The 226,361-nt window shown below is 66.0% G+C and carries 206 protein-coding genes and 3 tRNA genes (2 of these 209 only partly in view); 110 read left to right on the top strand and 99 right to left on the bottom strand.

Features of this window, described 5'->3' with window-relative positions; all coding sequences use genetic code 11:
• Together serC and IAG39_RS03695 are read left to right on the top strand one after the other, a co-directional pair.
• A protein-coding gene (gene serC / locus IAG39_RS03700; RefSeq protein ID WP_118931544.1) for a 3-phosphoserine/phosphohydroxythreonine transaminase crosses the window boundary here: on the top strand, positions 1-973 show its 3' portion. The gene continues 110 nt to the left of window position 1, outside the view; 973 of the gene's 1,083 nt are visible here — the last part of the coding sequence; the start codon falls outside the window, past its left edge; its stop codon occupies positions 971-973.
• A gap of 42 nt (positions 974-1,015) precedes the next feature.
• Positions 1,016-1,921: a LysR family transcriptional regulator gene (locus IAG39_RS03695; RefSeq protein WP_118931543.1), complete on the top strand. Its 906-nt coding sequence runs from the start codon at positions 1,016-1,018 to the stop codon at positions 1,919-1,921.
• A gap of 13 nt (positions 1,922-1,934) precedes the next feature.
• Here IAG39_RS03695 and IAG39_RS03690 read toward each other — a convergent pair whose 3' ends face one another.
• On the bottom strand, positions 1,935-2,897 hold the full coding sequence (locus IAG39_RS03690; protein WP_059373848.1) for a Bug family tripartite tricarboxylate transporter substrate binding protein: 963 nt from the start codon (positions 2,895-2,897) through the stop codon (positions 1,935-1,937).
• Positions 2,894-3,775: a dihydrodipicolinate synthase family protein gene (locus IAG39_RS03685; protein ID WP_059373849.1), complete on the bottom strand. Its 882-nt coding sequence runs from the start codon at positions 3,773-3,775 to the stop codon at positions 2,894-2,896. The genes IAG39_RS03690 and IAG39_RS03685 overlap by 4 nt, the downstream gene beginning before the upstream one ends.
• 173 nt (positions 3,776-3,948) lie before the next feature.
• On the opposite strand from IAG39_RS03685, the gene IAG39_RS03680 reads away from it, so the two are divergent.
• The 4 genes from IAG39_RS03680 (at position 3,949) to IAG39_RS03665 (ending at position 7,083) form a co-directional block, all read left to right on the top strand.
• Positions 3,949-4,395, top strand: coding sequence for a cupin domain-containing protein (locus IAG39_RS03680; RefSeq protein ID WP_118931542.1), 447 nt, complete (start codon positions 3,949-3,951; stop codon positions 4,393-4,395).
• 105 nt (positions 4,396-4,500) lie between these two features.
• Positions 4,501-5,472, top strand: coding sequence for a tripartite tricarboxylate transporter substrate binding protein (locus IAG39_RS03675; protein ID WP_118931541.1), 972 nt, complete (start codon positions 4,501-4,503; stop codon positions 5,470-5,472).
• A 45-nt stretch (positions 5,473-5,517) separates the two neighbouring features.
• Entirely contained in the window at positions 5,518-6,261 is a 744-nt protein-coding gene (locus IAG39_RS03670) for a GntR family transcriptional regulator (protein WP_118931540.1), read from the top strand.
• Between the two features lie 144 nt (positions 6,262-6,405).
• The gene (locus tag IAG39_RS03665) at positions 6,406-7,083 is read left to right on the top strand and encodes a GntR family transcriptional regulator (protein WP_059373853.1); all 678 of its coding nucleotides are present in this window, start codon (positions 6,406-6,408) and stop codon (positions 7,081-7,083) included.
• Here the strand turns inward: IAG39_RS03665 and IAG39_RS03660 are convergent.
• The 6 genes from IAG39_RS03660 to IAG39_RS03635 all read right to left on the bottom strand — a co-directional run bounded on the left by IAG39_RS03660 (position 7,055) and on the right by IAG39_RS03635 (position 11,984).
• Positions 7,055-8,401, bottom strand: coding sequence for an MFS transporter (locus tag IAG39_RS03660; protein WP_118931539.1), 1,347 nt, complete (start codon positions 8,399-8,401; stop codon positions 7,055-7,057). The two genes, IAG39_RS03665 and IAG39_RS03660, sit on opposite strands and share 29 nt — an antisense overlap.
• A 34-nt stretch (positions 8,402-8,435) precedes the next feature.
• Positions 8,436-8,921 (bottom strand): cupin domain-containing protein, encoded by a 486-nt coding sequence (locus tag IAG39_RS03655; protein WP_059373854.1) that lies wholly within the window; start codon positions 8,919-8,921, stop codon positions 8,436-8,438.
• Positions 8,922-9,182: 261 nt separating this feature from the next.
• Positions 9,183-9,878, bottom strand: a complete 696-nt coding sequence (locus tag IAG39_RS03650; protein ID WP_059373855.1) for a glutamine amidotransferase — start codon at positions 9,876-9,878, stop codon at positions 9,183-9,185.
• 11 nt (positions 9,879-9,889) lie between these two features.
• On the bottom strand, positions 9,890-10,162 hold the full coding sequence (locus tag IAG39_RS03645; protein ID WP_054452121.1) for a hypothetical protein: 273 nt from the start codon (positions 10,160-10,162) through the stop codon (positions 9,890-9,892).
• Positions 10,163-10,167: 5 nt separating this feature from the next.
• Positions 10,168-11,010, bottom strand: coding sequence for a YggS family pyridoxal phosphate-dependent enzyme (locus IAG39_RS03640; protein ID WP_118931538.1), 843 nt, complete (start codon positions 11,008-11,010; stop codon positions 10,168-10,170).
• A 107-nt stretch (positions 11,011-11,117) separates the two neighbouring features.
• Positions 11,118-11,984 carry an AraC family transcriptional regulator gene (locus IAG39_RS03635; RefSeq protein ID WP_059373857.1) on the bottom strand — a complete coding sequence of 289 codons (867 nt, stop codon included), beginning with the start codon at positions 11,982-11,984 and terminating at the stop codon, positions 11,118-11,120.
• Between the two features lie 122 nt (positions 11,985-12,106).
• Between IAG39_RS03635 and IAG39_RS03630 the strand changes: the two genes are divergently transcribed.
• Entirely contained in the window at positions 12,107-12,652 is a 546-nt protein-coding gene (locus IAG39_RS03630; protein ID WP_118931537.1) for a carboxymuconolactone decarboxylase family protein, read from the top strand.
• Between the two features lie 61 nt (positions 12,653-12,713).
• The gene (locus IAG39_RS03625; protein WP_118931536.1) at positions 12,714-13,286 is read left to right on the top strand and encodes a redoxin domain-containing protein; all 573 of its coding nucleotides are present in this window, start codon (positions 12,714-12,716) and stop codon (positions 13,284-13,286) included.
• Positions 13,287-13,310: 24 nt separating this feature from the next.
• On the opposite strand, the gene hisC is transcribed toward IAG39_RS03625, so the two are convergent.
• On the bottom strand, positions 13,311-14,393 hold the full coding sequence (hisC, locus tag IAG39_RS03620) for a histidinol-phosphate transaminase (RefSeq protein WP_118931535.1): 1,083 nt from the start codon (positions 14,391-14,393) through the stop codon (positions 13,311-13,313).
• A gap of 121 nt (positions 14,394-14,514) precedes the next feature.
• Here hisC and asd point away from each other — a divergent pair, with 121 nt between their 5' ends.
• Complete coding sequence (asd, locus tag IAG39_RS03615; RefSeq protein ID WP_118931534.1) at positions 14,515-15,360, top strand: archaetidylserine decarboxylase; 846 nt, start codon at positions 14,515-14,517, stop codon at positions 15,358-15,360.
• Between the two features lie 12 nt (positions 15,361-15,372).
• Here asd and ptsJ read toward each other — a convergent pair whose 3' ends face one another.
• A complete protein-coding gene (gene ptsJ, locus IAG39_RS03610) occupies positions 15,373-16,668 on the bottom strand; it encodes a transcriptional regulator PtsJ (RefSeq protein ID WP_118931533.1) in 1,296 nt (431 codons plus the stop codon).
• 162 nt (positions 16,669-16,830) lie between these two features.
• Positions 16,831-19,095, bottom strand: a complete 2,265-nt coding sequence (locus IAG39_RS03605; RefSeq protein WP_118931532.1) for an Orn/Lys/Arg decarboxylase N-terminal domain-containing protein — start codon at positions 19,093-19,095, stop codon at positions 16,831-16,833.
• A gap of 82 nt (positions 19,096-19,177) precedes the next feature.
• Here IAG39_RS03605 and IAG39_RS03600 point away from each other — a divergent pair.
• Positions 19,178-19,252: transfer RNA gene (locus IAG39_RS03600), tRNA-Cys, on the top strand.
• Positions 19,253-19,278: 26 nt separating this feature from the next.
• Here the strand turns inward: IAG39_RS03600 and IAG39_RS03595 are convergent.
• Positions 19,279-20,169: a LysR family transcriptional regulator gene (locus IAG39_RS03595; protein WP_118931531.1), complete on the bottom strand. Its 891-nt coding sequence runs from the start codon at positions 20,167-20,169 to the stop codon at positions 19,279-19,281.
• Between the two features lie 104 nt (positions 20,170-20,273).
• On the opposite strand from IAG39_RS03595, the gene IAG39_RS03590 reads away from it, so the two are divergent.
• Genes IAG39_RS03590 through IAG39_RS03565 form a run of 6 tightly spaced genes read left to right on the top strand, consistent with a single transcriptional unit; the run spans position 20,274 to position 25,224 of the window.
• Complete coding sequence (locus tag IAG39_RS03590) at positions 20,274-21,434, top strand: M24 family metallopeptidase (protein ID WP_124260337.1); 1,161 nt, start codon at positions 20,274-20,276, stop codon at positions 21,432-21,434.
• 56 nt (positions 21,435-21,490) lie between these two features.
• Complete coding sequence (locus IAG39_RS03585; protein ID WP_059373866.1) at positions 21,491-22,246, top strand: ABC transporter permease; 756 nt, start codon at positions 21,491-21,493, stop codon at positions 22,244-22,246.
• A 23-nt stretch (positions 22,247-22,269) separates the two neighbouring features.
• Entirely contained in the window at positions 22,270-23,247 is a 978-nt protein-coding gene (locus tag IAG39_RS03580) for an ABC transporter substrate-binding protein (protein ID WP_059373867.1), read from the top strand.
• A 2-nt stretch (positions 23,248-23,249) separates the two neighbouring features.
• Entirely contained in the window at positions 23,250-24,053 is an 804-nt protein-coding gene (locus IAG39_RS03575; protein WP_118931528.1) for an ABC transporter ATP-binding protein, read from the top strand.
• Positions 24,050-24,790, top strand: coding sequence for an arylmalonate decarboxylase (locus tag IAG39_RS03570; RefSeq protein ID WP_118931527.1), 741 nt, complete (start codon positions 24,050-24,052; stop codon positions 24,788-24,790). The genes IAG39_RS03575 and IAG39_RS03570 overlap by 4 nt, the downstream gene beginning before the upstream one ends.
• Before the next feature lie 14 nt (positions 24,791-24,804).
• Positions 24,805-25,224 carry an Lrp/AsnC family transcriptional regulator gene (locus IAG39_RS03565; RefSeq protein WP_118931526.1) on the top strand — a complete coding sequence of 140 codons (420 nt, stop codon included), beginning with the start codon at positions 24,805-24,807 and terminating at the stop codon, positions 25,222-25,224.
• Between the two features lie 10 nt (positions 25,225-25,234).
• On the opposite strand, the gene IAG39_RS03560 is transcribed toward IAG39_RS03565, so the two are convergent.
• Positions 25,235-26,314, bottom strand: coding sequence for a sensor histidine kinase (locus tag IAG39_RS03560; RefSeq protein WP_059373871.1), 1,080 nt, complete (start codon positions 26,312-26,314; stop codon positions 25,235-25,237).
• Between the two features lie 113 nt (positions 26,315-26,427).
• Here IAG39_RS03560 and IAG39_RS03555 point away from each other — a divergent pair, with 113 nt between their 5' ends.
• Positions 26,428-27,114: a LytR/AlgR family response regulator transcription factor gene (locus IAG39_RS03555; protein WP_118931525.1), complete on the top strand. Its 687-nt coding sequence runs from the start codon at positions 26,428-26,430 to the stop codon at positions 27,112-27,114.
• 147 nt (positions 27,115-27,261) lie between these two features.
• Here IAG39_RS03555 and IAG39_RS03550 read toward each other — a convergent pair whose 3' ends face one another.
• A complete protein-coding gene (locus tag IAG39_RS03550; RefSeq protein WP_118931524.1) occupies positions 27,262-28,866 on the bottom strand; it encodes a gamma-glutamyltransferase family protein in 1,605 nt (534 codons plus the stop codon).
• 66 nt (positions 28,867-28,932) lie between these two features.
• A complete protein-coding gene (locus tag IAG39_RS03545) occupies positions 28,933-29,952 on the bottom strand; it encodes a Bug family tripartite tricarboxylate transporter substrate binding protein (RefSeq protein ID WP_118931523.1) in 1,020 nt (339 codons plus the stop codon).
• A gap of 141 nt (positions 29,953-30,093) precedes the next feature.
• On the opposite strand from IAG39_RS03545, the gene IAG39_RS03540 reads away from it, so the two are divergent.
• From IAG39_RS03540 to IAG39_RS03455, 18 genes are all read left to right on the top strand, one after another.
• A complete protein-coding gene (locus IAG39_RS03540; RefSeq protein WP_059373874.1) occupies positions 30,094-31,008 on the top strand; it encodes a LysR family transcriptional regulator in 915 nt (304 codons plus the stop codon).
• Between the two features lie 108 nt (positions 31,009-31,116).
• Positions 31,117-32,691 carry a sensor domain-containing diguanylate cyclase gene (locus IAG39_RS03535; protein WP_118931522.1) on the top strand — a complete coding sequence of 525 codons (1,575 nt, stop codon included), beginning with the start codon at positions 31,117-31,119 and terminating at the stop codon, positions 32,689-32,691.
• A gap of 264 nt (positions 32,692-32,955) precedes the next feature.
• Positions 32,956-33,750, top strand: coding sequence for an enoyl-CoA hydratase/isomerase family protein (locus IAG39_RS03530; protein WP_059373876.1), 795 nt, complete (start codon positions 32,956-32,958; stop codon positions 33,748-33,750).
• 10 nt (positions 33,751-33,760) lie between these two features.
• Positions 33,761-34,921, top strand: a complete 1,161-nt coding sequence (locus IAG39_RS03525; RefSeq protein WP_059373877.1) for an acyl-CoA dehydrogenase family protein — start codon at positions 33,761-33,763, stop codon at positions 34,919-34,921.
• Position 34,922: 1 nt separating this feature from the next.
• On the top strand, positions 34,923-35,690 hold the full coding sequence (locus IAG39_RS03520; protein WP_059373878.1) for an SDR family NAD(P)-dependent oxidoreductase: 768 nt from the start codon (positions 34,923-34,925) through the stop codon (positions 35,688-35,690).
• Between the two features lie 87 nt (positions 35,691-35,777).
• Positions 35,778-37,046, top strand: a complete 1,269-nt coding sequence (locus IAG39_RS03515) for an ABC transporter substrate-binding protein (RefSeq protein WP_187774078.1) — start codon at positions 35,778-35,780, stop codon at positions 37,044-37,046.
• Positions 37,047-37,060: 14 nt separating this feature from the next.
• A complete protein-coding gene (locus IAG39_RS03510) occupies positions 37,061-37,936 on the top strand; it encodes a branched-chain amino acid ABC transporter permease (protein ID WP_118931520.1) in 876 nt (291 codons plus the stop codon).
• Positions 37,936-38,964, top strand: coding sequence for a branched-chain amino acid ABC transporter permease (locus tag IAG39_RS03505; protein WP_118931519.1), 1,029 nt, complete (start codon positions 37,936-37,938; stop codon positions 38,962-38,964). Before IAG39_RS03510 ends, IAG39_RS03505 begins: the two co-directional genes overlap by 1 nt.
• Complete coding sequence (locus IAG39_RS03500) at positions 38,961-39,734, top strand: ABC transporter ATP-binding protein (protein ID WP_205736583.1); 774 nt, start codon at positions 38,961-38,963, stop codon at positions 39,732-39,734. The genes IAG39_RS03505 and IAG39_RS03500 overlap by 4 nt, the downstream gene beginning before the upstream one ends.
• Positions 39,727-40,428 carry an ABC transporter ATP-binding protein gene (locus tag IAG39_RS03495; RefSeq protein WP_059373883.1) on the top strand — a complete coding sequence of 234 codons (702 nt, stop codon included), beginning with the start codon at positions 39,727-39,729 and terminating at the stop codon, positions 40,426-40,428. Before IAG39_RS03500 ends, IAG39_RS03495 begins: the two co-directional genes overlap by 8 nt.
• A 25-nt stretch (positions 40,429-40,453) precedes the next feature.
• Positions 40,454-41,137: a TetR/AcrR family transcriptional regulator gene (locus tag IAG39_RS03490; protein ID WP_118931518.1), complete on the top strand. Its 684-nt coding sequence runs from the start codon at positions 40,454-40,456 to the stop codon at positions 41,135-41,137.
• A gap of 64 nt (positions 41,138-41,201) precedes the next feature.
• The gene (locus IAG39_RS03485) at positions 41,202-42,863 is read left to right on the top strand and encodes an AMP-binding protein (RefSeq protein ID WP_118931517.1); all 1,662 of its coding nucleotides are present in this window, start codon (positions 41,202-41,204) and stop codon (positions 42,861-42,863) included.
• 33 nt (positions 42,864-42,896) lie between these two features.
• Positions 42,897-44,522, top strand: coding sequence for a class I adenylate-forming enzyme family protein (locus IAG39_RS03480; protein ID WP_118931516.1), 1,626 nt, complete (start codon positions 42,897-42,899; stop codon positions 44,520-44,522).
• A gap of 61 nt (positions 44,523-44,583) precedes the next feature.
• On the top strand, positions 44,584-45,024 hold the full coding sequence (locus IAG39_RS03475) for an acyl-CoA thioesterase (RefSeq protein ID WP_223283277.1): 441 nt from the start codon (positions 44,584-44,586) through the stop codon (positions 45,022-45,024).
• Positions 45,025-45,211: 187 nt separating this feature from the next.
• Positions 45,212-46,195 carry a Bug family tripartite tricarboxylate transporter substrate binding protein gene (locus tag IAG39_RS03470; protein ID WP_118931514.1) on the top strand — a complete coding sequence of 328 codons (984 nt, stop codon included), beginning with the start codon at positions 45,212-45,214 and terminating at the stop codon, positions 46,193-46,195.
• Between the two features lie 38 nt (positions 46,196-46,233).
• Positions 46,234-47,145, top strand: a complete 912-nt coding sequence (locus tag IAG39_RS03465; protein ID WP_118931513.1) for a fumarylacetoacetate hydrolase family protein — start codon at positions 46,234-46,236, stop codon at positions 47,143-47,145.
• A 44-nt stretch (positions 47,146-47,189) separates the two neighbouring features.
• Positions 47,190-48,392 (top strand): aromatic amino acid transaminase, encoded by a 1,203-nt coding sequence (locus tag IAG39_RS03460; protein ID WP_118931512.1) that lies wholly within the window; start codon positions 47,190-47,192, stop codon positions 48,390-48,392.
• A 52-nt stretch (positions 48,393-48,444) separates the two neighbouring features.
• Positions 48,445-49,776, top strand: coding sequence for a M20 family metallopeptidase (locus tag IAG39_RS03455; protein ID WP_223283276.1), 1,332 nt, complete (start codon positions 48,445-48,447; stop codon positions 49,774-49,776).
• 57 nt (positions 49,777-49,833) lie between these two features.
• On the opposite strand, the gene IAG39_RS03450 is transcribed toward IAG39_RS03455, so the two are convergent.
• The 7 genes from IAG39_RS03450 to IAG39_RS03420 form a co-directional block, all read right to left on the bottom strand.
• Positions 49,834-50,619, bottom strand: a complete 786-nt coding sequence (locus IAG39_RS03450) for a crotonase/enoyl-CoA hydratase family protein (protein ID WP_059373900.1) — start codon at positions 50,617-50,619, stop codon at positions 49,834-49,836.
• A gap of 24 nt (positions 50,620-50,643) precedes the next feature.
• The gene (locus IAG39_RS03445; RefSeq protein ID WP_118931511.1) at positions 50,644-51,651 is read right to left on the bottom strand and encodes an acyl-CoA dehydrogenase; all 1,008 of its coding nucleotides are present in this window, start codon (positions 51,649-51,651) and stop codon (positions 50,644-50,646) included.
• 11 nt (positions 51,652-51,662) lie between these two features.
• Positions 51,663-52,826: an acyl-CoA dehydrogenase family protein gene (locus tag IAG39_RS03440; RefSeq protein ID WP_118931510.1), complete on the bottom strand. Its 1,164-nt coding sequence runs from the start codon at positions 52,824-52,826 to the stop codon at positions 51,663-51,665.
• Complete coding sequence (locus tag IAG39_RS03435) at positions 52,823-54,070, bottom strand: CaiB/BaiF CoA transferase family protein (RefSeq protein WP_118931509.1); 1,248 nt, start codon at positions 54,068-54,070, stop codon at positions 52,823-52,825. The genes IAG39_RS03440 and IAG39_RS03435 overlap by 4 nt, the downstream gene beginning before the upstream one ends.
• The gene (locus IAG39_RS03430) at positions 54,067-55,047 is read right to left on the bottom strand and encodes a Bug family tripartite tricarboxylate transporter substrate binding protein (protein ID WP_118931508.1); all 981 of its coding nucleotides are present in this window, start codon (positions 55,045-55,047) and stop codon (positions 54,067-54,069) included. Before IAG39_RS03430 ends, IAG39_RS03435 begins: the two co-directional genes overlap by 4 nt.
• A gap of 176 nt (positions 55,048-55,223) precedes the next feature.
• Positions 55,224-56,207 carry a Bug family tripartite tricarboxylate transporter substrate binding protein gene (locus tag IAG39_RS03425; RefSeq protein WP_118931507.1) on the bottom strand — a complete coding sequence of 328 codons (984 nt, stop codon included), beginning with the start codon at positions 56,205-56,207 and terminating at the stop codon, positions 55,224-55,226.
• Positions 56,208-56,234: 27 nt separating this feature from the next.
• Positions 56,235-57,020 carry an alpha/beta fold hydrolase gene (locus IAG39_RS03420; RefSeq protein ID WP_118931506.1) on the bottom strand — a complete coding sequence of 262 codons (786 nt, stop codon included), beginning with the start codon at positions 57,018-57,020 and terminating at the stop codon, positions 56,235-56,237.
• A 92-nt stretch (positions 57,021-57,112) separates the two neighbouring features.
• On the opposite strand from IAG39_RS03420, the gene IAG39_RS03415 reads away from it, so the two are divergent.
• From IAG39_RS03415 to IAG39_RS03405, 3 genes are all read left to right on the top strand, one after another.
• The gene (locus tag IAG39_RS03415; protein ID WP_118931505.1) at positions 57,113-58,165 is read left to right on the top strand and encodes a GlxA family transcriptional regulator; all 1,053 of its coding nucleotides are present in this window, start codon (positions 57,113-57,115) and stop codon (positions 58,163-58,165) included.
• A 74-nt stretch (positions 58,166-58,239) separates the two neighbouring features.
• Positions 58,240-58,758, top strand: a complete 519-nt coding sequence (locus IAG39_RS03410) for a hypothetical protein (protein WP_124260336.1) — start codon at positions 58,240-58,242, stop codon at positions 58,756-58,758.
• A 97-nt stretch (positions 58,759-58,855) separates the two neighbouring features.
• Positions 58,856-59,818, top strand: coding sequence for a bifunctional GNAT family N-acetyltransferase/nucleoside diphosphate kinase regulator (locus IAG39_RS03405; RefSeq protein ID WP_059373909.1), 963 nt, complete (start codon positions 58,856-58,858; stop codon positions 59,816-59,818).
• A gap of 42 nt (positions 59,819-59,860) precedes the next feature.
• Here the strand turns inward: IAG39_RS03405 and IAG39_RS03400 are convergent, their stop codons facing one another.
• Positions 59,861-60,244 carry a YybH family protein gene (locus tag IAG39_RS03400; RefSeq protein ID WP_118931503.1) on the bottom strand — a complete coding sequence of 128 codons (384 nt, stop codon included), beginning with the start codon at positions 60,242-60,244 and terminating at the stop codon, positions 59,861-59,863.
• 76 nt (positions 60,245-60,320) lie between these two features.
• Positions 60,321-60,394, bottom strand: a tRNA-Gly gene (locus IAG39_RS03395).
• 184 nt (positions 60,395-60,578) lie between these two features.
• Here IAG39_RS03395 and trmB point away from each other — a divergent pair.
• The 5 genes from trmB (at position 60,579) to lysM (ending at position 63,647) form a co-directional block, all read left to right on the top strand.
• The gene (trmB, locus tag IAG39_RS03390) at positions 60,579-61,403 is read left to right on the top strand and encodes a tRNA (guanosine(46)-N7)-methyltransferase TrmB (protein ID WP_165867763.1); all 825 of its coding nucleotides are present in this window, start codon (positions 60,579-60,581) and stop codon (positions 61,401-61,403) included.
• A complete protein-coding gene (pip, locus tag IAG39_RS03385; protein ID WP_118931501.1) occupies positions 61,403-62,341 on the top strand; it encodes a prolyl aminopeptidase in 939 nt (312 codons plus the stop codon). The genes trmB and pip overlap by 1 nt, the downstream gene beginning before the upstream one ends.
• 14 nt (positions 62,342-62,355) lie before the next feature.
• Complete coding sequence (gene thiS / locus IAG39_RS03380; RefSeq protein ID WP_088142993.1) at positions 62,356-62,556, top strand: sulfur carrier protein ThiS; 201 nt, start codon at positions 62,356-62,358, stop codon at positions 62,554-62,556.
• A 283-nt stretch (positions 62,557-62,839) separates the two neighbouring features.
• Positions 62,840-63,157 (top strand): hypothetical protein, encoded by a 318-nt coding sequence (locus tag IAG39_RS03375; protein ID WP_118931500.1) that lies wholly within the window; start codon positions 62,840-62,842, stop codon positions 63,155-63,157.
• Positions 63,158-63,200: 43 nt separating this feature from the next.
• A complete protein-coding gene (gene lysM, locus IAG39_RS03370; protein WP_054459342.1) occupies positions 63,201-63,647 on the top strand; it encodes a peptidoglycan-binding protein LysM in 447 nt (148 codons plus the stop codon).
• A gap of 298 nt (positions 63,648-63,945) precedes the next feature.
• Here lysM and ffh read toward each other — a convergent pair whose 3' ends face one another.
• Entirely contained in the window at positions 63,946-65,352 is a 1,407-nt protein-coding gene (gene ffh, locus IAG39_RS03365; protein WP_054459340.1) for a signal recognition particle protein, read from the bottom strand.
• Positions 65,353-65,458: 106 nt separating this feature from the next.
• Between ffh and IAG39_RS03360 the strand changes: the two genes are divergently transcribed.
• The 4 genes from IAG39_RS03360 to IAG39_RS03345 all read left to right on the top strand — a co-directional run bounded on the left by IAG39_RS03360 (position 65,459) and on the right by IAG39_RS03345 (position 67,855).
• Positions 65,459-66,301 (top strand): inner membrane protein YpjD, encoded by an 843-nt coding sequence (locus IAG39_RS03360; RefSeq protein WP_059373914.1) that lies wholly within the window; start codon positions 65,459-65,461, stop codon positions 66,299-66,301.
• Between the two features lies 1 nt (position 66,302).
• A complete protein-coding gene (locus tag IAG39_RS03355) occupies positions 66,303-66,566 on the top strand; it encodes a PP0621 family protein (RefSeq protein ID WP_059373915.1) in 264 nt (87 codons plus the stop codon).
• A 72-nt stretch (positions 66,567-66,638) separates the two neighbouring features.
• Complete coding sequence (gene ampD / locus IAG39_RS03350; RefSeq protein WP_118931499.1) at positions 66,639-67,217, top strand: 1,6-anhydro-N-acetylmuramyl-L-alanine amidase AmpD; 579 nt, start codon at positions 66,639-66,641, stop codon at positions 67,215-67,217.
• 17 nt (positions 67,218-67,234) lie between these two features.
• Complete coding sequence (locus tag IAG39_RS03345; RefSeq protein WP_059373917.1) at positions 67,235-67,855, top strand: glutathione S-transferase family protein; 621 nt, start codon at positions 67,235-67,237, stop codon at positions 67,853-67,855.
• A 17-nt stretch (positions 67,856-67,872) separates the two neighbouring features.
• On the opposite strand, the gene IAG39_RS03340 is transcribed toward IAG39_RS03345, so the two are convergent.
• On the bottom strand, positions 67,873-68,691 hold the full coding sequence (locus IAG39_RS03340; RefSeq protein WP_118931586.1) for an IclR family transcriptional regulator: 819 nt from the start codon (positions 68,689-68,691) through the stop codon (positions 67,873-67,875).
• A 329-nt stretch (positions 68,692-69,020) separates the two neighbouring features.
• Here IAG39_RS03340 and IAG39_RS03335 point away from each other — a divergent pair, with 329 nt between their 5' ends.
• The 4 genes from IAG39_RS03335 to IAG39_RS03320 are packed head-to-tail and all read left to right on the top strand — an operon-like array spanning position 69,021 to position 73,183.
• Positions 69,021-70,022, top strand: a complete 1,002-nt coding sequence (locus IAG39_RS03335) for a 2-dehydro-3-deoxygalactonokinase (RefSeq protein ID WP_059373918.1) — start codon at positions 69,021-69,023, stop codon at positions 70,020-70,022.
• A 9-nt stretch (positions 70,023-70,031) separates the two neighbouring features.
• A complete protein-coding gene (locus tag IAG39_RS03330) occupies positions 70,032-70,685 on the top strand; it encodes a 2-dehydro-3-deoxy-6-phosphogalactonate aldolase (RefSeq protein ID WP_118931498.1) in 654 nt (217 codons plus the stop codon).
• Positions 70,682-71,830 (top strand): galactonate dehydratase, encoded by a 1,149-nt coding sequence (gene dgoD / locus IAG39_RS03325; RefSeq protein ID WP_059373920.1) that lies wholly within the window; start codon positions 70,682-70,684, stop codon positions 71,828-71,830. The genes IAG39_RS03330 and dgoD overlap by 4 nt, the downstream gene beginning before the upstream one ends.
• 42 nt (positions 71,831-71,872) lie before the next feature.
• Positions 71,873-73,183, top strand: coding sequence for an MFS transporter (locus IAG39_RS03320; RefSeq protein WP_118931497.1), 1,311 nt, complete (start codon positions 71,873-71,875; stop codon positions 73,181-73,183).
• 179 nt (positions 73,184-73,362) lie between these two features.
• Here IAG39_RS03320 and IAG39_RS03315 read toward each other — a convergent pair whose 3' ends face one another.
• The 4 genes from IAG39_RS03315 to IAG39_RS03300 all read right to left on the bottom strand — a co-directional run bounded on the left by IAG39_RS03315 (position 73,363) and on the right by IAG39_RS03300 (position 77,682).
• On the bottom strand, positions 73,363-74,349 hold the full coding sequence (locus IAG39_RS03315) for a hypothetical protein (protein WP_124260335.1): 987 nt from the start codon (positions 74,347-74,349) through the stop codon (positions 73,363-73,365).
• A gap of 389 nt (positions 74,350-74,738) precedes the next feature.
• Positions 74,739-75,938, bottom strand: a complete 1,200-nt coding sequence (locus IAG39_RS03310; protein WP_118931495.1) for an MFS transporter — start codon at positions 75,936-75,938, stop codon at positions 74,739-74,741.
• Between the two features lie 183 nt (positions 75,939-76,121).
• Positions 76,122-76,895: an IclR family transcriptional regulator gene (locus IAG39_RS03305; RefSeq protein ID WP_059373923.1), complete on the bottom strand. Its 774-nt coding sequence runs from the start codon at positions 76,893-76,895 to the stop codon at positions 76,122-76,124.
• On the bottom strand, positions 76,885-77,682 hold the full coding sequence (locus IAG39_RS03300) for an IclR family transcriptional regulator (protein ID WP_118931585.1): 798 nt from the start codon (positions 77,680-77,682) through the stop codon (positions 76,885-76,887). The genes IAG39_RS03305 and IAG39_RS03300 overlap by 11 nt, the downstream gene beginning before the upstream one ends.
• A gap of 175 nt (positions 77,683-77,857) precedes the next feature.
• Between IAG39_RS03300 and IAG39_RS03295 the strand changes: the two genes are divergently transcribed.
• From IAG39_RS03295 to IAG39_RS03270, 6 genes are all read left to right on the top strand, one after another.
• The gene (locus tag IAG39_RS03295) at positions 77,858-79,024 is read left to right on the top strand and encodes an acyl-CoA dehydrogenase family protein (protein WP_118931494.1); all 1,167 of its coding nucleotides are present in this window, start codon (positions 77,858-77,860) and stop codon (positions 79,022-79,024) included.
• 62 nt (positions 79,025-79,086) lie between these two features.
• A complete protein-coding gene (locus IAG39_RS03290; RefSeq protein WP_118931493.1) occupies positions 79,087-80,070 on the top strand; it encodes a Bug family tripartite tricarboxylate transporter substrate binding protein in 984 nt (327 codons plus the stop codon).
• A gap of 18 nt (positions 80,071-80,088) precedes the next feature.
• A complete protein-coding gene (locus tag IAG39_RS03285; RefSeq protein WP_118931492.1) occupies positions 80,089-81,060 on the top strand; it encodes a tripartite tricarboxylate transporter substrate binding protein in 972 nt (323 codons plus the stop codon).
• Between the two features lie 3 nt (positions 81,061-81,063).
• A complete protein-coding gene (locus tag IAG39_RS03280) occupies positions 81,064-82,227 on the top strand; it encodes an acyl-CoA dehydrogenase family protein (RefSeq protein WP_118931491.1) in 1,164 nt (387 codons plus the stop codon).
• 18 nt (positions 82,228-82,245) lie between these two features.
• On the top strand, positions 82,246-83,241 hold the full coding sequence (locus IAG39_RS03275; protein ID WP_118931490.1) for an acryloyl-CoA reductase: 996 nt from the start codon (positions 82,246-82,248) through the stop codon (positions 83,239-83,241).
• Positions 83,242-83,258: 17 nt separating this feature from the next.
• Positions 83,259-85,397 (top strand): acetate--CoA ligase family protein, encoded by a 2,139-nt coding sequence (locus tag IAG39_RS03270; protein WP_118931489.1) that lies wholly within the window; start codon positions 83,259-83,261, stop codon positions 85,395-85,397.
• 100 nt (positions 85,398-85,497) lie between these two features.
• On the opposite strand, the gene IAG39_RS03265 is transcribed toward IAG39_RS03270, so the two are convergent.
• The 3 genes from IAG39_RS03265 to IAG39_RS03255 all read right to left on the bottom strand — a co-directional run bounded on the left by IAG39_RS03265 (position 85,498) and on the right by IAG39_RS03255 (position 89,355).
• Positions 85,498-85,767, bottom strand: a complete 270-nt coding sequence (locus IAG39_RS03265; protein ID WP_059373930.1) for a helix-turn-helix domain-containing protein — start codon at positions 85,765-85,767, stop codon at positions 85,498-85,500.
• A gap of 112 nt (positions 85,768-85,879) precedes the next feature.
• Positions 85,880-87,778: a molecular chaperone HtpG gene (htpG, locus tag IAG39_RS03260; RefSeq protein WP_118931488.1), complete on the bottom strand. Its 1,899-nt coding sequence runs from the start codon at positions 87,776-87,778 to the stop codon at positions 85,880-85,882.
• Between the two features lie 173 nt (positions 87,779-87,951).
• Complete coding sequence (locus IAG39_RS03255) at positions 87,952-89,355, bottom strand: DKNYY domain-containing protein (protein ID WP_118931487.1); 1,404 nt, start codon at positions 89,353-89,355, stop codon at positions 87,952-87,954.
• 181 nt (positions 89,356-89,536) lie between these two features.
• Between IAG39_RS03255 and IAG39_RS03250 the strand changes: the two genes are divergently transcribed.
• The 6 genes from IAG39_RS03250 to IAG39_RS03225 all read left to right on the top strand — a co-directional run bounded on the left by IAG39_RS03250 (position 89,537) and on the right by IAG39_RS03225 (position 96,202).
• A complete protein-coding gene (locus tag IAG39_RS03250) occupies positions 89,537-90,925 on the top strand; it encodes a uracil-xanthine permease family protein (protein ID WP_059373933.1) in 1,389 nt (462 codons plus the stop codon).
• 169 nt (positions 90,926-91,094) lie between these two features.
• A tRNA-Leu gene (locus IAG39_RS03245) sits at positions 91,095-91,179 on the top strand.
• A 216-nt stretch (positions 91,180-91,395) separates the two neighbouring features.
• On the top strand, positions 91,396-91,716 hold the full coding sequence (locus IAG39_RS03240; RefSeq protein WP_118931486.1) for a nucleotide pyrophosphohydrolase: 321 nt from the start codon (positions 91,396-91,398) through the stop codon (positions 91,714-91,716).
• Positions 91,713-93,902, top strand: a complete 2,190-nt coding sequence (locus tag IAG39_RS03235; protein ID WP_118931485.1) for a DNA/RNA helicase domain-containing protein — start codon at positions 91,713-91,715, stop codon at positions 93,900-93,902. Before IAG39_RS03240 ends, IAG39_RS03235 begins: the two co-directional genes overlap by 4 nt.
• Positions 93,903-94,443: 541 nt before the next feature.
• The gene (locus tag IAG39_RS03230) at positions 94,444-94,677 is read left to right on the top strand and encodes an antitoxin VbhA family protein (protein ID WP_118931484.1); all 234 of its coding nucleotides are present in this window, start codon (positions 94,444-94,446) and stop codon (positions 94,675-94,677) included.
• Between the two features lie 82 nt (positions 94,678-94,759).
• Positions 94,760-96,202 (top strand): hypothetical protein, encoded by a 1,443-nt coding sequence (locus tag IAG39_RS03225; RefSeq protein WP_124260334.1) that lies wholly within the window; start codon positions 94,760-94,762, stop codon positions 96,200-96,202.
• Positions 96,203-96,280: 78 nt separating this feature from the next.
• Here the strand turns inward: IAG39_RS03225 and IAG39_RS03220 are convergent, their stop codons facing one another.
• Complete coding sequence (locus IAG39_RS03220) at positions 96,281-97,270, bottom strand: tripartite tricarboxylate transporter substrate binding protein (RefSeq protein WP_118931483.1); 990 nt, start codon at positions 97,268-97,270, stop codon at positions 96,281-96,283.
• A gap of 134 nt (positions 97,271-97,404) precedes the next feature.
• Positions 97,405-98,220, bottom strand: a complete 816-nt coding sequence (locus tag IAG39_RS03215; RefSeq protein WP_118931482.1) for a LysR family transcriptional regulator — start codon at positions 98,218-98,220, stop codon at positions 97,405-97,407.
• A gap of 111 nt (positions 98,221-98,331) precedes the next feature.
• Here IAG39_RS03215 and IAG39_RS03210 point away from each other — a divergent pair, with 111 nt between their 5' ends.
• The gene (locus tag IAG39_RS03210) at positions 98,332-99,066 is read left to right on the top strand and encodes an SDR family oxidoreductase (RefSeq protein WP_118931481.1); all 735 of its coding nucleotides are present in this window, start codon (positions 98,332-98,334) and stop codon (positions 99,064-99,066) included.
• A gap of 28 nt (positions 99,067-99,094) precedes the next feature.
• Here IAG39_RS03210 and gstA read toward each other — a convergent pair whose 3' ends face one another.
• Entirely contained in the window at positions 99,095-99,700 is a 606-nt protein-coding gene (gstA, locus tag IAG39_RS03205) for a glutathione transferase GstA (protein WP_118931480.1), read from the bottom strand.
• A gap of 97 nt (positions 99,701-99,797) precedes the next feature.
• On the opposite strand from gstA, the gene IAG39_RS03200 reads away from it, so the two are divergent.
• Together IAG39_RS03200 and IAG39_RS03195 are read left to right on the top strand one after the other, a co-directional pair.
• Positions 99,798-100,706 carry a LysR family transcriptional regulator gene (locus tag IAG39_RS03200; protein ID WP_118931479.1) on the top strand — a complete coding sequence of 303 codons (909 nt, stop codon included), beginning with the start codon at positions 99,798-99,800 and terminating at the stop codon, positions 100,704-100,706.
• A 109-nt stretch (positions 100,707-100,815) separates the two neighbouring features.
• Positions 100,816-101,664, top strand: a complete 849-nt coding sequence (locus tag IAG39_RS03195; RefSeq protein WP_118931478.1) for a DMT family transporter — start codon at positions 100,816-100,818, stop codon at positions 101,662-101,664.
• A gap of 9 nt (positions 101,665-101,673) precedes the next feature.
• Here IAG39_RS03195 and IAG39_RS03190 read toward each other — a convergent pair whose 3' ends face one another.
• Positions 101,674-102,798, bottom strand: coding sequence for an FUSC family protein (locus IAG39_RS03190; RefSeq protein WP_118931477.1), 1,125 nt, complete (start codon positions 102,796-102,798; stop codon positions 101,674-101,676).
• A gap of 140 nt (positions 102,799-102,938) precedes the next feature.
• On the opposite strand from IAG39_RS03190, the gene IAG39_RS03185 reads away from it, so the two are divergent.
• The gene (locus IAG39_RS03185; protein WP_059373945.1) at positions 102,939-103,955 is read left to right on the top strand and encodes an amino acid ABC transporter substrate-binding protein; all 1,017 of its coding nucleotides are present in this window, start codon (positions 102,939-102,941) and stop codon (positions 103,953-103,955) included.
• A gap of 32 nt (positions 103,956-103,987) precedes the next feature.
• Here IAG39_RS03185 and IAG39_RS03180 read toward each other — a convergent pair whose 3' ends face one another.
• Positions 103,988-104,908 (bottom strand): LysR family transcriptional regulator, encoded by a 921-nt coding sequence (locus IAG39_RS03180; RefSeq protein WP_059373946.1) that lies wholly within the window; start codon positions 104,906-104,908, stop codon positions 103,988-103,990.
• Between the two features lie 192 nt (positions 104,909-105,100).
• Between IAG39_RS03180 and IAG39_RS03175 the strand changes: the two genes are divergently transcribed.
• Together IAG39_RS03175 and IAG39_RS03170 are read left to right on the top strand one after the other, a co-directional pair.
• Positions 105,101-106,075 (top strand): Bug family tripartite tricarboxylate transporter substrate binding protein, encoded by a 975-nt coding sequence (locus IAG39_RS03175; RefSeq protein WP_059373947.1) that lies wholly within the window; start codon positions 105,101-105,103, stop codon positions 106,073-106,075.
• An 11-nt stretch (positions 106,076-106,086) separates the two neighbouring features.
• Complete coding sequence (locus IAG39_RS03170; protein ID WP_118931476.1) at positions 106,087-107,532, top strand: M81 family metallopeptidase; 1,446 nt, start codon at positions 106,087-106,089, stop codon at positions 107,530-107,532.
• A gap of 74 nt (positions 107,533-107,606) precedes the next feature.
• Here the strand turns inward: IAG39_RS03170 and IAG39_RS03165 are convergent, their stop codons facing one another.
• Positions 107,607-108,566, bottom strand: a complete 960-nt coding sequence (locus IAG39_RS03165) for an MrcB family domain-containing protein (protein WP_118931475.1) — start codon at positions 108,564-108,566, stop codon at positions 107,607-107,609.
• A gap of 229 nt (positions 108,567-108,795) precedes the next feature.
• On the opposite strand from IAG39_RS03165, the gene IAG39_RS03160 reads away from it, so the two are divergent.
• Positions 108,796-109,077, top strand: coding sequence for a peptidylprolyl isomerase (locus IAG39_RS03160; protein WP_059373949.1), 282 nt, complete (start codon positions 108,796-108,798; stop codon positions 109,075-109,077).
• Positions 109,078-109,163: 86 nt separating this feature from the next.
• On the opposite strand, the gene IAG39_RS03155 is transcribed toward IAG39_RS03160, so the two are convergent.
• The 4 genes from IAG39_RS03155 to IAG39_RS03140 all read right to left on the bottom strand — a co-directional run bounded on the left by IAG39_RS03155 (position 109,164) and on the right by IAG39_RS03140 (position 113,433).
• Entirely contained in the window at positions 109,164-109,904 is a 741-nt protein-coding gene (locus IAG39_RS03155; protein ID WP_118931474.1) for an ATP-binding cassette domain-containing protein, read from the bottom strand.
• Between the two features lie 12 nt (positions 109,905-109,916).
• Positions 109,917-110,879 (bottom strand): sugar ABC transporter substrate-binding protein, encoded by a 963-nt coding sequence (locus IAG39_RS03150; protein WP_118931473.1) that lies wholly within the window; start codon positions 110,877-110,879, stop codon positions 109,917-109,919.
• Between the two features lie 19 nt (positions 110,880-110,898).
• Positions 110,899-111,840 (bottom strand): ABC transporter permease, encoded by a 942-nt coding sequence (locus IAG39_RS03145; protein WP_118931472.1) that lies wholly within the window; start codon positions 111,838-111,840, stop codon positions 110,899-110,901.
• Positions 111,841-111,924: 84 nt separating this feature from the next.
• Entirely contained in the window at positions 111,925-113,433 is a 1,509-nt protein-coding gene (locus IAG39_RS03140) for a xylulokinase (protein WP_118931471.1), read from the bottom strand.
• A 338-nt stretch (positions 113,434-113,771) separates the two neighbouring features.
• Between IAG39_RS03140 and IAG39_RS03135 the strand changes: the two genes are divergently transcribed.
• The 3 genes from IAG39_RS03135 to IAG39_RS03125 are packed head-to-tail and all read left to right on the top strand — an operon-like array spanning position 113,772 to position 116,777.
• Positions 113,772-114,707, top strand: a complete 936-nt coding sequence (locus tag IAG39_RS03135) for a 3-keto-5-aminohexanoate cleavage protein (protein WP_118931470.1) — start codon at positions 113,772-113,774, stop codon at positions 114,705-114,707.
• Between the two features lie 29 nt (positions 114,708-114,736).
• Entirely contained in the window at positions 114,737-115,936 is a 1,200-nt protein-coding gene (locus IAG39_RS03130) for an ABC transporter substrate-binding protein (RefSeq protein WP_118931469.1), read from the top strand.
• A 22-nt stretch (positions 115,937-115,958) separates the two neighbouring features.
• Complete coding sequence (locus tag IAG39_RS03125; RefSeq protein ID WP_118931468.1) at positions 115,959-116,777, top strand: SDR family oxidoreductase; 819 nt, start codon at positions 115,959-115,961, stop codon at positions 116,775-116,777.
• 9 nt (positions 116,778-116,786) lie between these two features.
• On the opposite strand, the gene IAG39_RS03120 is transcribed toward IAG39_RS03125, so the two are convergent.
• Together IAG39_RS03120 and IAG39_RS03115 are read right to left on the bottom strand one after the other, a co-directional pair.
• A complete protein-coding gene (locus IAG39_RS03120) occupies positions 116,787-117,716 on the bottom strand; it encodes a LysR family transcriptional regulator (protein ID WP_118931467.1) in 930 nt (309 codons plus the stop codon).
• A 97-nt stretch (positions 117,717-117,813) separates the two neighbouring features.
• Positions 117,814-119,343, bottom strand: a complete 1,530-nt coding sequence (locus IAG39_RS03115; protein ID WP_118931466.1) for a DUF1254 domain-containing protein — start codon at positions 119,341-119,343, stop codon at positions 117,814-117,816.
• Positions 119,344-119,487: 144 nt separating this feature from the next.
• Between IAG39_RS03115 and IAG39_RS03110 the strand changes: the two genes are divergently transcribed.
• Positions 119,488-120,075 carry a hypothetical protein gene (locus IAG39_RS03110; RefSeq protein WP_118931465.1) on the top strand — a complete coding sequence of 196 codons (588 nt, stop codon included), beginning with the start codon at positions 119,488-119,490 and terminating at the stop codon, positions 120,073-120,075.
• 22 nt (positions 120,076-120,097) lie between these two features.
• On the opposite strand, the gene IAG39_RS03105 is transcribed toward IAG39_RS03110, so the two are convergent.
• From IAG39_RS03105 to IAG39_RS03095, 3 genes are all read right to left on the bottom strand, one after another.
• Entirely contained in the window at positions 120,098-121,759 is a 1,662-nt protein-coding gene (locus IAG39_RS03105) for a hypothetical protein (protein ID WP_118931464.1), read from the bottom strand.
• A 101-nt stretch (positions 121,760-121,860) separates the two neighbouring features.
• The gene (locus tag IAG39_RS03100; protein ID WP_059373960.1) at positions 121,861-122,409 is read right to left on the bottom strand and encodes an ureidoglycolate lyase; all 549 of its coding nucleotides are present in this window, start codon (positions 122,407-122,409) and stop codon (positions 121,861-121,863) included.
• Positions 122,406-122,645: an Arm DNA-binding domain-containing protein gene (locus IAG39_RS03095; protein ID WP_059373961.1), complete on the bottom strand. Its 240-nt coding sequence runs from the start codon at positions 122,643-122,645 to the stop codon at positions 122,406-122,408. Before IAG39_RS03095 ends, IAG39_RS03100 begins: the two co-directional genes overlap by 4 nt.
• A gap of 83 nt (positions 122,646-122,728) precedes the next feature.
• Between IAG39_RS03095 and IAG39_RS03090 the strand changes: the two genes are divergently transcribed.
• A complete protein-coding gene (locus IAG39_RS03090; RefSeq protein WP_059373962.1) occupies positions 122,729-123,109 on the top strand; it encodes a cupin domain-containing protein in 381 nt (126 codons plus the stop codon).
• 22 nt (positions 123,110-123,131) lie between these two features.
• On the opposite strand, the gene IAG39_RS03085 is transcribed toward IAG39_RS03090, so the two are convergent.
• A complete protein-coding gene (locus tag IAG39_RS03085; RefSeq protein ID WP_059373963.1) occupies positions 123,132-124,373 on the bottom strand; it encodes an MFS transporter in 1,242 nt (413 codons plus the stop codon).
• A gap of 325 nt (positions 124,374-124,698) precedes the next feature.
• Between IAG39_RS03085 and IAG39_RS03080 the strand changes: the two genes are divergently transcribed.
• Both IAG39_RS03080 and IAG39_RS03075 read left to right on the top strand, forming a co-directional pair.
• Positions 124,699-127,785, top strand: a complete 3,087-nt coding sequence (locus tag IAG39_RS03080; RefSeq protein WP_118931463.1) for a WG repeat-containing protein — start codon at positions 124,699-124,701, stop codon at positions 127,783-127,785.
• On the top strand, positions 127,782-130,652 hold the full coding sequence (locus IAG39_RS03075) for a WG repeat-containing protein (protein ID WP_118931462.1): 2,871 nt from the start codon (positions 127,782-127,784) through the stop codon (positions 130,650-130,652). Before IAG39_RS03080 ends, IAG39_RS03075 begins: the two co-directional genes overlap by 4 nt.
• Before the next feature lie 10 nt (positions 130,653-130,662).
• Here IAG39_RS03075 and IAG39_RS03070 read toward each other — a convergent pair whose 3' ends face one another.
• The gene (locus IAG39_RS03070; protein ID WP_118931461.1) at positions 130,663-131,523 is read right to left on the bottom strand and encodes an oxaloacetate decarboxylase; all 861 of its coding nucleotides are present in this window, start codon (positions 131,521-131,523) and stop codon (positions 130,663-130,665) included.
• 103 nt (positions 131,524-131,626) lie between these two features.
• Here IAG39_RS03070 and IAG39_RS03065 point away from each other — a divergent pair, with 103 nt between their 5' ends.
• On the top strand, positions 131,627-132,505 hold the full coding sequence (locus tag IAG39_RS03065; RefSeq protein ID WP_059373966.1) for a LysR family transcriptional regulator: 879 nt from the start codon (positions 131,627-131,629) through the stop codon (positions 132,503-132,505).
• 34 nt (positions 132,506-132,539) lie between these two features.
• Here IAG39_RS03065 and IAG39_RS03060 read toward each other — a convergent pair whose 3' ends face one another.
• The 4 genes from IAG39_RS03060 to IAG39_RS03045 form a co-directional block, all read right to left on the bottom strand.
• Entirely contained in the window at positions 132,540-133,355 is an 816-nt protein-coding gene (locus IAG39_RS03060) for a siderophore-interacting protein (protein ID WP_118931460.1), read from the bottom strand.
• Positions 133,356-133,377: 22 nt separating this feature from the next.
• Complete coding sequence (locus IAG39_RS31505; RefSeq protein WP_223283274.1) at positions 133,378-134,139, bottom strand: PadR family transcriptional regulator; 762 nt, start codon at positions 134,137-134,139, stop codon at positions 133,378-133,380.
• Positions 134,140-134,216: 77 nt separating this feature from the next.
• Positions 134,217-135,110: a DMT family transporter gene (locus IAG39_RS03050; protein ID WP_118931459.1), complete on the bottom strand. Its 894-nt coding sequence runs from the start codon at positions 135,108-135,110 to the stop codon at positions 134,217-134,219.
• 91 nt (positions 135,111-135,201) lie between these two features.
• On the bottom strand, positions 135,202-136,092 hold the full coding sequence (locus IAG39_RS03045) for a helix-turn-helix transcriptional regulator (protein ID WP_118931458.1): 891 nt from the start codon (positions 136,090-136,092) through the stop codon (positions 135,202-135,204).
• A gap of 97 nt (positions 136,093-136,189) precedes the next feature.
• Between IAG39_RS03045 and IAG39_RS03040 the strand changes: the two genes are divergently transcribed.
• Positions 136,190-137,668, top strand: a complete 1,479-nt coding sequence (locus IAG39_RS03040) for an MFS transporter (protein WP_118931583.1) — start codon at positions 136,190-136,192, stop codon at positions 137,666-137,668.
• Here the strand turns inward: IAG39_RS03040 and IAG39_RS31500 are convergent.
• From IAG39_RS31500 to IAG39_RS03005, 7 genes are all read right to left on the bottom strand, one after another.
• Positions 137,649-138,110 (bottom strand): fimbrial protein, encoded by a 462-nt coding sequence (locus IAG39_RS31500; RefSeq protein ID WP_223283281.1) that lies wholly within the window; start codon positions 138,108-138,110, stop codon positions 137,649-137,651. The two genes, IAG39_RS03040 and IAG39_RS31500, sit on opposite strands and share 20 nt — an antisense overlap.
• A gap of 574 nt (positions 138,111-138,684) precedes the next feature.
• Positions 138,685-141,264 carry a fimbria/pilus outer membrane usher protein gene (locus IAG39_RS03030; protein ID WP_118931456.1) on the bottom strand — a complete coding sequence of 860 codons (2,580 nt, stop codon included), beginning with the start codon at positions 141,262-141,264 and terminating at the stop codon, positions 138,685-138,687.
• Between the two features lie 129 nt (positions 141,265-141,393).
• Entirely contained in the window at positions 141,394-142,161 is a 768-nt protein-coding gene (locus IAG39_RS03025) for a molecular chaperone (protein ID WP_118931455.1), read from the bottom strand.
• A 133-nt stretch (positions 142,162-142,294) separates the two neighbouring features.
• Complete coding sequence (locus IAG39_RS03020) at positions 142,295-142,828, bottom strand: fimbrial protein (RefSeq protein WP_118931454.1); 534 nt, start codon at positions 142,826-142,828, stop codon at positions 142,295-142,297.
• A gap of 438 nt (positions 142,829-143,266) precedes the next feature.
• A complete protein-coding gene (locus tag IAG39_RS03015; protein WP_059373975.1) occupies positions 143,267-144,037 on the bottom strand; it encodes a phytanoyl-CoA dioxygenase family protein in 771 nt (256 codons plus the stop codon).
• 5 nt (positions 144,038-144,042) lie between these two features.
• On the bottom strand, positions 144,043-145,143 hold the full coding sequence (locus IAG39_RS03010) for an AI-2E family transporter (protein WP_118931453.1): 1,101 nt from the start codon (positions 145,141-145,143) through the stop codon (positions 144,043-144,045).
• 150 nt (positions 145,144-145,293) lie between these two features.
• On the bottom strand, positions 145,294-146,361 hold the full coding sequence (locus IAG39_RS03005) for a LysR family transcriptional regulator (protein WP_059373977.1): 1,068 nt from the start codon (positions 146,359-146,361) through the stop codon (positions 145,294-145,296).
• A gap of 383 nt (positions 146,362-146,744) precedes the next feature.
• Between IAG39_RS03005 and IAG39_RS03000 the strand changes: the two genes are divergently transcribed.
• From IAG39_RS03000 to IAG39_RS02990, 3 genes are all read left to right on the top strand, one after another.
• Positions 146,745-147,941 (top strand): efflux RND transporter periplasmic adaptor subunit, encoded by a 1,197-nt coding sequence (locus IAG39_RS03000; RefSeq protein ID WP_118931452.1) that lies wholly within the window; start codon positions 146,745-146,747, stop codon positions 147,939-147,941.
• A gap of 25 nt (positions 147,942-147,966) precedes the next feature.
• Positions 147,967-151,182, top strand: a complete 3,216-nt coding sequence (locus tag IAG39_RS02995; protein ID WP_059373979.1) for an efflux RND transporter permease subunit — start codon at positions 147,967-147,969, stop codon at positions 151,180-151,182.
• Between the two features lie 73 nt (positions 151,183-151,255).
• A complete protein-coding gene (locus IAG39_RS02990) occupies positions 151,256-152,734 on the top strand; it encodes an efflux transporter outer membrane subunit (RefSeq protein ID WP_059373980.1) in 1,479 nt (492 codons plus the stop codon).
• 449 nt (positions 152,735-153,183) lie between these two features.
• Here the strand turns inward: IAG39_RS02990 and IAG39_RS02985 are convergent, their stop codons facing one another.
• From IAG39_RS02985 to IAG39_RS02940, 10 genes are all read right to left on the bottom strand, one after another.
• On the bottom strand, positions 153,184-155,760 hold the full coding sequence (locus IAG39_RS02985) for an EAL domain-containing protein (protein WP_223283273.1): 2,577 nt from the start codon (positions 155,758-155,760) through the stop codon (positions 153,184-153,186).
• A 35-nt stretch (positions 155,761-155,795) separates the two neighbouring features.
• On the bottom strand, positions 155,796-156,596 hold the full coding sequence (gene siaD, locus IAG39_RS02980; protein WP_059373982.1) for a biofilm regulation diguanylate cyclase SiaD: 801 nt from the start codon (positions 156,594-156,596) through the stop codon (positions 155,796-155,798).
• Positions 156,593-156,970, bottom strand: coding sequence for a biofilm regulation phosphoprotein SiaC (gene siaC, locus IAG39_RS02975; protein ID WP_059373983.1), 378 nt, complete (start codon positions 156,968-156,970; stop codon positions 156,593-156,595). Before siaC ends, siaD begins: the two co-directional genes overlap by 4 nt.
• A 36-nt stretch (positions 156,971-157,006) precedes the next feature.
• Positions 157,007-157,546: a biofilm regulation protein kinase SiaB gene (gene siaB / locus IAG39_RS02970; protein ID WP_059373984.1), complete on the bottom strand. Its 540-nt coding sequence runs from the start codon at positions 157,544-157,546 to the stop codon at positions 157,007-157,009.
• Between the two features lie 23 nt (positions 157,547-157,569).
• A complete protein-coding gene (gene siaA, locus IAG39_RS02965; protein ID WP_205736582.1) occupies positions 157,570-159,552 on the bottom strand; it encodes a biofilm regulation protein phosphatase SiaA in 1,983 nt (660 codons plus the stop codon).
• Positions 159,553-159,860: 308 nt separating this feature from the next.
• A complete protein-coding gene (locus tag IAG39_RS02960; RefSeq protein WP_059373986.1) occupies positions 159,861-160,565 on the bottom strand; it encodes an ABC transporter ATP-binding protein in 705 nt (234 codons plus the stop codon).
• Positions 160,565-161,332, bottom strand: coding sequence for an ABC transporter ATP-binding protein (locus IAG39_RS02955; RefSeq protein WP_054459230.1), 768 nt, complete (start codon positions 161,330-161,332; stop codon positions 160,565-160,567). The genes IAG39_RS02960 and IAG39_RS02955 overlap by 1 nt, the downstream gene beginning before the upstream one ends.
• The gene (locus tag IAG39_RS02950; RefSeq protein WP_118931450.1) at positions 161,329-162,294 is read right to left on the bottom strand and encodes a branched-chain amino acid ABC transporter permease; all 966 of its coding nucleotides are present in this window, start codon (positions 162,292-162,294) and stop codon (positions 161,329-161,331) included. Before IAG39_RS02950 ends, IAG39_RS02955 begins: the two co-directional genes overlap by 4 nt.
• A gap of 2 nt (positions 162,295-162,296) precedes the next feature.
• Positions 162,297-163,217, bottom strand: a complete 921-nt coding sequence (locus IAG39_RS02945) for a branched-chain amino acid ABC transporter permease (protein WP_013391329.1) — start codon at positions 163,215-163,217, stop codon at positions 162,297-162,299.
• 207 nt (positions 163,218-163,424) lie between these two features.
• Positions 163,425-164,588: an ABC transporter substrate-binding protein gene (locus IAG39_RS02940; protein WP_118931449.1), complete on the bottom strand. Its 1,164-nt coding sequence runs from the start codon at positions 164,586-164,588 to the stop codon at positions 163,425-163,427.
• 359 nt (positions 164,589-164,947) lie between these two features.
• Between IAG39_RS02940 and IAG39_RS02935 the strand changes: the two genes are divergently transcribed.
• From IAG39_RS02935 to IAG39_RS02915, 5 genes are all read left to right on the top strand, one after another.
• Positions 164,948-165,442 (top strand): MarR family winged helix-turn-helix transcriptional regulator, encoded by a 495-nt coding sequence (locus tag IAG39_RS02935; RefSeq protein ID WP_059373990.1) that lies wholly within the window; start codon positions 164,948-164,950, stop codon positions 165,440-165,442.
• A gap of 50 nt (positions 165,443-165,492) precedes the next feature.
• On the top strand, positions 165,493-166,515 hold the full coding sequence (locus IAG39_RS02930; RefSeq protein ID WP_118931447.1) for a hypothetical protein: 1,023 nt from the start codon (positions 165,493-165,495) through the stop codon (positions 166,513-166,515).
• A 99-nt stretch (positions 166,516-166,614) separates the two neighbouring features.
• Positions 166,615-167,841, top strand: coding sequence for a bifunctional glutamate N-acetyltransferase/amino-acid acetyltransferase ArgJ (gene argJ / locus IAG39_RS02925; protein WP_054459243.1), 1,227 nt, complete (start codon positions 166,615-166,617; stop codon positions 167,839-167,841).
• A gap of 24 nt (positions 167,842-167,865) precedes the next feature.
• A complete protein-coding gene (locus tag IAG39_RS02920) occupies positions 167,866-168,732 on the top strand; it encodes an ATP-binding protein (RefSeq protein ID WP_059373992.1) in 867 nt (288 codons plus the stop codon).
• Positions 168,725-169,687 (top strand): Nudix family hydrolase, encoded by a 963-nt coding sequence (locus IAG39_RS02915; protein ID WP_059373993.1) that lies wholly within the window; start codon positions 168,725-168,727, stop codon positions 169,685-169,687. The genes IAG39_RS02920 and IAG39_RS02915 overlap by 8 nt, the downstream gene beginning before the upstream one ends.
• A gap of 96 nt (positions 169,688-169,783) precedes the next feature.
• On the opposite strand, the gene IAG39_RS02910 is transcribed toward IAG39_RS02915, so the two are convergent.
• The gene (locus tag IAG39_RS02910; protein ID WP_118931446.1) at positions 169,784-170,977 is read right to left on the bottom strand and encodes a low temperature requirement protein A; all 1,194 of its coding nucleotides are present in this window, start codon (positions 170,975-170,977) and stop codon (positions 169,784-169,786) included.
• Positions 170,978-171,472: 495 nt separating this feature from the next.
• Here IAG39_RS02910 and vapC point away from each other — a divergent pair, with 495 nt between their 5' ends.
• Positions 171,473-171,883, top strand: a complete 411-nt coding sequence (vapC, locus tag IAG39_RS02905) for a type II toxin-antitoxin system tRNA(fMet)-specific endonuclease VapC (protein WP_118931445.1) — start codon at positions 171,473-171,475, stop codon at positions 171,881-171,883.
• 106 nt (positions 171,884-171,989) lie between these two features.
• Entirely contained in the window at positions 171,990-172,463 is a 474-nt protein-coding gene (locus IAG39_RS02900; protein ID WP_118931444.1) for a helix-turn-helix domain-containing protein, read from the top strand.
• A 7-nt stretch (positions 172,464-172,470) separates the two neighbouring features.
• Here the strand turns inward: IAG39_RS02900 and IAG39_RS02895 are convergent, their stop codons facing one another.
• The 5 genes from IAG39_RS02895 to IAG39_RS02875 all read right to left on the bottom strand — a co-directional run bounded on the left by IAG39_RS02895 (position 172,471) and on the right by IAG39_RS02875 (position 176,792).
• The gene (locus tag IAG39_RS02895) at positions 172,471-173,211 is read right to left on the bottom strand and encodes an ABC transporter ATP-binding protein (RefSeq protein ID WP_054459254.1); all 741 of its coding nucleotides are present in this window, start codon (positions 173,209-173,211) and stop codon (positions 172,471-172,473) included.
• Between the two features lies 1 nt (position 173,212).
• Positions 173,213-173,920 carry an ABC transporter ATP-binding protein gene (locus IAG39_RS02890; RefSeq protein ID WP_054459256.1) on the bottom strand — a complete coding sequence of 236 codons (708 nt, stop codon included), beginning with the start codon at positions 173,918-173,920 and terminating at the stop codon, positions 173,213-173,215.
• Between the two features lie 14 nt (positions 173,921-173,934).
• A complete protein-coding gene (locus tag IAG39_RS02885; protein ID WP_059373997.1) occupies positions 173,935-174,816 on the bottom strand; it encodes a branched-chain amino acid ABC transporter permease in 882 nt (293 codons plus the stop codon).
• Positions 174,817-174,825: 9 nt separating this feature from the next.
• The gene (locus tag IAG39_RS02880; protein WP_059373998.1) at positions 174,826-175,818 is read right to left on the bottom strand and encodes a branched-chain amino acid ABC transporter permease; all 993 of its coding nucleotides are present in this window, start codon (positions 175,816-175,818) and stop codon (positions 174,826-174,828) included.
• Positions 175,819-175,907: 89 nt separating this feature from the next.
• Positions 175,908-176,792 (bottom strand): LysR family transcriptional regulator, encoded by an 885-nt coding sequence (locus tag IAG39_RS02875; protein WP_118931443.1) that lies wholly within the window; start codon positions 176,790-176,792, stop codon positions 175,908-175,910.
• A 161-nt stretch (positions 176,793-176,953) separates the two neighbouring features.
• Here IAG39_RS02875 and IAG39_RS02870 point away from each other — a divergent pair, with 161 nt between their 5' ends.
• Both IAG39_RS02870 and IAG39_RS02865 read left to right on the top strand, forming a co-directional pair.
• On the top strand, positions 176,954-178,186 hold the full coding sequence (locus IAG39_RS02870; protein WP_088138198.1) for an amino acid ABC transporter substrate-binding protein: 1,233 nt from the start codon (positions 176,954-176,956) through the stop codon (positions 178,184-178,186).
• Positions 178,187-178,250: 64 nt separating this feature from the next.
• On the top strand, positions 178,251-179,669 hold the full coding sequence (locus tag IAG39_RS02865; RefSeq protein WP_118931442.1) for an amidase: 1,419 nt from the start codon (positions 178,251-178,253) through the stop codon (positions 179,667-179,669).
• 63 nt (positions 179,670-179,732) lie between these two features.
• Here the strand turns inward: IAG39_RS02865 and IAG39_RS02860 are convergent, their stop codons facing one another.
• Positions 179,733-180,641: a LysR family transcriptional regulator gene (locus IAG39_RS02860; protein ID WP_118931441.1), complete on the bottom strand. Its 909-nt coding sequence runs from the start codon at positions 180,639-180,641 to the stop codon at positions 179,733-179,735.
• A gap of 147 nt (positions 180,642-180,788) precedes the next feature.
• Between IAG39_RS02860 and IAG39_RS02855 the strand changes: the two genes are divergently transcribed.
• The gene (locus IAG39_RS02855; RefSeq protein WP_059374003.1) at positions 180,789-181,562 is read left to right on the top strand and encodes an SDR family oxidoreductase; all 774 of its coding nucleotides are present in this window, start codon (positions 180,789-180,791) and stop codon (positions 181,560-181,562) included.
• Positions 181,563-181,572: 10 nt separating this feature from the next.
• Positions 181,573-181,842 (top strand): hypothetical protein, encoded by a 270-nt coding sequence (locus tag IAG39_RS02850; protein ID WP_088138194.1) that lies wholly within the window; start codon positions 181,573-181,575, stop codon positions 181,840-181,842.
• Positions 181,843-181,895: 53 nt separating this feature from the next.
• On the opposite strand, the gene IAG39_RS02845 is transcribed toward IAG39_RS02850, so the two are convergent.
• The 7 genes from IAG39_RS02845 to IAG39_RS02815 form a co-directional block, all read right to left on the bottom strand.
• Positions 181,896-183,419, bottom strand: a complete 1,524-nt coding sequence (locus tag IAG39_RS02845) for an efflux transporter outer membrane subunit (RefSeq protein ID WP_059374005.1) — start codon at positions 183,417-183,419, stop codon at positions 181,896-181,898.
• Positions 183,416-186,529, bottom strand: coding sequence for a multidrug efflux RND transporter permease subunit (locus tag IAG39_RS02840; protein WP_118931440.1), 3,114 nt, complete (start codon positions 186,527-186,529; stop codon positions 183,416-183,418). The genes IAG39_RS02845 and IAG39_RS02840 overlap by 4 nt, the downstream gene beginning before the upstream one ends.
• Positions 186,526-189,624: an MdtB/MuxB family multidrug efflux RND transporter permease subunit gene (locus tag IAG39_RS02835; protein ID WP_059374007.1), complete on the bottom strand. Its 3,099-nt coding sequence runs from the start codon at positions 189,622-189,624 to the stop codon at positions 186,526-186,528. The genes IAG39_RS02840 and IAG39_RS02835 overlap by 4 nt, the downstream gene beginning before the upstream one ends.
• A gap of 13 nt (positions 189,625-189,637) precedes the next feature.
• A complete protein-coding gene (locus IAG39_RS02830) occupies positions 189,638-190,912 on the bottom strand; it encodes an MdtA/MuxA family multidrug efflux RND transporter periplasmic adaptor subunit (RefSeq protein ID WP_187774077.1) in 1,275 nt (424 codons plus the stop codon).
• A 322-nt stretch (positions 190,913-191,234) separates the two neighbouring features.
• Positions 191,235-191,987: a cell division protein ZapD gene (gene zapD / locus IAG39_RS02825; protein WP_059374009.1), complete on the bottom strand. Its 753-nt coding sequence runs from the start codon at positions 191,985-191,987 to the stop codon at positions 191,235-191,237.
• Between the two features lie 61 nt (positions 191,988-192,048).
• Complete coding sequence (gene coaE, locus IAG39_RS02820) at positions 192,049-192,678, bottom strand: dephospho-CoA kinase (protein WP_118935150.1); 630 nt, start codon at positions 192,676-192,678, stop codon at positions 192,049-192,051.
• A 31-nt stretch (positions 192,679-192,709) separates the two neighbouring features.
• Positions 192,710-193,558 carry a prepilin peptidase gene (locus IAG39_RS02815; RefSeq protein WP_059374035.1) on the bottom strand — a complete coding sequence of 283 codons (849 nt, stop codon included), beginning with the start codon at positions 193,556-193,558 and terminating at the stop codon, positions 192,710-192,712.
• Positions 193,559-193,761: 203 nt separating this feature from the next.
• Here IAG39_RS02815 and IAG39_RS02810 point away from each other — a divergent pair, with 203 nt between their 5' ends.
• Entirely contained in the window at positions 193,762-194,541 is a 780-nt protein-coding gene (locus IAG39_RS02810; protein ID WP_059374011.1) for a copper resistance protein NlpE N-terminal domain-containing protein, read from the top strand.
• An 87-nt stretch (positions 194,542-194,628) separates the two neighbouring features.
• Here the strand turns inward: IAG39_RS02810 and IAG39_RS31715 are convergent, their stop codons facing one another.
• The 4 genes from IAG39_RS31715 to IAG39_RS02790 form a co-directional block, all read right to left on the bottom strand.
• Positions 194,629-195,045 (bottom strand): response regulator transcription factor, encoded by a 417-nt coding sequence (locus IAG39_RS31715; RefSeq protein ID WP_118935154.1) that lies wholly within the window; start codon positions 195,043-195,045, stop codon positions 194,629-194,631.
• 116 nt (positions 195,046-195,161) lie between these two features.
• Positions 195,162-196,016 carry a pantoate--beta-alanine ligase gene (panC, locus tag IAG39_RS02800; protein ID WP_118935156.1) on the bottom strand — a complete coding sequence of 285 codons (855 nt, stop codon included), beginning with the start codon at positions 196,014-196,016 and terminating at the stop codon, positions 195,162-195,164.
• A gap of 36 nt (positions 196,017-196,052) precedes the next feature.
• Positions 196,053-196,943: a segregation and condensation protein A gene (locus IAG39_RS02795; protein WP_059374014.1), complete on the bottom strand. Its 891-nt coding sequence runs from the start codon at positions 196,941-196,943 to the stop codon at positions 196,053-196,055.
• Positions 196,944-196,959: 16 nt separating this feature from the next.
• Positions 196,960-197,148 (bottom strand): DUF3460 family protein, encoded by a 189-nt coding sequence (locus tag IAG39_RS02790; RefSeq protein WP_042796240.1) that lies wholly within the window; start codon positions 197,146-197,148, stop codon positions 196,960-196,962.
• Between the two features lie 98 nt (positions 197,149-197,246).
• Here IAG39_RS02790 and IAG39_RS02785 point away from each other — a divergent pair, with 98 nt between their 5' ends.
• The 12 genes from IAG39_RS02785 (at position 197,247) to IAG39_RS02730 (ending at position 213,510) form a co-directional block, all read left to right on the top strand.
• Positions 197,247-198,701 (top strand): DHA2 family efflux MFS transporter permease subunit, encoded by a 1,455-nt coding sequence (locus IAG39_RS02785; protein WP_118935159.1) that lies wholly within the window; start codon positions 197,247-197,249, stop codon positions 198,699-198,701.
• Entirely contained in the window at positions 198,688-200,214 is a 1,527-nt protein-coding gene (glpK, locus tag IAG39_RS02780; RefSeq protein ID WP_059374016.1) for a glycerol kinase GlpK, read from the top strand. Before IAG39_RS02785 ends, glpK begins: the two co-directional genes overlap by 14 nt.
• A gap of 1,195 nt (positions 200,215-201,409) precedes the next feature.
• Positions 201,410-202,081: a response regulator transcription factor gene (locus IAG39_RS02775; RefSeq protein ID WP_059374017.1), complete on the top strand. Its 672-nt coding sequence runs from the start codon at positions 201,410-201,412 to the stop codon at positions 202,079-202,081.
• The gene (locus IAG39_RS02770) at positions 202,068-204,554 is read left to right on the top strand and encodes an extracellular solute-binding protein (protein WP_059374018.1); all 2,487 of its coding nucleotides are present in this window, start codon (positions 202,068-202,070) and stop codon (positions 204,552-204,554) included. Before IAG39_RS02775 ends, IAG39_RS02770 begins: the two co-directional genes overlap by 14 nt.
• 153 nt (positions 204,555-204,707) lie before the next feature.
• Entirely contained in the window at positions 204,708-205,805 is a 1,098-nt protein-coding gene (locus IAG39_RS02765) for an ABC transporter substrate-binding protein (protein ID WP_059374019.1), read from the top strand.
• 144 nt (positions 205,806-205,949) lie between these two features.
• Complete coding sequence (locus tag IAG39_RS02760) at positions 205,950-207,722, top strand: ABC transporter permease (protein WP_118935096.1); 1,773 nt, start codon at positions 205,950-205,952, stop codon at positions 207,720-207,722.
• Positions 207,715-208,803, top strand: coding sequence for an ABC transporter ATP-binding protein (locus IAG39_RS02755; RefSeq protein WP_118935095.1), 1,089 nt, complete (start codon positions 207,715-207,717; stop codon positions 208,801-208,803). Before IAG39_RS02760 ends, IAG39_RS02755 begins: the two co-directional genes overlap by 8 nt.
• 130 nt (positions 208,804-208,933) lie before the next feature.
• Positions 208,934-209,833: a TonB family protein gene (locus IAG39_RS02750; protein ID WP_118935099.1), complete on the top strand. Its 900-nt coding sequence runs from the start codon at positions 208,934-208,936 to the stop codon at positions 209,831-209,833.
• Entirely contained in the window at positions 209,830-210,693 is an 864-nt protein-coding gene (gene aroE / locus IAG39_RS02745) for a shikimate dehydrogenase (protein ID WP_059374022.1), read from the top strand. The genes IAG39_RS02750 and aroE overlap by 4 nt, the downstream gene beginning before the upstream one ends.
• A 5-nt stretch (positions 210,694-210,698) precedes the next feature.
• Positions 210,699-211,421: a monofunctional biosynthetic peptidoglycan transglycosylase gene (gene mtgA, locus IAG39_RS02740; protein WP_054458994.1), complete on the top strand. Its 723-nt coding sequence runs from the start codon at positions 210,699-210,701 to the stop codon at positions 211,419-211,421.
• Between the two features lie 80 nt (positions 211,422-211,501).
• Complete coding sequence (lptG, locus tag IAG39_RS02735; RefSeq protein ID WP_118935093.1) at positions 211,502-212,680, top strand: LPS export ABC transporter permease LptG; 1,179 nt, start codon at positions 211,502-211,504, stop codon at positions 212,678-212,680.
• Positions 212,677-213,510, top strand: a complete 834-nt coding sequence (locus IAG39_RS02730; RefSeq protein WP_059374024.1) for a symmetrical bis(5'-nucleosyl)-tetraphosphatase — start codon at positions 212,677-212,679, stop codon at positions 213,508-213,510. Before lptG ends, IAG39_RS02730 begins: the two co-directional genes overlap by 4 nt.
• A 918-nt stretch (positions 213,511-214,428) precedes the next feature.
• On the opposite strand, the gene IAG39_RS02725 is transcribed toward IAG39_RS02730, so the two are convergent.
• The 6 genes from IAG39_RS02725 to IAG39_RS02700 all read right to left on the bottom strand — a co-directional run bounded on the left by IAG39_RS02725 (position 214,429) and on the right by IAG39_RS02700 (position 218,705).
• Positions 214,429-215,169, bottom strand: a complete 741-nt coding sequence (locus IAG39_RS02725) for a lysophospholipid acyltransferase family protein (protein WP_118935090.1) — start codon at positions 215,167-215,169, stop codon at positions 214,429-214,431.
• Positions 215,166-216,455: a dihydroorotase gene (locus IAG39_RS02720; protein WP_118935088.1), complete on the bottom strand. Its 1,290-nt coding sequence runs from the start codon at positions 216,453-216,455 to the stop codon at positions 215,166-215,168. The genes IAG39_RS02725 and IAG39_RS02720 overlap by 4 nt, the downstream gene beginning before the upstream one ends.
• Positions 216,452-217,384 (bottom strand): aspartate carbamoyltransferase, encoded by a 933-nt coding sequence (locus IAG39_RS02715; RefSeq protein ID WP_187774076.1) that lies wholly within the window; start codon positions 217,382-217,384, stop codon positions 216,452-216,454. The genes IAG39_RS02720 and IAG39_RS02715 overlap by 4 nt, the downstream gene beginning before the upstream one ends.
• A gap of 21 nt (positions 217,385-217,405) precedes the next feature.
• A complete protein-coding gene (gene ruvX, locus IAG39_RS02710; protein ID WP_059377673.1) occupies positions 217,406-217,807 on the bottom strand; it encodes a Holliday junction resolvase RuvX in 402 nt (133 codons plus the stop codon).
• Positions 217,800-218,387 carry a YqgE/AlgH family protein gene (locus IAG39_RS02705; RefSeq protein WP_059377582.1) on the bottom strand — a complete coding sequence of 196 codons (588 nt, stop codon included), beginning with the start codon at positions 218,385-218,387 and terminating at the stop codon, positions 217,800-217,802. The genes ruvX and IAG39_RS02705 overlap by 8 nt, the downstream gene beginning before the upstream one ends.
• A gap of 153 nt (positions 218,388-218,540) precedes the next feature.
• A complete protein-coding gene (locus IAG39_RS02700) occupies positions 218,541-218,705 on the bottom strand; it encodes a rubredoxin (RefSeq protein WP_003814980.1) in 165 nt (54 codons plus the stop codon).
• Between the two features lie 155 nt (positions 218,706-218,860).
• On the opposite strand from IAG39_RS02700, the gene IAG39_RS02695 reads away from it, so the two are divergent.
• Genes IAG39_RS02695 through hemL form a run of 3 tightly spaced genes read left to right on the top strand, consistent with a single transcriptional unit; the run spans position 218,861 to position 221,615 of the window.
• Positions 218,861-219,670, top strand: coding sequence for a bifunctional hydroxymethylpyrimidine kinase/phosphomethylpyrimidine kinase (locus tag IAG39_RS02695; protein WP_118933643.1), 810 nt, complete (start codon positions 218,861-218,863; stop codon positions 219,668-219,670).
• Positions 219,667-220,332 (top strand): thiamine phosphate synthase, encoded by a 666-nt coding sequence (gene thiE / locus IAG39_RS02690; protein WP_118933642.1) that lies wholly within the window; start codon positions 219,667-219,669, stop codon positions 220,330-220,332. The genes IAG39_RS02695 and thiE overlap by 4 nt, the downstream gene beginning before the upstream one ends.
• A 5-nt stretch (positions 220,333-220,337) precedes the next feature.
• On the top strand, positions 220,338-221,615 hold the full coding sequence (gene hemL, locus IAG39_RS02685; protein ID WP_118933641.1) for a glutamate-1-semialdehyde 2,1-aminomutase: 1,278 nt from the start codon (positions 220,338-220,340) through the stop codon (positions 221,613-221,615).
• A 34-nt stretch (positions 221,616-221,649) separates the two neighbouring features.
• Here hemL and IAG39_RS02680 read toward each other — a convergent pair whose 3' ends face one another.
• The gene (locus tag IAG39_RS02680) at positions 221,650-222,402 is read right to left on the bottom strand and encodes a lytic transglycosylase domain-containing protein (protein ID WP_118933640.1); all 753 of its coding nucleotides are present in this window, start codon (positions 222,400-222,402) and stop codon (positions 221,650-221,652) included.
• A 265-nt stretch (positions 222,403-222,667) separates the two neighbouring features.
• On the opposite strand from IAG39_RS02680, the gene IAG39_RS02675 reads away from it, so the two are divergent.
• Entirely contained in the window at positions 222,668-224,413 is a 1,746-nt protein-coding gene (locus tag IAG39_RS02675) for a DUF342 domain-containing protein (protein WP_118933639.1), read from the top strand.
• Positions 224,414-224,431: 18 nt separating this feature from the next.
• Here IAG39_RS02675 and IAG39_RS02670 read toward each other — a convergent pair whose 3' ends face one another.
• The 3 genes in view from IAG39_RS02670 to IAG39_RS02660 are tightly spaced (at most 13 nt apart) and all read right to left on the bottom strand, a layout consistent with a single transcriptional unit that may run on beyond the window.
• Entirely contained in the window at positions 224,432-225,238 is an 807-nt protein-coding gene (locus tag IAG39_RS02670; RefSeq protein WP_118933638.1) for an SDR family oxidoreductase, read from the bottom strand.
• Positions 225,239-225,251: 13 nt separating this feature from the next.
• The gene (locus tag IAG39_RS02665) at positions 225,252-225,863 is read right to left on the bottom strand and encodes a cysteine hydrolase family protein (RefSeq protein ID WP_059377573.1); all 612 of its coding nucleotides are present in this window, start codon (positions 225,861-225,863) and stop codon (positions 225,252-225,254) included.
• Positions 225,860-226,361: the 3' portion of an aromatic-ring-hydroxylating dioxygenase subunit beta gene (locus IAG39_RS02660; RefSeq protein WP_118933637.1), read on the bottom strand. The gene runs 32 nt beyond the window's last position; 502 of the gene's 534 nt are visible here — the last part of the coding sequence; its start codon lies beyond the right edge, outside the window — the gene reads right to left on this strand; it ends in the stop codon at positions 225,860-225,862. The genes IAG39_RS02665 and IAG39_RS02660 overlap by 4 nt, the downstream gene beginning before the upstream one ends.

Here is a 226,361-nt window from a genome sequence, read left to right as displayed (position 1 = left end):
GGAAATCAGCCACCGCTCGCGCGTGTTCATCGATATCGCGCGCCAGGCGGAATTGGACCTGCGGGCCATCCTGCAAATCCCCGACCGCTACAAGGTGCTGTTCCTGCAAGGCGGAGCTTCGCTGCAGTTCTCGCAGGTGCCGATGAACCTGCTGCGCGGCAAGGCGTCGGCGGACTATCTGCACACTGGACTCTGGTCCGGCAAGGCCATCGAGGCGGCGCGGCGCTACTGCAAGGTCCGCGTCGCGGCCAGCAGCGAGCCATCGGACTTCGACCGCATCCCCGCGCCCGGCGAATGGCGGCTTGACGCCGACGCGGCCTATCTGCACTACACGGAGAACGAGACGGTGCATGGCGTGCAGTTCCAGGCCGCGCCGGACGCATCCGTCCCGCTGGTGTGCGATGCCTGCTCCAGCCTGCTGTCCAAGCCGATTGACGTGTCCCGGCATGGTCTCATCTACGCCGCCGCGCAGAAAAACATGGGGCCGGCGGGCGTCACGGTCGTGGTGGTGGACGAAGCCTTGCTGGACGGCGCGCTGCCCATTACGCCCGATGTGCTGAACTATGCGCACGCCGCGCGGGCGGACTCGATGCTCAACACGCCCGCCACCTTCTCCTGGTATCTGACCGGGCTGACGCTGCGTTGGATCCGCCGGACCGGCGGCATGGAACGCATCCATCAGGCCAACCAGGCCAAGGCCGGGCTGCTGTACCGCGCCATCGACGCCAGCGGCGGCTTCTACCTCAACAAGGTCCGGCCGGAATTCCGGTCCATCAACAACGTGCCGTTCTTCCTGGCCGATTCCACCCTGGAGCCCCTGTTTCTGCGCCAGGCCGAGAGCGCCGGGCTGATGGGGTTGAAGGGACACTCCCACACCGGCGGCGTCCGAGCCAGTCTCTACAACGCGGTCGACCTGCCGGCGGCGGCCGCGCTGGCCGATTTCATGACGGACTTCCAGCGCACGCGAGGCTGAAGCCGGCGCGGCAGCCCTAAAAAAAGACACGGGAAGACCGGCATGGATTTCAGGCAGCTCAGGCAGTTCGTGGTTCTGGCCACGGAATTGAACTATCGCAAGGCGGCCGCCCGGCTGCACATGACCCAGCCTCCGCTCAGCGTCGCCATCAAGCGGCTCGAAACCGAGATCGGCGCGGACCTCTTCGAGCGGGACCGCCTGGGCGTGCGCCTCACCGTCGCTGGCGGCGCCTTTCTGCGCGAAGCGAAGCGCCTGCTGGAAGGCGCCGACGCCGCACTGCAGGCCGCACGCGATGCGGCCGAAGGACGCATGGGTACGCTGCGGGTATGCGCGGTGCCCAGCGCCGCGTTGAACCTGCTGCCGCGCATCCTGCCCGAATTCGCACAGCGCTTTCCGCACATACGCCTGCGACTGACCAGCGGCAGCACCGTCGGCATCCTGGCGGGACTGCAGCGCGGCGAGCTGGACGCGGCATTCCTGGTGCCGCCCGCGTCCGGGGTGCCGGGCATCGCAATCACGGCCTTGAGGCGGGAGAGGCTGACGCTGGCCGTGCCTGCCGGCCATCGGATGGCGGGCATGAATAGCGCCAGGCTCTCGGACCTGGCGGACGAAACGCTGGTGACCCTGGCGCACTCCGACAGCCCGGGATTCGCGGGAGAGATCGTCGCGGCCTGCCAGCGTGCGGGATTCCATCCCCGAGTCCTGCAGGAATCGTCCCACGCCCTCATCAGCCTGCCGCTCATCGCCGCGGGCCTGGGCGTCGCCATCGTCCCGGCGGCGCTGCGCCGGATCGCCATCGACAACGTGGCTTATGTGGACCTCATGGACGTGGCCGGCGCGCCCTTGACCTACGCCATGGCGCTGGCGGCGCCCGCCGAGTCCATGAATCCGGCGGTCCGCTGGTTCATCGACATGGCCCACGAGGTGCTGGGCGCGCAATCAGCCTGAGGCCCCCCGGGGCTTACTGCGCCGGTCGCGAAAGAATGCCCGCCCACTTTTTCTGTTCAGCCACGACCCGCTGCTCGAACGCCGCCTGCGATCCATCCACGGGTTCGCTGCCGCGCGCGTAGATCTTGTCCTGCACAGACGGGCTTTTTGCCACCGCGGCGATGGCCGTGTTCAGGCGCGCAACCACATCGGCCGGCGTGCCTTTGGGAACGGCAATGCCCGACAGCGATCCGCCTTCCACGTCCTTGCCCAGCACCTCCTTGACCGTAGGAATGTCAGGCAGGTTGGCCAGGCGTCGCGACGAAGTCACCGCGTAGGGCCGAATCTGCTTGGCCTCGACGAATCCCACCGCGGTGACGGCGGAAACGGCCGTCAGATCCGTGTTGCGGCTCATCACCGCCGTCATGGACTCCGATCCGCTCTTGTAAGGCACATGCAGCATCCTCACTCCGGTCGCCTGTTGCAGCAGCTCCAGGACTTGATAGTTGTCGGAACCTTCACCCGCCGTCGAAAACGCGATCTTGTCGGCCTGCGCCGATGCGGCCTTGATGATTTCCGGCAGCGACGCATACGGGCTGTCCGCGCCCACGGCCAGCACCGTGGGCGTATTGGCCAGCATGGCGACGTAGGTGAAGTCCTGGTTCGGATCGTAGGGCAGCTTCTTGTAGATCAACGGATTGACCGCGACCATGCCGTTGGTGATCACCAGCAGCGTGTAGCCGTCGGCGGGCGACTTCGCCACCGCGCCCGCGGCGATGGAACCGCCCGCGCCGCCGCGGTTCTCCACCACCACCGGCTGGCCCAGTTCGCGCGTCAGCCCCTCGGCGAAGACCCGCGCCGTGGTGTCGGTCACGCCGCCCGCGCCGAACGGCACGATCAGGCGTATGGGCTGGTCGGGATATGGCCCCGCCCATGCCGCAGCCGGAAGCATTACACCCAACACAGCCGCCATGCAGCGGCGCAATCCCTTGTTCATCGCGTTATCTCCATTTTTTTGAGGATTTCAAGAAGCCGTCGTTCCAGGTCCGGGGCCAGCGGCGCCAGCGGCGCGCGCAGATGGCCGCTGTCCAGGCCGCGCAAGCGCAGGCCTGCGGCCACCGTCCGCGGCAGACCGTGGTCCATGAGAAAGTTCAAGAGATCGATCTGGCGGCCGAACCACTCGTCCGCGCCACGCGCGTCGCCGGCCATGGCGCAGCGATACAGGTTCAGGGCGAATGACGCGCTGACGTTGGCCGACGCCGTGCACCAGCCCGCCGCCCCCTCCGCGAACCCGGTCCGCGCCATGCAATTCAGGCCGATGTACACCGCTGTCCGGTCCGGGCAGGCCGCGCGCAGCCGCGCGATCTTGGTCGGATCCGGACTGCTTTCCTTGATCATGGTGACGTTGGGCAGCTCGGCCAGCCGGGCCAGGAACTCCACGGGCAGGTCCATGCCCGTGGTGAACGGATTGTTGTAGACCATCACCGGTGTGGAGACCGATACGCAGACCTCGCGGTAGTAGGCGTGGATTTCGTCCTGGGTCAGCTTCCAGTAGGTGCTGGGCAATAGCTGCAAGGCTGCGGCGCCCGCGCGTTCGGCGTAGCGCGCGTGGCGCACCGTGCTGGCGGTACTCAGGCTGGACACGCCCGCGAGCACGGGCAGCCGCCCGCGCGCCGCCTGGATAACGGTGTCGATGACGGCCTCGCGCTCGCCGTCGTCCAGGTAAGGCAGGCAGCCGACGCTGCCCAGCGGCGCCAGCGCATGCACGCCCTCGCCGATCAGGCGCTCTACGTGCGCTTCCAAGAGCGCGTGGTCCACCCGCCCGCGTTCATCGCAAGGCGTCAGCAGGTAGCCGATGATTCCCTTCAAGTGCATCGCTCGTTCTCCATGTCCGCTTGCAGTCTAGGGAGGCCGCCCCGGCCGGTCCAATACCTATTTCCAGGGCGCCTGATAGCTCCCGCCCGCGCTGCCGCGCGGGCGAATCTTGTATCCAGTAATTCCCGCGCAAGGCCGATAGACTTTCCCGGCCACTCACCAAGGAGCAAGCCATGAGCAGCAATGACGTTCTCGACCACGCGCAGGCCCACCACATGCCGGAGTACCGCAGGCCGGAGGACATGGAATGGGAAATGGGCCGGTTCAAGAACAAGACGAAGTTCCTCTTCCGCACGCGGGCAGAACGCCCCACCGAACCCAACGCGGGATTTCTGCGCTATGAACCGGGCGCGGGCTTCCGTCTGCACAAGCATGACTTCGCCCAGGTCTGGTACGTGATCGAAGGGGAATTCAACATGGGCGGAAAGATGTACGGCCCCGGCACCGTGGTGTTCCATCCGGACCCGCACATCGAGGAGGCCCTCAGCACCGAGACGGGCGGCACCTTGTTCTTCGTCCAGTATCAGGGTCCCACGACCGGCGGCCGGCCGGTGTACGAAGGCCGCATGAACATCAAGGGCGAGCCGCCCGCGATCACCGCGCAGGATCTGGAGCACTGATACGCGGTTCCCCGGGCGGCAGCCAGGACTGGCAGCCGCCCACGGCAGGACTGTCAAGACCGGCCCGCCCACCAAGAAATAGAACATTCCAAGGAGACAACCCTCATGCACGCACGATTTCTGCGCGCCAGCCTCGCGTCGTTGACGTTTTCGCTTGCCGCTCAGGCTCAGGCCCAGGCAGTAGTCGACTGGCCCGAGCGCCCCATCACGCTGGTCGTGCCGTTCGGCGCCGGCGGCATCACCGACCTCACCGCCCGCACCGTGGCCAAACAGCTGCAGGCCGAGCTCGGCAAGCCGGTAGTCGTGGAGAACAAGCCCGGCGCCGGCGGCAACATCGCCGCCGACATCGTGGCCCGGGCCAAGCCCGACGGCTACACGTTGATGGTGATCACCAACGGCATGGTCGCGGTCAATCCGCTCATCCACAAGCAGCTGAACTACGACGCGCTCAAGGATTTCGCCTACGTCTCCATGATCGCCAATACACCGCTGGCCCTGGTCGTGCCCCAAAGCTCGCCGATCCAGGACCTGCCGGCGCTGGTGGCGCGGGCCCGCAGCCGGCCGGATGCCGTCTCCTTCGCCAGCGCCGGACAAGGCACCTCGATACACCAGGTATTCGCCCTGATGCAGCAGCAGACCGGCGCCACGCTCATGCACGTGCCCTACAAGAGCGGCGCGGAAGCCGCCACCGCCCTGCTTTCGGGGGTGGTGGACGTGACGGCGGTCGAGACCGTGGTGGTCGGGCCGTTCATCCAGTCCGGAAGGATGCGCGCGCTGGGCGTGACCTCGGCACAACGGGTGTCGAACCTGGCTGACGTGCCCGCGGCCCGCGAAGCCCTGGGCGGCGATTTCGATGTAGGCTCGATATCCGGACTGGTAGCCCCCGCCGCCACGCCGCAGAGCATCCTCGACAAGCTGGAACAGGCGATGCAGGCGGTGGCGCAAAGCGAGGGCATGGCGCAGCTCCATGCGCAAGGCAGCCAGCCCATGCCTGCGGGATCGCAGGTCTTTCTGGAGCGCATGCGCCAGGAACAGCAGAAGTGGCGGCTGGTATTCTCCGCGGAGCCCGGGAAGTAGCCCGCGGAGAATAGCCGCAGCCGTCAAGAACAGGGGAGTCGGGCCATGGATCGCATATATCCCGCCGCGGAAGAACTGGTGCAGCATCTGGTGGAGTCGATCTCCGCGAAGATCTTCAATGGCGCCTACGCGCCTGGGCAGAAGCTGCGGCAGGAGACCCTGGCAGAAGAATACGACGTCAGCCGCACGCCGGTGCGCGAAGCGTTCCGGCAGCTGGAGACCAAGGGCCTGATCGTGCAGCAGCCGCGCTACGGCGCCACGGTGGTGGCGCCGACCCTCAAGGACATAGGCGCGAATTACTGGCTGCGTGGCGAACTGGAGGGCATGGCGGCCGAGCTGGCGGCGCGCTGGATATCCGACGCCGATCTGCAAAGACTGCAGGCCGCGCACGCCGAATGCGCCGAGGCGGTCGCCGCGCTGTATGCCGAGGTCAACGCCGGCGGCGCGGCCGCGCCGCGCCAGGCCGCCGCGCCCATGCGGCATTGGGTGGTCAAGAACCATGAGTTCCATGCCCTGATCTTCCGCGCCGCCGGCAATCCGTCGCTGGAGCGCATCATCAAGGACCTGCACACGGACTACACCAAGAACATCCTCAACATGACCGTGCTGGGCATGTACGAGACCCGCATGAAGAAGAACGTCGAACATCATGCCACCATCGTCGAGGCGCTGACGGCGCGCGACACCGCAGCGTCGCGCGCAGCCATGCGCACGCATATCCATGAGTCCGGCGAGTTCGTGGTGGACTGGCTGCAAAAGCGTCCCGCAGGCCGCAAGCCGCCACGGTAGCTGCGCCCTCGATTCGGCCGAAAGCCACGTGCTACCATGCCGGCGGAAGGGCGCAACGCAGACGCCAGGGACACGGATCAGCCTGGCCACCCGCAAGCCGTGGAGCGCCTGCCGACCCGCACAGGAAGCGACACGGATTCGAGCATGAGCGAGACCAGGAACACGTCTAGATCCTCGATCGAGATTTCGGAAGAAATTCTGCGGCGGATCAGGAACGGGCAATACCTGCCCGGCGATGCCTTGAGCCAATACGAGCTGGCGACCGAGTTCGAAACCAGCCGCACCCCGATCCGCGAAGCCTTGCGGTTTCTCGAAGCGCGGCGCGCCATCACGCTGACCAGTACCGGCCGCGCCGTGGTCACCGTGCCATCCATCCGCGCCATCCGCGAAGCCTTCCAGATCCGCGCCGAACTCGAAGGGCTGGCCGCGCAACTGGCGGTGGACTGGATCGACGACCATGACCTGGAACTGCTGGCGCAGCACCAAAAGCACTACGCCGATGCCCTGCGTTCGCGCGTGCGCAGCGAAAGCGGTTCCGACTGGCTGAAGTTCAACGCCAAATTCCACAGCCTGATCACCCAGGCCAGCCACAACGAACGTCTGCACGAGCTGGTCGCCGAGTTGCAGGGCAGCATCGTTTCCAACGTGCTGGGGTTCGCCTCGAAGATGCCGCCCCGCCTGATGGAAGAGAACATCAAGCAGCACGAGGACATCATCGCGGCGCTGACCCTGCGCAATGGCCCCGCCGCTCGCGAAGCGATGGCCACGCACATATCCCGGACGACCGAACTCGTCATCGAATGGATGGAGTCGCGGCGCTAGCCAGCTTTGCGCCGCTCGCGCCTTGCGGCTTCCCATAGGGACGCATCAACACGCCGCACGCCGCCGCGACCAATCCCAGTCCCGCCAGATACAGCACGATGAACCGCGGCGATCCTCCGCCCAGGGACAGCAGGTACGTCGCCACCAACGGCGCGGTGCCACCGCCTATCGCCCCACCTATCTGCACGGCCAGCGAGATGCCGGTATAGCGGACGTCCGGCGGGAACATGCTGGAAAAGAGGCTGGATTCCTGCGCATACATCGCGGCGTATACCAAGCCGAACGCCACCAGCATCGCGATGTTCGTGTGATAGGCCGTCTTCTCATCCAGCAGCGAGAAGAACGTCGCGCTGAACAGCGAGATTCCCAGCGCGCCGGCGATGAATATCGCCCGCTTGCTGATCATGTCGCCCAGCAGCCCGAACAGCGGGATGGTGAACAAGGCCCCGACCGCTCCCCAAATGACACCCGTCAAGATGGTTTCACGCGGCAGCCCCAGCGTACCCACGGCATAGGTCAATGAGAACGTCGCCAGCGTATAGAACCAGGTCTTTTCGGAGATGCAGGCCACCAGCGCGGTCAACACGGGAACCTTGTGCTCTCGGAGCACCGTCTTCAAGGGCAGCGCGTCCTGTTTCGGCTGGGCCTGCGCCTGCTTGAATTCCGGCGATTCGCTGACTTTGGCCCGGATGTACCAACCGACCAGCAGCAGGAACACGCTTGCAAGGAATGGCAGCCGCCAGCCCCAGCTCAACATGTCCGCCTCCGGCAACCTGGAGACCGCGCCCATCGCCAGCGACGAGAGGATCAGGCCGGGCGCGACCCCGACCTGCGGCAGGCTGCCGAACAGGCCCTTCTTGCCTTCGGGCGCGTGCTCCACCGCCATCAGCACGGCTCCGCCCCACTCGCCGCCCACCGCCAGGCCTTGCAGGAAACGGAAGAAGACCAGGGCCACCGCGCCCCAGTAGCCGATCGTCTCATAGCTGGGCGTAAGTCCGATCAGGATGGTGGGCACGCCCATCAGCATCAGGCTGATCATCAGCATCGACTTGCGGCCGACGCGGTCGCCGAAATGCCCGAAGACGATGCCGCCCAGCGGGCGCGCAATGAAACCGACGGCATAGGTTCCAAAGGCCGCCAGCGTCCCGCTGATGGGATCGATCGCGGGAAAGTAGATCTTGTTGAAAATCAGCGCAGCCGCAATGCCGTAAAGAAAGAAGTCATACCACTCGATGGTGGTCCCGATCATGCTGGACAGTCCCGCGGTCACGTAATGCTTCTTCGAGCGCGAGGACGGCTGTTGTGAGATGGCGTTCATCCCGGTCTCCCTTGTTTTCTTTTTTTGCGCCCGACTACACGGCGGTGGTCTCTTCCGCCAGGCTCTTGCGCTCGCTGACGTTGAAGCGGCCTTCGTAGATCGCGCCCTGGCGGGTGTGCGGGCCGACGTACTGCACGTACAGGATCGTGCCGGCCTCGATGGTTTCCAGCTTGCTTTCGAAATGGGGATCCGGATGGAAGATCATCGAACCCTTGCCGTGGAGCTTGCCTTCGATGAGGAACTTGCCGTCCAGGATGTACCAGATCTGCGCGAAGTAATGGTTGTGCAGCGGGTGTCCCGATCCCTTTTCGTAGCGCACGATGCCGGCGTTCGGAATGGTCGGATCCTCCGCCGTCGGATGGAACATCATCTTCGCGAACTGGCCTTCGTAGCGCAGGTTGGTCCACTCGAGGTCGTCCTCGTGGCGGGCGCGCATGCCCTGATGGTCCTCGGTCAGCGGACCGCCGCGGCCGCCCTCGTTGATGATCTGCTTGCCTGTGATGGTGTCGATGCTGCTCATGTGCTGTCCGTCCTGAAGAAAGAAAAGTGACAAACACAAATGGGATCCCATTTGCATAAAACGGGATCCTATTGATCTCATGCCAAAGCGGCTACTGGGTTTAACCCTTAGATTCAGCGGGAGAGATGGCGAGCGGAAGAAACGCCGAGAGCCGCAGGCCGCGGCGGGTTGGAACGGGGCGCGGCGCGGCCCTTGCGCCTATGCAAGGCTACGGTTGCGAAACGCCCTGGCCGCCGGCAGGCGCCAGGGCATGGGACGGACTCAGAGCAGGTCCAGCCACTGCTCCATCGCCTGGCGCGCGACGTGTTCAAGCTGCGGACCATAACGCCGCGCGTCCTCGCGGATGACCGCGGGATCGATCTGGCGCAGGCTGAGTTCGCAGGCATGGCCGATCAGCCAACGCTCGATCTGCGCGGAATCCGCCTCCAGGTGGAACTGCAGGCCCAGTATCCTGGGTCCCAGCGCGAACGCCTGGTTCGGAAAACCCGGCGTTTCGGCCAGGCGCGCCGCGCCTTCGGGGATGGCGAACTGGTCCCCATGCCAATGCAGCACAGGCACGGACTCGACCGCGCTCAGCACGGAATCCTGCCCTTGCGGCGTAAGCGTCAACGGCGCATAGCCGATCTCGGCGCGGCCGGTGGACACCACGTCCGCGCCCAGCGCCGCCGCCATGAGTTGCGCGCCCAGACAGATGCCCAGGGTCGGTTTGTCCTGGCGCAGACGCTGCGCGATGGCGCGCAGCTCCTGCTCCAGGAAGGGATAGCGGCCGGTTTCATAGACGCCGATGGGGCCGCCCAGGATCACGACGAGGTCAGCGTTGGCCAGGGTGGCGGCGTCAATGGCGTCGACGCCGGCCTCCAGGTATCGCACGCTATAGCCGCGATCAGCCAGGACCGGCGCCAATATGCCCAGGTCTTCAAAGGGAACGTGGCGGATCGCCAAAGCGCTGAGGCTCATTCCAGGGACTCCTATTGCGGGCTCGGATGGCGGTCCAGCCCGCCCAGCAAGCCTTCGGGGGTTGAGACGAACAGGTTTTCCGACGCCAGCAGCCGTATGCCTTGCGGCGTGCTTTCCAGCAGGCGCCGTTCGCCTTCGGCAACCTGCAAGCTGAGCTGATAGCCGTCCTTGGCCGGCAGGCGCGCCGCGATGTCGCGGCTGTCGTCCAGCGCGGACGCCGCAGTGGACTCGAAATGGCCGATCAGGCGGCCGTCACGCTTGATGATGAGTCGGTACACCGGCATGCGCGCTACTCCTGGGAGCCGGACGCGCGCGATTCCGCGCCGTTGTCGGTCGGCCAGTAGTAGGAATCGGGCGTGTTGCGCGCGCCGAAGATGGCTTGACCGACGCGGACCACCGTGGCCCCTTCCTCGATGGCGATCTCGTAATCGCCCGACATGCCCATGGACAAATCATCCAGGCCGATGCCCGCCGGCGCGTCCTGGCGCAATTGGTCGCGCAGCGTGCGCAACAGCACGAAGCACTCGCGCACGCGCGCGGCTTCGGCCGAGAACAGCGCCAGGGTCATCAGGCCGCGCACCCGCAGTCCCGAGAATGCAGGCAGTTCGCGCAGGAAGGCCGCGGTCTCGTCCGGCTGCAACCCATACTTGCTGGCTTCGCCCGAGGTGTTGACCTGCACGAACACGTCCAGCTGGCGGCCTTCCGCTTGCAGCCGGCGGTCCAGCGCTTCGGCGACCCGCAGGCTGTCGAGCGCCTGGAACTCGGCCGCATAGCGGGCCACGAGCTTGGCCTTGTTGGTTTGCAGGTGGCCGATGACAGACCATCGCAGATCGGTCAGGTCGGCCATGGCTTCCCATTTCCTCGACACTTCCTGCAGCTTGTTCTCCCCCAGATAGCGGCAGCCGGCCTCGTAGGCCAGCCGAATGCGCGCTTCCTCCACCGTCTTGCTCACGGGCAGCAGCCGCACCGCGGCCGGATCGCGGCCGGCGCGGCGCGCAGCATCGGCGATGCGTCCGTTGACCGTGGCCAGATTGCGGCGAAAGTCCTCGACCGACTGCGCCTGCGGCCAGCGGCCATGCTGGTCATGCTGTGTCTGGGTGTCCTTGTCTTGCCCAGGGTCTTGCTCGCTCATGCCTGAACCTCGCGGAGGAACAACGGCAGGCGTTTTCCATTACGCTTATGCCGTCTGAAGTTTTGTCATAGGTCAATATTATCACGCCGGCGCGAAGCCGGCTGATGCTACGCGTTGGCGGCCAGCCACTCGCGCGGTGAAACCCCCATCCGCTGCCGGAACGCCTTGGACAGGGACGAGGCGCTGGCAAACCCCAGTTCCGCCGCCACCAGCTTGACCGCGCGGCCAGACCGCATCATGGACGCCGCAAGGCTCAGGCGCCAGTCGGTCAGGTAGGCCGCAGGCGTGGCGCCGGTAGCGTCCTTGAAGGCTGCCGCAAAGGCGCTGCGCGACATGCCCGCCATCGCCGCCATCCTGGCCAGGGACCAGTCTTCATACGGCGAGCGGTGCAACGCCACCAGCGCCCTGGCCAGACGGGGATCCGACAGGCCCATCACCAGGCCGCTGGTCACGCCCACCTCCTCCGGATGGTCGAGTATCCACCGGAGCAGCTGGATCAGGACCACCTCGAACAGGCGGTCGGCCAACAGGCGCGAGCCGCAGCGCACGTGATCCGCCTCGGCGAACAGCAGGTCCAGCGCGGGCCGCAAGCCTTCGACCGCGTCCAGCGGGATCCGCACCACGGACGGCAAGGACTGGACGATGGGATTGCGTTCGCCGCCGTCGAAATCCAACGCCGCGCAGGTGAAATCGGAACCGTCCCGCGGCGGGTTCACGAACTCGTGATGCACGGCGCGCGGGTAGAACAGCAGGGTCGGCTCGGCCAGGCGCAGGCGTGGCGTGGCGGTCTCGCCCGGCCGATGCCGTACCTCCATCTCGCCCCGGCGCAGCACGTGCAGAAAGCCGCGTCCCGGCACGGCTTCGAAGGCCTGGGTGCCGCATAGCGCACCGGTGTGGAACAGCGTGGCACGCACCCGGAAACGGTCCAGCAGCGCCGACAGCCGGTCAACCTGGAGAGGAAGAGGATCGCTCATATCTTGGACGAAATGACAATTTTTCAGGATTAAAAAACACCTTGCGTCCAGGCATTCTACGTACGATTTCTCCAGCCCGTCCGAAACCGGCGGCCTTTTTTTCATTTCCAGGAGTTACCGACATGTCCCGAGTCCCTCTTATCGATGCCAGCAGCGCCAGCGCGGACCGCAAGGCGCTGCTCACGCAGATCCACGGCGCCTTTGGCGCAACGCCGAACATGTTCAGGGCCGTGGCCAATTCGCCGGCGGCGCTGCAGAGCATGTGGGGCGCCTTCGGCGCGCTGGGCGGCGGCGTCATTCCCGCCAAGCTGGGCGAACAGATCGCGGTGGCGGTAGCCGACCGCAACGCTTGCGAATACTGCCTTGCGGCCCATACGGCCCTGGGCCGCAAGGCCGGCGCCAGCGCCGAAGAAATGGCGGCCGCGCAAGGCGGCGACGCCGCTGATCCCAAGACCGCCGCGGCGCTGCGCTTTGCGCTCAAGCTGGTGGAAGCGCGCGGGCAAGTAAGCGACGGTGACGTGCAGGCCGTGCGCGCGGCAGGCTACAGCGACCAGGAGATCGTCGAGATTCTGGCGCACGTTGCGCTCAACCTGTTCACCAACTACGTCAACGTGGCGTTTGCCGTGCCGGTGGATTTCCCGGCCGTGAAACTGCGCCGCGCCGCGTAGCAAGGCAACCGCGGCCGGCGGCGCGTGATTGCTCCGCCGGCCGCCTCACAGGAGTCTTCTGATGCCACGATCCGACACCCACACCGACGTACTGCCCCCGCCCTTGCAAGCGGACGAATGGCTGAATGCGGATGGTCCCATCGACCTCGCCGCCCTGCGCGGCAAGGTCGTGCTGCTGCATGCGTTCCAGATGCTATGCCCCGGGTGCCTGTCGCATGGGCTGCCCCAAGCCGAACGCGTGCACCGGCTGTTCCGCGGCCAGGATGTCGCGGTCATCGGCCTGCATACCGTGTTCGAACACCACGACGTCATGGGTCCGGCCGCGTTGCGGGCCTTCAATCACGAGTACCGCTGGAGCTTTCCCATCGGCATCGACCGGCCAGCGGCGGCGAGCTCCATCCCAATGACCATGCAAGCCTACGGCTTGCGCGGCACGCCCAGCCTGGTCCTGTTGGACCGCCAGGGACGCGTGCGCTTGCAGCACTTTGGCAGCATCGAAGACCTGGCCCTGGGCGCGGCCATCGGCAGGCTGCTGGCGGAGCACGATGCTCCTGCGGAACATGCGGCCGCATCAGATGATCCCGCCCGCGGCGAGTGCAACGCGGAAAGCTGCCCCGCGCCGCGTCCGCAATAGGCGCCGCGGGCCCAGCCCGTGCGGCTATGGCTGGACCTGGGTGCGCAGCGCGCGCACCAGACAGGCCGCCTGCTCCTCGGTACCCACGGAAATGCGCAGGTATTGCTCCACGCGCGGCCGCGGAAAATGGCGCACCAGTATTTTCGCGTCCCGCAGGCCGGCCGCGAGCGACCGCGCGTCGAAACGCGGATGGCGGACGAACAGAAAGTTCGCCTGTGACGGCAAGACGTCGAAGCCCATCAGCCGCAAATGCGCGCAGAGCAAGGTACGGGTGCCGATGATGGCCTGCCGCGTCTCCTCGAAATAGGCACGGTCCTGAAACGCCGCTGCGGCGCCCGCCTGGGCCAGCCGCCCGAGCGGATAGGAATTGAAGCTGTTCTTCACCCGCTCCAGCGCGGCGATCAACGGCGCCTGTCCCATGGCGAACCCCACGCGCAGGCCGGCCAGCGCCCTGGACTTCGACAGCGTCTGAACCACCAGCAGATTAGGATATTGCTCCACCAACGCAATGGCGGATTGCCCGCCGAAGTCCACATAGGCCTCGTCCACCAGCACCAGCCGGCGAGGCTGGATCTCCAGCAGCCGCTGCACGCGATCCAGCGGCAGGCACTCTCCCGTGGGCGCGTTCGGGTTGGCGATCACAATGCCGGCTATGCCGGCATCCGCGGCGCCCAGCGCCGCGAATCCGTCCAGGTCCAGCCTCAAGCGCTCGTCCACCGCGATCTGCGCGCAGCGTATGCCGAACAGGCGGCAATACACCTCATAAAAGCCGTAGGTCACGTCCGCCATCAGCAAGGGCTGAACACCGTGCTGGAAGAACGCGCAGAACGCCAGCGCCAGCACTTCGTCGGAACCGTTGCCGGCGAAGACTTGCTCCAGCGGCACTCCGTGGTACTGCGCGATGGCCGCGCGCAAATGCGCGGCCTGCGGGTCCGGATAGCGCTCCAGGCCATCGGCAGCCGCCGCGGCGATGGCCGCTATCGCGGCCGGTGACGGCGGATAGGGATTCTCGTTGGTGTTGAGCTTGATCCATCCGTTGCCTGGAGCCTGCTCTCCAGGCACATAGGGCGACAAGGTTTCAACGCGCGGGCTGTGTAGGGAAACCATGTTGTTGCGGCAGCGGCCTCTCGGTAAGCGATCGACGGGATTCTTACTGTGAATTTTGTCCTATGCCATACTACACTATGATTCAGGACAATAGCCGCCATCACGCACAGCCGCGAGTTTCATGTCGACCTCTCTTTCCCTGTTTGTCCAACGCATCGCGCCCAAGCGCTGGCTGACGCGTTGCGCCGGCCGGCTGGCCTCATGCCGCCAGCCATGGGTAGCCCAGCCGCTGATACGCGGCTACGCCAAGTGGTACGGCATCGATCTGAACGAAGCGCTGCACGCCGACCCGAAGGCCTATGCCAGCTTCAATGCCTTCTTCACGCGCGCGCTGCGCCCGGGCGCGCGCAAGCTGGCCGATGCGGACTGGACCAGCCCCGCGGACGGCACCGTCAGCCAGTTCGGCCGCATCAGCCTGGGACAGCTGATCCAGGCCAAGCAGCGCCGATACAGCGCGGCCGCGCTGCTGGCCGATGCGGACCTGGCGCGCGCGTTGGGAGGCGGCTGGTTCACCACGATCTACCTGAGTCCGCGCGACTATCACCGGGTGCACATGCCCTGCGAGGGACGCCTGCTGGGCATGCGCCATGTGCCAGGGACGCTGTACTCCGTCCGGCCGGACATCGTGCAGGGCATGGATGGCCTGCTGGCGCGCAATGAGCGGCTGGTTTGCTGGTTCGAGCATCCCCTCCATGGCGTCTACGCCATGGTGCTGGTGGGGGCCGCCATCGTCGGCAGCATCGCCACGGCCTGGCATGGCCAAGTGGCGCCGCATGGCCGGCGCATCCAGCAATGGGACTACGGCAGCCTGGCTCCCTTGCGCTTGCCGCAAGGCGCCGAGATGGGACATTTCCAGTTGGGGTCGACCGTGGTGGTGCTGATGCCGGGCAGCGCCTGGCGCTTCCATCCCGGCTGGAAGACAGGGCGCGCCGTCAGATTGGGACAAGCCATGGCCGACCGGCGTTGACCCCGGCCGTGGCTAGAGCATGCTTTCCCGGATATCCCGCGCCAGCTTGCGGCACTGGCCGGGTTCGATCGCCGAGATGGTGATGCGCAGGCCCCTGACCGGCTCCTGGACCCCGAAGGCATCGCCGTGGCGCACCAGCCAGCCGCGATGGGCCAGAGCCAGCGCAACCGCCTGGTCGTCGGTATCCAGCGGCACCCACAGGTTCAAGCCGTCGCCGTCCGCGGCGCACGGCACGCCTTGCTCCAGCAAGGCGCTTTCCAGGGCCTTGCGCCGCTGCGCGTAATCCTTGCGGGCCTGGGCCATCTGCTTGGCCACCTCGGGCCGGCCCAGCGTGGCCTCGACCATGTCCTGCAGCAGATGGCTGACCCAGCTGGTGCCGGAAGCCAGCCGCAGGCGCAACTGGCGCGACGTCGCCGCATCGCTGGCCACCATGGCCAAGCGCACATCGGGACCCAGCGTCTTGGAGAACGAGCGCACCAGCGCCCACCGCTGCGTTCCCGCAGGCAACACCGAGTGGTATTCCTTGCCCGACAGCAAAGCGTAGTGGTCGTCCACGATGACCATGGCATGGGGATACTTGGCCAGCACCCGCGCCAGCGCCTTCGCCCGCTTTTCGCTCAGGCTGCAGCCCGTGGGGTTGTGGGCGCGCGGCGTCAGGATCACGGCCTGCGCGCCCTTGGCCAGCGCCGCTTCCAGCGCTGCCGCCTGCATGCCTTCGGCGTCGACCTGCACGCCCAGCGCCTGCAGGCCGGCGATGCGCAGCATGTTGATGCTGCTCAGGAAGCAGGGATTCTCCACCGCCACCTTATCCCCAGCCACCAGGTGCGAGCTGAGCAGCCGTTCGATGGCGTCCACCGCGCCGTGGGTCAGGTTGATCTCGAAAGGCGACGGGCAGTCTCGCGCGAACCAGGCGCGGGCATAGCTTTCCAGCCCCGCGTTGACTGTGGGTTCGCCATAGAGACGCGGCTGATAGGGCCGGATGGCGAGGGCGGCGCTCAGATCCGGCAGCCAGGCCGGATTGGGATTGCCGCTGGCCAGGTCGGCCAACGGCGAGTCCGACAGCGCGCCTTCCTGTTCGCCCGGGCCGGACTGGTCGCGGATGATGGTGCCCAGGCGGCCTTGGGTCAGCGCGATGCCCGCCGTCACCAACCGCTTGTAGGCCGCGGCAACCGTATTACGGTTGATATCCAGTTCGACCGCCAGATCGCGCACCGGCGGCAATGCCTGGCCCGGCGGCAGCTGGCCCGATTGAGCCAGCCCGCGCACGCAATCGAAGATCTCAGCGGCGGTCTTTCCTTGTATTTTCATAGCGTCCTAAGACAATTCCGTTCCTGGCACGGACAGCGGCCGGGCCGCGTCAAGTCAATGGGGCCGACTCCCGGCCGGGCCGACTCCTGGCCGGGCCAACTCCTGGCCGGGCCAACTCCCCGCGTAAGTTTGACATGGATTCCCGGTCCGCATAAAGCGTGCCTACCGCACGCAATCCACGTAATAGCGCAGGTTTCCGTCCGCGTCGCGCAGCTCCACGAAGCCATGGATGTCCGTGCCGAACCCGGGACACTCCCGGTTCAGCTCGCGCGAGAACTTCAGGTAATCGACGATGGTCCGGTTGAATGCCTCGCCCGGGACCAGCAAAGGTATGCCCGGGGGATAGGGTGTGATCAGGCTGGTGGTGATGCGGCCTTCCAGATGGTCGATCTCCACCCTCTCGGTGCGCCGCTGGGCGATGCAGGCATAGGCATCGCAGGGCTTCATCGCGGGAGTGACGTCGGTCAGGTACATGTCCGTGGTCAGCCGGGCGATGTCATGCCTGGCATAGGTCGCATGAACATGCTGGCACAGATCGCGCAAGCCAATGTTCTCGTAGCGGGGATACTTGCGGCAGAACTCCGGCAGGATCCGCCACATGGGCTGGTTGCGCCCGTAGTCGTCCTTGAATTGCTGCAACGCCGTCAGGAGCGAACTCCAGCGGCCCTTGGTGATCCCTATCGTGAACATGATGAAGAAGCTGTACAGCCCGGTCTTCTCCACGATCACGCCATGCTCGGCCAGGAACTTGGTGACGATGGAGGCCGGAATGCCGCTGTCCGCGAAGTTGCCATCCAGGTCCAGCCCGGGCGTCACGATGGTGGACTTGATCGGATCCAGCATGTTGAAACCATCCGCCAGCGCGCCGAATCCGTGCCAGGACGAATCGCCATCGCCGCCGCGGATGATCCAGTCCTCGGGCGAGCCTATGCCCTCCGGCGCCAGCGTCTCCGGCCCCCAGACCTTGAACCACCAGTCGCCGTCGGCGAAATGCGTGCCGACCTCCTGCATCGCACGCCGGAAGTCCAAGGCCTCGGCGATGCTCTCCTCCACCAGCACCGTTCCGCCGGGCGGCTCCATCATGGCCGCCGCCACGTCGCAGCTGGCAATGATGGCGTACTGGGGACTGGTGCTGGTATGCATCAGATAGGCTTCGTTGAAAAGATGCCGGTCCAGCTGCCGCGTCAGGGAGTCCTGCGCCAGCACGTGGCTGGCCTGGCTGATCCCGGCCAGCAGCTTGTGCGTGGATTGCGTGGAGAAAACCAGTGATTCCCTGGGCCGCGCGCGCTGCTTGCCCATGCAGTGGTAGGCGCCATAGAACGGATGGAACACCGCATGCGGCATCCAGGCTTCGTCAAAGTGCAAGGCGTCCACGTAGCCATCCAGCGCCGCCTTGATCTCCTCGGTCTGGTAGATGATGCCGTCGTAGGTCGACTGCGTCAGCGCCATCACCCGCGGGCGGACCTCATCGGCGTCCAGGTGCTTGAGCAGCGGATGGGCGCGGATCTTCTCGCGGATCGCCTGGACGTCGAACTCGCTGCGCGGAATCGGACCGATGATGCCGAAATGGTTGCGCGTGGGACGCAGGAAGACGGGAATCGCCCCCGTCATGACGATGCTGTGCAGGATGGACTTGTGGCAGTTGCGGTCCACCAGCACCACGTCGCCCGGCGCCACCATGTGGTGCCACACGATCTTGTTGCTGGTGCTGGTCCCGTTCGTCACGAAATAGCAGTGGTCCGCATTGAAGATGCGCGCGGCATTGCGCTCGCTCGCGCCGATGGCGCCATTGTGGTCCAGCAGCTGCCCCAGTTCCTCCACCGCATTGCAGACGTCCGCGCGCAACATGTTCTCGCCGAAGAACTGATGGAACATCTGGCCCACCGGACTTTTCAGGAACGCCACGCCGCCCGAATGGCCCGGGCAGTGCCAGGAATAGGAACCGTCCTCGGCGTAGTCCAGCAACGCCTTCAGGAACGGCGGCTTGACGCCTTCCAGATAGGCCCGGGCCTCGCGGATCAAATGTCGCGCCACGAATTCCGGCGTGTCCTCGTACATATGGATCACGCCCTGCAGTTCGCGCAGGATGTCGTTCGGAATGTGCCGCGCGGTCTTGGTTTCGCCGTACACGTAGATCGGCACGTCGGCATTGCGCCGCCGCACTTCGCTGATGAACTCCCGCAACGCCAGCAGCGCAGGCGCAACCCCCTCTCCATGGGCGAGTTCCTCGTCGTCGATGGACAGGATGAAGGCGCTGGCGCGGCTCTGCTGCTGCGCGAACAGGCTGAGATCGCCGTAACTGGTCGTTCCCAGCACATCGAAGCCCTCGGCCTTGATGGCCTCGGCCAATACCCGGATGCTCAGGCCGGACGTGTTTTCCGAGCGGAAGTCCTCGTCGATGATGACGATGGGAAACTGGAACTGCATTGCTGTCCTCTGTCTATGGGTTGCCGCTTGCGCTTTAGTATGTACTCGAACATAATTATATCTGTCCTAGGACAAAACAAACGGCGCGGTGGCAGAGTGGCTATGCAGCAGGATTGCAAATCCGCAGAGGTTGGTTCGATTCCAGCCCGCGCCTCCAGTTTTCCTGGCCGCGGGCGCGGCGCGCTAGACCGCGTGATCGCGCAGATGCTCGCGCAACGCGTCAGCGAATGAAAGCGCGATAACCGAAGACGGCCAATGTTCGGGCCATACCAGGCTGAGGTCGAACGAGGCGCCCGGCTCCAGCGGCCGCAGTTGATCCAGTCCGCCCGGAATGCGCGCGGCGGTCAACCGGTCTACCAGCGCGATGCCCACGCCGCGCATCACCAGCTCCATCGCCACCGAGGTCCAGAACACCTGCACGCGCCGCCGCGCGTAGACCTTCTGCTGCTCCAGCAGCGCTTCCAGCCAGAAGCGGGTGTGGTCCAGGTTGTCGTAGATGATGAGATCGCGGCCTGCCAGTTGTTCCACGCGGATGGTGTCGAACTTTTCCAGAGGGTCGCCGGGAGGAATGGCGCAATATAGCTGCAGGCTCACCAGCGGCTCGGCCACGACGCCCGGATGCTGCCCCCCGTAGAAGCACACGCCCATATCCACCTGGCGCGCCGCCACCCATTCGACGATGCGCGCCGAACTGCGCGTCTGCAAAGCCACGGAGATATTCGGCCGGTCCGCCATGAAACTGGCGAGCACGTCCGGCATGACGGTCAAGGACAGCAAGGGCAAGGACGCGACGGTCAGGTGGCCCTGCTTTTCGCTGCCCAGGTCCTTGATGAAGCTATCCAGCTGCGAAAGGCCAGAAAAAAGCCGGTCGACCTGGCCGTAAAGCGCCCGGCCTTCGGGCGTGGGCAGCAGACGCCCGCCCTTGCGCACGAACAGGGCCACGCCCACGCGGCGCTCCAGCTGGGCGATGTACTTGCTGGCCGCGGGCTGTGAAATCAGCAGCACCTGCGCCGCCCGCGACACCGAGCCTTCGCGCATCACCGCCCTGAAGATCTCTATCTCTCGCACGTTCATGCGCAGACTATAACTATTTAGCTATAGACATGGCAATTATTGGTATTAGGCAGTTATGTAGATTGTTCCTAGGATGAACGCTCGACTTTCATCCAGGACCCATCGTGTCGGAAAACTACGCACCCATGGAATTGCCGTTCGGCCCGGAAACCTATGCCGCGAACCTCTCGCTGCTGGCACGGGACATCCAGGCCCAGGGCCTGTCGGCGGCCATCCTGTTCGACCCTGAGAACATCTACTGGCTGACCGGCTACCGCTCCATCGGCTACTTCACCTTCCAGTGCCTGGTGGTCTCGGCCGACGGCGGCATTGCCATGGTCTCGCGCCAGGTCAACCACGCCGTGGCGACCGGCAACCGCAACATCGCGCGCTTTGTCGCCATCGATGACATCAGCGATCCGGTCGAGGTGCTGGCAAGCTATCTGAAGGACATCCTGCCCAGCGGCCGCGTCGGCCTGGAAACCGCCTCGGGCTACCTCAGCGTGGCCGCCTACAAACAGCTGCAAGCCCGTCTGGGGGCACGCCTGGCCGACTGGCAAGGTCCGATGGAAGAAGCGCGCAAGATCAAGACCCCGGCGCAGCTGGGCTTCATGCGCCAGGCCGCGGACGCGGCGGTCGCCGGCATCGACGCGGCGGTGCGCGCGATCGCAGTCGGCGCCACCGAAAACGACCTCGCCGCCGCCATGCTGCACGGCGCCACCATGGCCGGCAGCGAATACACCCGCGTGCCGCTGGTGGCCGTGGGCCGCGCCAGCGGCGTCTGCTTCACCACCTGGCAGCGCCGCGAGATCAAGCGGGGCGACCTGGTGTTCCTGGAGGCCGCCGCCAACATCAACCGCTATCACGCCATGATCTCGCGCAATTGCGTGGTGGGCCGCGCCACCGAGCGGCAGCGCTTCCTGGCCGGCACCGTCATCGCCGCGCTGGACGCCGCCATCGACGCCATCCGACCCGGCGTCACCTCAGCCCAGGTGGACCAGGCCTGCCGCGCGGTCTTCGAACGGGCCGGGCTGGGGCAGTACTTCGATCACCGCACCGCCTACGGCATCGGCATCGGCTTTCCTCCCAACTGGGCCGAAGGCCGCTTCCTGGCGCTGCGTCCGGGCGACCCCACGGTGCTTGAGCCCGGCATGACCTTTCACCTGGTGCCGTCGCTATTCATGCCCGAAGGCGGCTTCATGGCCAGCGAAAGCGTGGCCGTCTCCGAGGACGGCTGCGAGGTGCTCACCCGCTATCCGCGAGAGCTGATCGAAATCGACGCCTGACAACAAGACCGGCGCGCCAACAACATACAAGGGGAATTGCCGTGTTGAAGAACTGGATGTATCCAACCACCGCGGTCATGGGAGTGCTGCTTCTGTGGCATTTCGCGATACCGCTGTTCGGCCTGCCGGCCTACCTGCTGCCGCCGCCGCTGAGCGTGCTCGAACGGCTGTGGACGGACTGGGCATTCCTGGGCCATCACTCCTGGGTCACGTCCGTCGAAACCCTGGGCGGCTTTCTGCTGAGCATCGCCGTCGGCATACCGCTGGGCATCCTGCTGGTGTGGTCGCGCCCGCTGGAGCGCGCCATCATGCCGCTGCTGGTGGTGTCGCAGGCGTTTCCGAAGGTGGCGGTCGCGCCGCTGATCATCATCTGGTTCGGCCTGGGTCTGTTTCCCAAGATCCTGATCGCATTCTCGGTGGCCTTCTTCCCCATCGTGGTCAGCACGGTGGCGGGCATGCGTTCAGTGGACGCGGACCTCAACGACCTGGCCCGCTCGATGCGGGCGGGCGCCCTGCGGACCTTTCTACGGATCCGGCTGCCCTATGCGCTGCCGCAGATCTTCTCCGGCCTGAAGGTCGCCATAGCCTTCGCCACGGTCGGCGCGGTGGTGGGGGAATGGGTGGGCGCCGAAAGCGGCCTGGGCTACGTGCTGCTGTCCGCCAATGCCAACCTCGACACCACGTTGCTGTTCGCCGTGCTGGTCGCGCTCATGCTCATCGGCCTGGTCTTCTACTACCTGGTCGAGTTTTCCGAACGCTTCCTCATTCCCTGGCACATCAGCGTGCGCAGCGACGCCCTGCCCTCTGTCTGACCCCGCCCTCCGGAGACACCACCATGAAATTCACCACCCGACTTGGCTGGACCCTGGCTTGCCTGCTGGCCGCAGGCGCGGCCAGCGCCCAGGAAAAACTGAGCCTGCGCCTGGACTACAGCATCTACGGCACGCACGCACCACTCTACTACGGCATAGAAAAAGGCCTCTACAAGGCCGAAGGCATAGACCTGAGCATCGGCGAAGGCAGCGGCTCCAGCAACACCGCGAAGCTGGTGGCGCAGGGCATCGATCCCATCGGCTTCATGGACTACGGCACCATGCTCAAGGGCGTCGCCGCGGGCATGCCGCTGAAGGCCATCTTCGCCGTGCACCAGCGCTCGCCCATGGTCATCATCAGCCACGCGGACGCCCCGGTGCGCGCGCCCAAGGACCTGGAAGGCAAGGTGCTGGGCATGAGCGCATCCGAGTCGACGGCGCAGATGTTCCCGGTGCTGGCCGCCCTGAACGGCGTGGACCAGAAGAAGATCAATGTCATCGCCCCCGCCGTGGGCACCAAGACCGCCTTGTTCCTGCAACGCCGCGCGGACGCCATCACCGGCGTGACCTACTTCCATATCCCTCCGCTGGAAGCGCAGGGCGCAAAGGTGCATTACTTCTTCTATGCCGACTTTGGCGTCAACGCGCTGGAAGGCGGGCTGGCAGCCAATACCAAATGGCTGGAGGCCAATCCCGACACCGCGCGGCGCTTCCTGCGCGCCACGCGCAAGGCCTACGAGGCCGCCCAGGCCGATCCGGCCGCCTCGGTCGACGCCCTGGTACGCCAACGGCCGGAACAGGCGCGCAACCGCGATCAGCTGGTGCGCCAGCTGCAGCTCTCACTGCAGGCCGCAGGCACGCCCAACACCAAGGGACTGCCGTTCGGCGTCTCCGCGGAAAAGGACTGGCAGGCCATGGTCGATCAGTTCGTGCAATCGAACCAGATCGCCAGCCCGGTGCCGACCAGCACGCTCTACACCAACGACTACAACAGGGAATAGACATGGCACAGCACGCAGCCCTGGCGCTCGCTCCCGCAGCGGGCGCGCCCGATACCACGATCGACATCCGCGGCATGGTCCAGCGCTTCGGTTCCTATGTCGCGGTCGACGGCATCGACCTTGCCATACCCGAAGGCCAGTTCCTCTCCGTGCTCGGCCCGTCCGGCTGCGGCAAGAGCACCTTGATGCGAGCGGTCGCCGGCCTGACGCCGCCCACTGCCGGCGAGATCCGCGTGCTGGGCGAGCGCGTGACCGAGCCGGGCGCCAACGTGGGGATCGTGTTCCAGCGTGCGGCGCTCCTGCCGTGGCGCGACGTCGTCGGGAACATCTCGCTGCAGCTGGAGATGCGCAAACTTCCGGCCGCGCGCCATGAGACCCGGCTGCGCGAACTGATCAAGCTGAGCGGACTGGAGGGCTTTGAAAAATGCCTGCCGCACCAGTTGTCCGGCGGCATGCAGCAACGCGTGGCGCTGTGCCGCGCGCTCATCCACGACCCCGACATCCTGCTGATGGACGAGCCCTTCGGCGCCCTGGACGCGATGACGCGCGAAGCCATGAACCTGGAGCTGCAGCGGGTATGGCTGGAAAGCAAGAAGACCGTCATGTTCATTACCCACAGCATCTCCGAAGCCGTGTTCCTGTCCGACCGCGTGGTGGTGATGAGCAAGCGGCCGGGCCGCGTGGCGCTGACCGTCGACATCGATCTGCCGCGCCCGCGCAACTACGCCATGGTCGGACACCCCAACTTCGTCAAGGCGGCCACCGTCATACGCGAATGCTTCGACGCCGCGGGGATGACGGAATGAATCCCGTGCGCTACGACGCCGGCCCCTACCCCCGCGCGCGTCTCGCCTTTCTGTGCGTGGCCAACGCCGGCCTGACCGAGGGCGAGATGCACGCCATGACGCCCGAGGGCGTGGGCCTGAGCTTTGCCCGCGTGCCCATGGCAACGGCCTGCACCGTGCAAAGCCTGGCCGGCATGGAAGACGGACTGCTTCAGGCCCTGGGCGGCCTGGCGCCGGGACGCCGCGATATCGACGTGGTCTGCTACAACTGCACCGCGGGCAGCTTCGTGATCGGCAACGACAAAGTGCGCGCGCTGCTCGCGCAGGCCCGCCCCGGCGCGGCCGTGGCCACGTTGCTGGACGGCGTCACGCAGGCGCTGGCCGCGGTCGGCGCGCGCCGCCTGGCGGTTGCCACCGCCTATGACGATGCCGTCAACCAATTGGAGCGCGCTTACTTCGAAAGCATCGGCCACGAAGTCGTCTCGCTACAGGGGCTGGCCCTGCCCGATGACGAGACCATGAACCGGGTTTCGCCTGACTATCTGTACGAATTCGCCTGCGCCGTGGATCGCCCCGATGCCGACGCCGTCTTCATCAGCTGCGGCGCGCTGCGCTCCACCGCCGTCATCGAGCGTCTGGAGGACAGGCTGGGCAAGCCCGTGATCGGCAGCAATCAGGCCAGCATGTGGCATTGCCTGCGGCTGGCGGGGATCCACGACCGGATGGACGGCTACGGCCGGCTGTTCCGGGAGCATTGAAAGCGGGACCTGTCATGGATGAAATCGATACCCGACTGATCGGCATCCTGCGGCGCGACGCGCGCACGCCGCTTTCCGTTTTGGCCAGCAAGGCCGGCGTGTCGCGCGGCACGGTCTCCAACCGTCTGCGCAAGCTGGAGGCGGACGGGCTCATCGCCGGCTACACGCTCAAGCTGCGTCCCGACTCCGATCAAGGCGGCCTGCGCGCCTGGATGGGCATTACCGTCGACGGCAACCAGACGCGCGCCGTGCTGGCCAGCCTGCTGGGCGAGCCGAGCGTAGAGCAGCTGCACGACACCAACGGCCGCTGGGACCTGCTGGCCGAAATACGCGCAGATTCCACCGCCGATCTGTCCAAGGTGCTGGAGCGCGTGCGCCTGATCAAGGGCATCGCGGCCACCGAAACCAGCATCCTGCTCGCGACGTACCGCTGAAGCCTGCGCGCTAGGCCGGCACCGGCTCGCCCCGCAGCCTGATCTGCGCGACAGTTCTTTCCCCGCGCTGCTCCAGCACGAACTGATGCCTGTCCGGATACCTCAGCGTCAGCCGCCGGCACAGGTTTCCCAGCCCGCCTCCGCCGCTGGCCAGATCGAAGGGCGCGTGCAGCCGGCCGGGGTTGTCCACTTCAATGAGCAGTTCATCGCCCTGCAGACGCGTGCGTATGCAGATCGGAAAATGCGCGTGTTCCGAACGCATGCCGTGCTTGATCGCATTTTCCACCAGTCCCTGCAGCGTCATGCGCGGAACACTGATCCGTAGCGTGGCCGGATCGATCTGGCTGCGCAGTTCAAGCCGCTGGTCAAAGCGCAGCGCCTGTATGCGCACATAGGCTTCGGCGGCCTCGATCTCCTCCTCCAGTATGGACAGGCCGCGCCCGCGCCGGTCCAGCGAATAGCGCAGGTACTCGGCCAGGCTGCGGGTCATTTCCTCCGCGATGGCGGGACGTTCGGCGATCTCGGCCACGATGGTATTGAGCGAGTTGAACAGGAAGTGCGGCTCGATCTGCAGCTGCAGATGTTCGAGCTCCAGCCTCAAGGAGCGCGTCTCGGCCTTCATCTTGGACAGGCGCTCACTGCGCGCGTTCAGCTCGGCCGACACGCCGAAATAGATCAGCGTCCAGATGGAGAGCATGCCCATGTAGTAGAGAAAGCCCAGCCGGTACTGGTTGCCCGGCAACACTCGGATCGCGCCGGGCAGAAACAGGCTATGGATGCCGTAGGCGATCGAGGCCAGCAAGGCCGAGGCGGTCAGGCAGAACAACACCGCGCAAACCAGCACCAGCAAGGGAGGATCGCCTTTTCCCGCACGGCGGCCATGCAGCACGGCCGCCCCGCTGGTCAGGACGAAGGCCAGCGGCTCCAGCGCCACGGTAAGCCAAAAGGCCGCGGTGGCATTGCCGAACACCGCCAGCCGGATGAAGAAACCCACGATCGCAAGAAAGAGCCAACCCAGCGTCTGCGCCCGCCAGAAGCCAAGCGAGGACTCCCCTGGGCTCAAGCCCTGGCCGATCGATGCGAACTTCATGGATGCGCTCCCCGGACGGGCAAAGGGTTCTCTGGAAACTGCATAGGCCTTATATTTACCCGCGTGCCAGACCGAACGACTATACCCGCCACACCATGGCGCCAGGGAGGAAAATGCTGCGTGTGCTTGTCATCGACGATGAAGCCCCGGCGCGGCGCTACCTGCGCCGGCTGCTGGAAGCCTCGGCCGACGTCCATGTCGCGGGCGAAGCCGAAAGCCTGGAACAGGCGCGAGCGCTGATCCGCGAGCATCGTCCTGATGCCCTGTTCCTGGACATCGAACTGACTGCCGCCACCGGCTTCGATCTGCTGGACCAGCTGGACGCTCCGCCCGCCGTCGTCTTCGTCACCGCGCACAGCGACTACGCCGCCCGCGCCTTCGACGTCCAGGCCGTCGACTACCTGCTCAAGCCCGTGCGGCCGGGCCGGCTCGAACAGGCGTTGGCGCGGCTGCGCCCGCGCGCTGGCGGCCACCTGACGCTGCGGACGCGCAACGGCACCAAGCTCATCAAGATCCATGAACTGACCATGGCGCAGGCGCAAGGCGACTACGTGATGCTTTGCAGCGCCGCGCACGCCAACGAGCTGATGCACATCACCTTCAAGCGCCTGGCGGCCCAACTGCCCAGTCCGCCCTTCTGCGCCTTGTCTCGCTCGGTGATCATGAATCTGGAACATGTCTCCCATCTGTCGCAACTGCCCGGCGCGCAGACCGAGGTCGCGTTCAACAACGGCGTTGCCCCCGTCGTGCTGGGACGGGTCGCGTCGCAGCGCCTGCGGCGCGCGGTGGCGCAGCGCTGACGCGACGGACCAGCCCCGGGATAAGACCGCTGTAGCATCGGTTCGGGCCGGAAATGTGCCGATTGTCATCAACCGGCCCCGAGACATCACGCAGTTTTCGACGAAACGGGGATTTTCCTCGACCAAACATCGTCCAGGAAGACGGCGTCAATAGCCCATGGGGTAGCCGTCCTTGCGATGATCCGACGCGGCCAGATAGCCTCCCTGTTCCAGCCGGTAGGCCATCTGCGCGCTGCCGAACTCCAGATCGAAGCGCGGCGCCACGTCGACCCTGTGGCCGCATGCGCGCAGATGCTCGATAGCTTCAGGCGGGCAGTTCCATTCCACCGCCACGCCCACGTTGTCATCCTTGATGCGCCAACGCGGCGCATCGCTGGCTGCCTGCGGATTCAGGCCGAAGTCGGCCAGCCGGCTGGTCACTTGAAGATGGCCCTGCGCCTGCATGGAGCCGCCCATGACGCCAAAGCTCATCAAAGGCTGTCCGCCTTGCATCAGGAAGCCGGGAATGATGGTGTGGAACGGCCGCTTGCCTGGCGCCACCACATTGGGATGCCCCGCCTTCGTCGAAAAGCCCCAGCCCCGGTTCTGCATGGCAATACCCGTTCCCGGCACCACCACGCCGGAACCGAATCCCTTGAAGTTGGATTGAATGAACGACACCATGGTGCCGTGCCGGTCTGCCGCCGTCAGATACACCGTTCCACCGCTATGCGGATTGCCGGCCCGGGGTTCGCCCGCCCGGTCCGGATCGATGAGTTTCGCCCGTTCCGCCAGATAGGCGGGATCCAGCAGCTGCGCACTCGACACCTGCATGTGGGCCGGATCGCCCACGTGTTCGTACAGGTCCGCGAACGCCAGGCGCATGGCTTCGATCTGCAGGTGCAACGCACGGCCGCTGTCGCGCCCGCAGCCCGCCAGGTCGAAACGTTCCAACATGCCCAAGGCCATCAATGCGCCGATGCCCTGGCCGTTGGGACCGATTTCGTAGAGTTCCAGGTCGCGGTAGCGCATGCCTATCGGCTCCACCCAGTCGGCCGTATGGCCGGCCATGTCGGCCTCGGTGATATAGCCGCCCGTGTTGCGCGCGTGGGCGGCAATCGCCGCGGCCAGCTCGCCGCGGTAGAAGCTCTCGCCCTTGCTGCGGGCGATGCTCTCCAGCGTGGCGGCCTGGCCGGGGCTGCGGAAGCGCTCTCCGGGTAAGGGCGCGCGGCCCCCGGGCGCAAAGGACTCGGCAAAGCCCGGCTGTCCGCTCAGGCGCGGCACCTGCTTCTGCCACTGGCGATGCACCGTGGGCGAAACCAGGTAGCCGTCCCGCGCGTAGCGTATGGCGGGCTCGAACAAATCCTCGAACGGCAGCGAACCGAATTTCTCCCAGATCGCGCGCCAACCCGACACGACACCGGGTACCGTCACGCTGCCCCAGCCTATCGGGTCCATGCCATCCAGATGCGCGAACCTGGCCGTCTCCCAGGCGGCCGGCGCGCGCCCCGACGCATTCAGCCCATGCAGGCGCCCGCCATGCCAGACGATGGCGAACATGTCGCCGCCGATCCCGTTCATGCACGGCTCCACGACGGTCAGCGCGATGGCCGTGGCCAGCGCCGCGTCGATCGCGTTGCCGCCCCTTGCGTACATCTGCAGGCCGGCAGCGCTGGCCAGCGGCTGCGACGTGCTGACCACGTTGTCCGCGAGCAAGGGCATGCGTTGCGATGCGTAGGGCAGCTGCCAGAAGGGATCGTTCGGAATGGGCATGAGAGTCGGGTCGGAAGTTTGGGACCGGCCGCCCGCGGGCGGCCAGGAAGAAAGCCGGGGCGGCCGCTACTTGCCTGCGGTAATGTTCAAGGCCTTGACCTTGTCGCGCCAGAACGCCTGCTGGTCCAGGATGAACTTGGGCAGAGTCTGGGCCGGAATCTCGCTGATCTGGAAGCCCTGCGCCTCGATGGCCTTGCGGAATCCTGCATCGCCCTGCGCCTTGGACAGCGCGCGGGCCACAATGTCCAGGCGGTCCTTGGGCGTTCCCTTGGGCGCCATCAACGCGAACAGGTTCTCTGCCTCCAGGCCCTGTACGCCCAGTTCCTTGAGCGTGGGCACGTCCGGCATGACCGGCAGACGTTTGGCGGAGGCCACGCCCAGCACATCGATGCGGCCGCCCTGCTTATGCGGCAGCGAGCTGGTCACGCTATCGAACATGAAGACCGACGCGCCCGAGATCACTTCGGGCAAGGCCTGGCTGCTGCCCTTGTACGGGATCTGCAACGCGTCCACGCCCGCCTGCTCCTTGAAGATCTCGCCCTCCAGGTTGGACAGGGTGCCCGCGCCCATCGACGCGTAGTTGTACTTGCCCGGCGCCGCCTTCAGATAGGCCACCAGGCTGGCATAGTCCTTGATGCCCAGCGTCGCCGGCGTGACCAGGATGTGCGGGGCGCTGGCTATCGCGCCCACCGCATCGAAGTCGCCGTCCAGCGACACCTGCTGCTTGCCGTTGAGCGCTTCGTAAATGGAGTTGGACATCACCGACGAGATGTACAGCGTGTAGCCGTCGGCTTCGGAACGCGCAGCGGCCTGCATGCCGATCAAGCCGCCCGCGCCGGGGCGGTTCAACACCACCACCGATTGGCCCAGCGAGTCGCCCAGCTTCTGGCTGAGTTCGCGAGCGAGCACGTCGGTCGCGCCGCCCGGTGGAAACGACAGGATCAGCTGGAGCGAGCGCTGCGGAAAATCGGCCGCCCCCGCCCCGGTAGCCGCCGATAACGCCAGCGCGGCAAAGGCGCGCTTCAGGATGCCGAGTCCCTGCGGGCGCGCGGCGGCGCGGCCCGATTTGCATACAACACTAGCCATGCGATTCCCCTTGGTTGAAGAGCCGTCGGCCGGGTCTGTTGCCCATGTGTCCTGGCGGCCCTGACCGGCCCATTCTAGGAATTGCCTTTGCGGCAATCAATATCAATAATTAGCACGCCAATTGCCATTTTGAGAATCAATATGCTCAGCACCGCGCACCGCTATTTCCTGGAAGTCGTACGCGCAGGCAGCATCAAGGACGCGGCGGCCACCCTCCACGTGGCGCCTTCGGCAATCAGCCGGCAAGTCGCCAAACTGGAGGATGACTGCGGCGCGGCGCTGTTCGAACGCCGGCCTCACGGCATGGAGCTGACCCGCGCCGGCGAAATGCTGGCCGACTATGCGCGCCGCGTCGCCATGGATGCCGAGCACGTGCTGCGCGATATCCGCAGCCTGCGTCACGCGGAGCTGACCACCATCCGCATAGGCTCCAACGAAGCCGTGGCGCGCAACGTGCTGCCGCCCATCCTGGGCGCGTACCGCGCCCTGCATCCCGATGTGGCGTTCCAGGTACACATCGCTTCGCCCGGCGTCGTGACGCAACGCCTGCGCGACAACAGCATCGACGTGGGCCTGGCCTTCAGCCTGAACGCGGGCAACGGCATCGCCGTGCGCTACGAAATCGTCTCGCCCGTTCGCGCCATCATGGTCCCGGGCCATCCTCTTGCCAAACGCGCCAGCGTGTCCTTGGACGACCTGCGCCGCTACCCGATCGCGCTGACCGACTCCGGCACCACCGTGCGCCTGTTGTTCGACAGCTCGGCGGCAGGCAACGACGGGCCGCCTTTCGACATCGCCTATTCGAGCAACTCGTCATCGGTCATCCGCGCCATCGTCGAGGCCGGCCATGCTGTCACGCTGGCCGGCGAGATCACACTCGCCGAGCCGCTGCGCAGCGGCGCGCTGGTGGCCGTGTCCTTGCAGCAAGCCGTCTTCGCCGAACGCACGCTGCAGGTGCAGACCGCCAGCCACGCCCGCTTGCCCGAGGCGACGGCCGCCTTCATCGAGCACCTGATCGAAGCGCTATCCGCGGGCGCCCGTTCACGCGATTCTTGACTTGCCGCAGGCTTGCCGCAAAACTGAAGTTCTACACGCGCCCAGGCTTGGCCAAGCGCGGAAGGCCCCGATTCAATGGTCAGAGTGAATGGTTGAAGGAGCTCCGCATTGACCACTGCCGCGATGCCCAGACTGAAGCTGCGCCGCCTTGTCACCGTGCTGGCGCTCGCGAGCGGACTCATCGCCTTCGTCAACACGCTGTACGCGGCCTACCTGGTGCAGCGCGAGCAGTTGATCGCCAACACCCTCGAGGCCAACCGGGCCTACGCGATCAAGCTGGCGGAAGTCACCGACATCTACATCGAATCCATACAGCGGCAATTGCTCCTGTCCGCCGAGCGGGCGCCTGGCCTGTTGGGTTCGAAACCCGCCATGGAAGACGAGCTCGCGCGCCTGGTGCAGCAGACCGACGGCGTCATGACGGCCGCCATCGCAGACAGTAGCGGCACCATCCTCGCCACCGCTCCCGCCGACGCGGGCTTCGAAGGCAGGACGCTGGTACGCCAGCAACTGACGACAGGCGCCCAACATCTGAAGGGCCACATATCGACGCCCTACGTGGGCATGGAGGGCCGGCTGATACTGGCGTTCTCCGAACCTTTCCGTGATGCCAAGGGCAACCATGCCGGCACCATCCTCGCGGCCATCCACCTTCGGCAGGGCAACGAGTTCGACAAACTCGTGGGCGAGCACTTCTACCGCGACGGCTCCTACCTGTATGTCGTCGATGGCGACGGCACCATCATCTACCACAAGGACAAGGATCGCATCGGCACCAGCGAAAGAAGCAATGCCGTGGTCGAAGCCGTGCTGCGGGGCGAGACCGGTGCGATGCCCGTGGTCAACACCCGCGGCGCGCACCTGTTGGCCGGCTACGCCGCGCTCAAGAACGCCGGCTGGGGTGTCGTGGCGCAACGCCCGCTGGACGAAACGCTGCGCCCGCTGCAAAGCCTGACCAGCAGGATCGTGCTCTACGCCTTGCCGGTGGGGCTGATCATGTTCCTGGCCATCTACCTGCTCGGCCGCTGGATCTCGCGGCCGCTGGAGGAGCTGGCCCAGGTCATCGAACGGGATCAGCCCGGCGCGTCGGCTGGCGACCTGCACCGGATCAAGGGCTGGTACTACGAGGCGGCCCGCCTCCGGAACGCCGTGACGATGAGCCAAAGCTCCCAGACCCGGCGGCTCGATAAGCTGAACACGGACACCATCACCGATCCGATGACGGGCCTCTTCAACCGCAGGGGCCTGGCGCTGCAGATCGCCACGCTGCGCCAGACCCGGCAGCCTTTCGCCGCGCTCGCGCTAGACCTGGACCACTTCAAGCGCGTGAACGACACCTACGGGCACGCGGCCGGCGATCAGGTGCTGATCGCGCTGGCCGCCATCCTCAAGACCTGTGTGCGGGCAGAAGACGCGCCGTGTCGCGTCGGCGGCGAAGAGTTCCTGATCCTGATGCCCAACGCCTCGCGCGACACGGCGGAAAGGGTGGCCGGACGCATCCGGGCGGCGACGGCGGACCACGCCATGCCGCAGGCGGTGGGACATGTCACGGTGTCCATCGGCATCGCGCTGTGGCCGTCGGATGATGCCGACATCGACAAGGTCATGGCAAAGGCCGATGAGGCCTTGTACCGGGCGAAGAATTCGGGACGGAATCGCGTGGCGGTCTGGTCGGCCGCGTAAATCACGGAACAAGCGAATCAGGCGCTAAAAGCGCCGTGCCGGGCATACCGCAGCGGCAAGGAGACGTCTGGCCCGCGCCGGCGCGCCCCTAGGGAAAACACTCATCAAAAAAACAAAAATGAATAATGACTCATCGTTCATTTTTTGCCAGAATGAGTCAACCGCCTAACGGCTAGCCGCAACGCAGCGCGTGCGCCGGCTATTCCAGGCGCCCCCCCAAGCAAGAGACACCTGGCGTCTCCTGCTACTCCAAACGAGGTCTAGATGAACTTTGCTGAGTACAAGAGCTTGACGTTCGAACGCCGCAAGCGCGTCCTGGAAATCACGATGAACCGGCCCGAGAAGCTCAATGCGGTTGACGAGGCCATGCACGAAGAACTGGCCCGGGTCTTCGTCGATGTTTCCGCCGACCCGGAATGTGACGTCGTGATCCTGACGGGAGCGGGCCGGGCCTTTTCTTCTGGCGGCGATATGGCCTGGCTGCAGAAAATGATCGACCAGCCCGGCGCATTCGAAAAGACGGCCCGCGAAGGCAAGCAGATCGTGTTCTCGTTGCTGGATTGCGAAAAGCCCGTCATCGCGAAAGTGAATGGGCACGCGGCAGGACTTGGAGCCACGCTCGCGCTGTTCTGCGACGTGATCTTCGCCTCGGACGCCGCGAAGATCGGCGATCCGCACGTCAGTGTCGGCTACGTGGCCGGCGACGGCGGCGCCGTGATCTGGCCGCAGCTGATCGGCTATGCGCGCGCCAAGGAATACCTGATGACGGGCGACCTGATGACAGCGACCGAAGCGGCGCGTATCGGCCTGATCAATCACGTGGTGCCCGCGGCGGACCTGGAGCAACGCGTCGAACAGTTCGCCGACAGGCTGGCGGCGGGAGCGACCAAGGCCATCCGATGGACCAAGATGTCCGCAAACATCGGACTGAAGCAACTGGCGCACACGATCTTGGACGCCTCCTTGGCCTACGAGGCGCTCTCCAGTGCCACCCAGGACCATCAAGAAGCTGTAAACGCCTTCCGCGAGAAGCGCATCCCGGTCTTCTCTGGAAAGTAGAGAACCACTGATGAACTTCACGGAACCCGACCACATCCGGCAGTTGCGCGATACGCTCGAGCGGTTCGTCGAGAAGGAAATGCCGCGCGGCGCCGCCGCCGACTGGGACAAGCGCAACCACTTCCCGCGCGAGGTCTTCGACAAACTCGCGCGCCTCGGCGTCATGGGACTCACCGTACCCGAAGCGTATGGCGGCGCGGGCCGCGACATCCTCGCCACCATGGTTGTCATCGAAGAACTGTCCAGGCGCAGCCTGGCGGTATCGGTGCCCTACATCATGAGCGCCTGCTATGCGGGCATGAATCTGGTCGAATGCGCCACCGAGGCGCAGAAGACCGAACTTCTGCCCAAGGTCGTGGACGGTACCCTCGTCTTTGCCTACGGCTGGACGGAACCGGATGCCGGCGCCGACCTGGCCAGCGTCAAGACCCGCGCCGAACGTGTGGGGGACTCCGTGCGGATCAACGGCGCCAAGCGCTTCTGCTCAGGCGCGGCGATATCGGACTACATCTACGCGCTGGTGCGCTCCGGCAACGAGGGCGAGCGCTACAAGAATCTGTCCATGATCATGATCCCGCCCGACACCAAAGGCGTGACGATCACGCCCATCGAAGGGTTGGGCATGAAAGGAGCCGCGACCACGGACGTGATCTTCGAGGACGTGGAGGTGCCATTCGAGAATGTGATGGGCGGCGAGGCCGGCTGGAATAACGGCTGGCAGATGATCGTGGGTTCGGGACTGGACGTGGAAAAACTCGAAGTCGCCGCCATCGGCATCGGCGTCGCCCGGGCCGCGCTCGACGATGCATGGGCCTACGCGGGCGAACGCCAGCAATTCGGCAAGACCATCAACCACTACCAGTCCATTCAGCACAAGCTGGCCGACATGAAGACGCAACTGCACGCCGCGCGCCTCGTGCTCTACCACGCAGCCTGGATGGCCAACGAACACCAGCGCTGCGGGGTCGAAACATCCATGGCGAAGCTCTTTGCCACGGAAACCGCCCGCTCGGTCGCGCTGGAATGCCAGACCATCTTCGGCGCCTATGGCTACGTCAAGGATTTCGACGCGGAGCGCTACGTCCGGGACGCCCTGCTGCTGCCCATCATCGGCGGCTCCTCCGCGGTCCAGCGCAACAACATCTACAAGTGGTCCGGAGCCAATGCCTGACATGCCCTCAATTGACCTGACCGGGAAGAATGTGTTGGTAACCGGCGGCTCCAGCGGCATCGGAGCGGCGGTGGTCGATCTGTTCCTGGAACTCGGCGCGCAAGTGAGTTCGGCCGACCTCCAGCCGCTCGACGCCGTGGAACGGGACACCGTTACCCGGCTCCAGGCGGACGTCTGCGTGGAACAAGACTGCCTGCGCGCCACGGCGGAAGCCATGACCGCCATGGGAGCCATCGACGTGCTCGTGAATTGCGCCGGCATACCCGACACCTACACCCCGACCCTGGAGCAAAGCACGCAATCCTGGCAGCGGATCGTGGATGTAGACCTGACCGGCACCTACCTCATGTGCAAGGCCGTAGGCGCACACATGGCGCAACGCCGCTCTGGATCGATGATCAACATCTCGTCCATCGTCGGCCTGGGCGGCTTTCCCCGCCGCAACGCCTATGGCGCGTCCAAGGCTGGCGTAATCATGCTTACCAGATCGCTGGCCAGCGAGTGGGGCAGCCTGGGCATCCGCGTGAACTGCATCGCTCCCGGCTATATCCGCACGCCCTTGGTCGAGACCCTGATACGCGAAAACAAGGTGAACACCGGACAGATAGAACGGCGGACACCGCTGGCCCGCCTCGGCCATCCCAGGGAGATCGCGCATGCCGCGGCGTACCTGTCCTCGGAATGGTCATCCTTCATCACGGGGGCAACCCTGCCGGTGGATGGCGGCTGGTCCGCGTTTGGAGGCGCGGGCGACATCGGCATCGCATGACATAGGCCTGATTGATCTGAAGTTCCCTGGGGCGAGCCCCGCACAACAAAGCAGAACAATACAGAACAAAGCAAAGGAGACATGAACATGGATCGCAGAAACGTCCTCAAGATGCTGGGCGCCCTGGGCGGCGCAAGCGCAGCCGGCGCCGGCAGCCTGTGGAGCCGCACCGCATTCGCGCAAGCTAATTCGTCTATCAAGCTGGGCTTCATTTCATCGCTCTCCGGCGCCCAGGCGCCACTCGGGCAGCCCATGCTTCTGGGCGCGCAGATCGCCATTGACCAGGTCAACCAGGCGGGCGGCGTTCTCGGCAGGAAACTGGAGCTGGTCATCCGGGACGACAAGGCCAAACCGGCCGAGGCGACCGTCGCCGCGCGCGAGTTGGCGGGTTCCGGCGTGAACATGCTGTGCGGCGTGGTATCCAGTGCGGTCGCCCTAGCGATCGCCGCGGTCCTGGAACAGGAGAAAACACTGCTGATAACCTGCGCCGCGCACTCCGAAAAGCTCACCAAGGAGAGCTTTGTCCGAAACTATTTCCGTGTCACGGACAATCCCTACATGCGTCAGCGCGCCCTCGCCAAAATGGCCGCGCAACGCTATCCGGACGTCAATCGCTGGGGCGGCGTCATTCCCGATCATGAGTACGGCCGCACCACCTGGGGCTGTTTCGAAGACGGCCTGCGCGAGTTCTATCCAGCGCTTGCCCAGAAGCAACCCGCGATCGCCCCGCCGATCAAGACGCAGTACGGCGCCGCGGACTATCGCAACGCCATTACCGCCACCATGTCCGTCCCAGCCGAAGGCTTCATGATCTCCGTGTATGGCGGCGATGCCGTGACGCTGTACAAACAGGCCGAACCGTTCGGATTCTTCAAGAAGGCCAAGCTGATCGTGGATTCGGCCAACGAGCTGATCGTAGCCAAGGCCATGAAGCAAGATCTGCCGGACATGTGGGTGGGAACGCACTGGTACGCGGGTGCGTTCGAGGACATCCCGGTCAGCCGCGAACTCCAGGCGGAAGCCGTGCGCCGCGCCAAGGATCCCCTCACGCTGGGCTTTATTTCCGAGGGGCATGCCGCGGTGATGGCCTACGCTCGCGCGCTACAAGCGGCTGGCTCGGCCGATACCGGCGCGGTTCTGAACGCGCTTGAATCGGTCACGTTCGAAACCGCCACCGGTCCGCGCCGCTTCCGCAAGGAAGACCATCAGGCCATCAAGCCCGTTGTCATGTATCGCCTGCGCGGATCGGCCAAGGCAACGGACGGCTTCGAAATCGTCGACGTCATTCGCATCCCCGGCGAGGAGGTGATGGATCCGGCCACTCCCGGAAAGGCCTTGAGCTTGCGGACAGTCTGAAAGGACCGGGAATCATGGACCAATACGGTTTGATGACGCTCAACGGCCTGTCGTGGGGCATGACGGTCTTCCTGACCGCCGCCGGCCTGACGCTGGTTTTTGGCATACTGCACGTCCTGAACTTCGCACATGGCGGCTTCGTCATGCTGGGGGCCTATCTGGCCTACAGCCTGCTGGCCAGGCTTGGAGAGCCGTCCTTCTGGGCTTTCATGCTCGCCACCATCGTGTGCGCCGTGGCGCTGGGCGTGCTGGGCGCCGCCGTGGACAAGCTGGTTTTCCAGCGGCTCAGAGGCGTTGGCGAATCCTATTCGTTGATCGCCACCTACGCGCTGCTGCTGCTCTGCCAGGGAGTTGTCAAGGTAGTCTGGGGCATCGACTTTCTGAGCGTGCCGCCTCCGCCGGTATTGCGCGGCGCCACCGAGATCGCCGGCATGCTGGCTCCCAACTTCGTCCTCTTCGTGATCGGCTGCGGCGTGCTCGCCTTCCTACTTCTCGACTATCTGGTGCATCGCACCGAACTGGGAAAAACAGTCCAGTCGGTCGCGGTCGATCCCTGGATGGCCTCGTTGCTCGGCGTGAACGTGCGCCTGGTGCTGACAGGCACCGTGGTTGTGGGAATCGCGCTGGCTGGAGTCGCCGGCGCGCTGCTGTCCGTCAACCAAAGCCTGTCTCCCAACATGGGCAGCGCCCTGATCATTCAGGCCTTCGGCGTGATCATCGTCGGCGGCATGGGGAACATTCGCGGCGCCTTCCTGGCCGCCGTCCTCCTGGGCCTCATCACCGCGATAGGCGACCGCGTCTTCGCGGAAGTACCGGGGCTTTTCTTCTATGTCGCCCTCATTTCCATCTTGATGTGGCGTCCGCAAGGACTTTTGAAGGGGCTACGGTAATGAAGCAGCTTGCCAGCACAACAAGCCGGCGCTCGTTCGACCTCGCGGTTGCGGGGGTGGTGATCGGGCTGTTCGCCAGCGTCCCGTGGTGGGCGGACAAGGGATTGGTGTTTCTCGCGTCGGTGGTGTTGATCAACGCAACCTTCGCCTTGAGCTTCAACCTCGTTTTCGGCCTGACCGGCCTGGTCAGTTTCGGCCATGCGGCGTACTTCGCGGCAGGCGCCTACACCACCGGCCTGCTGCTGCAGAGCTACTCCCAGGTTCCCTTCCCCCTTGCCTGGCTGGCAGCGGGCATTGCGGGAGGGCTGGTCGCCGCGGCCGTCGCCGTCGTCGCCCTGCGCCGCGCGAGCGGCATCTACTTCGCCATCCTGACTCTCGCATTGGCGGAACTGGTGCACATCCTGATCTCGAAATCCGACCTCCTGGGCCGCGAGGATGGCATGACAGGCATCAAGCGGCCGGTGATGGACTTTGGCCTGTTCAGACTCGACCTCGCGCAAGGCAACAATCTCTACTACGTCACACTGGTCTGTGTCTCTTTCCTCGCGCTGATTCTGTACATTCTTTGGCACAACCGCTACGGCAGGCTGCTGGCGGCCATCCGCCAGGATGCCGAGCGAGTGCGCTTTCTTGGCATCAATGTCCACGCCATGCGATTCTCGGCCTTTGTGGCCAGCGGCGCCTTCGCCGGCCTGGCCGGCGGCCTGTACGCGCCGGCGGCCCAGCTGCTCACGCCGGAAATTGCGCACTGGGGATATTCCGCCCTGCCCATTCTGTTTTGCCTGGTGGGCGGAGTCGCCTACTTCTGGGGGCCCGTCGCCGGGGCGGTGATCTTCATCGGGCTCGAACACATGACCCGCAACATCGTCGGTCTTTCCGAAATCCTGATAGGCGCGGTGCTGTTGCTCGTGGTGCTGGCGTTCCCGGGCGGCGTCATCGGCGGCGCGCAGCGGCTGCTCGCGGCTGGCCGGCGCGGGACATCCGCCAACGGCAGCTCCGAATCGAAGATTCAAGGACAGACATCGTGACTACGCACATACTCGACGCGCGCGGGCTCTACAAGGCTTACGGCAGCATTTCTGTCCTGAAGGATGTGACACTGCGCATGCAACAGGGCGAAACGCACGTCGTCATCGGGCCCAATGGCGCGGGCAAGACCACCTTGTTCAAGACCTTGAGCGGCGAACTTCTGCCAGATGCGGGCGAAATCTCGATTGAGGGCATGAGGGTCGAAGGCATCGACGGATACCAACGCGTGCGCCTGGGCGTGGGGCGGACCTTCCAGGTCGCCCGCGTCTTCGGCGAAGACACCGTGCTGGACAACATGGTGGTCGCCATCGAGGCGAGCCGCCGCCATCAGGGTGCCGGTGGCGGCTTCAGCTTGCGGATAGCGCCCGCCGCCGATGTCTATGACGAAGCCCTGGACGCCCTGGAGAAAATGGGCCTGGCCTCACAGCGCAATCACGTCTCGGGGGTGCTGGCCTACGGCGATCGGAAGCGCCTGGAACTCGCGATGAGCCTTGCGCTGCGGCCCAAGCTACTGATGCTCGACGAGCCGATGGCCGGCATGTCTCCGCCAGACAGGGCGGCTGCGGTGAAAACCATTAAATCGGTGGTGCGGGAACGCGGAATCTCGGTCCTGCTAACCGAGCACGACATGGACGTCGTCTTTTCGCTGGCCGACCGCATCACCGTGCTGAACTACGGCGAGATCATTGCCAGCGGAACGCCCGAGGACGTGCGTTCCTCCCCCGAAGTCAGGGAAATCTACCTGGGCCATGAGGTGCAAAGTGCTTGAAGTGAAAAACCTGCGCGCACGCTACGGGGACAGCCTCGTTCTCGACGGCGTCGGCATCGAGGTCGCAGCCGGCCAGGGAGTCGCCCTGCTGGGCCGCAACGGCGCGGGCAAGACGACTTTGCTCAAGAGCATCGTGGGCGGCGGCCCTACCGTCGACGGCACGCTGCGATTCATGGGCGGCGACCTCAGGCAGATCGGCACGCATGCGCGCGCGCGTTCCGGGCTGGCGCTGGTACCGGAAGACCGCAGGATATTCAGCCACCTGACGGTGGAAGAAAATCTGCTGCTGGCGCGACATGCCAGCGGTCCGCGAGGCACTCTCCCGCTACAGGAGGCCTACGGACTCTTTCCAGCGCTTGCCGAGCTGCGCACGCGCATGGGAAACCAACTCAGCGGCGGACAGCAGCAAATCCTGGCGGTCGCGCGAGCCTTGATGTCGCGACCGAAGTGCATGCTGCTGGACGAGCCCACGGAAGGCGTCGCCCCTTTGCTGGTCCAGCAAATGGCCGAGCAGGTTAATCGGGCCCGCCAGCAGCAAGGCGCCGCGCTGCTGCTGGCGGAACAGAACCTGTGGTTCTCGCGACGGTGTACCGACTACGTATTCGTGATAGATACTGGCAGAATCGTATTCGAGGGCGATTGGAATCACTTCGACGCCCACCCTGAAATTGCCGACCGCTATCTGGCGGTCTGAACTTTTCACACACTGATGATGCTCCATGACTGTACGCAACCCGAGTAAATCGGCATCGGCGCCTTCCGCGCCGCTTTCCGCCGGCCCCAAGAGCCGTCCCCGAAAAAAGCAAACCCGCGACGAACGGGCCGAAGAAACCAGGGCGGCTATCTTCAGCGCTGCGGCGCAGGTTGTTGGAAAACACGGCTACGGCGATGCTTCCATCAACCGCATTACCGAAGCCGCGGGAATCGCGCAAGGCACGTTCTATCTTTACTTCGAATCGCGCCAGGCGCTGTTCGACGAGCTCCTGCCCCATGTCGGCCAGGACATGTTGATCTTCATCCGCAACCAGGTGAAGGGCGCGGCGAACGTGCTGGACATGGAAGAAAGAGGATTCCGCGCGTTTTTTAAGTTTCTGCAGGAGCGTCCAGGATTCTTCCGTATCCTCAATGAGGCCGAAATCGCCGCGCCGGTCGCGTACCTGGCGCACTTCAAGCTGATCACGCAGCACTACGTCGAAGCCCTCTCCAGAGGAGTCCAGGCCGGAGAGATCGTCAACTATCGGGAACAGGAACTGGAAACCCTGGCCTACATGTTCATGGCGGCACGCAGCTATCTCTACCTGCGCTATGTCAAGGACGCGGAAGCGGCGGGCGACGCGGGCGCGACCCTGCCGGAGTCGGTGGTCGAAACCTATATGAAGCTGGTGCGTGGCGGCTTGACCTGAACACCCACGGCACGGCCCCGTCCACGCAGACGGGCGCCGGCGAAAAACGATGCGGGAGACAGAAATGCACACAGACGGGAGTGGCTGGCAGACACGACTCGGCCCGGACATGGCGGCTCGGTATGCGGGCGACGGACGATGGCAGAACATCCCCCTGGCCGAGAGCGCGGGCCAGTGCGCACGTGACTACCCGGACCGGACCGCCGTGGCGGACGATTCCGGCGGACTGACGTTTCAGCAGCTATGGAATCAAGCGCTGCGCCTCGCGGCGACGCTGCGCGACCATGGCCTGCAGCCTGGCAGCGTCGTCAGCTTCCAACTGCCGAACTGGCGCGAAACCCTGGTCATCAATCTGGCCTGCGCCATCGGCAGGTTCGTCTGCAATCCTATCGTCCCTATCTACCGCGACGCGGAACTCAGTTTCATCCTTGCCAATTCAAAGGCCAGGGTCCTGTTCATTCCCGATCGCTTCCGCAGCATCGACTACCTTGAAATGATCCAGCGGCTGCGCCCGAATCTGCCTCACCTGGAACACGTAGTCCTGGTTCGAGCCGAAGCGGACGGGGTCGCCTCGTATGCTTCCTGGGTAGACCGCCCCGCTCCCCTGGAACCATTCACCCGCGCCGATCCCGACGCCGTCAAACTCTTGCTGTACACCTCTGGCACCACCGGGAACCCCAAGGGCGTTCTGCATAGCCACAATACCCTCCGCGCCGAAGTCCAGGCCGTCACCGACTTCTGGGGGTTGTCCAGGGACGATGTGCTGCTCATGCCGTCTCCCGTTACCCATATCACGGGCTATCTGTATGCGCTGGAGCTGCCCTTTCTGCAAGGAACAAAAACGGTGCTGATGGAGCGCTGGGAGGCGAGCGCCGCGCTGGACGCAATCCAGCGGCACCAGGCGTCGTTCAGCATAGGCGCGACGCCCTTCCTGGTCGAGCTGGTGGCCGAAGTCGACCGGCGCGGCATCCAACTGCCCTCCCTGCGGCTCTATGGCAGCGGCGGCGCCCCCGTGCCGCCCGAGGTAGTCAAACGGGCCTATGCCGTATTGCCGAACTGCAAGACGTTCCGCATTTACGGAAGCAGCGAGGCGCCCACCATTTCGCTCGGCATCGCCCAGGGCGACCCTGCGGAGTGGGGCGCCAAGACCGACGGCCTGATTTTCAACCATGAAGTCCGCATCGTGGATCCGGCTAGCGGCGTGCCGCTCGCGACTGGCCTGGCCGGCGAAATCACGGCCCGAGGACCGGAAGTGATGCTGGGCTACACCGATCCGAGCGATACCGAAGCAGCCTTCGACGCGGACGGCTATTTCCACACTGGCGATCTCGGCTACATCGACGAGAACGGCTACATCACCGTCACCGGCCGCATGAAGGATCTGATCATCCGCGGAGGCGAGAATATCAGTCCCAAGGAGATCGAAGATCTCCTGCATCAGCATCCAGCCATCCAGGAGGCCGCGGTGGTCGCGTTTCCCCATGCCAGGATGGGAGAAACACCCTGCGCCTACGTGGTCCTGCGGCCCGGACGCGAATTGGATTTTCCCGGCCTGCTGGCCTATCTGGAAAGCGCCAGGCTGGCTCGCCAGAAATTCCCGGAACGCATGTTCGTGGTGGACGACCTGCCGCGTACCGCCACCGGCAAGGTACTCAAGCACGTCCTCAAAGCCCGGGCCGCCACGGAAGACTGCCAGGATGCGCCCCGTCTGCTCGCGCAGGCATGATCCCATCGCTAAATCGCAGCAGAGGCAAAAATCATGGAATCCGAAGCGCCGCATGATGATTCGCTCCCGCCCTCGTGGGATGCAGTCTCCGGCAAAACCCTGAGACAACTGCTTGAACTGCGGGCCAGACAGCAGCCCCATCGGGTCGCGTTATCAGCGCAATCGATTCAGGGTTTTCGCGATCGTCTGACCTACGCGCAGCTAGCTCTTTTTTCACGCCGGATGGGGGGGTGGCTGCGCGCCATCGGCATCGAGTCCGGCGACCGGGTCGCCATTTACCTGGCGAACGACGCCGGACGGGAAGCCATCCTGACTGCGCTCGGCTGCTTCGCCATAGGCGCGGTTGCCGTGCCCATGAACACGCGCGCCGCCGACGACGATCTCGTCCACGCGCTGGACTTGGTGACCCCTGCTCTGGTGGTCTGCGGCACGGCGTCGGCCGCCCGTTTGCAACGCCTGACACGCACCAGGCAAGTGCATATCGACGCCCCCGCGAATGCCGCGAACGCATGGCAAGACCCTTTGCACGGCACGGACGCCGGTCTATCCGCGGCCGTCGGCCCGGATCCGGACTCGCCCGCATGCTTGCTCTTTACTTCGGGCACGACCTCCCGCTCCAAGGCCGTCATCCACAGCCATCGGAGCATGATCGCCGCCGGATTCGCCGTCGGTCAGGCGGTCGGGCTGGGCGCCGGCGACCTCTACCAGGGCGCCTTTCCATTCTTCACCAGTTCCTGCCTGAATCTTGGATGCATGTCCTCCTGGGTGCACGGCGCCGGCTTCGTCCTGGAGCATCTGCCCGGCAACGCTGACCGGTTGCGCCTGGCGGAATCCGAGCAATCCACCGTCTACCATGGCGTGCCCGCCGTGATCCAGTACATGCTGGACGAATGCGAACGCGGAACGTACGCCCTGGGGCGCCTGCGGCGGATCGCTTATGGCGGCGCGCCCATGCCCGTGGCCGCCATCGAACGCATAGCCCAGGCCTGGCCCTGGGTAGACCAGATGCAGATCTGGGGCATGACCGAAAGCGGACCTGCGGGCGCGAGCCTGCCGCCTCACTGGCTGCCCGCCAAGGCGGGAATGATCGGCGCCGCCATGCCCAACTGCGAATTGCGCGCGGTGGACGAGAACGGTCAAGCAGTCCCGCCGGGCGAGCCAGGCGAACTATGCTTTCGCGGCCCCAGCATGGCCCAAGGCTACTTCGAAAACCCGCAGGAAAGCGCAAACACCTTTCGCAACGGCTGGCTACACACCGGCGACATCGTGGTCCAGGACGAGGACGGGCTGTTCCGCTTCGTCGACCGCAGCAAGGACGTGATCAATCGCGGCGGCCTGAAAGTCTCGTCCGCCGCCATCGAAAACGCGCTGCAGCGCCTGCCGCAAATACAGGAAGTCGCGGTGATCCCCTTCCCTCATCCCAAGCTGGGCGAAGAAGCGGCGGCCTGCATCGTCTTCCGGCCCGGCGCGGCGCTGGATAGCGAGCGCCTTGAGGCGCACTGCGTCCAATGGCTGGCCGACTACGCAGTACCCAGGCACTGGTTCATCCTGGAATCACTGCCACGCAACCCCATGGGCAAGGTGCTTAAACGAGACCTGCCCGCCCTGATCGCGCGACGCGCGCCCGCCACTGACGGCAGTCCCTGCGAGCCCCAATAGCGGCGCGCGGAATTCATCCTTCAACACACACTCTTTTAGTCTTCCTCACGTGCCACGCCTCTTGTTCGAACCCAGAAGCCACTACCCCTTCGCCACCGAGATCCAGATCTATGCCGGCCACATCAACTACGGGGGACACCTCGACCATGCCCAGTTGATCACTCTGGTCTCGGAGGCCAGGGTCAGGTTCATCAACTCGTTGGGCTATCAGGAACAAGACATCGAGGGGCATCATTTCGTCGTGGCGGACCTGGCCCTTCAATACAAGTCAGAAAGTCACCACGGAGAAGTCCTGCGCATCGAAATCGCCCCCGACAACTTCAACCAGTACGGCTTCGATCTGGAATTTCACCTGACGGAAAAGCAGAGCGGGCGCGCGGTCGCCACGGGGAAGGCCGGGCTCGTGTGCATCGACAATGCGACGCGCAAGGTTGCGCCAATCGCCAGTCTTGATGTGGACTGGGGCGCTGGCACCCGCCGCGACCAGCCCGTCTATCCCTAGCCCTGGTCCGTTGGCCGCCGTGGTGGCCATCGCCGAGCGGGACGGCAGACAGGTCGCCGCGGCGCCGTTCCTATTTTTATAATTCCTATTGGCTTTCACCCGATGACTAATCTTCATTAGACGGTTTTCACCACGCGCCTACAATCCTCGCCAGGGTCAACTCAAATAAAAAGACCGTGGAGACAAGATGAAGACAGCCGTTCCCGGCGGGGCCGCCCTGATAACCCGACTCAAGTACCTGGCGTTGGCCAGCCTGTTCATGGCCGCCAGCGGCCACGCGCAGCAGCCTGCAAAGCTGGTCGTCGGCCTGCCGGCCGGCGGCTCGTTCGACACCATAGCCAGGATCGTGGCCGAGAAGCTTCCCAGCCATCTGGAGCGGCCGGTGGTGGTGGAGAACCGCCCCGGCGCGCAGACGCGCATCGCCATTCAGGCGGTCAAGGGCGCGGCGCCGGATGGCAACAGCCTGCTGGTGGCGCCAGGCGTGGCCATCTTCCTCTACCCGCACCTGTTCCGTCAGCTCGGCTACGACCCTTTCACCGACCTCAAGCCGGTGACGCAGCTGGTGAGCTGGGACATCGTGCTTGCCGTGGCGGCCGACAGCCCCATCACCTCGTTCGAGGGATTCCGGACCTGGGCCAAACAGAATCCGGACCAGACGTTCTACGGTACATCCGGCACCGGCAGCCTGCAGCATTTCCTGGGCGTTTCGCTGGCCAGGCGCCTGGATACGCCGCTGGAGCACATCGCGTTCAAGGGCGGCAAGGATGCCGTCACCGCGCTGCTGGGCGGACACATCAATGCCATCGTGATGGACGCCGGCGAAGTCGTCCCCCTGGCGCAGGCTGGCAAGCTGCGCGTTCTGGCGACCTTCAGCGCGCAACGCGAACCGGCGCTGCCGCAAACGCCGACCATGCGCGAACTCGGGCTGGGCGAACTCGAGACCTCGGGCTGGGCCGGACTGTATGCGCCGGCCGGCACCCCTGAGCCGGCCGTCCGCAAGCTGAACACGGCGGTGAACGAGATCCTGGCCCTGCCTGACGTGGCCAAGCGAGTCGCCGAGCTTGGCATGCGGCCGGCCGGCGGCACACCGCAGGCCGTCGATGCGCTCGCGCGGGAGCAGTTCGACCAGTGGCGCGACACGGTGGCCCAGTCCGGCTTCGTCATCGACTGAGCGACGCCTCTCTTTCCCATCTCACCGGATCAATACCCATGTTTGCATTGACCACTCTCGACGTCGCCTCCCGTCCTGTCGCCTGCCTGGAGATCGATGGCAGCCACTATCCCCTTGCCGCTTGCGCGAGGATCCTGGACCTGCCGGCGCTGGACGCGTCCGTCCGGGAACTCTTCGAGGACTGGCCGCGCTCGTTGGCATTGCTGGAGCAGGCGGCCGCCCGCCGCGCGGCGCTCGCCGGTCACGAAGTCGCCGGTCCGGTCCGCCATCTGGCGCCGCTGCAGTATCCAGGCAAGGTGCTGTGCGCGGGGGCCAACTACCATGATCATCTGGCGGAAATGAACGTGCCGAATGCCGCGGACAAATCCGCGCAGCGCCTGTTCTTCTTCTTCAAGCCGCCGCGCCAGGCCGTGGTCGGCGAGGGCGCAACGGTACACATGCCCATCGGTTGCGAACGCCTGGACTGGGAAATCGAACTGGCGCTGGTGATAGGCAAGACCGCCAGGAACCTGCGCCTGGAAGACGCGCTCGACCATGTGGCGGCGTATACGGTGGCCGTGGACATGTCGGCGCGCGATCTCAACAAGGCGCCCGACACCTTCTACAAGCTGGACTGGGTAGCCGGCAAGGCGCATGACACCAGTTGCCCCCTCGGCCCCAGGCTGGTGCCTGCGGCGTTCATCCGCGACCCCATGGATCTGAGATTGACGCTCAGCGTCAACGGCCAGTGCAAGCAAGACGCGCGCACCAGCGGCATGGTCTTCGACATCCGCGAGCAGCTGGTGACCCTGAGCCGCATCATGACGCTGGAGCCCGGCGATCTAGTACTGACAGGTACGCCCGCCGGCGTGGGCGCGCCGCAAGGCACGTTCCTCAATGTCGGCGACGAAATCAGCGCAACGATCGAAGGCATCGGTACGCTGGCGGTGCAGATCCAAGCGCCACGCTGACATCCTGGCCCGCCGCGGCCGCATCTTCCTCATGAGGCAGCTCCATGCAGTCCCTTTTCTCCCCCCTGCCCGCTGCGGCCGGCGATACGATCTTCGCGCTGGTTGAAGCCTTCCAGAACGATCCGGCTCCGCACAAGGTGAGCCTCAGCATCGGCACCTACTTTTCCGAGGACGGCACCATCCCCGTGATGCGCGCCGTGCGCCAGGCGCGCGACATGCTCGTGCAGGCGGACAAGCCGCATCCGTACCTGCCCATTCCCGGATCGGCGCCGTACCGCAACGCCGCCAGAGAACTGGTCCTGGGCGCCGATGGCCCTGAACCTGAGCGCGTGGTGACGGCCCAAAGCGTCGGCGGCACCGGCGCCTTGAAGCTGGGCGCGGACTTGCTGCGCCAAATCCGCCCCGACGCGACGGTCTGGGTCAGCGATCCGACCTGGGAGAACCATGCCCAGATCTTTCGCCAGGCAGGCTTCACGGTGCATGAGTACCCTTACTACGACGCCGAAACTGCCACCGTGCGCTTCGCGCAGATGCATGACGCGTTGCAGGCACTGCCGGCCGGGTCCATCGTCGTACTGCACGCCAGCTGCCACAACCCAACGGGCGTGGACCTGTCCGCGGATCAGTGGGAGGCACTGACCGAACTGTTTGCGCGCCAAGGCCTGATTCCCTTTTTCGACCTGGCGTACCAGGGGTTTGGACTAGGCCTGGACGCAGACGCCGAACCAATCCGTGCAATGGCGCGTGCTGGCGTGGAATGTCTGGTCGCCAGCTCCTTCTCGAAGAACTTTTCCCTGTACGGCGAACGCTGCGGCGCCCTGAATATCGTGTGTCGCGACAAAGCCGCCGCGGACCGCGCGCTGGGCCAGCTCAAGTTGCTGATACGCGGCAACTACTCCACGCCTCCTACGTTTGGCGCAGCCTTGGTCGCCGCCGTTCTGAGCGATCGCGCGATGCGGCAGGTCTGGACCGAAGAACTGGAGCAGATGCGGACACGGCTCGTCAGCCTGCGCACCCGCCTGTCCGGCGCGCTGAAGCAACTGACCGGCGCGCCCGAAACCTGGGACTACATCGAGCGGCAGCAAGGACTGTTCAGCTACATGCGGTTGAGCCCGCAGCAGGTCGAATCGCTGCGGCGCGAACATGCCGTGTATCTGCTGAAATCCGGCAGACTCTGCGTGGCCGGCCTGACCGACGGCAACATCGACTACGTCGCAGGCGCCATCGCGGCCTGCGCCCGGCGCTGAAAATTTCTCCCTGGCCCGCAGATCCGAGGCGACCCACTGATTGGAGCAAGGCATGCCCCTCCTCAACCGGCTTATGGCCGCGAGTTCCGGATTGATGCTGGCGCTGACCCTGGCTCCCTCCACGCCCATGGCCGCCTCCGGCGTCGGCCTGCTGCAGGAAGCCCTGCAACGGGCGGACCAGACCGAACCTGAAGTGATCGCATGGAGACGCCACATACACCAGCATCCGGAGCTGTCGTACCAGGAGACGGAAACGGCGAAATATATCGCCGACGCCCTGCGCGCGATGCCGGGCATCACCGTCGAGACCGGCGTGGCGCGTACCGGCATCAAGGCCGTGCTCAAGGGCGGCAAGCCGGGGCCTGTAGTGGCATTGCGCGCCGACATGGACGCCCTGCCCGTCGAGGAACGCAATGACCTGCCGTTCCGCTCGCAGGCCAAGGCCGTCTGGCGCGGAGAGCAGGTATCGGTTTCCCACGCCTGCGGCCACGACACTCATGTCGCCATGCTGCTGGGCGCGGCCAAGGCCTTGTCGGCGATGCGGGAGGAACTGCCCGGCACGATCGTCTTCCTGTTCCAGCCCGCGGAAGAATGGGGACCCGACAAGGAACCCAGCGGCGCCAGGGCCATGATCGCGCAGGGCGTGCTGGAGAATCCCAAAGTGGACGTGGTCTTCGGCCAGCACATCGGCGCCGGCGCGCCCTCCGGCACCATCGCCTATCGCGCCGGCCCCACCATGGCCAGCGGCGACCGCTTCGAGATCTCGCTGCACGGCAAAGGCGGACACGGCGGCCGCCCATGGACCGCCAATCCCGCGCTCGTACCCGCGGCCGAACTGACATTGGCGTTGCAGGGCATCACCAGCAGCAAGGTGGATCAGTCTGACGGCGTGACCGTGCTGTCCATCGGCATGTTGCAAAGTGGCCGGCGCGCAAACATCCTGCCCGAAAGCGCCGAACTGGCAGGCACGGTACGCTCGCTATCGTCGCACAACCAACGCATCGTCCACGAGGCCATCCGCGCACGCGCCGAGCATATTGCGCAGGCCTACGGCCTGAGCTCCAAGGTGAACATCTACACCGGCTACGAGGTCGTCGACAACGATAAATCCCTGACCGGCAACCTGATACCAGCATGGCAGGCAGCGGCCGGCGCCGGCAAGACGGTTGAAATGCCGGCGCCGTCCACCGGCAGCGAGGACTTCGGCGCCTATGGCGTCAGTGGCAAGGTGCCCTCGGTCTTCTGGTTCATCAATGCCTCGCCGTTCGGCGACAAGAGCGGCGCGCCCAACCATTCGCCGGAGTTCGCCATCGACGAGAGCGCGCTGCGCGTGGGCGTGCGCGCGCTGGTGGCTTCCGCGCTGACGTATATGGACAAGCAGTAGGCAGCGAGGATCGAATCCGACGCTGCCGACGCGCCAACGCATCGGCAGCGCCGCCCTTCAGAACTTCGGCGCGCGCTTCTCGATGAATGCGGTGACCGCCTCGCGGTGTTCGGCGGTCTTGTGGGCCAGGGCCTGGTAACTGGCCGACAGCTCCAGCAAGGACGCCAGGCTGCTGTGCTGGCCTTCGCGCAGCAGGCGCTTGGTCATGCGCATGACGCCGCCGGGATTGGCGGCGATCTTCGCGGCCAGCGTCCTGGCGGTGGGCAGCAGATCCGCGGCTGGAACCACCCGGCTGACCAGGCCCCAGGCCAGCGCATCCTGCGCGCTGATGGCCTCGCCCGTGTAAGCCATTTCGCTGGCGCGGGCCATGCCCACCGCGCGCGGCAGCAGCCACGCGCCGCCGTCGCCGGGCACGATGCCCACGCGCACGAAGCTCTCGGCAAACGTGGCCGTGTCGGCCGCGATGCGGATGTCGCACATGCAAGCGATGTCCAGGCCGGCGCCGATGGCCGGGCCATTGACCGCGCAGATGACGGGCACGTCCAGGCCATGCAGCGCAAGCGGAATACGCTGGATGCCCTGCCGGTACTCCTCGCAGATGCGCTCGGGGGTCAGTGCATCATCGAAAAAGCGGCGCATGTCCTTGACGTTGCCGCCCGAGCTGAAGATCGGCCCGGCGGCGGTCAGGATCAGCACCTTCACGCCGGCGTCCTGGCGGATGTCCGCGCACAACTGCACGATCTCTTCGATGGCGGTGTTGCCGGTCAGCGCATTGCGTGTCTCCGGCTGATTCATGGTGGCGACGACAATGCCGCCGTCGCGCTCTATTTGCAGAAAAGCCATGCAAGTGTCTCCTGAAAGCCAGGCTTACGCCGGGACGTCGGTAATCGTGCGCACCAGGTCCAGGGTTGGCCCTGCGTGCGCGAACAGCGCCGCGCCCGCCACGTCCTGCCAGTAGGCCTCGCTGCCCGCGGTCTGACGCCAGGCATGCAAGCGGCGCGTGTAGAGCTGCAAGTCGTATTCTTCCGTGAAGCCGATCGCGCCATGTACGGCGTGCGCAAGCTCGGACACCACCAGCGCCGCCTCGCTGCAGCGCGCCTTGGCGACCGCCACCCGCAGCCGGTCCGGCGCCACGCCGCCGGCATGGCAGCCGACCTGCGCCGCCATGCGGGCAGCGCAGACGTGTTCGCTCATGACGGCCAGCTGATGCTGGATGGCCTGGAACTTGCCGATGGGCCGGCCGAACTGCTGGCGCTCATTGGCATATTGCAGGGTGCGCTCCAGCACGCTGCCCAGCGCGCCCGCCATCTGCGGCGCGACCACGCTGGCCTGCACGGTGCGCACGTCGATGGCCGCATCCATCGGCGCCTGCGGCGCCGTCGCGACCTGCGCCGGCGTCCAGCGCATGGCGGCGTCCAATGCCAGCGCTTGCGGCTGCTTGCGAGCCTGCGCGGCGTCCAGCAGGCGCCAGGCATCACCCGTCTGCACCAGCACGCTGTCAGCCACCGCGCCGCCGCGCACCAGCGCGCAATGCCAGGCGCCATCCGCCTGTTGCACGCCGCGTGCCAAAGCAATGCTGCCAGCCGGCCGCAGCGCCGCCGGCAGCAGCGCGCGCCCGATCATGGTTTCGCCCAGCAACAAGGGCAGCGCGTGGGCGCCGCATTGCTCCAACACGCCGAATACTTGGTCCAGGCTCAGCCCGGAGCCGCCCTCTTCCTCGCCGACCAGCGCGTCGGCCAGGCCAGCATCCTCCAGCTGTTGCCAGAGCCTGCCAGCGGCGTCGCCGCCTGCTTCGATATCGCGCACCGCCTGCGGCGTGCAATGGTCCGCCAGCACCTGGCGCGCGGCATCGGCGTACAGATCGTTGTCGCTCATGTCATGCTCCTTCAACGCAGGCCCAGGCCGCGCGCGATCATGCCGCGCAGAATCTCGCGGGTGCCGCCCCGCAGGGAAAACGAAGGCGAAGCCTCCGTCACGTATTTCAAAGTCATCAGCAATTCCACCGGAATGTCCTCGGCCTCGCGCGAATACAGGTCTTCCGCGATCCAGGCAGGGATCATCTGTTCCAGCGTGGTGCCCAGCTCCTTGACCAGCGCCGCCTCCACGATGGGGCTGGCGCCGCGCGTCAGCTTCTCCTGCACCGATACCGACATGGCCCGCAGCGGCGTCAGTTGGCCCAGCACCTTGCCGGCCAGCCGCTGGGCCGAGGGCGTGCGATTGGCCGGCTGGCGCGCATAGTCCAGCCATTGATCGAACAGCACGATGCTGGAGTACAGCCGTTCCGGACCGCTGCGTTCGAACGCCAGCTCGGCGGTGACCTGTTCCCAGCCCTGCCCCTCGTCGCCCACCAGCGCATCAGCGTCCAGCTGCACATTGTCGAAGAACACTTCGCAGAAGTGGCTGTCGCCCGACAGGTCCTCGATCGGCCGCACCGTCACGCCGGGCAGGGACAGGTCGACGATCACTTGCGACAGGCCCTTGTGGCGATCCTCCGGTCCGCCCGAGGTGCGCACCAGCGCAATCATGTATTGGCAGTGATGGGCATTGGTGGTCCAGATCTTCTGGCCGTTGAGCAACCAGCCGCGGTCGTTTGGCACCGCGCGCGTGCGCACGCTGGCCAGGTCCGAGCCCGAGTTGGGTTCGCTCATGCCTATGCAGAAGAACGACTCGCCGCGGCAGATGCGGGGAACGTGGAAGCGCTTCTGCGCTTCCGTGCCGTACTTGAGGATGAGCGGCGCGCTCTGCCGGTCGGCAATCCAGTGCGACCCGACCGGCGCGCCGGCATTAAGGAATTCTTCCACCAACACATAGCGCGCGAATGCGCTGCGTCCGCCGCCGCCATACTCGCGCGGCAGGGTCAGGCCGATCCAGCCGCGTTCGCCCACGCGGCGGCTGAACGCGGTGTCGTAGCCGCCCCAGGAGCGCGCCCGGACATGCGCCGGCATGTCGCGCACCGCTTCCTGCAGGAAGGCGCGGACGGCGGGGCGCAGGGCCTCGTCTTCGGGAGGAATGCGCGTCAGCGGCAACGCCAGTGAATTCAGACTGCTCATCCCAGGACTCCATTGATTCGATGCGTGTGCAGGGTATCCGCGCTCAGGCCCAGCAGGCGGGCCAGGACGGCGTCGGTATGTTGGCCCAGCTGCGGCGGCGCGTGGCGGTAGCTGACCGGCGTATCCGACAGGCGGATGGGGCTGGCGACCAGCGGCACTTCGCCCGCCTGCGGGTGCTGCATGCTCATGCGCAGGCCGCGCGCCTGGACCTGCGGATCCTCGAACACGTCCGCGACGGTGTTGATGGGTCCGCAAGGCACGCCGTGCTGCTCCAGCAGCGCCACCCAGTCGCGCGTGCTGCGGGTGACGGTGATGGCGCGCAAGCCATCGATCAGTTCGTCGCGATGTGCGATCCGCGCCGCATTGCGCGCAAAGCGCTCGTCCTCGGCCCATTGCGGCCGCTCTATGGCGGCGCACAGCCGGGCGAATTGCCCATCGTTGCCGACAGCCAGGATCATGTGTCCGTCCGCCGTCGGAAAGTCCTGATACGGCAACGTATTCGGATGCGCATTGCCCATGCGGCGCGGCGCCTGCTGCCCATACAGATAGTTCATCGCCTGATTGCCCAGGCAGGCGACGCCCACGTCCAGCAAGGCCAGATCGATATGCTGGCCGCGCCCGGTGTGCGCGCGCGCCTGCAACGCGGCCAGGATGGCGGTGCTGGCATACAGTCCCGTCAGGATGTCGGTCAGCGCCACGCCCACTTTCATGGGACCGCCTCCGGGCGTGCCATCGGGGTGGCCCGTGATGCTCATCAGGCCGCCCATGCCCTGGATCAGGAAGTCGTAGCCGGCCCGGTGCGCATACGGGCCATCCTGGCCAAAGCCGGTGACCGAGCAGTACACCAGCCTGGGATTCAGCTCGCTCAGCGAGGCATAGTCCAGGCCGTATTGCGCAAGCCCGCCGGTCTTGAAGTTCTCGATCAACACGTCGCATTGCTGCGCCAGCTGCCGCACCAGTTCCTGCCCCTCGGGCTTGGTGAAATCGATGCTGACCGACTGCTTGTTGCGGTTGGCGCACATGTAGTAGGCGGACTCGCCCGTGGGCTGCCCCGCCGGATCGGTCACGTAAGGCGGCCCCCAGGCGCGGGTATCGTCGCCCGTACCCGGCCGCTCCACCTTGATCACTTCCGCGCCCAGGTCGCCCAGCGTCTGGGCGGCCCAGGGGCCGGCCAGCACGCGCGACAGATCGAGCACCTTCACATTCTGCAGGGCTTGCGACGTCATGCTCGCCTCTTCCTTCATTGTTGGGGAACGTTCGCCTTCTTGACGATGCGCTGCCACAGCGCGATTTCCTTCTGCTGGAATTCGCGCATCTGCGCGGGTCCGCCCGTCATCGGCGTGGCGCCCAGGCGTTCATAGAAGGCACGGGTTTCGGGCATTTTGGATATGCGCGTGAACAGCTCGGCCAGGCGCCCGGTCTGTTCAGCCGGGGTCTTGGCGCTGACCATCGCGCCAACCCAGGTATAGGCTTCGAATCCTGGCAGGCCGGCCTCGGTCGCGGTCGGCACGTCGGGTGAAGTCCCGACACGCTGGTCCGACGCCACCGCCACCACCTTCACGCGGCCGTCCTTGGCCAGTTCCTGCACCGCTGTCACCTCGGCGAACGTGTAGTCCACCGTGCCCCCGGCCACAGCCATGATGGCGTCGCCGGCGCCCTTGAACGGCACATGTACCGTCTTCAGGCCGGCGCTGTCGTTCAGTAATTCGCCCATCAGCTGATAGCCAGCCGAACCGGCGCCGAAGTTCACCTTGCCGGGATTGGCCTGGGCGTAGGCGATCAGATCCTTCAGGGTACCGTACGGCGCCTGCGGACTGACGGCCAGCATGGCGGGCGAACGCATCATCATGGTCAGCGGCGCGAAATCCTTGACCGGGTCGTACGGCAGCGCCTTGAACAACGCCGCATTGACCGCCAGCGTCGAATTGCTGCCGATGAACACCGTGTAGCCATCCGCCGGCGCCGACAGCACGTTCTTCACCGCGATGAAGCCATTGGCGCCCGGCTTGTTCTCCACCACCACCGGTTGCCCGGTCAGTTCCTGCAGCTGGCGGGCGAAATAGCGGGCCGACGTATCGGTGCCGCTGCCCGGGCCGAACGGCACGACGAACTTGATCGGCCGGGACGGGAAGGTCTCGGCGTGCGCGACGGGCTGATGGCCGGCGGCGCCGAGCAAGGCCACGGCCAACATGGCCGTCAGCATTTGTCTGCGGTGCTGCATGGAAGTCTCCTTTGCGTGGATGGCCGGCCGCTCTAGGCGGCGGTCCTGGCCGTATGGTCCAGCGGATGACTTTAGGCGTGCTTCGCAGGGCTGTCTAATATTAAGAATTTGAGAATTGATATCGAATGAATATCAGGGTCCACCGATATCTACCCGCCATCAAATAAGCCCGCTGATCAATGCGCCGCCACGCCCAACTCCTTGATCAGCCCCGGCACAACCGAATACTCCTCCCGATACTCCTTCAGGAACTCCTCTGGCGTATTGCCCACGGCGTCGAAGCCGATGTTCTCCAGATACTTGCCGAACTCTGGATCCCTCACCACCTGCTGGGCCGCCGCCGCAAGCTTCTGCACAACGTCCGCAGACATGCCGGCAGGGCCGCTCAGGCCGACCCACGCCTTGTTCTTGAATATGAAGGCGTCGTATCCCGCTTCGGCGAAGGTCTGGACCTCAGGCAGCAGCGCCGAACGCCTGTCGCCGATGACGGCGATGGCCTTGACCTTGCCGTCCGCGATCATGGGCGCCGCAATGCTGGTGGACGTGAAGGTAAACGCCAGTTGTCCGCCCAGCAGATCGGTCATCGCCGGCGGCGAGCCCTTGTAGGGGACTTCGATGAACTTCACCGTAGACTGCCTGGCCAGGCTCTCCATGATCAGTTGCGGGTATGAGCCCGGGCCATATGACCCATAGGCCAGAGGGACCTGCGCCGCCTGGGCCTCCTTGACCGCCCCGGCCAGGTCGCCGGCCGGCATGGACTTGTTCGCGATGAGCACAGGACCTGATGCGGCAATCTTGCTGATCAACGTGAAGTCGCGATGCGGGTCATAAGGCACCTTCATGGTCACGACCGAAGAAATGAGCGCGTCGCCCACGCTCAGCATCAAGGTGTAGCCGTCGGGCTTGGCCCGCGCGACTTCCGTAGCGCCGATGGTGCTGCCGGCGCCGGGTTTGTTTTCTATCACGATGGACGCGCCGAGCCGCGCGGACATGAGTTCGCCCAGCTTGCGTCCGATGGCGTCGATAGGCGCGCCGGCCGGCGAGGGAACGATCCAGCGGATGGGCCGGTTCGGATAACCGGTTTGCGCCATGGCGGCGACGCTGGCCAGCGCCATGACGCCAGCCAGCCCGAATCCCAGTGTTTTCTTGATGGCAGCCATGTTGTCTCCTTCTTGCAGGATCAGGAACTAGTTGTGTGCGTCCAGGAACTCGAGCACCACGCGATTGAATTCGTCCGGCGTTTCGAAGTAAGGAGAGTGGCCTGAGCCTTCAAAGGTGTATTTGCTGCTGCCAGGCAACAGCTTCGCGACCAGATGGTGGCTTTCCGGAGTCAGGAAATCGTCGTGGCAGCCACCGGTCATCAAAGTGGGTACGCGGTAGCCCTCGAACTCGGCGGGATGGATCTTGACGTCGTCGGCCTGCATGGTCAGCGCCAGGAAACCCTTGGGGTTGAGCGCCTTGATGCAGCCGTACAGGTGCAGCATCTCGGGCCGGGCCTCGACGTTCTTGCGGTTCCAGCCGATGCTCTTGCTGCGCAGGTCATGGCGGCCATCATCGAAGGTCTTGCCGGCCTTGCGCAGGATTTCCCAGGTCTCGGGCGAATAGGCCGGCGTCGGCGAGCCGCTGATGAACAGCGTCTGGACGCGCCCTGGGTGCTGCACGGCCAGCGGCAGGCCGGCCCATGCGCCCAGCGACTGGCACACTAGGTTCACGTTGCTTATGCCTTCCTGGTCCAGTATGGCCAGCACGTCTGCGGGGTAATGCCGCGGATGGTTGCGTTCCGGCGCGCAGGGAGAGTTCTTGAAGCCCCTCAAGTCCATCACGATGACCTTGTACTTCCGGGCGAAGAAAGGCACCTGCTGATACCAGCAGATGGTGTTGCCGCCGCCGCCATGGATGAACAGGACGGGTGCGCCCTCGCCATAGGTTTCGTAGTAGATGCGGGTGTCGTCGGACGCGGTTGCATAGGGCACGGATAAGCTCCTTGGAGGACGCGGTTGATCTAATATTTGCGTGTTGATTTTGTTCGATCCTCTGCGGAAAGACCGCGCTCCAAACAGACATCATGGGTGCCGCTCCAGACAACTACCCTCTGCATGTGGAACTGCTGCTGCCAGCCGGCAGATTGAACGGCCCCATCCATGCCGCGATCGATACGTTCCGCACCGCCAACGGCATTGCCCGCAGCCGCAGCGGGCAAGCGAGTGGCCATGTGGTGACGTGGCGCTGCGCGGAAGTGGACCTATCGGCGGAAGCGGAACACCTATGCTTCATGCCGCCGGGCGCGCCGGACTCGGCAATGGAGCGCGCCATCTTCGTGCCGCCCCTGGAAACGGTCTCGGTGCCGCAGCTGCGCGCCAGCGTGGCAAGCAACGAAGCCGTGCTGCACGAAATCCGTAGCGCCGTGGCGGACAAACGCTACGTCTGCGCGGTCGGCACCGGCGTCTGGCTGGTTGCGGCGGCAGGCGTACTGGACAAGATGCAGACGCCGGTGCAATGGGCGTACCAGTCCGGCTTCGCGCGGACCCATCCGGACCTGACCATCGCCAACGATCCGATTGTCTGGGCCAGCGAGCGAATCCTGCTGGCCGGAACGCCTTCATTGGCCTATGACTGCGTGCTTGAACTGATGGAGCGCACGGGCATCGCCGGACTGGCCGGCGCATCGCGCGACAAGCTCGTCTTCGATCCCACGCGGCAGATCATCGCGTCGACGCTGCCCATAGAGAAGGTCAGCGGCCTCACCCGGGACAGCCCGCTCTATCGCGCCGTGCAGTGGTTGTTGGCGCATGCGCAGGAAGCCGTGACGATAGGCGGCGCCGCGCAACATGCGGCGGTCAGTGAAAGAACCTTGGCACGCCTTTTCCGGACGCATTTGGCGATCACGCCGCATGAATTCCTCACCGATATACGGATGAGAAAGAGCCAGATGTGGCTGGAAGTGACGCTGCGTTCGGTGGAGGACATAGCCAATGACTGCGGCTATCTGGACGTCGCAGCCTTTCGCCGCGCCTTCAAGCGCAAGTTCGGCGTAACGCCGGCGGATTACCGGCGCGAATACACGCAGCGGGGGCCGCGGGCGCGGTGGAAGATGGAGCAGTATGGAAGCGAGGCCTAGAGACTGGTTGCCGAGAACGCCAGGAGTATTCGTGGAATACTCAGGGAACTTCAAGCGCGATGGGAATTACTGCAGTGGCTAGTCACAAACTGCGCATGCTGTTCGGCGCGGCAGCTTCGATCGTCTTTGCCTGGTACTGCTTCCATGGATTGTCGTGGCTTGCACGCGGTGTCGGAATCATTCCGATCGTGCACTACGATCCGCCGGTAGACCAATGGATTCTGATCGGTGACCCGATGCTTCAAAGCTGGCACAAGGTCCGCGTATCCGAGGACTTTACGCTTGCTGGCATCGCACTCATTTTCCTGACCCTGGTGCTGTCCTATTACGTCGCACGGGTGGCCTATCACCTCAGTTTCGCGAAGGTCTTTACCCGTCACGACCGTTGGTTCGTCGCGGGATGGATGATCGGCGCACCATTGATGGCCGCGCTGGGGCACATGCTCGTCCTCCTGGTGTTCGAACATTCCTGGGCGCATCGATGGCCCATGCTTGCTGGCGCGGCCGTGCTGATCGCTTTTGCCGTATCGGCAAAACTGTTCGCGGATTCCTGGCGGTGGATCATGCGCAGGCGCAGGGTTCATGCGATCTGACACGCCCCTACGGCCTTGCAAGCGACGCCCATTCCCGGCCTGCCCAGCATCCATCCGCATTCCGTCCTAAAATGCCGGGTTTGCCGAAAGAACCGTCATGGCCATCGCCATGAAGGGCTTTCATCCTTTACGAATGAGTGTGGTGAAGATGAACAAGCCTTTCATTTCGCTGTGCCCGGAAATTACCCGGACGCACGCGCTGACGCTGATGGATTGGTTGGAAGACGAGCGCGTCACCTGCTATCTGAGCGATTCGCGCAATGTCTCCCGCTTCATCGAGCAAGCCATCGATCGGACGCAACTGCCGATCCTGACCCATCTGTTCAACCAGGGCGGCCGCTTCTTCATGGCCTATGACAGGCGCGACGTCCCGGTGGGCTTCGTGCGCCTGGTCAAGACCGGCCCCGACTGCGAAATCGTCCTGGTGATCGGAGACTGCGACAATTGGGGCCGGAACCTGGGGGCAAGCACGATCCGCGAAGGCATGAAGCTGGCCTTCCTCGACATGCGGGCCGAAAAGCTCATCGCCAAGATCCACCCGGACAACGCACGCTCGCTGAAGACCTTTCTGCGCAGCGGCTTTCTGCTTGAGACCGAAACGCCGACACTGAAGTCGTTTTCCATGACCGCGGGGCGCTATCTCCGGCTGTTGCGCGAAGGCGTCGTTGTCGACTCCACGGATATCTACGTCACTGAGATCGACAAGGCACGGCTCAAGGAGCTGATCGAACTCGAGCAAGGCCCGGCTGTTGTCGAACTCGAGCACGAGCTTGAACGAGCCATCGTCGTCGCGCCGCAGCAGGTGGCACGGAATGTCGTCACGATGAACTCCAGGGCCTTGCTGCAGCTGGACGACGAAGAAATGGAAGTTGCCCTGGTCTACCCGGAAGACGCCGACAGCAGCGCGGGAAAGTATTCCGTGTGTTCCGACGTCGGCGCCGCTATCCTGGGCTACCAGGAGGGGGATTCCATCGATTGGCGGATTTCAGACCGGACCCGCCGGATCGGAATCAGGAAAGTGCTTTACCAGCCGGAAGCCGCGGGCGATTTCCATCTGTAGACCGCTGGGAGGCTGGGGCGCCTGCGCAAAGGCGGCCTTTCATCAGGGTTGAACCGTCAGCAGGTTGGCGTCGCGCGCAAGCCGCCACTTGCCGTCGGACTCTTTACGCAGAAGTGTCAGCGTGTATCCCGAACGCCGGACGGATTTTCCGCCGGGCGGCGTGGCCGTCATTTCGATGCGGTTGCGGATAAACGCCCAGTCTCCCAGCAGCTGCAATTCGACGATCTGGCTTGTGCCGTCTATCTGCACGCCGTCCATGCTTTGCGAGGCTGCCGCAAACGCCTCTTTGCCAAACGGCTCCTGCCCCGGCACCGAGAACACCACGTCGTCGGTCATCAAGGTCAGAACGGTTGCGAGGTCGCCTGCCTTGCTCGCAGCCATCCAGGTCTCTACAACCTGCCGGATCGCTTTTTCGTCGTCGGTCATTGCGGGCACCTCGATTCTTGGGCGTCAGACCTTGGGACCGATCCCAAAATCACAGTCGAATATCGGAGGAGAGAGATGGAGCGGGTGATGGGAATCGAACCCACGCTTGAGGCTTGGGAAGCCGCCGTTCTACCATTGAACTACACCCGCTCGGGTGTCGTGCCCTCGGCGCAAAGCCGAAGCAGAGGCGGCGATTATAGCGCGCCTTTTTTCATCGCCGCCGCCTGCCGTCGCCCTGCCGCAGCGGCCCTCAGCCTCAAGGTTGTAAATATGTCCCCAATTTAGTGCATCTGGGCGACAGCGGCGCGCCGGGCCTGCCACTACAATTCGGGCTATGAATACGAACACCCCCGAAAACAACCCCGCAGCCGCCTCGGCCCCGGCTGCCGCAAGCACCCCCGCGACGCCTGGCGGCGAACCCTCGGCTACCGCCGTTTCCCCGGAAACGCAGGCTGCGCTGGCCAGTACCGCCCACGCTCCCAACAGCCCCGGCGCGACCCATATCCGCAGTTTCGTGCACCGCCGCGGCCACATTACGCAGGGCCAGCTGGCCGCGCTCGAGCGCCTGATGGGCCAATGGTCCATCCCGTATGCGCCGCGCCGCCTGGATCCCGCCGCCGCCTTCGGCCGGCAGGCGCCGACGGTGCTGGAGATCGGTTTCGGCATGGGCGAGACCACCGAGAAGATCGCGCTGGCGCGCCCGGGCGACAACTTCCTGGGCGTGGAAGTGTTCAACGCCGGCGTCGGCTCGCTGCTGCGCCGCATTGAAGACTCCAGCATCCCGAACCTGCGCATCATCCAGCACGACGCCGTGGAAGTGGTGCGCGACATGATCGCCCCCGATTCGCTGGCCGGCGTGCACATCTACTTCCCGGATCCGTGGCCCAAGAAGCGCCATCACAAGCGCCGCCTGATCCAGCCCGCGTTCATCTCGCTCTTGGCCAGCCGCATCGCGCCGGGCGGCTACATCCATTGCGCCACCGATTGGGAAGACTACGCGGTGCAGATGCTGGAAGTGCTGGGCAACGAGCCGCAGCTTGCGAACACCGCGGACGGCTACGCCCCCCGCCCCGATTACCGCCCCCTGACCAAATTCGAGAACCGCGGCCTGCGCCTGGGCCACGGCGTCTGGGACCTGATCTTCAAGCGAGTCGCCTGATGCTATACCCGCCCATCGAACCCTACCGCCAAGGCACGCTGGACACCGGCGACGGCCACCAGATCTACTGGGAACTCTGCGGCAATCCGCAGGGCAAGCCCGCCGTGTTCCTGCATGGCGGCCCCGGCAGCGGCTGCTCGCCCGTGCATCGGCAGCTGTTCGATCCGCAGCGCTACAACGTGCTGCTGTTCGATCAGCGCGGCTGCGGCCGTTCACGGCCCCACGCCAGTCTGGACAACAACACGACCTGGCATCTGGTATCCGACATCGAGCGCCTGCGCACCGAGGTCATGGGCGCGGAAAAGTGGCTGGTGTTCGGCGGGTCCTGGGGTTCGACGCTGGCGCTGGCCTATGCGGAAACGCATGTATCGCACGTGAGCGAGCTGGTGCTGCGGGGCATTTTCGGGCTGCGCAAGGCAGAAATCCAGTGGTTCTATCAGGAAGGCGCGTCGTGGCTATTCCCCGACCGCTGGGAAGAATATCTGGCGCCGATTCCGGAAGACGAGCGCGGCGACCTGGTGGCCGCGTATCACAAGCGCCTGACGGGCGATGACCCGGCCGAGCAGTTGCGCGCGGCCAAGGCCTGGAGCAAGTGGGAAGACAGCACCATCACGCTGCTGCCCAGCCCGCGCCATCAGCAAAGCCATGCCGCCGACCGTGCCGCGCTGGCATTCGCACGCATCGAGAACCACTACTTCGTGAACCACGGCTTCATGGAAGAAGGCCAGTTGATCCGCGACGCGCACAAGCTGCGCGGCGTTCCGGGCACCATCGTGCAGGGGCGCTACGACGTCTGCACGCCCGCGCGCACCGCCTGGGACCTGCACCGCGCCTGGCCCGAAGCCGAATTCCACCTGGTCCCGGACGCGGGCCATGCGTTTGACGAACCCGGCACGTTGGCGCGGCTGATCGCCGCCACCGACGGCTATGCGCGATAACTGAGGAGACCTGCATGCACATCACCCTGAACGGAGACGCACGGGAGTTTCCCCTGGACACGACCGTGAACGAACTGCTGGAGGCCCTGGGCTATGCCGGCAAGCGCGTGGCCGTGGAACGCAACGGCGAAATCGTGCCCAAGAGCCAGCACGCGCAGACCGCGCTGAGCGACGGCGACCAGGTCGAGATCGTGGTCGCGGTGGGCGGCGGTTGAAGCCCGCGCCGCACTGAAAGCTGCAAAGACAAGGGCCGCTGCGATAGCGGCCCTTGTCGCATGTAGCCGCGCGCCCGATGCGGTTTAGACCGATCGCGGCGCATTCCCTGCAAACTGACCAGCATTCTTGCGTAGTCTGCCAACAGGCTAGCAACCTGTTACACGTTAACCCCTCGTCGCGCGGGGAATGTGCGAGTCATAATCGTTCCTGCTGGTTTCGTACTCTCTTGTCTTGCTGTTGTTCTAGCGTTGCACATCGCCCTCGCGGGGCAGAGGAGGCATCATGAACACCGCAGTCATCATCAACCTGATCATCCAGCTTGTCGCCGGCGCTGCCGGGGGCAATGGCCTGGGAAAGATGCTCCAGCAGTTCAATCTGGGCCCGTTGGGCAACACCATCGCAGGCGCCATCGGCGGCCTGGCTGGGGGTTCCTGGCTGGCTCCGATGATCACCGCAGGAGCGAACGCGGTTGCAGCGGGCAATACGGGACTGGATCTTTCCGCGATCGCCAGCAGCGTGGTCGGCGGCGGCGTCGGTGGCGCCGTGCTGACCCTGATCGCCGGCGTCGTGCGCAAAATGTTCATGGGCCAAAAGCCCTGATGGCACTTGTTTCTCTCACCGCAACATAGATAAAGGAAACACTATGGGTCTGCTCAATTTCATCAAGGACGTTGGAGAAAAGCTCTTCGGCGCCAGCGAGGCCAAGGCCGCGACGGCGGACGAACTGAAGAAAGAGCTCGATAAGCACGGCCTGAATGCCGACGGCTTGCAGATCTCGGTCGATGGCGACAAGGTCACGGTGGCGGGCGAGGCCCTCAGCACGGAAGCGGCCGAGAAGATCACTCTGGCGCTGGGCAACACCGTGGGCGTGGCCCAGGTGGACAACCAACTGAAGGTGAAGCAGGCCACCCCGGAAGCCAAGATGTACACGGTACAGAAGGGCGACAACCTGTGGAAGATTGCCGAGGCGCAATACGGCAAGGGCCAGGGCGCGAAGAACAACCTGATCTTCGAAGCCAACAAGCCCATGCTGACCAGCCCCGACAAGATCTATCCGGGCCAGGTGCTGCGCATCCCGCCCCTGTCCTGATCATTGCGATAAATCGGACAGGCCGGAAGGCACCCATGCGCTTTCCGGCTTGCATCGCGGCAGGCGCCCCCTGCTAGCCGCGATTACTTGGCCAGACGCAACGTCTGGCCATTTTTTTTCCCGTCTCTCCAATAAAAAATGCCCCAACAGGGGCATTCCAGTCCGGCGCAAGAAGGCCTTTTTCCGCCGGGCCGCCCCAAGGACAATGAGCCCCCTCGGGGGGCAGAGAGCTCACGCAGTGAGCGAAGCGTGGGGGCACCGCAAGCGCACGCAGTGCGCGCGCCGCGGGGGGCCGGCCTCACTTCATTCCAAAGCGGCCCAAGCCCTTCATGCCGCCCATGGCGCGCATCATCTTGGCCATGCCGCCCTTCTTCATCTGCTTCATCATGCCCTGCATCTGGTCGAACTGCGCGAGCAGGCGGTTGACTTCCTGCACCGGCACGCCGGAACCGGCCGCGATGCGGCGCTTGCGCGAGGCCTTGATGAGTTCGGGCTTGGCGCGTTCGGCCGCGGTCATGGAATTCAGGATGCCTTCGGTGCGGCGCAGCTGCTTTTCAGCCTGCCCGCCCTGCAGCTGGCCAGCGGCCTGCTGGAACTGGGCCGGCAGCTTTTCCAGCAGCGAGCCCATGTCGCCCAGCTTCTTCACCTGGCCGAGCTGGTCGCGGAAGTCGTTCAGGTCGAACTTGTTGCCCGACTTGATCTTCGCGGCCAGCTTCTGGGCTTCGGCGATGTCGATGTTCTTCTGAGCCTGTTCGACCAGCGACACGATGTCGCCCATGCCGAGCACGCGCTGCGCCATGCGCTCGGGGTAGAAGGGCTCCAGGCCGTCGAGCTTTTCCGAGACGCCGACGAACTTCAGCGGCTTGCCGGTGACGTGGCGCACCGACAGGGCCGCGCCGCCGCGGGCGTCGCCGTCCAGCTTGGTCAGCACCACGCCGGTCAGGGGCAGCGCTTCGGCGAAGGCGCGCGCGGTGTTGACCGCGTCCTGGCCCTGCATGGCGTCGACCACGAACAGCGTTTCCACCGGCTTGACCAGGTCATGCAGCGCGCGGATTTCGCGCATCATGGCCTCGTCGATGCCCAGGCGGCCGGCCGTGTCCAGGATCAGCACGTCATAGTGATGGCGGCGCGCATGGTCCACCGCGTTGCGGGCGATGTCCTCGGGCTTCTGGCTGGGGTCGGACGGCAGGAAGTCCACGCCAACCTGGGCCGCCACGCTCTTCAGCTGATCGATAGCGGCCGGGCGATAGACGTCGGCGGACACCACCAGCACTTTCTTCTTGCCGGTCTTGCGGCCGTGCTGGGTGTGCTGGCCTTCGCTGAGCCAGCGCGCCAGCTTGCCGGTGGTGGTGGTCTTGCCGGCGCCCTGCAGGCCTGCCATCAGGATGACGGCGGGCGGCTGCACCGCCAGCGACAGTTCGCCGGAGTCGGCGCCCAGGTCGCCGCCCATCAGGGCGGTCAGCTCCTTGTGGACCACGCCCACCAGGGCCTGGCCCGGGCTGAGGCTGCTGGCGACTTCTTCGCCCAGCGCCTTTTCCTTCACGCGCGCGACGAACTCGCGCACGACGGGCAGGGCCACGTCGGCTTCCAGCAGCGCCATGCGCACTTCGCGCAGCATCTCCTGGGTGTTGGCCTCGGTCAGGCGGGCTTCCCCGCGCAGCGTCTTGACGACGCGCGACAGGCGTTGAGTTAGGTTATCGAGCATGAGAGGCGTTTCCGCTTAAACTAGTTGATTGAACGGTGGCCGCAGGCGCGGATTCTGCGCTTTCGGGCGGCATGCGCCCCAAGGCCCCATCCAGACAACGGTTTCTATGTCACTAGGCATTGTATTTCACACGGCGGCTGCCTTGGCGTACGCGGTGCTCGGGGGGTCGCTCTGGATCCGCCTGGCCGGCGCCGGCGGCGTGGAACAGACGGGAAAAATCGCCCGCCTGTGCCTGCTGGGAGCCCTGGTTCTCCATGGAATCGGGCTGCAACAATCGATGCTGGGCACCCAGCACCTGTTCATAGGGTGGGCGCTGGCCCTGTCCGCCGCCATCTGGCTGGGCATGGTGGTGTTCTGGCTGGAAAGCCTGCTGGTGCGCATAGACGGCCTGCAATTGCTGCTGCTGCCGGCAGCCACCATCGCCAGCGGCCTGGCCGCCATCTTCCCCCAGGGCCAGTTCGTGCCCCACGCCAATGACGCCTGGCTGCGCGTCCACCTGCTGATCGCCCTGGCGGCCTACGGCCTGATCACCATCGCCGCGCTGCACGCCATGATGATGGCGCTGCTGGACCGCCACCTGCACCGTCCGCTGGACGCCCCCGCCGAACGCAGCATCATCGGCCGCGTGCTGGACTCCCAGCCACCGCTGCTGGTGCAGGAACAGTTGCTGTTCCGCATCATCTGGATCGGCTTCATCGTGCTGACGCTGGCCGTGGGCACGGGATCCGTGGCGTCCATGAAGCTGACGGGCAAGATCCTGCCGTTCGACCACAAGACCGTGTTCACGCTGTTGTCATGGCTGACCTTCGGCGTGCTGCTGGCCGGCCGCCACATCTGGGGCTGGCGCGGCCGCGTCGCCCTGCGCTGGACGCTGACGGGTTTCGGGTTCCTGATTCTGGCCTATACCGGCAGCCGGTTCGTGCTGGAAATGATTCTGCATCGAGGTTGAAGTGGGCAAGTTGCTGTTCTGGATTGTTCTGATCATCCTGGTGCTGTTCGTGGCCCGCCTGGCCGGCCGCATGGCAGCCGCGCGGCAAGCCGGCCAGCAGGGCGCGAAGAAGCCCAAGACCGATGCGCGCGGCCCCAAGCCGCTGGAGTCCATGGTGCGCTGCGCCCACTGCGGCATCCATCTGCCCCGCTCCGAGGCCTTGCAGCAGAACGGCCAGACCTGGTGCAGCGCGGAACACGCGCGTCTGGGCCCGGCCCGGCACTGATCCGCCTGATTAGAGGCTTGCCGCCCCGCACGGCATAATGCGTGTTGGAAACCACACGCATGCTCTCTTCCCATGGCCTTGCTTCTGGATCGTCATGGCTGGCTGGCGCCAGCCCCGGGTGTTTCGCTCATGCCCTCCCCCAACTGCGACGCGCGCCCCGCCGGCGCGCAGGCGTCGCTGCTGGTGCTGCACAACATCAGCCTGCCGCCGGGCCAATTTGGCGGCCCTGAAGTCGCGGGGCTGTTCCTGAACACCCTGGACTACGGTTCGCATCCCTGGCTGGAACGGCTGCGCGGCCTGCGCGTGTCGGCGCATTTCTTCATCCGCCGCGACGGCAGCATCGTCCAGTTCGTGTCCACCGACGAACGCGCCTGGCATGCGGGCGTGTCGCGCTTTGCAGGCCGCGAACGCTGCAACGATTTTTCCATCGGCATCGAGCTGGAAGGCACTGACACCTTGCCCTATGCCGAGCCTCAGTACCTGGCCCTGCGCAAGCTGACGCCGGTGCTGCGCGCGCGCTACCCCCTGGCGGCAGCCTGGGGACACGAGCACATCGCCCCCGGGCGCAAGTCCGACCCCGGGCCCGCTTTCAACTGGACGCGCTTTGCGCGCGACAGCGGCTTTGCACGGCGGCAGCTGCCGCCCGTCTGACACTACAAGGAATGGTTATGTTGAAGATCTGGGGACGCCTGACTTCCGTCAACGTTCAGAAAGTCATGCTGGCGGTGCGCGAACTGGCGCTGCCGCATTCCTTCATTCAGGCGGGCGGCCCGTTCGGCGTGGTCGACACGCCCGAATTCGCCAAGCTGAATCCCAACCGCACCGTGCCGCTCATCGACGACGGCGGCTTCGTGCTGTGGGAATCGAACGCCATCGTGCGCTATCTGGCCGCGCGCTACGGCGCGGGCAGCCTGTGGCCGGAAGACGTCTGCATGCGCGCGGATGCGGACCGCTGGATGGACTGGCAGGCCACCGAATGGCAAGGCGTCATGGGGCCCGCGTTCCTGGGCCTGATCCGCACGCCCGAGGATAAGCGCGACCGCGCCGCCATCGAAAACTCGGTCAAGCGTTCAAATGCGCGCGCCCAGATCCTGGACCAGGCCCTGCAGGGCCGCGAGTTCATCGCTGGCCGCCACCTGACCATGGGCGATATCGCCCTGGTCTGCTCGGCCCACCGCTGGCTGGCCCTGCCGATCGAACGGCCCGACACGCCGGCGCTGTCGGCCTGGTACCGCCGCGTCATGATGCGTCCGGCCCCGCAGGGCGTGCTGACGCTGCCGCTGGAATAAGACGCAGGGCCGCGGCCTCAGCCGCGGTCCACCTTCCACCCCAGTTCCGCTGAAATCCCCGCCGCGGCGCCCTGCACCACGGCGACCATGTCGCGCATGCGCTCCAGCGACATGTAGGGCACCGTGCTGGACACGCTGATCGCCGCGACGATGCCGCTGGAAGCGTCGCGCACGGGCGCCGCCACGCAGCGGATCGACGGCTCGTTGTCTTCCAGATCGAACGCATAGCCGTGGGCAGCATAGTCGCGCATGCGGTCGCGGAAGGCCTCCCAGGTCGGGCTGCCGCCTCCCGCGCGCGACGACACCGGCGCGCCGACGCGGTACAGCGCTTTCCATTGCGGCTCTTCGGTATCCAGCAGCAAGGCCTTGCCCACGCCGGTGGCGGCCAGCGGCATGCGGTGCCCCACGCGAGAGCGCATCTCCAGCCCCTTCTTGCCGGGGATCTTTTCCAGGTACAGGACTTCGTCGTTGTCGCGCACGGCCAGGTGGATGGTGTCGCCCGTCTGCTCAGCCAGGCTGTCCAGGTAGGGACGCGCCAGCGTCGCCATCGGAAAGGCTTCGCGCGCCTGGAAACCCAGTTCGATCAGCTTCGGCCCCAGCACATAGCCCACGCCGGGCAAAGACCGCAGATAGCGTTCCTGCACCAGGCAACTGGCCAGCCGGTGCGTGGTGCTGCGCGCCACGCCGATGCGGGCGCAGATTTCCTTCAGGTCGCGCGCGCCGCCGGACACGGCCTGCACCACCGCCAGGCCGCGCATCAGCGTCTGCGTGCCCGCGGGCGCGGCGGCATCGGGATCCAGGGTGGACGTACGGTCGGGAGTCTGCGTGGAGGTCATGAAAGCGAGGCCGGGCAACAAGAGACGAGTGCAAGCATAACCGCCGCGATCGCGGCGGGATGCGGGGATAAGACGCGGATTGCGGGCGATTCCCGCAAAGAACGCCGAGGAGGTGAAACAAGCTTCACCGCGATTTATTCCCTCTATGTGGGATTTAATTCTATATTTTGAGATTTTTCAAGCGCTGATCTAGAATTTTTCCCATCGCCCGCCGCGCGCTCACCTACGCCCGGCAGGCATGAGACAACAAGGTCCGCAGAACCCTGCCCCGCGCCAGCCTCACCGCGCGTCCGCAGCCCGGTTTGCGGCCGGAAACGAGACAGCTTCTGATGACTACCGGATCTCCCGCCCGCGCGGCGCTTATCGCGCTGGATTGGGGCACCTCCTCGCTGCGCGCCTACCGGCTGGATGCCGCCGGCCGCACGCTGGATACGCGCCATCTGCCCTGGGGCATCATGCGCCTGCCGCAGCCGCTGCAGGACGGCGCCGCCACCACCGCCCTGTCGGGCTTCGAACTGGCTTTCGAACAAGCCTGCGGCGACTGGTTGCGCGCCGAACCGGCCCTGCCGGTGATCGCCTGCGGCATGGTCGGCAGCGCCCAGGGGTGGAAGGAAGCCGCCTACCTGGACGTGCCGGTCGACCTGCAGCGCATCGGCACGCTGCTGACCAAGGTCGAGCGCGAGGGCGGCCCCGCCCTGCACATCGTGCCCGGCCTGATCCAGCGCCACGGCCTGCCCAACGTCATACGCGGCGAAGAAACCCAGGTCGTCGGCGTGATGGCGGACCAGGCGACCCGCAGCGCAGACAGCGTCCTGATCGGCCTGCCCGGCACCCATTCGAAGTGGGTCAGCGCCCGCCGCGGCCGCGTCACCCACTTCGACACCTTCATGACTGGCGAGGTCTACGCCGCGCTGCGCGGCCACACCATCCTAGGCCGGACCATGGCGGACGCCGCCAGCGCCGACATGGCCGCCTTCGAACGCGGCCTGAAGGTCGCCGGGGCGCCTGCCGGGCGCGCGGGCGTGCTGTCCACCATCTTCAGCACGCGCGCGCTCGGCCTGACCGGCGAACTGGCGCCCGAATCGCAGGCCGACTATCTGTCGGGCCTGCTCATCGGCCATGAAATCGCGGCGCTGGCCGGCATGCTGCAGCAGCAGGGCGAACTGCCCCGCATCGTGCTTTGCGGCGACGCCGCGCTGTGCCGGCGCTACATCCAGGCCATGCAGCACTACGGCCTGGGCACGCCCGAACAGGCGCAGAACGCCACCGAGCGCGGCTTGTGGCACCTGGCCGTCTGCGCCGGGCTGGTCGCCTCGCCCTCCACGGAATAGGAATCGAACATGAACCATCCCGGTCTGCAAACCGCCATGGCCCACTGCGGCCTGATCGCCATCCTGCGCGGCATCAAGCCCGCCGAGGCCGAAGCCATAGGGCTGGAGCTCTACGCCGCCGGCTTTCGCCTGATCGAAGTGCCGCTGAATTCGCCCGACCCGCTGGACAGCATCCGCGCGATGCGCGCGGCGCTGCCCACCGACTGCCTGATCGGCGCGGGCACCGTGCTGGACCCCGAGGACTGCGCCCGCGTCCAGCAGGCCGGCGGCGAACTCATCGTCATGCCGCACAGCGACGCCGCCGTGATCCGCGCAGCCACGGCGCTGGGCATGGCCTCCTGCCCCGGCGTGGCCACGCCCACCGAAGCCTATGCCGCGCTGGCCGCAGGCGCCGACGTGCTGAAGATGTTCCCGGCCGAGCAGCTCGGCCCCGCCGTGCTGAAGGCCTGGCGCGCCGTGCTGCGTCCGCCGATCGCGCTGGCGCCCGTGGGCGGCATCACGCCCGACAACATCGCCATCTACGCCCAGGCGGGCGCCAGCGGCTTCGGCCTGGGCTCCGCCTTGTACAAACCCGGCCTGTCGGCCGCCCAAGTCGGCCAGAACGCGCGCGCATTCATCGCGGCCTGGCAACGCGCCTATCCCGCCCAGGAGACCCAAGCATGAAGATCACCAAGCTCACCACCTACATCGTGCCGCCGCGGTGGTGCTTCCTGAAGATTGAAACGGACGCCGGCATCGTCGGCTGGGGCGAGCCCGTGGTCGAAGGCCGCGCCCATTCGGTCGCCGCCGCCGTCGAGGAACTGTCCGACTACCTGATCGGCAAAGACCCCCGCAACATCGAAGACCACTGGACCGTGCTGTACCGCGGCGGCTTCTACCGCGGCGGCGCCATCCACATGAGCGCGCTGGCCGGAATCGACCAGGCCCTGTGGGACATCAAGGGCAAGGATCTGGGCGTGCCCGTGTCGCAGCTGCTGGGCGGCAACGTGCGCGACCGCATCCGCGTGTACTCATGGATCGGCGGCGACCGCCCGGCCGACACCGCGGCGGCCGCCAAGAGCGCCGTGGAGCGCGGCTTCACCGCCGTGAAGATGAACGGCACCGAGGAGCTGCAGTACATCGATTCCTTCGACAAGGTCGAGAAATGCCTGGAGAACGTGGCCGCCGTGCGCGACGCGGTCGGCCCCAACGTCGGCATAGGCGTGGACTTTCATGGCCGCGTGCACAAGCCCATGGCCAAGGTGCTGATGAAGGAGCTGGACCCGTTCAAGCTCATGTTCATAGAAGAGCCGGTGCTGAGCGAACACTACGAAGCGCTGAAGGAACTGGCCCCGCTGACCTCCACCCCGATCGCGCTGGGCGAACGCCTGTTCTCGCGCTGGGACTTCAAGCGCGTGCTGTCCGAGGGCTATGTGGACATCATCCAGCCCGATCCCTCGCACGCCGGCGGCATCACCGAAACCCGCAAGATCGCGGCCATGGCCGAAGCCTATGACGTGGCGCTGGCCCTGCACTGCCCGCTGGGCCCGATCGCGCTGGCCACCTGCCTGCAAATCGACGCCGGTTGCTACAACGCCTTCATCCAGGAACAAAGCCTGGGCATCCACTACAACGCCGCCAACGACCTGCTGGACTATGTCAGCAACCGCGAAGTCTTCGCCTACGAGGACGGCATGGTCGCGATTCCGCAAGGCCCCGGCCTGGGCATCGAGGTCAACGAGGAATACGTGAAGGAGCGCGCCGCCGTGGGCCACCGCTGGCGCAACCCTGTCTGGCGCCACGCCGACGGCAGCTTCGCCGAATGGTAAGCCGATAAAAATCAGCCGATAAAGAGAAAGAGGAGACATCCCTTGTCCACAGCCACCCACGCCGGCCTGCAGAGCGCCCAGCGCCCCACGCGCAGCCGGTACCTCATCATGGTGATGCTGTTCATCACCGTCGTCATCAACTACCTGGACCGCAGCAACCTGTCGATCGCAGCACCCGCGCTCAAGGACGAGTTCGGCCTGGACACCGTGCATGAAGGCCTGATCCTGTCGGCCTTCGGCTGGACCTACGCCGCCATGCAGATCCCCGGCGGCTGGCTGGTGGACCGGGTATCGCCGCGCCTGCTGTACGCAGCCGCGCTGATCCTGTGGTCGGCAGCCACGTTCTTCATGGGCTTTGCCGGCAGCTTCGTCATCCTGTTCGTGCTGCGCCTGGCCGTGGGCGCGCTGGAAGCGCCCGCCTATCCAATCAACAACCGCGTCGTCACCACCTGGTTCCCGGAACGCGAACGCGCGACCGCCATCGGCTTCTATACCTCGGGCCAGTTCGTCGGCCTGGCGTTCCTGACGCCGGTGCTGGCCTGGCTGCAGCACCACTATGGCTGGCACATGGTGTTCGTCAGCACCGGCCTCCTGGGCATCGTGTGGGGCGTGCTGTGGTTCATGATCTATCGCGAGCCGCGCCAGTTCAAGGGCGCGAACGCGGCGGAAATCGAGCTGATCCAGCAAGGCGGCGGCGTGGTCGACCTGGACCGCAGCGTCAAGGAAAAGAAGGCGCCGTTCAACTGGAACGACCTGGGCCTGGTCATGAGCAAGCGCAAGCTGTGGGGCGTGTACCTGGGCCAGTTCTGCCTGACGTCGACGCTGTGGTTCTTCCTGACCTGGTTCCCCACCTACCTGGTCAAGTACCGCGGCATGGACTTCATCAAGTCCGGCTTCCTGGCCTCGGTGCCGTTCCTGGCGGCCTTCGTCGGCGTGCTGTGCTCGGGCGTGCTGTCCGACTTCCTGATCCGCCGCGGCGCCACCGTCGGCCTGGCGCGCAAGCTGCCCATCATCCTGGGCCTCCTGATCTCCACGTCCATGATCGGCGCCAACTTCACCGATTCCACGCCCTGGGTGATCTTCTTCCTGGCCCTGGCCTTCTTCGGCAACGGCCTGGCATCGATCACCTGGTCGCTGGTGTCCACGCTGGCGCCGGTGCGCCTCTTGGGCCTGACCGGCGGCGTGTTCAACTTCGTGGGCAACCTGTCGTCGATCTGCACGCCCATCGTGATCGGCTTCCTGGTGACGAAGGACAGCTTCGCGCCTGCAATCGTGTACGTGTCGTCGCTGGCCTTGCTGGGCGCGCTGTCGTACATCCTGCTGGTGGGGAAGGTGGAGCGGATCGAGGCCTGAGCGCCTCAATTTCCACTGGTCAGCACTAAAGTGGTGGGTGCGCCACGTTCCTGCGAGCACATCCATCACGCGCACCTAGATATTTCCAGGTGCGCAATCCTATGGCTACGGAATGTCGAGTGTGAACGGCTACTGCATGTGCGGGCGGGACGTTAGTGTCCCTTGAGATTGATTCCACGTTACGCCCCTTTCCTACCCTCCACGCCTGCCGTCGACCAGCCCAGTATCTCCTTCTTATCTAACACTACTCTCAAGCCCTCCGTTGTGGCACAAGGTCCGATCTTGTCGGTCAGACTGCACAGCTGAAGATAATGCTGTCGCCCCATGCGCGAGAGAATCGTGACGTTTGAATAGGCATGCCCTGTTACTTCGCCTGCTGTAAATAGTTCTGCTTGACAGGCCGGCGGAGCAGACTTGATATGGCATGCGGCCTTCAGTACTGAGGCGCCCGTGTCGCTTACGGTGACAACCACCCCCCTTATGTCACCAAGGCCGAGTGCCCGTATGGCAAGGCCATGCACATAACCTAGATTGTGGGTCGTTAGTATTAGCATGTAGATCAAGTACGCCCCGACACCCACGGTCATTGGAAGCGTTGGCCGTGAATCTTTTTCTAGCGCCAGGTTTGCACCGGAAATCGCGATGCACCAGATGCCAAGTGCGACCCACTGCATCCAAGCCTCGAGCTCGAAAAGGAAAGAACCCGGCGAAGGACGAAACAGCAACACACCAAGCAAGCAAATTCCCCCTTGTAAGCTGAAGGCAAGGAGGATGCTTAAGAGGCCCTCCAATTTCCTAGATTTTGCGCATATCACCGTCAAGATCAGCGTTGCAATCAAGACGCCACCGATCCAAATTTCATCGTTTGCGACGTTGTACCAGAGCATCGCAAGCCAGAGCAGTTGGCTAAGAATTGCTGCAATCGTCGAAGTCGGCCAAGAAAGGCGACTGCCAGAGCGTCGAAATGCGAAGGTGGTAGATACTCCCAGTATGGTGGGTAGGAGCAAAATCGCACCGAGCCACAGAAGTTGGGTTATGCCGAAGAATGCCGCTACGACCAGGAGCCCTGTTATGTCGCTAAAGTCGAAATCAGGAAGGAAGCCCAGCGGGAGAAAGTAGGTCAGCAGCGTGAGGGCTCCCACCGTGCCAGTAATGGCACTCGCCATTGCGGGATGTGCACAAGTAAAACCCCAAATGCGCACTGAAAGATCCGCGAGCTGCTTCCGCAGGAGAGGCTTGGGGCGGGACGAATAGATTGCGCTGGAGGGCAGCACGATAGTCGAATGTTCTGACATCTTTTGGCAGTTGTTGGGTTCAAGCCACTTGACGCCCTATGGCGCAGAGCCATCCCATTTTTTCAACCGTGGCATTCTTTGGTGGGAGCGTGCTTTCCTTGTGGTTACGGCATGTTAGATGTTCTATTAAGGACAAGGCTTACACGCCCCCAGAATCCCTTTAAATCGGCGACCACAGGGCCGCCGATTTAACATTCATTTCTGCTCAGATTTTCAACGATAGGCCAATATACGGACGCCTTTTCCTGCTGCCTTTCACATCAGCAGCCCTGCATCGCCACCTTGCGCTGGCGCTCGTTGCTGGCGCGCTGCCACAGTACCAGGCCCAGGCCGGCCGCGGCGATAACCGCGCCGGCTACAGGCACCGCGGCATAGCCCATGCCCGCCGAGATTACGCCCCCGCCCGCCGCCGCGCCTACCGCGTTGCCCAGGTTGAAGGCGCCCACGTTCACCGACGAGGCCAGGCCCGGCGCATCGGTGGCGGCGCGCATCACCCGCATCTGCAGCGGCGGCACCACGGCGAACGTGCCGAAACCGAAGATCAGCAGCGCAATGGCTGCGCCGGTCTGCGTCGTGGCCAGCCACGGGAATGCCAGCAGGTCGGCGATGATCAGCACCAGGAAGGCGATCAGGCTGCCGTCCAGCGAACGGTCGGCAAAGCGCCCGCCCATCGTGTTGCCGAGGGTGAAGCCGACGCCGATCAGCACCAGCATCGCCGTGACGAAGTTGGGCGAAGCGCCCGTCAACTCCGCCAGGGTCGGCGCCACGTAGGTGTAGAGCGTGAACATCGCGCCCGCACCCAGCACCGTGGTCAGCAAGGCCACCAGTACCACCGGGCTCTTCAGCACGGCGAGTTCACGGCGGATGTCGGGACGGCGACCTGCCTCACCCGCCGGCAACGCGAACCATAGCGACAACATCGCGATCAGGCCCAGCACCGAGGTCGCGGCAAACGACATGCGCCAGCCGATGACCTGGCCCAGCCAGGTGGCTGCTGGCACCCCGCCAACGTTGGCGATGGTCAGCCCCAGGAACATGGTGGCCACGGCGCTGGCCTGCTTGTGGCGCGGCACCACGCTGGCCGCCACCAGCGAACCCAGGCCGAAGAACGCGCCATGGTTCAGACTGGTGACCAGGCGCGCGAGCAGCAGCGTCGTGTAGTTGGGCGACAGCGCGGACAGCACGTTGCCCACCGTGAAGATCGCCATCAGCACCAGCAAGGCGTTGCGGCGCGACCAGCGCGACAGGGCCAGCGTCATCAGCGGCGCGCCCACCATCACGCCGATGGCGTAGGCGCTGATCAGCATGCCGGCGCTGGGAATGGACACATCCACCCCTTCGGCGATGACGGGCAACAGGCCCATGGGAGAAAACTCGGTCACGCCGATGCCGAAGGCACCGACGGCGAGCGCCAGCAATGGCAGGCCGGCCTTCACCGGCTGGGAGTCCTGGGGATTCATGTGGTTTCCTTGGGTTCGATTGCGCCGACCAGGGACCGGGCCGGCGCAAAGGGCCGGAGCGCGGGAAAACCCGATCGGAAGGCAGGCAGCCAGTATGCCGCCGTCATCCTTGCGGAAAAAGGCAGGAAACAGCGAAACACTTTTGACTTGGAGTCATGAATCCAGGAAACGGGCCGAGTCGTCTCAGGCCAGCCCGAGCAGCCTTTCCGTCTCGCGCGCCAGGGCGACCAGCCGCGGGCCGATGTCGGCTGCGCGCTCGCGGTAAGGCCCGTCCTGCGCCGGCACGCCGCAATTGAAGACGTACAGCAACGACTGATAGGGCCTGCCCAGCGGCGCGGCAAAGCCATAGGCGTCCGGCCGCCACTCCAGATTGTTGCCGCAATAGCCTTTGCGCTCCAGATCGCGGCGCGCAGCCGCCAGGCTAGGAAAGTGGACCTCGTAGTGCCGGGGATCCGCCACGCGCAGCTGGTTCAGGACGACCGCCCTCTCCTCATCCGACGCCCGCGCCAGCCACGCCTTGCCGGCGGCGCTGGACAGCAGCGGCAGCGACGCGCCTATGTCGGGCCGCGTCTGCAAGGCCTCGTTGGAGCGGGCGGTTTCCACGTACACCATCTGCAGGCGGTCGCGCACCACCAGCGACACGGCGCCGCGCGCGTGGTCGGCCAGCTGCTTCATCAGCGGCCGCGCCAACTGTCGGATCTGCATGCTGGCCAGCAAAGGATAGCTCAGCGCCAGGACCGAGGCACCCAGCCGGTAGCGCGCGGGCTCGCCTACGCTCTGCAGAAAACCCAGCTCCACCAGCGTGTGAGTCAGGCGCGCCACGGCACTGCGGGACAACCCGGTCTGCTGCGCGAAGTCCTTGTTGGCCAGCACCGGCCGGTCGGCGCGAAAGCACGCCAGGATGTCGATGCCGCGCGCCAGCGTGGTGGTGAATTCGCGATCCTGGTCATGCGTCATGCTGGCGCTCCAGCATTTTTTCCACGCGCGCCACCAGCGTCAGCAGGCGCGGCGCGATGCGGCCGCGCAAGTCGCCCGGCCGCAACCGCGTCACGGGTACGCCGCAGTTGAACACCAGCGCCTGGCCGTCGACGGGGGTGCGCATGGGTACCGCCACCGCATGCACGTCGGAATGCCAATCGCCCTGCCCCACGCAATAGCCGTGTTCGGCGTAGTCGCGCTGAGCCTGATCCCAGTCCGGCGCGTGGCGCCGCCAGATGGCGGGATCCTGGCGCCGCAACGCCGCCAGCAAGGGCTCCGCCTCGTCCGCCGGCGCCTGCGCCAGCCAGGCCCGTCCCATGGCCGAAGGCAGCAGCGGCAGCAAGGCGCCGATATCCGGCCGGAACGACACGGCGTCGTGTCCGCGGCAGGTTTCCACGTACACCATGTTCAGGCCGTGATGCATGCCCAGCGAGGCCGAACCGCCCGCCGCGTCCGCCAGGCGCTTCATCAGCGGGCGCGCCAACTGGCGAACCTTGATGCTGGCCAGAAGCGGATAGCTCAGCGACAGCACCGCCGTGCCAAGCCGGTACCGCCGCAAGCCCCCGTCGTAACGCAGCAAGCCGCGCTGCATCAGTGTGGTGGTCAGGCGTGAAATCGTGGCCTTGGACAGGCCGGTGCGGTCCGCCAGCTCGCGGTTGCTGAGCGCGGGTTCGCCATGCCGGAACGCCTGCAGCACCGACAAGCCGTGCGCCAGCGTGGTGGCGAAGGCGGGGTCGGCATGGCGCTCGCCGGGGCGGGTGGTCATGGTGGAGGTCCTGGGCGCGGAATGCGCGGTCTGTCCCTGCCGATCATAGAGCAGCGACGGCTCGCCATGCATTCAAGATATCGAAACACTTGTCTCAAATCCCTTGGCCTTTTGCTAGCCTGGATTCAACACGGCGCGGCACGTATCAGCGCCCATGATGAAACGGAGACTAGCCATGATCAGGGACCCCGACGGATTCCCGCAATTCCTAGCATCGCTGCGCCGCTACGTGCGAGAGCAACTGGCGCCGCGCGAAGCCGAGGTCGCCCGCCTGGACCAGGTGCCGCAGGACCTGGTCGCCAGCATGGCCGCGCAGGGGCTGTTCGGGTACTCCATTCCCGAGGAATACGGCGGCGCGGGCATGACGACCGAGGAGCTGATCCTGGCCGCCATGGAACTGTCGCAATGCTCGGTGGCGTTTCGCGCCCGGGTCGGCACCAATACCGGCATCGGCTCCGAGGCGCTGGTGGCCGACGGCACCGACGCGCAGAAGGCCCGCTACCTGCCGCGGCTGGCCTCCGGGGAACTGACCGGCTGCTTCGCCCTCACCGAGCCGCAAGCGGGTTCCGACGCCACGGCCCTGCGCACCACGGCCGTGCGCGACGGCGACCACTACGTGCTGAACGGCGAGAAGTGCTTCATCACCAATGCGCCGCTGGCGGGGCTGTTCACCGTCATGGCGCGCACCGATTCCGATGCGCCTGGCGCCAAGGGCATCACCGCCTTCATCGTGGAGCGCGGCACGCCGGGCCTGTCCACCGGCCAGCCCTACGACAAGATGGGCCAGGCCGGATCGCCCGTGTCCGCCGTGCATTTCGAGGACTGCCGCGTGCCGGCCGACTGCATCATCGGCGGCCAGGAAGGCGTGGGCTTCAAGACCGCGATGAAGGTCCTGAACAAACAACGCATCCATCTGGCCGCGCTGTGCATCGGCCCGGCGATCCGCATGCTGGACGACACGCTGCGCTTCGTGGCCGAGCGCCAGCAGTTCGGCAAGCCGTTGATGGACTTTCAGCTGATCCAGGCCATGCTGGCCGACTGCCAGACCGAGATCCAGGCCGCCCGCGCCCTGGTGCTGCAAACCGCCCGCGAGCGCGATGCCGGCGCCGACGTGACGCTGAACGCCTCGATCTGCAAGTATTTCGCGTCCGAGATGTGCGGCCGCGTGGCGGACCGTTGCGTGCAGATGCATGGCGGCTACGGCTACATCGCCGATCACGGCATAGAACGCTTCTACCGCGACGTACGCCTGTTCCGCCTGTACGAGGGCACCAGCCAGATCCATCAATTGAACATCGCCCGCCATACGCTGAGCCAGGCGGGCTACACGCCCGGCCGCTAGGGCAATACAGGGACCGCAGCCGCAAGAAGCCGGCGGCCCGCCAACCAAAGGAGACTTCCATCATGCTGCACAAGCACCTGCCGAAGTGGATCGGCGCCATGGCCGCCGCCTTCGCCTGCGCGGCGCTGCCGCCGCAAGCCGCGGCCGCCTATCCCGACAAGCCCGTGAGGCTGATCGTGCCGTTCGCCCCCGGCGGCTCGACCGACATCCTGGGCCGCCTGCTGGCCGAAGCGCTGCATCCCATCCTGGGCCAACCCGTCATCGTCGAGAACAAACCCGGCGCCGGCGGCAACATCGGCGGCGACTTCGTGGCCCGCGCCGCGCCCGACGGCTACACGCTGCTGTTGGCGGCGGCCGGACCCACCGTCATCAATCCCAGCCTGTACGCCAACATGCCGTTCAATCCGGCCAAGGACCTGGCGCCCATCACCTGCCTGGAGCGCGAACACAATCTGATGGTGGTGACCAAATCCATGCCGGTGAAGACGCTGCAGGAATTCCTGCAGTACGCGCGCAACAACCCCGGCAAGCTGTCCTTTGGCTCTCCCGGCAACGGTTCGCCCGCGCAGCTGGCTGGCGAACTGCTCAAGCAGCAGACCGGCATCCAGGCCGAGCACGTGCCCTACAAAGGCACCGGCCCCGCCGTCACCGACCTGGTGGCCGGCCACATCGATTTCATGATCGACAACATGCCGGCGCTGCTGCCACAGGTAAAAGCCGGCGGCCTGCGCGCGCTGGCGGTGCCCAGCGACCAGCGCGCCACCGCGGCGCCCGACATCCCCACCTTCGATGAAGCTGGGCAGAAGGGCTTTGTGGTGATGGCCTGGAAGGGGTTGATGGCGCCTGCCGGCACCGATCCGGCGGTGATCGAACGGCTGCACGCAGCGGTGGTCAAGGCGCTGCAGGACCCGCAGCTGCGCACCCGCTTCCAGGAGCTGGGCGCGGAACCGCTGGCCAGCACGCCGGCCGAGTTCGCCAAGCAGATCGCGGACGAAACCGCCTGGTGGGGCAAGCTGGTGCAGTCCACCGGCACCCGCATCCAGTAGGCCCGCCGGGAGACCGCCATGCAAATCCTGATCCGAACGCTGCGCGCGCTGTGCGCCGTCGCCCTGCTGGGCGCGGCCGGGGCGGCACAGGCCGCCGCCTATCCCGACAAGCCGATACGCCTGATCGTGCCCTACGCGGCCGGCGGCGGCACCGACACCGCGGCGCGCATGATTGCCCGCAAACTGGCCCCCTTGCTGGGCCAGCCCGTGGTGGTGGAAAACAAGCCCGGCGGCGCGACGCAGATCGGCACCGCCGTGGTCGCCAGCGCCGCGCCCGACGGCTACACCCTGCTGATGGGCACCGCCAATCTGGCGACCAACAGCGTGCTGTACGCCAAGCTGCCCTATGACGTGAAGAAGAACCTGACGCCCGTGGTCTGGGCGACGGACGTGCCGGTCTACCTGCTGCTGCCCGCCGCCAGCCCCATACGCAGCCTGGAAGACTTGAAGCGCGCCGCCGCGCAGCAGCAGGGCCTGACATTCGCCACCGCGGGAACGGGCAGCATCCCCCATCTGGCGGGCGAGCAGTTCGCCCACCAGACCGGCATCGCATTGCGGCACATCCCCTACAAGGGCAGCAGCGAAGCCGCCACCGCGCTGGTCGGCGGCCAGGTCCAGATGAGCTTCGACAACCTGCCGCCGGTGTATGCGCAGGTCAAGGCCGGGCGTCTGCGCGCGGTCGCCATCGCCTCGCAAACGCGCAATCCCGAGCTGCCCGACGTGCCCACGCTGGCTGAACTGGGCGTGCCGTTGTCGGCCTCGTCCTGGTGGGGCGTGATGGCGCCCGCCGGTACGCCCAAGGACGTGATCGCCCTGCTGAACCGGCAGATCAACGCCGTGCTGGCCGATCCGGAAGTGCGCAGCTACTTCAACGGGCTGGGCATGCAAGCCACGGGCGGCACGGCCGAAGCGTTCGGCCGGCACATCGCCGACGAAACCGACAGATGGCGCGCCGTGGTCAAGCAGGCCGGCGTCAAGATCGAGGAATAAACCATGCAGTCCAAGCAAGAATGCAACGGCGGCGACGCCCTGCAAGAGGTATGCGCGCGCGTGCGCCGCTTCGTCGACGAGGTGGCGATACCCGCCGAGTCCCCCGCCATTGCCCGCGACGTGGCCGCGCTGGATCGCTGCGTCGCCCAACTGCGCATACAGGCTCGCGAGGCCGGCCTGTATGCGCCGCAGTTGCCGCGGGAATGGGGCGGGCTGGGACTGGGCTGGCGCGCCCTGGCCCAGGTGCTGGAAGAAGCGGGGCGCGGCTTCCTTGGACCCGCGGCGCTGAACTGCGCCGCGCCCGACCAGCCCAACATGCTGACGCTGCTGCGCCTGGGCAACGCCGCCCAGCAGGAACGCTTCCTCGCGCCGCTGGTGCACGGCGAACAGCGAGCCTGCTTCGCCATGACCGAGCCCGCGCCCGGCGCCGGTTCCGATCCGTCCATGCTGCGCACCCGCGCCGAGCGGCGCGGCGCGCGTTGGGTGCTGAACGGCCACAAGCAATTCATCAGCGGCGGCGTGGGCGCGGATTTCGCGCTGGTGCTGGCGCGCACCGATACCGGCGCCACACTGTTCCTGGTGCCGGCAGACACGCCGGGCTACCAGGTGGTGCGCGACATCGGCATGGTGACGGGCTACCAGATCGGCGGCCACGCCGAGATCCTGCTGCAGGACTGCGAGGTCGCCGATGAAGCCGTGCTGGGCGAACCCGGCCGCGGCCTGGAGTATGCGCAGCTGCGGCTGGAGCCTGCCCGGCTGTCCCATTGCATGCGCTACATCGGCCGCGCCCGTCGCGCGCTGGAGACGGCGCAGGCCTATGTGATGCAGCGCGAATCCTTCGGCTCACGCCTGGCCGATCTGCAGCAGATCCAGGCCATGGTCGCGGACTCCCACATCGACCTGCACGCCAGCCGCCTCATGACGCTGGATTGCGCAACCCGCATGGACGAGGGCCTGTCGGTGAAGCAGCACAGCGCCATGGCCAAGGTCTTCGTGTCCGAGGCGGTGAACCGCGTGGCCGACCGCGCCGTGCAGATGATGGGCGCATCGGGCCTGTCGGACGACACGCCCGTGTCCATGGTCTGGCAGGAGATGCGCCCCTTCCGCATCTACGACGGCGCCAACGAACTGCACCGCGCCACGCTGGCGCGCCGGCTGCTGGCCTGAGCCCTCAAGGAGACGAACATGGAAAACCTCGAATTCCAGGCCTACCGCCTACATGCGGGTGCAGCGGGCCAGCCCCCGCAAGGCCGCCACGAAACCTTGTCCGCGGACCAGCTGTCCGCGGGCGACACGCTCATCAAGGTGGCCTATGCGGGCCTGAACTACAAGGACGCGCTGGCCCAGGCCGGACGCGGCGGCATCATCCGCGAGTATCCGCGCATCGGCGGCATCGATCTCTCGGGCACCGTGGTGCATTCCGCCGACCCGGCGCTCGCGCCCGGCCAGGAGGTCGTGGTGCACGGCTTCGGCATCGGCGTGGACTGCGACGGCGGCTACGCCGAGTATGCGCGGGTGCGCCATGACTGGGTGCTGCCGCTGCCCGCAGGTATCGGGTTGCGCGACGCCGCCGTGCTGGGCGCGGCGGGCTACACGGCCGCGCTTTCGCTCCACTGGATGGAGCATTGCGGACTAACGCCGGAACAAGGCGAGGTGCTGGTCACCGGCGCCACCGGCGGCGTTGCCGGCGTCGCCATCGACATCCTGAGCCAGCGCGGTTATCGCGTCTGCGCCATGTCCGGCAAGCCGGCTGCGGCGGACTATCTGCGCTCGTTGGGCGCGCAGGAGGTGATCGCTCCGCCCGACCTGTCGGCCGGCATCAAGCCGCTCATGAGCGCGCGCTGGGCGGGCGTGGTCGACTCCGTGGGCGGCCCGCTACTGGCCCACGCGTTGGCCAGCCTGAAGCCGGACGGCGTGGCCGCCGCCTTCGGCAACGCCGGCGGCGCGGAACTGCCCACCACCGTCATCCCTTTCATCCTGCGCGGCGTCAAGCTGCTGGGCATCAACGCCAACAGCCCCATGCCGCTGCGGCGCCAGGTATGGAACAAGCTCGCCGCCGAATATCGCCCCGCGCATCTGGACCTGATCGCGCGCGTCATCGAACCCCGCGAGCTGCCGCTAGCCCTGGCCGCCATGCTCGAACGCGGCAGCACGGGCCGCAGCGTCGTGCGCTACTCCTGATTCTTCATCGCCACATCATGACTGACTCCTCCCTGTCCCGCCTCTTCAATCCGCAAGGCATCGCCATCGTCGGCGCCTCGTCCACGCCCGGCAAGATCGGCGCGATGCCGGTCAGGTTGCTGCTCCAGCACGGCTACGGCGGCCGCATCATTCCCGTCAACCCGCGCGCGGACGCCATCGCCGGCCTGCCGGCCCTGCCCGGCCTGGACGCGCTGGACGCGGACGTGGACCTGGCCATCCTGGCCGTGCCTGCCGCCCATGCCGCGCAGGCGCTGGAACGCGCCCGGCCCGGCCAGGTAGGCGCCGCCGTGGTGTTCACCTCGGGTTTTTCCGAGACCGGCGCGCAAGGGACCGCGCAACAGGAACGGCTCTGCGCCATCGCGCGCGAGCGCGGCATCCGCCTGCTGGGACCGAATTGCCTGGGCTTCATGAACGTGCGGCGCAATGTCTACGCGACGTTCTCGCCCGCCCCCGCCAACGGCATCGTCGCCGCAGGCGGCATCGGCATGGTGTCGCAGAGCGGCGCATTCGGCGCTTATGCCTACAGCATGGCGCGCGAGCGCGGCCTGGGCCTGTCGCACTGGATCAGCACCGGCAACGAGGCCGACATCGACGTGGCCGATTGCATCGAATGGCTGGCTTGCGACGCCGATACCCGCGTCATCATGGCCTACATGGAAGGCTGCCGCGACGGCGCCAAGCTGCGCCGCGCCCTGGCCGCGGCGCGCGCGGCGGGCAAACCCGTGGTCGTCACCAAGATCGGCCGCACCCAGGCTGGCGCGCAAGCCGCCGCCTCGCATACGGCAGCGCTGGCCGGCGACGACGCCGTGTACGACGCGCTGTTCCGCCAATACGGCGCCCTGCGCGCGCGCACCATCGAGGAATTCTTCAACCTGGGCTATGCGCTGGACACCTGGAAACGGCCGCCGCAGGGCCGCCGGCTGGGGATCTTCACCATCTCCGGCGGCGTGGGCGCGCTGATGGCCGACGAAGCCGAGGACACCGGCCTGGCGCTGCCCGAACCCGCCGCCGAAGCTCAAGCCCGCCTGCTGGAGCGCGTGCCCTTCGCCAGCGGCCGCAATCCCGTCGACGTCACCGGCCAGGCCGTGTCCGAACCCGGGCTGCTGCTGGCCACCGCCGACGACATGCTGGCCGATGGACGCTACGACGCGCTGGCCGTCTTCCTGGCCGCTGCTGGATCCTCCGAAGCCTTGTGGCCTACCTTCGAGGCTTTCGCAAGGCAGATGCAGGCCCGCCATCCGGACGTGCCGTTGGCCATCAGCGCGCTGTTTCCGCCCGCGCGCCGCCGCGAGCTGGAACAGCTGGGCTGCCTGGTGTTCACTGATCCCAGCGCCGCCATCCGCACGATAGGCGCGGTGGCCGGGCTGGCTGCTCATACGGGTAGCGACGTTGTTGACGATGCTCCCACGATGCCCGCGGCGCACACACCGCCATTGCTGGACGCCTACAACGAAGTCCAGGCCATGGCGCTGCTGCGCCAGGCCGGCTTGCCGGCCTCGCCCTGCACGCTGGCCGCCGACGTGGACGCGGCAGTGTGCGCCGTCGCCGAGCTGGCTGCTACGAACGGCGACGCCGCTCCCGTCGTGCTCAAGGTGGTATCGCCCGACATCACGCACAAGAGCGACGTAGGCGGCGTGAAGCTCAACATCCGCGGTGAAGCCGCCGTGCGGCAGGCCTATGCCGACATCATGGCCGCCGTGCGCCAGCACCGGCCCGACGCCCGCATCGACGGCGTGCTCGTCGCGCCCATGGCGCCCAAGGGCGTGGAATGCATAGCCGGCGTGCATTGCGACCCGGTGTTCGGCCCGGTCGTCATGTTCGGGTTGGGCGGCGTCTTCGTCGAAGTGCTCAAGGATGTGAGCTTCCGCCTGGCCCCCTTCGGGCGCGACGAAGCCCTGGCGATGATCCGCGAGATCAAGGGCTACGCGCTGCTGCAAGGCGCGCGTGGCGCGCCTCCTTGCGACGTCGACGCGCTGGCCGACGCGCTGGCGGCGCTATCCCGCTTCGCCCACGCGCGGCGCGCGGACTTCAGTTCGGTGGAGATCAATCCCTTACTGGCTTTACCTGAGGGTAAGGGGGTGGTGGCGCTGGATGCTGTAGTGATACGCGGCGAGGGGGCCGCGCAGACGGTCTAGGCGATGGGGCCGCGGACGGCTACGAAGCGCAACGGCCGCTCGTCGAACAAGCGGCCGACCTTGCGGTCCGCGTGATAGATGTCCAGCGCATCGGCGACGGTCATGGCAGACTCGGGCGCTTGGGCGCTACCTGCACTTCCAGGCCCAGCAGATCCAGCATGTCCAGCACCTTCTGCAATTGCAGCGTGGGCTTCCCGCGCTCCAGATCCACCACATAGCGGTTGCCGGTGCCGGACAGACCAGCCAGATCCGCTTGCAGCAAGCCCTGCGAGCGCCGGACGGCCTTCACCAATTCGCCCAATTCGGTCGATGTGCGAATCGTTACGCCGGCCCCGCCTGCGAGCGCGGCAGGAACATCGTTCGAGGCCATGCCCACCCCCTAAATTACCGATCGGTGATTTTTAAGCCACTGCTTGTGAAGCGTCTTCCAGACGAAAAAAAGGCGCCAGAGGCGCCTTTCCTTCTTCCAACGGATGCGCTGCTTACTTCAGCAGCAACGCATTCAAGCGCTTCACGAACGCGGCCGGGTCGGCGATCTGCGCGCCTTCGGCCAGCAGCGCCTGATCCAGCAGCAAACGCGCCCACTGGTCGAACTCGCCGTCTTCGGCGGCGCGGATGCGGGCCAGCAGCGGGTGCTCGGGGTTGATTTCCAGCACCGGCTTGACGTTGGGCGCTTCCTGGCCGGCGGCCTTGAGCATGCGCAGCAGATGCGGGCTGAGTTCGTTCTGGCCCACCACCACGCAAGCCGGCGAGTCCACCAGGCGCAGCGTCACGCGCACTTCCTTGACCTGGTCTTCCAGCGTCTTCTGCAGGCGCTCGACCAGCGGCTTGAAGTCCTCGGCCACTTCGGCCTGGTGCTTCTTTTCTTCCTCGTCGGCCAGCTCGGCCAGGTCCAGGCCGCCCTTGGCCACCGACACCAGCGACTTGCCGTCGAATTCACGCAGATAGGACAACATCCATTCGTCCACGCGATCCGACAGCAGCAGGACTTCGATGCCCTTCTTGCGGAAGATTTCCAGATGCGGGCTGTTGCTGGCCGCGGCGAAGGTATCCGCCGTGACGTAGTAGATCTTGTCCTGGCCTTCCTTCATGCGCGACACGTAGTCGGCGAACGACACGGTCTGGGCCTGGTCGCCCGTGTGGGTCGAGGCAAAGCGCATCAGCTTGGCGATGCGCTCCAGGTTGGCGTGGTCTTCGCCCGCGCCTTCCTTCAGCACCTGGCCAAACTCGGACCAGAACGTGGCGTAGTCTTCCGGCTTGTTCTCCGCCATGTCTTCCAGCAGCGACAGGATGCGCTTGGCCGAACCCTCGCGGATGGCGCGCACGTCGCGGCTTTCCTGCAGGATCTCACGCGACACGTTCAGCGGCAGGTCGGCCGAATCGATCACGCCGCGCACAAAGCGCAGGTACGAAGGCAGCAGCTGATCGGCGTCGTCCATGATGAAGACGCGCTTGACGTACAGCTTCACGCCGCGGCGGCCGTCGCGGTCCCACAGGTCCATGGGCGCGTGCTTGGGCACGTACAGCAGCTGCGTGTATTCGCTGCGGCCTTCGACGCGGTTGTGGGTCCAGGCCAGCGGGTCGTCGTAGTCGTGCGACACCGTCTTGTAGAACTCGCGGTACTGATCTTCAGTCACGTCCGACTTGCTGCGGGCCCACAGCGCATTGGCCTGGTTCACCGTTTCCAGTTCTTCGGTCTTGATCTGCTCGCCCTTTTTCTGGTCCCACTCTTCCTTGGCCATGCGGATGGGCAGGGAGATGTGGTCCGAGTAGCGGCGCAGGATCTCGCGCAGCTTCCAGCCGTTGAGCAATTCGTCTTCGTCGGCGCGCAGGTGCAGCGTGACGTCCGTGCCGCGCGCGGCCTTCTCGGCCGCGGCGATGGTGAATTCGCCCTGGCCGTCGGATTCCCACTGGATCGCGTCCGTGGCGCCGGCGCGGCGGCTGACCACCGTGACCTTGTCGGCCACGATGAACGAGGAATAGAAGCCCACGCCGAACTGGCCGATCAGCTGCGCGTCCTTCTGCTTGTCGCCGGTCAGCTGCGAGAAGAATTCCCGCGTGCCGGAGCGCGCGATCGTACCCAGGTTGGCCACCGCTTCTTCGCGCGACAGGCCGATGCCGTTGTCGGAGATGGTAATGGTGCGGGCAGCCTTGTCGTAGCTGACCGTGATGGCCAATTCGCCATTGCCTTCCAGCAGCTCGGGCCGGTCGATGGCCTCGAAGCGCAGCTTGTCGCAGGCGTCCGATGCGTTCGACACCAGCTCACGCAGGAAGATTTCCTTGTTGCTGTACAGCGAATGGATCATCAGGTGCAGCAGCTGCTTCACCTCTGCCTGGAACCCCAGGGTTTCGGACGTGGAAGGCGTGGCGGTTTGGCTCATAGTTCTACGTGGCTAGGTAAAAAATTAGGGACGGTTATTGGCTGCCGGGACTTCTGGCCCGCGCGGCCGCCGGGAAACCCTACTGATGTGGGGGCCAATGGCGCATTTTCAAGGGCGGGCAGGAAAACCCCGGCCGGCCCCAACCTCCCATTTTGGGGAGTGGCGGCGGCGCCTCAGAAAATGGAGAACACCTTCCGATAACGTGTCCTGGCTTCCAGCACGGTTTCATACTGCGGCACCGCCAGCTTGCCGGCCCGGACCAGCTTGCGGATGTCGGCAGTCGTGATCTGCCGAGTTTCTTGCGAGCGCAGCAGGAAATCCGCCGCGTCGCGGTCCATGATCTGATAGATCGAGTGGGAAATCAGCTGCGAGGGTCCAAGCTCGTCGAGGTAATAGAGTTTCTCGCCCTTCTGCCAGACCGTGCCGAAGTTGTGATAAACCACGCCGCGCTTGATCCATTCCCCAGCCGGCGCATCCGTCAGCTGATTGACCAGCGTGGAACGGGACACCAGCCCGCCGCCCCCGCCCCGCGAGTTGCGAGCCCAAACTTCCTGCGCCTGCAGGAACAACGTCTGTTTGCCGTCCGTGTACACGTATGGCGACAGCTCGGTGAAGGATCCCGAGGCGAAGGGGTCGTCCCCCGCCCGTTCCACCTGCCGCGTCTGCGTGTTGTAGAAAAAAATGCCGTTCTTGCTGCGGAACAGCGCCTGGTACACATGCCGGCCGTGCTCGTTCAGCAGGCGATACGGCGCATGCGCCGCGTCGAAGGGCTGCGCGCCCACGTACACCATGCCGTCGCGCGGATCTTGTAGATAGGGCTGGTGGTACAGGTCGCCCACCATGAAGGTATACAGCGCGGGATCATCCGACAGCGGCAGCAACTGCTCGTGGAAATAGACGCGGCGGCCGTCGGCGAAGAAATCGTCGCTGGAACGCACGTCCCCGTCCCGGCCCGCCGGCAGGCGGCGCAACGAAGCCGGCGCCGCCTGCGGCATTTCGCGGCCCCGGTAGTACACGCGCACATCGTCGGTGGCCAGCTCGCGGTCCAGCAGCGGCCGGTAGGGCCGCGCGCTGGCCGGCAGGACAACGAACGGATACAGGTAGGTCTGCGGCTTGGGGCCGGCGTCCGCCTGGTACTGGATCTTCTGCCAGAACTCGTCCAGCATGCCCAGCTTTTCGTTGCGCACGCTGTGCATCGAACAGAAAACCGTGACCGCGCCATCGCTGAAATAGCTGTTGCCCAGGTAGCGCGCGGACGCGGGCTTCATGTCCGGCAAGACCTGATTGCCGCAATACACGTGGCGCTGGTCCCTGGCCGCCTGCCTGCCGTCGAAAGCCCCGGTATCGAAAACCGCGAAACTGGCTGGATCGGCGTCGTCCATGCGGTAGTAGCCGTTGCTGGGGACGGCGGCGTAAACGCCGCCCTGATAGTTCTTATAGATGCTGTTGCCGTAGGACTGTCCACGGTCGACGGCCGCGAAGTCGTCGCCGTCCATCAACCAGAACAACAGGAACATCGGCAGCGCGGCGATGATCAGGACCAGCGAGATCACGGCCCATTTGGCGCGTTTTTGCATGGAGTGGCGGGGCTGACCTGCCGTTGATTGGCGACCAGGGATTCTAACCAGCGGCCGCAATCCCGGCCCGGGTCTGCGGCGCATCTGCGCCCCCTCCCGGTCCGTCCCCGGACGGCGCGAGGCCTTCCCCGCTAAAATCCCGCACTTTCCCCCCTACCCATCCCTGGCCGGCCCATCCGCCATGCAACCCGCCTCCCTGACCCAACCCGCCCCCCACGGCTCATCCGACGCCGACCCCAGCCCTGACCTGGTCTACGGCCCCGACGACCGCCCCGCGCCTCCCGTGGCCTTCGTCGCCGCCCTGCAGCACCTGCTGGCCATCCTGGTTCCCATCGTCACCCCCGGCCTGCTGATCTGCCAGGCCCTGGGCGTGAGCTCCCGCGACACCACCCTGATCGTGTCCATGTCGCTGGTCATCTCCGGCATTGCCACCTACGTCCAGTGCAAGCGTTTCGGCCCCCTGGGCGCCGGCCTGCTGATCGTGCAGGGCACCAGCTTCAACTTCGTCGGCCCGCTGATCGCGGGCGGCTCGGTCATGGTCAAGCAAGGCACCCCGGTCGAAGCCGTCATGGCCGCGATCTTCGGCGTCGTCATCGCCGGCTCCTTCGTCGAAATGGGCATCAGCCGCATCCTGCCCTTCGTCAAGCGCCTGATCACGCCGCTGGTCACCGGCATCGTCGTGCTGCTCATCGGCCTGACCCTGATCAAGGTCGGCCTCATCAGCATGGGCGGCGGCTATAGCGCCATGGGCAACGGCACCTTCGCCAGCGCCGAGAACCTGACCCTGTCGGGCCTGGTCCTGGGCACCATCATCCTGCTGAACCGCGTGCCAGTCGTGTGGGTGCGCAGCACCGCCCTGGTGCTGGCGCTGGCCGTCGGCTACATCGCCGCCGCCTACATGGGCCGCCTGGACTTCACCGGCGCCCGCGAAGCCGCCCTGTTCCAGATCCCCACGCCGCTGCACTTCGGCCTGGGCTTCTCGTGGGCGCTGTTCGTGCCCATGCTGATCATCTACCTGGTCACGTCCCTGGAAGCCATCGGCGACGTCACCGCCACCAGCAAGGTCTCCAAGCAGCCCGTCGAAGGCCCGCTGTGGATGCAACGCATCAAGGGCGGCGTCCTGGTCAACGGCGCGAATTCGCTCCTGGCCGGCGTCTTCAACACCTTCCCCAGCTCGGTCTTCGCGCAGAACAACGGCGTGATCCAGTTGACCGGCATCGCCAGCCGCCACGTCGGCGTGTGGATCGCCGGCATGCTGATCCTGCTGGGCCTGTTCCCGGCCGTGGCCGGCATCCTGCAGGCCGTGCCCGAGCCCGTCCTGGGCGGCGCCGCCATGGTCATGTTCGGCGCGGTCGCCGCGTCCGGCATCAACATCCTGGCCGGCATCCACCTGGACCGCCGCGCCCTGCTGATCATCGCCGTGTCCCTGGCGCTGGGCCTGGGCGTGTCGCAAGTGCCGGAAATCCTGTCGCACCTGCCCCATGCCGTGAAGAGCGTGCTGGAGTCGGGCGTGGCTACTGGCGGCATCTGCGCGCTGGTGATGAACTGGTTCCTGCCTGAGAAAAAGTAAGGCAGCGGATTCCTCGGAAAGCCAGTCCCTACCTGCCCCTGTGTGCGGACGGACTGGCCCCTGTCAGATGGCTGGATCCAGGGCCGCCTGACAATTTTTCCCAGACCGCATATAATCGCCGTCTTCGCTTCTCCCGCGACCGTCATCTGGACGTGTCCGCGACCTCCTAGCCCGGGTGGTGAAATTGGTAGACGCAGGGGACTCAAAATCCCCCGCCGCAAGGCGTGCCGGTTCGATTCCGGCCCCGGGCACCATCTCTAAGACCGCCGTTGTTTACAAGCATCGCGTGCGGTTCCTTGCCTTATCCCCCTCCACCCGGGGAAATTTCTCGAATCGATATACCGACGCCGTGCCCAAGCAAAGGGGTAGCCGCGGCACGGGGCATTCCGACATAAACACACCCAGGGTGCGACAGAACGCTAAGCGGTCTATCATGCATTCCAACGCTCTCACGCCCGCAAAGACAAGAAATGGAAGAAGTCATTCAGCGGTTGCGCCAGTTCCGCGACGAGCGAAACTGGCAACAGTTCCACAACCCTAAAGATCTTGCATTGGCACTCAGCATTGAGGCCAGCGAACTGCTGGAGGTTTTCCTATGGAAGCCTCCGGAAGCCGCCGATCGCGAAAAGGTGAAAGAGGAGCTTGCCGATGTCTTGGCTTATGCGCTACTGCTGTCAGATGCGTATAACTTCGATTTAAAGAAGATCGTCCTGGAGAAAATCGAAAGGAATGAACGAAAGTACCCGGTCCATAAGGCAAAGGGAACCGCAAAAAAATACAACGAGCTATGACCCAGCCGCATCTCGTCGAAGTTAACCGTTACCGATTCTCCGCAGAAACGCTGACCGAAATCGAGACCAACGCATACGCGGCGAATAATTGGCCGCTTGTTTATATTCTCAGCGATGGCACGACACGTTTCGCATATGTCGGCGAGACGACGGACACGCTGACTCGCCTGGGTACGCATCTCAAACACCCTCAGAAAAAATCATTGACAACGGTACACCTCGTCAGCAGTGAGCGCTTCAACAAGTCAGCGACTCTCGATATAGAGTCTTCCCTCATAAAGTACATGTCAGCCGACGGCCGTTTCAGCATGTTGAACGGAAACCTCGGCCTGAGCGATCACAACTATTACCAAAGGGACGAACTCTATTCCAGGATTTTTCGCGAGATCTGGGCCAGACTGCGCCGGCACGGAATCGCCCAAAGGTCAATCGAGGCCATCGACAATTCCGATGTTTTCAAATACTCGCCGTACAAATCTCTTTCTGCTGATCAAAAACAGGGTCTGATCGAGATAATGCGGTCGCTGGTCGACCCCGGGTTGAAACATATCGTGGTCCAAGGAGGCGCCGGAACTGGAAAATCGGTATTAGCTATTTTCCTTTTCAAGCTCATTCATTCCGACCTCGAAGAGCTCGATCTGCGCGAGTTTTCCGAAGAAGAGAAGGAAGTTCGGGAACTGCTGCGGCAAATCAAGCAATCACTCCCATACCCGCGCATGGCTCTGGTAGTACCTATGAGTTCGTTCAGGAGCACGCTAAAGAAGGCGTTCAAGAACGTTGCGGGCCTACGTTCCGATATGGTCATCAGCCCATCCGAGCTGACGAAACGGCGCTACGACATCGTCTTGGTCGATGAGTCACACCGACTGCGCAAGCGCGTCAACCTGGGAGCCTATATCGGAAGCTTCGACACGGCATGTACAGCTCTGGGGTTGGACAAGAACGCGTGCAGCGAAGTGAACTGGGTCACGCTCCAGTCGAATAAAGCTGTCTTCTTCTACGACCCGGACCAGAGCATCAAACCATCCGATGCCGACGCATCCGACTTCCAGGCGATCAAGTCTTCGCAGAACAGTACGGTCATAACTCTGGCGTCGCAGTTCCGCGTCCGAGCTGGGCGGCACTACGTGCGGTTTGTCGACGATCTACTGCATATGCGGCTTCCAGTTAACGAGAAATTCAGTTCTAGTAGGTACGAGTTTCTGATTTTTGACGACCTCTCCGACATGGTAAAGGAGATAGAGCAAAGAAACTCCAGCTACGGCCTAGCGCGACTGGTAGCGGGTTACTCCTGGCCCTGGGTTTCCAAGAAGTCCCCGAAATTGCACGACATCGAAATCGGTGGCCTGCGACTACGGTGGAACAGCACGACGGCGGATTGGATCAACGCGAAAGACGCCGCGGACGAGGTGGGCTGCATTCATACCACCCAAGGCTATGACCTGAACTACACCGGCGTCATCTTCGGCCACGAAATTCGCTATGATGAAAAACTGAACCAGATCATCATTGACCGGAACAACTATCATGACCGGAACGGAAAGCAGACCATTGAAGACCCGAATAAACTCAAGCAGTACATACTGAATATCTACCGGACCATCATGCTGCGTGGCATACGCGGTACGTTTCTCTATGCATGCGACGACAGTTTGAGACGATATCTGAAGCTGCATGTGGAAAGCTACAAATCCAACGTCATCGCGTTCCCCGCGCCTAGCCCCCCCTTGGAACCTTACGCCAACGCAGTCCCGCTCTATGACCTGCGAGCGGCGGCAGGTGGTTTCAGCGCGCTTCAGTGCGTCGAACATGAAAACTGGGTGGCGGTCCCCGAAGGCATGCCGGTAGGAGAGAATATTTTTGCTTGCCATGTGGTCGGCGAATCCATGAACACGGTCATCCCCGATGGCGCCATTTGCCTGTTTCGCTTGAACCCGGGCGGCACCCGGAATGGAAAAATCGTTCTGGTGGAATGCGCCGATACGCAGGACGGCGACGCCGGTTCGCGATACACGGTGAAGGAATATCAGAGCTTCAAGGTACGCTCCGAAGACGGCGCGGAGAATCAACAGATCCTATTGAAACCGCGGTCCACCAATCCAACGCTGAGGCCGATTGAGCTCAGCCGGGAAGACGACGAACATCGCTATCGGGTGGTAGGCGAGTTTTTGGGTGTGATCGGTTAGCGCGGTCCGCACGCAAATGCCGCCCCAATAGATGGGCAGACATCGGGCCCGGTGACATCAGCATTCCGATTAACTAGCCTCGCCCTTCGCGAGGCTTTTTTTTGCCCGATTGGCGAAACGCTCCACGGTTCGTTCGGCCATTTCGATTCGCGCGGGCAATCCCCTCGGCTGCATTCCGCGTCCGCCCTTACCGGACTAGCAACAGAGGCAGGCCCGACAGCTCCGCCGTGCCCCCCCCCCGGCCGACAGGCTGTACCGCGTCCAGAGGTAATCCCCCCGCAAAAGCGATGAGGTCAGAAGTAGGATTTTCTCGTTGAGGAGTTCTACCGCATGAAGAAGTCGAGATTTACGGATAGCCAGATCATTGAAGCGACAGAGAGGCAAAGCCTCTTTGGAAACTACGGCTAGTACGCAGCCGATATTGCAGCTCATAGTAGGTAAAACAAGACAATTTCAGCGCACCACCTCTGAGGCTGCGCGTACCTAAACCCAAATACCCGTACCTCTTGTAAAATAGAGTTACCTACAGCAAGGAGACACCATGGCTGGCGAAGGTAAATGCGGGCTACAGCATCACAAAATCATTTCAGATACCGAACGCTGTCGACGCCAATCTGCTGTTAACTACGCGCGGGCCTCCGTCGGTCTAGAAGGTTACTCGCTCAGTGAGGCAGATGAGGCGCACACCCAGCTTTTCATCGATGGTCAGATCAGCTTGCAAGAGTTTGTGCAGCCGCGCACCGATGCATTAGCCCTCCCAAAATCTTCGTCATGACGAAGAAATTTAGGATTTGGGGACTAATGCAGGATAGGATGCCGCCGGTATATGTGTTGTACTGAACACGGGGAGGATTCGTATGGCTACAAATGAACCAATCACGCTGTCGATGGCATGGAACCTTGACCAGGATGTGGTCAAGAAAATCGGCGTCATAGATGTAACACTTAACTGCGACACGAACCTCTTTATTGACCCCTTGCTTTTAGCTGAATCGGCAAATAAGGACTTCCGCGAATGCGCAAGTGCGGCATACGAAGCTCGATTCATCCAACTCATTGAACTCCTCACTGCGTCGAAGGAAGTCGATGACATCGCATGGCGAGCTGCAAAAAAGAGAATTTCATTTCATGAGATTGGCTACACTCATCTCGGTTATTCCTCAGGGACAGGAGGCTCCGGATTCGGTGAGAAGCTAGCTCAAAACCTGCTTACCACAGCGAAGGAAGTCATCAGCCTTGGGGTCACTAATCCAAACCTATTCGTCGCTCTAGCATTATTTGAAGATGGGGTTGGGGCAGATCGAATTAGCGACATGACCACCAACATAATTATTGAGTGCCTTGCTCGATTCACAACGTCAGTATGCACTCAGATGAAGATAGACACGCAGACGTTTGAGATCAAAGGAAGCAAGCACGAGCTTCCGGCAAACCCTATAAAACCCAGCGAGCCTATACTTTTGGTCCCTGCTGACATTGTTCGAGACCTACCAATCGCTTCTGACTGGAGCTCGGTTAGTGCAGCAGCTCGAGAAACCGAAGAATTACGTGAACGGGTAAACAGTCAAATTGGTGAGATTTGGAAGGCAAGAACCCGCCGAGAGAAGGATGACGTTCTTAACAGAGCCTTGCAGAGCAAAAGAACATTCGACACTTTGTTGGATCTAATTACCTATGCCGCGGATGAACCTTATGACATAAAAAATGATCATCGCGGCGAGATTTACCCAGCCAATATTCGAAGAAACATATCGAAGGCCCAACCACTCGATCTAGTCCGATTTTCTAATAGAGCGTTGAACCTTTCGGAAGTGGACGAGGTCGTATGCTCAATCATCAACCAATTTAAGAGTCTGATAGAAGACCGAGGACTCTGGAAAGAATTGTGGGATGACAAGCAGGAAAATGCCCGCCTTGAAAAGGCCATGCAACGGCTCTTTTATGCCGTTGCATTATCTTATTGCGACGCAAACAATCTTGACATATCCCCGGAGTCCGACGGCGGCGCAGGCCCCGTTGACTTCAAAGTGTCCAATGGTGCAAATTCTAAAGTGCTGTTAGAACTAAAACGCTCGACCAATTCGAAGCTTGTAGATGCTTACACCAAACAGTTGGATGCCTACCGAGCGGCTGAAGGCACAACTCGAGCCTACTACGTTGTGATTGACATTGGGAACCTCACTCCCATGCGAATCACACAGTTAAGCGACGCCCGCTCTGTCGTGATACAAGCAGGTCTTAATCCTTCTGAAATTGTATTTATTGACGGAAGCGTTCAGAAATCAGCAAGCAAACGATAATCCTTTCGGGCTAGACTGACCTGCCCGCAGACGATTAGCAGGCGATGCCAGTCCCGTGCCCAGTTTCGCGCGAAGTGATCAATTAACCGTCACGCCCGCCTCGCGCACCACATCGCCCCACAAGGAAATCTCCTTCACGATCTGATCGCGAAAATCCTGCGGGCTACCCGGCGCGGCCTCTTCCCCGGTAGCCTTCAGACGATCAGCCATCTCGGGCATGACAACCGCGGCATTGATCGCGGCGTTGAGCTTGGCCTGCACCTGCGGCGGCACTCCCTTGGGCGCGATGATGCCGTACCACACCGTCACGTCATACGGCACGCCCGCCTCGCGCACCGTCGGGATATCGGGCGCCGAGGACACGCGCTGCGGCAAGGTCACGGCCAGCACCTTCAGGCGCTTGTCCTCGCGGTAAGGCAGCGTCGAACCCGCCGTGGTCAGCATTACGTTGACCTGGCCTGATACCGTGTCCGTCAGAGCCGGCGCGGACCCCTTGTAGGGGATGTGGACCATGGTGATACCGGCCGTCTTCAAGAAGGCCTCCATCGCCAGATGCGATATGCCGCCCGTGCCGGACGAGGCATAGGTCAATCCGCCCGGCTTCTTCTTGGCCAGAGCCACCAGATCGCCCAGGCTGTCCGCCGGCACGCCGGGATTGACCGACACGAAGAAGGGGGCACGCGCGATCATGCCGATCGGCGTCATGTCTTCCACCGGATCGAACGGCAGCTTGTACAGGCTGGGGTTGACGGAATAGCTATTGGAAATCAAGGTGAGGGTGTAGCCATCGGGCGCTGCCTTCAGGCCCTGCTCCACGCCCAGCTTGCCGCCCGCGCCTGGGCGGTTCTCCACCACCACGGGCTGCTTCAGGCCATCGGACAGCAGCTGCCCCAGAAGACGCGCGATCCCGTCATTGCCGCCTCCAGCGGCAAAGGGCACGATCAGCTTGATCGGCTGTGAAGGGTAGTCGTCCGCGTGCGCATTGGAAACCGATGCGGCAAACGCCACGGCAGCCAGCGTCATCCCCAATACCGCCCTGCCCAGCTTGGCGCCGGATAGCATCGTCATAGTTATCTCCTCTCTTATCGGCCGCTGCGCGGCCACGTTTATTGGCGAAAAGGCGCAAGACTACAACTTAACGAGTGAAGTTGCAGTCTTGCGCCCTGCTTTCCGCGACGCTCGGTTGCGTTGGCCGGCCTTTTTTATGTTGCGTGCGTGGCCTGAAACGCATGATCCCGAAACCGCTCCACCAGGGTTGCCACGGCGGATTTGTCCAGCGCTTGCACCGCATAGCAAAGCCCGATGCGCCGCGACATCTCCAGCCCTTCCAGCGGCCTGGTCTCCACGCCGGCCTGACTGCAAGCAAGGGACTCCGGCGCCACGCATATGCCTGCGCCGGCCGCCGTCAATGCCAATGCCAGGCGCAGCGATCCTGCGTGGGCGGCCGGCGTGTTTGCCCCGGCGCCATAGTAGGGAAGCAGACGCTGATGCGTCGGATGATCCGGGCACACGATCCAAGGCAATGCGGCTTCGGCGCCGCTGCCTGCCGGTCTGGCCAGCACGTAAGGATCGACGGATAGCGGCAGGAACAGCTCGTCCTCGCAGCGCTCGTCTTCGGTCGCCAGCCGGGCATCGCCCTGACAACCCTCAAGCAGGCTCACGAAAAGCGTCGGCACGGCCTCCCGCGCCGCGCGCATGAAGGCGGCGATGTCCTGTCCCGCGATATCCGCCTCCACGCCGATTTCGATGCGCGACGCAGACGAACCCTGGCGAAACTGATGCGTCATCGAGTCCGTTTGCGACAGGATGCGGCGCGCCTGCGGATACAAGATGCGGGCGTCCTCCGTCACGGCCACGCCGCGCGCCTGGCGCGCGAACAATTGCGTGCCCAGCAAGTCCTCCAGGCTCTTGATCGTGCCGGACAGAGCGGGCTGGCTCAGGTGCAGACGGCGGGCAGCGGCCGTGATGTTGCGCTCTTCGAAGACGGCGACAAAGGCCTTGAGCTGACGGCTATCCATAAGTTTTTCCGATTTCTTCCAAAGGAATAAACCATTTCTCAGGGAAAACCCCTGGGAATAGAATAATTCCCGACACTCAAGCATACATAAAACCGATATCAGGAGTCCGCCATGTCTACCTTGAAAAAGCCCCTCGTCATCATCACGGGCGCCAGTTCCGGCATAGGCCTGGCCACCGCCCGCCTGTTCTCGGCTCACGGCCACCCGCTGCTGCTGCTGGCGCGCCGGCTGGAAAAAATGCAGGCGCTGAACCTGCCCGACACCCTGGCGCTATCCGTGGACGTGACCGACCGCGCCGCGCTGGCCGCCGCTGTGCAGGAAGGCGAGGCGCGCTTCGGTCCGGCCGATGCGCTCATCAACAATGCAGGCGTCATGCTGTTGGGAGACATCACGCGCCAGGACCCGGATCAATGGGACCGGATGCTGGACGTGAACGTCAAAGGCGTGCTGAACGGCGTGCATGCGGTCGCGGCGGGCATGGTCCAGCGCAAGCGCGGCAGCATCATCAACATCAGTTCAGTGGCCGGGCGCAAGACCTTCCCCAATCACGTGGCTTACGTGGGCACCAAGTTCGCCGTGCACGGCCTCTCGGAAAACCTGCGCGAGGAACTGTCGGCTCACAACGTGCGCGTGACCACCATCGCGCCGGGTGCCGTGGAAACCGAGCTGCTGGGCCATACCACCGACGCGGACATCAAGACGGGCTACGAAGCCTGGAAGGCCGAGATGGGCGGCAAGGTGCTGGCCGCCGAGGACGTGGCCAACGCCATCCACTACGCCTATGCACAGCCGGAAGGCGTGTGCGTGCGTGAAATCGTGCTGGCGGCCACGCGCCAGCAGGCGTGAGGCATCCGTTGCCGTGACCATATGACGTTCAGCCCTGCGCCTCCGCGCGCAGCGCGGCCTGCACCGCGGGGCGCTCTCCGATGCGCGCGGCGTATGCCGCCAGGGAAGGCCAGCGATCCAGGTCGATCGCGAAGAACCTGCACCACCCCAGCACGGTAAACAGATAGGCATCGGCCACGCTGAACTGCTCGCCCATCAAGTAGGTGCTTTCGGCCAGGATGCCGTCCAGGTAGTCGAAGCGCTTGAAGAGCCGTTCGCGGAAATGCGCCTTGGCGGCTTCGGGCAAGGCAGTCTGGAACAAGGGCGCCGAGCCCGCGTGGATCTCGCTACTCACGAAACTGAGCCATTCCTGCAGGCGTGTACGCTCGCGCGTGCCGTTGGGCGGCGCTAGCTGCATGGCGGGCCGCAGGTCGGCAAGGTACTGAACGATGGCCGGCCCTTCCGTCAACACGTCGCCCTGGTCCAGTTCCAGCGCGGCGACATAGCCTTTCGGATTGATGGTGCGGAAATCGCGGCCGTCCGCGGTCTGCTTGGTCTGGTTGTTTACCTTGACCAGTTCGAATGGCAGCTCCAGTTCGCGCAAGACGATATGCGGCGATAGCGAGCAGGTATGCGGGGCGTAGTAGAGCTTCATGACATCTCCAGGGAACAACAGGGGAGCAGTCTCTCGCGCCGCGACACACAGGTAAAATTAATGCTCCATTCTCTTATCATTAGCTCAGCTACTTAATATGTTGAACCTGGGGCATTGGCGCCTGCTCGTCGCGACGGCCGACACGGCCAACATCTCGCGCGCCGCCGAGCGCGTGGGCATTACCCAGTCCGGCGCCAGCCAGGCCATTGCGCAACTGGAAGCGTCGCTGGGGCTCCAGGTTTTCACCCGTTCGCGCAAGGAAGTGGCGGTAACCGCCCTGGGCGAACAGGTCATCGATCACGCCCGCGCGATGCTGTCTCACCTGGAGTCCATCCGCGCGCTTGCCGACGACAGCCAGGGACTGAGCCAGGGCCGCATCCGCCTGGGCAGCTTTCCTTCGGTCATCTCGACGCTGCTGCCCCCCCTGCTGCATAGCTTCCGGCAGCGCCACCCCGGCATCGAGGTGGTGGCCTTGGAAGGTACGGATGAAGAGGTCGAGGATTGGCTGTCGCGCGGCGCCATCGATCTGGGCGTGGTGATGAACCCCGCAGCGCATAGGCAAGCCCTGATCCTGGGCCGCGACCGCTGGATGGCGCTGCTGCCCGGCGCACACCCATTCAGCCGCCGCGCGTCGTCGCGGGGTATTGCGCTGGCAGACTTGGCCGATGAGCCGTTCATTCTGGCGACCGGCGGCTGTGCCGTGAATGGCCTGAGCCTTGCGCGCAAGGCCGGACTGGAGCTTAACGACATCCGCGTTACGGTCCGCGATTGGGCCAGCGCCTGCGCGTTGGTGCGCGAGGGCATGGGGGCCGCGGTGGTTCCCGAGTCCACCCTGCCCTCGGACATGCGCCAGCTCCGGGCCTTGCCGTTGACGCCGGCGGCGCGCAGGGAGTTCGGCCTGGTGCGCTCCGCGGCCAGCCGGAAATCCGCGGCGGTAGACGCGCTTTGGAAGCATGCAGCCCTCGCCTTCAGCCCAAAGGCTTCGGCCAAAGTACGTACCCGCTGAGACGAACCGCACGCGCATCCCCCTCCCCCGGCAGTGGAAACTCCGCGCTACGATCTGCTTGTCGTTCCATCTGGATTCGCGAAGCGCTGCCCTAGGGAAACAACGCGCCATGACACCCCGCCTGTACGCGCTCACCCTGCTCTCCATGCTCGCCTTCGCCGGCAACTCGCTGCTGTGCCGCCTTGCACTCAAGCACACCGCCATCGATCCCGCCACCTTCGTGGCCATCCGCATCGCTTCCGGCGCATTGGTGCTGTGGCTGGTGTTGCGCCTTCGCAAACCGGCGAAACAGCTGGAAGGCAATTGGCGTGGTGCGTTGGCGCTGCTGGCCTATGCCGTGGCCTTCGCCTATGCGTACACCCAGATCTCGGCTGGCACGGGCGCCTTGCTGCTGTTCGCGTCGATCCAGATCAGCATGATCCTGTATGGTTTCTTCATCGGCGAGAGGCTGAGCGCCACGCAAGGGCTGGGCATAGGCCTGGCGGTGGCCGGTCTGGTGATCCTGATGCTGCCCAGCGTCAGCGCGCCGCCGTTGTTCCACGCCTTGCTGATGATATTGGCCGGCATCGCGTGGGGCGCCTATTCGTTGCTGGGCCGCAGCGCCAAGGACGCGGCGTCGGCGACGGCAGGCAACTTCATCCGCGCCACGCCTGTCGCGTTGCTGCTATTCCTGCTGCATGGGTTGAGCTCACGCGTGAGCTACGATGCCGCGGGCGTGGCATATGCCGTGACTTCCGGTGCGGTGACCTCAGGCCTGGGCTATGTCTTCTGGTACGCGGCGCTCAAAGGCCTGAAAGTGACTCACGCCGCCACCGTGCAGCTCAGCGTGCCGGTGTTGACGGCGTTTGGCGGCACCCTGTTCCTGGATGAGCCTGTGACCGGCATCCTGGTAACGGCGTCGGTACTGATCCTGCTCGGCATCGCGTTGGTGGTGCTGGTCAAGAAGCAGCCCCCCTGAAAGCCCGCCTCAATTCACCCGCTTGGGCAGCACCGCCCGCATCCAGCGCGACAGGCGCGGCCGGATGCGCTGGTTGTGCAGCAGCACCGCGCCCACGGCGCCGATGAATGCGCCGACCACCGTATCCAGGAAGCGCGCCTCGATGACGGCCGCGGGATAGCCCTGGCCCAGGTGCGGCGCCTCGGCCAGGAAGATCGTCAGGGGCGTGATCAACACCACGGCGCTGGCGTAGTGGCGCACCACCAGCGTTTCGATGCCGAACGACAGCGCCATCATCACCAGGCTCAGCGTCCACACGTTCAGCGGCAGGCTCAACAAGGCCCATGCCACGCACAAGCCCACGGCGGTACCCAGGATGCGATGCAGCTGACGGTTCCACGCCGCCATCAAGGTCGCGCCCTGGATAATGGCCAGGCAGCTGACGGGCACCCAGTACGGGCGCGGCAATTGCAGCAGCTCGGCCACCAGCAGCGACACGCCCACGAAAAGGCCGATGATCACGGAGTCGTAGACCACGAAATCGAACGTGGGCCTGGGCAGCGCGGTTTCGGGCGGCGGCGGCGCGACCCGCGTCATGTGCAGGGAATATACAAACGCCACCAGGCACGCGACCAGGCTACCCAGGGCCACCATGCCGACGCGTGTGGGAATTTCTTCCACGCGCCCCGGCGTGTAGGCCGCGATCGCGGTCGCCATGATGTAGAACAGGCTGCCCGGCGGGCCCAGCCGGTAGCAGCGGCAGACCATGTTCACCACCATGGCAATGAAGGTCAGCGCCACCAGCATGACCGCGGGCCAGAACTGCGTCAGCGCGCCCACGGCATAGCAGGCCACCATGCCGAAGGACGCCGCCAGCAGCATCATCATGCGGTGCTGCAGCGAAGAATTGGGCAGGCTCAGGAACACCATGCCGCCCAGGCTGGACATCAGGCCGTAATCCATGCGTCCGAAATAGGCGCCCACCAACAAGGGCAGCCCTGAGGACAGGGCCGCGGCCAGGGGCATTTCCCAGGGCCGGTCGCTGGCGTTGACCCGGATCAGTTCGCGCCACACGCCCAATAGGCGCGCCTTGGCCCAGCTGTACCCGCGCCATGCGGCGGAGCCTCGCTCGGAGGGTTCTTCGTTCTTGTTCATGGACAGGCCTGTAGAAAATTCCGCCGGACGGATTTAACGGGAATTCCCTGATTCTCCCCCCTTATGCCGCTGGCTACCATTCGCCGCACCTCAGCCTTCGGCTGATCGCTACAAATGCGCCGGATGGCGCGGAGACACCCATGAAAGCACTCAAACTGGCCGCGGCAGGCACCGCCTTACTCATTTCGTCCTTGACCGCCCACGCCGGCGCGACTTTCGAGGCGGTCAAGAACAAGGGTTTCGTCCAATGCGGCGTGTCCACCGGCGTCGCCGGCTTCTCGGTGAACGACAGCAAGGGCGGCTGGATCGGCCTGGACGTGGACCTGTGCCGCGCGCTGGCCATCACCATGTTCGGCGACGCTTCCAAGGCCAAGATCATGGCCGTCAGCGCGCTGCAACGCTTCACCGCCCTGCAATCCGGTGAAGTCGACGTGCTGCCCCGCAATACCACGCTCTCGTTGACCCGCGACACCACGCTGGGCCTGATCGGTGTGGGCGTGAACTACTACGACAGCCAGGGCATCATGGTGAACAAGTCCCTGAACGTGAAGAGCGCCAAGGAGCTGGACGGCGCCACGGTCTGCGTGCAGCCCGGCACCACCACCGAACTCAACCTGGCCGACTGGTTCCGCTCGCAGAACATCGTCTTCAAGCCCGTGGTCGTCGAGCGCCTGGACGAGATCATCCGCGCCTTCGCGGTGGGCCGTTGCGATGCCTTCACCGGCGACAAGTCGCAGCTGGCCGCGGCGCGCAGCAACCTCGAAAACCCGGAAAAGTACGACATCCTGCCGGAGAACTTCTCCAAGGAGCCGCTGGGTCCGATGGTCCGCCAGGGCGACGAGCAATGGTTCAACGTCGTGCGCTGGACCCTGTTCGCCATGCTGGAAGCCGAGGAATACGGCATCACGTCCAAGAACGTCGACGAAATGCTCAAGAGCACCAACCCCAACGTGCAGCGCCTTTTGGGCGTGACGCCGGGCATGGGCAAGAACCTGGGCGTGGACGACAAGTGGGCCTACAACATCATCAAGAACATCGGCAACTACGGCGAGAGCTTTGAGAAGAACCTTGGCCCCAGCAGCCCGCTGAAGCTGCCGCGCGGCCTGAACGCGTCTTACCGCGACGGCGGCCTGATGTACGGCTGGCCCGTGCGCTAAAGGCACGGCAGGACGGCGCCAGGCATCGCCCGCTACGGCTTCGCGCCGTGGAACAGCGGCGATGCCTGGATTTTTTCCAGCATGCCTCTTGCCGCGCTGGTCAGCGGCCGATTGGCCCGCACGATCAAGCGCGTCTGCGCCGCTTCGAAGATGGGATTGGTGGTGCGCAGCGCCACCAGCTCGCCTCGCGCGACCTCTTTCACCACCGAGTTCGCCGACGTGAAGGTCAGCCCCAGACGGCTTTCCACATAGCGCTTGAGCGTCACCACCGAGTTGGCGATGAAGTTGGGCGACAGCACGATGTTCTCGGATAGCTCGGCCATCTCGATCAGCTGGCGCAAACCGAAGCCCGGCCCCATCAGCGCGATCGGATAGCGCGCCACGTCCTTCAGCGTCGGCCGCTTGCGCTGCCGGGCCAGCGGATGATCCGGCCACGCGATCACGCACAGTGGATGGTTGCGCGTGTGCACCACGCGTATGCCGGGGTCAGCCGGCGCGCCGAACACCACGCCAATATGCGCGTCGTCGTGCACCACAGCGCGCACCGCGTCGGAAGCGCCGGCCACTTTCAGCGAAACCCGCACGCCAGGATGCTGCCGGCAGAACGCATCCACCACGCCGCTCATCAGGATATCGACGAAGCCCTCGCTGGTAACGATCTGGATGTCGCCGCGTTGCAACCCGTTGACCTCGTCCAGCCGGGCGCGCAAGGCCTGCTCGCTGGCCTGCCGGTCGCGGCAGTGATCCATCACAATCGCGGCCATGTCGGTGGGCACGATACCGCGGCCCTTGCGCTCCAGCAGCGCCACGCCCAATTCCGTCTCCAGCAGCTGGATCTGGCGGCTGACGATGGAAGGCTCCACGCCCAGGCGTTCCGCCGCCCCGCGCACCGATCCGGTGGTGACCGCCTCGAAGAAGTACTGCAGGCGCCGCGCGCTCAAACCTCCGTCCATACTTGTCCCCATTTCTATGATTTCTTCAAATCGTTGCCTTTTTAGCAACAAACTTCCCCTCAGCTTACATTGATTTACAGGGCGGCGATTGCGAATAATGCGCGTACTTTCAAATCCGCTCGGTTGCGAGCCGCAAGCTGGAAGCCAGCAGCGGCGGCAATGCGAGGTAACGCCCATTTCGAGCCTTAAAGCATGAAACTCTTCGCTTCGATCCTCGCTGCCGCAACCCTGAGCGTATTCAGTCAGCAAGCCGCGGTCGCTTCCCCGGAAGCCGCCTACCCGAGCAAGCCCGTCAAGCTCGTGGTCGGCTACGCGCCGGGCGGCTCGTCCGACGCCGTGGCGCGGCTGATCGCCGGCCGCCTGTCGGACAAGCTGGGCCAGACCTTCGTGGTCGAAAACCGCCCCGGGGCCGCCAGCAACATCGCCGCCGCCACCGTGGCGCGCTCGCCCAACGACGGCTACACCATCCTGCTGGGCTCGAACGCCAGCACCATCAACGTGTCTCTGTACAAGGAACTGTCCTTCGACTTCCAGAAGGACTTCGCGCCGGTGGCGCTACTGACGCGCTTCCCCAACATCATGGTGGTGAACAACACCGTGCCGGCCAAGACGGTGCAGGAGTTCATCGACTACGCCAAGGCCAACCCCAAGAACATCTTCTTCGCCTCGTCCGGCGCGGGCTCGTCCACGCGCCTGTCGGCGGAACTGTTCAAGATGATGACCGGTGTGCAGATGGAGCACGTGCAGTACAAGGGCAGCGCGCCTGCCCTCACCGACCTGATGGCCGGCCGCATCCAGGTGATGTTCGACACCGCGCCTTCCGTCATGCAGCTCATCCAGGGCGGCAAGCTGCGCGCGCTGGGCGTCACCAGCGCTACCGTCCAGCCCTTCGCGCCCGAGATCCCCACCATCGACGCCACCGTCAAGGGCTACGAGATGACGTCCTGGTACGCGCTGTTCGCGCCCACCGGCACGCCCGCGGGCATCGTGGAAAAGCTGAACAAGGAAGTCAACGCGATCCTGGCAGAGAAGGAAATCCAGGAAAAGCTCGCCGGCATGGTCGCCACGCCCGGCGGCGGCACGACTGAAGAACTGCGCCAGCACGTCGCTTCCGAAATCGCCAAGTACGCCGACGTGGTCAAGGCCTCCGGCGCCACCGCGGACTAAGCACTCGTACCATGCGCGTTTTCACCGGTTCGCTGTCCACGGAAACCAATACGTTCGCTCCGCTGCCCACCTCGCTGGATGACTTCGCCGACCGGGGCTACTACCCCGCCGGCACCCATCCCGCCGAGATGACCATCTTCAGCGGACCCCTGTGGGCAGCGCGCCAGCGCGGCGCGCAACACGGCTGGACCGTGATCGAAGGCATGGCCGCCGGCGCCCAGCCCGGCGGCATCACCACCCGTCACGCTTACGAAACGCTGCGCGATGAACTGCTGCGCGACCTGCGGCAAGCGCTGCCCGTCGACATGGTGGTGCTGGGCCTGCACGGCGCCATGGTGGCCGACGGCTACGAAGACTGCGAAGGCGATCTGCTGGCGCGCATACGCGAAATCGTCGGCCCCGAGGTCGTCGTGGGCGCGGAGCTGGATCCGCACTGCCACCTGTCGGACGCCATGGTCGCCAACGCCGACATGCTGGTCGCCTACAAGGAGTATCCCCACACCGACATCCGCGAACGCGCGTTGGAATTGGTGGACTTCTGCGCGGCGCTCGTCGATCGGCGCATTGCTCCTGTGGCCGCCGTGGTCGACTGCGATATGGTCGTCACCATCCGCACGCCACAGGAACCGGCGCGCAGCTACATCGACCGCATCAGCGCGCTGGAAGGCCGCGACGGCATACTCTCCATTTCCTTGGTGCACAGCTTCGCCTGGGGCGACGTGCCAGACATGGGGACCAAGCTGCTAGTCTATGCCGACGGCGACGCGCAGATCGCCCAGCAGCTGGCGCGGCGTCTGGCCGACGAGCTGATAGGCATGCGCGAAGTATTGACGCCCGTCTACCCCAAACCGGACGAAGCCATCGACCAGGCTTTGGCATACGGCGCAACGCCGGTCGTCATCGCAGATGCGGCCGATAATCCGGGCGGGGGTGGTGCGGGCGACTCCACCTTCCTGCTGCGGCGTCTGCTGGAAAGGGGTGTGCGCAATGTGGCTATCGGCCCCATGTGGGACCCCATCGCCGTCCGCATCGCTTTCAGCGCCGGCGTAGGCGCGCGCTTGCCCTTGCGCATCGGGGGCAAGATCAGCCCCCTGTCCGGGGACCCGCTGGACCTGATGTGCACCGTCAAGGCGCTGGTGCCGGACATGGTCATGACGGGACTGTCCGGATCGCCGGCTGTCGTAGGGAATTCCGCCCTGGTCGAGGCAGATGGCATCGAGATCGTGCTGATCACGGTACGGGCCCAGGCCATGGATACCGATGTCTTCACCCAGCTGGGCTGCCGGTTGGAGGAGAAGACGCTGATCGTGGTGAAGTCGGCGCAGCATTTCCAGGCGTCGTTCGCCAAGGTGGCGCGGGCTGTGGTGTTTGCGGATGCGCCGGGGTCGGCGACGTTGGATTTGCGAGGCTTGACGTATCGGCGCGTGGAAAGGCCCAAGTGGCCAATTGACAGGTGAGAGTTGCATGTCGTCCAGCCTAGCGCCACGCGATCCTGCAACGTTGCAATCATCAAGCCAAACTGACTGAACAGCTACCCAATCTTCCTGGTCGCGAAATGCTTGCTTCTAAACTCATTGACGTCCGAAATATGCTCGGACCGATGGATCATTCGATGGCAATTGGCGCATAGCACAGCGAAATCCGATTCTGGATCCATCGGCACCTTTTGCCCCTTTAGCGTAGCGAGAGGCCGCAGATGGTGCGCCTCAATGTAGCCCTTACCCAGCGCTCCATAGATCTTCTCGAAATCAAGATTACAAACTTCGCAGACACAGCCTTTCTTTGCCTTCACCTGCTTAGTGAGCTTGGCGCTACGCTCCAACCGCGCATGCATCCGAAAGCGCGTCAAATCCTCATACAACAGGTCTTCCGGCTCATCAGCTTCCGACTCTGTGCTAAAGCCACCCACAGTCTCGGCCTCGTAGAGCGTGCCATATAGCGCCAACATAGCCTTCAGATCCTGAACCAACACTTCTTCTGTAGGCAGATCTCCCGCCGGATAGTATTTGGCGCAAATGTTCGCCGCCTCATAAAAGGCCGTATCGTTCGACGACGCGCTGGGAGCAAGGTCGATTTCCAGCAGAGGGAATTGTTTCCAAGCAGAGCCCAGCAAAGCTCTAAAATTCGTCGCCTTCGCCTTCAGCGCTGTCTTGGCATCTGACTTGTAGTGCGCCTTCGCTTCAGTCATCCCCTGGTTCAGACTCAGGTACACCCCTTGCATATCTTCGCGAAACAAGTAGACCGGGTAGTAGCCTGACTGAGCACTCTCGGTAATCGGCGCATAGAACACCCCCAACCATGGGCCGCGCCCCCAATTTCCTTGGCCCGCGCTGCCCTTACAAGTGAGTTGCCGATCGGTGCCGACAATAGCTGCCACCGTATCTCGGAAGTCTCGACGTACGAACTGAGCGAGAGCGTGGCCGGAGAAGGCTTCACCACGCGCCGCTGCATATTCCTCCAGGACCTTACTCAGACACTGCCGGATACTCATGTGCTTTTGGCCTCTTTTTCGGGATGAACTCTTGCGTTATCCCTAAATGAATGATTGAGGCCATTTATAACATTTTGAAATAATCATTAGTAATCAAGGGACTACACAACAAGTCCGAGGTCATTCCTTAGAGCTTTCCACACTCTCGAGTTACCCTAGCAATTCCTGCAGTAGCCCGCTGAATGCGTTACTCTCCCCCTCCCCAATTCAAGTCCGCAAGGAGCCCCAAATGGCACAAGCCTCCGCCCGCCACATCCTCGTCTCCACCGAAGCCAAGGCTAACGAACTGAAGACCGCCATCGAGAACGGCGGCGACTTCGCTCAGCTGGCCAAGGAAAACTCCAGCTGCCCGTCCTCGCGCGACGGCGGCAACCTGGGTACGTTCGGTCCGGGCCAGATGGTCAAGGAATTCGACACCGTGGTGTTCAGCGCCCCGGTCGGCGTGGTCCAGGGTCCCGTGAAGACCCAGTTCGGCTACCACCTGGTTGAAGTGACCAGCCGCAAGGACTAAGTCCCGCTGCTGCACGCGAAAAGGCCGCCGCCAGAAGAATCTGGCGGCGGCCTTTTTTTGTCTGCTCGAAAGAGCGAGCCAGGAATCTATTCCTTGCCCGTCATCACCATGTGCGCCAGCGCATCCGCGTCCAGCCCGGCCACGTCGCGCTCGATGACCTTGGTCCCGCTCTTCAGGATCGCAACCCTGTCCGCCAACGCCACCACGTCGGCCATGTTGTGGCTGACGAGGATCACGGTGCGCCCTTCCTCGCGCAGCTTGCGCACCAGGTTCAGCACCAGCGCGGTTTCCTTGACGCCCAGCGCGGCGGTGGGTTCGTCCATGATGACGACACGGGCGTCCCAGCGCAGGGCGCGGGCGATGGCGACGGCCTGGCGTTGGCCGCCGGACATGCGTTCCACGGGCCGGTCCATGTCGTCGATGGGCACGGACAGGCGCTGCAGGTAGCCGCGCGCATCCTGCGCCATGCGGCGCTTGTCCAGGACGCTGAACGGACCCACGCGCCGCACCAATTCGGCGCCCATGAAGATGTTCTCCCAGATCGACAGCCGCGGGGCCAGCGCCAGGTCCTGGTAGATGGTGGCGATGCCTTGCACCAGGGCGTCGTGGGGCGAGCCGAACATGACCTGCTGGCCGTTCAAGCTCATCGCGCCGCCGCTGGGTTCCTGCGCGCCGGAGATGATGCGGATGAGCGTGGACTTGCCCGCGCCGTTGTCGCCGCAGATGGCCATGACTTTGCCCTGGGGCACGTCCAGGTCCACGCCCTTCAGGGCTTCGACGGCGCCATACGACTTCTTGATCTGGCGTAGCGACAACGCGGCGGTCATGGCTGCTGGCTCTTACTTGGCGGGTTGCAGGAATTTCTGGACGTTGCTGGCGTCGACCAGGACGGAGTCCATGAACAGGTAGGGGCCGGCGGCGATGGTTTCCCTGGGTTCCTTCTTCACGACGATGCGGTCGATAGCGTAGATGGCCTTGGTGCCCATCTGCTCGAAGGGAATCATCATGGTGGCGGTGACGAGGCTGTTGGGATCGGCGATGCGGCGATAGGTTTCCGGGCTGCCGTCGACGGACACCAGCGTGATGTCGCCCTTCTTCATGCCCTGGGCCTGCAGCAGATCGTCGATGACATAGGCCTGGCCGTCGAACGAGGCCCAGATGCCCTTGAACTGGCCCTGATGGCGCAGCAGCAGCGCCTGCATGCCGTTGCGCACATCGTCGCGCCAGCTCTGGGTGCGGGCCATGCTGAACTTGGCCAGGTCCTTGACGGCGGTGTTCTCGGTCAGGACGGCGTCCAGCATCTTGCCGCGGATGCGGGTGCCGGAGTTGCCGTCGAAGCGGGCGGACAGGATATTGCCCTGGTAGCCCATCTTGCCCAGCATGTAGAGCACGGACTGGGCGCCAGTGGCGTATTCGTTGACCTCGACGTCGAACAGCATGTGGGGGCTGGCGCCGGACATCACGCCGACGACGGGTATGCCCTTCTCTTTGGCGGCCTGTAGCTGCGCATCGGTTTCCACGGGCTTGCCCATGGCGATGACGATGGCGTCGACCTTCTTGTTGACCAGGGTGTCGAGCTGTTCGGCCAGCTTGGGCAGCGACCCTTCGGCGTTCAGCTGGGTCACGGTCCAGCCCTTGGAGCGGGCGGCTTCGGCCGCGGCATTGGCGACGCGCGCGTGGGTTTCCGAAGACATCTGGAATGCGACGATGCCCACGTCGAAGGCGTGCGCGGCCGCGCCCATGGCCAGGGCCTGCACCGAAAACGCGGCCAACAGCAGATTGCGCATCAAGGATTTACGCATGGTTCTCTTCCCCTTCCGATCAGAATTTGAAGGCCGCTTTCTTCAGCACGGCCGATGACACCGCGACGGACGCGATGATGATGAAGCCCAGAACGATGTCTTGCACGTAATACGGCGCGCCCATGAGGACCAGGCCATTGCCCAGCACCTTGAGGATCAACGCGGCGACCAGCGTGCCAGGTATGTTGGCGTGGCCGGGGTTGAACATGGTCATGCCCAGCAGCACCGCGGCGATGGCGTACAGGAAGTAGTCACCGGCCATGTTGGGCGCGGCCGAAGACAGGCTGGACGTGAGCAGCACCGCCGCCAGCCCCGCGCACAGGCCGGACAGCGCCAGGCCTATGCTTTTCATGGCGCGGATGTTGATGCCGGCCAGCCGCGCGGACTCACCGGCCTCGCCGGTGGCCGTCATACGGGCGCCGGTGCGGGTCCATTTCACCAAAAAGAAGGCAAGCAGCACGGCGCCCAGCATCCACAGCACCAGGGCGGGAACGCCGAAGGGCTTGCCGCGCGCGAGGTCCGTGAAGACGGCGGGCCAGCGGCCGACATAGGACACGCCATCGGTCAACATGAAGGCGAAGCCGCGCGCCATGGCCGCCATGCCCAGCGTCGCGATCAGTGAGGGCACGCGCAGCCGCGTGACGGCGATGCCGTTCACGAGGCCGCACAAAAGGCCTACGCCCAGGCCCGCGCCTATCGCCAGAAGCACCGGCTGACCGGTATGAACCAGGGCGCCCGTGACGACCGCCGCGAGGCTGGCGACGTCGGCCACGGACAGGTCCAGTTCGGCCGTGACCAGCGCCAGCGTGAAGCCGATGGCGATGATGGCCAGGAAGCTGGTTTCCTTGGCGATGTTCAAGAGATTATTGGGTGCCGCGAAATTCGGGGCCGCCAATGCGAAGAAAACCACCAGGACCAATCCCGCGATTGCCGTGCCGTACTTTTCCAGGATGCCGCGCATCGACTCAACCCTTGCTGCGTTTTGCTTGTTATGTGGGCGCGTCGCTGCGCCCCGCTGATGGCGAGGTAGTTTATACCTGGGCCATCAGCCCATGTCGATGCCGGCCAGCGCGCGCGACACGGGCGCCAGCGCGGCTTCCGCGGCGCGGAACTGGCGGTACATGCGGCGATAGGCATGCGCCCGCTCGGCCTGGGGCTCGTAGCGTTGCGCCACGCGCACCAGCGCGTCCTGGGCGGACGCGAAGCTGCCGTAGCGGCCCAGACCGGTCCAGGCGGCGACCGCCGCGCCCAGCACGCCGGGCTGCTCGGCCTGGCCTACCACCAGCGGACGTTCGCAGATGTCGGCCTTGACCTGGCACCATTGGGCATTGGACGCCGCGCCACCGCCGAACCGGATTTCTTCCACGGGACAGCCCAGCGCGCTTTCGGCGCGCTCCAGCACGATGCGGTTGAGAAAGGCCACCCCTTCCAGCACCGCCCAGGCCAAGTCGCCGGGGCCGTGGCGGCGGTTCAAGCCCAGGAAGGCGCCGCGCAGGTGCGGATCCCAATACGGCACCCGTTCGCCTTGCAGATAGGGCAGGAACAGCGCCGGCTGCGGATCGCGCGGCGCGTCGAGCAAGGCGTCCATGGCCTCGCCCACCCCGGCCATGCCTTCGTCGCCCAGGCGGCCCAGCAGCGGCAAGAGCCACGCCACCGTATCCGCGCCATTCTGGCCTGGTCCGCCAATCTGGTGATGCCCGCCGCCCCAGTCCACCGTCATCAGGCCTTGGGCCTGCACCGGCTCCGCGCCCACGGCGCCAAAAACTTCAGTGGTGCCGGAGATGTTGTAGGCGTAACCCGGGCGCAATGCGCCCAGGCCAGCCACGGCCGCCCAGGTGTCGTTGGCGCAAGCGACTACAGGACGTCCCGACAGACGCGCCAACGCGCCCGGCAGGCCCGCTTGCACGGCGCCGACGACCTCCAGCGGGTCAAGCAGGCGCGGCACCCAGGCCGGATCGGCTCCCGTCGCCGTCAACAGGTCGGCGCAGTCGGGCCCGGCCGTCGCCGCTGCCGCCAGCCGCGCCATCGACACGGTGTCGCTCACGGCGCGTCCGGTCAGGCGGAAATTCAGGTAATCCTTGGGTTCCAGCACCAGCCGCACTCGCGCCGCGTGTTCGGGTTCGGCGTGCAACAGCCAGGCCACGCGCGCCCACGGATGGAAGGCGTTGATCTGTCCATGTTCGGGATGCGACGACGGCACAGACGCGAGCCATGCTTCCACATCCGCCGCCGCGCGCGTATCGCGCCAGGTGATCGCCGGCCGGATGGCGGCGCCATGCGCATCGATGAAGACCTGCGTGCGCGTGACGCCGCAGATCGCAATGGCCTCTACCGCATTGAAAGCGGCGTCCGCCTGCGCCGCCAGCGCATCGGCCAGGGCTTGCAGCCCGCGCCACCAGGCATCGGCGTCGATCTCGTCCCAGCCCGGATGGGCGGCAGGACTGGCACGCGCCGGACTTTCGATGAAACACGAATGCGCGATGCCGCCGCGATCGTCCACCAACGCGGCGCGAAAGCGCGTGCCACCCAGATCCACCGCCAGGACGTAGCTCATGCCGGCACCTGCATCAGGCGGATCTGGCCGCACCCGGGCTGCATGGCCCGCAGCGGGCGGAGGGTCTGGATATCAAGCATGGGAGGCGACTTCTGCGTGATCGGATGGCTGTCGGAACGGGCGTTCCGGCATGGGTAAATTGTAGTCCTGTCAGGGCTCGCGCGCAGCGTTCGCGTCGGGCGTCGCTGCACCGCAGCACCGGAAATCCTATCAATTGATTATTTCTGTTCAGGTGACATGGGCGGCAGGCGTGGGACAGAATGGCCCACACCCGGAGGAGACAGCCGGGGCCATGAACACCATCAAGAACACATGCGCAAGCGCGCAGCCCGAGGCCCATGAAAAAGTCCAGGAACAAGGTCATCATCACCTGCGCCATTACCGGATCGGTCCACACGCCGTCGATGTCGCCCCATCTGCCCGTCACGCCCGACGAGATCGCGCAATCCGCGCTGGATGCCGCCCAGGCCGGCGCCGCCATCGTGCATCTGCACGCGCGCCAGCCCGATACCGGGCAGCCGACCCAGGATCCCGCGCTGTATGCGCAGTTCCTGCCCCGCATCAAGAACGCTTCGGACGTGGTGATCAACATCACCACGGGCGGCTCGCCCGTGTTGCCGCTGGCCGACCGCATGGCGCCGGCGCTGCAATTCAAGCCCGAGGTCGCCTCGCTGAACATGGGGTCGATGAACTTCGGCATGTACGAACTGCTGGAGCGCTTCAAGGAGTTCAAGCACGCCTGGGAACGTCCCTATCTCGAAGGCAGCAATGACCTGATCTTCAAGAACACCTTCAAGGACATCGAGCGCATCCTGACCTCGTGCGGCGACAACGGCACGCGCTTCGAGATCGAGTGCTACGACATCGGGCACCTGTACACCGCCGCGCACTTCGTCGACCGCAAGCTGCTCAAGCCTCCATTCCTGATCCAGTCCGTGTTCGGCATACGCGGCGGCATCGGCACGCATCCCGAAGACGTGATGATGATGAAGCGCACCGCGGACCGCCTGTTCGGCGACGACTACATCTGGTCGGTGCTGGCCGCGGGACGCAAGCAGACGCCGCTGGCGACGATGGCAGCGACCCTGGGCGGCAACGTGCGCGTGGGCCTGGAGGACTCGCTGTGGGACGGGCCGGGAGAACTGGCGCGCTCGAACGCGGACCAGGTGCGGCGGATCCGCCGCATCCTGGAAGACCTTTCACTACAGATTGCCACGCCCGGCGAGGCGCGCGAAACGCTGCAATTGAAGGGCCGCGACAACGTCGCGTTCTGAACCAGATCCATTCAGTGGGGAGACCAGACATGAAAAAGACATTGTGCGCAGCCGCGCTCGCGGCGCTGTTGGGGACTGCCGGCATGGCGCAAGCCGACGACGGCGTGATCCGCATCGGCTTCATCACCGACATGTCCGGCCTGTCGGCGGACGCCGACGGCCCGGGCGGCGCCGAGGCGATCAAGATGGCGGTGGCGGACCTGGGCGGCGTGGTTGCCGGGAAGAAGGTCGAGGTGCTGGTGGCAGATCACCAGAACCGGGCCGACATCGCCTCGTCCCGGGCGCGTGAATGGCTGGACCAGAAAGGCGTGAACATGCTGATTGCGGGCGCCAATTCGGCGGCGGCGCTGGCGATGGCGAAAGTGGCCGAAGAAAAGAAGACGCCGTTCTTCGTGGTGAGCGCGGGCGCCTCCGAGCTGACGAATTCGCAATGCACGCCCTACACCGTGCACTATGTGTACGACACGGTTTCTCTGGCGCGCGGCACGGCCCGGGCGATGATGAAGGAAGGCAACAAGGATTGGTACTTCCTGACGGTGGACCATGCCTTCGGACACGCGCTGGAGCGCGATGCGTCAGCGGTGGTGCAGGCCGACGGCGGCAACGTCAAGGGGCGGGTCCGGCATCCGCTGAACGCGGCGGATTTCTCTTCCTTCATCCTGCAGGCGCAAGCATCCGGTGCATCGGTACTGGGGCTGGCGAACTCGGCCAGCGACACCAGCAATGCCGTCAAGGCCGCCAATGAATTCGGCCTGACGCCGAAGATGAAGATCGCGGGCCTGCTGGTATTGATCACGGACGTGCACGCGCTGGGGCTGCAAGCCGCGCAGAACATGTACCTGACCACGGCCTGGTACTGGGACCAGGATGATGCCTCGCGCAAGTGGGCCGCGCGCTTCGAAACCACCATGAAGAAAAAGCCGTCGATGCTGCAGGCCGGCGACTATTCCGCCGCCACCACCTACCTGAAGGCGGTGGAAGCCACCAAGAGCACCGATGGCGACACCATCATGAAATGGCTGAAGGCGAATCCGGTCAACGACTTCTTCGTGAAGGACGGCAAGATCCGCGCCGACGGCCTGATGGTGCACGACATGTTCCTGATGCAGGTAAAGAGCCCGGCGGAGTCGAAGGCGCCCTGGGATTACTACAAGCTGGTGGCCCGGGTGCCGGGCGACCAGGTCTATACCTCGCCGGCGGAATCGACCTGCCGTTTGACGAAGCCCTGAGGCGTAACGACAAGGATCTGGCATGACTGTGAAGAACGCTGTTCCCGGGGACATCTCCGCGTTGCCCGTGGACCTATCGGGCAAGCGCGTCATCGTGACCGCGGGCGCCGCCGGCATCGGCGCGGCAATCGCCGGCGCATTCGCGGACCGCGGTGCCAGCGTACACATCTGCGATGTGGATGAGCAGGCGCTGGCGGCCAGCCCTCACCCCTGGTCGCGCGCCGACGTGAGCCGGCGCGAAGAGATCGATCGCTACATGCAGGAAGCGCTGGCGCAGCTGGGCGGCCTGGACGTGCTGGTCAACAACGCGGGCATCGCCGGCCCCACGGCGGGCATCGCGGACATCCAGCCACAGGAGCTGGATGCAACGCTGGACATCAATCTGGCATCGCAATTCCACACGGTGCGGCATGCGCTGCCGGCGCTGCGCGCGTCGGGCGGCGGCAGCATCATCAACATCAGTTCGGTGGCTGGCCGCATGGGCATCCCCATGCGCACGCCCTACGCCGCGACCAAGTGGGGCGTGGTGGGCTTGACGCGTTCGCTCGCGGTCGAGCTCGGCGGCTATGGCATCCGCGTCAACGCGTTGCTGCCGGGTTTGGTGGCCGGGCCACGGATCGACCGCGTGATCGAGGCGCGCGCCAGGAACATGGGCCTGACCGTCGAAGAAGAGACCCGGCTGGAGTTGGCTGGCGTCAGCCTGCGGCAGTTCGTGCGGGCCGCCGACATCGCCAACATGGCGCTGTTCCTGGCCAGCCCCTTCGGGGCGATGATCAGCGGGCAGGCGATCAGCATAGACGGCGACCTGCAATCGCTGCCCTGGCAGCCGCCGGCGGAGTAAGGCCGCGGCCTACTCCAGCAACTGGACCGTATGGGCATAGACGCCCTGGCGGCGGTCCTGCGCCGTGGCGCGCAGGGCGTCCAGCAGCCGCGCGGCCAGGTCCTGGCCGCGCTCTTCCTTGCGGGTGATGAGGTAGAAATCGAACCACTGCCGCGACGCCAGAGGCCGGGCCACCAGATCGGGATACGCCATCACGATGTCCCAGGCGGACAGCGCATTGACCAGGCTGATGCCCCGGACCGCCCGCACCGTGCCCGGCAGCAGAGACATGTGCGCCCGCATGCCGGAGCTCAGCAACAGCGTGTCCGCGATGTCGCCCTGGGCCACTACATAGTCGGACCACAAGGGTTTCACGTAGGTGTCTGGCGGAATATCGGCCGCCGCGATGGTATCGCGCGCCGCCAAGGGATGATCGCGATGCGCGATGGCCATGACGTCGGCTCGCAGGAACGGCGTGAACGCCAGGCGGGCGCTGTCGCGTTCCACCGCGCCCAGGCCGAAGTCCGCGCGCATGGTTTCGACCGCGCTGATGGCCTGCACGGATGATTCGATATCTATGGAAAAAGGCCGGGTGCCGTTGGCGTCCAGGTAGCGCCGCACCGCGTCGGGCGCGTAACCCAGCGCCAGCGCGGGCGAAGACGCGATGCGCAGGCCGCGCCCGCCGAATTGTTCAATGCTGTGCAGGGCCTCGTCGATGCGGACCAGTTCATCCAGCACGAACTTGGCCTCGCTGTAGAGGTACTGGCCGGCCTCGGTGGGACGCAAGGTCTTGTGGGACCGGTCGAACAGCTGCACGCCGGTCGCGCCTTCCAGGCGGGATATCGCGTGACTGACCGCCGGCTGCGTCAGGTGCATGGACTGCGCAGCCTGCCGGGTCGATCCGGTCATGACCACCGCGTAGAAAATGCGCAGGTCGTGAATATTGAAATTGCGCTTCATGCGGCGCGAGCCTCCCTGGGTGGTCGGTTGCCCGACTGCGCCCGGCCGGACGTCGATGGCCGGCCTGCGCGAGGCCTTCTTGTAGCCCAGACCGCCGCTAGTGTCGAACCTGGAGCGGGGACAGCGCGGGCCTGGCCTGCGGCGCCTGCCGGACCCGTTCAATCTGCGGCGAAGTCCATTTGCCTTCCAGCAGCGCGGGCTTGGGCCAGTAGTACCGCAACGTGACCATGAAGGGCCCGGCCGGCGCGGGCAGCCAGTTGGACTCCTTGCCCTTGCCTGGCGACTCCGGCTGGATGTAGATCGTGATGCCGCCATCGCGGTCGCGCTTGAGCGACGGCAGCATGGACGAATTGATTAGGTAACGCTTGAGCGGATTGGATGCCAACAACTGTTCGTGCAGGCGATACATGGTCATGGACCAGAATGCATTGACGGGCGGCAGGCTGCGCGGGGCGAAGCGCAAGGTGTATTGGTTGCGGCCGTCCAGCGGCTGGCCTGTGCTGTCGTTCTCCAGCACGGGATAGAGCGCTTCCTCGCGGCTGTTGCCGCCGATGCCGACCTGCGTGCCGGTGGCACGCGCGAGGTAATCGTTCTTCAGTGTGTTGCGGTCGCCGAACAACCGGTCGGTCTTGCCGTTCAGGACCTCGCGGTTCTTGTCGATGTCGTTCTGGCCGTCGTGCATGCCTTCCTGCAAGGCGCGGCGCAATGCGGGATTCATGCTATTGAAGTCGAACTCCTGGCCCGGTTCCAGGCCGATGCTGGAAAAACGTTCGCGCAACGATTGTTCCGAAGGATGGGCCGGCGCGAACTGCAGCAGGAAGGCAAGCTGGTTGTAGAACTCCAGCGAACTGCGCATCTGCGCCGAAGGCTCGGGCGCTATCCAGTCCACCGCCGGCGCCGGCTCGGGCGCGCGCTGCTTGCGGTAGGCGGACAGCGTCTGGATCTTGTAGCGCGACTGGATGCGCTTGACGTTGGGCAGGTCGCCCGCGTTAAAGAGTTGCGTGCGCCCGACCAGATTGACCAGGTCGGTCTCCGACCTGATCACCTTGGTTATGCCGGCCGGCGCCTTGCCCTTCCAGCGCGGGCCGGCAACCAGGAACCGGCCGCCGCCATTGCCCGTGCTGCGGCTGCCGATGTAGGCGAAGTTGTAGGTGTACAGGTCCATCAGCTGCAGCACGAAGTAGCGGCGCGGCTCCATGGCGGGCACGGTGATGACCACGGGCTCGGTCCGCAGGTCCAGCACCGCGAAGGTGTACGGCGTGTCGGCGTTGGGCGTAACGAAGGCGGTGTCGTCGGGCGTGAAGACGCGCGCAACGTTGTTGACCGTATTGAACGGGCCTTTGTACTGAGGGTTGTTCTTGTCGATGCTGAAGGCATGCATGGTCTGGTAGCTTGCGACCATGGGCGTGCCGTAGAGATAGGCCTCGCGGGCGATGCCGCGCGCCTGCTGCGCCGTGACGCCGTCGATGCCGACCGATTGCGAGCCGCTCGCATCGTGGGAGTTGAATACGCATCCCGCCAGTCCGCCCGCCAGCGCGGCCGCAACGGCCAGGCGCGCCAACACCAGCGCCGGACCGACGCTGCGGCCCTTGGTGGAAAATCCAGTGCTACTCTGGCTATCGCGCATCCGGTGCTCCAACACAACACTGCGTGAGGTTGGCGACGCCCATGCGGCCGGCATCGCATTCAAAGCGTAAAGTCCGGGGAATTCTGGCATATTTCCTGGCGATGTAGAAGAAACGGCGAGCCCGAACAGGAACAGCACCAGCCCATGCATACGCTAGATACGGCCGCGGAATACCCGCAGATGAACATACGCGCGTCCTCTTACTTCGTGCTGCAGGCGGCGCATACGTGCACGCGATGCGGCGAAGAAACGCCGGTGCACGCCCTGGCCGTGCCGCCCGGCCACCAATGCACCGAAGCCGACATCGAGCTGGATGAAGTCGATGCCGACAGCCCCGGGCTGAGCCCCGCTGCATTCAGCACATGGCTGTTCAGCCCGCCGCAATGGCTGGATATTGCCGACCCCGCGCTGATTTCCCAGACCTGGCTGCTGTCGCCCACAGTGACGCAGACCATGCAGGCGCTGTCTCCCGGCTACCGCCAGAACCCCGACAACCAGGGGCAATGGACCAACTTTTGCGCCCATTGCGGCAGGCCGATATGGGAGGGCGATCTGTATCCGAAACCGGGCCAGGCTTTCAGCCCCGCGGACGCCGAGGCCGCCGCGCGGATCCAGGTCCGCACGGTGGACGAACCATTCGAGGCCTACTACGGCATGTGCTGGACAGCCAACTACCGCAACAAGTGGCCGCTGTTCGCCCGCCTGGGCTACGAATACAGCGAGGCGGACTGACGACGGGCACGGCCCGCCCTGCCTAGCGGGACGTCTTGCCCGCCACGAACTCCAGCCCCTGTCTGGCCACGTCGAACACAGGGTAGGCCAAGGACTGCATCTTGATCATGGTGTCCAGCACCGCCGTCAGCACGGGTTGCCCGCCACCGGCCTGCGTCCAAGCCTGATAGGTGGGATGCGAGGTCAGCGGCGTGCTGATGGCCGCGCGCGCCAGCAGGCAGACCAGCAGCACCGCGGCCAGCAGCGCCCCCGCCTTGAGCAGCGGGCTCCTGAAGCGCCAGCCGCTCGCAAGCTGCGCGAGCAGCAGGCCGGTCTTGCCGATGTGGACCAGCGCGCCCAGCAGCGACAGCGTCAGGGCGAACACGGGTGCGATCATGGCTTCATAGGCCTTCCTGCCTTCGGCCTCGCGCTTGCCGCCGGCGCCGTAGTCGCGGGCCTGGCTGCGGTAGTCCTGCAGGCGGTCCATGGTGCGGCCGGCCAGCACCGGCTGGTAGTAGCGCTTGTTGAATTCATCCGCCGAGATCACGGCCAGCGTCAGGCGCGCCACCTTATCCGGATAGCCCAACCCCGCGCGCCATTTCTTCTGCACGACCGGATGCGCGGCAAACGCCTCCAGCCCCAGGTTGGGCGGCATGCCTTCCAGTTCGCGTTGCAGCGCCTCGTTCATCTGCTTGCGGTACTTCTGCTGCGCCAGGCGCACGAAGTAGGCCTTATCGCCGGTGCGCCAGGAATCTGGCACGTCCAGTCCCATCTTGCGCACTTCGTCCCGCACGCGCGGCGCCACGAAGCCGGGCACCAGCTCGCCGCTGCGGTCGCGCAGGCGGGCGCGACCCCACTTGCGGTTCTTGGCGTCCAGCCGGTCCAGGTAGCGTTCCCAATCGCGCTCGGCGCGCGCCGGAATTTGCGCCAGTTCCTTCTGGTGGTTCTGGATGCCGCGCTCGTAGAAGTATTTGTGGCGGCCGCGGATATCTTCCTGGCTATCGACGAAACGCTGGTACTCCGCGTCCCGCCCGCCCACGTTCTGTTCGATCACGGCGCGCACCACCTCGGGCGCGATCGCCATGGTCTGCCGGCGCGCCGCGTCGGATTGCGCGGCCATGTAGGACACTACGCCCACGAAAGCCTTGCCGGCCACCGACTGCGCGTTCTCGTCGGCCCAAAGCCCATCGAGCATGCTGGCGCTGACGGTGCCGGTCGCCAGCCCTTGGCGCAGCAAGGCGCCGGTGACGGCGGCGGCACGGCTTTCGGCGGTGGAGCTGTCCACCAGGGCGTCGATCAGCTTGCGCTCCCCCTGATACACCGCGGTGATGATGGCCAGCGACACGACGATCAACAACGGCACTGTGACCCGCCATCGGCGGGTGCGCGCGAAGATGACGGGCCAGACCAGCAGGGCCACCGCAAAGCCGGAAATCAGGCGTCCCCATGCCTCGGCCGTGTCCACGCGGTTGCTGGCGTTTTCGGACATCACGTCCAGCAGCCAGGCGCTGAAGCTGAATTCGATGTAGAGATACAGCAGCGTGACCACGGTCAGGACGCGCAGGCCGCGGGCCTTGGGATCGCGCGTCAGGAAGCGCTGGCGCAGGCGCTGCCAGCGGGTGGGCGGTGGACTGGGGGTTTGGGTGGCCTGCTTTATCTTGGCTGCGAGATTTCGTCTCAGCGCCTCGATCGACACTTCACTCATGGGGGAATTCTTGGGTTGCTATGACCGGAGGCGGCAGTCTGCCATCCCGCCTGCCTGCCGGTAAGCGGGAATACGCCGCGACTCGCGGCGAAGATCAGCGTTTAGGCGGCCTGAGCCTGAGCTTCGAGCCGTTGGACCGGAATCGCCACGATGGCGCTTTCGCTGGCGGAAGCATCCGTGGTCAGGTGCTGGATCAGGTCCACGGTGGTGGACCGGCGGGTCAGCATCAGGCAGGTGACTTCCTCGTCCGTGACGCGCGTGGCGTGCCAGCAGCCCGGACGCATGCAGACGCCCTGCCCCTGCGGCACGCGGAATGCCGCCAGCGTGGCCAGGTCCGGACTGCCGTCAGCCGCGCTGCGCGCCACAACCTGGATGATCTCGCCCGTCAGCGGCACGATGGCCTGCTGCGTCAGCAGATGCTTTTCCAGGCTGGAGATTTCAAAGGACTGGCTGCGGTAGTTGACCCACAGCAGCTCGGCGTCGCCGCCGGCGCCGGTATTGAACTGGTGCTCCTGCCAGAAGTCGGTGTCCTGGTTGGAAAACAGGGGTACGCCGTTGCCGTCCGGCATGGGCTTGCCCAACATCCAGCCGTAGGCCTTGAAGGCGTCCGGTGTCAGATCGTTGATGTCCAGCTGTTTTTCACTCGTCATGCGGAACCCTGTGATGGCTTGGTCGCGCCGCCGCGCTTGGGAAACTCGGCGTCGTAGTCGAATTCGCCGCGCGCGATGGCCTCGAGTATGGCGGCCCGCCGGTCGGCGGCGCGCTTGAGGTTGGCAGCGGTGGGCTTGACGCGGATGCGTTCGACGCAATGCCGGCCTTCATAGAAGAAGCCGATCTCGATGGAAGACTCGGACGCGGGCCTGACCCCGTCGAATCCCTGGCGCATCGCCCTCTCCTGTTATAGCCGATGAAGATGCACATGATATCGCTTTACACTGGCCCGACCTCCCTCACCCCAGGAAGCGCAACATGACTACCAATCTGTCGTCGCACTATCTCCTGCTGGACGCCTCGGGCACTTGCTCCGCCGTCGAAGGCGGAAACGCCTTCTGGTCGCAACCCGAAAAGGAACTGGAACGGTTCGGCCTCGGCTGGCTGGTGTCCGAGTACGCCTTCGAGAGAGACTGGCCGCAATGGGAAATGCACCCGCAGGCCGACGAGGTCGTGCGCCTGATCGAAGGCGCCGCGGAATTGCGGCTGGAATGGCCGACGGGCGAGCAAGCCGTGCGGATGCAGGCGGGCGACGCCTATGTGATCCCCAAGGGCATCTGGCACACGCTCAAGGTGGCCGGTCCCTGTCGCATGCTGCACATCACCATGGGCGCGGGCACGCAGCACCGGCCGCTGTAGGCCGCCCGTCGTAGGCTGCCCTCTATCCGGCCGCGCCCGCGGCGCGCACGCGGGAAATCTCGCGGTCGTCTATCGGCCAATGCAGCGCCGCCGACAACACGCCCAGCGCCATCGCACCCAGCCAGATCAGATCATAGGACCCGGTGGCCTCGAACACCACGCCGCCCAGCCACACGCCCAGGAAGGAGCCGAGCTGGTGGCCGAAGAACACGAAGCCGAACAGGGTCGTGATGTAGCGCACGCCAAACACCTGCGAGATCAGGCCATTGGTCAGCGGCACCGTGCCCAGCCAGACAAAGCCCATGACCGCCGCAAACACGTATACGGTCCATGACGACAGCGGCAGCAGCACGAACAGTGCGATGGCGGCCGTGCGCAGCAGGTAGATGCCGGCCAGCAGGTACTTGCGGCGGTGGCGTCCGCCCAGGACGCCGCAGACATAAGTGCCCATGACGTTGGTCAGCGCGATGATGGCCAGCGCCGCCACCGCGTCGGACGCGCGCAGGCCCTTGTCCATCAAGTAGGCGGGCAGGTGCGTGCCGATGAAGGCCAGCTGGAAGCCGCAGGCCAGGAAACCCAGGTTCAGCAACCAGAAGCCAGGTTGGGCAAAGGCTTCGCGTATGGCTGCGGACATGGACAGCCCCGCCTCGCCCGCGGACGCGCCCTGCTCCCGGCCGGGAGACTCCCGCAACGGCCAAGCCAAGGGCAGCAGCACGGCCAGCGCCAGCGCGAACGACAGCAAGGCCGCGACCCAGCCCCAGCCGCTGATCAGCCATTGCGCGGCCGGCACCATGGTGAACTGGCCCAGGCCGCCCACGGCGCCCGCCACGCCCAGCGCCCAGCTGCGGCGTTCGGGCGCCACCAGCCGACTGAGCGCGCCGTAGATCGCGGCGAACGCGGTTCCGGACAGCGCGATGCCTATGCATACTCCTGCAGTCCACAGAAACCCTGCGGGCGTAGCGGCATGCGCCATGCCCACCAGCCCCAGCGCATAGAACACCAGCCCGCCCGCGATCACCTTGGCCGAGCCGTAGCGGTCGGCAATCATGCCGGTAAAGGGCTGGGCCACGCCCCAGGTCAGGTTCTGCACCGCCAGCGCCATGGCGAAGGTCTCGCGGCTCCAGCCCCGGTCCATCGTGACGGGCAGGAGGAACAGGCCCTGCACGTGGCGCACGCCCAGCGCCAGGCCCATGATGACGCCGCCTGCCAGGACCAGCAGCAACAGCTGAGAAGCATCCAGTGAAGACTTGCGCAGGACGGGCATGGCGGACCTCGGCAGTGGAACGTCGCCCGCGTGCAAGCAGGCACCGGCGTCCATTACAGGGCCGCCGGGCGCACGCATCAACCGATTATTTTTTGTCCGCTGCATGCATGGCGGGAATGCCATCGCAGTCCTGAAACCCGCGCTTTCCGGGCAGCGGCAGCGGTGTTGTTAACGGTTTGTTTTCTACAGTTACATTTGCCGTGCAATTGCAGGCTGACGCTGGTTACAGTGCTGCCTTTCCCATCATTCTTGGCAGGCATACGACCATGTGGCACGCCCAGCCCGGCCTTTACGCTTGCGCGGTTGCAGCCCGCGCCGCTGCACGATGAAGACCCCGCTCGCCCTCAAACCGCTGGCGCTGGCCGTGGCGCTGGCCGCCCTACCCGCCGTCCCCGGCGCGGCGCAAGCCAGGTCCAACTGGATCGACCAGTGCGCCCCTGGCTACAACGAATACAACGGCGCCAACCTGGAATGCCAGCAGGCCTTCCATGAAGGCCTGGCCGCGGTGCTGACCGGGTCGGCCGATGACGACGCCGGACGCTGGGGCTATCTCGACAAGCGAGGCCGCATGGCCATCGCTCCGTCCTTCCGGGAGGCCAAGTCCTTTCAGAACGGCCTGGCCGCCGTGAACCAGGATGGGCTATGGGGCTATATCGATACGCAAGGGCAATGGGCGATCAAGCCGCGCTTTTCCGAGGCGACGGGCTTTAACGCCGAGGGCACCGCGCTGGCCGAGGAAGACGGGCACGACGTGCTGATCGACCGCAAGGGCAACATCGTCAAGACCTTCGAGCTGGGCACGCGTTCCTGGGGCTTCCAACGGGGGCAGAAGCTGGCATCGATGGAGATGCCCATGCCGCCGCGCCTGTTCAACACTGCAACCGGCAAGGCGACGGCGCTGCCCGCCGGCGTCATGGCGCTGGCTGCGCCCAGCGGCGGCTACCTGCCTGCCCAGTTGCGCGATTCGCGCTACAGCGGCTGGTGGGGCCTGCTGGACGAGCAGGCCCGCTGGGCGATCGCGCCGGACGTGTTGCGCGCCCGCGAACCCGCGCTGCGCGACGGCGACGTGCTGGCGGTGAGCCGCGACGCGGGCTGGACGTTCGTCGATCCGCGCGGCAAGACCATCCACAAGCAGCGCTACGAGCACGTGCAGCTGGCGGGGCCGGGGCTGTGGCTGGTCAAGCAGAAAGGCGCGGGCAAAGCGCTGCTGTTGAACGGCAAGCTCGGCGTCCAGCATGCATTCAAGGGCAATTACATCGGCCTGGATGAACGCGAGGGCTGGCGCGTCATGATCGATGACGACGCCGTACTGCTGATCGACCCCGCCGGCAACTTCCGCAAGATAGACGCGCGCAATGGCCGCGTGCAGCTGAGCAACGGGCAGGCCTGGGTGACGGCATCCCTGCCTCCGCGCGCCGTGGATATGGCGGTCGATGCTGCCGCGGCAGCCGATGCCGCAGCAGCCGGCGCCGCCGCGGTCGCTGATGATGGCCCCGGCGAGGCGGTGGAGGCCTCGGCCGACGCCGCAGTTTCCGCGCAGGAAGCGGTCGCCGCAGCAGCCGCCGCCTCGGAAGCCGAGACCGTGGCCGTCGACGTCGCCACGCCTGCCGCAATGGACGTAGCAGCCGCTGCAGTGGACGCCTCCGCAGCCGCCATGCAAGCGACGAGCGCGGATGCCGCTCCCGACACCGGCGGCGGCCTGCTGCAGATCTATACGCGCGAAGGCAAGCCGCTGCTGGACGCAGACACCCTCGCTCGCCTGCAGGATTACGACATCAGGCCTTTTTCCGCCCGCGAGTCCGCCCACGGCCGGGCCAGCGCGGACAGCCTGCCGCTGGCCCTGTTGCGGCCGCTGGACTATACGCAGCCTCTCGGCATCCTGACGGCCAAGGGCAAGATCGTGACCAACCCGGACTGGGAGGACATGTCCAGCTACGACGTGTCCATGCCCTTGCCCGTGCGCGCCGCCAACGGCAAATATGGCGCTATCGATGCCGACGGCAACTGGTCGGTGCCGCCCCACTACAGCGTCATCCATCCGTTCCGCGGCGGCTACGCGCAGGCGGCCTCGGGACGCAGCCGCAGCGACGGCGACCAGCTGATCGACGCCCGCGGCAAGGCCGTCGCGGTCCCGGCCGAGGTGCTGGACGGCGCCAGGTACTTCGACGGCGAACTGATCCAGTACCGCGCGCCGGACGAAAACCGCGAGAACCGCTGGGGCATCTGGAACGTCGCCAAGGGCGCGCCCGCCGTCAAGCCCGTGTACGAAAGCATGGAGAAGTTCGAAGACGACTGGGCCAAGGTCCAGCAGCAGGATCGCTGGGGCGTCATGAACCGCGAGGGAAAATGGGTGGTGCCCGCCACGCAGGAGAGCTCGTACAAGCTCGAGTATCTGGGCAACGGCCTCATGCTGGTCGAGGACAACGTTTCCGGACAGCGCGCCCGCAGCTCTTTCGATACCACCTACCGCTTGGTGAACCTGCGTACCGGCAAGTCCAGCGAGCCCATTACCGGCAAGCCGGAGCGCCTGAAGGACGGACGCTACCTGGGCGCGCTGGCGAGCGGAGGAACCATGGTGTTCGACGCACAGGGCGGCGCCACGCGCGTCTCCGACGGCAGGGCCAAGCGCACGGAGCTGTACCAGCACTGGCTCTACATCGAGCATGACGACCGCGAGGGCGCCATCGACGCGCGCGGCAACATGAAGGTCCCGGCCATCTATGGCGAGTTCAATCCATTCTTCGGGCAGCCCGAGGGACTGGCGCGCGCCTACACCGGCTCCAGCTACCGCGTGATCGACCAGGACGGCAAGACCGTGCTGGGCAAGCTGGGCGACGGCTCGCCGCTGGCAACCATGCAGCGCATCGTGTTCCACGACTCGGAAAATTCCGTCAGCATCATGACGGACCTGCAAGGCCGCGAGATCACGCGCATCGACGGCACCTACAGCGTGGAAGACCGCAGCGCCAACGAAGGCGTGGCGCCCTATCGCAGCCGCTCGGGCAATGGCAGGCATGGCTTCATCGATGCCAGCGGCAAGCGCATCGTGGGACCGCACTTCGACACGCTGGGCCCGCTGAACAACGGCCTGGCGGTGGCGCGCCGCCTGCAGTATTCCGGCACGCTATATGGCTATATCGACCTGACGGGACGCTATGCGATTCCGCCTGTCTTTACCTGGGCCGGCAACTTCAGCGAGGAACGCGCGCTGGTCCGCAGCAACCATCAGGGCCGGAACACGCAGTACATCGACACCAAGGGCGTGCCCATCGCCACGTTCACCGAGGTATGCGACACGGTAACCATCCTGGACGACCAGGGCAGGATTACCTGGCCGCAGCAGAAAATGGATTGCCCCGTGGCCGACAAGTTCGAACTCGCCCCCGACAACGCCAAAGCGAAACAACCATGAAGTCACGCGCGATACGCACCACCCGCCTTGCCTGCGCCCTGGCCGCGCTGGGCGCGTCCCTGTCGGCGCATGCGCAATACTCGTACTGCATCGATGAGAAGCCGTATAGCGTCGCGGCCGACGACGATATCAGCCCCTACGCCAACGGCTGCATCCGCACGCTGGCGGACCAGCGCGCCGCAGTGCTGCTGCCGTCCGCGCTGGTGAACATCGACCGCGTGCCGCGCGATCATTCGCTGCGCCGCCATGCCTGGGGCTTCCTGGACCAGAACGGCCGGCTGGCGATTTCGCCCATCTTCGAGGCGGTGGGCGATTTCCGTCACGGCCTGGCCGCGGTGAAATGGAAAGGCAAGTGGGGCTTCATCGACACCAAAGGCCGGATGGCGGTGCCGCCGCGCTACGACGCCGTGCAGGACTATGCCGAGATCGGCCTGACCGTGGCCGTGTTGGACGGCCGCTATCTCTTGATCGACCGCAAGGGCCAGCCGGTGGGCGAACCGATGGACGAAGGGGTGCAGTCCTTGCACGTGGGCGCGGGCGTGCCGGCGCTGGCGACGGTGGAGTACAAGCCGGAGTACCGCTCCAGCACCGGCGAACGCCGCTACAGCGACGCCGATGTCAGCATCTTCAAGTCCTATGGCAACGGCCTGTACATCGCCATCAACAAGGAAGGCCGGTACGGCCTGGTGGACCGGGACTGGAAGTGGGTGATCGAGCCCAACTATCAGGATATCTCGGTGCCGGGCGAAGACGGCTCGATGGCCGTCGCCTATGGCGACGGCGATGCGCTGCTGCTGGACCGCGACGGCAAGCCCGTGGGCGCGGACCAGGGCTACCGCAGCCTGAGGCCCGTGACCAAGGCATTCTGGAGCGCCGAGCTCGGCCGCAATTCCTATGTCGTGCTGGACAGCGGCGGCAAGCCCGTCGTCACGCTCACGTCCGCCGAGGCCCAGGAATCGCAGCGCCACGGCGACGCCATCGTCTACCCGTCTGGCGGCAAGCAGATGGCACTGGTTCCAGGGCGCGCGGAGCCGCTGACGCTGGGCGCGGGCCTGTTCGTGGCCGAGGACCAGAACGGCTACGTGCTGTTCTCGAACGAGGAACGCGTGCCGGTTGGCCTGTTGACGCCGATGGGCAGCTGGCTGCACGGCGACACGGCTCCCGCCTGGCTCAAGGACACCGGCAGGATGGTGGTCAGCCAGGGCAAGCTGTGGCTGTTCAAGCAGGAAGGCGAACTGCTCAACGTGCTGAACGATGAAGGCCGCCTGCTGCTCAAGCCCGAAACCGTGGAAGCCGCCAAGAGCCGCTCGCTCAAGGAGCTGCCGCTGGACATACCCGGCAGCGCGCTGGGCCTGCTGGCCCAGGACCACTGCCAATGCACCGAGGACGGCGCCGGCCTGCTGCTGGCCGACGGCGGCATTGCCTCCGACCCGACCTGGCGCAGCATCATCCCGCTGGACGGATCCGACGAGGATTACGACACGCAGGCGGATGCGGAAGCCGCAGGACTCAAGGCGGAGCAGTTGCGCTACGCCGCCCAGACCGCCGCGGGCCTGCTGCTGCTCGATGCCATGGGCAAGCCCATGGATCTGCCCGCGCAGCAGCACATCGGGCCGTTCCGCCATGGCTATGCGCCCGCCTACGCCGATGGCGTGAGCCGCATGCTGGACCGCAGCGGCAAGACCTACGACCTGCCCCGCGACTTCTTCGAGGCGCAGATCGTCGCCCCCGGCGTGGTCCGCTTCCTCAAGACCGCGGCCGAGGGCTCGCCCTGGGGCCTGTACGACTTCGTCGCCGGCAAGGAAATCGCCGCGCCCGCGTTCCAGGACATCGGCCTTTTCCTGGACGGCCAGGCGGTCGCCTCGCTGGGCCAGGACCGCGTCGGGGTCATCGACCTGCAAGGCAAGTGGATCGTGCCGCCCAGCCACCACAGCGCCGAACGCATCGCCGCCAAGATCTGGAAGCTGCGCCAGGCCGGCCCGCAGCAGGAAGAGTACGAACGTCCCGCCGCCGTCTTCAACGCCGAAGGCCGCGCACTGACCGCCTTCCGCCCCAAGCTGTCGGTCGGCGTGGACAGCGACGGCGCCATTGCGGCCAGCGACGACAAGCACCGCTGGACCATTGCGCCTGACGGCTCGGAAGCGGTGGACATGGAAGACGCGGACTACGTGCGCATGGGCGACTGGACGGTGCTGCGCCGCCAGCCGCGCCAGGGCTATCTGGACAGTCAGGGCCAATGGCAGATCGCACCGCTGTCCGCCACTGCCGGCACCTTCCGCGGCGAGCCCGCCCGCGCCCTGCTGACGGGCGAAGACGGTCCGCGCCTGATCGACGACCAGGGCAAGACCGTGACCGCGCTGCCCGCCGGCGAATGGCGCTGGCCGCAGGGCTCCGACATGCTGCTGCGGCATTACTACGCGGGCAACCGGGAGATGACCGACTACACCGGCCTGGACGGCAAGAAGCGGCTCTCCGTCGAGGGCCTTGCGTCAGCCTATTCCGAAGGCCGCGCGGTAACACGCGTGTCCAACCGCGGCATGCGCGCGCTGGACGGCAAGGGCGCCCTGGCCGGTCCCGCGTTCGACGCGCTGGGCCCGCTGCGCGAGGGCCTGGCGCCGGTCGGCATCGATAGCGGCTACGGTTACGTGGACGCGCAGGGCAAGCTGGCGATCGCCGCGGATTACCGGGCGGTCGCGCCGTTCAGCAACGGCCGCGCGGTGGTGTCCACGGTGGAGGAGTCGATGATCATCGACGCCTCCGGCAAGCAGGTGGCGCGGGTGGAAATGGTATGCGGCATGCGCACGCTGTATGGTTCGCACAACCAGCGGCTGTGGCCGCTGAGCCTGCCCAGCCGCTGCACCCGCTAGCGCCGCGCGCCTACTGCGCGTCCAGCGCCAGGTAGCGGCGCGTCTGCACGATCTCTTCCCGCTCCTTGAAGCTGGTGAGCTGATCGGCCAGCGCGCTGCTGTCGCCCGTCTGCTTGATCGCCGCCAGCGTGGCCTGCATGGCGTGGATGGCGGCGCGCTGCAGGTCCGACGGAATGATCGCCAGGCGGTAGCCCATGGCCGCCAGGTCGGCCAGCGGCGTGAGCGGCGTCTTGCCGCCGTAGAACATGTTGATGAGCTTTAGGCCCGGCAGGCGTTCGGCGATGGCGCGGATCTGCTCCAGCGTCTCGGGCGCTTCCACGAAGATCATGTCCGCGCCCGCCTTCAGGTAGCGTTCGGCGCGCGACAGCGCGGCCTCGAAGCCTTCGACGGCGATGGCGTCGGTGCGGGCAATCACCAGCGCATCGGGGTCGCTCAGGGTCTGCCGCGCGATGTGCACCTTGCGGCACATTTCCTCGGCGGGAACCAGGCTCTTGTCGTCCAGGTGGCCGCAGCGCTTGGGAAAGGACTGGTCTTCGATATGGAAGGCCGCCACGCCGGCGCGTTCCATGATGCGCACCGTGCGCTCCACGTTGGCCGAGCCGCCGAAGCCGGTATCGGCATCAGCCACCACCGGCAGGCCGCTGGCGTCCACAATCTTTTCCACGCGGTCCATGACCTCGGTAAAGCTGAGCAGGCCGATGTCCGGATAGCCGGCCGCGCGGGCGATGGCGCCGCCGCTGGCGTAGACAGCGGAAAAACCCGCGGCGGCCACCAGACGCGCGGACATGCCGTCATAAGCGCCGGGCGCCACGACGATGTCGCGGGCCAGGTGCTGGCGCAACAGGGTGCTGGGTTTGATGGGGGCATTCATGCGGATTCCTTTGCGGGTGTCGTCGATGTATGCATGATCGGCGCGTCGCAATAGAATGTCCAATATATGGAAAATTGATAATCAATACTTTAAAAGTACAGATATGGAACTGCGCCATCTGCGTTACTTCGTCGCCACCGCCGAGGCCCAGCACTTCACCCGCGCCGCGGAACAGCTGGGCATGGCGCAGCCGCCGCTGTCGCAGCAGATCCGCCAGCTGGAGCAGGAAGTCGGCACGCCGCTGTTCGATCGCACCGGCCGCGGCGTCGCGCTGAACGATGCCGGACGCGCCTTCCTGGTCTGCGCGCAGGATATCCTGCAACGCGCCGAGGCAGCCGTGCGTACGGCGCAGCGGGCCGCGCGCGGTGAAGTCGGCGAACTGACATTGGGATTCACGGAGTCCGCGTCCTTCAGCGGCGTGGTGACGGAACTGATACGGCAGTACCGGCAGCGCTATCCGGACGTGGAAATGACGCTGTCGCAGGGCGATAGCGAAACGCTGGTGGCGCAGCTGCGCAGCGGCGCGATCGACGCGGCCTTCGTGCGTCCGCCCTTCGCGCTGGACGGCGGCCTGGCGTTCACGCAACTGGCGCAGGAACCGCTGGTGGTGGCGCTGCCGCTGGGCCATGCATTGGCGCGGCGCAAGCGGCTGGCGCCCGCCGATCTGGAGCAGGAACGCTTCATCCTGTATTCGCGCAAATCCGGCTATGGACTCAGCGCCGACATCATGGCGGCCTGCCGCCAGCATGGGCTGAATCCGCAGATCGGCCAGCGCGCGCCGCAACTGTCGTCAGCGGTGAACCTGGTGGCGGCGGGCATGGGCGTGGCCATCGTGCCGGAATCGCTGCGCCATCTGCGTCCCGACGGCGTGGTGTACCGCCCCTTCGCGCTGGACTGGCCGCGCGCGGTGCTGGGCCTGGCGGTGCGCGAGCAAGGCGCGGGCGGGCGCGTGCGCAATCTGCTGGCGTTGGCCGGCAGCTGAAGGTCTTTATCCCCTTGCCAGCCTACGCATCGATTCAGCCTTCGTGCGATTCGTGCACGGCCACGGCGCCGCGTTTCCAGTAGCTGGCGGCGCGGATGCGGCTCTTGTCGACGCCGTGCTGCGCCACCATGATTTCCCGCACCGCCTTGGCCGCGGCTGATTCCGCGGCCACCCAGGCATAGCCTTCACCCGGCGGCAGCGTCAGCTCGCGCGCGGCTTCCAGCAACAGGGTGCTGTAGCCCGGCGCGGTGCCGTTGCGATGCAGCCAGCGCACCGAAGCCTGCGCCGCGGTGGCCAGCGGGATTTCATTGGAGGCATCCGGCACTTCGATCAGCACCAGCGCCTGCGCGCTGGCCGGCAGCTCTTCCAGGCGGCGGGCGATGGCGGGCAAGGCGGTTTCATCGCCGATCAGCACATGCCAGTCGAAGCCCGTCGGCACGACGAAGGAGCCGCGCGGCCCGCCTATGCCCAGTTGCTGGCCGGGTTCGGCCTGTTCAGCCCAGGTGGACGCGGGGCCGTCGCCGTGCAGCACGAAATCGATGACGAGTTCCTTGCGCGCCGCGTCGAAAAAGCGCGGCGTGTAGTCACGGGCGGCGGGCTTGGGCGCGCCTTCGGGGAACTTTATGCCGTCCGGAGTCACGGCCGGCAGCGCCGGCGGCAAGGACGGATCGGCGGGAAAGAACAGCTTCACGTGGTCGTCGAACGAGGCGGACACGAAGTCCTGCAGCTCGTCGCCGGTGAAGGTGACGCGGGCCATCAGGCCGGCGACGCGTTCGACGCTGGCCACGGTCAGCGTGCGCATCTTCAGGTTGTGGCGGACGCGTTCGACATTCAGGTCGTTGCGGGTCATGGATACTCCAGGAATAAGGTCTTCAGGAACAGGCCTGGCCATTGATGTCCTCAGTGGCGCGGGCCAGGATGGCCGCGATGCGCCGCTGCTCCGCGGGCGAGGCGTCGGTGCGGTCCAGCAGCGCGCGCTTGAGCGCCTGGCGCGCGGCCACGAATTCGGGCAGCCAGCCGGTGGCGGTGTCTTCGCCTTCGGGGCCGACGTTGCGCGGCTGGCCGCTCCAGGCCTGGCGCATCCAGTCCATCTTGCGCGCCACGTGCTTGAGCTTGTTGAACATCAGCGCCAGGCGTTCGCGGTTGCCGTCCAGATGCGCGCGGCCCGGCTCCGCCAGGTGATAGCGCTTCTTCGCGCCCTCTTGCTCGACGGTGGCGTAGCCCAGCTCTTCCAGATAGGTCAGCGCGGGATACACCATGCCGGGGCTGGGCGTGTAGAAGCCGTTGCTGAGCGCGCCCAGCGCCTTGATCAGCTCGTAGCCGTGGCTGGGGTTCTTTTCCAGCAGGCCCAGCAGCATCAGTTGCAGGTCGTCGGCGCTGACTTTGCGGCTGCGGGTCCAGCCGCGGCCGTCATCGCCGAAACCGCCGCCGAAGCCGCCGCCTTCGCCGCGCTCGTCGGCCGGACCGGAGAACCAGTCGCCGCCCGCGCCGGCATGGCGCTGATGGTGGCCATGGCCCTCGCCGTGATGGCGGTGGTGCGCATGGGGATGATGGGAATGGGAATGACCGTGGCGGCCCTGCGGCTTCTGGCGGGCTCGGCGCACGAATGCGGTAAGGAATTGGGCATCACGCATGGTTTACCTCCGGTGTCTATCGTACGAGTTATATCTTACGACATATATCTTACGATATACCTGCGATAGTCCAGCCGTCAAGCGCGACGTTCGATCACCCCAGCCGCGATCCCTCCCACAATGAGCGCCATGCCCGCCAGCAGCGAGGCGCTGACCGGCTCATCCAGGAACACGGCCGCGCATAGCAGACCGAACACGGGCACGCCCAACAGTCCGATGGCAGTCACGCCTGCGGGCAATGCACGATTTACATTCACGGCAGCCCAGTGCGCCACCGCGATCCCGAACACGCCGGCATAGCCCAGCAGCCACGCCAGGTCCGCGTTCCACGCCACTTGCGGCGGGCCTTCGGCGGCATAGGCCACGGCCGACAGCACAACCGAAGCCAACAGGGCTTGCCATAGCGCGAGTTCGAACGGCGGCGTGACCCAGCGGTGCGCGCGCACGTAGACGATGTTGGCCGCCCAGCACAGCGCCGCCAGCAGGATCAGGCCATTGCCCAGCAAGGCATCGCGATTGGTCCAGTCGAAGGTCAGCGGATTGAAGATGACGGCCAGGCCCAAGAGGCCCAGCGCCAATCCGGCTTGCCGCGCGCGGCCCACGGATTCACCCAGAAAGAGCCAGGCTCCAGGGATCACCCACAGCGGCGTGGTGTAGGCCAGCACGGCCGAGCGGCCCGCCGGCACGTACAGCATGCCCAGGCTGACCAGCGCGGCAAAGGCGCCCATATGCAGCAGCCCCACGCTGAAGATCACGGGAAGGTCGGCCTTGACCGGCCGCGCCACGCGGCGCAGCGCGAGTCCCAGCGCCAGCAATGCGGCCGTGCCAGCGATGCTGCGCACGGCCGCCGCCCAGATGGGCGTCATGTGCTGCAACAGCAGTTTGTTGACGATCCAGGTAAAGCCCCAGGCCAGCACCACCACGCCCAACAGCAGCAAGGCGTGACGGCGGGAAAGCGTGGCGGTGGACATGGGCGAAGTATGCGTCCGCCAGGACGCAGGAATGCGGCGAAGACCCGACTATAGGAGCCGCGCGCGGCCGCGCCGTAGACCCACGGCGCGCCTATTCGCTGGTGCCACGCGCGGCCTTGGCACGCCGCGTCGCCGCGGCTCGCAGCCAGCGTTCGAAATCCGCCGCCTTCGGTTCATCCGGCGCGGGCGCGTAGACCACCAGCCGCAAGTGCCGGCTTTCGTCCACCGACAAGGTGGAATGCTCGAACGCCAGCGCGCCCAGGGCCGGCAGGCTCAGGCTGCGCAGCCCCATGCAGGAGCCGTGCACATCGTGTTCGCGCCACCAGGTCTTGAAGTCGGGCGACACGCGCTCCAGTTCGTCCACCAGCTCCCCGACGTCCGGCGCCTGGCCGGCGCTGGCGAAATCCCGCCGGAACGTGGACAGCATGGCGGGCGCTTGCGCCGGCCAGTCCACGAACAGTTCGCGCATCGCCGGATCCGCGAACAACATCCACAGCAGATTCCTGCGCCCCGGCGCCTGCGCGGAAAAATTGAACACGCGGTCCGCGGCCGCGTTCCACACCACCACATCCCAACGCAGATTGAGCACGTAGGCGGGGCGCGCGGGCAGGTCGTCCATCAGGCGGCGTACCTGCGCGGGCACCGTGCACCAGGTGCGGCCCGGCTCCGACGGCGGGCGCTGATGCGCCAGCAGGTAGAGGTGGCGGCGTTCGGCCGCGTCCAGCTTCAGCACGCGCGCCAGGTTTTCCAGGAAGCCCGCCGACACGCTGATGTTGCGGCCCTGTTCGAACCAGGTGTACCAGGCCAGGCCCACGCCGGCCAGCGCGGCGACTTCCTCGCGGCGCAAGCCCGGCGTGCGCCGGCGGCCGCCGGCGGGCAGCCCCAGTTCGGCGGGACTGAGCCGTTCGCGGCGCAGCCGCAGGAACTCGGACAGATCGGCGCGGGTGCGCTCCAGGCGCTTCGGGGCTACGGTTGCGGTCATGAGTCTATTGCACCCAGTAATAGCATAAGCAGCTAAATTGTATAAGGCTAAAAGCCTCTCCAGAATAGCGTCCATTCAGATTCCGATGGCGCTTTCCATGTCTTCCTCCACACTCCCCTGCCCTGGTTTGCACGCCGCGCGGCAGCAGCCCGTCCTGGGCCGCCTGGGCCTGGCCGTACTGCTGTCGGGCGGCTTCATCACGATCTTCGACCTGTTCGTGGTGAACGTCGCCATCCCCAGCATGCAGTCCACCCTGTCCGCCAGCTTCGCGCAGATCAGCTTCATCATCGCGGCCTACGAACTGGCCTATGGCGTGCTGCTGATCGCCGGCAGCCGGCTGGGCGACCGCCACGGCCGGCGGCGCCTGTTCATGCTGGGCATGGCGGCATTCGCGCTGGCCTCGGCGCTATGCGGCGTCGCACCCACCGCGGACACATTGATCGCCGCGCGCGTGCTGCAAGGCGCTGCGGCGGCCATGCTGTTTCCGCAGGTCTATGCGCTGATCCGCGTCAGCTACCAGGGCCGCGAACGGCAGCGGGCGTTTGGCCTGCTGGGCATGACGTTGGGGCTGGCGGCCATCGCGGGGCAAGTGCTGGGCGGCGGGATCGTGCACGCCGACCTGTTCGGCCTGGCATGGCGCAGCATCTTCCTGCTCAACGTGCCCGTGGGCCTGCTGGCGTGGCGCCTGGCCCGCCATATCCCGGAATCGCGCGAGCCTTCGGGCGCGCGCATGGACTGGCCCGGCGCGGCGCTGGCGGGAACCGGGCTGACCTTGCTGTTGCTGGCGCTGATCGAAGGCCCCTCGCGGCACTGGCCTGCGTGGACCGTGGCTTGCGGCGCGGCTGCGGTCGTCGCGCTGGCATTGTTCGCGCGCATGCAGCGCCGCATCGCGGCCCGCGGCGGCGCGCCCCTGGTCGACATGGCCTTGCTGGCGCAGCCGCGCTTCGCGGCGGGCTGCCTGCTGGTGCTGCTGGTGTTCTCCACCGCCAGCGCCATGTTCCTTTGCTACGCGCTGCTGATGCAAACGGGCTTCGGGCTGGACGCGCTGACGGCCGGCCTGATCTTCGCGCCAGCCAGCGTGGGCTTCATCGCCGGGTCGATGGCCGCGCCGCGGCTGGTGGCGCGCTTCGGCACGCGCGCCATCGCGCTGGCTGCGCTGCTGTACGGCGGCGCCACCGCGGCCTTGATGCTGCAAGTGGGCGCGGCCGGCGCCAGCCTCGCGCCGTGGTCGCTGCTACCCGCGCTGGTATGGCTGGGCGCGGCCCAGGGCGCAGTCAATACGCCGCTGGTGAACCTGGCACTGGGCTTCGTCGAGGACCGCCAGGCCGGCATGGCGGCGGGCGTGGTGTCGACCTTGCAGCAGGTGGGCGCGGCGCTGGGCGTGTCGGCGGCGGGCATGCTGTTCAGCGCAACGTTGGAAGCCTACGCCGGCGCAAGCGCCGCCGAACGCCATGCGCAAGCGTTCGCCAGCGCAATGCAATTCAATGTCGCGGCGATCCTGGCCGCGGCGGCGCTGCTGTGGCGGCTGGGCCGCCGCGCGCAAGCAGGCCAGGCCGCTACTGATAGCTCATCGTGAAGGTGGCGCGGGCGTTGGCGGATCCTGGCGTCACGACCGATTCCGTCTGCACGTAGCGTGCCGCCAACGGTATGGAAAAGACGCTGGTCCCGGGAGACACGGTGCCTGCCTTCCACTGACCCGGGTTGCCAAGCTCATTCGAATCCGCGCCATATCCCAGCACCGTGGTCCCGTTCAAGACTTCGACCCCGACGCCTTTGGCGCTAGATTCCGGCGACAGCGTCAATACAGTGGAACGGTTGCCGGGATCGGTGGCGTCCGTCAGCGTGACGTACGCATCCATTGGTGTTACGCCATCCCCATCCTTGCAGCTCAGATCAATCTTGAAGGGCCGCTCAGGGGACGTGGAACCAACACCCCTGAAACTGCCTGCGGAGACAGTAGCCAATGAAGCCTGAATACTGCTGTTCGATGGAAATGAACAAGTCGGCTTCCTCTTCATTATTACGGAGACTTTCCCTGCATATGCGAAACCTACGTAAGCACCTTCGGGGTAGGGGGGATCCATGAGAGCCACCGACATCCCGCAGCAGTACACGACCGTTGGGCGAACCGTCCCAATCTTGATCAGTTCGATATAGAACTCGATCGGCCCTGGCTCGGGCCCAAAGTTGGATCTGCAAACTACCGGCCAGTAACCCTCGGGGCAATTCCTATATTTCGTTTTGAAGCGTGCGCCTACTCCCGGGATTCCAGAATAGTAGATACCCGCCGGCTGACCCGACTCCGAAAGGCCGCGGAAAGTCAGGGTAGTTTCGCCACTCGTGCTGCACAGGCCTGCTTTTAGTAGCGGAGGGATAAATGTGCTGGACCACAGCACCTCACCGTTAGCCGCGTTGGGATCGAGCTCAAGTTCGGCGGGAAGGAGCAACCCCATTTGCCAAGTAGTGTAACAACTAACACTAGCGGCGGCGTTGGAGGAAAAGACCAACGCCAGTAGCGTGGCGCCTAGTAAAAGCAGCTTTCGAAACGTGTTCATTTTGCGATTCCGATCGACGATAGATAGAGAGAAACTGCTAATTGCAGCGGGTTTCGACCTGCCAATAGCCGTCGGAACGCGTGTCTTTTTCCATGACTGGCAGCTCATAGTTCATGCGGCAACTGTCGTCAAGCTGCTCGCCCCATCTGACAGTCAATTGGCCCATGTCCTGCAGACCGCGGGCCAGGATACGGCTGGCCTGCCCGACCAGCCCGACCTCGACGCCGTGCTCGTCCTGCACGCTGGCACCGAAGGGCAGCGGCTTGCCGTCGGCCCGCAGGACCTGCAACATCGCTGACCGGCCCGAAACCGTGGCGTACCGCAGCATCGCGACCGCGCCTGCGCGCGGCGCCACCTGTTGGCTGGTGACCTGCAGCTCGACGTCGGTGGACAGACCCTTGGGATCGATATCCACCGTGTTCATGCGATACGGCGTCAGATGCGGCACGACGGCATAGCCGCGGCTGTTGACGCGCACGCCGGAGGCGTTGAGCAGGCGCGCGCCTTCCGCATCAGGCGCTTCGACGATGCCGAAGGTTTCCGACAGCGGCTGGGACAGCGTGAGGCCGCCCGGATGCACGACGACCGCGCCGCGCATGCCGACCGAGCTTTGCGAATAACCCGTCCCCACACCCGCGCTGCCCATGAAATCGGCGACCGGCGCGCGGTAAAGCATGCTGGCGCTGCCGCCGTTCATGCTGCCGCCCGAGCCGCCGGAAGCGTGGTCGGCACTGAGACTGTATGACAGCTGATGATCCTCGCCCGTGGAGCCGGACAGCGTGCTTTGCAGCTGCATGCGCCCGTTGGAATCGCGTCCAGCATTGGTCGACAGACTGAGCGGGCTGCTCTTGCCCAACGGAATGCTGAAGGTCGCATACACCGCGGTGCCCATCTGCTGGCGGCTGTCGCGCTGACGCTGGACGGTCAGGTTGTAGCCCATGCTCTTGTAGGTGTTGGCGTAGGCAATGCTGTAGTTCACGTCGCGGCGGTCGCGGTTCCAATGGTCCACGGCCGAGCCGGTAAGGTTGATGCTGCCGCGCTCTCCGCCCAGTTGCTGGCTGATGACGAGCGAAGCGCGGTTGCGCTCGCGCACCATGCTGCCGGAATAACGGTACTGGCCGTAGCCGTATAGCGAATTCATGGCTTCGTTCAGGCCGTAGAAGCCGCCGGTGGAATAGCGGTACGCCGCGATGGAGACGTTGGTGCCCGTGGCGGGCAGGCTCTTGGCATAGCTGGCGCGCATGCTGGTGCCGGTATGCGTGGCGCCATTCATCGACAGGCGCGACTGGGTCGCGTCCAGGCCCACGGCGCCGAAGGACGTATTGAGGGTGCCACCCAGCAGTGCCGAGGTGTAGTTCTGCGCCACGGTGGCGCCGGCATAGCCCGTCACCAGGTTGGACAGGCCGCGCTGGTAGGTGGCCTGCACGAAATGCGGGCTTTTGGACAGCTGCTTGTTGCGCACGGCGCCGCCCACCACGCTGTAGCGACTCACGCCGGGACGCAGCGACATCGGCACGGCCGCGTAGGGCACGGAGAATTTGCGCACGCTGCCATCGGCTTCCTGGACCGACACGTCCAGGTCGCCGCCGTAGCCGGTGGCGTACAGGTCGGTAATTTCGAAGGCGCCAGGCGCCACCGTGGTCTCGTAGATGATGACCGAGTTCTGGCGGATGGTGACGCGCGCGTTGCTGTTGGCCACGCCCCGCACCACCGGCGCGTAGCCGCGCATCGAATCGGGCAGCATGCGGTCGTCGCTGGCCAGGCGCACGCCCTTGAAGGGCGTGGAGTCGAACAGTTCGCCGCTGGTGTAGGCTTCGCCCAGGGTCAGCTGGGACGACAGCGCCACGATCTCGCGCTGCGCGTAGGTCGAGAGGTTCTGATATTGGCGGCGGCCCTGGGAATCGAAAGAGTAGGAGCCATTGTGGCGCAGGCGCCAGTCGCCCAGGTTGGCGCCCGCGCGCAGGCCCAGATAGCCCTGCCGCTGCGTGCCGCCAAAGGCGTTGTTGCGGTAGTTGTACAGATTGAAGTCGTAATTCAGCATGGCCGCATTCACGCCCGAGTCCCACAGTTCCGGACTGACATAGCCGCGGGCGTGACGGCTCATGGAGGCCTGGGGAATGCTCAGGTCCAGGCGTTGGTCGCCGAAGTCGAAATCACTGCCCGCGTCGGCGGCGATGTCGTCCAGACGCAGGCTGTCGCCTTGCGCCAGCTTGTCGGTCGCCTCGGCGGACAGCTTGCCCAGGTCGACGCCGATGCGTTGCAGCAGTTGGCGGTCGAACACGGGCTGCGCCGCCGCCTCGCCGGCGACCGGCGCAAACGGCACTTCCACGCGGCCGACATAGCCCTGGTTGATGAACAGGTCCACCGAATAGTTGCCGGGCGCCGCCGCATTTCCCTTGGCAAAGCGCGACAGGTCGGTACGCTGGCCCGCACCACCCATCAGGAAGGCGTCCTCGAACTCCACCGAGGCCACCATGTTCCCGGATGCGGCGGTGTCGGCGGCGCGCGCCTCCTGGTCATGCGCGGCCAGGGCCACCAGCAGTGCCGCGCACAAGGGCGTCAAGCGCTGGCCGGCGCAATCTCGCGTATGCAGGAGCTTTGAAAGGATTTGCTTCATGATGACGGCGTTGAAAGAGTGGTATCGGTGAAAACGCTGGGCAAAACCCTCCCCGGGATGCCGTTGCCGGCATCCATCGCAAAGAGGTTTTCTGGAAGGTGGCGCCGCGCGCTTGCGCGGCGGGCAGGCTTAGCGCGCGGCGGACGCGGCCCCCGACGTCAAAGGCTGCGAACCTTCGACATTGGCGCCCCAGTCGTTGATGCTGTTGAACTTGACCTGCGCGCCGGCGGCGGGCGCGGACGTCATCCCCGCGATGGGGAAGAGCGCGGACTCGCCCGGCTTGACGTAGCCGGCGCCGGCGTCGAAGGACTGGCCGCCCGACTGCAGGCTCACCTTGCCCAGATTCACGACGTAGGGCGTGGGATTGCTGGCCTTCAGCGCGTAGCCCTTGCCCGCCGCGGCGGGAGCGACCTCCCAACGCAACTGCGCCGGCGCCTCTTCCGCCAGGCCCGGCAGGCCTTGCGGGCGGTACATCACCTTGATGCGCGTGCGGAACGCGATCTGCAGGCGGTTGGCGTCCTCGCCGGCCTGGGCCTTGGGCGGGACTTCCAGCACGTTGAGCCAGTACAGGCTTTCCTTGTCCTGCACCATCGCTTCCTTGGTATGGATCAGGCGCAGCGTCTGTCCCTTGCCCGGGTCCACGCGAAAAATGGCGGGCGTCAGCATGAAGGGAACCTTCAGCTTTTCCGGAGCATCCGTGATGTTGCCGTCATCCAGCCAGGACTGGATCAGCGCGGGCGTGCGGCCGTCGTTGCTCAGCTTGATGGTGACCTCGCGCTCTTGCGCGGGATAGATCACGCGCGTGCTGGCGATCACGACGCTGGCTTGCGCCTGGAGTGCGAAACAGCCCGCTGCGAGCGCTGCGGTGGCCATCAGGGTGCGGCGTAGATTTTTCATGATGTAGCCCTTGGTGGTGGATGCTGCGTGTATGGTCGGTTTCCTTCCAAGCCGTCTCGGGGAGCGGGGTGAGACGGCTTGCAGGGAAACACCTGTCTCGGCGGCCCCGGGAAGCGGCCGCCGAGCCGGCGCATTACTGGTAGGAGATCGAGTACTGCACGCGCGAGTTGGCTGCACCAGCGGTGGCGTTGCCCAGCGAGTGGTATTCGACGAAGTAGTCCAGGTCAGCCTTGCCGTTGGCCAGGTTCACAACCTGCGAGTTCTGCTGGCCGGTGGCCGCGCCGGCCTTGATTTCGCCGAACGAGTTGTTCAGCAGGCCCAGTTCGACCTGGCTAGCGCCGCCGGCGTCAACCATGAGGCGACCCGTTTCCTGCGAAACGGTGGGGCCGCCTTCGAAGTGCACCGAAACCGGCTGATCCGAGGTGCAACCGCTCAGCGCGATCTTGAACGGCGTGCGGCCGGCGGTGGAACCCGCGACTTCCAGCGTCTTGGACGACACGGTGGGCAGCGCCACGGTGAAGTTTTCGCCGCCGTTGCCGCCGTTGATGGAGCAGGTGTTGGCGGTGATGTTGCCGGTGAATTCGATGGTGCCGTCAGCGGCGTGGGCGCTGGCGAAGGTGGCGAGGCCGGCGATGGCCAGGGCGGCGGTCAGGAGGGTCTTTTTCATGATGAGTCTTTTGAGTTGGGGTTTTGAGGTGAGGAGAAATCGCCGTTTCGGGCAGTTCCTTGCTGCGTACACTCCGGATGCCGGGCCGTTGGGGACTGGCCTTTTTCAGTTCGCGTACTCAACAACTGCATCGTAGATTTCGCCGCTTTGGCCGCCCATCGGGCTAGTCCGCTCCTATCCGCGCAAGGCATAGGACTAGGCCCATTCTGTAAATGCGGCCCCGCCAGCCCCGGGAAAGGCGTCCGCGATCAGTCCCGCCTGAAGCAAGACGCGGAAGAAAAAAAGGGTCATTGACCGTCCAGGCGCGAGTCCGGACCTAGGTAAGGATCAATTCATGAGTGGCCGCACCCGGCGCAACGGCGGGTGGGAAGATGGCGCCGCGGCTGCGGCCCAGGATAGGCAGGGCAGCGCCGCTGAACGCGGCGCTGCCCAATTACGTCAGGCTGCCTTGGTAAGCAGCGGCACGCCAGGCTGGCTGGCCGAGCGCGTGCCCGGCAGCGGGTGACAGGACTGCGGATGGTAGGTGTGCACCAGCGACAGCTTCACGCGATCGCTGGCGTTGCCTTGGGCCGCGTGCAGGGTGCGGCAATGGAAGAACACCACGTCGCCCGCCTGCAGTTCCGGGCACACCGCGCGGGCGATCCATTCGGCATTCTGGGGCGCGTCGTCGCGGAAGAACTTCTGCTGGTCGAACTGTTCCGGCGCGAAGGCGGCGGCGTGCGAACCCGGGATGAAGGACAGGCCGCCGTTGGCGCGGGTTTCCGGGCCCAGCGCCAGCCAGGTGGAGACCAGGTCCGTGTCGGAAAACGACCAGTAGCGGATGTCCTGGTGCCAGCCCGTCAGGCTGCCATAGGCGGGATGCTTGGTCATCACGCAGTTGTGGTGCACGGTGGACAGCACCGGCGTTTCGCCGAAGTAGCGCCCCAGCCACTGGCCGATGCGCGCATCGGTGGCCCATTGCGCGAACAAGGGATCGCGGCCGTAGGCGCCGAGCAGGCGGCGCACGGTCAGCCCGCCCTCGGCGGCGCGCGACTCGGGCGCGCCGGGATAGCGCAGGTCGGCTTCGTATTCGATGGGCGCGACGTGGTCGCGCAAATGGCGTTCGGCGAGGGCGCGCAGCGCCGCTACCTGTTCCGGGCTGGCGAACTGGCGCGCCACCACGAAGCCCTGCTCGCGCAGGACGGCTATCTGATCATCAGGCAACAACATGGCATTCAAGCAGCAGGGGGTTGGGCGGGAGGATTGATGCGGGCGGCATCGCGTTCCTGCACCTCATGGTGCACCCATTCGCGCCACACCGCCACCAGCAGGGCCATCAGCACGGGGCCGACGAACAGCCCGACGATGCCCATCGTCTTTACGCCCCCCACCAGCCCGAAGAAGGTCGGCAGGAAAGGCAGCTTGACCGGTCCGCCCACCAGGCGCGGGCGCAGGGTCTTGTCGACGATGAAGAGTTCCACGCTGCCCCAGACCATCAGGGCGATGCCCGCCACCAGATGGCCCGAGCCCACCAGGTACAGCGACACCAGGGTGAACGACAGCGGCGCGCCGCCCGGTATCAGCGCCATGAAGCCGGTGACCACGCCCAGCAGCACGGGCGACGGCACGCCCGCGACCCAGTAGGCGATGCCCAGCACCACGCCTTCGCCCAGGGCGATCAGGCCCATGCCGGTGACGGTGGAATTGATGGTGGCCGGCACCACGCGCGAAAAGCGCTGCCAGCGCGCCGGCAGGATGCGTTCGCCCAGCACGTCCAGCTGGGCCACCATGCGGATGCCGTCCTTGTAGACGAAGAACAGCGTGATCAGCATGAACAGCACGGTCAGCAGCAGCTGGAACACGTTGCCCGTGGCCGCCAGGACCATGCGGTAGATATTGCCCAGATGCTCGCCGCTGACGGCCTCGACCAGGGCGCCCAACGCATGCGGCTGGCCGATATAGGATTCCCAGTACTGGCCCAGGCGCTCGCCCACCACGGGCATGGATGTGATCCAGTTGGGCACGGCCACGCCATGGCGGTTGGCGGCGATGGCCCAGGCGAAGAAAGTGCTGGCTTCCTTGATGGCGTAGGACAGCGCGAACGACATCGGCACGATCAGCACGACGATCACCACCAGCAGCGCCAGCGAGGCGGCCAGCGCGCTGCGGCCGCCGCAACGGGTGAGCAGGCGCTGGTACAAGGGCCAGCTGGCCAGGCCGATGATGAGTGCGGCAAGCGCGGGGACCAGGAAACCGCTGAGGAAGTACACCCCCGCCAACAGCACGAGCAACAAAAGCCAACGGGCGATCAGATAAGCGGGTAGTACAGGCTGCATGGAGCGGATCGACAGTAAGGACGTTGTAGGCTTTGACTGTCGGACTATACAGACGTTTCGTGGAATTCGAGGGACGCAAGGTCTGTATTTACTACGGGGTTTCCCGTGATTCTCCAGGTGGAGGGCGGATCCGCCCCCCACCCCATACGCTTACAAAGCGTATTCCGCGGCCTCTTCGCGCGCAGTACGGCGGCGCGGCGGCAGGTACTCCTCGAGCGCCGGCCTGGGGGCTGCGGACGTCTGGATGGTCGCCTGGCCGGTCTGGCGCGCGTACACGCCGCAGCTGGCGGCGGCGGGGTCGGTCTCGTCGCGGCCGCTCAGCAGCGGGCAGCTGGCGAACAATTCGGCGGCCCAGTCGGTGAAGGCGCGCACCTTGGGCGACAGCTGGCGGCTTTGCGGATACAGCACCGAAATCGCGGTGGCGCTGGGCTTCCATTGCGGCAGCACTTCGATGAGCTCGCCCGATTGCAGATGCGGCAGCGCCATGTAACGCGGGGTCTGGATCAGGCCGAAGCCCTTCAGTCCGCAATCCAGGTAGGCGCCGGACTCGTTCACCGACACCACGCCCTTCATTTCGACTTCCTGGTGCTTGCCGTCGACGCGGAAGTCCCAGGCGCAATTGCGTCCGGTGCGGCTGGAGAAATAGTGCACGGCGTGGTGGTCGCGCAGTTCGTCGATGCTCTGCGGCAGGCCATGGCGCGCCACATAGGTGGGCGAGGCGCAGGTCACGCTCTGCAGGGTGCCGATGCGGCGCGCGACCAGGCTGGAATCCTCAAGGTCGCCGGCGCGGATCACGCAATCCACGGCCTCCTGCACCATGTCGACCGGGCGGTCGCCCAAGCCCAGCACCAGCTCCACGTCGGGGTATTTGTCGTGGAAATCACACAATGAAGGGATCAGGATCAGCCGCCCGATGCAGGTGGGCGCATCGATGCGCAACCTGCCCTTCAGGCGCAGGGCCGCTTCCTGGAAGCAGGCCTCGGTTTCCTCGACGTCGGCCAGGATGCGCACGCAGTGCTGGTAATAGCCGGCGCCGTCAGGCGTGAGGCCGATACGGCGCGTGGTGCGGTTGAGCAGGCGCACGCCCAACAGGCGTTCGAGGTTCTGGATGATGGTGGTGACGGTGGTGCGCGGAAGCGAGAGGCTGTCGGCCGCCCGGGTGAAGCTATTGGCGTCCACGACGCGCACAAACACCTGCATAGCCTGAAAACGGTCCATGGCGACGGTGTCCTTTGGGGAAATAGTCGGTGTGGACGGAGCATAACCCGATTTCGATGCTGATTAGTCGATCCTTGCGACTAGTGTTGCCGAAACATCAGGGTTTATCCGACCCCCTAAACCGCTCAGAATGCAAACCATCTTGAAGTGCCCTTGCCGCCAGGCGCCATCAAAGGGCATGCCTATCCTCAGATTCCGGCAAAGCAAAGACCCGCCCCGATCAGGCGCCTTTGCCTGGGATGCGCAGCAGCATTTCATGTTGCACCGCAGCATTTCCGCCAGATCCTGAAGACAGGCCTGCCCCAGGCCGCCGCAGCCGCCTCCCGCCCCCAGGCTCATCCAGGCAAGCGCGCTTTCGCCCCATCATCTCTCAAGGAAACACCATGGTTTCGCGCAATCGTATTGCTGTGCTCGCCGTCTTTGCCGCCATCATCGCCGCCGGCGGCGGTTATGCCCTGTTCCGCGCTCCCGCTGGCGCCAATGCCGCACAGGCGCAGACCGCCCCCTCGGCGCCCCCGGTCGAAGTGGCCGAGGTGCTGAACAAGACCATCGTGGACTGGCAGCGCTACTCCGGCCGCCTGGAAGCCATCGACCGCGTCGACATCCGCCCCCTGGTGTCGGGCACCCTGACCGCCGTGCACTTCCAGGACGGCAGCATCGTCAAGAAGGGCGACGTGCTCTTCACCATCGACCCGCGCCCCTACGCGGCCGAGGTGGACCGCGCCGCAGCCGCCCTGACCGCCGCGAAGGCCCGCGCCTCGTACACCGCCAGCGAACTGGCCCGCGGCCAGCGCCTGCTGACGGACAACGCCATCGCCCGCCGCGATTTCGAGGAAAAGCAGAACGCCGCCCGCGAAGCCGCCGCCAACCTGCAAGGCGCCCAGGCCGCGCTGGACTATGCCAAGCTGAACCTCGGCTACACCCGCATCGAAGCCCCCGTGGACGGCCGCGTGTCGCGCGCCGAGGTCACGGTAGGCAACGTGGTGGCGGCCGGCGCCGCATCGGTGCCGCTGACCCGGCTGGTGTCGGTGTCCAAGATGTACGCATCGTTCGACGTGGACGAACAAACCTTCCTGCGCTATGTGAACCCCGCGCGCGGCGGCCGCGCCGGCGCCGTGCCGGTGGAGCTGGGCCTGGCCAACGAGGAAGGCTATTCGCGCACCGGCGTCGTGCAGTCCGTGGACAACCGCCTGGACACCACCTCCGGCACGATCCGCGTGCGCGCCGAGTTCGACAACGCCGACGGCCAGTTGCTGCCCGGCCTGTACGCCCGTGTCCGCCTGGGCGGCAGCGAACCGCGCCAGGCCGTGCTGATCGACGAAAAGGCCATCGGCACCGACCAGGACAAGCGCTACGTGCTGGTGCTGGACGACAAGAACCATGCCGTCTATCGCCAGGTCAAGCTGGGCGCCAACCAGGAAGGCCTGCGCGTGGTCGATTCGGGCCTGGCCGCCGGCGAACGCATCGTCGTCAACGGCCTGCAGCGCGTCCGTCCCGGCGATGCCGTGACCCCCACCGTCGTCCCCATGGTTGCGGCCCAACGCAACCCGGTCAAGACCGCCTCGGCGAAGCTGAACTGAGCCGGCGCGTCTAACGAGAACGTCCATGAATATCTCGAAATTCTTCATCGACCGGCCGATCTTCGCCGGCGTGCTATCGGTCCTGGTGCTGCTGGCGGGCCTGCTGGCCATGTTCCAGCTGCCCATCTCCGAGTATCCGGAAGTGGTGCCGCCGTCCGTGGTCGTGCGTGCGCAGTATCCGGGCGCCAACCCCAAGGTCATCGCCGAAACCGTGGCTTCGCCGCTGGAGGAATCCATCAACGGCGTCGAGGACATGCTGTACATGCAGTCGCAGGCCAACAGCGACGGCAACCTGACCCTGACGGTCAACTTCAAGCTCGGCGTGGACCCGGACAAGGCTCAGCAACTGGTGCAGAACCGGGTGTCGCAAGCGCTGCCGCGCCTGCCGCCGGACGTGCAGCGCCTGGGCGTGACCACGGCCAAGAGCTCGCCCACGCTGACGCTGGTGGTGCACCTGATTTCGCCCAATGACCGCTACGACATCACCTACCTGCGCAACTACGCGATCCTGAACGTCAAGGACCGCCTCGCCCGCATCACCGGCGTGGGCGAAGTGACGGTGTGGGGCTCGGGCAACTATTCCATGCGCGTCTGGCTGGACCCGCAGAAAGTCGCCCAGCGCGGCATGACCGCCAGCGAAGTGGTCGCTGCCATCCGCGAACAGAACGTGCAGGTCGCCGCCGGCGTCATCGGCGCCTCCCCCACGCTGGGCGACGTGCCGCTGCAGCTGAACGTGAATGCCCGCGGCCGCCTGCAGACCGAAGAGGAATTCCGCGACATCATCCTGAAGACCTCGCCCGACGGCGCCGTGACGCACCTGTCGGACGTGGCCCGCGTAGAACTGGACGCGCAGGAATACGGCTTGCGTTCGCTGCTGGACAACAAGCAGGCGGTGGGCATGGGCATCATGCAGTCGCCGGGCGCCAACGCGCTGGACGTGTCCAGCCAGGTGCGCGCCGCCATGGCCGAGCTGTCGCAGGACTTCCCGCCGGGCGTGGAATACCGCATCGAATACGACCCCACTCAATTCGTGCGCGCCAGCATCAAGGCCGTGGTGACCACGCTGCTGGAAGCGATCGCCCTGGTGGTGCTGGTGGTGATCCTGTTCCTGCAGACCTGGCGCGCCTCCATCATCCCGCTGCTGGCGGTGCCCGTTTCCATCGTGGGTACCTTCGCCCTGCTGCTGATGTTCGGCTACTCCATCAACGCGCTGTCGCTGTTCGGCATGGTGCTGGCCATCGGCATCGTGGTGGACGACGCCATCGTGGTGGTGGAAAACGTGGAGCGCAACATCGCGGCGGGCCTGAGTCCGCGCGATGCGACCTATCGCGCCATGCGTGAAGTCAGCGGCCCCATCATCGCCATTGCGCTGACGCTGTGCGCGGTGTTCGTGCCGCTGGCCTTCATGACGGGCCTGACCGGCCAGTTCTACAAGCAGTTCGCCATGACCATCGCCATCTCGACGGTGATCTCGGCCTTCAACTCGCTGACCCTGTCGCCCGCGCTGTCGGCCATCCTGCTCAAGAGCCACCACGACAAGCCCGACTGGCTGACCCGTGGCATGAACCGCGTCTTCGGCCGCTTCTTCAACTGGTTCAACAACATGTTCGGCCGCGCGTCCGAGTCCTATGGCACGGGCGTGACCCGCGTGATCCGCCGCAAGGCCAGCGCCATGGGCGTGTACGCCGTGCTGGTGGCCGCCACCGTCGGCGTCTCCTACCTGGTGCCCGGCGGCTTCGTGCCCGCGCAGGACAAGCAGTACCTGATCGCCTTCACGCAGCTGCCCAACGGCGCCTCGCTGGACCGCACCGACTCGGTGATCCGCCGCATGAGCGACATCGCCCTGAAGGAACCCGGCGTGCAGAGCACCATCGCGTTCCCCGGCCTGTCCATCAACGGCTTCACCAACAGCTCCAGCGCCGGCATCGTGTTCGTCATGCTCAAGCCCTTCGAAGAGCGCAAGAACGCCGCGCTGTCGGGCGACGCCATCGCGGGCTCGCTCAACCAGAAGTTCGCGGCCATCCAGGACTCGTTCATCGCCGTGTTCCCGCCCCCGCCCGTGATGGGCCTGGGCACGCTGGGCGGTTTCAAGTTCCAGATCGAAGACCGCAGCGCGGCAGGCTACGCCGAGCTGGACAAGGCCAAGCAAGCGTTCCTGGAAAAGGCCCGCCAGACGCCGGAACTGGGCCCCGCCTTCTCCAGCTACGAGATCAACGTGCCGCAGCTGGACGTGGACCTGGACCGCGTCAAGGCCAAGCAGCTGGGCGTGCCGGTGACGGAAGTCTTCGACACCATGCAGATCTACCTGGGCTCGATGTACGTCAACGACTTCAACCGTTTCGGCCGCGTCTTCCAGGTGCGGGCGCAAGCCGACGCGCAATTCCGCGCGCACGCCGACGACATCCTGCAACTGAAGACCCGCAACGTCGCCGGTGAAATGGTGCCGCTGTCCTCGCTCGTCACCGTCAACCAGACCTTCGGCCCGGAAATGGTGGTGCGCTACAACGGCTACACCGCCGCCGACATCAACGGCGGTCCGGCGCCCGGCTACTCGTCCGACCAGGCCCAGGCCGCGGCCGAACGCGTCGCCGCCGAAACCCTGCCGCGCGGCATGAAGATGGAATGGACCGACCTGACCTACCAGCAGATCCTGGCGGGCAACGCCGGCCTGTGGGTGTTCCCGATCAGCGTGCTGCTGGTGTTCCTGGTGCTGGCGGCGCTGTACGAAAGCCTGACCCTGCCGCTGGCCGTGATCCTGATCGTGCCTATGAGCATCCTGGCCGCGCTGACGGGCGTCTACCTGACCGGCAACGACAACAACATCTTCACGCAGATCGGCCTGATGGTGCTGGTGGGCCTGTCGGCGAAGAACGCGATCCTGATCGTGGAATTCGCCCGCGAACTGGAAATGAACGGCCGCAGTCCCCTGGACGCCGCCATCGAGGCCAGCCGCCTGCGTCTGCGCCCCATCCTGATGACGTCCATCGCGTTCATCATGGGCGTGGTGCCGCTGGTGCTGTCTTCGGGCGCGGGTTCTGAAATGCGCCAGGCCATGGGCATCGCCGTGTTCTTCGGCATGCTGGGCGTGACCCTGTTCGGCCTGTTCCTGACCCCCGTGTTCTACGTGCTGCTGCGCACGCTGGGCGGCAAGACCCTGCACTCCGCCGCACCGCACGAGGCTCCCGTGTGCGTACCGCACCTGGACCCGAACGCGCCGCCGGCCCCGCAACATCACGCCTGAGCCGGACCACCAGAGTAGCTAGACAGCGCCTTCCGCCCCGCAGGCGGGAGGCGCCCACAAGAGAATAGTCATCATGATCAAAAGACTGACCCGCGGTTCCGCCCTGCTTGCCGTCCTGCTCGTGCTGGCCGGCTGCGCGGTGGGCCCCACCTACGAACGCCCCTCGGCCGCGGTGCCCGCGGCCTTCAAGGAAGCCGCCCTGCCCGCTTCCGAGGCCGGCACCTGGAAAACCGCCGAGCCGTCCGAAGACGCGCTGCGCGGCGCCTGGTGGAAGGTATTCGGCGACGAAGGCCTGAACCAGCTGCAGGAAGAAGCCCAGAAGGCCAACCAGAACCTGCAGGCCGCCGCCGCCCGCCTGACCCAGTCACGCGCGCTGCAACGCGAAGCCCGCGCCGGCTTCTTCCCCAACCTGGACGCCGCCTTCGGCCCCAACCGCCAGCGCCCCTCGGCCGTGTCGCAGGGCTTGCCCGACGGCACCTCGACCAGCCCCGTGACCACCTGGCGCGCCCAAGGCGCCGTGTCCTACGAAGCGGACCTGTTCGGCCGCGTCGCCTCCACCTACGACGCCGCCAGCGCCGATGCCCAGCAAAGCGAAGCCCTGTACCGTTCCGTGCTGCTGGCCCTGCAGGCCGACGTCGCCACCACCTACTTCCTGGTGCGCGAACAGGACGCCGAATCGCAGCTCTACCGCCAGACGGTCAAGCTGCGCACCGACACCCTGCAACTGATCCAGCGCCGCTACGACGCCGGCGACATCAGCGAACTCGACCTGGCCCGCGCCAAGGCCGAACTGGCCAGCGCGCAATCCGAAGCCCTGGGCATCGACCGCCGCCGCGCCGCCTCCGAACACGCCCTGGCCGTACTGCTGGGCCGCGCCCCGTCGGACTTCGCCATGCCCGAGCAGCCCATCCAGAAGGTCGCGCTGTCGATCCCCGCCGGCCTGCCCTCGAGCCTGCTGGAACGCCGCCCCGACATCGCCGCAGCCGAACGCGCCATGGCCGCCGCCAACGCCCGCGTCGGCGCGGCCAAGTCCGCCTTCTTCCCGCGCCTGGACATCACCGGCGCCTTCGGCTACGAATCCTCGGACCTGGGCAACCTGTTCCAGTGGTCCAGCCGCACCTTCCTGCTGGGCCCCCTGGTCGGCGCCGCGCTGTCCATGCCGATCTTCGACGGCGGCCGCCGCCAGGCCGGCCTGGACCGCGCCCGCGCCGTCTACGAGGAAGACGTGGCCGTCTACCGCCAGACCATCCTGAACGCGTTCCGCGAAGTGGAAGACAACCTGGCCAACCTGCGCATCCTGGCCGACCAGACCAAGGCGCAAGACGCCGCCGTCGACGCCGCCGCCCGCGCCGCCAAGCTCTCGCACACGCAGTACCGCGAAGGCTCCATCAGCTACCTGGACGTCATCGAAGCCGACCGCAGCGTCCTGCTGCAGCAACGCGTCGCGGTGCAACTGAGTGGGGAACAAGCGCGTTCCGCAGTAGGCCTGATCCGCGCCATCGGCGGCGGCTGGGAGAACCCGGTGCCGCCGGAAACGGTGGCATCGAAGTAAGAAGCGGGCGCACCGCGGGCACCACCTGGAAGCACGGCACCAGCTTGCAGCGCTCGCGACAGCGACAGCGACCACAACCGCAAGACCAAGCGTATGCGCCAGATCGGCCGCCCGCGCGGCCGATCTGGGGCGGGCCCCGCAAGACCTTCCGCCAACCGCCACCGGCGCCAAGAACGCCAAGCAAACCACCCGCCCCAGCGCCCGTAAAATTTCAACCGACCGAGCCAGTCGCGTCGGGGGCCGGCGGGGCGCGGGGCGTCGATAAGCCCGACGGAATCCGAAGGAACCGCCGCAGGCGGTGACGAGGATGAGGATGGGGTAGTCCGGAGCGAACGCTCCGGACCGCAATCGTTGCCCCGCGCCCCGCCGGCCCCCGACGCGGCTGGCGTCTTAAGAACCAACGGAAGCCACAGAAGAAGCAGCAGCAGCAGCAGCAGCAGCCAAAAAGCCTACGGCCGCCCCCGCAACCACTCCTCAAGATCAGCAGCCGGCAACGGCGGCGAAAACAAAAACCCCTGCCCCGCCGCACACCCCTGCTCGATCAAGAACCGCCGCTGCTCTTCATTTTCAACGCCTTCAGCCACCACAGGCAGGCTCAGGCTCTCGCCGATACGAATCACCGCGCTGGTCAACGCCCTAGCCGCGTCATCGCTCTCCAGCCCCTGCACGAAACTGCGATCCAGCTTCAGTTCATCCACGATCAGTCGCCGCAAATGCCCCAGGCTGGAATAGCCAGTCCCGAAATCGTCCATCGACAGCCGCACGCCCAAGCGGTGCAGCTCCGCAATCGTCCGCAACGTACCCGCCGTCGCGTCCAGCACCACGCCTTCCGTGATCTCCAGCATCAGATCCGCCGCCGCCAGCCCAAACTCGGCCAGCGTCGCCTCGATCAACCGCGGCAGATTCAGATTGTGGAAATTCGTCGCCGACAGGTTCACCGACACCGACGGCACCCGCAGGCCCTTCGCCCGCCAGACCGCCAGTTGCGAACAAGCCTCGTGCACCGCCCAGTCGCCCAGGTCGCCGATCAACCCGCATTCCTCGGCCAGCGGCACAAAGCGCGCTGGCGAGATATCGCCCAGCGTCGGATGACGCCAGCGCGCCAGCGCCTCGACGCCGTATAGCTGGCCGTTCTTCAGCCCCACCTGCGGCTGATAATGCAACCGCAAGGCCTTCGCCTCCAGCGCGTCGCGCAAGGCCGCCTCCAGCGCCAGGCGCTCCTGCGCCTGCCGGTTCATCTCGGCGCTGAAGAAAGAGATGCGGTTGCGCCCCGCCGTCTTGGCCTGGTACATCGCCATGTCGGCATGGCGCAGCAGCGTATCCATGTCGCGCCCGTTCTCCGGGAACACGCTGATGCCGATGCTGACCGAAGGATTCAGCGTGATGCCGCCCACCGAGAATGGCTGAGCCAGGGCGACCAGCACATGCTCCGCCGCGGTCGTCAGGCGACCGTGTTCGAAGTCCGGCATCAGCATCACGAACTCATCGCCTGACAGGCGGCCCACGATGTCGGTCGCGCGCGCCAGGCGGCGCAAGCGTTGCGCCACGTCGCGCAGCAACGCGTCGCCTATGGGATGGCCCAGCGTGTCGTTGACCTGCTTGAAGCGATCCAGGTCCAGGAACAGGACGGCGACACGCTTGCGCTCGGGTTCGGCTCGCGCGATGGCCTGCTCGGCCTGCGCCAGCAGCAGGTTGCGATTCGGCAGACCGGTCAGTTCGTCGTAGAACGCCAACTGGCGGATCCGGGCGCGAGCCTCCTCGCGCTCCAGCGCCAGCGCGCACAGGTACACGCACACGTCCACCAGCCGGTGGTGGAAATCATCGGGCAGACGCCGCTCGCGGAAATAAAAACCGAAGGTGCCTATGACCCGGCCGTCGCTGGACTTGATCGGCGACGACCAGCAGGCCTTCACGTCGTCCGGCAGCGGCAGGTGACGATAATCGTCCCACAGCGGATCGGTGGAGATGTCCGGCACGATCACCGGCCGGCCCAGGAAGGCGGAGGTGCCGCAAGCGCCCGCCTGCGGCCCGATGGCCACGCCGTCCAAGGCGTCGGTATAGGCTTGCGGCAGGCTGGGCGCGGCCAGCGGCCGCAGCAGCCCGGCGTCATCCACCCGCAGGACGCTGGCCGCGACTTCGGGCGCCAGGCGTTCGACCTCGCGGCACACCATGTTCATGACCTCGACCACCGAGGCCTCGTTGACCATGGCTTGCAGCACGCGGCGCTGCAGGACTTCGTGCACCTTGGTGGGCGTGATGTCCGTCAGCACGTCCACGATATTGACCAGCGCGCCGCGTTCGTCGAACACGGAGTTGGCCATCACCGACACCCACAACGGGCGGCCGGCGCGGTCGTAGACCAGCACGTCCTTGTGGTAGCCCTCGCGGCAGGCGATGCGGCGGCCCAGCTCTTCGCGCGTGCCGCCGTCCGGCCGGCCGCCGGCCAGCAGTTCGCCCAGCTCCTGGTTCACGGCGTCGCCGCGGGCAAAGCCCAGCATGCGCTGGAAGCCGTCGTTCACGTAGAGGATGCGGCCGTCCTTGCCCGACACCGCGACGGCGTTGCCGGTCTCGTTGATGCCCAGCAACAGGAGGCGGATCTCTTCCTGGCGATCGGCGTCCGCGATGGACTTGCGGGAGATGACGGATATGCGGACGACCTCGCCGGCTTCACCGGCGATGGGCATGTAGGTGGCTTCGATCCAGACAAAGCCGCCATCCTTCTTGCGGTAGCGGCAGGTGCCGGTGAAGTGCTTGCCGCCCAGAAGCCTGGCCCAGACCTGCTCGCCGCCGACGATGCCCTTGCCTTCGTCCATGCTGTCGCACAGCATGTCATGGCGCAGCGCCGGAGCCTCTTCGCGGGCGTAGCCCACCAAGGCGAGAAAATTCGCGTTGGCGTTCAACAAGGAGCCGGCCGGGTTGAAATCGAACAGCAACAGCGCCCTATCCATGGACGCCAGGTATGTGCCCGGATGCCATGCGGCGCCTTGCGGGCGCTCGTCGGTAACGCCTGGATAAGAATCAAGCATATGGGGCTCCATGCCGGATAACAGCTGATCCGGTTTCATCTGCGCTTCGGAAACCCGAGTTCGACGCGGTCGCGTCCGTCCTGCTTGGCCAGGTACAGGGCCTGGTCCGCGCGGCTAAGCGTTTCAGAGAAGGTCTCTCCCAACTGGTGGTATGCCATGCCTATGCTGACCGTCAATCTCAACACGCCATCCCCCACCGTGATCGCCAGGGCGCGCACCGCGCCTACCAGCCGGTCCATGACGCGCTGGGCGTCCTCGGGCTGGGTGCTGGGTAGCAGCACCAGGAATTCCTCGCCGCCCCAGCGGCCGCACAGATCGTATTCACGCAAGTTGTTGCCCAGCGCACCGGCCAGTTCCACCAGCGCGCGGTCGCCTGTTTCATGGCCATAGCGGTCGTTGACCGACTTGAAGTGATCCACGTCCAACATCGCCACGACGAAAGTCGAACCGCCACGGGACACGCGCAGGACCTCCTGCTTGATCATTTCCATCAAGGCGCGCCGATTCAAAAGGCCGGTCAGGGGATCGCGATTGGAGGTTTCCTGCAATGCGGAGTTCAGGTCCCGCATCATGTTCTGGTAATGGTCCGAGATGCGCGCGATGCGGGTCAGGCGGCGCAATTGCCGGTCGAAACGGTCGCACAGGCCCAGCTCGCGCTCGTGCGCCATGCTCTGGTAGGCGTCCGACAGTTGGGTCACGCGCTCGATGCGCGCCATCTGCTCGGCCGTATGCCGCCAGAGCGCGTCCAGCGCTTCATGCAACGGATGGCCCTGATAGGCCGGGTCCGCCAGCAATTCGGCGATGCGCTTGTCCAGCTGGGCGGCGTCGGATTTCATTGGCGGCCGACAACCGAAAAGGGAAACGTGCAGTCTTCCTTGAATTCCTCGGCCAGTTCGCCGACGCGCTCATTGCGCATGTCGTAGAACCAGGTGACGCTGACCTCGCGGCCCTTGTTGTGGGCAGCCTCCAGCAGATCGAAGATGTCCATGACGGACTTGATGCTGCTGGTGTTCAGGTAAAGCAGTTCCAGTTCCAGCTTCAGGGGTACGGCGCTGCTCAGCAGATAGGCTTCGACCCATTCGATGACGGGACCGAACAGCTCGAAGGAATTCTCGGGATAGGAGTCGCCGCGCATCGCCAGCACGCCCGCTGCGGTGTCGGCGGTGATGGCGGGCGTGGACTGGGTCCCGGGAATGTTCAAATCGTTCATTAGTTGCTCCAAATATATTCTTGGCCGGGCACGCCTTCAGATCACGACGCTCAGGCTGAAGAAAGCCTGTCCGGGCGCCGTGGCGGGCGTCAGGCTGGCCTCCAGCGGCGCACCGGCGCGGCGGGCGATATCGATCAACCCCAGACCGGCACCCGAGGCGACGCCCTGGGCGCGCGGCTTGTGCAGCTGCGCCTTGTACTCGGCCTTCAGCGCCGCCTTGTCCAGCGCGGCCAATTCCTGGATACGGGCGACCAGCGCCTCGCCGTCCTCCGCCTTGACCAGATTGCCTGCGGACACCACGTAGCGGCTTTCATCGCGGCGACCGATCACCACGGTGGCCGAGGCGTCCAGGTCGTCATGCAGCGCGGCGTACTGGCGGATGTTCTGGATCATCTCGATGTAGACGGAGAAAACGTCCATGGCCTCGGCCGGCCGCGCGTGCTCCGCGTTCAGATAGTTCTTGAGCGCATTGCCGATTTCCTCGATCAGGCTGCGGGAAGTCGGTCCGTTGAAGCACAACAGAGTGCGATTCTGGTTGAACCGTTCGCCCAATGCGTAAAGATCGGAGGCATTCATGGGGGTAACCGCCCTGATAACGTTTATTCGAAACGGAACGACAGCAAGGTGATGTCATCACGCTGCGGCCGACCGCCTTGGTACTCTGCCAGCGCCTGGGTAAAGGCGGCCGCCTGTTCGGTTAACGGCCGGCGCGCGTGCGTCTTGAGCATTTCCGCAAACCGCGTATTGCCGAAGCCAAAGCCGTGCTCGCCTCCCGCCTGGTCCAGGAACCCGTCCGTGACCAGGTAGTAGGTCCAGCCGGGTTCCATCCGCAGTTCGATGTTTTCGTAGATCTCGGTGCGCTTGTCTCCCAGCGCCCGCTTGCCGCCGGGCACCTCGCGCAGTTCCTCGCCGTTGCTCGTGTACAGGCTGATCTTGGCGCCCGCATAGCGCAGCCGACCGGCCTGGCGGTCAATATAAACCAGGGCCGCATCGGTATTCGTAGCCAGCGCACGGGGCAATTGCGCGTCCGCAAGCATGGCGCGGATGGCGCTGTCGGTGCGGGTCAGGATGGCCGCCGGGTCGGCCGGGCCGGCCTCGGCGATCGCCAGGTCGATGGCCGCGCGGGCCAGCATGGTCATCAGCGCGCCGGGCACGCCGTGGCCGGCGCAATCCATGATGCCCAGCAGGCAGTTGGCGCCGTCGGAGCGGAATACGTAGAAGTCGCCGCCCACCACGTCGCGCGGTTTCCACAGCACGAAATGGTGCGCGCCCAGGGACTGGGTCAGCTGGCGGTCCGGCAGGATGGCGCGCTGGATCAGGCTGGCGTAATCGATGGAATCGTCGATCTTCTTGTGCGCGGCGGCCATGGCGCGATTGGCGTCCTCGAGTTCGGAGGTGCGCTCGCGCACCTTGGTTTCGAGTTCGGCGGTGTGCTGGCGCACCTTGTCCGCCATCACGCCGAAGGCGCGGCTGAGATCGCCGATTTCGTCCTGGCCGCCCGGAGGCAGGCGCACGTCGTAGCTGCCGTCGGCGATGGCCCGCGCCGACTGCTGCAGGCGGCGCAAGGGGCGCAGCATCAGGCGTTCGATGGCGTAGCCGAAGCACAGCAGCATGGCCGCGAACAGCACCACCAGACCGATCGCCGCGGGCCAGAGCCAATCCGTGTCCAGCACCCGGGCCGCGCCCAGGTCCACCACCGTCAGCACGTGCCAGTGCAGTTCCGGCATGTAGGCCACCGAAACCAGCTGGCGGATGCCGTCCATCTTGACCCAGGCGGACTGCACCGACTGCGGGTCGGTCCGCGCCGCCTTCATGGCCGCGGCCAGCTCGGCGCGGCCTTCGCCGCCGTCCAGCAGGTTGAATACCGTGCCGCGGGCAACACCGCCCGCGCCAGAGTTGTAGGCGATGAGCGAGGCGTCCATGTGCGCCTGGATCGCGCCTTCCTCGTCGACGATGATGGGCGTGACCCCGGGCTGGCCGCTGTTGACGAAATCACGCAGGAACCCGCCTACGTCCAGACCGGAACCAGTCAAGCCGATGACCCGGTCGCCGTCGCGCACCTGGACGTTGATCCAGACCTTGGTGGTCTTGAGCTTCAGGTCCGGGTTGACGTTGATGTTGTATTTGGCGGGCGACGCCAGCGTCAGGTAGAACCAGGCGTCGTCGGCAGCGCCTTTGCTCAGCGTGTAGCGCGGAGTCTCGGACAGGGGTTGGTCGTCGTTGAAGTAATAATTGCCCGAGGCGGCGCTGGCGATGAAGTAGGCGCGTCCCAGCAGATCGCGGCGGTAGCCGTCGGCTTCGCGGAAGAACAGCTCGCGCGCGGCCGGATCGCTTTCGTGCCGCAGCCAGCGGCGCGTGACCTCGCTATCCGCCAGCCGCAGCGACAGGGCCAGTTCGCGGGACACCGGCGCCAGGATGCGCTGGCGGTTCAATTGCGTGAAGTTGTCGGAGAAAGCCCGTCCGAAGTGCTCCCTGACCCCGTCCAGCACCTGCCAGCCGATCAGGGCCGCCGGCGCCAGGGCGACCAGGCACGCCAGCAACAGCGCCATCAACGATTTTCTGCGCAAACCCCATTTCGCCATGCAAAGTCTTCCTTACTGCCTGATAAGACGTAACGTGCGTGAAGGGGACGCATGGGTAGGCTTTCGTTGTGTAACGATGTTTCGCCGCGCGCTTGCCCCGCTAGTCCAGCCATGAGCCTGTTGCTGGCGTACCCGCGAGGCACGTCCGGCGCGACAAGTGTAGAGAACAGTGGTTCCAATTGAAACAGGAGCAAACGCTTGTAAGACGCCTGGGCGTCCTAAGTTGCACTGTTGCAATGTAAATGTCGATTTATTGCTTTTTATGTCACGACTGCCGGCATTTGCCTGTTTACATTGCAGCTTTCTTGCTACACGCCCAGATAGCGTTCCCAAAGGCCGCGATCGGCGTCCAGCGCCTGCGAGTCTCCGGTCCATACCACCTTGCCGCGCTCCAGGATCACATGGCGGTCGGCCAGGCTCAGCAGCCGTTCGACGTATTTGTCGATGACCAGGATGGTCTGGCCGGCCTGGCGCAGGCGCGCCAGGCAATTCCAGATTTCCTCGCGGATCTTGGGCGCCAGGCCTTCGGTGGCCTCATCCAGGATCAGCAGCCGCGGATTGGTGACCAGCGCCCGGCCAATGGCCAGCATCTGCTGTTCGCCGCCCGAAAGCTGGTTGCCCATGTTGCGGGCGCGTTCGTGCAGACGGGGGAAGAGTTCGAAGACGCGCTCCGGCGTCCAGGGTTCGCCGATGTCCGGATTGCGCGCAGCGACGAAGGCCGTCAGGTGCTCGCGCACCGTCAGGTTCGGGAAGCACTGCCGCCCTTCCGGCACGATGGCCATGCCGACCCGCGCGATGCGGTCCGGACTCCAGCCGCTGATGTCCTGGCCCGCGAACTGGATCTTGCCGCCGCGCAGGGGCAACTGGCCGAACAAGGTGCGCAGCAGCGTGGTCTTGCCCATGCCATTGCGGCCCAGCAAGGTCACGACCTGGCCCGCGCCGATCTGCAGGTCCACGCCAAACAGCACCTGGCTGGCGCCATAGCCGCTCTTGGCGGATTCGATGGTCAGCATCACGCGGTCTCCTCGTCGCCCAGGTAGGCTTGCCGCACTTCCGGGTTGGCGCGGATTTCGTCAGGGGTGCCGGTCGCGATGACGCGGCCGTAGACCAGCACCGACAGGCGGTCGGCCAGGCGGAACACCGCCTGCATGTCGTGTTCGACCAGCAGCATGGCGGCGCGGCCGCGCATGGATTCGATCAGTTCGGTCAGGCGCACGGTTTCATCCGGCCCCATGCCCGCCATGGGTTCGTCCAGCAGCAGCACGGCCGGCCGTGCGGCCAGGGCCAGCGCGAATTCGACCTTGCGCTGTTCGCCGTGCGGCAAGGTGCCGGCCGGGCGTTCCAGCAGGCTGGCGTCGATGGCGCATTCCCGCGCCAGCTCGCGCGCCTGCTCGTACAGGGCCGATTCGGCGGCGCGCGGCTTCCAGAAGCGGAAGCTGCTGCCGGCGTGCGCCTGCACCGCCAGCACCAGGTTGTCGAGCACCGAGGATTGTTTGAAGATGTTGGTGATCTGGTACGACCGCGATAGCCCGGCCGCGACGCGCTGGTGGGCGTTCATGCTGGTGACGTCGCGTCCGCCCACCGTCAGCTTGCCCGAGTCCGCCGTCAACGTGCCGGACAGCAGATGGATCAGCGTGGACTTGCCCGCGCCATTGGGGCCGATCAAGGCGTGGATCTCGCCCGGGTTCAGGGACAGCGACACATTGTCGGTGGCGACCAGCGCGCCAAAGCGGCGCACCAGTCCCGTGGCCTGCAGGGCTGGCGTTACAGCTGCGTTCATGATCCCGCCTTGCCGGATTGGGTGGCAGCGGCGCGGCCGCTGAACAGGGGGCCGAACAGCCCGACCAGGCCGCGCGGCGCGCCGAACACCACGCACAACAGCAGCACGCCCAGGGGCAGATGCCAATATTCGGTCCACAGGCGTAGCACTTCCTCCAGGGTCAGCATGACCACGGCGCCGGCCACGCCGCCATAGCGCAGGCCGATGCCGCCCACCAGCACCATGATCAGCAGGTTGGCCGACTGGGTCCAGTGCATCAGGCTGGGCGAGATGAAGAGGTTGTGGTTGGCCAGCAGCGCGCCGGCCAGGCCCGCCACCGCGCCGCTCAGCGTGAAGGCCATCAGCTTGATGCGATAGACCGGATAGCCCATGGATTCCATGCGCGATTCGTTCTCGCGTATGCCTTGCAGGGCGGTGCCGAAGCGCGAGGTCACCACGCGGCCGAACACCCACATGATCAGCGCGAACAGCGCCAGCACCAGGTAATAGAAGCTGACGTCATTGGCCAGGTCCAGGCCCGGCAGGCTGGAATAGCCCGGCAGGTTCAGCCCGTCCTCGCCGCCGTACTGGCGCAGCGAGATGAAGATGTAGAACAGCATCTGCGCGAAGGCCAGCGTGATCATGATGAAGTACACGCCGCGGGTGCGCAGCGAAATCGCCCCCGTGATGCAGGCCAGCACCGCCGCCAACAGCATGGCCACCGGCCAGACGATCAGGGCGGACGTCACGCCCGACATGGCCAGGATGCCGACCGCGTAGGCGCCCGCGCCGAAGAAGGCGGCATGCCCCAGCGCCACCATGCCGCCGTAACCCAGGATCAGGTTCAGGCTGGTCGCGGCCAGCGCATAGATCAGCACGCGCCGTACGAAGGAAATATAGAAGTCCAGGCCCAGCGCCGGCGCGACCAGCGGGAACACCGCCAGCGCGGCCAGCAGGACCACGGTCCAGATCATGGATTTCATGCTCAACCCCGCGCCGGAAACAAGCCGGAGGGCCGGAACACCAGCACTGCCGCCATCAATACGTAAATGGCGATGGCGGCCAGCGTCGGCCCGACGCTGGAAGCCACGGCCGGAGAAAAGACCTGGCGCAGCAGCATGGGCAGGAAGGCCCGCCCCGCCGTGTCCACCATGCCCACCAGCAGCGCGCCGACAAAGGCGCCGCGAATCGATCCGATGCCGCCGATCACGATGCACACCAGCACCAGGATCAGGATTTCCTCGCCCATGCCCACCTGCACCGAAGTGATGGGGCCGAGCAAGGCGCCGGCCACGGCGGCCAGCATCGCGCCCAGCACGAACACGCCCAGGAACAGCAGCGGCACGCGCACGCCCATCAGGGTGGCCATCTGGCGGTTGGACGCCCCCGCCCGCACCAGCACGCCCGCGCGGGTGCGCGTCACGAACCAGTACAGGCCCGCGGCGGCGGCCACGCCGAACACGATGATCATCAGGCGGTAGGCGGGATAGAGCAGGTCGGGCAGCAGCCGGACCGGGCCGGACAGCGCGGCCGGCATGTTCAGCATGACCGGGGCAGGCCCCCAGATCATCTTGACCAGGTCATTGGCGATGAGGATGACGGCGTAGGTGCCCAACACCTGGGCCAGGTGGTCGCGCAGCGCCAGGCGGCGGATCAGCGTAAGTTCCAGCACCACGCCGACGATGCCGGTGGCGACGGCCGCCACCAGGACGGCGGCGGTGAATGAACCTGTGCGCTGCATGGTTTCGGCGGCGACATAGGCGCCGGCCATGTAGAGCGAGCCGTGAGCCAGATTCATGATGTCCATGATGCCGAACACCAGGGTCAGCCCGGCCGCGATCAGAAACAACATCAACCCAAACTGCAGACCGTTCAGCAATTGCTCGACGATCAGCGTAAACGTCATGAACACTTCCCCCTGCCGCGAATTGCCAATGGCCTGGTTCGCGGCCTAATCATTAAAGCCATCTGATTGCGCATCGCGTCCGCGCACCAAGCACGACGCATGCTGCGGTGCCACCCGATCCAGATGCCGCGGATCCGGCTCCGCCGGTCCGCAGGCATGCCCCCTTGAGGGGGAAGCGCGCAGCGCTTCGGGGGTGGGTCTTTCCCTCTACAACTTGCACTCGCCGACGTAGACGTCCTGGTACTTGTCGAACACCTTGCCCACCAGCTTGTTGGTGATGCGGCCGCTGCCGTCCTTGTCGACGACGCGCAGATAGTAGGACTGGATGGGATAGTGGTTCTTGCCGTAGGTGAAGCTGCCGCGCACCGAGGGGTAGTCGGCCTTTTCCAGCGCGCGCACGATGGCTTCGCGGTCGGAGGCCTTGCCGCCGGCCTGCTTGACGGCGGCGTCCATGGCCATGATCACGTCGTAGGCCTGGGCGGCGTACACCGAGGGGTAGCGGCCGTTGTATTCCTTGCGGAAGGCGTCGACGAAGGCCTTGTTCTGCGGCACGTCCAGGTCATGCGCCCACTGCGCCGTGTTGTACATGCCCAGCATGGGTTCGCCCACGGCCTGGATCACGTCCTCGTCGGCCGAGAAGCCCGGGCCGATCAGCTTGACGCTTTGCGACAGGCCGGTCGAGACAAACTGCTTGACGAAGTTGATGCCCATGCCGCCCGGCAGGAAGATATAGACGGCGTCCGGTTTGGCGGCGCGGATCTGCGCCAATTCGGCGGCGTAGTCGATCTGGCCGAGCTTGGTGTAGACCTCGTCGCCCGGGGCGGTCTTGTAGCCGCGCTTGAAGCCGTTGAGCGCATCCTTGCCGGCCGGATAGTCCGGGGCCATGATGAACATCTTCTTGAAGCCGCGATCCGCCGCGACCTTGCCGGCCGCTTCGTGGAAGGCGTCGTTCTGGTAGGACGTGCCGAACCAGTACGCATTGCATTGCGCGCCGGCGAACTGGCTGGGGCCGGGGTTGTTCGACAGGTACGGCACCTTGGCCGCGAACAGCGCGGGGCCCACGGCCAGCGCCACGTTCGAGCCGATGGGGCCGGTGAAGAAATCGACCTTGTCGCGCTGGATGTAGCGCGTCACCAGTTGGCGGGCCTGGTCGGGGTTGCCGCCCATGTCGGTCTGCACGAATTCGGCGGGCTGTCCGCCCAGCTTGCTGCCCAGTTGCTTGATGGCCAGGTTGAAACCGTCGCGGGCTTCGGCGCCCAAGGCGGAGAACGGGCCGGAGATGTCGTTGGCGATGCCGACCTTGATGGTGTCGGCGCCGGCCAGTGCCGGCACCAGGGCGGCGGCGGCCAGAAGGGAAGTGATCAAACGCATGGTGGTGTGCTCCGTGCGCGAGCCCGCGCAGAGGGTGTTCTTTTTTGAAATCGCGATTCGAAAAACTTCGTGCAGCACAGCCAAGGCTGGCGTGCTTCATAGTTTAGGTTTAAAGTATTCGGCAAAACAAGTCTAGGGTTTTTACCAAAGGGTTTTTACTAATAAGCTACCGCCATGGTTACCCTCCACCCAAACTATGAACACGCCGTGCCGGCTACCCGGCGCGACGTTCGCGCGACAGTACCCGACATCCCGCCGATACTCAAGAAGCGCGCCGCCGGCCACGCCGCGGCCCGCCTGACGATCCTCGATCGACAGCATCTGGCGCCCGCCCCTCATTCCCGGTAATTTCCATAGCCATGACCGATACCCCCGACCTGGAATCCCGCGCCGCGCCCGACGATCACCATGCGCTGCGCCTGTGGCTGCGCATGCTGACCTGCGCCAATCTCGTCGAGAGCGAGATCCGCAGCCGCCTGCGCAATGAATTCGACACGACCTTGCCGCGCTTTGACCTGATGGCGCAATTGCAGCGCGCGCCCAAGGGCATGAAGATGGGCGAACTGTCGCGCCACATGATGGTCACCAACGGCAATATCACCGGCATCACCGACCAGCTCGAAAAAGAAGGCCTGGTGGTGCGCACCAAGGTCGAATCCGACCGCCGCAGCTCGCTCATCAAACTTACGCCGCTGGGCAAGAAGAGCTTCGCCCGCATGGCCCGCGCCCATGAATCCTGGGTCAAGTCCATGTTCGGCGACCTGCCCGAAAGCACCCGCAACGCGCTGTTCCAGGCCCTGGGCGAACTCAAGCTGCAAGTGGTGGCAACCCGCTCCGAATCCGCCAAGAACTGAACGCCCGCAGGCGCCCATGTCCGCCTGCGGATTGGCGCATAATTGCCGCCATGATTCCGGTTTCTCTCCCTGGCGGTAATTTCTACGTGCTGATGGCAGCTTCGCTGGCCTGCCTGGCTACGCTGTTGACCTGGCTGGCCGTGCTGGCCACCACCCCCAGCGCCCGGGAATGGCTTGGCGGCCACCGGCGCGGCGGCGCCGTCCTGATGGCCTTGCTTGCCATCGTCGGCACCATCTTTCCCTATCAGCAGTTCAGCCTGTGGTTCTCGGCCCGGCAAAGCGCCCAGGCCGACGCCGACCGCAAGACCGTGCTGGCCCAGTCCACCCAACTGGCGGGCGTGGAGATGCCGGCCGGAACCGTGCTCAGCCTGGCCAAGCCGGGCGATCTGGCATCGTTCGATCTCGCCGTCTTCCCCGAAACCCACCCCGCCTCCATCCAGGGGGTCGCGGCCACGCGCATGTTCCGCTACCCGGCCAGCAGCAAGCAGGCCGAGACCCTGTCGGTGGAGATCGCCCGCGACCAGGCGCAGGACGGCTGGCTGTGCGCGCATGGGCACCGCCTTGAATTCGTGCTGCACGACGGCCGTCCTCGCTTTGCCAGCTGCCATCTGGCCATCGGCAATACCCTGAACCAGCAACCCGTGCCGCCCGGCGCCTGGCTCAAGGTCGTCAATGGCGGCAGCGCCGCCGGTGCGCCGCGCTGGCTGCTGCGCACCGAAGGCAGCGAGGCGCTGGAGGTGGCCCGCATGCCCATGCTCAAGGTGGACATGCAGCTGGACAGCCAGCGCCGCATGCTGGATTTCGAAGGCCTGCTGGCCCGCGAAACCGTACTGGGCGACATGACCTACCAGCCCGGCACCCGGGTGCTGGCCGCCAACGCCCGCCTGCCGGGCGCCCAGCCCGGCGATATGCTGTTCTCGCCCTCGCGCGGGCGTTCGGCGCGCCGTGCGGGCGGCGAGGACGTGCCAGCGGGCAAGTCGGTGCTGCAGGCCCCGGACGGCGCCGTGCGCAGCGTGCTGGGCAACCGCGAGGCCGGCGTGTTGGACGTCGCGGCCATGCGGATCGGCCCCTGACCGGACGCTGTCCCATTCCGGTGGGATAATACGAAGCTTTCCCCCGCGCGCCGCCTCGCCTGGCGGCGATTCCGTCCTGCTCATACATGAGACGAAGTCATGGCCGTTAATCTGCAGATCCCCTCCGAGTCCGAAATTTTTCCTGTTGCCGGCGTTGAAATCGGCGTTACCGAGGCCGGCATCCGCAAAGCCAACCGACGCGACCTGACCGTGTTCCGTTTCGCACAGGGCACCAGCGTGGCCGGCGTGTTCACGCGCAACCGCTTCTGCGCCGCGCCGGTGCAGGTTTGCCAGGCCCACCTGGCCGCCGGCGGCCCGATCAGCGCGCTGGTCATCAACACGGGCAACGCCAATGCCGGCACCGGCGAAGAAGGCCTGCAGAAGGCCAAGGACACCTGCGCCGCGCTGGGCAAGCTGCTGGGCGTGCCCGCGGCCGAAGTCCTGCCCTTCTCCACCGGCGTCATCCTGGAGCCGCTGCCGCTGGACCGCCTGGTGGCCGGCCTGCCCGCCGCCATCGCCGACCTGGGCGCCGACCACTGGTTCAGCGCCGCCCACGGCATCATGACGACCGACACCCTGCCGAAGATTTCTTCGGCCAAGGTGCAGATCGACGGCAAGACCGTCACCTTCACCGGCATCAGCAAGGGCGCCGGCATGATCCGGCCCAACATGGCCACCATGCTGAGCTTCCTGGCCACTGACGCCGGCATCGCCCAGCCGCTGCTGTCCAAGCTGGCCGGCGAAATCGCCGACGCCTCGTTCAACCGCATCACGGTCGACGGCGACACCTCCACCAACGACTCCTTCATCATCGCCGCCACCGGCAAGTCGGGCGTCGAAGTGAATGCCGAATCCGATCCGGCCTACGCCGCCGTGCGCGCAGCCCTGACGGCCGCCGCGCTGGAACTGGCCACCAAGATCGTGCGCGACGCCGAAGGCGCCACCAAGTTCATGACCATCCGCGTCGAAGAGGCCGGCACCACCGAGGAAGCGCTGAAGGTGGCGTACGCCGTGGCCCACTCGCCGCTGGTCAAGACCGCTTTCTTCGCCTCGGACCCCAACCTGGGCCGCATCCTGGCCGCGGTGGGCTACGCCGGCATCGACGACCTGGACGTGTCCAACATCCGCCTGTGGCTGGACGACGTGCTGGTGGCCAAGGACGGCGGCCGCAACCCCGCCTACCAGGAAGCCGACGGCCAGCGCGTGATGAAGCAGGCCGAGATCCAGGTGCGCATCGCCCTGGGCCGCGGCCAGGTCAGCGACACCGTCTACACCTGCGACTTCTCGCACGAGTACGTGTCGATCAACGCCGACTACCGCTCCTGATCCGAAACTTCCGGGACTTCAGACGTGACCGCAACCGAGTTCTCCACCCTTATCCAGCGCGCCGAGCGCGTGCTGGCGCAGCTGGAAGCCTGGCTTCCGCCCGCAACGCCCGAAATCGACTGGACCGCCCATGCCTACCGCTGGCGCAAGCGCGGCGCGCGCGGCTGGCTGGACGCCGTGCGCCACGTGGCGCGCATCGACATGGCGGACCTGCAGCACATCGAGCGCCAGAAGGGCATCATCGACCGCAACACGCTGCAGTTCCTGGAAAAGAAACCGGCCAACAACGTGCTCATGACCGGCGCCCGCGGCACCGGCAAGAGCTCGCTGGTCAAGGCCATGCTGGCCGCCTATGGCGAGCGCGGACTGCGCCTGATCGAAGTCGACAAATCCGACCTCGGCGACCTGGCCGACATTGTCGAACTGGTCGCCTCCCGTCCCGAACGCTTTATTGTGTTCTGCGACGACCTGTCGTTCGAGGAAGGCGAGGCCGGCTACAAGGCGCTGAAGTCGGTGCTGGACGGCTCGGTCTCGGCCTCGGGCGACAACGTGCTGATCTATGCAACGTCCAACCGGCGCCACCTGATGCCGGAATACATGAGCGAGAACCTGGCGGCCAAGCATCAGCCCGACGGCGAGATCCACCCGGGCGAAACCGTCGAGGAAAAGATCTCGCTGTCCGAGCGCTTCGGCCTGTGGCTGTCGTTCTATCCCTTCAAGCAGGACGACTACCTGGACATCGTCTACCACTGGCTGCGCGAACTGGGTTGCCCGGAAGCGCAGATCGAACCCTCGCGCACCGAGGCGCTGCAATGGACCATCGAGCGCGGCTCGCGTTCGGGCCGCGTGGCGTACCAGTTCGCGCGCGACTGGGCGGCCCGTCATGTCTGAAAAGATCGTCGACGTCGCCGCCGGCCTGATCCTGCGTCCGGACGGCATGCTGCTGCTGGGACAGCGCCCCGAAGGCAAACCCTGGGCGGGCTGGTGGGAGCTGCCCGGCGGCAAGCTCGAACCCGGCGAAACCGTGCTGGAAGCCCTGGCGCGCGAACTGCAGGAAGAAATCGGCATCCGCGTCACGCAGTCGCGCCCCTGGGTCACCTACGTGCACGCCTACCCCCACACCACGGTGCGCCTGGCGTTCTGCCACGTCACCGGCTGGGAAGGCGAACCGCGCAGCCTGGAAAACCAGCGCCTGGAATGGGTCAACCCCGCGCAGGCCGCGTCGGTGGGCGATCTGTTGCCCGCCACCCTGCCCCCGCTGCGCTGGCTGCAGTTGCCCACGTCCTACGGCATCAGCTCCGTGGGTTCGCGGGCCGGCGTGGCCGCCTTCCTGGGCCGGCTGGAAGCGGCGCTGGCGCGCGGCGTCAAGCTGGTGCAGTTGCGCGAACCGCAATGGCCGGACGGCGTGGCCTCCCCGTCGTTGCATGAAGTGCTGCAACAGGTGCAGAAGCGCTGCCGCGCCGCGGGCGCCCGGGTGCTGGTCAACAGCGTCCATCCCGCCGCCTGGTGGCGCGAGGCCGACGGCGTGCACCTGCGCGCGGCCGATGCGGCCAAGCTCACGGCGCGTCCCGAACTCCCCGCGGGCGCGCTGGTCGGCGTATCCGCGCACGACAACGCCCAGGTCGTCCATGCGCGCGAACTTGGCGCCGATTTCGCGGTGCTGGGCCCCGTGCTGGACACGCCCAGCCATCCCGGCGCGCCGACGCTCGGGTGGGAAGGCTTCGTGGCAGGCAACCGCGACGCCGGCATCCCGGTGTTCGCGCTGGGAGGCCAGTCCACCCAGACCGTATCGCAAGCGCTGCGCCATGGCGCGCACGGCATTGCGGGGATACGCGGCCTGATCTGAACCGCGGCGGCTTTGCTGAAAGCCGCCACCTGCCGGCGGCGCGGGAGCATCCAACGGCTCCCGCTGGGGCTGCCTCCGGCCCTCACAGGATTGACGCTACTCCGCGACTCCTTCCGGAACGCCAGCATGCGCCCTGCGCCGCGACACGCTTTCCCACGCCGCCACCAGAATCATGATCAACGTGGTCAAACCGCCCACCATGAGGTTGTCGGTCACGAAAGCCACGGGCGCCAGCACCGCCAGCAGCACCAGCCCCGCGACGTGCGACAGCGGAAAGCGGCCGTAGACCACTGTCTTGTAGATGCCGTTGCCTGCCAGGTATAGCGCCGGCCCGCCGATCAGCGCGGCAGCCGCCGGCATGGCGATACGCCCGTCCGGATGCAATATGACCAGCTCGTTGGCCACGGCGGACACGATCACGCCGGCGATCAGGATGACGTGCACATAATGGAACCAGGCGCCGATGCGGCCCGGATCGTCGCTATGCACGATGGCCTCGCTGCCATCGCGGCTGCTGGTGTCGAAGTACACCCACCACATGGCGGCCGTGCCCAGGAAGGCCGCCAGCAACGCGATCAGCGCGGGTGCGTCCCAGCGCTCCAGGCCAGCCAGCGTGGCGCCGGTGATGAGCAGGGTTTCGCCCAGCGCCACGATGACGAACAGTTGGCAGCGCTCGGCCAGGTGGCCGCCCTCGATCGTCCATTCGCTGGTCGCGGAACGCCCCAGGCCGGGAAAGCGGAAGCCGATCATGGGCGACAGATACTCGCAGGCCACCGCCAGCGCCCACAGCGCCAGCCGCGCACCGTCCTGCGAGAGTCCGCCGGCGATCCACAGGACCGCCGACACGCACAGCCAGGCCAACATGCGGCGGAAGTTGGGCGCCAGCGGATGCGCAGGCCCCAGGTGCAGCACGATGAACAGCGTGCGCCCCACCTGGATCAGCGCATAGCTGACGGCGAACACCAGCCCGGTGGCGCCGAACGCGCCCGGCAGGGCGGCGCCAAAGACCAGGCCGGCCAGCATCACGGCGAACAACATGACGCGCATGGGCACGGCGTCGGGATCGAACCAGTTGGTGACCCAGCAGGTGTATTGCCAGCCCAGCCAGACGGCGAACCACAGCACCAGGGAGTGGAGCGCGCCCATCAAGGTCAGATCATGCAGCAGGCTGTGGGATATCTGGGTGACCGCGAAGACGTACACCAGGTCGAAGAACAGCTCGACGTAGGTGACGCGGGCTTCGTGTCCGTCGCGGCGGCGCAGCAGGTTGGCGCTTGCAAGAAAGGTCATGGCGTGGGCCTCGCCTGGGGATGATGGCGCAGCCAGATTAGCGCAAGGCTGGTGGTGCCGGACCGTCAAAAAATGCAAAGCCTGGCGGGCGTGGCGGCGGCGCCACGCGCCGGATCTGTGCAGCCTGACCGCCGCTCGCAACTGCACGGAAGCCGGCCCAAGCCGAACAAGGCTGGCAGCGATTTGCGGTAAGCCGTCGTAGGCGGGAGACACGTGGCGCGCTATAAAAAACGGGCGTCATACACCAGTCGAGGAGAGCGCCATGAAATCAGAATCCATCTATAAAACACCCCATAGCCGCCCAGCAGACCGGCGCAAAACCGCCGCCCGGCCAGGCAGTCCGGCACTGGGGTACGTCGTCGCCATCAACCAACGGCCAACGCCGGCGCCGGTGCCCGCCGACAGGTCCTGGGACGCCTGGTTCGCAGGCGAGTCCGTCACGGCCGACTTTCTCAACGACCGCGATCAACCCGTGGCCAGGGCAGGAGGCCGCTCATGCCGCTGAAGTTCGTGCTGGACACGAACACCTGCATCTTTGCCATCAAGAACAAGCCAGACGCAGTGCAGCAGGCGTTCAACCGGCGGCAGGGCCAGCTATGTATCAGCGCGATCACCGCCATGGAGCTCGCCTATGGCGCGGAAAAGTCCGCCGCCCCCTCGCGCAATCACGCCGTTGTCGACGGTTTCCTGCAGCGCCTGGAAGTGCTCGACTATGACCATGACGCGGCAGCAGATTCGGGTCAGCTTCGCGCGGAACTGGCGCGCGCCGGAACCCCTATTGGCCCCTACGACGCCATGATCGCCGGCCACACCCGCTCGCGCGGCCTGGTACTTGTTACCAACAACACGCGTGAATTTTCCCGCGTGCCCGGATTGCAGCTGGACGATTGGACGCTGAAACACTGAAACTGGGCCCCGTCGCCTCGCTGTCGTGCCCGTGTCGTGCCCCTGTCGTATCGCTGCGCCGCCCTATCGGCTACCTTGGTGATTCCGAACCAATGGGAATCGAACCATGCTGATTCAAAAGCTACGCCTCAAGCGCGGATGGTCCCAGCAGCAGCTGGCCCAGGCCAGCGGCCTGAGCGCGCGGACCATCCAGCGCATCGAAGCGGGCCAACCCGCGAGTGTGGAGACGCTCAAGTCCATTGCCTCGGTTTTCGAAGTCGATTTTTCCACCCTGAATACGGAGGAAACAGCAATGGATACGACAATGACAGCCGCCGAGGAGGCGGAACGAGAAGCCTTCGCCCACGTGCGCGCCTTGCGCGGCTTCTATGTGGCCTGCCTGCGCTACGCGCTGATCGCGGCGGCGCTGTACGCGATCAATCTGCTGACCTCGCCCCAGCGCATGTGGTCATACTGGGTGATGCTGGGCCTGGGACTGGCCCTGGCGGCGCGCGCCATCCGGGTCTACGCGCCGTACCGGCTGTTCGGTCCCCAATGGGAAAGGCGGCAGGTCGAAAAGCGGCTGGGACGGCCGCTTTGACCCGAAGTCAATCGATCTTGTAATCCATCCACGACGCAACCATCTCGCGCAGCCCGCCGCCGTCATCGAAGGCTTCGCGCCCGCCCTCGGCCTTGTTGCGGCCCAGCTCCAGGATGTACATGTAGTCGGACACCTCGGCGCAGCGGCGCACGTTCTGGTCCACCAGCACCACCGTCATGCCCTCGTCGGCAAAGCCGCGGATCAGCGTGTAGATCTCCTTGGAGATCTTGGGCGCCAGCATGGCGGTGGGCTCGTCCAGCAGGATGACGGACGGCTCGATCAACAAGGCCCGTCCGAACTCCACGAAGCGCTGCTGTCCGCCGCTCATGCTGGAGACGGGGTCGTCGCGCTTCTGCGCCAGGATCGGGAAGCGGTCGTAGACGGAATCGATGCGCTGGCGCACCCGCGCCTTGTCCTTGCGGAACGGCCAGCAGCCCAGCAGCAGGTTGTCGTGCACCGACAGTTCGCCGAACAGGCTGCGGTGCTGCGGCACGAAAGCCACGCCGTTGCTGGCGCGCTCGTGCGAGGGTTGCGCGCTGATGTCCGCGCCGCGCAGCGTAATGCGGCCGGTGCGCGGCGGCAGGAAACCGAACATGGTCTTCAGCACCGTGGACTTGCCGGCGCCGTTGGGGCCGATGACGCCCGTCACCTTGCCTGCGCGCGCCTGGATGTTGACGTGGTTCAGGATGGTGATGTCGCCGTGGTAGGCCACGGTCACGTCTTCCAGCGCGAGTATCGACGTGCTCATGTCAGGCTCCCAGATAGGCTTCGACCACACGGGGGTCGGCGCGCACTTGCTCGGCGTTGCCCTGGCTCAGGATGGCGCCTTCGTTCATGACGATGATGTGATGAGACAGCTGGTAGATCGAGGTCAGGTCGTGCGACACCAGCACCACCGAGCAGTCGTGCTCGCCCGGCAGTTCGCGGATGACCGAGATCAGCAGCTGCGCCAGCGCCGGGTTGACGCCCGCGAAGGGCTCGTCCAGCAGCACCACCTTGGGCCGTGCCACCATGATGCGCGCCAGCTCCACCAGTTTCTGCTGTCCGCCGGACAGCTCCTCGGCGTAGTTGTGGCGCAGACGATGCAGCTCCACCTTGTGCAGCCAGTACTCGGATTGGGCGTAGCGCTCGTCGGCGCTGCGGCCGGTCTGCTGCTGCGCCACTTCCAGATTGTCCAGCAGGGTCAGCTGGCGGAAGATGCGCGGCACCTGGAAGGTGCGGCCCACGCCCAGCCGGGCGACCTCGTGGATCTGCTTACCGGCGATGTTCTGGCCGTCGAGCTCGATGCGGCCCTCGTCCGGCGTGTAGATGCCGTTGATGCAGTTGAGCATGGTGGTCTTGCCCGACCCGTTCATGCCGATGACGCCCAGGATCGAGCCGCGCGGCACGTCCAGGTCCACGCCCTGCAAGGCCACCAGCCCGCCGAAGCGCTTCTTGAGATTGCTGACTTTCAACATGTGTCCGGCTCCTGTTAGCGCAACGCCTGGCGGCCGAAGAGTCCGCTGGGCCGGATGAAGATGGTGGCAACCATGAGCGTGAAGCCGCAGATGGTGGCGATGGAGGGATTGAAGAACACCACCGACACCTGCTCCGTGACGCCGAACAGCAGCGCGCCGACCAGCGCGCCCACCGGGTGGCCCAGGCCGCCCAGCACGATGACGATGAAGCCGATCAGCGTGTAGTCGTTGCCCATGAACGGCGAGAACGCCGGGAACACCATCGCCACCAGCACGCCGCTGGCGGCGGCCAGGCCGATGCCCAGCCCGAAGGCCACGGCCGACAGGCGTTCGGCGTTGATCCCCACGATGCGCACCGCGTCGCGGTTCATGATGATGGCGCGCAGCGCCTTGCCCAGCTGGCTGCGGTACAGGAACACCGTCAGCGCGCCGATGATGGCCAGCGCAATCACCAGCGCCAAGAGGCGCACGGTCGGGATCAGCACCGGTCCGAACTTCAGGAACACGGGTTCGATCTCATAGGGCAGCGAGCGCGCGTCGGCGTCGAACACCAGCAGCATGATGGCGCCCAGCATGATGGACACGCCGAACATCAGCAGCAGCGAACTGATCTCGGGATCGTCCGCCTTGGACAGCCGCGGAATCAGTACGAAATAGAGCAGATAGCCCGCCAGGAAGAACGCGGCGAAGGCCAGCGGCAGCGCCACCAGCGGGTTGATGCCGGCGTACTCCATCAGATAGAAGGCGAAGTACGCGCCCAGCACCAGGAACTCGCCGTGCGCGAAGTTGACCACGCGCAGCACGCCGAAGATCACGTTCAGCCCCACGCCGATCAGGCCATAGATGGCGCCCAGGATCAGGCCGTTGATCAGCCCTTGGATAATCAGTCCGGTCATGGCGGTTCCTCAGGCGATGTAGCGGCGCAGTTGCGGCTTGCGTTTGATCAGGCTGCCGACGATGCCGCGCGGCAGGAACAGCATCAGCAGCACGATGATCAGGCCCAGCAGCAGCAGGTTAACCACCGGGAATTTCTGCCAGATCATGTGGTCGATGCCCAGGAGCGCCAGCGTGCCGACGACCGGCCCGAGGATGGTGCCGAAGCCGCCCGCCATCGCGTAGATGATGCTCTTGGCGGTGATCAGCACGTGGAAGGCGTACTCCGGATCCACCACGTTCGTGTACCAGGCCTCGATGCCGCCGGCCAGCGCAGGGAACAGCGCGGCCAGCAGCCAGGCCTTGAGGCGGGTGTTGGGCACGTGGATGCCGACGCAGGCGGCCGCGCCGTCATCGTCGCGGATGGCCTTGAGCGCGCGGCCCAGGCTGGACACCGACAGCCAGGTGACGGTGGCCAGGGTCGCGCCCATCACGGCCAGCATGGCGTAATAGCTGTGCGTGGGATTGTTGGCGTTGGACAGGATGATGCCCATGCTGCCGCCGGTGAAGGACTGCGGCAGGTTGGAGATCACCAGCTTGACGATGGTGGCTAGCGCCAGGCTCACGATGCCGAAGTACACCCCGCGCAACCTCAGCGTGGGCGCCAGCAGCAGCGCGATCGCCACGCCCACGCCGCCCGCCGCCAGCAGCGACGGCAGGATGGGCCAGCCCAGGATCTTGTAACAGATGCCGGTGGCGTACGAGCCCACGCCATAGAACACCACGTAGCCGAACGGCAGATAGCCGGTGAAGCCGACGCAGATGTTCATGGCGCTGGCCATGGTGATCCACAACATCAGGTAGAACGCGAACGAGATGTTCGACGTGGCCATCGGAATCAAAGCCAGGCCCGCGGCCAGGCCGGCAAAGACGATGATGGCGATGCGGGTGCGCAACCGCACTGCGCGCTGATCCTGCGCGCGATGCGAGGCGGCGCCCGCCGCCAGGACGGGACTGCTGCTCATATGTCTTCCTCCGGGCCGTTTCCGGGTTGGACGGCCGCTTTATTTGGAGGCGATTATGAACAGTTCAAACCATAACTGCAAGTTAAGGACTAACCCTTATTTTCGACCGGAAAGGCCTCGGCAAGCACCTCGCGCAGCTCGTTGATGAACTCCAGCGCGATGGCCGAGGGCTCGCGATTGCTGGCATAGACGGCCGAGATATTCAGAGGAATGCGCTCGGCCAGCGGCACGATGACCACGTCCGGCATGGTGTTCTGCATGACGGTGAATTCATCCACGATGGCGATGCCCACCCCGGCATTGACCAGGGCGCAGGCCAGCTGACTCCAGGGCACGTCGGCACACATGCGGCACGGCAGGCCCGCCTGCTCGAAGGCGCCCAGCACCAGCATGCCAAAGGGCATGCGCGTGCCCACCACGATATGCGGATGCGGCGACAGATCGGCCAGGCTTACCTCGGCACGAGCCGCCAGCGGATGCGCCTTGGGTATGGCGGCCACCATCTTTCCCACGTGCAGGGGCTGGGACGTCAGGAAGGGATGATCCGCCTGCATCACCACCAACCCCAGCTCGGCCTCGCCCTGCAATACGTCGGTGATCAGCGTGGGCAGCGCCGTCGTGTTCAGCCGCAACAGCAGCTCGGGATGGCGCTGCTGGAAGCGCGCCACGGCGCGCGGCACCAGGAACTGGGCCAGGCTGGGAATGGACGCCAGCCGCAACACCCCGGTGCCGTGCTCCGCCAGCGCGTCGGCCAGGTCGTTGACGCGCTGCATCATGCGCTGTGTTTTCTCGATTTCCTCAAACAGGCTCTGCACTTGCGAGGTCGGCCTGAGCTTGCCGCGGACCCGCTCGAAGAGCGTGACACCCATGGCTTTTTCCGTATGCGCCAGCATCCGGCTGACGGCCGGCTGGGAAATGTTCAGCAGCCGGGCGGCGCCGCTGATGGACCCGGCCATGACGATGGCCCACAGCATTTCGGTCTGTCGGTAATTCAATTTATTCAAGGCGTGCGCTCCATGCCTATTTGTTATACGCTATCTCGCATGTTGAGCAAACATTGCCCAACATATGGCCTGTGTCCGATGGTCCGCCACGGAACGCGGGGCCGCATACCAAAAACGATAGGAGACCTCCCATGCACGCTAGACCCTGGCTGTCCCGCTTACCGGCGCTGGCCCTTGCCGTCGCCGCCCTGACCCCTGCCCTGGGCGCCGCCCAGACCTCGGACAAGATCCGCGTCGGCATGACGGTATCGTCGACCGGCAGTTTCGCGCTCGCCTCGCAATCGGGCGTGCGCGGCGTCGAACTGTGGGTCGACGACGTCAACCGCCGCGGCGGCATCGAAGTCAAAGGCAAGAAATACCCCGTCGAGCTGGTCAAGCTGGACGACCGCAGCGACAAGCAGATGGTGACCCGCGTTTACGAACGCCTGATTGTCGATGAAAAAGTGGATCTGGTGTTCGCGCCCTTCGGCTCCACGCTGACCGCCGCGGCCGCCACGGTGACCGAGCGCCTGGGCAAGTACCTGATGGTCTGGTCTGCCGCCAGCGACGACCTGTACAAGCAGGGCTTCAAGAACATGGTGTCCGGCACGCAGATGCCGGTGTCGGCGATGCTGCGCGCCAACATGGAGCTGGCCGCCAACCAGGGCGTGAAGAAGGTCGCCATACTGTATTCGGACGAGCCGTTCCCGGCGGGCCTGGCCGAAGGCGGCAAGGAACAGGCCGCCAAGAATGGCATGCAGGTCGTGCTGTTCGAGAAGTACCCCAAGGGTCAGAAGGACTTCAGCACCATTCTGCAGAAGGCCCGCGCGGCCGGCGCCGAAGCGCTGGTGCCGACCTCGTACGAGGGCGACCTGATCAGCATGACGCGCCAGATGAAGCAGCTGGACATCAACTTCCCGTATGTCTTCATGGTGTATGCGTCGACCCCGCAATTCCAGGCCATCGGCGCGGATTCCAACTACATCTACAGCCACACCAACTACCACCCCGCGATCAACTGGAAGGTCAACGCCGGCATGACGCGCGAGCAGTTCGCCGCCGCCTATGACCAGCGCTTCCCCAAGGCCGAGTTCCCGCCCGATTTCCAGACCGCGCTGGCCTATGGCGCGGGCGCGTTGACCGAGGAGATCGTCAAGCAAGCCGGCAGCACCGACGCCGCCGCGCTGAAGAAGGCCTCGCTGGACCTGTCCGGCAAGCTCACCGTCATGGCCGGTCCCTACGCCATCGACGAAACGGGCAAGCAGCTCTTGATGCCCTTCCCCGTGGTGCAGCTGCTGCCGGGCAAGGGCATGGTCCCGGTCTGGCCCGCCGACGTGGCCACGCAAAAGCCGGTATACCCGGCCCCCGACTGGAACAAGCGCTGATCGCGCAGGCAGGAAGGCGGCGCGCGGCGACCCGCGCGCCGCGCTGACATCACCCGAGGAAAACATGTCTGACATTGCATTTGCCACGCTCGGCGAACTTGCGCAGGGCCTGGCCGACGGCCGCTACAGCTCGGTAGAGCTGGCGCGGCACTACCTGGACCGCATCGACCGCGCCAATCCGGCGCTGGGCGCCTACGTCAGCGTCGACCACGCGGGCGCGCTGCGCCTGGCCGAAGCCGCCGACGCGCGCCGCCGCGCGGGCTACGGCCTGCTCGGTCCGCTGGACGGCCTGCCCGTGGCCGTCAAGGATCTGTGCGACATCGAAGGCCAGATCACCACGGCCGGCTCGCAAGCCTGGCGCGAGCGCCGCAGCGCAACCACCGCCACGGCCGTGACCCGCTTGATCGACGCCGGCATGGTAGTGCTGGGCAAGACCCACATGGTGGAGTTCGCCTTTGGCGGCTGGGGCACCAACCCCGTCATGGGCACGCCGCGCAATCCCTGGGATCTGACGCGCGCACGCATTCCCGGCGGCTCCTCCAGCGGTTCCGGCGTGGCCGTGGCTGCGGGCCTGGCGCCGGCCGCGCTGGGCTCGGACACCGGCGGCTCGGTGCGGATTCCCGCTGCATTGAACGGCATCACCGGCCTGAAAACCACGCGTGGCCTCATCAGCCTGTACGGCGCGGTGGCGTTGTCGCACACGCTGGATTCCATCGGCCCGCTCACCCGCGACACCCGCGACTCGCTGCTGCTGACCGAAGCCATGTCCGGTCCGGACCCGCGCGACCCCGTGACGCGGGGCATACCCGCCTACCGCTACCGCGATCCACGCGCGGGCACGAAGCCGCTGGCCGGCACCCGCATCGCCGTCATGCCGCAGGCGCAGTACCCCATCTCCATCGACGCGGCGGTGCAAGCTGCGCTGGACGACACGCGGCGCGCGCTGGCCGACCTGGGCGCGGAATGCGTGGAAGCCCCCTTCCCCTTCGATTTCCACGACATGATGTTGCGCAACGGCCTGATCATCGCCGCTGAAGCCTACGCCCAGCACCGCGACTACATCGAGGATGACAGCCTGCCGCTGGGCCGCTATGTGCGCGCCCGCGTGCTGGGCGGCAAGCAGACCAGCGCCGCCGACTATGTGCTGGCGCTGCAGGCCCATGCGCGCGCCTGCGCGGCCTGGCAGGACTGGATGCGCGACTACGACGCGGTCCTCGCGCCCTGCCTGCCGTTTGCCGCCTGCCCGCTGGAAGACGTGGACGAGGCCGCCACGCCGCTGGCCGCCTTCACCCGCCCCGGCAACTACGTCAACGCCTCGGGCCTGGCCCTGCCCGCGGGCTTTTCCGCTGACGGCATGCCCATCGGCGTGCAGCTGCTGGGCAAGCCCAACGGCGAAGACGCGCTGGGCCACATCGGCATGGCCTTCCAGGCGGCCACCGACTGGCACCTGCGGCGTCCGGACCTGTCGGCGATCCAGTTGTAAACCCCGCGCCGCAGTTCTCGCGCCAGCAAGGCCGGCCCGTCATGGCCGGCCTTTTTCATGCCCTCAGCCCAGGCTGCAGGCTGGCCGCAGCAGCGCCTCCAACCAATCCGCGAACACCTGCACCCGCCGCGACGGCTGACGCCGCTGCGGATACAGCAAGGTCATCGGCATGGGCGCGGGCCGATGCTCCGGCATGACTTCGACCAATTCCCCCGCGGCAATCTGCGGCTGCACGTCGTAGGCGGGGATCTGGATCAGCCCCAGTCCCGCGATGCAGCTGGCGATATAGGCTTCGGCACTGTTGACCGTGACCCGCCCGCGCAACGGCGCGGTCCGGGACGCACCGCCGTCCAGCCACTCCCAGGGCGCCAGCCGGCCGGTCGACGGCGAGGCGTAGTTCACGCAAGCATGCCCCGCCGCAAGATCGTCCGGCGTGCGCGGCACGCCATGGCGCGACAAATAGGCGGGGCTGGCGACATTGATCAGGCGCAGCATGCCTATGGGCCTGGCCACCAGGCCCGAGTCCGGCAGCACGCCGACCCGCAGCACGCAGTCCACCCCCTCTTCGATCAGGTTTACGGCACGATCCGTCACGCCCAGCGTGACGTCGATCTGCGGATAGGCTTCCAGGAAAGACGGCAACGCCGGCGCCACGATCAGGCGGCCCACGCGTCCGGGCACGTCCACGCGCAGCATGCCGCTGGGACCCACCGAACTGTGGCGAAACAGGTTTTCGGCCTCTTCCATGTCGGCCACCAGGCGCAGGCAGCGCTCATAGAAAGCCGCGCCCTCCTGCGTGGGCGCCACTTGCCGCGTGGTGCGGTTCAGCAGCCGCGCGCCCAGCCGGCCCTCCAATTCCTGCACGGCGGCGGACACCGTGGAGCGCGGCAGGCCCAGCGTATCCGCCGCACGAGAGAAATTCGCGCACTCGACGACACGGGCGTAAACCCGGAACAGGTCTATGCGGTCCATGGGGCGGTTGGCTCCTGCGAGGGCGGGCCTCACTGTTCGTAATTTCTGGATAGAGATGCCAGAAATAGTAGTTTTATGCGGATTTTGTGGAATATATCATCCTCTGCACTAGGGCTCGCATCCGGCGGCCCGATAGCGGAGAGGACCATGGCAGACCACGGAATCAAAGGAAAAACCGTCATCATCGCGGGCGGCGCGAAAAACCTGGGCGGACTGATCGCGCGCGATCTGGCGCAGCAAGGCGCACGCGCGGTGGCGGTGCATTACAACAGCGCGGCCACCAAGGCCGATGCGGACGCGACGGTCGCCGCCGTCAAGGCGGCGGGCGCGCAGGCCATTGCCTTGCAGGCCGACCTGAGCTCGGCCGGCGCGATGGAAAAGTTGTTCGCCGACGCGGTGGCCGCGGTGGGACGGCCGGACATTGCGATCAATACCGTCGGCAAAGTGCTGAAGAAGCCCTTCACCGAAATCACGGAAGCGGAATACGACGAGATGGCCGCGGTGAACTCGAAGTCCGCCTTCTTCTTCCTGAAGGAAGCCGGCCGCCACGTCAATGACAACGGCAAGATCTGCACGCTGGTCACATCGCTGCTGGGCGCATTCACGCCCTTCTACGCGGCCTACGCCGGCACCAAGGCGCCGGTGGAGCACTACACCCGCGCCGCCTCCAAGGAGTTCGGCGCGCGCGGCATTTCGGTGACGGCGGTAGGCCCCGGCCCCATGGACACGCCGTTCTTCTATCCGGCGGAAGGCGCCGACGCGGTGGCGTACCATAAGACCGCAGCCGCCTTGTCGCCATTCTCGAAAACCGGGCTTACCGACATCGAGGACGTCGTCCCCTTCATCCGCTTCCTGGTGTCGGACGGCTGGTGGATCACCGGCCAGACGGTGCTGATCAACGGCGGCTACACCACCAAATAGGAGGGACGCCATGCACGTACTGTTGACCATCGTCGGAGGCCTGCTGCTGCTGGCCGTGTTCGCGCTGTTCGGCAAGCAATGGGGCGGCGACGCCGCCGGCTCGATCGCCGCGGCCAAACTGTTCCTGCCCGCGTGGCTGCTGATGGCTATCGTCAACATGTGGGTCGGCGTCACGCGCGCCGGCTATACGGTGCGCGAGGAACTGCCCATCTTGCTGCTGGTGTTCGCGGTGCCCGCCGCGGCGGCCTGGCTGGTCATCGCCTTCCTGCCGCGCGCGTGAAACGCTGGCGTTGACCGCGCCGGCGCTCCATCACGCATCCGCGCGGCCCGACCTCAGGGCTGCGCGGGAGCCGCTGCCGCAGGCGTCGCCTGATTGTCCGCGCGCGCTTGCGCTCCCGCGGCAGGCAGCCCTTCCCAACCACCGCCCAGGGCCACGATCAGATTGACGCTGGCCGCGAAGCGGTTGCCCAGCAGGCTCAGCGCATTGCGTTCGCTGTTGAGCGCGGTGGCGTCCACCACCGCCACGCTCAGGTAATCGACCAGACCCGCCTTATATTGATTCTGGGTCAGGCGCAGCGATTCGCGCGCCGCTTCGAGCGCACGGCGCTGCACCACCTGCTCGTTCTCCATGACGCGCAACTGGATCAGATAGTCCTCGACCTCGCGCAGTCCGGTCAACGCCGTCTGGCGGTAGGCGGCCGCTTGCGCGTCATAGGACGCACGCGCCTGCTCCACCTGCGCCTCGCGCGCGCCGCCATCGAATATCGTCAGCGCCAGCGCCGGTCCCAGCGACCAGAACCGCGCCGGCGCCGTCAGCAGTTCCGCGAACTGGCCGTTGCGGAAACCGCCATCGGCCGACAGCGTCAGGCTGGGGAACCACGCGGCCTGCGCCACGCCGATCTGCGCATTGGCGGCGGCTGCGCGGCGCTCGGCCGCGGCCACGTCGGGCCGACGTTCCAGCAGTTCGGACGGCAGGCCCACCGGAATCTGCGGCAGTTGCAACGCGAACACCGTGGGCGGCAGGCTGAATTGCGACGGCGCCTGGCCCATCAGCACGGCGATGGCGTGTTCGAGCTGGCCACGCTGCCAATCGAGGTCGATGGACTGCGCGCGCGTGCTTTCCACCTGCGTGCGCGCCACGGCCACGTCGGCCTGCCCCGCCACGCCCACGGCGTAGCGGTTCTGCGTCAGTTGCAGGGATTTCTCATAGGCCGCCACCGTAGCGTCCAGGAGGCGCTTCTGTTCGTCCAGCACCCGCAATTGCAGATAGGCCTGCACCAGCGCGGCCTGCGCGCTCAGGCGCGTGGCGCCCAGATCGGCCAGGCTGGCCGCGGCGCTGGCTTCCGAGGATTCCACGCTGCGCCGCACCCGCCCCCACAGATCCACTTCCCAACTGACGTTGCCGGTCAGCGAGTACTGGTTCGAGACGTTGCTGCCGGACGACGACGTCGAGCCGTTCTGCCCGCCGCCGCTGCCCGAGCGCGTCATGCCCGCGCCCGCGCCTACCGTGGGGAAGAAGCCGGCGCGCGCGCCGCGCACCAGGCCCAGCGCCTGCCGGTAGTTGGCTTCGGCCTGGGCCACGGTCTGGTTGGACGCGTTCAGGCGTTCGACCAGGCCGTTCAAGGTCGCGTCGTCATAGACCTGCCACCATGCGCCGCGCTCGGCCTGGTCCAGCGGCCGGGCGGGCTTCCAGCCGTCGACCTGGTCCTGGCCTTCCTTGTAGGCCGTGCCCACGTCCAACGCCGGGCGCTGGTAATCGGGGCCGACCGCGCAAGCGCCCAGCAGCGCGCACAGCGCGGCCACGGCGATGCTGCGGGGAAGGAACAGGTTCGGAACAGACTTGGCGTTGCGCATCATGTGGGTTCTATGGGAGCGGAGGACCCGTTCCTGGAAGCGCGCTTGCGCGCGGCCCAGAGACGGAAGCGGTCCAGGTAAAGATAGACCACGGGCGTGGTGTACAGCGTGAGGATCTGGCTCAGGACCAGGCCGCCGACGATGGTAATGCCCAGCGGCTGGCGCATCTCGACCCCGGCGCCGGTGGCCAGCACCAGGGGCAGCGCGCCGAAAATGGCGGCCATGGTCGTCATCATGATGGGGCGAAAGCGCGTCAGGCACGCCTGGAAAATCGCATCGCGCGGGATCATCCCCTGAGTGCGCTCGGCTTCCAGGGCGAAGTCCACCATCATGATGGCGTTCTTCTTGACGATGCCGATCAGCAGGAACACCCCGATCAGCGCGATCAGCGTGAAGTCATAGCGCACCAGCAGCAGCGCCAGCAGCGCGCCCAGACCGGCGGACGGCAAGGTCGACAGGATGGTCAGCGGATGCACGAAGCTCTCGTACAGGATGCCCAGCACGATATACATGGTGACCAGCGCCGCGAGGATCAGCCAGGGCTGCTGCGCCAAGGTCTGCTGCAAGGCTGCGGCGGTGCCCTGGAAACCAGCCTGGATCTGATCTGACGGCAGCCCGATGCGCGCCACCGCCGCGTCGATGGCGCTGGTCGCCTGGCCCAATGACACGCCGGGCGCCAGGCTGAACGAGATGGTGTCGGCCACGAACAGCCCCTGGTGCTGCACGCTGAGCGGCGCGTTGGCGTTTTCCAGGCGGGTGAAAGCCGACAGCGGCACGCGCGCGCCGGCCGCGGTGATGACCTCTACCTGCCTGAGCGATTCGATGTCCTGCGCGAACTTCGGGTCCACGCCCAGCACCACGTGGTACTGGTTCAACGGTCCGTACATCACCGACACCTGGCGCTGGCTGAAGGAGTTGTTCAGCACCGTGGAAATGGTGGACATGCTTACGCCCAGGCGGGTCGCGGCCTCGCGGTCAATCACCAGGTTGATCTGGCGGCCCTTGTCCTCGACGTCGGTGTCCACGTCGGTGATCTCGGGAACCTGCGCCATGGCCTGCTGCACCTTGGGCATCCAGGTGCGCAGCAATTGCAGATCGCCCGACATCAGCGTGTAGTCGTAGGAACCCTGGCTGGCGCGCCCGCCGATGCGGATGTCCTGCTGCGACACCAGGAACATGCGCGCGCCCGGCATGTTCTGCAGCTTGCCGCGCAGCCGGTTGATGACCACGTCCGCCGAGACCTTGCGCTCTTCCAGGGGCTTTAACTGGATCTGCATGAAGCTGCTGTTGCTGCCGCCGCGTCCGCCCGCGTAACCCGTCATGCTCTGCACCGCCGGATCGGCCAGCACCACCTTGCGCAGCGCCTCCAGCTTGGGCAGCGTGGCCTGGAACGAGGTGCCCTGGTCGACCCGGAAAAAGCCCAGCAGTTGGCCCGTGTCCTGCTGCGGGAAGAAGCCCTTGGGTACCGCGGTATACAGATAGACGTTCAGGCCCACGGCAACCGCCAGGATCAGCATCATCAGGCGGCTGTGCGTCAGCGCCCAGCGCAGGCTGCGGCGGTAGCCGTCCAGCATGGACTCAAAGCCGCGCTCCGACCAGCGCGCCAGCCGGCCCGGCGGCTTCTCGTCGGGAGCTTCCTGTCGCAACAGGCGCGCGCACATCATCGGCGTCAAGGTCAGCGACACCACCAGCGACACCATGATGGCGGCCGACAGCGTCACCGCGAACTCGCGGAACAGCCTTCCGACCACGCCGCCCATCAGCAGGATGGGGATGAACACCGCCACCAGCGACAGGCTCATCGACAGCACCGTGAAGCCCACTTCGCGCGAACCGCGCAGCGCCGCGCGCATGGGCGACATGCCCCGCTCCACATGGCGCATGATGTTCTCCAGCACCACGATCGCGTCGTCCACCACGAAGCCGGTCGCCACGATCAGCGCCATCAGCGAAATGGTATTCAGCGTGAAGCCGCAGAGGTACATGATGCAAAAGGTGCCGATCAGCGACACCGGCACCGCCACGCTGGGAATGATGGCCGCGCGCCAGCGCCGCAGGAACAGCAACACCACCAGCACCACCAGGCCCACGGCAATGATCAGCGTCAGCTCGGCCTCGTGCAGCGAGGCCCGGATGCTGGGCGTGCGATCCTGCGCCACCGTCATGTTGACGTCCGCCGGCATCAACGCCTGCAGGATGGGCAGCTGGGCGCGCACCGCATCCACGGTTTCGATGATGTTGGCGTCCGCCTGGCGCCGCACGATCATCAGGATGGCCTTGCGCTCGTTGAAGAAACCGGTCTGGTACAGATCTTCGACCGAGTCTTCCACGCGGGCCACGTCGGAGACGCGCACCGGCGCGCCGTCCTTCCAGGCGACGATCAGCGGTCGGTATTGCTCGGCGCGGCTGAGCTGGTCGCTGACCATGATCTGCCAGTGATAGCGATCGTTCTGCAACACGCCCTTGGGGCGGTTGGCGTTGGCATTGGCCAGCGTCGCGCGCAGCTGGTCCAGCGACACGCCGCGGTTGGCCAGCGCACCCGGCAGCACGGTAACGCGCACCGCCGGCAGCGAACTGCCGCCCACCGTCACCTCGCCCACGCCGTCCACCTGCGACAGCTTCTGCGCCACGATGGTCGAGGCGATGTCGTAAAGCTGGCCCTGGCTGAGCGTGTCGGACGTCAGCGCCAGGGTCATGATGGGCGCCGCGGAGGGATTGGCCTTGTGGTACGTGGGATTGCTGCGCAGGCTGGTCGGCAAGAGCGAGCGCGCCGCGTTGATGGCGGCCTGCACGTCGCGGGCGGCGCCGTTGATGTCGCGCGACAGATCGAACTGCAGCGTGATGCGGGTCGAGCCCTGCGAGCTGCTGGACGTCATCTCGGTCACGCCGGCGATGCTGCCCAGCGAACGCTCCAGCGGCGTGGCCACGCTGGACGCCATGGTTTCCGGACTGGCGCCCGGCAGGCTGGCCGACACCGAAATGGTGGGAATGTCCACTTGCGGCAACGGCGCCACGGGCAAAAGGAAGAACGACAGCAAGCCTGCCAGCACGACCGCCAGGCTCAGCAGCGTGGTCGCTACCGGCCGGGCGATGAAGGGTGCCGACAGGATCATGACGCGTCCCCCGCCTGCGCCTGATCCACGCCGCGCCAGCGGCGCGACATGCGGTCGAACATCAGGTAGATGACCGGCGTGGTGAACAGCGTCAACACCTGCGACAGCAGCAGCCCGCCCACCATCACCAGGCCCAGCGGCTGGCGCAGCTCGGCGCCCGTGCCGGTGGACAGCATCAGCGGCAGCGCCCCGAACAGGGCGGCCAGCGTGGTCATCAGGATGGGCCGGAAGCGCAGCAGCGCCGCCTCATGTATGGCCGCGCGCGGGCTCAGGCCGCGCTTGCGCTCCGCGTCCAGCGCGAAGTCGATCATCATGATGGCGTTCTTCTTGACGATGCCGATCAAGAGGATGATGCCGATGATGCCGATCATGTCCAGCTCGGTGCCGCTGATCAGCAAGGCCAGCAGCGCCCCCACGCCGGCCGAAGGCAGCGTCGACAGGATGGTGATGGGGTGGATATAGCTTTCGTACAGCACGCCCAGCACGATGTACATCGTCACGATGGCGGCCAGGATCAGCCACAAGGTGCTGGACAGCGAATTCTGGAACGCCAGCGCCGCGCCCTGGAAGCGCGTCTCGACGCCCGTGGGCAAACCGATGTCGGCCTCGGCCGCGATGATGTCCTCTACCGCGCCGGACAAGGAAGCCCCCGGTGCCAGGTTGAAGGACACGGTCACCATGGGGAACTGGTCCAGCCGGTTGACGGCCAGTATCGTCTTGCCTTCGCTGATGTGCGCCACCGACGACAGCGGCACCTGCGCGCCGGTCGAGGTAGGTACGTGGATCTGGCCCAGCGAGGCAGGCGTCACCTGGAATTGCGGCTCGACCTCCAGCACCACGCGGTACTGGTTGGATTGCGTGAAAATGGTGGAAATGAGCCGCTGGCCGAAGGCGTTGTAGAGCGCCTCATCGATCACCGCCGCCGTGATGCCCAGCCGCGACGCGGCGTCGCGGTCGATCTCGACCCAGGTCTGCAGGCCGTCGTCCTGCAGGTCGTCGGTCACATCCTTCAGCCCGGGCACCTGGCGCAGGCGGTTCACCAGCTTGGGCGTCCATTCGCTCAGCACCTTCAGGTCGGGATTGGACAGCGTCATCTGGTACTGCGTGCGGCTTACGCGGTCCTCGATGGTCAGGTCCTGCACCGGCTGCATGTAGACGGTCAGGCCGTCCTGCTTGGCCAGGGCCTGCTCCAGGCGCCCCATCACCGTGCGCAGGTCGCCGTTGCGCTCGGCTTGCGGCTTGAGCGCGATCTGCATGCGCCCGGCGCTGAGCGTGGCGTTGCTGCCGTCCACGCCGATGAAGGACGATACGGCCTGCACGTCGGGATCTTCCAGCACCAGGCGCGCGGCCGTGCGCTGGCGCTCGGCCATGGCCGGGAAGGAAATCGACTGCGGCGCCTGCGTGATGGCCTGGATCAGGCCGGTGTCCTGCTGTGGGAAGAAGCCCTTGGGAATCACCAGATACAGCAGCACCGTAAGCGCGAAGGTCGCCAGCGCCACCAGCAGCGTCAGCGGCTGATGCCGCAGCACGACCTGCAACCAGCGGTCGTAGCCGGCAATGACGCGGTCGATGAAGGCGCCGGTGACCTGATGGAAGCGGCCGTGCTTCTGCTCCGACTCGGCGCGCAACAGGCGCGCGCACATCATGGGCGTCAGGGTCAGCGACACCACCAGCGATATCAGGATGGACACGGCCAGCGTGATGGCGAACTCGCGGAACAGTCGCCCCACCACTTCGGTCATGAACAACAGCGGAATCAGCACCGCGATCAGCGAGAAGGTCAGCGAGATCAGCGTGAAGCCGATCTGCGAGGCGCCCTTGAGCGCAGCCTGCAGCGGCGTTTCGCCTTCCTCGATGTGGCGGGCGATGTTCTCGATCATGACGATGGCGTCGTCCACCACGAAGCCGGTGGCGATGGTCAGCGCCATCAGGGTCAGGTTGTTGATGGAGAAACCGGCCAGGTACATGATGCCGAAGGTGCCCACCAGCGACAGCGGCACGACCACGCTGGGGATCAGCGTGGCGGTCAGGCTGCGCAGGAACACGAAGGTCACCATGACCACCAGGGCCACGGCCAGCATCATCTCGAACTGCACGTCGGCCACCGAGTCGCGGATGGTCTGGGTGCGGTCGGACACCACGCTCACGTCCAGGGTCGCCGGCAAGGCGGCGCGCAGCTGGGGCAGCAGCGCCTGGATCCGGTTGACCACGTCGATCACGTTGGCGCCCGGCTGGCGCTGGATATTGAGCAGGATGGCGGGCTTGTCGCCGGCCCAGGCCGCCTGGCGCGTGTCCTCGGCGCCTTCGACGGCGCGCGCCACGTCGGACAAGCGCAGCGGCGCATTGTTCTTGTACGCGATGATCAGGTCGTTGTAGTCGGTGGGCGTCTTGAGCTGATCGTTGGCGTTGATGGTGGTGGAGCGCTGCGGCCCGTCCAGATTGCCCTTGGGTTGATTGACGTTGGCGCCGACGATGGCTGTGCGCAAGTCCGACATCGACAGGCCGTTGGCCGCCAGCGCCTGCGGATTGACCTGCACCCGCACCGCCGGCCGCTGGCCGCCCGCCACGCTGACCAGGCCCACGCCCGGGATCTGCGACAGCTTCTGAGCCACCCGCGTATCCACCAGATCGCGCACTTGCGGCAGGGGCATCGTGGGGGAAGTGATCGCCAGCGTCAGCACTGCGGCGTCCGCCGGATTCACCTTGTTATAGGTCGGCGGTACCGGCAGGTCGCTGGGCAGCAGGTTCGAGGCGGCGTTGATCGCCGCCTGCACCTGCTGCTCGGCCACGTCCAGCGGCAGGGTCAGGTTGAACTGCAGGGTGATGACCGAGGCGCCGCCCGAGCTGGTGGACGACATCTGGTTCAGGCCCGGCATCTGTCCGAACTGCCGTTCCAATGGCGAGGTGACCAGCGAGGTCATCACGTCGGGGCTGGCGCCGGGGTACAGCGTCACCACCTGGATCGTCGGATAGTCCACTTCCGGCAGGGCCGAAACGGGCAGCAGCCGGTAGGCGATGAAACCGGCGATCAGGATGGCCACCATCGACAGCGTGGTGGCCACCGGACGCAGAATGAACAGGCGCGACGGACTCACGGCAATTCCTGGCTTACTTCGACGGCGGCGTGGTGCCGGCCGGGGCGCCGGCGCCCAGGTTCTTGTTGGGGGAGCCCGGGACGGTCTCGGCGCCGCCGACCACTTCCACCTTGGCGCCCGCGCGCAGGCGGTCGGTGCCTTCGACCACCACCCGGTCGCCGGGCTGCAGGCCTTCGTTGACGGCGACCATGCCATTGTTGACCGCGCCCAGCTTCACCTGGCGCACCTGCACGGTATCGTCCGCCTGCACCAGGAACACGAAGGCGCCGGCCGAGCCCTGCTGGATGGCCGCGGTGGGGATCGCGGTCACGTCCTTGCGCGTCAGCACGTGCAGGCGCACGTTGACGAACTGGTTGGGGAAGAGCGCGTCGTCGGCATTCTCGAAGCGCGCCTTCATCTTCAGCGTGCCGGTAGTCACGTCGATCTGGTTGTCCAGCGTTTCCAGCTGGCCGGTGGCGATGCGCCGGGTGTCGGCGCGGTCATAGGCGTCGACGGTCAGCGTCTTGCCCGCCGCGATCTCGGCGCGCACTTCGGGCAACTGGGTCTCGGGCAGCGTGAACACCACGGAAATCGGCTGGGTCTGGGTAATCACCACCAGGCCGTTGGCATCAGAACTGGACACCAGATTGCCGCGGTCCACCTGGCGCAAACCCAGGCGGCCACTGATCGGCGCGGTGATGCGCGCGTAATCCAGCTGCAGGCGGGCGTTGTCCACATTGGCCTGGTCGCTCTTGACCGTGCCTTCGTACTGGCGCACCAGCGCGGCCTGCGTGTCGACCTGCTGCTTGGCAATCGAGTCCTGCTTGAACAGCGCCTGGTAGCGTTGCAGGTCTCGCCGCGCGTTCTCCAGCTGGGCCTGGTTCTGCATCTGCGTGCCGCGCGCCTGGTCCAGCGCCACCTGGAAGGCCCGCGGGTCCACCTGCGCCAGCAGATCGCCGGCCTTCACTTGCTGGCCTTCCTGGAAAGCCACTTCCACCAGCTCGCCGCTGACCCGGCTGCGCACGGTGACGGTGTTGTAGGCGGTGACCGTGCCCAGCGACTTCAGGTAGATGTCGATGTCCTGCTTGGCGGCGGTGGCGATGCGCACCGGCACCGCGGGGGTCATCATGGCGCCCGCTGGCGGCCGGCCGCCGGGCCGCCCCCCCGGGCCGCCTGCGGCGCCCGGCTTGGCCGCGGGCCGCAGCGCCAGCCAGGCTATGCCCGCCACAACGAGCAATACCAGCGCCAGCCCAAGCAGGCGGCGGCGGGTCCAACGGGTGGGCGGAGATACGGGACGGCTATCAGGCATGGAACAGTTCCGGCACAGGCGGAGAAAGCCGTATTGTCTACTAGACCGTCCCGGTTTCCAGTCTCGCCACCCCTAGTTGAAACTGGCCGCAACAGGAATCTGGCACGGAGGCAGGCGGGGACCAAAGCCTGGCGAAACAGGGGGACGGGTCGTGGAAATCATGGCGATGGGCCGGGTCGCCATGGCGGAACCGTGGGAAAACGGTGGCCGCGGCCCCGGGGCTGCCCTGCCGACAAATCGGGAATAGATACGGCACCGCAGGATGGGTTGCGCGCGTTCGGCATCCGCGTTCTAGCTTAAGAACGCTCGCGCTTCACCCGTCCTACGAACTGCACAGTGTCATCTGGAAGGGCACGTCGCGGGCGACCTGCTGGGGCTTGAATTCGCCGTCCTGGGTGGAAAAACGTATCCAGATCATGTACTTATTGGCGCTGATCTCGGGGAATACGCCCTGGGCGGGGTCCAGCCAGACCCGCAGCAGCTGGAACTGCTTGCCGCCCAGCATCTGCTGGTAGGCGCCCTGCTCGCCCACGATGTCCGACTTGCGGCCGGATTCGCGCAGCAGGCGCAGGGCCAGGGTCAGGCCGTCATACAAAGGGATGAAGGGTGCCACCCAGGCCTGCAGGTCGGCGCAGCGGGCAGCTTCGGATTTGTTCTGCCAGGCGAAGTACGACGGCATGTCGACCTGGGTGGCGCTGCCCGGCACGGAAAGACGCCCGCGCAGGCTGGTCAGCCATTCGTTTTCGCGCAGGGACTGCCCGGTCTTGCCGGGCGCGGCCAGCGCCGTGGTCACCTTTTCCATTTCGCGCAGCATGGCTTCGAGCGCATCCTGCGCCACGCCGGGATGATCGCGCAACCCGACCAGCGCCATGCGCTGGCGTTCCAGGTCTTGCAGGACCGCGCCTTTCACATCGGTGCGCTCGCAGGCATCGAGCAGGTCGAACAGGGAGGTGACGGCAACCTGGTGCAGGCGCGAGTCCCCCTCGCGGGCAAAGAAGAACAACCTGTCGAACAGGTATTCCAGCCGCAGATAAGCGCGGATGCGCTCATTGAAGGGGTATTCGTAAACGATCACGCTTCTTTACAGGCCCATCTGTGTTTGGCCGGCGGGGCCAATGTTATTCAGGGGTGCCGGCCTAGCGGGGAGCTTGCCGGTCCGTCGTGCTCGCCAGCGCCAGCCAGCGGTCATGCAGGGTCTTCGCCTGCGCGCGCAGTTGTTCCGGCGTAGTGCCTGCGTCATTGACGATGACGTCGTCGGCGACTTCCAGACGGCTTGCCCGCGCAGCCTGTGCCGCCATGATACGCCGTATGGCTGGCTCCGTCAGCCCGCTGCGCTGCCGCACCCGCGCCACCTGCGTTTCCGGGTCGCAGTCCACCACGCAGATGCGGTCCAGGCGCGCGCGCCAACGCGGCAACGACTCCACCAGCAGCGGCACCACGAAAACCAGATAGGCGCCGGTCGCAGCCGCAGCCTGACGCTCGGTCTCCTGCCCGATGGCGGGATGCAGCACGGCCTCCAGCCGCAAGCGCACCTGCGGATCCGAGAACGCCTGGTCCCGCATCCACGCGCGGTCCAGCGCCCCGTCCGGCGTCAATGCGCGCGGGCCGAATTCGCGTTCTATGGCAGGCATGGCTGCACCGCCCGCGGCGGTCAGCTCGCGCGCGATCTCGTCGGTATCGACCAGCGTGGCGCCCCACTCTGCGAGCATGTCCGCCACCCGGGTCTTGCCCGACCCGATGCCGCCCGTCAGACCTATCTTCAACATACCGCCCATCCCATGGAGGACATGAACCGCCCTATTGCAAAAACTGCCCCAAGCCCTGCTCGCCGCCCAGCAACAGCGTCACGACGCCCGCCAGCGCCAGATAGGGACCAAAGGGCAACGGCTGCCCGCGGCTGGCGCGGCCGCTCAAGGTCAGCGCGCCGCCGATCAGCACGCCCAGCAACGATGCGCTCAGCAGCAGGGTCGGCAGGGCTTCCACGCCGAACCATGCGCCCAGCGCGGCGAGCAGCTTGAAGTCACCATAGCCCATGCCCTCGCGCCCCGTCAGCAGGCGAAACACATGAAAGATAACCCACAGAAAGACGTAGCCCGCCACCGCCCCTACCACCGCCATCTGCAGGCTGGCATAAGCGTCGAACAGATTGACCAGCAGCCCGGCCCAGAGCAGCGGCTGGGTCAATGCGTCGGGCAACAGCGTGGACTCGAAATCGATCCAGGCCAGCGCCACCAGCATGGCCGACAAGCCCATGGCGGACAGCGCCAGCGGCGTGGCGCCGAAACGCCAGGCACATGCGGCGAACAGCGCGCAGGTCAGCAGTTCGATGGCCGGGTAGCGCCAGCCTATGGCCGCGCCGCAAGCGCCGCAGCGGCCCCGCAGCAGCAGCCAACCCAGGAGCGGCAGCCGCCGCCAGCCGGTCACGGCGGTGTCGCAGGCGGGACAGTGCGAGGCCGGCGACCACAAGCCATAGCGGCCCGCCGCGGGCGGCTTGCCCGAGGCTTCCTGGCAGTGCGCCTGCCATTCCTGCTCCATCATGCGCGGCAGCCGGTGGGTCAGCACCGTCAGCCAGTTGCCCACGAACAAACCCGCCAGTGCCGCCAGGCCAATGAAGGCGCCCAAAGGCAGATCAAAGACATGCCGCATCGCCGTCATCCGACCGCGCGGCACCGGGACGCAGCGGCGCCGCGCCAGGAGCTGGCGGCAGTGCGCGGGGCAAGCTGGCGGCGGCCGTGTCGTAAATAGTGCATAAAGTGTTGAGGATGCCCAAGTGCGGCTAAGGGGAACGTATCGAATCTTCGCATAAGTGCGTAAAATCGGAGACAGACTCACCACACGGATAAGCTGCCATGACCGCGCGCGTAGAAATCGGTACCCGCTCCCGCAAACTCAGCGTCATGGGGTTGCTGCTCGCAGGCACCGTGCTGGGCGCAGCCGGCTGTGCCCAACAGAAAACCGAAGGCTATTACGACCCGCCCGCCGAAAGCACCGTGACCGACGCCCAGTACCAGGGGTCGGGCGCGGGATACCGCAGCATCATCCGCGCCCCGTCGCAAGTGCAGATCGCCCTCAAGCCGGACGCTCCCCGCAAGAATCAGAATCAAGCCGCACAGGCTGCAGGCGGCCAGACCACGGAAGACGGCCAGGCCGTTCCGGCGGAAACCGAACACACGGCAACGACGGCATCGGCCGCGAGCGCTCCCGTCGCCGCCAACCCGGCCGCGCCCAGCGCAGCCGTGCATAGCCTGGTGCCGCAACCGCAAACCTACATGGGCACCCTGCCTTGCTTCTCGCCCGCCATGCAGTGCACCGCGCAGCGCGTGACGCTGACGCTGGCGCCCAATGGCCGTTGGCGCGGCCGCGTGGCCTACCTGGAAAACGATCCCAAGAAAGGCCCGCCGGTCACCGAGCAAGGCTGCTGGGACGCCACCGAAGAACGCCCGCCGCGCGTCATCCTGATGGACAGCCAGGGCAACGGCCGCGCGGAATTCGTGGTTGCAGCCAACAACGTGCTGCGCGTGCGTTCCATCGATGGCCAGACGCCCAACCTGAACTACAACCTGACCCGCCAGCCGGATCTGGACCCGATCGACGAACTGGCCAAGGCGGCAGCGCCCAAGTGCCCTTGAAGACCGGCGGCGGCTGAATACGCCGCCACGCAGCCTCTACCCCCAGGCCCGACGGACATCTCGTTCGCCGGGCCTGGTGCTTTTGGGCTACCCGGCATCGGGATCCGGATCTACACCGGAATCGGCACGCAGTGACGCGGGACTTGCCAGACATCGGTGATACTCCGGCCCTGGCGGCTCATGCAGCGTGTAGCTCGGACTGTCGATGAGCTTCCGAGGCATCGGAATCAGTGCATGCGCGCGGTCCGGTCCGGCCGCGCCAGGCACGGGCGAGGCGCCGGAACGTCCGTGTTCGCAAAGCCGGCAGGCCAGTTGCATGGCATTGCGGACTTGCAGCTTGGTGAAAATGCGGGAACGATGGGCTTCTACGGTGCGCAACGAAATGCCCAGGTCTATGGCGATGACCTTGTTGGGACGGCCGGCGGCCACGTAGGTGACGATTTGCCGTTCGCGCGGCGTGAGAGAGGAAAGAACGGCTTCCAGGTCGGGACGGGGAGCTTGCATGGGGCGGCTCGCTTGCAATGTAGGATTGCGCCGAGTCTGATCCGCCGCCCGTCACGACGTAAGCTGGTAATTCTTTCAGGGGTGGACATGAACGCCACCCCTGGGGCCTTGCCGCGTCAGGCCGTGTAGGCCAGCTCCAGATTGTCGATCAGGCGGGTCGTGCCCAGCTTGGCCGCCGCCAGCGCCACCAACGGTTCGCCGGCCTGCAGGTCGGCGGCGTCGGGACGCTTGAGATCGCGCTGGCGGCGCAGGGCCACGTAGTCCACCTGCCAGCCGCGCCGGGTCAGGGTCTCGACGGCTTCGCGCTCCAGCGCGGCGGCATCGCGCTCGCCCTGGGCCAGACGCTCGTTGGCGTGCCGCAGCGCGGCATACAACGCGGGCGCCTCGGCGCGATCGGCGTCGCTGAGGTAACGGTTGCGGGAGGACAAGGCCAGGCCGTCGTCGGCGCGCACGGTCTCGTGGGCCAGCACTTCGACGGGCAGCTGGAACTGGCGGCACATATTGCGCACCACCATCAGCTGCTGGTAATCCTTCTTGCCAAACACCGCCACGCGCGGCTGCACGCAGGAAAACAGCTTCAGCACCACGGTGCTGACGCCTTCGAAGAAGCCCGGGCGGAATTCGCCTTCCAGGATGTCGCCCAGATCGTCGGGAGGCTGGACGCGGAAGTTCTGCGGCTCGGGATACATCTCGCGCTCGTTCGGCGCGAACAGCACGTACACGTCGCGCTCGCGCTCGAGCTTCTCGATGTCGGCGGCGAGCGTGCGGGGATATTGGTCGAAGTCTTCGTTGGGGCCGAACTGCAGGCGGTTCACGAAGATGCTGGCCACCACCGGGTCGCCATGCTGGCGCGCCAGCTTCATCAGGGACAGGTGGCCTTCGTGCAAATTGCCCATGGTGGGCACGAACGACACGCGATTCTGGCCGCGCAGGTGATCGCGCAATTCCTGGATGGTGTGTACGACTTTCAAGGAGTTTCTCCGGGGTTGGGGGCAGCCCGGTCAGGATCAGGCCGCGACCGCCGCCACGCTGGTGTAGGCCAGGCGCACATAGATGGGAGCATAGGGCTCGGCCTGCGTAATTTCCAGCAAGGACTCGCGCGCCAGTTCCAGCATGGCGATGAAATGCACGACGACCACCGCCGCGGGCGCGCCTTCGCGCACGCGTTCCATGAACAGGTCGCCGAATTCCATGAAACGCACGTCGTTCAGGCGCCGCAGGATGTGCGTCATGTGATCGCGCACGGACAGCTGTTCGCGCGTGATGTGATGGTGCTGGTTCAGCTTGGCCCGCTTCATGATGTCGGCCCAGGCCGCGCGCAGGTCGTCCACGCTGACCTCGGGCAGCATGCGCTCCACGCTCAGGTCGGCCACCGCCTGGCTGCTGACGAAGTCGCGGCCCAGCTGCGGCATCGCGTCCAGCTTCTGGGCGGCCAGCTTCATCTGCTCGTATTCGAGCAGGCGGCGCACGAGTTCGGCGCGCGGATCTTCCGGCTCTTCGCCGGTGTCGGTCTTCTTGACCGGCAGCAGCATGCGCGACTTGATCTCGATGAGCATCGCCGCCATCAGCAGGTACTCGGCGGCCAGCTCCAGATTGTGGATGCGGATCTGCTCCACATACGACAGATACTGCCGCGTGACATCCGCCATGGGGATGTCCAGCACGTTGAAGTTCTGTTTGCGGATCAGGTAGAGCAGCAGGTCCAGCGGCCCTTCAAACGCTTCCAGGAACACTTCCAGCGCATCCGGCGGGATGTACAGGTCCGTGGGCATCTGGAACAGCGGCTCGCCATACAGGCGCGCGAACGCCACGCTGTCGATCGTGTCAGGGGTGCTGTCGACGGGCGGTTCCACTAGCGCGGCCAGGGCGTCGCCCGGGACGGAAGCGTTTTGGGCCATGATTGCCGCAATGGGCTCAGTCGGCCTGGTAGACGTACGGCTTTTGCGGCACACGGGCCGCGCGGAAGCCTTCCAGCAGCTCCGAGTCCTGCGGTTTGTCCCAAAGGCGGGCGCGGCCCTCGCGCTGGCGCTCTTCGGTGCCAGGATGCGATTTCTTGTAGTCCTTCAGGAAAAGGGTGATCTCGGATTCGTAGTTGGTCGCCATGGCACCAATTTCAATGGGTTTCGGATGTAGGGAGTTTACTTCACGGCGGCCCACCCCCCGGCGTTACAATCTCGCGGCACCCATCGCCCCCGCCCGCCATGTCCGCAGAAACCGCAGCAGCAGCCCGTCCCGCTCCTCTTTCCAATGAGCAAGCCGCGCGCGCGGCGCGCATGATTCCCTTCATCGTAGGCTGTGCGCTGTTCATGCAGATGCTGGACGCCACCGTGGTGGCCACCGCCCTGCCAGCCATGGCCCACGCCTTGGGGTCGACCCCGGTGCGGCTGAACGTGGCCATCACCTCCTACCTGCTGTCGGTGGCGGTATTCGTGCCCGTCAGCGGCTGGGCGGCCGACCGCTACGGCGCGCGGCGGGTGTTCGTGGCGGCGATCGGCCTGTTCACGCTCAGCTCGGTGGCCTGTGCGCTGTCCCAGGATCTGCCGCAACTGGTCCTGGCCCGCATCGTCCAGGGGATGGCGGGCGCAATGATGGTGCCAGTGGGACGCATCATCCTGCTGCGCACCGTGCCCAAGCAGGACTTGCTGAAGGCCATGTCCTTCCTTTCCATTCCGGCCCTGCTGGGCCCCGTGATCGGACCGCCGCTGGGCGGCTTCATGGTCACCTATATGTCCTGGCACTGGATCTTCCTGATCAATATCCCTATCGGCGTCCTGGGAATTTTCCTGGTGCTGCGCTACGTCGCGGAGATCCGCGAGGAAGCCGCCCCGCGCCTGGACTGGCCGGGCTTCCTGCTCAGCTCAATCTGCCTGGCGGCCCTGGTCAGCGGTTTCGAGGCCATCGGCCGCGACGTCATGCCGCTGTCCATGCTGCTGGGGCTGATCGCGGTGGGCACGGTCTGCGGCCTGCTCTACGGCTGGCACGCCAAGCGCACCGAGCACCCCATCATCGACCTCTCGCTGATGCGGATCCCCACCTTCGCCATCTCCACGCTGGGCGGCAATCTGTGCCGCTTCGCCGTGGGCGCCACCCCCTTCCTGCTGGCCATGCTGCTGCAGGTGGGCTTTGGCCTGACGCCGTTCGCGGCCGGCCTGATCACTTTCGCCAGCGCCGCGGGCGCACTGCTGATGAAGTTCGTGGCCACCCCGATCGTGAAGCACTTCGGCTTTCGCCGAGTCCTGACCGTGAACGCCGTGCTGGCGGGTGCGTTCATCGTGGTCTGCGGCGCCTTCACGCCCGCCACGCCGGTGTGGCTGATGATCGCGGTCCTGCTGGTCGGAGGCTTTTTCCGTTCGCTACAGTTCACCGGGGTAAATACGCTAACCTATGCCGACATCCCCCCGTCCAAGATGAGCCGCGCCAGCAGTTTCGCCGCGATGGCGCAGCAACTGGGCATCAGCCTGGGCGTGGGCGTGGCCGCGGTGACGCTGAACATCAGCATGTCCTTGCGCGGCGCGGAAACGCTGGCGATCCGCGATGTCGTCGCGGGCTTCATCGTCGTCGGCTTGCTGTGCATGGCTTCGACCTTCTCCTTTAGACGCCTCGACCCTCTGGCCGGGGCACACCTGAACGGCGCTAAACAAAGTGACGACGAATGAATTTGTCCTAGCCCTGGACCAGGGCACGACCAGCTCCCGCGCAATCGTGTTCGACCGTGAGGGCGTGGTGCGCGGCGTGGGCCAGCGCGAATTCCGCCAGCACTACCCGCGGCCGGGCTGGGTCGAGCACGACGCCAGCGAGATCTGGCACAGCCAGCTGGACGTGGCGCGCGAAGCCCTGCGCAATGCCGCCGCGACCGCCGCCGACATCGCCGCCATCGGCATCACCAATCAGCGCGAAACCACCCTGATCTGGGAACGCGCCACCGGCCGCCCGCTGGCGCGCGCCATCGTCTGGCAGGACCGCCGCACGGCACCGCTATGCGACCAGTTGCGCCAGGACGGCCACGCCGCTTTCCTGCAATCGCGCACCGGCCTGGTGCTGGACGCCTATTTCTCCGGCACCAAGCTCGCCTGGCTGCTGGACCACGTGCCGGGCGCGCGCCAGATGGCCGACCGCGGCGAACTGGCCTTCGGCACGGTGGACACCTGGCTGATCTGGCAACTGACCGGCGGCGCGGTGCACAGCACCGACCCGAGCAACGCCTCGCGCACCATGCTGTTCGACCTGCACACGCAGGACTGGAACGACGAGATCCTGGCGCTGCTGAAGATCCCGCGCAGCGTGCTGCCCAACATTGCGCCCAGCAGCGCGGTGGTGGGCGACGCCCTGCCAGAGTGGCTGGGCGGCTCCATCCCGATCGCCGGCAACGCCGGCGACCAGCAGGCGGCCACCTTCGGCCAGGCCTGCTTTACGCCCGGCATGGCCAAGAACACCTACGGCACCGGCTGCTTCATGCTGATGAACGTAGGCGAAAAACCGGTGCAATCCCACAACAATCTGCTGTCCACGGTGGGCTGGGGCCTGCCGCAAGCCGGCAACAGCGGCTGGCGTCCGACCTACATGCTGGAAGGCGGCGTGTTCGTGGCCGGCGCCGCGGTGCAATGGCTGCGCGATGGCCTGGGCATCATCCAGCGTTCGGAAGAAATCGAATCCCTGGCCGCCAGCGTGGCCGACACCGACGACGTCTTCATGGTCCCGGCCTTCGCCGGCCTGGGCGCGCCGCACTGGGATCCCTATGCGCGCGGCACGCTGGTGGGCCTGACCCGCGGCACCACCCGCGCCCACATCGCCCGCGCCACGCTGGAATCCATCGCGCTGCAAAGCGCCGAACTGCTGACCTGCATGAACGGCGACAGCGGCATCGCGCTGACCGAGCTGCGCGTGGACGGCGGCGCCGCCCGCAACGACCTGCTGATGCAGATGCAGGCAGATTTGCTGGGCGTCCCGGTGGTCCGTCCGCGCGTGTCGGAATCGACGGCGCTGGGGGCTGCGGGGTTGGCAGGGCTGGCGGTCGGGTTCTGGTCGGGGCTGGATGAATTCGCGTCGAAGTGGCAGGCGGAGCGGACGTTCGAACCGACCTGGCCGGAGTCTGTACGGGCGGCGCGGATGAAGCGGTGGCGGCAGGCGGTGGAGTTGTCGAAGGGGTGGGCGGATAGCGCTGGGAAGTAGGCGGGCTTTGTAGCTTTCTGGTTTTGAGTGCGCCCGAGGTTTCTCGTTGGCAGGGTTTCGGGGTGCCGGTCCTGTGCTTCGTCGGCCGCTCTGCTTCGTAGGCCGCTCTGCTTCGTAGGCCGCTCTGCTTCGTAGGCCGCTCTGCTTCGTAGGCCGCTCTGCTTCGTAGGCCGCTCTGCTTCGTAGGCCGCTCTGCTTCGTAGGCCGCTCTGCTTCGTAGGCCGCTCTGCTTCGTAGGCCGCTCTGCTTCGTAGGCCGCTCTGCTTCGTAGGCCGCTCTGCTTCGTAGGCCGCTCTGCTTCGTAGGCCGCTCTGCTTCGTAGGCCGCTCTGCTTCGTAGGCCGCTCTGCTTCGTAGGCCGCTCTGCTTCGTAGGCCGCCCGTCGGTGCGGACGCCTGAGTGGCGGGCGCCCACGATTGCGGTCCGGAGCCTTCGCTCCGGACTTCCCCTTCGTCATCTTCGTCCAGGCCTGCGGCCTTCCCTTCAGATTCCCTCGGGCGCATCGAGGTTGCCCGCCACTCAGGCGCCCGCACCGACGGGCTACTTGAATCTTGGTTTGGTGCGCTGCTAGAGCCGTGGTCTGGGACGACTCTTGTATTGCCCGCCATTCTCGGCCGCGCGGGCGGCCGAGAATGGCATACGTGATTCCTTGAATTTCAATTGTGTTCGCTTGCGCGAATGCGGTGAGCCGTTGACTAATGGTCGCCAGCTCATGGGGGATGGGCGGTGATGGGTGGCGCGCGATGGCGAACCGCTTGCGCATGCCGACCGTCACGCGCGCCACCCATCCGGCACTGGGGTTGAAATGACGATTGTTGGCCTACCGACCTGCTTCGGCGCCCTACGTACCAAAATTCACCAACCACCAGTTGCACTCCCCAACAGCGCGCAGCGTCATCACGCCACGCAAGACACCGCGTAAGCCCCAAAAGGCCGCCCGCGCGGCCGGCCTGGGGCGGGCCCCGCAAGACACGCCAACTTCCCACCGCCCGTGGCCAGAACGCCAAGCACGCCGGCCGTCCCAGCGCCCGTGAAGATTCATCCGGCAGAGCCTGTCGCGTCGGCGGCCTGCGGGGCGCAGGCCGCCGACGCGACAGGCGTCTTAAGAACCAAGCCCGCGCCCGCATCAAGACCCACAGAACCTCCACAGCCCTATAAACTCCCCCCGAAAGCAACAAAAGACACGGAGGCAACACATGCGCATTTTGCTGGTCGAGGACAATCTCGATCTCGGCGATGCCGTGGAAAGCAAGCTGCGTTTTGCCGGCCATAGCGTGCAATGGGTGCGCGACGGCGTGGCGGCGCTGCGTTGGGGCTTGGACGAGACCTGGGATGCCCTGGTGCTGGACATCAATCTGCCCGGCAAAGATGGTTTCACCGTCATCCGCGAACTGCGCGCCGCCGGGCTGGAAGCCCCCGTGCTGGTCATGACCGCGCGCGCCGAAATCGAAGACAAGATCGACATGCTGGACCTGGGCGCCGACGACTATCTGGTCAAGCCCTTCGATCTGCGCGAACTTGAAGCCCGGCTGCGGGCGCTGATGCGCCGCCCCGCTGGCCAGACCAGCAGCGTCACCGTCTACGGCAACCTCAGCCTGGACCTTGCCAACCGCAATGTCAGCGTGGCCGGCGCGCCGCTGGAGCTGGGGCGGCGTGAATTCCGGCTGCTGGAGATCCTGCTAGGCAAGCTGGGCCAGACCGTCGCCAAGGAACGGCTGATGAACCAGCTCTTCGACCTGGACGACGGCACCCTCAATGCGCTGGAGCTGCTGATATCGCGGCTGCGCAAGAAGCTGACGGGCGCCTCGATCGATATCGTCACCGTGCGCGGCGTCGGCTATCAGGCCCGCAGCCATGAAGAACCCTGAGAACTTTTCCATCCGCCGCCGCGTCTTGGCGCTGGGGGTGCTGCTGCTGGCCTGCGCGCTGATCGGGCTGGTGTTCTTCCTGCGCGGCTACGCGCAGCGCGCGGCGGAACAGGCTTTCGACCGGCTGCTGGCGGCCTCGGCGCTGACCATTGCCGGCTCGGTGCAGATCGAAGACAACAACGTCACCGTCGAACCGCCGGTGTCCTCGCTGGCCATGCTGTCCGGCGGCGAGCGGGTGTTCTACGAAGCCCGCACCTCGAACGGCCGCCTCATCACCGGCTATGACGACCTGGCGCCCGGCATGCCCCTGGCGCAGTCGGCCACGCCGGTGTTCGCCTATCTGCGCTATCACGACGAACCTGTCCGCGTCGCCACCGTGGGCCGGCTGGTGTCCGCCAGCCAACATGCCGGCTGGGTCACGGTGCGCGTGGCCGAGACGCTGGGGTCGCGCGAAGCGCTGGCCGACGAGATCCTGGGACGTACCGCGCTGCCGCTGGTGGTGGTGTCCCTGGTGGCGCTGGGCCTGCTGTGGTTCGGCGTGCAGCGGGCCTTCGCGCCGCTGGCGGTGGTGGAGCGCGAGTTGCGCAGCCGCGCGCCCGACGACCTGGCGCCGCTGGTGACGCCCGTGCCGCGCGAAGTGCGGCGGCTGGTCGAAGCGCTGAACGCCTTCATGCAGCGCCTGTCCGGCGTCATGGGTACGCTCAACACCCTGGTGGCGGACGCCGCCCACCAGGTCCGTACGCCGCTGGCCTCGCTGCGCGCTCAAGCCGAAGTCGCCCTGGAGGAAACCGATCAGCAGAGGCTGCACGCGCGCCTCGAACGCATCCATCTGAACGCCACCCATGCCAGCCAGTTGATCAACCAGCTGCTGATGGACGCCACCATCACGCACCGCCTGGGCAAGGGATCGCGCACGCTGGTGGGCGTGGCCGAGACCGTCAACGAAACGCGCCGCCGCATCGGTCCGCTGGAAACGCAGCGGCTGCGCATCGAGATCGCGCCCGAGGTCCGCCGCGCCCGCATCGCCGGCGACCGCGTCGCCTTGCGCGAGATGCTGCGCAACCTGGTGGACAACGCCCTGCGCTATGCGCCCGACGGCCCCGTGGACATCCAGGCCACGCCTGTGGCGGGCTTTCGCGTTGCGCTCACCGTGTCGGACCGCGGGCCGGGCGTGGCCGACGACGAAAAGGACGCCGTGCAGCAGCGTTTCACCCGCGGCCGCGCCGGCGAAACACAGCCTGGGTCGGGGCTGGGGCTGTCCATCGTGCGCTCGGTGGCTGCCGCCCACGGCGGTTCGCTCTGGCTGCAAGACCGTCCGGGCGGCGGCCTGACGGCGCGCGTGATCCTGCCGCTGGCGCGTTCCGCGCCGGGACGCGCGGCAGCCGCCTGCCTGGGCGCGTTGTGCATGGCGGGCCTGCTGCTGGCCTCGGCCCCCGCCGAGGTACGCGCCGCCGACATCGCGGCAATCGTCACCCGCTACCCCGCGCCGCAGCCCACGTCCCGCGTCCTGACCATCGCCGGCCCCACGGATACGCCGGTGGTCGCGCCGCTGATCCAGGGCTTCCAGTCGCAACGGCCGGACGTCACCGTGGTGTACCGCGAGATGGGCAGCCGCGAACTCTACGAAGCCGCCATCGCCGGGCAGTTGAAGGATGTGGACGTGCTGATGAGTTCGGCCTCGGACCTGCAGATCCGGCTGGCCAACGACGGCTATGCGATGAGCTATTCCTCGCCCTATGCCGCCAAGCTGCCCTCCTGGGCCATCTGGCGCCACGAGGTCTACGGTTTCACCTTCGAGCCGGCCGTCATCGTCTACAACCCCAAGCGCTATACCGAAGCCACCGTGCCGCGCTCGCGCCAGGACCTGCTGCGCCTGCTGGAACGCGACGCCGCGAAGCTGCGCGGCCGCATCGGCACCTATGACATCGCGACCAGCAGCGTGGGCTATCTGCTGGCCGAACAGGACGAGCTGGTGTCGTCGAACTTCTGGGGGCTGGCCAACGCCATGGGCCAGGCTGGCGTGCGCCTGTCGGCCACCAGCGCCGAGATCCTGGACGCCATCGAGAGCGACCAGATCGACATCGGCTACAACATCCTCGGCTCCTACGCGCTGTCGCGACAGGCGGCGGGCGCGCCCATCGGCGTGGTCTTTCCGCAGGACTACGTGCTGGTGCTGGCGCGCTCGGTGCTGATCGCGCGCACCGCGCCCAGCCCGGAACTGGGCCGCGCGCTGGTGGACTGGCTGCTGTCTCCGGCCGGCCAGCAGGTGGCGTCCAGCCATGCCGCGCTGGGTTCCATCATGGAGGACACCCCCGGGCGCTGGACCTCCGAAGCGGTGCTGGCGCGCTCCCAGGGCATCGTGCAGCCAGTGGTGCTGAGCCCCGCCCTGCTGGTCGGCCTGGACCAGCGCCGCCATTCGCGCTTCGTGCAGAACTGGATCCGGCTGGTGACCGACACGCCCGCGCGGCCGTAACGTTTTTGGGCGCGCCGCGCCCACCCCGCCCAGGGATTTCCCCTAGTCGCGTCCCGCCGCCATGACAGGACGACGACAGACGCCGGCTCCTAAGATGCCCGCAAGCTGGACACGGATCCCGCTCCAACCACAAGACTCATCGGAGACACACCCATGCTTGCCAAGTCCCAACTGGCGGCCGCCTGCGCCGCTGCATTCGCCCTTGCCGCCGGCAGCGCCTTTGCGCAGCAAGTGCCGGCCGGCTATCCGGCCGACTACCAGAAGATCCTGGACGGCGCCAAGAAGGAAGGCAAGGTCGTCATCTATTCGACCACCGACACCAAGGCCGCCGGCCCCGTCATCAAGGGCTTCGAAGCGCTGTACCCGGGCATCAAGGTCGAATACAACGACATGAACAGCACCGAGCTCTACAACCGCTACATCAGCGAGCAGGCGGCCGGTGGCACCAGCGGCGACGTCGTCTGGAGCTCGTCGATGGACTCGGCCCTGAAGCTGGCCAGCGACTACGCCCTGCAATACAAGTCGCCGGAAGTCGGCAAGCTGCCGGCCTGGGCGGTGTGGAAGGATTCGGCCTACGGCACCACCTATGAACCGGCCGTGTTCATCTACAACAAGCGCCTGATCCCCGCCGCCGAGGTGCCCACCACGCACGGCGCCCTGGCCAAGCTGATCGCCAGCCAGCCGGACAAGTTCAAGAACAAGGTCACCACCTACGACATCGAGAAGTCGGCCGTGGGCTTCATGCTGGCGGTGCAGGACAAGGTCAACGACCCCAAGTACTTCGAGACGCTCAAGGGCATCGCCGCAGGCGGCCTGATCGTGCAATCGTCCACCGGCACCATGATGGAACGCGTGTCCTCCGGCGAAAACCTGATCGGCTACAACATCCTGGGTTCCTACGCCGAAACGCGCGCCAAGAGCGACCCGTCGCTGGGCGTGGCCTACCCGACCGACTACGCGCTGGTTCTGTCGCGCGTGGCCTTCATCAGCAAGAAGGCCAAGAACCGCAACGCCGCCAAGCTGTGGATGGACTACCTGCTGTCGCAGAAGGGCCAGACCATCCTGGCGAACCAGGCCGACCTGGCCTCCGTGCGCGACGACATCGAAGGCGACAACGACGTCGACGGCATGACCAAGAAGCTGGGCGCCTCGCTCAAGCCGATCCCGGTCAACGAAACGCTGCTGGACTACCTGGAGCAGAACAAGCGCCTGCAGTTCATCAAGGACTGGCGCGCCGCGGCAGGCAAGTAATGCCGCGCAGCCCGGAGCCACGGTTCCGGGCCGCCTCGCGCGCAGAGGACGGCGGCGCGCCGCCGTCCGCCTGACCGCCGCCGGGGCGGTCGCCCCCGACCCGGCCGCGCGACCTCCGCGCCATTCAAGAACACAGGATTCCCCATGCAGTCATTGCGCTCGAAATGGCAGTCCCTGCCCCGCGGCGTGGTGGTGCTGATCACGGCTTTGGCCATCTATGTGCCGCTGTCGTTCATCATCATCCAGAGCTTTCTGTCCGCGCCCTTTTTCTCGCCGTCCAAGGTCTTCAGCCTGGACGCGTTCCGCTTCATCTTTGCGGATCCCGATTTCTACAAAGCCCTGAAAAGCGGCTTCATCCTGGCCTTCGGCCTGGCCGTCATCGCCATCCCGCTGGGCGGCATGCTGGCCTTCCTGATGATACGCACGGACCTGCCCGGCCGCCGCTGGATCGAGCCGCTGATCCTGGTGCCGGTGTTCGTGTCGCCCATGGTGCTGGGCTTCGGCTACGTGGTGGCGGCGGGTCCGGTCGGCTTTTTCTCGACCTGGGCGCAAAACATCCTGGGCTTCGTGCCCTGGAACGTCTATTCGCTGACCAGCATCGTCATCATCGCCGGCCTGACCCACGTGCCGCACGCCTACCTGTACATCTCGTCGGCGCTGCGCAGCATGGGTTCCGACGTCGAGGAAGCCGCGCGCGTGTCCGGCGCCTCGCCGCTGCGCGTGATGGTGTCGGTCAGCCTGCCCATGGTGCGCCCGGCCATGCTGTATGCCACCGTGCTGCTGTTCTTCCTGGGCCTGGAAGTATTCGGCCTGGTGCTGGTGCTGGGCGATCCGGAAGGCAACCTGGTGCTGGCGACGTATCTGTACAAGCTCACCAACAAGCTGGGTATCCCGTCCTATCACCTGATGGCCGCCGTGGCCGTGGTGCTGATCTGCATGACGATTCCGCTGGTGATGCTGCAGCGCCGCCTGATGCGCACCGCCAACCGCTTCGTCACGGTCAAGGGCAAGGCCTCGCGCGCCCGCGCCCTGCCGCTGGGCAAGTGGCGCTGGGTGGCCGGCGCAGTGGTGGCGTTCTGGCTGCTGGTGACCATCGTGGTGCCGCTGTTGGGCGTGCTGCTGCGTGCGTTCGTGTCCAACTGGGGCATGGGCGTGTCGCTGCTGGACGTGCTGTCGCTGGACGCGTTCCGCACCGTGTTCTCGCAGCCCAACCTGATGCGCGCCATCGTCAACTCGGTGGCCATCGGCGTGTTCGGCGGCGCGCTGGCCGTGTTCTGCTACATGTTCGTGGGCCTGGCCATGCACCGCAAGCCGGACAACGTCACCCGCTTCATGGACTACAGCGTGCTGGTGCCGCGCGCGGTGCCGGGCCTCCTGGCCGGCCTGGCGTTCCTGTGGGTGTTTCTGTTCGTGCCGATGTGGCTGGACAACGCCCTGGACGAAGGCGGCTGGCTGTCGGCCCTGCCCTTCGCGGAATGGCTGCGCGAGAACTTCATCGAATGGCTGCGCGCCATGCGCAGCACCATCTTCAGCGTGTGGCTGGCCTACACGGTGGTGTGGATGGCCTATGGCCTGCGGCTGATTTCCTCGACCTTGCTGCAAGTAGGTCCGGAACTGGAAGAAGCCGCCCGCAGCGCCGGCGCGCGCCGCGGCCAAGTCACCCGCCACGTCACGGTGCCGCTGGCCAAGTACGGCCTGATCGGTTCCTGGCTGCTGATGTTCCTGATCTTCGAGCGCGAGTACTCCACCGGCGTCTATCTGCTGTCGCCCGGCACCGAAACCATCGGCTCCATGCTGGTGTCGCTGTGGGCCTCGGGCGCCATCGACATCGTGGCCGCGCTTTCCTTCATCAATATCGTTCTGGTCGTGATCGGCCTGGGCGTCGCCCTGCGATTCGGAGTCAAACTTCATGATTGAGCTTTCTGTAGAAGACCTGCACCTGGATTACGGCGACAACCCGGTGCTCAAGGGCGTGTCGATGCAACTGCGCCAAGGCGAAGTGGTGTCGCTGCTGGGCCCCTCGGGCAGCGGCAAGACCACGCTGCTGCGCGCCGTGGCCGGCCTGGAAGGTCCCAAGCGCGGCCGCATCACCATCGGCGAACGCGTCGTCTACGACGGCGCGGCGAAGAAGGAGATCCCGGCCGAGGAGCGCAACCTGGGCCTGGTGTTCCAGTCCTACGCGCTGTGGCCGCACAAGACCGTGTTCGAGAACGTGGCCTACCCGCTCAAGCTGCGCAAGGTGCCCGGCGCCGAGGTGCGCGAACGCGTGCAGGCCGTGCTGGACCAGCTGGGCCTGGGCAAGCTGGGCCAGCGCCATCCGCACGCCCTGTCCGGCGGCCAGCAGCAGCGCGTGGCCATCGGCCGGGCGCTGGTGTACAGCCCGCCGGTCATCCTGCTGGACGAACCGCTGTCCAACCTGGACGCCAAGCTGCGCGAGGAGGCCCGCGCCTTCCTGCGCGAGCTGATCATCCGGCTGGGCCTGTCGGCCTTGATGGTGACGCATGACCAGAGCGAAGCCATGGCGATTTCGGACCGCATCCTGCTGCTGAACAACGGCAAGATCGAACAACAGGGCACGCCGCAGGAGATGTACGGTTCCCCGTCCACCCTGTTCACCGCCGAATTCATGGGCAGCAACAACCGGCTGGACGGCAAGGTCACCGAGGTTCGCGACGGCCAGGCCCGCATCGAAGGGCGCGGCTGGTCGCTGTGGGGCAAGGCCAGCCCGGGGGTGGCCCAGGGCCAGGACGGCACCGCCGTCATCCGGGTGGAGCAAGTGCGGCTGGCGGACGACCCCGACGGCAACCACGTGGACATGCCGCTGCTGACCAGCATGTATCTGGGCGACCGCTGGGAGTACCTGTTCCGCACCCCCGACGCCGACCCGGCCCATACCCTGGCCCTGCGCGCCTATGGCCCCGAAGGCCGCGAGCCCGGCCCTTGCCGGCTGTCGCTGCCGGCCAGCAAGGTCTGGGTCTTTCCCCGCACGGCCGCCTGAAGCGCCGTCCGGATTCCGCCCCGGGGGCTATTGCAGACCCGGGGCCAGGGCTTACGCACGTCAGGCCTAGGCTTTCCGTGTGAACCGCCACGGGCGCCCGGCGGACCTGGACTCGCTCTACAATGCGCAGGTGCAACGCCTCGCTGATTCCTCCTCCTCGCTGAGCCGTTACCTGCGGTGGCTGGGCGCACCCGCCCAGCATTACCTGCGCATCGGCATCGCGATATCGCTGTTGGTGCACGCCGGCGCCCTGGCGTGGCGCTTCGGCGCGCCCGCGCTCTCGCGCCCGCCAGTCACCAGCCTGGAAGTCGTGCTGCTCAATGCCCGCAGCGAAACGCCGCCGGAAACGCCGCGCGCGCAGGCCCAGAACCAGATGACTGGCGGCGGCAACGCCGAGCGCGGCATGTCCACCACCCCGCTGCCCCGCACCGGCGAATCGGCCGAAACCATCGTGCTGGAGGCCATGCGGCGCCGCCAGGTGCAATTGGAAGCCGAACAGACCCGCCTGATGACCCAGCTGCGCGCCGCCGACAAGGCAGGCGCCGAGCGCCAGGCCGTCAACCCCTGGCCCGACGGCGCCGACCTCGGCCGCGACGCCGAGGACCAGGCCAGCGTCATCCAGAGCGCCCAGGTGGCCGCGCTGGCGGCGCGGGTCCAGCAATACAGCGCCGAACCGCGCAAGCAATTCGTGGCGCCTTCCGCCGAGGCCTCGCGCTACGCCGCCTACCTGGACGCCTGGCGCACCCGCATCGAAACGGTCGGCACCCAGCATTACCCGGACGAGGCCCGCGGCCGCATCTACGGATCCCTGCGCATCACGGTGTCGGTGCGCGCCGACGGCAGCATCGCCAATGTCGAGATCGACCAGCCCTCGCCGCACGCCGTGCTGAACCAGGCGGCCCGCCGCATCGTCCAGCTGGCCGCTCCCTTCCCGCCGTTCCCGCCCGATATCGCGCGCGACACGGACGTGCTGGTCATCACCCGCACCTGGCATTTCGTCAACGACACCCTGGAAACACAAGCCCCATGACCGAGGCGCCCCCTCTCGCCAGATACGCCGTCATCGGCAACCCCATCGCGCACAGCCGCTCACCCCAGATCCACGCCATGTTTGCCGAGCAGACCGGCAAGCCGCTGCGCTACGAGCGCCTGCTGGCCCCGGTGGACGGCTTTGCCGAGGCGGTCGCCGCCTTCGTCGCCGAGGGCGGGCTGGGCCTGAACGTAACGGTGCCCTTCAAGCTGGACGCCTACACCCTGGCCGCCGGCCGCCTGTCCAGCCGCGCCCGCCTGGCCGGCGCGGTCAACACCCTGTCCTGGCGCGACGGCGCCTGGCATGGCTGCAATACCGACGGCGTGGGCCTGGTGTCGGACCTGCTGCGCCTGGGCGTGCGCCTCACCGGGGCGTCCGTGCTGCTGGTCGGCGCGGGCGGCGCAGCGCGCGGCGTGCTGCAGCCGCTGGCCGAGGCCGGCTGCGCCCGCATCCACATCGTCAACCGCACCGCATCCAAGGCGGAAGAACTGGCTGCCTCCTGGCACGAGAGCGGCGTGTCGCCGCAGACGGCTGTCACGGGCGGCAGCCTGGCGGACGCCGCCCTGGCCGGCGGCTGGAACCTGGTCATCAACGCCACCGCCAGCGGCCTGCAGAACGCCGCCCCGGACCTGCCCCCGGGCCTCTACGCGCCCGGCGCCGCCGCCTACGACATGATGTACGGCGCCCAGCCCACCGCCTTCATGCAGCAGGCCCAAGCCGACGGCGCCGCCCTCACGGCCGACGGCCTGGGCATGCTGGTGGGCCAGGCGGCCGAAAGCTTCTACATCTGGCATGGCGTGCGTCCCGACCCCGCCCCGGTGCTGGCCGCGCTGCGCGAGGCCCTCAAGGCCGGGCAATAGACCGCATGGCGACGCGCAAGGGCCGCTCCTGGTTCCGGATCATCAGTGGCGCGCTGATGGCGCTGGTGTGCCTGGTGCTGCTCTACCAGTTCTGGCTGTTCGCCCAGGTGGTTTGGTACAACTATCGCCCCCCGGGCAGCAGCGCGATCATGCGCGAGGAACGCTCCCGCCTGAGCGACGGCAACCCCGATTTCGAGCTGAAGTACGAATGGGTGCCCTACGACAAGATCAACCGCAACCTCAAACGCGCGGTGGTGGCGTCCGAGGACTCCAACTTCACCGAGCACGACGGCGTCGAGTGGGACGCCATCCGCAAGGCCTGGGAATACAACCAGAAGCAGCAGGAAGCCGGCCGCAGCAAGATGCGCGGCGGCTCCACCATCACCCAGCAGCTGGCCAAGAACCTGTTTCTGTCCAGTTCCCGCAGCTATATCCGCAAGGGCCAGGAACTCGTCCTGACCTACATGATCGAACACGTCATGAGCAAGGAGCGGATCCTGGAGCTGTATCTGAACGTGGCCGAATGGGGCGAAGGCGTATTCGGCGCCCAGGCTGCCGCCAAGCACTATTTCAATACTTCCGCCGCCAACCTCGGGGCCAGCCAGTCGGCCCGGCTGGCGGCCATGCTGCCCAACCCGCGCTTCTATGACGCCCACCGCAATACCCGGTACCTGAACTCCCGGGTCGGCGTCCTGACGCGGCGAATGCAGATGGTCGACATTCCCTGACACGGATCCGGCGCTCCGGCCCCCACCCTCGGCGGCGGGATTTGTTAAGCTTTCGGGTTTAGGCGTTCCTCCATTTCTTCATGCGTACCGCACGTCGCTACCTGGCCCGCGAGATCTATCGCTCTTGCGCAGTGGTCCTCATGGCCCTGCTGGGCCTTTTCACGTTCTTCGCGCTGGTGGACGATCTGGACAACGTCGGCGACAAGTTCTCCATGATGGCCCTGCTGTACATGCAGGCGCTGGCGATCCCGACCCGTCTCTACGACCTGCTTCCCATCGGCCTGCTGATCGGCGCCATTCTGGCGCTGGCGGGCCTGGCCCAGCGCAACGAACTGGTCATCCTGCGGGTGTCCGGCGTCAGCGGCATGAAGCTGCTGCGCATGCTCTGGATCGTCACGATTCCGCTGATGATAGGCGCGGCCCTGCTGTCCGAGTACGTCACGCCCTGGGCCGAAATCAAATCCGGCGAGGCCAACCTGCTGTTCCGCGGCAAGGCCGGCGGCGACCGCCTCAAGAGCGGCTACTGGTTCAAGGAACCCACCGCCGACGGCGGCACCCGCATCATCAACATCGGCGAACTCAAGGGCGACGGCCAGGTCAGCTCCGTCATCCTCTACGAGTTCAAGAAAGACCTGACGCTGTCCGCCCTGTCCACCGCGCCGACCGGCCTGTTCACCCGCGGCGATCTGCTGCTCAAGGACGTCACCGAAACCCGGCTGGACGACGAAGCCGCAGACGCGCTGGCCAACGCGCGTCCGCCCAAGCACCCGCCCGCCACCGTGGTCAAGGTCCCCGAGCGCAATATCGACACCACCCTCAGCGCCGAACGCCTGCTGGCCCGCGTGCTGACACCTGAACGCATGTCCATCGCCACGCTGCTGGACTATGTGGATTATTTGCGCAACAACCAGCTGCAATATGGTCGACAGGTCGTCGCCTTGTGGCGCAAACTGGCGTATCCGTTCACCCTGCTGGTCATGATCACCATTGCCGCTCCGATCGGCCTGATGCAAACGCGCCGCGGCGGCGTAGGCGCCAAGGTCTTCATCGGCATCCTGCTCGGCGTGGGCTTCTTCATGCTGAACCAGCTGGCCCTGAACGTGGGCATGCTGGGCAAATGGCCAGCCTGGCTGACCGCCCTGGGTCCGAACATCGGCGCCATGATCGTGGCGTTGGGCGCCATGAGCTACATGGAGTACCGCCACACCATCACGCGGATCGTGCAACAACGTTGGCCTTGGAGCAAAAGTCCCGCATGAACGGCAGTATCTGGATGATCGGCGACGTGCAGGGCTGCTGCTCGCCGCTGGATCGCTTGCTGTCCCATCCCGAACTGGTCGGCGACCCCCAGTCGCGCTTCTGGTTCGCCGGAGATCTGGTCAACCGCGGCCCCGAGTCGCTGGAAACCCTGCGCCGCATCATCGACCTGGGCGACCGCGCGACCTCGGTGCTGGGCAACCATGACCTGCACCTGCTGGCCACGGCCGCGGGGGTGCGCAAGCCGTCCAAATCGGACACGCTCGAGGGCATCCTGCGCGCGCCGGACGCGGCCGACCTGATCAATTGGCTGCGCTTTCGCCCGCTGGCCCACTTCGAACAGAACCACCTGCTGGTGCACGCCGGCACGCTGGCCAAATGGGACGTGGCCAAGACGCTGGCGCTGGCTGGCGAAGTCCAGGACGCCCTGCGCGGACCGAACTGGCAGAAGGCGCTGCAAAAGATGTATGGCAACGAGCCTGCCACGTGGAAAGAAGACCACAAGGGCGGCAAGCGCATGCGGGTCATCATCAACGCGCTGACGCGCATCCGCCTGTGCACGCCCAACGGTCACATGGAATTCGCCACCAAGGTGACGCCGGGCGCCTGGCCTACCGGCCTGGTGCCCTGGTTCGACGTGCCCAACCGCGCCACACGGAATGTCACGACGGTGTTCGGCCATTGGTCGACGCTGGGGCTATTGCAACGGCCGGATGTGATCTGCCTGGATACGGGGTGCGTTTGGGGCGGGTCGCTGACGGCTTTGCGGTTGCAGGATCGGAGGCTGGTGCAGGTCAAGTGTTCGCAGTTTCAGGATCCGTTGTCTGAGTAGGTTTGAGGCTTTCTCGGTCGCACTGGATGCTTCCGTAGGCGGTTCTCAGTCGCACTGGATGCTTCGTAGGCCGTTCCCAGTCACACGGGATGCTTCGTAGGCCGCCCGTCGGCGCGGACGCCTGAGTGGCGGGCGCCCACGATTGCGGTCCGGAGCCTTCGCTCCGGACTGCCCCGTCGTCATCTTCGTCCAGGCCTGCGGCCTTCCCTTCAGATTCCCTCGGGCGCATCGAGGTTGCCCGCCACTCAGGCGACCGCACCGACGGGCTACTTGAATCTTGGTTTGGTGCAGCGCTGGAGCCGTGGTCGGGGACGAATCCTGAGCTGCCCGTCATTCTCGGCCGCGCGGGCGGCCGAGAATGACATACGTGATTCCTTGAATTTCAATTGTGTTCGCTTGCGCGAATGCGGTGAGCCGTTGACTAATGGTCGCCAGCTCATGGGGGATGGGCGGTGATGGGTGGCGCGCGATGGCGAACCGCTTGCGCATGCCGACCGTCACGCGCGCCACCCATCCGGCACTGGGGTTGAAATGACGATTGTTGGCCTACCGACGCACTTCGGCGCCCTACGCACCACAATTCACCAACCACCTGCGCGCAGCGTCATCACGCGACGCAAGACACCGCGTAAGCCCCAAAAGGCCGCCCGCGCGGCCGGCCTGGGGCGGGCCCCGCAAGACACGCCCCCAACCACTGCTCTAGCGGCGCAACAAGCCAAGACGCACGTAGTCCGTCGGCGCGGGCGGCGTGGCGGCTCGCAACCTCGATGCGCCCGAGGGAATCTGAAGGGAAGGCCGAAGGCCTGGACGAAGATGACGACGGGGCAGTCCGGAGCGAACGCTCCGGACCGCAATCGTGGGCGCGAGCCGCCACGCCGCCCGCGACGACGGACGACCTACGAAGCGCTCTAGCCTTAGCTACAGCACACTCAAAATCGCATCCCGGGCCTGATGCGAAAGCTCCAGCCGCGTAGGCAGGCTCCCGTCCGGGTGTCGCGCCGCCAACGGCGGCAGGAACACCACTTCGACGGCCAAGCCCGTCACGCCCAGCACCCGCCAGAGATTCGCGACCAAGGACTCCTCTCCCACGAACGCCGCATAGCCGCTGCGCTTGCCGTGCTGCAGGAAGCGCAAGGCCACCGGTTGGATCTCGACGGCGGCCGAACGTGCCGGTTCGAACAGGCTGGCATGGAAGGGCAATAGCTCGAAGCCCTCGCTGGTCGTGCCTTCGGGAAACAATCCCACCGCATCGCCCTGCTTGAAGCGGGCATGCATGGATTCACCCATGGCGTGCACCGCATGCCGCTGGCCGCGTTCGATGAAGAGCGTGCCGGCGCCGGCCACCAGCCAACCGATGATCGGCCAGCTGCGGATTTCGCTCTTGGCGACGAAGGAGGTGGCGCGCGCCGAATTCAACACGAAGATGTCGATCCAGGACACGTGATTGGCCACCAGCAGCACCGGACCGGTCAGGCGCGGCTCGCCCTTGAGGACGACCCGCAGACCACAGAAGGCCATCAGGCAGCGCGACCAGCGGCGATTCAGCCAGGCCCGTGCTTTGGGGCCGATCACGGGATACACCAGGCCCACGCACAAGAGGCCGAAGAGAATCCAGGGCACCACGAGGAACAGCCTAAGAACAAAGCGCAGCAGCTTCAAACCGGAGTCTCCCAGGCCAGGCTGCCACCTACCACGGTGGCGCGGACGCGGCCGGGCAGCATCATACCCGCGAACGGGGTATGGCCGCTGCGGCTTTGCAGCGCGCCGGGCATCACCAGCCATTCGGCTTCCAGGTCGGCCAGGCACAGGTCTGCTGGCGCTCCCACGCCCAGATGGCCCGCGGCTGCGGCCAGTGGCGCAACGCTGGCCAGCACCGCGGCGGGGCCGCAAGTGACGCGCGCCAGCGCTTCGGCCAGGGGCCGGCGGTGATCGCGCGCCCACTTCAGGGCCAGGGACAGCAGCAGCTCCAGCCCGGTAGCGCCGGGCTCGGCCAAGGGGAACGGCACGGCTTTGGCGGCGTCGTCGATCGGATTGTGATCGGAGCACAGCGCATCGACCGTGCCGTCGGCCAATGCGGCCAGGATCGCGTCGCGGTCGCGCTGGCCGCGCAGCGGCGGGTTCAGGCGGAAGTCCGTGTTGAAGAAGCCGATGTCGACGTCGGTCAGGTGCAGGTTGTGGACGGACACATCGGCCGTGACCGGCAAGCCCTCGCGCCGGGCGGCGCGCAGCAGTTCCAGTCCGGCGGCCGAGGACAGCCGCGTCAGGTGCACGCGCGCGCCGGTGACGCGCTGCAATTCGAAAATGGTGTGCAGCGCCACGGTTTCCGCCTGCGGCGGCAGCCCTTCGAGGCCCAGGCGCTCGGCGTAGGCGCCGCTTGCAGCCACGGCGCCGCGCGCGAGCCACGGATCCTGCGGACGCAGCCACAGCGCCAGGCCCATGCCGCCGGCATAGCGCATCGCGCCCCACAGCACGCGCGTATCGGCGATGCCCTGCTCGCCCTGCGTATAGGCCAGGCAGCCGGCCTGCGCCAGCAGGCCCATCTCGGCCAGCGTTTCGCCGGCCAGTCCCACCGTCATCGCGCCCAACGGATGGACCCGGCATTGCCCGGCCTCGGCGTGGCGCATCAGGGCCTCGGCCTTGCCGGGCTCGTCCAGCGGCGCGCCGGGATCCGGCGGCAGCACCAGCCGGGTGACGCCGCCAGCAAGCGCCGCGCGCAGTTCGGCGGCGGCGAAGGCCGCCGCGCCCGGTTGCGTAACGCGCGCGGACAGATCGATCAGGCCCGGCAGCACCGCCAGCCCGCTTGCGTCCAGGGAGCGATCCGCTTGAAAACCGTCGGGCGCGCGGCCCACGGCGACGACGTGGCCGTCGGCGATGTAGAGATCGTGCCGTCCGTCCACCGCATTGGCGGGATCGATCAGCCGGCCATTGGCGATATGCAGCCTCACGATGCGTCTCCGGTCAGCAATTCCATGGCGGCCAGGCGCAAATGCTGTTCGATATCCGCCAGCCGCGCCTCGATGGGCGCCAGGCTGGCCGACACATCGCCGTCGACCTCGATGCCGGGCGTCAGCGCGCCCGCCGGCAGCAACAGAGCATCGGTGCGGGCCGCGGCCAGGGCCTCCGGCGTCAGGCCGTAGGCCTGCGCGTATTCGCGGGCGGAAGGCAGTTGCGCGCCGCTGATCCCTTCCACATGCAAGGGCAGCGCGATGACCACGTCCGCATCCTGCAAGCCTTCGCGCAGCGTGGCGCAGGCGCGCACGCCGAGCTGCGGCAGTCCGTCAGGCAACAGGGTGCGCGGCGCGGCGGCGCGGACTTCGGGCACGCCCAGCGTGGTCATGGCATGGATGACGGAACGCGCCACGCGCGAGTGGCGGATGTCGCCCACCAGCGTCACGGCCAGATTGGTCAGGTCCTGCCGCGCGTCGAGCATGGCTTGCACCAGCGCCAGCGCGGGCAAGGGATCGGCGTGGCTGCCGTCGCCCGCGTTAAGGATGCGCAGGCCTGGCGCCGCGTGCGCGGCCGCGCAATGCGCCGCGCCGCTGGCGCCATGGCGCAGCACCAGCAGGCCCGGGGCCAAGCGCGCGACGGTTGCGGCCAGCGCGTCGCCGGCCTGCGGATCCAGGGCCACCGCAGACAGCGACAAGCGCTGCGCAGCGGCGGTGTAGGCGTCGCGGTCCTGCGCGGACTCGTCGGGCAGGCACAGGAATACCGGCATCGCGGGCGATGGGCAGGCCGGCGCCGCCCCCGCGGCATCGCCGCGCGCCGCCCAGGCGCGCGCCGCGTCCAGCAGCCGTTCGACATGCCGGCGGGGCAGCCCTTCGGTGGTCAACAGGTGTATCAGTTCGCCGCGGCGATCGAGTTGCGGATTGAGCATAGGCAGTCCGGACCGCGCGCCTCAGGACGCAGGCAGAGTGTCCAGGTATCGTTGCAGGATAACGGCAGCCGCCATCGCGTCGTCGGCGGCATGGGTGCCGAGCAGGCGCTGCGCCTCCATGCTGGAGCCGCGTTCGTCGACCAGTTCGACGGCCAGGCCGAAGCGGCCGTGCAGTTGGTTGGCGAAGCGGCGGCAGCGCGCGGTGGCGGGCTGTTCGCCGCCGTCGGCGTCCAGCGCCAGCCCCACCACGACGCGGTGGGGCTGCCACTCCTGCAGCAGCGCCGCGATGCGGCCGAAGCGCGCCTCGCGGACTTCGCTGAAGATGATTTCCAGCGGACGCGCCTGGCGCGTCAGCGTATTGCCGATGGCGATGCCGATCTTCTTCTCGCCAAAATCGAAGGCAAGCAGGGTCTCTTCAGGCATGTCCGGCATCGCCCGCCAGCATCACCGGATCGATGCCCAGCAGCTTCAGCGCGGCCGGATAGCGTTCCTCGGGGGGCACGTCGAAAATGATGTTATCGTCGGCGCCCACGCTGAGCCAGGCGTTCTGCGCCATCTCGCTTTCGAGCTGGCCCGCGCCCCAGCCGGCGTAGCCCAGCGTGACCAGCATGCGGGCCGGCCCCTTGCCGTCGGCCACGGCCTGCAGCACGTCGCGCGAGGTGGTCAGCGCCATGTCGCCCAGCTTGATGCTGGAGCTGTAGTCGCCGGCCGGCGCATGCAGCACGAAACCGCGGTCGGTCTGCACCGGACCGCCAAAGAAGACCAGGGTGTCCTTCACGGGACCGATTTCGAGCGTCAGGTCGATGCGCTCGAACAGGGTGCCCAGCGTCAGGTCGGTGGGCCGGTTGATGACCAGGCCCAGCGCGCCACGTTCAGTATGTTCGCAGACATAGATGACCGAACCCGCCAGGCTGCCTTCAACCATGCCGGGCATGGCGATCAGGAATTGGTTGGCGAAATTGGCTGCCTGCGTCGCGGCGTCTTCGTGATGTTTTTCCGTCATGGCAACCCCTACATGGGTAATCTGAAAGAACCGTGGGGAGGCCGCGCGTACCCAGCAATCATCATGCCTGGCGGCAGGTCCGGCCCACGGTTGCGAAGGATGGGGCGTAGCCCCATCTTACGAGCCTTGGCGGAATATGTCGGCGCTGTGGCCTCAGATTTCCATCAATTCGAAGTCCTCTTTGCGGGCGCCGCATTCAGGACAGACCCAGTTTGGGGGCACGTCTTCCCAGCGGGTGCCGGGCGCAATGCCTTCGTCGGGCAGGCCGGCCTCTTCGTCATAGACCCAGCCGCAAATCAAACACATCCAAGTACGCATAGTTCTCTCTTACATCAATCCAGGCCCTTGCCCGGCATCAGGGCAAAGGTAAGGGGCTTCCATTAGAATGGGGACAATCTTACCGAAACCCAATAGGGGTTCCCCTGATTCACCGCAAATGAGTCCGGGCGCCCCTCCACTCTAACGCTGTCCAAGTGGCCCCCGTTACTCCCCCTCTCGTTTTGGTCTTCGGTCCGCTCGATCCCTCGGGCTCCGACGGCTTGCCGGCAGACGCCGTCACTTGCGCCAGCCTGGGTTGCCATGGTCTGGCGGCCGTGACCGCGCTGACCGTGCGGGATACCGCCGGCATCGAAGAAATCCATCCCGTTACGCCTGACCTGCTGGACGACCAGGCTCGCTGCCTGCTCGAAGACATGTCCGTGCAGGCCATCAAGGTGGGCGGACTATACACCGCCGAAACCGCCAGCGTCGCGGCGCAGATCGCCGCCGATTACAGCCAGGTGCCGCTGGTCCTGCATCTGGGCCAGCGCGCCCAGCCGCCGGCCGACGCCGCCGACGAGGACGATGCCGACGACCTGCTGGCCGCCACCCTGGAGCTGGTGCTGCCGCAGACGGACCTGCTGATCATCGAGCACCTGCGCCTGGCGCAGTGGCACGCCGACGGTGACATTGATATCGGGGACGCACCGACGCCCATGCATGCCCTGCTGGCGGCGGGCGCGGAATGGGTCCTGGTCCTGGGCAGCCCGCAGCGGCCCGGCCACTACGCCAACATGCTGCTGGGACCCAACGGCCAGACCTCCATCCTGCCATGGCATGCGCCCCCGGACCGCAACGGCGACGCCGGCGGCGTGGCCGCCGCTGCCATTGCGGCCATGCTGGCTCGCGGCCTGGAAATGCCGGAAGCCGTGCGCCAGGGACTGGCGCACGCCGACGCGGCAGTCGCCGCCAGCTTCCTGCCGGGCATGGGCCGGCGCATTCCCAACCGGATTCCCTCCCAATGAAAGCGCTGCGCTTCCCCACTGGCCTCTATGGCGTCACCCCCGAATGGGACGATACCGAGCGCCTGCTGCTGGCGGTGCGCCAGGCCGCCGCGGGCGGCATGCGCTCGCTGCAGCTGCGCCGCAAGAACGTGCCCGACGCCGTGCGCGCCGCCCAGGCCCGCGCGCTGGCGCCGCTGTGCCGCGAACTGGGCGTGGTCTTCCTGATCAATGACGACTGGCGCCTGGCGCTGGAAGTGGGCGCCGACGGCGCGCACGTCGGCCGCGAGGACGAAAGCCTGGCGCGCATCCGCGCCGAGGCCGGCCCCGACCTGATCCTGGGCGGCTCCAGCTACGACGACCTGGGCCGCGCGCGGGAACTGCTGGCCGCGGGCGCCGACTACATCGCCTTCGGCGCCATGTTTGCCTCCACCGTCAAACCCGATACCGTGCGCGCGCCGCTTTCGGTCCTGACCGAAGCGCGCCGCCTGACGGACAACTGCGATGCGCCCCGGCCCGCGGTCGTCGCCATCGGCGGCATCACGCCCGACAACGCGCCGCTGGTGGCGCAGGCCGGGGCCGACTCCATCGCCGTCATCACCGCGCTATTCGAGGCGCCCAGCATCCGCGCCGCCGCGGCCGCATGCTCCGCGCCTTACTCCGACAACCCCAACCGCAAGCCTTGAACGCCATGTCCAGTAACGCCCAGCTTTTCGAACGCGCCTGCCGCAGCATCCCCGGCGGCGTCAACTCGCCCGTGCGCGCCTTCCGCTCCGTGGGCGGCACGCCGCGCTTCATCAAGCGCGCGCAAGGCCCGTATGTGTGGGACGCGGAAGACAAGCAGTACATCGACTACGTCGGTTCCTGGGGCCCCGCCATCCTCGGCCACTCGCATCCTGAAGTAGTGCGCGCGGTGCAGGAAGCCGCAGTCAACGGCCTGTCCTTCGGCGCCCCCACCGAAGCGGAAATCGAGCTGGCCGAAGTGCTGATCTCGCGCCTGCCTTCGCTGGAGCAGGTGCGCCTGGTCAGCTCGGGCACGGAAGCGACCATGACGGCCATCCGCCTGGCCCGCGGCGCCACCGGCCGCGCCAAGATCGTGAAATTCGAAGGCTGCTACCACGGCCATTCGGACAGCCTGCTGGTCAAGGCCGGCTCCGGCCTGCTGACCTTCGGCAACCCCAGCTCGGCCGGCGTGCCGCCGGAATTCGTCTCGCACACGCTGACCCTGGAATACAACAACCTGGACGCCGTGCGCGAGGCTTTCGCCCAGCATGGCGCCGACATCGCCTGCATCATCGTCGAGCCGGTCGCCGGCAACATGAACCTGATCAAGCCGGCCCCGGGCTTCCTGGAAGGCCTGCGCGAAGTCTGCACGCAGCACGGCGCGCTGCTGATCTTCGACGAAGTCATGACCGGCTTCCGCGTCGGCCCGCAAGGCGTGCAGGGGCTTACCGGCGTCAAGCCCGACATCACCACGCTGGCCAAGGTGATCGGCGGCGGCATGCCGGTGGGCGCCTTCGGCGGCAGCGCCGAGATCATGAAGAACATCGCCCCGCTGGGCGGCGTCTACCAGGCCGGCACGCTGTCGGGCAACCCGGTGGCCGTGGCCGCGGGCCTGGCCACGATGCGCCTGATCGCCGCTCCGGGCTTCTACGACAAGCTCGCAGCCCAGACCGCCAAGCTCGCCCAGGGCCTGCAGGAACGCGCCCGCGCCGCCGGCCTGGCCTTCTCGGCCGACTCGGTGGGCGGCATGTTCGGCATCTACTTCAGCGATAAGATCCCGACCTCGTTCGCTGAAGTCTCGGCCTGCGACACCGCGGCGTTCAATCGTTTTTTCCACGCCATGCTGGACCACGGCGTGCATTTCGCGCCGTCCGCCTTCGAAGCGGGCTTCGTCTCGGCCACGCACGATGACGCGGTGATCAAGTCCACCCTGGACATCGCCGAAAAGGTCTTCGCGTCCATGTAACGACGCCGGGGAGCCGGCCTGCGGCCGCTCCCCTTCAAGGCGCCTTGTAGTGCTCGTACAAGGCGGTCACATCCCGCACGTACGCCTGGGTTTCCGCATAGGGCGGCACGGCGTCGTATTTGCGCACCGCTCCTTCCCCCGCGTTATAGGCCGCCAGCGCCAGATCCAGGCGGCCGGGATACTGGTCGATCAGCCGGCGCAGATGGCGCGACCCCGCGTTCACATTGGTCGCCGGATCCACCAGCGCCGTCTCCACGTCCGTCACCGACAACAACGGCGCCGCGGTGGCGGGCATCAGCTGCATCAGGCCCAGCGCCCCCTTGGGGGAGCGGGCGTCGCTGCGAAAGCCCGATTCGATCGCGATCACGGCAGTCAGCAAGGCCTGATCCACGCCCGACTCCCGGGCTGCCCGGGCAATCAGCCCGTCATGCGCCTGCGGTACCTTCAGGTCTCCCCAGCGCTGCGCGCGCGACGCGGAGGCCAGCGTCACCAGGCGTGCGCCATCTCCGGACTTGGGCTCGCATTCCAGGCAGACCTTCATGCCGCTGCCGCGCCAGGCAGTCCTGGCCTGCGCCCGCTTGTAATACTTGGCGTAGCCCGTGGGCACCTTCATGGAACGCCACACGCCGTAGGGATCCTTGTAGCGGTAGATGTCGGCCGCCTGGGCGGAGCCGGCGGGCGCCAGCGCCAGAATGCCGGCCGCCAGGGCTGCCAGCGCCGCCATGCCCGCGGCGCGCGCCGCGAGGGCGCGCAGGGCCGGCAGGACAGAACGGGGATGGCGGTGCATGGGTGGGCTCCGGCGGCGTCCGAAGACGTGTAATCGAGCTCCTATGCTGCTGCGGCAACGCCCATTTGTCGCTAGTACCGACGCCCTAGTCCTGGCCGAACGGTCGCCGTCCCAGGAGCAAACAGGGGCAGAACTAGGGCATGCGGTGGAATTTTCCCTGCCTACTTTCCAGTAGCCCATGGCGCTTACGCTAGAATATGACTTAATATTTCCTATAATTACTAAATAATTTCACCTGACAGAAACACCAGGCTGGAGAGGCAAGATGGACGCAGAAAACACGCTCCAGCTGACGCTGGACGCCACGACCAACGTCCTGACGGCGGTCTACACGCCGCCCGCACGTCCCGATGCAGCGGATTCCGCCCTGGCGTCCCCCTCGCCAGCCGAGACGGACGGGGCGGCCGCCCTCGAGGCCGAGGCCAGCGTCGCGGTCGCGGACGACGACGAACCAGGCCCCCAAGCCAATGCCGACCTGCCCAGCTGGGACACGCTGGCGGCGGTGGCCGTCGCTCAGGGCTGGGGCGCCGAAGCGCTGGACAGCCAGGCCGTCCTGACCTTCATCGACCTGTGCCGCCACGCCAACGAACCCGTGCGGGCCCCGGTTGGCCAGCTCGTCGACGGTTCGCTGGAACTGGAACTGGACGCCGAGCGCATGTCCGCCCTGCTGACCCTGCTCCCGCCCAAGGGGGGCAAGCCCGTCACGCTGGAAGCCGTGCGCCAGGTGCTGGCCGAGCGCGGCATCGTCCACGGCATCCTGGAACAGGAGCTGATCGACACCGTCACGCAAGGCCGCCGCGAAACCACGCAGATCGCCCGCGGCACGCCGCCCACCCGCGGCACCCCGACGCGCTTCGAAAGCCTGCTGGACCGTCTCAAGCCCCGCGGCCAGGACATCGACGAACTGGCCCAGGTGGACTACCGCGACCTGGGCAGCCTGTTGCTGGTCACGCCCGGCATGCCGCTGATGCGGCGCACGCCGCCCCTGCCCGGCGTCGACGGCAGCACCGTGCTGGGCGAACCGATCCTGCCCGACGAGCTGCCTGACACGCCGTTCGCCAGCGACCTGTCCGGCGCCACCGTCGACCCGGAAGATCCGCTGCTGCTGCGCGCCACCATCGCCGGCACGCCCACCCTGGTCAGCCACGGCGTGCAGGTCAATCCCCTGGTCGAGGTCGACGCCGTCAACCTGAGTACCGGCAATATCCATTTCGAAGGCTCGCTGCTGGTGCGCGGCGACATCGCCGCCACCATGGAAGTCCACGTGACGGGCGACGTGATGGTCAACGGCACCATGGAAGCCGCGCTGGTCGAGGCCGGCGGCAACGTGACGGTCAAGGGCGGCGTCATCGGCCTGGCCGAAGCCCTGCAAGACGCCACCGCCGCCGCACGCACCGCGCGCGTCGTCTGTGGCGGCGCGCTGCGCGCCAAGTTCATCGAGAACGCCGTCATCAGTGCAGGCAAGGACGTAGACGTGGAGCGCGAAGTCCGCCAGAGCAGCATCGCGGCCGGCGGCAGCGTCAACGTCGGCCCGCCCAACACCCAGCAAAGCGCCATCACCGGCGGCCAGACCCGCGCCATGCAGGCGGTGCGCGCCGGCACCATCGGCTCGCCCTCGGGTATCCCGACGCTGGTGCAGGCCGGCCTGGATCCGCACGCCGACATCAAGCGCTCGGCATTGGCGCGCAAGCGCCAGAAGATGCATGAGGAAAAATCCAAGCTGGAACAACTGCTGATGTTCCTGAAGGCCAATCCTCAGCGCGCCCCGGGCGACGTCGCCGACCGCGCCCGCAACACCCACGTCAAGCTCAGCCAGGACCTGCTGGCGCTGGACGCGGAGGAGGCCCAGCTGGTGCTGGACCTGCAGCCCCTGGCCAGCGCCACCATCCAGGCCGCGCGCCGCTTCTGCGGCGGCGCGACGATTCAGGTGGGCAACAAGGTGCAGGAATTCCTGGAAGATCAGATCGGCGGCAAGGCCGCCGTCGAAGAAGGGCAGATCGTCATCCGCTGACGCCGCCCGCTGGCGCCTTCAGGGCGCCAGTTCCTTGAACCAGGCGCGCGGCGAAATGCCGCGGTCCGGCCCCAGGATGGAAAAGCCGCCGTCCACGGGTATGTCCACCCCCGTCATCCACGAAGCCGCGTCGGAGCAAGCGAAGCACACGGCCGCGGCGATCTCCTCGCCCGAGCCGACCCGCCCCAGCGGATGGAAATGCGCTCCCACCGCGTCCGCCGCCGGACGCGAACCGCCCGACAACTGTTCCACCGACGGCGACCAGGTCCAGGCGGGCGACACCGCCAGCACGCGTACGCCAGCCGGCGCCAGTTCCACCGCGAAGTTCTTGGTGATCTGCAGCAGCGCCGCCTTGGACGCCGGATAAAGCGCGCGCCCTGCCGCGCCGAACTTGCCGCCCGTGCTGCCCATGTTCACCACCACGCCGCCGCGCGGCAGCAGCGGCGCAGCCATTTGCGTGAAGATGGCCGCCGACACCAGGTTGGTGTCCAGCGTGCTGTGCCATTCCGCGCGCGACGAGGCCAGGCCCCGGTCCGCGTACTGGCAGGCGTTGTTGACCAGGATATCCAGCCGCCCGAAGCGCGCCACGGCGGCGTCGATGCAGCGCTGTATCTGGTCGTCCTGCCCGATGTCGGTTTCGCAGTACAGCGCGCGGCCGTCCAGCTCGTTTTCGAGCTTGCGGCCGGCCTCGGCATTGCGCCCGACCAGCACCACGTTGACGCCGGCCGCGGCCAGGCCGCGCGCGATGTCCGCGCCCAATCCCTGGGTGCTGCCGGTGACGATGGCGGTCTTGCCGGCCAGCCCGGGAAAGCCTGTGAAGTCCATGATGAATCCTTGATCAATGAGGCGCGGCGGCCCAGCGCACAGCTTCCGCCACCGGCCCGGTTTGCGCAATCAGGCGCATGCTGGCCAGCGACGCGTCATGCACCGCCGGGTCGGCGGACGCGCAGGCGTCCTGCGCCACCATGACTTCGAAACCGATGTCGGCCGCATGGCGCACCGTGCCCTCCACCACCGAATGCGTGGCGACGCCCGCCACCACCAGCCGGCGCGCGCCCAAGAGCCGCAGCGTCTCTTCCAGCGGCGTGCCGTAGAAGGCGCTGATGCGGGTGTGCTTGACCACGAACTCGCGCGCGCTGCCCGCCAGCGGCTGCAGCCCCTCGTAGAAGGCGCTGCCCCACTGCCCCTCCGGCACCGCGCCGATGGCGGCCACGTTGCGGAAGATGGGGCAATTGGCCATCAGGTCGGCGTAGTCCGGCCGGAACGCGATGCGCACGTGCACGATGGGCAGGTCATGCGCCCGCGCGCCCGCCAGCAGGGCCGCCGCATTGTCCAGCAGGCGCTGGCGCGCCCCGCTGTCCGCATCCAGGCCGACACGGATCTTGCCCTCGGGGTGCAGCACGTCGTTCTGGAAGTGCAGCGCCAGCACCGCGGCATCGGTCGTGGTCACACGAACACCTCGAACACGTCGTGCACGTCGTCGCAATTGACCAGATCCACCCGCTTCATGCGGATACGCCAGCTATCGCCCTCGGCGGCCAGCTTGTGGGTATAGCGGCCCGCCAGCTGGCGCGGCTGGCGCTTGCGCCATTCGGTCATCTGGAAGGTGGAATGCACCACCAGGTTGCCGCCCGCGTCCACGCCCTCGATCTCCACCGCGCCCACCAGCCGCGCGCTGCGCGTGGGCGGCTGCTGCGACCAGTTGCGCGGATGCTCCAGCCGGCGGATGCGCACGTCGCGCAGCATGCGGTCTTCCCAGAACAGCGAGATGTGGTCATACGGACTTTGCTGGCCCTGCACGCGCGGCATCCAGTACATGCCGTCGGCGGTCCACAGCGCCTGCCAGTCGTCGTAGCGGCGCTCGTCCAGCAGACGAGCCTCGCGATACAGGAACTGCGCGATGCGGTGGTAGGTGTCGGCCGGCACCTCGGCCGGCGACAGGCCTGCC

The organism is Achromobacter xylosoxidans, from assembly GCF_014490035.1.
GTDB classification, from domain to species: Bacteria; Pseudomonadota; Gammaproteobacteria; order Burkholderiales; family Burkholderiaceae_B; genus Achromobacter; species Achromobacter bronchisepticus_A.
Note: the sequence above shows the minus strand (reverse complement) of the source record. Positions and strands in the feature narration are given on the sequence as shown.

Coding starts and splice junctions, on each gene's coding strand:
- ruvX (WP_059377673.1), bottom strand. CDS start 217,807: ATGCCTGAAGAGACCCTGCTTGCCTTCGATTTTGGCGAGAAGAAGATC.
- IAG39_RS02670 (WP_118933638.1), bottom strand. CDS start 225,238: ATGGACTTCACAGGCTTTCCCGGGCTGGCCGGCAAGACCGCCATCGTC.
- IAG39_RS03330 (WP_118931498.1), top strand. CDS start 70,032: ATGAACCATCCCGGTCTGCAAACCGCCATGGCCCACTGCGGCCTGATC.
- IAG39_RS03005 (WP_059373977.1), bottom strand. CDS start 146,361: ATGGACCGTTTTCAGGCTATGCAGGTGTTTGTGCGCGTCGTGGACGCC.
- IAG39_RS03585 (WP_059373866.1), top strand. CDS start 21,491: ATGTATCCAACCACCGCGGTCATGGGAGTGCTGCTTCTGTGGCATTTC.
- IAG39_RS03075 (WP_118931462.1), top strand. CDS start 127,782: ATGAAGTCACGCGCGATACGCACCACCCGCCTTGCCTGCGCCCTGGCC.
- IAG39_RS03480 (WP_118931516.1), top strand. CDS start 42,897: ATGGAATCCGAAGCGCCGCATGATGATTCGCTCCCGCCCTCGTGGGAT.
- IAG39_RS02765 (WP_059374019.1), top strand. CDS start 204,708: ATGCTTGCCAAGTCCCAACTGGCGGCCGCCTGCGCCGCTGCATTCGCC.
- IAG39_RS02930 (WP_118931447.1), top strand. CDS start 165,493: ATGATTCCGGTTTCTCTCCCTGGCGGTAATTTCTACGTGCTGATGGCA.
- IAG39_RS03405 (WP_059373909.1), top strand. CDS start 58,856: ATGGCCATCGCCATGAAGGGCTTTCATCCTTTACGAATGAGTGTGGTG.
- IAG39_RS02890 (WP_054459256.1), bottom strand. CDS start 173,920: ATGTTGAAAGTCAGCAATCTCAAGAAGCGCTTCGGCGGGCTGGTGGCC.
- IAG39_RS02715 (WP_187774076.1), bottom strand. CDS start 217,384: ATGCTCAATCCGCAACTCGATCGCCGCGGCGAACTGATACACCTGTTG.
- IAG39_RS03440 (WP_118931510.1), bottom strand. CDS start 52,826: ATGAGCAGTCTGAATTCACTGGCGTTGCCGCTGACGCGCATTCCTCCC.
- IAG39_RS03275 (WP_118931490.1), top strand. CDS start 82,246: ATGGAAAACCTCGAATTCCAGGCCTACCGCCTACATGCGGGTGCAGCG.
- IAG39_RS03155 (WP_118931474.1), bottom strand. CDS start 109,904: ATGACCGCCGCGTTGTCGCTACGCCAGATCAAGAAGTCGTATGGCGCC.
- IAG39_RS02910 (WP_118931446.1), bottom strand. CDS start 170,977: ATGACCTTTCTTGCAAGCGCCAACCTGCTGCGCCGCCGCGACGGACAC.
- IAG39_RS03460 (WP_118931512.1), top strand. CDS start 47,190: ATGCAGTCCCTTTTCTCCCCCCTGCCCGCTGCGGCCGGCGATACGATC.
- IAG39_RS03120 (WP_118931467.1), bottom strand. CDS start 117,716: ATGAAGCGCAATTTCAATATTCACGACCTGCGCATTTTCTACGCGGTG.
- pip (WP_118931501.1), top strand. CDS start 61,403: ATGCTATACCCGCCCATCGAACCCTACCGCCAAGGCACGCTGGACACC.
- IAG39_RS02960 (WP_059373986.1), bottom strand. CDS start 160,565: ATGCTGACCATCGAATCCGCCAAGAGCGGCTATGGCGCCAGCCAGGTG.
- IAG39_RS03555 (WP_118931525.1), top strand. CDS start 26,428: ATGCTGCGTGTGCTTGTCATCGACGATGAAGCCCCGGCGCGGCGCTAC.
- IAG39_RS03255 (WP_118931487.1), bottom strand. CDS start 89,355: ATGCAAAAACGCGCCAAATGGGCCGTGATCTCGCTGGTCCTGATCATC.
- IAG39_RS03240 (WP_118931486.1), top strand. CDS start 91,396: ATGGAAGAAGTCATTCAGCGGTTGCGCCAGTTCCGCGACGAGCGAAAC.
- IAG39_RS03340 (WP_118931586.1), bottom strand. CDS start 68,691: ATGACCTCCACGCAGACTCCCGACCGTACGTCCACCCTGGATCCCGAT.
- IAG39_RS02875 (WP_118931443.1), bottom strand. CDS start 176,792: ATGCTGTGGGCCATCGTCATGGCCGGGTCCATCAGCGGCGCCGCCCGG.
- IAG39_RS03140 (WP_118931471.1), bottom strand. CDS start 113,433: ATGAGCTACGTCCTGGCGGTGGATCTGGGTGGCACGCGCTTTCGCGCC.
- IAG39_RS02995 (WP_059373979.1), top strand. CDS start 147,967: ATGAATATCTCGAAATTCTTCATCGACCGGCCGATCTTCGCCGGCGTG.
- IAG39_RS03180 (WP_059373946.1), bottom strand. CDS start 104,908: ATGGACGGAGGTTTGAGCGCGCGGCGCCTGCAGTACTTCTTCGAGGCG.
- IAG39_RS03210 (WP_118931481.1), top strand. CDS start 98,332: ATGTCTACCTTGAAAAAGCCCCTCGTCATCATCACGGGCGCCAGTTCC.
- IAG39_RS03170 (WP_118931476.1), top strand. CDS start 106,087: ATGCGCGTTTTCACCGGTTCGCTGTCCACGGAAACCAATACGTTCGCT.
- IAG39_RS03465 (WP_118931513.1), top strand. CDS start 46,234: ATGTTTGCATTGACCACTCTCGACGTCGCCTCCCGTCCTGTCGCCTGC.
- IAG39_RS03030 (WP_118931456.1), bottom strand. CDS start 141,264: ATGAAGCAAATCCTTTCAAAGCTCCTGCATACGCGAGATTGCGCCGGC.
- IAG39_RS02770 (WP_059374018.1), top strand. CDS start 202,068: ATGAAGAACCCTGAGAACTTTTCCATCCGCCGCCGCGTCTTGGCGCTG.
- IAG39_RS03435 (WP_118931509.1), bottom strand. CDS start 54,070: ATGAAGGAAGAGGCGAGCATGACGTCGCAAGCCCTGCAGAATGTGAAG.
- thiE (WP_118933642.1), top strand. CDS start 219,667: ATGAAAGCGCTGCGCTTCCCCACTGGCCTCTATGGCGTCACCCCCGAA.
- IAG39_RS03640 (WP_118931538.1), bottom strand. CDS start 11,010: ATGAGCGAGCAAGACCCTGGGCAAGACAAGGACACCCAGACACAGCAT.
- IAG39_RS03095 (WP_059373961.1), bottom strand. CDS start 122,645: ATGCGCCAGGGATTCGACGGGGTCAGGCCCGCGTCCGAGTCTTCCATC.
- gstA (WP_118931480.1), bottom strand. CDS start 99,700: ATGAAGCTCTACTACGCCCCGCATACCTGCTCGCTATCGCCGCATATC.
- IAG39_RS03065 (WP_059373966.1), top strand. CDS start 131,627: ATGGAACTGCGCCATCTGCGTTACTTCGTCGCCACCGCCGAGGCCCAG.
- IAG39_RS03670 (WP_118931540.1), top strand. CDS start 5,518: ATGGATCGCATATATCCCGCCGCGGAAGAACTGGTGCAGCATCTGGTG.
- IAG39_RS03085 (WP_059373963.1), bottom strand. CDS start 124,373: ATGCCCGTCCTGCGCAAGTCTTCACTGGATGCTTCTCAGCTGTTGCTG.
- IAG39_RS02785 (WP_118935159.1), top strand. CDS start 197,247: ATGTCCGCAGAAACCGCAGCAGCAGCCCGTCCCGCTCCTCTTTCCAAT.
- IAG39_RS03225 (WP_124260334.1), top strand. CDS start 94,760: ATGGCTACAAATGAACCAATCACGCTGTCGATGGCATGGAACCTTGAC.
- IAG39_RS03450 (WP_059373900.1), bottom strand. CDS start 50,619: ATGGCTTTTCTGCAAATAGAGCGCGACGGCGGCATTGTCGTCGCCACC.
- IAG39_RS02955 (WP_054459230.1), bottom strand. CDS start 161,332: ATGAACGCAGCTGTAACGCCAGCCCTGCAGGCCACGGGACTGGTGCGC.
- ptsJ (WP_118931533.1), bottom strand. CDS start 16,668: ATGAAAATACAAGGAAAGACCGCCGCTGAGATCTTCGATTGCGTGCGC.
- aroE (WP_059374022.1), top strand. CDS start 209,830: ATGACCGAGGCGCCCCCTCTCGCCAGATACGCCGTCATCGGCAACCCC.
- siaA (WP_205736582.1), bottom strand. CDS start 159,552: ATGGCGAAATGGGGTTTGCGCAGAAAATCGTTGATGGCGCTGTTGCTG.
- siaB (WP_059373984.1), bottom strand. CDS start 157,546: ATGAATGCCTCCGATCTTTACGCATTGGGCGAACGGTTCAACCAGAAT.
- IAG39_RS03510 (WP_118931520.1), top strand. CDS start 37,061: ATGGACCAATACGGTTTGATGACGCTCAACGGCCTGTCGTGGGGCATG.
- IAG39_RS03215 (WP_118931482.1), bottom strand. CDS start 98,220: ATGGATAGCCGTCAGCTCAAGGCCTTTGTCGCCGTCTTCGAAGAGCGC.
- IAG39_RS03310 (WP_118931495.1), bottom strand. CDS start 75,938: ATGAATCCCCAGGACTCCCAGCCGGTGAAGGCCGGCCTGCCATTGCTG.
- IAG39_RS03680 (WP_118931542.1), top strand. CDS start 3,949: ATGAGCAGCAATGACGTTCTCGACCACGCGCAGGCCCACCACATGCCG.
- IAG39_RS03580 (WP_059373867.1), top strand. CDS start 22,270: ATGAAATTCACCACCCGACTTGGCTGGACCCTGGCTTGCCTGCTGGCC.
- IAG39_RS03300 (WP_118931585.1), bottom strand. CDS start 77,682: ATGACCACCCGCCCCGGCGAGCGCCATGCCGACCCCGCCTTCGCCACC.
- IAG39_RS03635 (WP_059373857.1), bottom strand. CDS start 11,984: ATGAGCGATCCTCTTCCTCTCCAGGTTGACCGGCTGTCGGCGCTGCTG.
- IAG39_RS03520 (WP_059373878.1), top strand. CDS start 34,923: ATGCCCTCAATTGACCTGACCGGGAAGAATGTGTTGGTAACCGGCGGC.
- IAG39_RS03490 (WP_118931518.1), top strand. CDS start 40,454: ATGACTGTACGCAACCCGAGTAAATCGGCATCGGCGCCTTCCGCGCCG.
- IAG39_RS03015 (WP_059373975.1), bottom strand. CDS start 144,037: ATGTTGTTGCCTGATGATCAGATAGCCGTCCTGCGCGAGCAGGGCTTC.
- IAG39_RS02935 (WP_059373990.1), top strand. CDS start 164,948: ATGACCGATACCCCCGACCTGGAATCCCGCGCCGCGCCCGACGATCAC.
- IAG39_RS02730 (WP_059374024.1), top strand. CDS start 212,677: ATGAACGGCAGTATCTGGATGATCGGCGACGTGCAGGGCTGCTGCTCG.
- IAG39_RS03545 (WP_118931523.1), bottom strand. CDS start 29,952: ATGGCTAGTGTTGTATGCAAATCGGGCCGCGCCGCCGCGCGCCCGCAG.
- IAG39_RS03575 (WP_118931528.1), top strand. CDS start 23,250: ATGGCACAGCACGCAGCCCTGGCGCTCGCTCCCGCAGCGGGCGCGCCC.
- IAG39_RS03550 (WP_118931524.1), bottom strand. CDS start 28,866: ATGCCCATTCCGAACGATCCCTTCTGGCAGCTGCCCTACGCATCGCAA.
- vapC (WP_118931445.1), top strand. CDS start 171,473: ATGCCGCTGAAGTTCGTGCTGGACACGAACACCTGCATCTTTGCCATC.
- IAG39_RS03060 (WP_118931460.1), bottom strand. CDS start 133,355: ATGACCCGCAACGACCTGAATGTCGAACGCGTCCGCCACAACCTGAAG.
- IAG39_RS03375 (WP_118931500.1), top strand. CDS start 62,840: ATGAACACCGCAGTCATCATCAACCTGATCATCCAGCTTGTCGCCGGC.
- IAG39_RS03250 (WP_059373933.1), top strand. CDS start 89,537: ATGCAACCCGCCTCCCTGACCCAACCCGCCCCCCACGGCTCATCCGAC.
- IAG39_RS02830 (WP_187774077.1), bottom strand. CDS start 190,912: ATGCCTGATAGCCGTCCCGTATCTCCGCCCACCCGTTGGACCCGCCGC.
- ffh (WP_054459340.1), bottom strand. CDS start 65,352: ATGCTCGATAACCTAACTCAACGCCTGTCGCGCGTCGTCAAGACGCTG.
- lysM (WP_054459342.1), top strand. CDS start 63,201: ATGGGTCTGCTCAATTTCATCAAGGACGTTGGAGAAAAGCTCTTCGGC.
- IAG39_RS03415 (WP_118931505.1), top strand. CDS start 57,113: ATGGGTGCCGCTCCAGACAACTACCCTCTGCATGTGGAACTGCTGCTG.
- IAG39_RS03360 (WP_059373914.1), top strand. CDS start 65,459: ATGTCACTAGGCATTGTATTTCACACGGCGGCTGCCTTGGCGTACGCG.
- IAG39_RS03070 (WP_118931461.1), bottom strand. CDS start 131,523: ATGAATGCCCCCATCAAACCCAGCACCCTGTTGCGCCAGCACCTGGCC.
- IAG39_RS03285 (WP_118931492.1), top strand. CDS start 80,089: ATGCAAATCCTGATCCGAACGCTGCGCGCGCTGTGCGCCGTCGCCCTG.
- IAG39_RS02755 (WP_118935095.1), top strand. CDS start 207,715: ATGATTGAGCTTTCTGTAGAAGACCTGCACCTGGATTACGGCGACAAC.
- IAG39_RS03315 (WP_124260335.1), bottom strand. CDS start 74,349: ATGGCGAGTGCCATTACTGGCACGGTGGGAGCCCTCACGCTGCTGACC.
- argJ (WP_054459243.1), top strand. CDS start 166,615: ATGGCCGTTAATCTGCAGATCCCCTCCGAGTCCGAAATTTTTCCTGTT.
- IAG39_RS03430 (WP_118931508.1), bottom strand. CDS start 55,047: ATGCAGCACCGCAGACAAATGCTGACGGCCATGTTGGCCGTGGCCTTG.
- IAG39_RS02865 (WP_118931442.1), top strand. CDS start 178,251: ATGTCTGACATTGCATTTGCCACGCTCGGCGAACTTGCGCAGGGCCTG.
- IAG39_RS03525 (WP_059373877.1), top strand. CDS start 33,761: ATGAACTTCACGGAACCCGACCACATCCGGCAGTTGCGCGATACGCTC.
- IAG39_RS03190 (WP_118931477.1), bottom strand. CDS start 102,798: ATGAACAAGAACGAAGAACCCTCCGAGCGAGGCTCCGCCGCATGGCGC.
- IAG39_RS03565 (WP_118931526.1), top strand. CDS start 24,805: ATGGATGAAATCGATACCCGACTGATCGGCATCCTGCGGCGCGACGCG.
- IAG39_RS03175 (WP_059373947.1), top strand. CDS start 105,101: ATGAAACTCTTCGCTTCGATCCTCGCTGCCGCAACCCTGAGCGTATTC.
- IAG39_RS03560 (WP_059373871.1), bottom strand. CDS start 26,314: ATGAAGTTCGCATCGATCGGCCAGGGCTTGAGCCCAGGGGAGTCCTCG.
- dgoD (WP_059373920.1), top strand. CDS start 70,682: ATGAAGATCACCAAGCTCACCACCTACATCGTGCCGCCGCGGTGGTGC.
- IAG39_RS03185 (WP_059373945.1), top strand. CDS start 102,939: ATGAAAGCACTCAAACTGGCCGCGGCAGGCACCGCCTTACTCATTTCG.
- IAG39_RS03135 (WP_118931470.1), top strand. CDS start 113,772: ATGAAAAAGTCCAGGAACAAGGTCATCATCACCTGCGCCATTACCGGA.
- hisC (WP_118931535.1), bottom strand. CDS start 14,393: ATGGTTTCCCTACACAGCCCGCGCGTTGAAACCTTGTCGCCCTATGTG.
- IAG39_RS03455 (WP_223283276.1), top strand. CDS start 48,445: ATGCCCCTCCTCAACCGGCTTATGGCCGCGAGTTCCGGATTGATGCTG.
- IAG39_RS03145 (WP_118931472.1), bottom strand. CDS start 111,840: ATGCGCGGCATCCTGGAAAAGTACGGCACGGCAATCGCGGGATTGGTC.
- IAG39_RS03195 (WP_118931478.1), top strand. CDS start 100,816: ATGACACCCCGCCTGTACGCGCTCACCCTGCTCTCCATGCTCGCCTTC.
- IAG39_RS03675 (WP_118931541.1), top strand. CDS start 4,501: ATGCACGCACGATTTCTGCGCGCCAGCCTCGCGTCGTTGACGTTTTCG.
- IAG39_RS03265 (WP_059373930.1), bottom strand. CDS start 85,767: ATGGCCTCGAACGATGTTCCTGCCGCGCTCGCAGGCGGGGCCGGCGTA.
- ampD (WP_118931499.1), top strand. CDS start 66,639: ATGGCCTTGCTTCTGGATCGTCATGGCTGGCTGGCGCCAGCCCCGGGT.
- IAG39_RS03025 (WP_118931455.1), bottom strand. CDS start 142,161: ATGAAAAATCTACGCCGCACCCTGATGGCCACCGCAGCGCTCGCAGCG.
- IAG39_RS03165 (WP_118931475.1), bottom strand. CDS start 108,566: ATGAGTATCCGGCAGTGTCTGAGTAAGGTCCTGGAGGAATATGCAGCG.
- IAG39_RS03130 (WP_118931469.1), top strand. CDS start 114,737: ATGAAAAAGACATTGTGCGCAGCCGCGCTCGCGGCGCTGTTGGGGACT.
- IAG39_RS03515 (WP_187774078.1), top strand. CDS start 35,778: ATGGATCGCAGAAACGTCCTCAAGATGCTGGGCGCCCTGGGCGGCGCA.
- IAG39_RS03685 (WP_059373849.1), bottom strand. CDS start 3,775: ATGCACTTGAAGGGAATCATCGGCTACCTGCTGACGCCTTGCGATGAA.
- IAG39_RS03695 (WP_118931543.1), top strand. CDS start 1,016: ATGGATTTCAGGCAGCTCAGGCAGTTCGTGGTTCTGGCCACGGAATTG.
- IAG39_RS02760 (WP_118935096.1), top strand. CDS start 205,950: ATGCAGTCATTGCGCTCGAAATGGCAGTCCCTGCCCCGCGGCGTGGTG.
- mtgA (WP_054458994.1), top strand. CDS start 210,699: ATGGCGACGCGCAAGGGCCGCTCCTGGTTCCGGATCATCAGTGGCGCG.
- IAG39_RS03150 (WP_118931473.1), bottom strand. CDS start 110,879: ATGCGTAAATCCTTGATGCGCAATCTGCTGTTGGCCGCGTTTTCGGTG.
- IAG39_RS03485 (WP_118931517.1), top strand. CDS start 41,202: ATGCACACAGACGGGAGTGGCTGGCAGACACGACTCGGCCCGGACATG.
- IAG39_RS03650 (WP_059373855.1), bottom strand. CDS start 9,878: ATGAGCCTCAGCGCTTTGGCGATCCGCCACGTTCCCTTTGAAGACCTG.
- IAG39_RS03445 (WP_118931511.1), bottom strand. CDS start 51,651: ATGAGCGACAACGATCTGTACGCCGATGCCGCGCGCCAGGTGCTGGCG.
- IAG39_RS31505 (WP_223283274.1), bottom strand. CDS start 134,139: ATGCGTGATGCCCAATTCCTTACCGCATTCGTGCGCCGAGCCCGCCAG.
- IAG39_RS02950 (WP_118931450.1), bottom strand. CDS start 162,294: ATGAAATCCATGATCTGGACCGTGGTCCTGCTGGCCGCGCTGGCGGTG.
- IAG39_RS03470 (WP_118931514.1), top strand. CDS start 45,212: ATGAAGACAGCCGTTCCCGGCGGGGCCGCCCTGATAACCCGACTCAAG.
- IAG39_RS02940 (WP_118931449.1), bottom strand. CDS start 164,588: ATGCGTTTGATCACTTCCCTTCTGGCCGCCGCCGCCCTGGTGCCGGCA.
- coaE (WP_118935150.1), bottom strand. CDS start 192,678: ATGTTGAAGATAGGTCTGACGGGCGGCATCGGGTCGGGCAAGACCCGG.
- IAG39_RS03400 (WP_118931503.1), bottom strand. CDS start 60,244: ATGACCGACGACGAAAAAGCGATCCGGCAGGTTGTAGAGACCTGGATG.
- htpG (WP_118931488.1), bottom strand. CDS start 87,778: ATGAGCCAAACCGCCACGCCTTCCACGTCCGAAACCCTGGGGTTCCAG.
- IAG39_RS03050 (WP_118931459.1), bottom strand. CDS start 135,110: ATGTCCACCGCCACGCTTTCCCGCCGTCACGCCTTGCTGCTGTTGGGC.
- IAG39_RS03665 (WP_059373853.1), top strand. CDS start 6,406: ATGAGCGAGACCAGGAACACGTCTAGATCCTCGATCGAGATTTCGGAA.
- IAG39_RS03570 (WP_118931527.1), top strand. CDS start 24,050: ATGAATCCCGTGCGCTACGACGCCGGCCCCTACCCCCGCGCGCGTCTC.
- IAG39_RS03110 (WP_118931465.1), top strand. CDS start 119,488: ATGCATACGCTAGATACGGCCGCGGAATACCCGCAGATGAACATACGC.
- IAG39_RS03200 (WP_118931479.1), top strand. CDS start 99,798: ATGTTGAACCTGGGGCATTGGCGCCTGCTCGTCGCGACGGCCGACACG.
- IAG39_RS03690 (WP_059373848.1), bottom strand. CDS start 2,897: ATGAACAAGGGATTGCGCCGCTGCATGGCGGCTGTGTTGGGTGTAATG.
- IAG39_RS02675 (WP_118933639.1), top strand. CDS start 222,668: ATGGACGCAGAAAACACGCTCCAGCTGACGCTGGACGCCACGACCAAC.
- IAG39_RS03630 (WP_118931537.1), top strand. CDS start 12,107: ATGTCCCGAGTCCCTCTTATCGATGCCAGCAGCGCCAGCGCGGACCGC.
- IAG39_RS03280 (WP_118931491.1), top strand. CDS start 81,064: ATGCAGTCCAAGCAAGAATGCAACGGCGGCGACGCCCTGCAAGAGGTA.
- IAG39_RS03335 (WP_059373918.1), top strand. CDS start 69,021: ATGACTACCGGATCTCCCGCCCGCGCGGCGCTTATCGCGCTGGATTGG.
- IAG39_RS03235 (WP_118931485.1), top strand. CDS start 91,713: ATGACCCAGCCGCATCTCGTCGAAGTTAACCGTTACCGATTCTCCGCA.
- IAG39_RS03530 (WP_059373876.1), top strand. CDS start 32,956: ATGAACTTTGCTGAGTACAAGAGCTTGACGTTCGAACGCCGCAAGCGC.
- IAG39_RS02880 (WP_059373998.1), bottom strand. CDS start 175,818: ATGAGCAGCAGTCCCGTCCTGGCGGCGGGCGCCGCCTCGCATCGCGCG.
- IAG39_RS02845 (WP_059374005.1), bottom strand. CDS start 183,419: ATGATGCGCAACGCCAAGTCTGTTCCGAACCTGTTCCTTCCCCGCAGC.
- IAG39_RS03160 (WP_059373949.1), top strand. CDS start 108,796: ATGGCACAAGCCTCCGCCCGCCACATCCTCGTCTCCACCGAAGCCAAG.
- IAG39_RS31500 (WP_223283281.1), bottom strand. CDS start 138,110: ATGAAGAGGAAGCCGACTTGTTCATTTCCATCGAACAGCAGTATTCAG.
- siaD (WP_059373982.1), bottom strand. CDS start 156,596: ATGAAATCCGACGCCGCCCAGCTGGACAAGCGCATCGCCGAATTGCTG.
- IAG39_RS02705 (WP_059377582.1), bottom strand. CDS start 218,387: ATGACGGAAAAACATCACGAAGACGCCGCGACGCAGGCAGCCAATTTC.
- IAG39_RS02810 (WP_059374011.1), top strand. CDS start 193,762: ATGACCGCGCGCGTAGAAATCGGTACCCGCTCCCGCAAACTCAGCGTC.
- IAG39_RS31715 (WP_118935154.1), bottom strand. CDS start 195,045: ATGCAAGCTCCCCGTCCCGACCTGGAAGCCGTTCTTTCCTCTCTCACG.
- IAG39_RS02945 (WP_013391329.1), bottom strand. CDS start 163,217: ATGACGTTTACGCTGATCGTCGAGCAATTGCTGAACGGTCTGCAGTTT.
- IAG39_RS02870 (WP_088138198.1), top strand. CDS start 176,954: ATGCACGCTAGACCCTGGCTGTCCCGCTTACCGGCGCTGGCCCTTGCC.
- IAG39_RS03425 (WP_118931507.1), bottom strand. CDS start 56,207: ATGGCTGCCATCAAGAAAACACTGGGATTCGGGCTGGCTGGCGTCATG.
- IAG39_RS03045 (WP_118931458.1), bottom strand. CDS start 136,092: ATGACCGCAACCGTAGCCCCGAAGCGCCTGGAGCGCACCCGCGCCGAT.
- IAG39_RS03080 (WP_118931463.1), top strand. CDS start 124,699: ATGAAGACCCCGCTCGCCCTCAAACCGCTGGCGCTGGCCGTGGCGCTG.
- IAG39_RS02895 (WP_054459254.1), bottom strand. CDS start 173,211: ATGAGCACGTCGATACTCGCGCTGGAAGACGTGACCGTGGCCTACCAC.
- IAG39_RS03230 (WP_118931484.1), top strand. CDS start 94,444: ATGGCTGGCGAAGGTAAATGCGGGCTACAGCATCACAAAATCATTTCA.
- IAG39_RS02855 (WP_059374003.1), top strand. CDS start 180,789: ATGGCAGACCACGGAATCAAAGGAAAAACCGTCATCATCGCGGGCGGC.
- IAG39_RS03660 (WP_118931539.1), bottom strand. CDS start 8,401: ATGAACGCCATCTCACAACAGCCGTCCTCGCGCTCGAAGAAGCATTAC.
- hemL (WP_118933641.1), top strand. CDS start 220,338: ATGTCCAGTAACGCCCAGCTTTTCGAACGCGCCTGCCGCAGCATCCCC.
- IAG39_RS03040 (WP_118931583.1), top strand. CDS start 136,190: ATGTCTTCCTCCACACTCCCCTGCCCTGGTTTGCACGCCGCGCGGCAG.
- IAG39_RS02900 (WP_118931444.1), top strand. CDS start 171,990: ATGCTGATTCAAAAGCTACGCCTCAAGCGCGGATGGTCCCAGCAGCAG.
- IAG39_RS02700 (WP_003814980.1), bottom strand. CDS start 218,705: ATGCGTACTTGGATGTGTTTGATTTGCGGCTGGGTCTATGACGAAGAG.
- IAG39_RS03305 (WP_059373923.1), bottom strand. CDS start 76,895: ATGACGCATGACCAGGATCGCGAATTCACCACCACGCTGGCGCGCGGC.
- IAG39_RS03125 (WP_118931468.1), top strand. CDS start 115,959: ATGACTGTGAAGAACGCTGTTCCCGGGGACATCTCCGCGTTGCCCGTG.
- IAG39_RS02840 (WP_118931440.1), bottom strand. CDS start 186,529: ATGATCCTGTCGGCACCCTTCATCGCCCGGCCGGTAGCGACCACGCTG.
- IAG39_RS02775 (WP_059374017.1), top strand. CDS start 201,410: ATGCGCATTTTGCTGGTCGAGGACAATCTCGATCTCGGCGATGCCGTG.
- IAG39_RS03540 (WP_059373874.1), top strand. CDS start 30,094: ATGCTCAGCACCGCGCACCGCTATTTCCTGGAAGTCGTACGCGCAGGC.
- IAG39_RS03270 (WP_118931489.1), top strand. CDS start 83,259: ATGACTGACTCCTCCCTGTCCCGCCTCTTCAATCCGCAAGGCATCGCC.
- siaC (WP_059373983.1), bottom strand. CDS start 156,970: ATGAACGATTTGAACATTCCCGGGACCCAGTCCACGCCCGCCATCACC.
- IAG39_RS03100 (WP_059373960.1), bottom strand. CDS start 122,409: ATGACGAGTGAAAAACAGCTGGACATCAACGATCTGACACCGGACGCC.
- IAG39_RS03010 (WP_118931453.1), bottom strand. CDS start 145,143: ATGCAGCCTGTACTACCCGCTTATCTGATCGCCCGTTGGCTTTTGTTG.
- IAG39_RS03345 (WP_059373917.1), top strand. CDS start 67,235: ATGTTGAAGATCTGGGGACGCCTGACTTCCGTCAACGTTCAGAAAGTC.
- IAG39_RS02815 (WP_059374035.1), bottom strand. CDS start 193,558: ATGCGGCATGTCTTTGATCTGCCTTTGGGCGCCTTCATTGGCCTGGCG.
- IAG39_RS02795 (WP_059374014.1), bottom strand. CDS start 196,943: ATGGCCCAAAACGCTTCCGTCCCGGGCGACGCCCTGGCCGCGCTAGTG.
- IAG39_RS03090 (WP_059373962.1), top strand. CDS start 122,729: ATGACTACCAATCTGTCGTCGCACTATCTCCTGCTGGACGCCTCGGGC.
- IAG39_RS02850 (WP_088138194.1), top strand. CDS start 181,573: ATGCACGTACTGTTGACCATCGTCGGAGGCCTGCTGCTGCTGGCCGTG.
- IAG39_RS03115 (WP_118931466.1), bottom strand. CDS start 119,343: ATGCGCGATAGCCAGAGTAGCACTGGATTTTCCACCAAGGGCCGCAGC.
- IAG39_RS03655 (WP_059373854.1), bottom strand. CDS start 8,921: ATGAGCAGCATCGACACCATCACAGGCAAGCAGATCATCAACGAGGGC.
- IAG39_RS03645 (WP_054452121.1), bottom strand. CDS start 10,162: ATGCCGGTGTACCGACTCATCATCAAGCGTGACGGCCGCCTGATCGGC.
- IAG39_RS02990 (WP_059373980.1), top strand. CDS start 151,256: ATGATCAAAAGACTGACCCGCGGTTCCGCCCTGCTTGCCGTCCTGCTC.
- IAG39_RS03020 (WP_118931454.1), bottom strand. CDS start 142,828: ATGAAAAAGACCCTCCTGACCGCCGCCCTGGCCATCGCCGGCCTCGCC.
- IAG39_RS02985 (WP_223283273.1), bottom strand. CDS start 155,760: ATGCTTGATTCTTATCCAGGCGTTACCGACGAGCGCCCGCAAGGCGCC.
- IAG39_RS02860 (WP_118931441.1), bottom strand. CDS start 180,641: ATGGACCGCATAGACCTGTTCCGGGTTTACGCCCGTGTCGTCGAGTGC.
- IAG39_RS03105 (WP_118931464.1), bottom strand. CDS start 121,759: ATGAGTGAAGTGTCGATCGAGGCGCTGAGACGAAATCTCGCAGCCAAG.
- IAG39_RS02915 (WP_059373993.1), top strand. CDS start 168,725: ATGTCTGAAAAGATCGTCGACGTCGCCGCCGGCCTGATCCTGCGTCCG.
- asd (WP_118931534.1), top strand. CDS start 14,515: ATGTCGACCTCTCTTTCCCTGTTTGTCCAACGCATCGCGCCCAAGCGC.
- IAG39_RS03595 (WP_118931531.1), bottom strand. CDS start 20,169: ATGAACGTGCGAGAGATAGAGATCTTCAGGGCGGTGATGCGCGAAGGC.
- IAG39_RS03220 (WP_118931483.1), bottom strand. CDS start 97,270: ATGACGATGCTATCCGGCGCCAAGCTGGGCAGGGCGGTATTGGGGATG.
- IAG39_RS03605 (WP_118931532.1), bottom strand. CDS start 19,095: ATGCAGTTCCAGTTTCCCATCGTCATCATCGACGAGGACTTCCGCTCG.
- IAG39_RS03295 (WP_118931494.1), top strand. CDS start 77,858: ATGATCAGGGACCCCGACGGATTCCCGCAATTCCTAGCATCGCTGCGC.
- IAG39_RS03290 (WP_118931493.1), top strand. CDS start 79,087: ATGCTGCACAAGCACCTGCCGAAGTGGATCGGCGCCATGGCCGCCGCC.
- IAG39_RS02680 (WP_118933640.1), bottom strand. CDS start 222,402: ATGCACCGCCATCCCCGTTCTGTCCTGCCGGCCCTGCGCGCCCTCGCG.
- thiS (WP_088142993.1), top strand. CDS start 62,356: ATGCACATCACCCTGAACGGAGACGCACGGGAGTTTCCCCTGGACACG.
- IAG39_RS02885 (WP_059373997.1), bottom strand. CDS start 174,816: ATGACCGGACTGATTATCCAAGGGCTGATCAACGGCCTGATCCTGGGC.
- IAG39_RS03505 (WP_118931519.1), top strand. CDS start 37,936: ATGAAGCAGCTTGCCAGCACAACAAGCCGGCGCTCGTTCGACCTCGCG.
- IAG39_RS02790 (WP_042796240.1), bottom strand. CDS start 197,148: ATGGCGACCAACTACGAATCCGAGATCACCCTTTTCCTGAAGGACTAC.
- lptG (WP_118935093.1), top strand. CDS start 211,502: ATGCGTACCGCACGTCGCTACCTGGCCCGCGAGATCTATCGCTCTTGC.
- IAG39_RS03625 (WP_118931536.1), top strand. CDS start 12,714: ATGCCACGATCCGACACCCACACCGACGTACTGCCCCCGCCCTTGCAA.
- IAG39_RS03000 (WP_118931452.1), top strand. CDS start 146,745: ATGGTTTCGCGCAATCGTATTGCTGTGCTCGCCGTCTTTGCCGCCATC.
- trmB (WP_165867763.1), top strand. CDS start 60,579: ATGAATACGAACACCCCCGAAAACAACCCCGCAGCCGCCTCGGCCCCG.